The sequence below is a fragment of the Stutzerimonas kunmingensis genome, from assembly GCF_900114065.1.
Classification (GTDB): Bacteria; Pseudomonadota; Gammaproteobacteria; order Pseudomonadales; family Pseudomonadaceae; genus Stutzerimonas; species Stutzerimonas kunmingensis.
Genome location: NZ_FORS01000004.1, coordinates 279,294 through 464,652 on the forward strand (window position 1 = coordinate 279,294; position 185,359 = coordinate 464,652).

The window sequence follows — 185,359 nt, forward strand, 5'->3', positions numbered from 1 at the left end:
CTGCATCGCGGCTTGCTGGACAAATCCACCTACCAGCTGGCGCTGCAGCAGGAAGTCGCGGCCGGCAAGCAGAGCATGAGCTATCAGGTGGTCGATGGCGACGAGATCGAAACCTACGATTTCCGCGTACTAGGCGAAGACAAGGTCAGCACCAAAGCCGGCCAGGTCGATGCCATCAAGGTCGAGCGCGTGCGCGACCCAACGCAGAGCAAGCGTGAAACCATCCTCTGGTTCGCCAAAGACTGGGACTACCTGCTGGTCCGCCTGCATCAGGTCGAGACGGACGGCAAGGAATACCAGATCATGCTCGAAGAAGGCCGTGTCGGCGGCAAGACCGTCAAAGGCAACTGAGTCATCGCGGCGGGCCTTCGCGACCGCCGCCTCCCACCTGCTTCGAGTTTTACGATGACCTCTTCACGCCCCCTGCTGATTGCACTGCTCCTGTCCCTGGCCGGTTGCCAGTCATTCTTCGCCGAGCGCCCTCCGGCCAAGGCAGCAACCGAACGCCTGCAAGGTGAAGTTCGACAAGTCGACGGCCAGCTTCAGTTGCAGAGCTGCCAGGGGCAACGGACGTTGAAACTGCTGAGCCAGGACACCGGGTTGCAGGACGACGCGCAGGTGCTGCGAGTCGATGATCAGGATGCACTGTTCGCCGACCTGCGCGGCACCCTCAGTCAGGCCGAACCGGACGGTACTGGCCAACTCGCGTTGACCCGCATCTATCGCCTGCAGCGCGAAGGCCACGGCTGTGACGAGGAGAACTTCAAGCAGCTGATCCTGCGCGCCAGCGGTCATGAACCAGGCTGGATGCTGACCGTGACCACCCGCGGCATGCTACTCGTTCGGCCGGGGCAATCACCGATCGCCCTGCCTTATCTGGAAGAGCAGCTTCCCGGTGGCCAGCTCAGTTTCACCAGCGAGGCCAACCAGCAGCGCCTTGACCTGTGGGTTGCACCGCAGCGCTGTGTCGACAGTGCCAGCGGCACGGTCAGCCACCTCAGTGCGGAGCTCCGTCTGGACGGCCAGACATTGCGCGGTTGCGCCTACTACGGTGGCGCACGCGACGACTGATCTCACGAATGCGGGGCGTTCGCCGCGCTCATCCTGAAAGAACTGCATCCATGAACAACGCCCTGAATCTGCTGCACCCATACCCCTTCGAGAAGCTGCGTGGCCTGCTCGCTGGCGCACAGCCGCCTGCCGACAAGCGTGCCATAGCGCTGTCGATTGGCGAGCCGAAGCATCGCTCGCCGGACTTCGTTGCCCAGGCACTGGCGGACAACCTTGATCAGCTGGCGGTCTATCCGACCACGCTCGGCATCCCGGCGCTGCGCGAAGCCATCGCGCGCTGGTGCGAGCGGCGCTTCGGCCTCGCCGCAGATGCACTGGACCCGGCGCAGCACGTGTTGCCGGTCAACGGTACGCGCGAGGCACTGTTCGCCTTCACCCAGGCCGTGGTGGATCGCTCAGCGGACGGTCTGGTGGTCAGCCCGAATCCGTTCTATCAGATCTACGAAGGCGCAGCCCTGCTCGCCGGCGCCACGCCTCATTACCTGCCTTGCCTCGAGCAGAACGGCTTCAACCCGGACTTCGATGCCGTGCCGGCGGATGTCTGGCAGCGCTGCCAGATTCTCTTCCTTTGTTCACCGGGCAACCCGACCGGTGCGCTGGTGCCGCTGGAGACGCTGAAAAAGCTGATCGCGCTGGCCGACCAGTACGACTTCGTCATTGCCGCCGACGAGTGCTACAGCGAGCTGTACTTCGACGAGGCTAATCCACCTGCAGGGCTGCTTACCGCCTGTGCAGCACTGGGCCGCACCGATTTCAAGCGCTGCGTGGTGTTCCATAGCCTGTCGAAGCGCTCGAACCTGCCGGGGCTGCGTTCGGGCTTCGTCGCCGGTGATGCCGAGATCCTCAAGTCCTTCCTGCTCTACCGCACCTATCATGGCTGCGCCATGCCCGTGCAGACCCAGCTGGCGAGCATCGCGGCCTGGAACGATGAGATTCACGTGCGCGCCAACCGCGAGCTGTATCGGGCGAAGTTCGATGCCGTGCTGGAAATACTCGCGCCGGTCATGGACGTGCAACGCCCCGATGGTGGCTTTTATCTGTGGCCGAAAACGCCGATGGACGATCAACAGTTCACCCGCGAGCTGTTCGCCCGCGAGCATGTCACCGTGGTGCCGGGTTCCTACCTGTCGCGCGAAGTGGACGGCATGTCACCCGGCGTCGGCCGCGTGCGTATGGCACTGGTTGCGCCGCTGGCCGAATGCATCGAGGCGGCGCAACGCATTCGCCACTTCATCGAAACGCTCTGATTGCGCGCCGGGCGGTTTGGCCGCCCGGCCTGACGAGGTTCAGGCAACGCCCGGCGGGATCGCATCCTTGCCATAGTCGCGCAGTTTTTCCAGATTCTCCGGCTTCATGTGCTCGGGTATGTCTGCGCCCTGATGCTCGTCGCGGGATGTGGGATTGGCCTTATCAAGCGCCTCCTCGGTACGCTCGTCGTGATCGCTCATATGCTGCGTCCTGTTCAGATGGCGTGTTCTTCCCAGATCAGCTCGCCTTCGTCGCTGACCTCTATAACTTTAGTCAAAGCTGCCTCGGCAATCGCGTCGGCTTCGGAGGCCAGGTCGTAGCGACGGCCATCTGCGATCTTGAATACGTGTACATGCTCGTCGCTGTCGCGCCGTTTGATGGCGATAACCGCTTCGAACGCATCCTCGGCAGGCACCGCCGAAGAAATCGCTTCGAAATTCTCGAAATGCTTGCGTGCCATTACTCGTCACCTCACCGTTGCGATTGTCATCAATGGACAACACCATCGGTGTAAAAGGTCGAGAGCCCTCGCCGAACGACGGCCCGGCGGCAAGTTCGAACGTTGGAAGGCACACGGAGAACCTGCCATGAACATGACTGAACACTACGTACAAAACGAGCCCAGCCGTACAGAGGTCGACGCCATGCAGGGGGCGCTGCTGCTGGAGTTCGGCACTGCCTGGTGCGGCCACTGCCGAGCAGCTCAGCCACTACTGGCAAAGGCCCTGGCTGAGCGCAGCGGCATTTGTCATCTGAAGATCGAGGACGGCCCGGGCCGCCCGCTGGGACGCTCGTTTCGGGTCAAGCTCTGGCCGACCCTGATCCTGCTGAAGAATGGCCAGGAGCTCGCGCGCGTCGTGCGCCCGCTGAACGAGCAGGCGATCGAGCAGGCGCTAGGCGAGACGGGAAAGGGATGAGAGAGACAGTTCGCGAGCCACCTGCCGCGCAGCGCTCTTCGAGGCGAGAAGGCATGCTCGCCTCCATAGCCCGGCGAGGCGTGGCATAATTCGCCGTCCAGTTTTGCAGGAGCCTTGGAGAGTCGTTTATGTCCGAATCAGATCAGCGGTTGTGCCTATACGGAATCAAAGCCTGCGACACGATGAAAAAGGCCCGTACCTGGCTCGACGAACACGGACTGGACTACGACTTCCACGACTACAAGAGCGTCGGCATAGACCGCACCCACCTGGAAGCCTGGTGCAATGAACACGGCTGGCAGACCGTTCTCAACCGTGCAGGCACCACCTTCCGCAAGCTGGACGACGCTGCAAAGGCCGATCTTGACCAGGCCCGGGCCATCGAGCTGATGTTGGCCCAACCGTCGATGATCAAACGCCCTGTACTCGACTTGGGCGGTAAGACCCTGATTGGCTTCAAGCCCGATCTTTACGCTGCCGAAGTGGCAGCGCCGAACTGATAGCCGCCCAACAGACGGCGCGGCCGACAAAAAGGAAATTCTATGTCCGCAACCCTATTCAGCCTCGCCTTTGGCGTTGGCACCCAGAACCGTCAAGGCGACTGGCTGGAAGTCTTCTACGCACAGCCGCTGCTGCAACCTGCCGGCGAGCTGGTAGCTGCCGTCGCCCCGCTGCTCGGCTATGCCGGCGGCAATCAGGCAATCAGCATCACCACTACCCAGGCTGCACAGCTGGCCGATGCCCTGAAGCCGCTCGACGCTACCCAGTACGCGCTGCTGACCCGCCTGGCCGAAAGCCAGCGCCCGCTGGTCGCCACTCTGCTCGCCGAAGACGCGCCGCTTACCTCGACCCCCGAGGCCTACCTCAAGCTGCACCTGCTTTCACACCGGCTGGCCAAGCCGCATGGTCTGAACCTGACCGGCATCTTCCCGCTGCTGCCCAACGTCGCCTGGACCAACCAGGGCGCGGTGGACCTGAGCGAACTGGCCGAGCGCCAGCTGGAAGCACGCCTGAAGGGCGATCTGCTGGAAGTCTTCTCGGTGGACAAGTTCCCGAAGATGACCGATTACGTGGTCCCTGCCGGCGTGCGTATCGCCGACAGCGCGCGCATTCGCCTCGGTGCCTATGTGGGTGAAGGCACAACCGTGATGCACGAGGGCTTCATCAACTTCAACGCCGGTACCGCCGGCCCGGGCATGATCGAAGGCCGCGTCTCCGCTGGCGTGTTCGTCGGCAAGGGTTCGGACCTCGGCGGCGGCTGCTCGACCATGGGCACCCTGTCCGGTGGCGGCAACATCGTCATCTCCGTCGGCGAAGGCTGCCTGATCGGCGCGAATGCCGGCATCGGCATCCCGCTGGGCGACCGCAACACCGTGGAGTCGGGCCTGTACATCACGGCTGGTACCAAGGTCAGCCTGCTCGACGACGGCGATCAACTGGTCAAAGTGGTCAAGGCGCGCGAGCTGGCCGGCCAGAGCGACCTGCTGTTCCGTCGCAACTCGCAGACCGGAGCGGTCGAGTGCAAGACCCACAAGTCGGCCATCGAGCTGAACGAGGCGCTGCACGCGCATAACTGAGCAGGAGCAGCGGCAAGCTGCGAGCCATGAGCGCCTGCCTTGCCGCATCCCCTGCAGCTGGAGGTTTGCCGCTTATGGCCCTGTTTTCTCCCTGGCGCGCCGACTTCCCTGCTCTGGCGATACTCGAAGCGCAAGGCCAGACCTATCTCGACAGCGCCGCCACGGCACAGAAGCCGCAGACGCTGATCGATGCTCTCAGCGGCTACTACACCTGCGGCGCCGCCAATGTGCACCGCGCCCAGCACCAGCCCGCCGAACGCGCGACTCGCGCTTACGAAGACTCTCGCATCAAGGTGGCGAGATGGCTGAACGCCGCTTCGCCCACTGAAATCGTCTTCACCCGCGGCGCGACGGAAGCGCTGAATCTGCTCGCCTACGGACTGGAACATCTGATCGGAGCCGGTGACGAGATCGTCATCAGCGCCCTCGAACATCACGCCAACCTGCTGCCCTGGCAACAGCTGGCCAAACGGCGCAACGCCAGACTGCAGGTGCTACCGATCGATACCGCCGGGCGCATCGACCTGGCCGCAGCTGCCGCGCTGGTCGGGCCGCGTACCCGACTGCTGGCGGTGAGTCAGCTGTCCAACGTGCTGGGCGGCTGGCAACCGCTGGACGACCTGCTGCACCTGGCCAAGACCCAAGGTGCGCTGACCATCGTCGACGGCGCGCAGGGCGTAGTGCACGGCCGTCACGACATGACCACGCTGGGTTGCGATTTCTACGTGCTCTCCAGCCATAAGCTCTACGGGCCGGATGGCGTCGGCGTACTGTACGGCCGCGGCGAATCGCTGCTGGAGCTGCGCCACTGGCAGTTCGGCGGCGAGATGGTGCGCATCGCCGATTATCAACACGCCGAGTTCCATGCCGCGCCCCTGGGCTTCGAGGCCGGCACGCCGCCGATCTCCGGCGTCATCGGTCTCGGCGCCACGCTGGACTATCTGGCTGGACTCGACGTTGCGGCGGTCGAGCGTCACGAGCGGGCATTGCACGACCAGCTGCTCGCCGGGCTTGCCGCACGCAACGGCGTTCGCCTGCTCGGCTCGCCGCAGGTTGCGCTGGCCAGCTTCGTTGTCGAAGGCGTGCATCATTCCGACCTGGGGCATCTGCTCACCGAACAGGGCATCGCGGTGCGCAGCGGCAATCACTGCGCCATGCCGCTGATGAAACACCTTGGTCTGGATGGCGCGACACGCATCTCGCTCGGGCTGTACAACGACAGTGCCGACCTCGAGCGCTTCTTTAGCGCCCTCGATCAGGCCCTGGAGTTACTGCGATGAGCGACTTGCCGCAAGCCGCTGGCGAAGCGCTGGAGGCATTCAGCCAGGCGCCCGGCTGGGAGCAGCGCGCACGTTTGCTGATGCAGTGGGGTGAGCGGCTGGCACCGTTGGATGAAGATGAACGCAGCGAAACGAATCAGGTATCGGGCTGCGAAAGCCGCGTGTGGCTGGTCGGCGAACGACAGGACGGCTGCTGGCATTTTCGCGCCGCCAGTGATGCCCGGCTCATCCGCGGCCTGTTGGCGGTACTGCTGGCAAGAGTCAACGGCCTGGAAGCTGCCGATCTGGCCGAAGTGGACATGGCCGACTGGTTCGCCCGTCTTGGCCTTTCGCGGCAATTGTCGCCTTCGCGCAGCAATGGCATGAATGCCGTGCTGCAGCGAATGTGTGAGCTGACCGGCTGAGCCGGCCAGGGCGAATCAGCGCTTGCGCAGGATCACGCTGCCGATCGAGTAGCCCGCACCGAACGAGCTGAGCACACCGAGGCTGCCGCTGGGCAGGTCGTCCTGGTGCTTGTGGAAGGCGATCACCGAGCCGGCCGAACTGGTATTGGCGTAGGTATCGAGGATCACCGGCGCCTCTTCCTCGGTGGCGTCGCGGCCCAGCAGGCGGCGCACGATCAGGTGGTTCATGTTCAGGTTGGCCTGGTGCAGCCAGAAACGCTTCACCGATTCCACAGCGATGTCGTTCTCCGCCAGGTGCTCACCGATCAGCTCCGCCACCATCGGACAGACTTCCTTGAACACCTTGCGACCTTCCTGGATGAACAGCTTGTCCGGATCGTTCATGTGCTCTTCGGCAGCACGGTTGAGAAAACCGAAGTTGTTGCGGATGTTGTTGGAAAACTCGGTCACCAGCTTGGTGCTGATGACGTCCCACTGCTGCGCCGAGGTCGCCAGATCTTCGCGCTCGATGATTACCGCGGTGCAGGCGTCGCCGAAGATGAAATGGCTGTCGCGGTCGCGGAAGTTCATATGCCCGGTACAGATCTCGGGGTTGACCATCAGGATCGCGCGCGCCTGGCCCAACTTGATACTGTTGACCGCGTTCTGGATGCCGAACGTGGCCGACGAGCACGCCACGTTCATGTCGAAGCCGAAACCCTTGATCCCCAGTGCCGCCTGCACTTCGATGGCGACTGCCGGATAGGCGCGCTGCAGGTTGGAGCAGGCGACGATCACGCCGTCGATGTCCGCAGCGGTCTTGCCGGCGCGGGCCAGCGCTTCTTCGGCTGCCTTGACCGACATCTCGCAGAGAATCGACCACTCGTCATTGCTGCGCTCGGGAATGCGCGGAACCATGCGCTCGGGATCGAGGATGCCGGCCTTGTCGGTAACGTAGCGGCTCTTGATGCCGGAAGCCTTTTCGATGAAGGCGGAGCTGGACTCGGGCAGCGGCTGGATCTCGCCGGCCTCGATGGCAGCGGCATTCTCGCTGTTGAAGCGATGAACGTAGGTGTTGAAGGACTCCACTAGTTCATCGTTGGAAATGCTGTTGGCAGGGGTATAAAGGCCGGTACCGCTGATGACGACGTTATACACGGTCGTTCCTCTCGAATGGCTTGATCGTTTCTGACGTTGGGACGGCAGCAACAGGACTCGGCCAGTCACGATCATTCCAGCGCCTCTTATGGCGGCTATTGTGCATGAAAATCTGAAAGAATCCGTAACATTGCGCTTATAACGGACAGGTAATTAAGCCTTTTGGCACATCTGAATGTGACCGCTCAGTCCGAAAATGAAGAGAGCGCCGAATGGCGCCCTCTTCTGTCCGCAATGATGTACTTAAGTCTCTATTTGATGCCCTGTCCAAGTACGACGCCATCCACCTCCTGTCCATAGAGATTCACTCCGTCGTTGGCGTGGTAGCGAAGCCGCGTCTTTTCTACCGAGCCTTCGACCAGACGCGGGTCCTGCGGCCGCTCATGGCTGTTCATGTATGCGGCCACGTGCCAGGCGTCCTCGTCGCTGAGCGAACCACCCTTGCCCAGCGGCATGCTCTCCTTGATGAAGGCCGCGGCGGTGTTGATCCGGTGCATGCCTGCACCCCAGTTGAACGAGTCCTTGCCCCATAACGGTGGGAACACATACGCGCCACCCGCCTGCTGGCCCTGGCCGTTGTCGCCGTGACAGACCGCGCACTGCTCGGCATAGATCTGCTTGCCCTTGGCGATATCGAAACCACCTTTGGGCTGTGGGACTTCGGGATAGGCCCGCCCCGGCAGCTCCTGGCCTGTCGGAGCACCAGTGGAAAGCCAGTAGGAATAGGCCGTCAACGCATTGATCACATGGCTATCAGCTGCAGGCGGCTTGCCGTTCATGCTGAACTGGAAGCAGCCCTGTACGCGCTCGGCGTAGCTGTTGACCTTGTTGTTCTTCTTCCGGTAAGCCGGATACATCGGATACGCACCCCACAGCGGCGCGGAGTTGGCCTTGCGCCCCTGATCGATGTGGCAGTTGGTGCAGTTCATGCCGTTGCCGACATACTCGGCGGCGTACTTCTGCGTGTCGACGAAGATCGCCCGGCCCTGCTGCACCAGTTCGCCATAGGCGTTGGCCGGCAGGTCCTTTTCCTGCGGTGGCTGGAAGAAGTTCTCACCTGCGCCCTTGGCGGCTTTCTGTGTCAGCTGGGACTGATCGTCCATCTTGATCTCGGCCGCCAGCGGCGCACCGCTGACCGCCATGGCCAGCAGCGTCAACCAGTAGGTTCTCATTGGCTGACCTCCTTCTGCTCAAGCTTGGCGAAGTACTCGGCGACGGCCTGCACTTCGTCGTCGGTCATCGCGCGGGCGATATGACCCATCAGATCGTTCGGATCGTTCTTGCGCGTACCCTGACGCCAGGCATTGAGCTGCGCGCTGAGGTATTGCGTCGACTGCCCAGCCAGCGGCGGGAAGCTCTCACCGACCCCAATGCCAGCGGGACCATGGCAGGCTACGCACTCGGGAATGTTGCGTTCCCAGGCACCACGAAGGGCAAGGCGCGGCCCCACACCTTCCGCCTTTTCCGCCCGACCGATGCTGGCGAAAACCGGCGCAGGCCTGGCTTCGAGCATGGCCGCCACGGCATCCATCTCTTCGTCGCTCAAGGCCGCAGCAATCGGCTGCATGACCGGATTGCTTCTGGCACCGGAGCGGAAGTCCTCGAGCTGCTTGCGCGTATATCCGGCGGATATCCCGGCGAGGCGTGGAAAGCCGGCCGCCGCCATCCCCATCGCATCGGCACCGTGGCACGTGCCACACGCCATCGCCGCAGGGTTGGCGCCGCCCTGCGCGTAGATCTTTTGCCCATCGGCAGCCTGTGCCTGCATCGTCAGTAACAACGCAGCCACACCGGCCAGGGGCCAGTGAGTGAGTTTCATGAAAGGGCCTCATCAGCGGTTGTAGTTATGCTTGCCGCCACCGGCGTGGTCTTCGCCGACGCTCGGGTCTATCGATGGTGTGCGGCAGCTTGTCGCAGAAGCGACGCTACCACATCGCCACGGCGGCCCTCCAGAAACAGAATAAGCTTAGAACTGCTTTGCATATACCAGACACAGAGGCCCGCTGCGCAACCAGCGGTGCACACGAGACAACGACCTTGGTTATCCTTGCGTGCTCACTCGCGCAGGAACACCCATGAAAGACCAACTTGCCGCACTGATCAGCCTTATCAGCTCCGGCTGCATGACCGACGACGAAATTGGCCGCGTCGCGGCAGAAGCCGCGGAGGCGTACGCCGATCCGCAGGCATTTCTACAGGCCAACCCGGACATCAATTACGACGACAGCTTTCCCATTCCTCTCGGCGAATGGGTGGTGGTCGGCAGCCTGCCGGAGACGGTCTTGTTTCAGGCGGACGACTATCAGGAGCTGTTTACGCAGATTGTCGCGTCCTTCGGCGACAGCGTGACCTTCGTCCTCAAGCCCAAGCAGCTCGCCAAGACCGAGCCGCTGACAGCGCTGAACCGCATTCAGGTGCAGCTGAGCAGCCTGTATCCGGAGAAAGGTGGCTACGTGCTGGTGGACTTCAGCGAGCCGCTGGACGATGAGCTGCAGGCGGTGCTGGTCTACACCTGCGATGTGCCACGACTGATGGAGCTGGCGGTGGAAGTAGGCATCTATGCCGCGCCGGCCCTGGAGGTGTTGCGCGAGCAAACCGAGCAACCGTGACGGTAGGCACTTCGCCGGCGATCAGCCGCGCGAGGCGTTGCGGCGGCGCAAGGGTTCCAACAGGGCTGAAAGCCCGTTGTGGTCGATCTCGTGCATCAGCTCCAGCAGCTGGCCGAGGCTGCCAGGCGGGAAGCCGACGCGGGCGAACCAGTTGAGGTAATTACCCGGCAGGTCGGCTATCAACCGGCCCTTGTACTTACCGTAGGGCATCGTCTGGGTCACCAGGCGTTCGAGATCTTCAGGCTTCATCGCTTCGGGCATCGGAGTGTCGGGCCGTCGAATACTGCCACAATCGCACCCGCTTCTGGCACGCGAGCCTGATTCGATGGCCGATATTCCTTCGGGCTGGGCATCGCTTGGGACTGGGCGCACATACAGAGCGCCTATCCGCAGGATAGAAAGCCTTGGTTGGCGCATCGCCAGCCCGATCACGACAATGGCTTTCGACACGGCAGGCGAACTGCTGACAGCCATGGAGAACCGCGATGCAAACGCCCAGACAACTGCCAGAACTGGATGACGCCACCCTCGCCTTCGCCGAGCAGGTGTTCGACAGCGCTCGCAACGGCGACAGCTCGCGCCTTGGTGAACTGCTCAGGCAGGGTATGCCAGCCGATCTTCGCAATCACGCCGGTGACAGCCTACTGATGCTCGCCAGCTACCACGGCCACCTCGAAGCCAGTCGTGTGCTGCTCGAGCATGGCGCCGATCCGCAGCTGCGCAATATTCGCGGTCATACGCCGCTGGCGGGCGCAGCCTTCAAGGGCGACCTGAACATGATCGAGTTGCTGCTGGCGCACGGCGCCGATGTCGAGAGCCCCTGCGAGGACGGCAAAACCGCTCTTATGATGGCAGCCATGTTCAACCGTACCGAAATCATCGAACACCTGATCGCCCGGGGCGCCAACCCGCAAGCCGTCGACGCCAATGGCGCCACAGCACTGGTCGCCGCAGCCATGATGGGTGCTCAGGACGCCCAGGCGTTGTTGCAACGCCTGCTCTCCGGCTGACGCACCGATGTTTCGGCGCAGCGCAAATTTTAACCTCGCTTGACCGGACCCTCGCAGCTATCAGCTATCAGCTATCAGCCGCGCCCGATCGACGCAAAAACAGCCTTACTGTGCTCAGCCAGCACGGCGGGGGCCAGCTCGACTTCCAGCCCGCGACGACCAGCGCTCACGTAGATGCTCGCCTGCGCCTGCGCAGAACTGTCGATAAAGGTACGCAGACGCTTCTTCTGCCCCAGCGGACTGATACCACCGACCAGATAACCGGTGGCACGTTGGGCTGCCATCGGATCGGCCATCTCCACCTTCTTCACGCCGGCCGCCTGGGCCAGCGCCTTGAGATCGAGGGTGCCGGCGACGGGCACCACGGCGACCAGTAGCTCGCTCTTCTCGCTACAGGCGAGCAGCGTCTTGAATACCCGCGCCGGATCAAGCCCGAGCTTTTCCGCCGCCTCCAGTCCATAGGACGCAGACTTGGGATCGTGTTCGTAACTGTGTACGGCGTGCTCGGCTCGGGCTTTTTTCAACAGGTCGATGGCAGGTGTCATGGCTTTGTAGTGCTAATGATTGATGAATGGCGGTAACGTAAAGCGACAAAGAATCGGTAGTTATAAGCGCCCATGAATCATCCTCTTCTTGCACCGCTCGCGGAAGTCTACGACCTAGCCGTGGTTGGCGGCGGCATCAATGGCGCAGGTATCGCCGCCGATGCCGTCGGGCGCGGCCTGTCGGTGTTTCTCTGCGAGCAGGGCGACCTGGGCGAACACACCTCCTCCGCCAGCAGCAAGCTGGTGCACGGCGGGCTGCGCTATCTCGAACACTACGAGCTGCGCCTGGTTCGCGAAGCGCTGGCCGAGCGCGAAGTGCTGCTGGCCAAGGCGCCGCACATCATCACCCCGCTACGCTTCGTGCTGCCCTACCGTCCGCATCTGCGCCCGTCGTGGATGATCCGCACCGGCCTGTTTCTCTACGATCACCTCGGCAAGCGCGAAAAGCTCGGTGGTTCGCGCAGCCTGCGTTTCGGTGCCGACAGCCCGCTCAAGGAGGAAATCACCCACGGCTTCGAATATTCCGATTGCTGGGTCGACGATGCGCGGCTGGTGGTACTCAACGCCATGGCGGCACGCGAGCTGGGCGCGCATATTCACACCCGCACTCGCTGCGTCAGCGCGCGCAGCAGCAAGGGGCTCTGGCATCTGCATCTGGAGCGTCAGGACGGCAGCCGGTTTTCGATCCGCGCCCGCGCGCTGGTCAACGCCACCGGACCGTGGGTAGCCTCGTTCATCCAGGAGCAGCTACGGCAGACTTCGCCTCACGGCATGCGCCTGATCCAGGGCAGCCACATCGTCGTGCCGAAACTCTATGAGGGCGATCACGCCTACATCCTGCAGAACGAGGATCGGCGCATCGTGTTCATCACGCCGTATCTCGGCCAGTTCAGCCTGATCGGCACCACCGATCACGAGTACCACGGCGACCCGGCGCAGGTGCGGATCACCGATAAGGAGATCGACTACCTGCTGGCCATCGTCAACGCGCACTTCAAGCATCAGCTGCACCGCGCCGACATCCGACACAGCTATGCAGGGGTCAGGTCGCTTTGCGATGACGAGTCCGACCAGCCCTCGGCGATCACCCGCGATTACACGCTCACACTCAGCGATAGCGCCGTTGAGGGACCGTTGCTCTCGGTGTTCGGCGGCAAGCTGACCACCTATCGCAAGCTCGCCGAAGCAGCACTGGCGCAGCTGGCACCGCTGTTTCCCGAAATGAAACAGCCCTGGACGCACGACGCGGCGCTACCTGGCGGTGAGCACCTAGAGGAACCATCAGCACTGGCCCATGCGCTCTGCGCCAGCTACCCGTGGTTACCAGGGCCGATTGCGCGGCGCTGGGCGCGCACCTACGGCAGCCGCAGCTGGCTGCTGCTCAAGGGTACCGATGCGCTGCAGGACCTTGGCGAATGCTTCGGCGCCGGCCTGCATGCGCGCGAGGTGGACTACCTGATGGTCGAGGAATGGGCGCAGACGACAGAAGACATCCTCTGGCGCCGCACCAAGCTCGGCCTGTTCATGCAGCCCGCGGAGGTGGCGCTGCTACAGCGCTATCTGGACAGCCGAACAGCCGAGCGCCTGACCCACTTCGACCACGTCGCCCAAGGCTGACGCCCCGGTGCAGCGCCCGCATGGAGCGCTGCACCGGCGTCGGCCTCAGGCCACCTTGGCGTTGCGCGAGGCACGCAGCTGACGGGCCGCAGCCACCATGTTCACCAGCGCTGCCTCGGTCTCCGGCCAGGCGCGGGTCTTCAGCCCGCAATCCGGATTGACCCAGAGCCGCTCGGCCGGGATGCGCTCGGCGGCCTTCTCCAGCAGCTGCACCATTTCGGCAGTATCCGGAACGCGTGGCGAGTGGATGTCGTAGACCCCCGGGCCGATGTCATTGGGATAGTCGAAGGCGCGGAAGGCTTCGAGCAGCTCCATCTGCGAGCGCGAGGTCTCGATGGTGATGACATCGGCATCCATCGCCGCGATGGACTCGATGACGTCGTTGAACTCGCTGTAGCACATGTGCGTGTGGATCTGCGTCTCGTCGCGCACGCCGCTGGCACACAGACGGAACGCCTCGACCGCCCAGTCCAGATAGTGCTGCCACTGCGCGCGACGCAACGGCAACCCCTCGCGGAACGCCGCCTCATCGATCTGGATGATGCGGATGCCGGTGGCTTCCAGATCGCAGACCTCGTCACGGATCGCCAGCGCCAGCTGCCGTGCCTGCACCTCACGCGATACATCCTCACGAGCGAACGACCACATCAGCATGGTCACCGGGCCGGTGAGCATGCCCTTCATCACCCGGTCGGTCTGCTGCTGGGCGTAGCGAATCCAGTCGACGGTCATCGGCTGCGGGCGGCTGAGGTCGCCGTAGATCACCGCCGGTTTCACGCAACGCGAGCCGTAACTCTGTACCCAGCCGAACCGGGTAAAGGCATAGCCATCGAGCTGCTCGGCGAAATACTCGACCATGTCGTTGCGCTCCGCTTCGCCATGCACCAGCACGTCCAGGCCGATCTGCTCCTGCACCGCCACCGCATGGCGGATCTCGGCCTGCATCGCCTCGGTGTAATCACCGAGCGGCAACCGGCCCTGCTTGTAGGCTTGCCGCGCCAGACGGATAGCCGGCGTCTGCGGGAACGAGCCGATGGTCGTGGTCGGGAACGCCGGCAGGTCGAGCCGCGCGCGCTGGTGTTCGATGCGCGCAGCGAACACCGAGGTACGCTGGCTGTCTTGTGGCTGGATGGCATTCAGGCGTGCCTGGACCTGCGGCTTGTGGATGCGTGGCGAGTGCTGACGTGCCGCCTGCACCGCACGGCTGCGCGCCAGCTCGACCGCGACATCCTCATTCGTCGGCTCGTTGATGGCTCGGGCCAGGGTCGCCACTTCGGCGCATTTCTGTACGGCAAAGGCCAACCAGCCTTTCAGTTCATGATCGAGCCGGTCCTCGCGCTCAAGGTCCACCGGGCTGTGCAGCAGCGAGCAGGACGGCGCCAGCCAGAGGCGGTCACCCAGCCGCTCGGCGGCATGCCGCGCCACCTCTAGGGCCTTCTCCAGGTCGCAGCGCCAGACGTTGCGCCCATTGACCAACCCCAGTGACAGCACCTTGTAGGTCGGCAACCAGTCGAGAATCAGCGGGTATTGCTCCGGCGCACGCACCAGATCGATATGCAGACCGTTCACCGGCAGCGCGGCGGCCAGGCTGAGGTTGTCCTCCAACCCGCCAAAGTAGGTGGCGACCAGCTTCTTCAGCGGGGCGCGCTGCAGCAGGTTGTAGGCGCGCTCGAAGGCGTTCTTCCAGTCCTGCGGCAGGTCGAGGGCGAGGATCGGCTCGTCGATCTGCACCCACTCGACGCCCTGCGCCGCCAGACGGTCGAGCACCTCGCGGTAGACCGGCAGGAGGCGTTCGAGCAGCTCAAGCTTGTCGAAGCCCTCGGCATCTTCACCCTTGAGCTTGCCCAACCAGAGATAGGTTAGCGGGCCGACCAGCACCGGCTTGATCGTGTGACCCCGCGCTTGCGCCTCCTCGACCTCTTCGAACAGTTGCGACCAGGACAGCTGGAACTCCTGATCGGCGCTGAACTCCGGCACCAGATAGTGATAGTTGGTATCGAACCACTTGGTCATCTCCTGAGCCTGGCCGCCACCGCAGCAGCTGTTGGTCACGCCACGGGCCATGGCGAACAGCGTGTCCAGCGTCGGTTGGCCATCGGCCGGGCCGAAGCGCTGCGGCACCACGCCGAACATCAGCGAGTGCGTAAGAACCTGGTCGTACCAGGCGAAGTCGCCCACCGGCAGCAACTGGATACCGGCATCGGCCTGGGCTTGCCAGTGTTGTGCACGCAGCTGGCGACCAACCTGGCGCAGCCCCTGCTCGTCCAGCTCGCCCTTCCAATATGCCTCCAGGGCTTTCTTCAGCTCGCGGTCCGCACCGATGCGTGGAAATCCGAGGTTGTGCGCTACAGCCATTTCTCACTCCAAATGTCGTTCTGCATGAATGCGCTGATTGTCCGCGCCACGACTGCGTGAAACAAACTCACGTAATTACATTTGAAATATAGAAATATTCATGCAGGAGCATTTCGGGGCCTCGGGCCTCTAAAAGAAGACCTTCCCTACCAGGCGCATTCATGAATCCGGATCAGCCACCGCAGAATCTCGAAAGTTTGCTGCAGCGTCTCGAACAGGCCGGCGAAGCCGACCAGCCGGTGACCATCGAGTGCATGCTGCAAGCCACCGATGAGCGCAGCTTCGGTGCCCTGCTGCTGGTGCCTGGGCTGCTGGTGTTCTCGCCGCTGTCCGGAATACCTGGCCTGCCCAGCGTGTTCGCGGTGATGGTTTCGCTGATCGCGATTCAGCTACTGATCGGCAGGAAGCATTTCTGGCTGCCCAAGTGGTTGCTGCGGCGTAGCGCTTCGCGCAGCAAGTACAACAAAGCCATCGCCTTCCTGCATCGCATTGCCGGCTTCGTCGACCGGCTGCTCAAGCGCCGCCTGACCTTCCTTACCAATGGCCTGGCCAACCGCCTGAATGCCGTGCTGTGCCTGGCCATCGCGGCCACCATGCCGCCGCTGGAACTGATCCCGTTCGGCAATTCCACCGCCGGCGCCGCATTGAGCGTGCTGGGGCTGGGCATGATGGCCCGCGACGGCGCGATGATCGTTGCCGCGCTGCTGTTCTTCTTTGGTCTGGCCTACATGGTTTCGCGGCTCTGGTTCTGAATGGCCAGGCCGATTGCGTAGCGGCGACTCGACAGCATCCAGATGCTGGGACACACTTGCGACGGATGAGCGTTGCTCATCTTCTTACTCATTCAGGGAACATCAGGCATGCTGCTCAAGGCCTTGCTGATCCCGCTTCGCAAGGTAGTTCGGCATGCTGGAAATTCGTCACCTGAAGACGCTTCATGCACTTCGGGAAACCGACAGTCTCGTCGAAGCCGCCGAGCGCCTGCACCTGACGCAGTCGGCGCTTTCCCATCAGTTCAAGGAACTGGAAGAACGCCTCGGCCTGCAGCTGTTCGTGCGCAAGACCCGCCCGGTGCGCTTTACCAGCGCCGGCCTGCGTCTGCTGCAATTGGCGGATCTGATGCTGCCGCAACTGCGCAGTGCCGAACGTGACCTCGCCCGTCTGGCCGGCGGAACCGCCGGGCGGCTGCACATGGCCATCGAATGCCACAGCTGCTTTCAGTGGCTGATGCCGACCATCGACCAGTTCCGCGATGCCTGGCCCGAGGTCGAGCTGGATCTGGCCTCGGGCTTCTCCTTCGCCCCGCTACCGGCCTTGGCGCGTGGTGATCTCGATCTGGTGGTCACCTCCGATCCGCTGGAGCTGCCCGGCATCACCTACGTGCCGCTGTTCACCTACGAGGCCCTGCTGGCGGTGGCGAACCAGCATGCACTGGCCGCGCGGCCGTACATCCGCGCGGAAGACCTGGCCAGCGAGACGCTGATTACCTACCCCATCGAACGCGACCGCCTGGATATCTTCACCCGCTTCCTCGAACCGGCCGACATCGAACCGGCGCAGGTACGCACCTCGGAACTCACTGTGATGATGATGCAGCTGGTGGCGTCGGGGCGCGGTGTCTGCTCGCTGCCGAACTGGGCGCTGCACGAGTACAGCTCGCGCGGCTACGTCACCGCCAAACGGCTGGGCGACAAAGGTCTGTTCGCCACGCTTTATGCGGGCATCCGCGCCGACATGCTCGACTCACCCTTCATGCGCGACTTCCTGCTGACCGCCAAGGACACCTCCTTCGCCACGCTCGAAGGCGTCAGTGCCGCGCCGAAGGTGCGCTGACAGCGGGTCAGCGCCGCCGCGCCAGGCATACGCCAAGGCCGATCAACCCGGCTGCGACACCGCCGATCAGCAGCCAGCGCTTGTCATCATCCGGCGACGAGCGCCAGCCGCCATCGATGCGCCGCTGGCCCAGCGGCGGATGAAAGAGATTGCCTGACGAGGGCGCCACTCGCTGCGCGCGGCCAAGCGCGAAGCCGGTCAGCAGCCCATTGAGTCGATCGAAGCCCGGGGTGAGGAAATGCGCCAGGCGCAGCAATGTGGCGGTCGCGCCGACCGACGTGGTGTGGCGCGGATGCAGGGCCAGACTGACCATGGCATTGGCCACCTGACGCGGATCGAGCAGCGGTGGCGGCGGCTGCAACGAGCGCCCGGCGTAGTTGCCGCCGTCGCGAAAGCCGGGGGTATCGACGATGCCGGGATACACATCGCAGATGTGAATCCCCGGCCAGGCTCCTAGTTCGCCGCGCAGCGCCTGGGACAGGCCGCGCAGGCCGAACTTGCTGGCCGAATAGGCCGCCGCGAACGGTTGCGCTACCCAGCTGCCGACCGACAGCGTATTGATCAGCACACCGCTCTTTTGCTGCTTGAAGTACGGCAGCACCACATGGGCGCCACGCAGATAGCCGAGCAGATCGGTCTGCACCACCTGTTCATGGGCATCCAGTGGCGTCTCGTCGAACGCGCCGACCGCGCCGATGCCGGCATTGTTGATCCACACATCGATGCGCCCCTGGCCAAACTCCGCCGCAGCGCTGGCCAGTGCTTCGACCTCGTCGCTGTGGGTGACGTCAGTGGGCACCACCAGGACTTCGCCACCGAGCGCGCGGCATTCATCGGCGGTTTCCGTCAGCGCTTCGACGTCGCGCGCGGCAAGCACCAGCCGCGCGCCCTGGCGGGCGAAAGCCTGGGCAGCGGCGCGACCGATGCCGCTGGACGCACCGGTCAGCACCACCAGGGCGCCGTAGAGTTTTCCGTAGGCCATCGTCGTTCCTCCGCAGTCTGCTGTCGTAGTTAAGCTGACAGCGACGTCGCGCCGAACATTCCCCCCGATGGTCGGCGCGATGCCCCGCGCGCAGGAACGTACTCAAGCCTGGGCGACGCTTCCCGCCGCTTCGTCCGCCCAGGGGTCGTAGGTGCCGAAGCTCCACAGATGCCCTTCGATATCGCGGCAGGTGAAGCCGCGACCGCCGTAATCCTCGTCCTTGAGCTCGACGACGATCTGCGCCCCGACCGCCTTGGCCTGAGCGTAGAGCGCATCGGCGCTGTTGACGATCACGTAGATGCCCTGGGTGGATGCGCCGCCAATCTCATCGGGCTGGCGCAGCTGCTGGCCATACTCGGAATCGACTACCGGTCCGACCATCAGCATGCCGTTGCCGAAAGCCAGTTGTGCATGAGTGATGCCGACCTGTTCGTCGCGGTACTGGCGTTGGCATTCGAAGCCGAAAGCACGACAAAGCCAGTCGATGGCGCTGGCCAGGTCGCGATAGCGCAGGCAGGGGATCAGGCTGGCCGAGGTGTTCTTGCTCTGCTGAGACATACACAGCTCCCATCATGGGCTGCCGAAGGGCTGCCCTTCTTTCATGAGAGCCACACCGTGGCGATCAATTCCCTTTCAGAGGCGTTCGCTCAAGCCCAGGCGAATACCCAGGGCGATGAGCATCGAGCCCAGCGCCCGGTCCAGCCACTGGCTTATGGCCGGATTGTCGCGCAACGCCTGGGTGGCGCGGGCCGCCAGCAGCACCACAGCGCACTCGATGATGATCGCCACCACAACCACCAGCACGCCGAGAACCAGCAGCTGCAGCGGTACGGAGCCATGCTCGGGGCGGACGAACTGAGGCAGGAAAGCCATGAAGAAAATCGCCGCCTTGGGGTTCAGCAGATCGACCAGCACGCCCTGGCGATAGGCTTTCCAGGCGGACGCTTGCGGTGCTGCCTTGAGGGCCAGCACGGTTCCGCCGCCGGCCGAGCGCAGAGCCTGATAGCCGAGATACAGCAGATAGACGGCACCGACGTACTTGACCACCGTAAACGCCAGCGCCGAAGTGGCGAGGATCGCCGAGATGCCCAGCGCGGCGAACGCCACATGCACCAGCGCACCGCTGCATACGCCACAGGCGGAAATCATACCGATACGGCGGCCGCCACTCAGGGTGCGTGAAATCACGTAGAGCAGATCCGGCCCGGGCGACAGGTTCAGCGCCAGCGCGGCCGAGAAGAACACCAGCCAAAACACGGGATCAATCATCGCTCCATCTCCATCTACACACGCCCGAACCAAAGCCGTCACTCAACAGATCGGACTCTAGGAGAGAAGCCCTCCCCGGAGCCAGAAGATTCTCTTCAATCGCCTTTTCGTCGAGATGCTGACACTAATTTTAATTTTTGACTTTTTTTTGTCGCAAAGCTGAACTACTTTCTATTGCCAGACGGGACCGCTCTCTGCGCGTCACGCAATCAAGGACTGCCCATCAACATTCAGCAAAGGACATGCGAATGAAAGACGATGTCGCGCCGGCTTTCCAGCCCGCCCAATTCCGCATAACACTTCTCTCCGCCAGCAAGCTGCTCGATAGCACGCTGCGCCAGCACCTGTACGACTGCCCCAGCTGCACACTGGTCCACATGGTCACGCCGCGGCCGGAGCATGTGGACTCCGCACTGGTGTTGCTGGATGTCGCCAGCTACGACCGCAACGATTGTGTGCACCTGCTCCGCCAGTTCGGCGACACGCCGGTCGCGCTGATCAACGCCCAGCCCGATCAGGCACGCAGACTGGTCGAAACGCATCCATGGATTCGCGGGGTCATCTACCGCGCAACGCCGCGCGCCATGTTCGTCCGGGGTATCCAGACCATGCTCGCCGGGGGCGACTGGCTACCTAGGGAGCTGATGGAAACGCTGCTCTGTCGCTACCGGCAGCTCAGCAACGCACATCAGGTCATCGACGAGCTGACCCTGCGCGAAAAGCAGATCCTCGCGCTCGCCGGCCAGGGCCTGTCCAACGCGGCCATCGGTGAAAGGCTGCACCTGAGCATCCACACCATCAAGAGCCATGTGCACAACGCCCTGCGCAAGCTCGGCGCCAGCAATCGCGCCCAGGGTGCCTCACTGGTGCTGGCGCACGTTGGTGAGGCGGTGTCGTGAAACGCACCGCCGCGTTGCTTCTGCTGCTGTTGAGCCTGACCGCTCAGGCCGACGAAGCCGAGCTGCAAGGATTCATCACCAACAACACGGTTTCCCGCTCCGGTCACGAGTTCTACCTGCGCTTCTGCGAACGCCTGAACGACATCAGCGCCCTGGACTTCAACCTTGCCATCAAGGAAAGGCCCTCGGCGCGCTGGGGCGTTCTGGTCTGGGTGGAGCACGAGAACCAGACCCTGTATCGCCGCTTCCTGCAGCCCAACGTGGCGGACATGAAGGAACCGGCCTACGAGGCCGCCGATTACGTGGTGCAGGAAATCAACCGGCGCAAGATCGAAGCGTTGTTCGAAGACAACATTGACATGGCCAAGGACGAACTATGAAACAGCACATTCACAAGGCGCTCGGCACGCTGCTCGCCAGCCTGCTGCTTAGCACTGGCGCCAGCGCCACCGAGCTGGTGTACACCCCCGTCAACCCATCCTTCGGCGGTAGCCCGCTCAACGGTGCCTGGCTGCTCGGCAACGCGCAGGCGCAGAACAGCAAGAAGGACCCGGATGCCATCGATCGCTCCTCGCTGCTGGAAAACCAGTCCGCCCTGGACCGTTTCACCAGCCAGCTGGAGTCGCGCCTGCTGGGCGATCTGCTCAGCGGCGTGACCGATGGCAAGACCGGCACCGTGACCACCGACGATTTCATCGTGCGCGTCTACAACGGCGACGCCGGCATGCTGATCGTGGAAATCACCGACCGACTCACCGGCGAAATGTCCGAAATCATAGTCGGTCAGAACTGACCCCCAAGGAGAAACAAAGGCCATGAGAAGCCTATTCGTAGCCATAGGGATGATGGCTGTACTGCAGGGTTGCGCCGTTCGCGAGCCCATGTCTGCCGACCAGCATCCGCCAACCCTGACCCCACGCACCTCGACCTACCAGGATCTGCTGGCGCTACCGCGCCCGAAAGGCCCGCTGGTGGCTGCGGTGTACGGCTTTCGCGACCAGACCGGCCAGTACAAGCCCACTCCGGCCAGTTCCTTCTCCACCGCGGTGACCCAGGGCGCGGCCAGCATGCTGGTCGATGCCATGCAGGCCAGTGGCTGGTTCGTGGTGCTCGAGCGTGAAGGCCTGCAGAACGTGCTGACCGAGCGCAAGATCATCCGCGCCTCGCAAGCCAAGCCGGATGTCGCACCCAATATCCAGTCCGAGCTGCCGTCGCTGCTGGCGGCCAACATCATCATGGAAGGTGCCATCGTCGCCTACGAAACCAACGTGCGCAGTGGCGGCCAGGGTGCGCGCTATCTGGGCATCGGACTGTCGCAGGAATACCGCGTCGATCAGGTCACGGTGAATCTGCGGGCCATCGACGTGCGCAGCGGCAGGGTGCTGTCGAACGTGATGACCACCAAGACGATCTTCTCCGTCGGCCGTAGCGCCAACGTCTACAAGTTCATCGAGTTCAAGGAACTGCTCGAAGCGGAGGCGGGTTACACCACCAACGAGCCGGCGCAGCTCTGCGTACTCTCGGCGATCGAGGCTGCCGTGGCGCACCTGATTGCCCAGGGCGTCGACCGGCGCCTCTGGCAGACCGCCGAAGGCAGCGGTGGCGAGCATCCGGCGCTGAGCAAGTACCTGAGCAAGCTGGACTGAGATCCAAGTCGTCGGCGCAACGCCGACGACGTTTCAGCTTTCCTAGCAATCCCCTTCCCGGCTGACGGCACGCTCAATAGCGATGCCGTCTGCACAGCCGTGCGCCATCGGCTATCGGCAAGTGCCCCCGAACGCAGCAGCCCGTATCGCCAATCGCCACCCGTTACGCACCGGATCGCAACATTTTCAATCATTGGATGGATGTTCGCCGCCCCCATTAAGGGCAAGTATGTCGACATCAGAGCCCATCAGGACAGGACGCCATGACTCGCTCGCAACGGATTGCGCATGACCTGCTGCTACCCGCAGTTCTGCTACTGGCTACCGCCAGCCACGCCGACATTCCCGCCTCGCTCGATCTCGCCCCCAACGAATTGGCCTTTGTCTCGGCCGATCCGGCCGCTCACGCCGCCGCGGGCGGCCAGCGCTCCACCGCGCTGATCCAGCAAAAAGGCGACAGCATGACCGGCCGCATCGCCCAGGCGGGCTCAGAACTGGAGGCCTACATCATCCAGAACGGCTACGCCAACAGCGCCAGCATCGAGCAGATCGGCCAAGGCAACGCAGCGCTGATCAGCCAGAACGGCTTCGACAATGACGCCCACATCGAACAGACCGGCTCGGACAACCGCGCCGCCATCGCACAACAGGGCTCGAGCAATCGCGCTCTCATCGAACAGACCGGCAGCGGGCATAGCAGCAATGTCAGCCAGAGCGGCCGAGGTCTGACGGTAGTGGTTCGCCAGTACCGCTAATCCCAAGGAAATACCGCTGTACTTAAAACATCCATGGAGTGACAAAAATGTTTAAGTTCAAACCTCTTGTAGCAGCCATTCTGACCGTCGCCACTGCCCAGGCTTTTGCCGCCGAGAACACCTCCGAGCAGAACCAGCACGGCATCAACAACAACGCAGAAGTGCTGCAAAGCGGCGGTTCGGGCAACTTCGCCACACAAAACCAGAGCGGCTTCAGCAACGACGCAAATGTCGAGCAGATCAGCTCGGAAGCCACTACCGCCACCCAGACCCAGACCGGCAACTTCAACAATGCCGAATCCCGCCAGAGCGGCACGTTGATGACCGGCTCGACCCAGACCCAGAACGGCTGGGGCAACGATGCACTGGTAGAGCAGACCGGCACCTACAAGACTGGCGCCACGCAGAACCAGAAAGGCGTCAACAACGTTGCAGAGACGTTCCAGTCCGGCGCGACCATGACCAACGCCACCACCAACCAGGACGGCAAGGACAACTACGGCCTGATCTCCCAGACCGCCACCTATGGCAGCCAGGCAGTGGTCAACCAGAACGGCGACCTGAACAGCGCCAGCATCACTCAGTTCCTCAGCAACCACGACCGCGCAACCGTCACCCAGCAGGGCATCGACAACGATGCGCAAGTGGTGCAGGTCGCCAGCAGCGGCTCCATCGCCGAAGTCGAGCAGAGCGGCTGGCGCAACGACGCGATGGTTTCGCAAACCGGCCTGCAGCACGAGGCGTATGTCGATTCCGTCGGCAGCCACAACATTGTCAATGTGGACCAGAGCGGTAATGCGCAGAACGCTTTCGTCGTGCAGTACGGCGAACGTAATGACTCGAGCATCACGCAAACCAACGGCTGGTTCGGCGGTAACAACACCGCTACAACTGACCAAGCTGGTACAGATAACCGAGCTGACGTATACCAGGACGGACGCAATCAGACTGCCAAGACCATCCAGGAAGGCGCTTTCAACGTCGCCTCCGTGGAGCAGGAGGGCCGAGGCAATGATCTGCACTTCCACCAGGACGGTGTCGCTAATGAGCTCAACGCCGTACAACACGGCGTCGACAACGAGATCGTCGGCGTCAGCTACGGTGCGAACAACACAGCCGATATCGAACAGGACGGCCGCGACAACCTGGCCACCGTTCGCCAGGAAGGCTACTTCAACGACGTGATGCTGAGCCAGAGCGGCGCCGATCACCTGATCAAGGTGACTCAGAACGGCTTCGGCAACGACGCCGTCGCCAGCCAGGCCGGCTACGGCAATGCGGCCTACATCAACCAGAGCGGCTGGAACAACACCGCCCTGGTCACCCAGCAGTAAGTTCGTTCGCTACACCCGACTGCCGGCGCCTTGCCGGCAGTTGCGTTTCATCCCTCCGCGATTCCCACCTCACTTCGCCTTGACCAGTCGACGCACCGTTTCGGTGGCGAGCCTGGCGAACGGCCATCGCAGCGCCCCAAACTGAAGCAAGCTGACGCATCGGTCAGGTCACGCCAACGCGCCCACCTCCCATCCGGCAGCCCTGCCATCAGTCAAAACGTTTCGCCTGCGAAAAATAAATCTTTTCCTATCAATGATTTATAAAGAAACTCAATGGGATCTTCGGTATTGGCGCGACGCTTGCTTTGTGACCAAAGCCTGACCGCTTGGACAACTTACAAGCTCATTCAAATGCCAATACGGAGACACACTCAATGAAGCGCAGCCTGACCACCGCAGCCCTCGCGGCCGGGTTCATCCTCAGCAGCCAAGCCATGGCCAGCCCAATGCTCTGGCAGAACAACAGCCTGACCTACCTGTACGGCAAGGATTACAAGGTGGATGCCGGCGACATCCAGCAGACCATCACCTTCGAACACGCCAGCGGCTGGACGTGGGGCGACGTGTTCCTGTTCGTCGACAACAAGTGGTACAACGGCATCTCCGGCAGCGACGGTCACACCTACTACGGTGAGTTCAGCCCGCGCCTTTCGCTGGGCAAGATCACGGGTACCGACCTGTCCTTCGGTCCGATCAAGGACGTGCTCATCTCGGCAACCTACGAGCGCGGAGAAAGCCAGGACGACGGTACGCCCAACCAGAACTACCTGCTCGGCCCGGCAGTCGATCTCGCCATTCCCGGTTTCGACCGCTTCTCGCTGAACACTTACTACCGTAAGCCAGACGGCACCACCGGCAAGCCGGGCGGTCAGTGGCAGATTACTCCGACCTGGGCCATGACCTTCCCGGTGGGCAAATCGGACATTCTCTTCGACGGCTATATCGACTGGGTCGTCAACGACAAGAAGAACAGCAACACCGAGCTGAAGAAGAACTTCCACTTCAACCCGCAGATCAAGTACGACCTCGGCAAGGCGCTGGACTACACGCCCGGCAAGCTCTATGTCGGTATCGAATACGACTACTGGTCGAACAAGTACGGCATCGAAGACGGTGGCTTCGTCAGCGAGAACTTCGTTGGCCCGACCGACCAGAACACCTTCAGCGCCATCGTCAAAGCGCATTTCTGACGCGCTCGCCGCCCGAATGCCCGGGCGGCGCTTGCCTGCAAGGGCGACTGTTGATCCTGACAAGCGCAACGGCTGCTCATGCAACAAAACTCGTGCAGAATCCGCCTGACTCGGTTCACCGCCTCTTACTCTGGGGTTCGTGGCCTGAACCGTAGGGTGGGCTTCAGCCCACCGAAACCGATGACGGCCTCCAATGCTGGGCTAACGCTCATAACTGAAGGCCGGCCGCCAGCGCGCTCACGGACAGGGACCATGGACAAGAACTACGCACCGCAGCCGCTCTACACCGCCCACGGCAAACCCGCAGGTCGTATTCGCCAGAAGAACGAGGAGTCGATTCTCGCAGCCGCCGCCGAAGAGTTCGCCCGCTATGGCTTCAAGGGCACCAGCATGAACGCCATCGCCACCCGTGCCGGGTTGCCCAAGGCGAACGTGCACTACTACTTCAACAGCAAGCTGGGGCTGTACGTCGAAGTCATGCGGCATATTCTCGAGCTCTGGGACACTGCCTTCGACGACCTCACCGTTGACGACGACCCCGCCACCGCCCTGGCCGAGTACATCCGCATCAAAATGGAATTCTCGCGCCGCCATCCGCAGGCCTCGAAGATCTTCGCCATGGAAGTCATCAGCGGCTGCGAGTGCCTCTCCGAGCACTTCAACCAGGACTATCGCAACTGGTTCCGTGGCCGCGCCGCGGTGTTCGACGCCTGGATCGCCGCCGGCAAGATGGCCCCGGTCGACCCAATGCACCTGATCTTCATGATCTGGAGCAGCACCCAACACTATGCCGACTTCTCCGACCAGATCCGCCGCATCAACGGCAAGCGCATGACCCGCGCCGATTTCGCGCACGCCAGCGACAACCTGATCGCCATCATCCTCAAGGGCTGCGGACTGACGCCACCTCCGCCCGCGGATCGCTGACCGACCGTGGCCCGCAAACTGCGCATCCATTCCCCGGCCATCCATTACTTCGACATGGTGCGGCGCTGCCAGTCGATTCGCGAGGCGTCGCGCCGGCTCAACGTCGCCTCGTCGGCGGTAAACCGGCAGATTCTCAAGCTCGAAGACGAGATCGGCGCGCCCCTTTTCGAACGCCTGCCCGGCGGACTGCGGCTGACCGCCGCCGGCGAGATCTTCGCCCGCCATGTCATCGTCGTGCTGCAGGACGCCGAGCGTGTGCGCTCCGAACTGGACGCACTGCAGGGCCTGCGCACCGGCCATGTGGAAATCGCCACGGTATCCGGGGTCACCACCGATCTTCTACCTGGCGTGCTGGAGCAGCTGCGCGAACGCTATCCGCGGGTTACCGTGGGCGTCACCAGCCTTGGCTCGCAGGCGATTCCCGAGGCTGTCATCAGCGGCCAGGCGGACATCGGCCTGGCCTTTGCCCTGCCGCGTACCGCTGACTTGCAGCAGCTGGGCGTCGGCCACTTCCGTCTCGGCGCAATCGTTCCCCCCTCGCATCCGCTGGCCGAACGCGCCGAGGTGAGCTTCGCCACCTGCGCCGAATACCCGCTGATCCTGGCCAAGAGCGATCTGTCCATCCATCACCTGCTGGCGCCGCTGCTGGCGCGCACTCGCCCGCGGCACAAGGCGCCGCTGGAAACCAGCTCCGTGGAATTGGCCTTGCAGATGGCCAAGCGCGGTGCCGGGGTCGCTTTCCAGACGCGCATCGGCATCGAAGCCGAGCTGGCCGGCGGCACGCTCGTGCATGTACCGCTGAACGACGGCGGCGCGGTGTTCAGCGACCTCGGCGTGTACGTGCGCAGCTCGCGTTACCTGCCCGTCGCGGTGGACGCATTCGTTCGTGCACTGAGCGAACAGATCGGCGAACGCGAAGCGGCTCAAGGTAGTCGATCGCCAACCGGTCGCAGCGGCGAAACCACGGTGCGCTGAACGTCCGCGGCAGATTTCGCTCTATTGAGCGAAGCCACTACCCCCGGAGTTGCCATTGAAATCGTCACGACTGCTGGCTCTACCCGCCGCGTTGCTGCTGTCATTGCATACCCTCCCTTCCCTCGCCGCCGACGGCACACCGCTCGGCTGGGTCGAGCGTGGCAGGGTGCTTCCCGAGGAAGTCACGGTGAAGTTCAAGCTCGACACTGGCGCGCTAACTTCGTCGATGCATGCCGAAGACATCGAGTATTTCGAGCGGGACGGTGACGAGTGGGTCCGCTTCGATCTGGACCTTGAGGACATCGAACGGGGCAAGCTGGTCAAATCGCGCATCGAGCGCAAACTGCATCGAGAACTGACGGTCCGGGGCGCCGGCGGCAAGGAAGATCGTCCGGTCGTGCTGATGAAAGTGTGCATCGGCGAACGCCTCCTCGAGGAGCAGTTCTCGCTCAGGGATCGCGATGAAATGCACTACCCCGTACTGCTCGGCCGCCGCACCCTGGAGAAGCTCGGCCCGGTCGACTCGGCGCGCACGTTCACCATCGAGCCCAGCTGCGAAGAGCTGGCCACTCGCTGAGCCGCGGCGCCTCGAAGGTCGCCACGGCGATTAGGGCCGGCTGCACATTGCGCTGCGGTCAGCCCTGCGAGGCCATCGCAGTCGGCCAGAGCGTGCCGCTGGCGTGGCCGAGAAACGTGAACGGCACCGACCGAGGGCTGTCGAGATGACCGAATGGGCTGGCGATTTGCCGCCCCACCAGTCATAGCGAGAGGAGAGCACGCCTATGCAGCCCTACGTCAAATTCGGCGCAATGATTGCCACCTCGACGCTGGTCATGTTCGGCCTGATGTACCTGAACGTGTTCCAGACCGACCACATCCTGTTCAGCGAAACCCGCGCCTACATGGCGCTGATCATGGGCGCGGCCATGGCGATCGTCATGCTGGCATTCATGCTGAAGATGTATCCGCGGCGTGGGGTGAACATCGCCATTTTCGCCGGCAGCGCGCTGGTGTTCGTAGTGTCCTTGTGGCTGGTGCGCAGCCAGGCGACGGTGGACCAGGTGTCGTGGATGAAGGCGATGATTCCGCACCACTCCATCGCCATCCTCACCAGCGAGCGGGCGGATATCCAAGACCCGAGGGTGCGCGAGCTGGCGGACAGCATCATCGAGGCGCAACGCCGTGAGATCGACGAGATGAAGGCGCTGATCAAGGACCTCGAGGCACGCGACTGACCCAGGGCAGGTCGTACAGCACGGATCGCTGGCGCCGCCTGCTCAGGCGGCGCAGCCGACCTCCGATATAGGTTCATCTCGAGAGTTTTCGCGCGAGTTACGGTATCGAATGCCATGCGCCATCCCCGCTATTCCGCCCACAGGCCGCCTCCATCCGGCTCATCCTCCACAAATCACAACCAAACAATAACGATTTGCATTTGAATTCGCGTTTATAGCTGCATAAGATGCACCGCCTCACCCAGCGGCGTTATGTACATGGATGCAGATCGACAAACGAAAACGGCTGTTCAGCTGGCCACACTGATTAGCATGCTATCGATCGGCAGCCTGATGATGATCATGCCGCTCGGCCCGGATTTCGTTCGCGAACTGGACATGCCCGCCGACCGCATTGGGTATCTGGCTGGCGCCGCGACCTTGGCAGCGGCCCTCGGCTCGGCGCTCAGTGCTGCCTGGCTGGACCGCTTCGAGCGCAAGCCGGTGCTGCTCGCCCTGCTCGTCCTGCGCTTCGCCCTGCTCGGCGCCTGCGCAGGTGCCTCCGATGCGCACCAGTTGACCTGGCTCTTCGTGCTCAGCGCATTCGTCGCCGGCCCCCTGGGCGCGGTGCTGATGGCAAGCCTGCTCGATCTGATCCCGCCAGCCGAACGGGGCCGGCAGCTCGCCCGCCTAGCGATGGGTTTCTCCCTCGCCGCCATCGTCGTCACGCCTCTGGCGCTGGAGCTGGCGCGCTGGCTGGGCTGGCGCGCGCCGATGCTGGGCATTGCCGCGGTTGGCCTGGCGCTCGCGTTTGGCTGCCACATCCTCTTCCCCAGTCCGCAACCACACCCACGCCCGCCAGGAGCGCTGCGCCCGCTGTTGCGCTCACCGCTGTGCCTGGGGGCACTGGCGCTTGTCGCATTGCAGATGTTCAGCCACTTCCTGCTGGTGCCGCACTTTTCCGCATTCTTCCAGTTCAATCTCGGCTTCGCCCGCGAACACATCGGCGTGCTCTACCTGTGCGGTGGGCTGGCCAGCCTGGCCGCCGTGCGTCTGGGCGGCAGCTGGATCGATCGCGGCCACGCCCGCCGGCTGGTCCTGAGCAGCAGCGGTCTGCTGGCACTGATCACGCTGCTCGGCTTCGCCCTGCTGGTTCCACTGCCGCTGTTGCTGGTGTTCAGCCTGTTCATGGCACTCAGCACATTGCGCACCAGCAGCACCACGACGGTCGCCGCGAGCATTCCGGCGCCCCATCAACGCGCCGCGTTCATGGCGCTGCACGGGTCCGTCAGCAGCGTTGCCGCCGGCCTCGGCAGCCTGGCCTCCGCCGCCTACCTGGGTACGACTGCCGATGGCGCGCTGACGGGTTTCGAACACCTCGCAGGGCTCCACGTGGTCATCGCGCTGACCGCAGGTGCAGCGCTGCTGTTACTGCTCGCTGCCCTGCGACGCCATGGACAACTGCCAACACCCACAACCACAAGCAGGGCCTGAACCTGCAGCCGCGCGCCTGATGAGACTTACATCCCGCATCGATCAAATCGCAATGGAGCCTGCAATGCCTTCTGTAAGAACCATCAGTCGTCCCCGTCACCTGCCGCTCACGCTGCTCGGCGCACTCGTTCCGATGCTCGCCATCGCCAGCGAGCCGGTCACGCTGCAGAACGAAGTCATCACCGCCACCCAGACCGCCCACAGCGAACTCAGCGCGCCGGCGAGCGTGTCGGTGGTCACCCGCGACGACCTCGACAAGCTGCCGGTGTACAACCTCGCCGATGCGGTGAAATACCTGCCGGGGGTGTACATCAGCCCGTCTTCGACCTACGGCCGCAAGGAAATCAGACTGCGCGGGATGGATTCGGACTACACCCTGCTGTTGGTCAACGGCCGCCGCATCAACTCGCGTGAAGCCCTGGTCTCCAACTACGCCAACGACTTCGATCTGTCCTCGATCCCGATCGCCGCCATCGAGCGCATTGAGGTGATCCGCGGGCCGATGTCCTCGCTCTACGGCGCCGATGCCATTGGTGGCGTGGTCAACGTGATCCTGCGTAAACCGACCGCCGACACCAGGGCCGGCATCGCCTACGGCTACGAGCACCCGACCGAGGGTGATTCCGGTGACAGCCACAAGACCAGCGGCTACATCAGCGGTGCGCTGATCGAGGACAAGCTGCTCGGCAACCTGATCGTCGAGGGCACCGACCAGGCTGCCTGGGGTTCGGACCAGACTACGTCGCCCCTGATTGATGCCGCCGAAAAACGCCAGAACGCCAGCGCCTACGGCAGCCTGAGCTGGCTGCTAGACGAGCGCCAGAGCATCGACCTCGACCTGAGCTATCGTGAGGACGACCGCAAGGGCACCTGGAGCAACTCGGGCTTCGCCTTTCCGACCAACGTTCAGGAGATGGAACGCAGCGCCTTCGGCCTGACCCACAACGGCAGCTGGGACGGCTTCAACTCGCGGGTCCGCTACTACTACGAAGACGTCGACCTGATGGACGACTCCGAGGTCATGACCGACCTGCGCGGCGGCCGCTTCAGCAACGTCAACCAGACCAACCATACGGTCGACGGCCAGGTGACCGCGTTCCTCGGCAACCACCTGCTGACCCTGGGCAGCGAACTGCGCCGCACCGAACTCAGCCACAGCAACAACCTGGGTTCGGAGATCGAGGTCGATCAGCAGGCGCTCTACCTGCAGGACGAGTTCTCCCTGGGACAGCTGGATATCACCCTCGGCACCCGCTGGGATGATCACGAAAGCTACGGCAGCGAATTCAGCCCGCGCGCCTACGGCGTGTACAACATGAGCGACAGCTGGGTGATCAAGGGCGGCGTGGGCAAGTCGTTCAAGGCGCCGAGCATTGCCCAATCCGATCCCACCTACGTGGAAATCGCCTGCCGTGGCTACTGCGTGACGGTCGGCAACGAGGATCTCAAGCCGGAAACCGCCACCAGTTACGAGCTCGGCACCTTCTACCAGAACGACCGCCTGCAGGCCGGCATCATGTTCTTCCAGACCGACATCGAAGACATGATCAGCACCGAAACGACGCGGCTGATTCGGGTGAACGGCCAGATCGTCGCCGCCGACCCGGTGCTGACCACCTACAACCAGCCCCATGTGCGGATCAAGGGTTACGAGTTGCAGGGCAACTACCTGCTGAGCGACCGCATCGGCCTGCGCGCGAACTACACCTACTCCGACGCCAAGGATCGCGACACCGACGAGCCGATCCGCAACTCGCCGCAGCATATCGCCAACCTGGGTGCCGACTGGCAGGCGCTGCCAAAGCTCGGTCTGAACCTCGATTACCAGTACACCGGCAGCCAGTACCTGTACGACGTGGCGCGTTCCGGGGCGTTCGAGACAGGTGCCTTCCACACCCTGAGCCTCGGTGCCCGCTACCAGGCCACCAAGCAGCTGACACTCAACGGCGGGCTCAACAACCTGACCAACGAGAAGCGCGACGAGGTGGCTCAGGCCGTCGACAACATCCTCATGGGTCGCACGCTTTTCGTCGGTTTCGCCTACGACATCTGACGCCCCGCCCGGCGGCGCGAGCCGCCGGGTTCACCTGGAGACGCGAAGTGAACCATGCCGACTGATCAGAGGATGCCCAGGTCGCAGAAGACCACGCTGATTGCCGGCGGCGGGCTTCTACTCGTGCTGCTGACGCTGTCCCTGGCCACCGGTGCCGGCGTGTATGGTGCCGACTCCGTGTTCGGCTATCTGCTCGGCCAGCCCGACTACCTGGCCGACGACAAGCTGGCTATGGTCGTCGATACCCTGCGGCTGCCGCGCACCCTCGCCGCGCTGGTAGTGGGCGCCAGCCTCGCAATCGCCGCCTCGCTGCTGCAGAGCGCGACACGCAATCCGCTGGCCGAACCCGGCCTGCTCGGTGTCAATGCCGGCGCGGTGCTCGGGCTGGTGATCGGCCTGATCTATTTCGGCGTCGAGTCGACCCGGGGCTACCTGCTCTGGTCCGGCGCCGGCGCCCTGCTGGGCAACCTGCTGGTGCTGGGCGTCGGCCTGATGCTGGGTCAGGCCAGCCCGCTGAAGCTGATTCTTGCCGGGGTGGCGCTTGGCGCGATCTTCGGCGGTCTGGCGAATTTCCTGCTGCTCTCCACGCGGGTGGCGCTGGAGCAGTTCCGCTTTTGGAACCTTGGCTCGCTGTCGGCCTCCAGCCTCGATGCGGTCGAGACGGTCAGCCCGCTGGCCGTGCTCGGACTGGTGCTGGCGACGCTGCTCTGCCGTCAGCTGACCCTGATGCAGATGGGCGATAGCCAGGCCCGCGCGCTGGGCATCCATACCGGTTGGGTGCGCCTCGGCGTGCTGGCGGCATCCACCCTGCTCACCGCCTGCGCCATCTCGCTGGCCGGGCCGATCGGCTTTCTCGGTTTTCTCGCCGCCTATTGCGCGCGCCGCATCGAGCCGGTGGCACTGCTGCGGCAACTGCTGTTTTCCACGCTGTTCGGCATGCTCTTCCTGCTCGCCGCCGACGTGCTCTCGCGCTGGCTGCTACAGCCGTACGAACTGCCCGTCGGCACCCTGCTGGCCGCGCTCGGCGCGCCGGCGCTGATCGCCATCGTGCTGCGCGGCGGCTTTCGTTCCCTGTTGACGGTGAGGTAGCCATGACCTCCATCCCCACACCTTCCGGCGTCTGGACGCTGCGCCTCGGTGGCATCAGCCTGCTGCTGCATCGGCGCAGTTGGTTGATGTTCACCCTGCTCGTGCTGGTACTGCTGGGCTTGACCGTACTGGCGACCAGCCTCGGCAGCGGCCATCTCGGCGTGCCCGACGTCATCGCCACCCTCACCGGAAACGGCAGCAGGCTGCAGGAAATCATGCTCTTCAAGATTCGCCTGCCGCGGGTCGCCGCCGCGATCATCGCCGGGCTGGCCATGGGCATGGCCGGCTGCCTGATCCAGACCCTGGTACGCAACCGCCTGGCGACACCGGACATGATCGGTGTGAACGAGGGCGCCTCGCTGGCTGTGGTCGTCTTCGCCCTCTACCTGACCCTCGGCAACTGGCCATGGTGGGCGTCGCCACTCGGAGCCGCGCTGGCGGCCGCCGCATTGTTCGCCCTGTGCCGACGCCCCGGCGAGCAGGGCTACCTGTTCATCGTCATCGGCATTGCGCTGTCGGAACTGCTCGGCGCCCTCGGCGACTTCGCCATGTCGACGCAACCCCTCGCTCACTTGGGCAGCATCTACCTGTGGACCATGGGCCACTTCGCCGGTGTCAGCTATCAGACGGTCAAGCCCGTCGCAATGCTGCTGTTGCTGCTCTGCCCGCTGATGGCGCTGGTCAATCGGCCGCGTGGAACAGCTGGTGCAGTACGGCCGCCATCCGCATCAGGGCTGGTTCAACCAGTGGAGCGCGGAAGACGCCCGCCAGGTCGCACGCGCCCGCGAGGTGATGCAGCTCGACGCGATCTGGCAACGCAGCGCCGCCTCGCTCTCGGGTGGCCAGGCGCAACGGGCCTGGCTCGGCATGATCCTGGCGCAGAACACCGACCTGATCCTGCTCGACGAACCCACGAGCGCGCTGGACATCGGCCACCAGGCCGAGGTGATGGAAGCCGTGCACCAGATCGCCGCGGCCGGGCGCACGGTGCTGATCGTGATCCATGACCTCGGCGTGGCCGCCCGTTACTGCGATGAGCTGATCGCCCTGGCCGACGGCCGGGTGCAGGCCATCGGCCCGGCGCGGCAGGTGATGACCAAGGCCCTGGTCGACCGCCTTTACGACACCGACGTCGACATCCTTCCGGCCCCCGGCGACGGCGCGCCGGTGATCGTGCCGCGCCGCCGTACCCGTGCCCTCCAGCAACCCACTCTCCGAGAACACCCCGAAACGGAAGGTATGCAATGACCCTCAAGACCCCACGTCACCTGGCCGCCGCCCTGCTGGCCAGCCTGCTCGCCCTGCCCGCACTGGCCGATACGCGCCAGGTGAGCGATGCCATGGGCAACACCGTCACCGTGCCGGAAACGCCGAAGCGGGTGATCACCCTCAGCGAAATCGATCTGGATACCGCGCTCGCCCTTGGCGTCACCCCGGTGGGCACCATCAACGGCCGCGGCCAGGCCGTACCGCCGCGCTACCTCGAGGGCAAGCTGCCGGCGGACGTCCCGGTGGTCGGTGATCTGGACAATCCGAATCTGGAAACCCTGCTCGAACTGGAGCCCGATCTGATCCTCACCGGCCCGGTAAAGCCGGAGCAGCTGGCGATCCTCAACGAGATCGCGCCGACCGTGATCACCTACAGTTGGGGTCGCCCCTGGCAGGAAACCATGCAGCGCACCGCACAGATCCTGAACAAGAACGCCGAAGCCAACGCCGTGCTGGACCGCTACCGCGCCCGGGTCGAGCAGGCGCGCGAGCGGCTGAGCACGCATCAGGCCGAAACCCTCAGCATCGTGCGCTGGAATCCCAAGGGCCCCTCGTACATGTTCAAGGACGCCTTCGCCAGCACGGTCATCGAAGACCTCGGCCTCACCCGCCCCGCCCATCAGCAGGACCCCGGCCACACCCACTCGATGGCACTGAGCCTGGAGTCCTTGGAACTGCTGGATGCCGACTGGCTGGTGATCGGCACCCTGGCTACCAGCGGCGAGGCGGTCGAGGCCATGCGTCAGGCCGAACAGACCCCGGCGTTCGGCCAGCTCTCGGCGCTGCAGAGCAAACGCTTCGGCGCTGTCGACGGCTCGCTGTGGACGTCCGTCGGCGGTCCGCTGGCGGCACTGCAGGTGATCGAGGACGTCGAGAACTTGCTCGGCAAGGCCGATGCAGAGCCGGTCACAAGGGACTGACTCGATCCAGCGTCAGGCCGAAAACAGCAGTGCCTTGAGCCCGCTCTCGGGGCTGATGTCAGGAAACTCCGGCGGGTTCTCCAGGCGCTGCTCGAAGCGCAGCTGCGGCGCCTCGGCAGCCATGCCCTGGATCAGGAAGTCCGCGCCGATATCCGGGTCATTCACGCAGGCCAGCACCTGGCCGCCGCCGTCCAGCAACTCCGGCAGCTTGCGCAGGATCTTCTGGTAATCGCGGGTCAGGGCGAAGCTGCCCTTCTGGAAGGAAGGCGGGTCGATGATGATCAGGTCATAAGGCCCGAGCTTGCGCACCTTGCCCCACGACTTGAACAGTTCGTGGCCGAGAAAGCTGACCCTGCTGAGATCGTGACCATTGAGGCGATGGTTCTCCCGCCCACGGGTCAGCGCGGCACTGGCCATGTCCAAATTGACCACGTGTTCGGCGCCACCGGCGATCGCCGCGACGGAAAAGCCGCAGGTGTAGGCGAACAGGTTGAGCACCCGTTTGCCCTGCGCGTGTTCCTGCACCCAATGGCGGCCGTAGCGCATATCGAGGAACAGGCCGTTGTTCTGCTTGCGCCCGAGATCAAGCTTGTAGCGCAGACCGTTCTCGCTGATCAGCCACTCGGCGGGCACATCGCCCAGCAACGCTTCGGTCGGCGCGTCCAGCAGATAGCGATGCTGCAGCAGCAAGCGCTGTGCCTGGCTCTGCTTCCAGGCCGGGGATTCGGTCAGCGCCATGAGCATCTGCTCTAGCGCCGCCCGTTCCGCCTCGCCCGGATCACGGAACAGCGCCACCAGCACCAAGCCCTGCAGCCAGTCGACTGTCAGCTGTTCGAGCCCCGGATAGCAGCGGCCGCGACCATGGAACAGTCGTCGCGTCTCGCTGGGCACATTGGCCAACGCGTCGAGCAGGTGATTTTGCAGGGTGGTGAGGTGTTCGGGTGTCATGGGCGGGCATCGTCGGCAGCGTGGCCGCGCATTCTAAACGCAGCCGCCGCCGATGCCAGGCTCAGATATCCAGGCAGATCTTGCCGAAGTGCTGGTTGGTTTCCTGGTAGCGGAACGCCTCGACGATATCGTCCACGGCGAAGTGCTTGTCGATGACCGGACGGATGCCGTTGGCATCGATGGCGCGGATCATCTCTTGCTGCTGCGCGCGGCTGCCCACCAGCACACCCTGCAGACGCAGCTGGCGCACCAGGGCCGGTACCAGCGGCAGCTCGCCGGCAACGCCGGTGAGGATGCCGATCACCGAGATATGCCCGCCAATGCGCGCCGCCACCATTGACTGCTCCAGCGTCGCCGGCCCACCGACTTCGATCACGTGGTCGACGCCGCGGCCGTCGGTCATCTTGCGCACCGTCTCGCCCCAGGCCGGCGTGCTGCGGTAGTTGATCAGGTGATCGGCGCCCATCTCGCGCAGGCGCTCCAGCTTGGCATCGCTGGACGAGGTGGCGATGACCGTGGCGCCGGCCATCTTGGCGAACTGCAGGGCAAAGATGGAAACGCCGCCGGTGCCCTGGATCAGCACGCTGTCGCCGGGTTTCAGCTTGCCGTCGGCCATCAGCGCACGCCAGGCAGTGAGGCCGGCGGTGGTCAGCGTAGACGCCTCGGCATGACTGTAGCCCTTGGGCGCATGGGTGAACGAGGTGGCGCGGGCGGTGACCATTTCCCGTGCATAACCATCGACGCCATCGCCCGGCACCGTGGCGAAACCCTCGATCAGCGGCTCACCGGCCAGCCAGTCGGGGAAGAAGGTGCTGACCACCGCATCGCCAACGGCGAATTCAGTCACGCCCGAACCCACCGCCACCACTTCACCGGCACCATCGGCCATGGGAATGCGTGGCTCGCTGGGGCCCCACATGCCGCTGACCACCGCGAAATCGTGGTAGTTGAGCGAGTTGGCGCGCAGGCGCACGGTGATCTCGCCGGCCTCCGGCCTGGGGGCCTCGCTGGTGCCGACGATGACCCGGTCATAACCGCCGCCGGGCTGTACGAATATGGCTTTGTGGCTCATTGGAATTCTCCTCTGGTAATGGGATGACGTGCATGGGAACGGCCGACAGCGGCATCGTTCGACCTGCCGAAGCCTGCTGCGCATCGCTGCTCGAATGCGCGACAGCATAGCCAATCCGCCATCGACATGGCGGCCGCGAACTTACCTCCTTCGCCATCGTCGAAAGCGCGTTCGCCAATTGTCCACGGCTCGCCCGCAGGCAGCCGCACGAAACTGCCCAGCGCATCCGGAACAACTTCATGCCCCATCGCCCTGATCAACCGACGATCCTGCACAGCACCCTCGCCGCCGCACTCCTGCTCGCCCTGGCCACGCCCAGCCTGGCGGCCGAAACAGAGGGGCAGCTGGCCGCCCGCGACGCCGAGAACAAGCGCCTGACCGCCGAGCTCCTGGCCAAGCCGAACGAGCTGACCCAGCCGCTGGAAAGCAAGTACAACCACATCATCACCTACGGCCAGTCGCTCGCCTCCGCCGCCGAGGGCTGGCCGGCGCTGTCCGTCGCGCCACGCTACGACAACCTGATGCTCGGCCAGTCACCACGCTCGGCAGCCTTCAGCGGCGCGTCGTTCAAGCCAGTGGGCGAAGCAGCCTTCACCCCGCTGCGTGCCGTGGTGCAGCAGAAGAGCAACGCGGCCGTGGTGCTCGATGCAGAGAAGGTCGGCAAGCTCGCGCCGCAGGCGCAGGAGGAAGGCGAATCGGTGGAAGTCGGCGCGCTGAATATGGCACGTCGGCTCTATCTGCATCACCTCGGCCGCGACACCGATCCGGAACACCTGTTCGTCGCCAGCAACGCCTCGACCTCGGGTCGCTCCATCGCCCAGCTCTCGAAAACCGGCGGCACCAACGAATACCTGCGCGTGACCCAGGCCGTCGATCAGGCCAAGGCGCTGGCCGACGCGCAACAGGCCAGTTACAGCATCAGCGCATTCTTCTGGCTGCAGGGCGAGTACGACTATTCCCATACCAATGGCGGCAAGAACGATCAGGCGTACTACAAGGCCAAGCTGCGCCAGCTGCGCGACGACCTCTATGCCGACACCGCCAAGGCCATCGCCGGGCAGGAAAAGATGCCGGCCTTCTTCAGCTACCAGACCGACGCCAAATCCTCGGTCAAGGACGGTTCGCTCGCGGTCGGCATGGCGCAGTGGGAACTGGCCCAGGAAGAACCCGGCTGGTACCTGGTCGGCCCGGTCTACCCCTACACCGACAAGGGCGTGCACCTATCGGCGAACGGCTATCGCTGGTTCGGCCAGATGCTCGGCAAGGTCTACCACCACGTCGTCGTCGAGCGTAAAGGCTGGACCCCACTCGCACCGCGCCAGGCCACGGCGAACGGCCGCGACGTGTTGATCGACTACCATGTGCCGCACCCGCCATTGGCGTTCGACCAGCCGTACCTCGGCCACCAGGCCCGCGACGTGAATAACAAGGGTTTCGTGCTGCGTGACGACAACGGCGAAGTGCCCATCGAAGCCGTCGACATTGTCGCCGACACCGTCGTGCGGCTGCGCGCCGGTCGCGATCTCAGCGGTCAGCCACGCATCAGCTACGCCAGCCACCAGGTCGGCGGCGCCGGCCAGCTACGCGACAGCGACCCGATGCGCGCCGACGCTACCTACGAATACCTGCCCGACCTCATGCCTGCCGAAGCCAACATCAAGGCACTGGTGCACCAGCCCTACCCGCTGCACAACTGGAGCATCGCCTTCGATATCGCCGCGCAGGGTGGTGAACGCTGAGTCGAAGCAAGGTGGAATTCATCGGCAAGCGACCTCTGCCATCGCCGGTACTTCCACTCGCCTGTCCGCCTGCTTGCCGAGCTGCCAGCCGAGGTAGCCCCAGAGCAGCGCGCAGAGTGCGCCGGCCACGGCTACCAGGCCGGCGCCCTGACCGAACATGTCCAGTGCCGTCTTCCCCCAGCCGCTGACGGCATCGCCGGCGCGGTAGACAACCGTGTCGATGACGCTCTTCGCCTTGTACTTGCTCTCCGCATCCAGCGGCGCGAAGAGCATTTCCCGTCCGGGCCGGACGAACGCGTACTCGCCGATGCGGCGCACGATCATCAGCGCGGCGAGCACGGCGAAACTGGGCATCAGCGCCAGGCCAATAAAGCCGACGCAGACCAGCAGCGGCACGATGGCCAGCAGCACGCGCACGCCAAGCTTCTGCGCCAGGCGCCCGGTGATGAACAGTTGCGACAGCAGCGCGCCCGCCTGGACGACCACGTCGATGGTGCCGAACACGCGAACCTGGGCGGCCCGGTCAGGGAACAGCTCGGCCACCAGGCGCGCCTGCTCGAAATAGAGGAAAGTGGTCACGGTGGCCAGCAGCACCACGAAGCCGGCGATGCCGAGCAGATAAGGCGACTGCAGCACCCGCGTCATCCCGCTGAACGGGTTGCCTGGCACCGGCTTGCGCGTGCTTTCCGCCGGGGCCGCGCCGTGGCGCCCTGCTCCACCGATCTCGCGCCAGCGCATCAGTGAGAACTTCAGCGCCAGCGCCGCGCCCAGCAACAAGGCGGCGAGCAGCATCAACCCCGACTCGCCCAGGCTGCCGATCAGCAACGCACTGAGCGCCGGCCCGACCAGCCCGCCGACGCTCGCGCCGGCGGCGATAAAGGCGAACAGCCGCTTGGCCTGGGCGCTATCGAACACATCCGCCATCAGGCTCCAGGCCACGGACATGACGAACAGGTTGTAGACCGATATCCACACGTAAAACACCCGCGCCAGCCAGGGGTTTTCGCCCTGCAGTAGAAACAGCGCGGAGAACAGCAGCAGGTTCAGGCAAAAGAAGCCGTACACCCAATCGACGAAATGCAGCCGCGGTACGCGGGAGCTGAGCCAGGCGAACAACGGAACGGCAGCCAGCATGACAAAGAAGGTCGCGGTGAACAGCCATTGCAGGTTTTCCACCCCCGCCGCGATGCCCATCGACTCGCGGATCGGGCGCAGCATGAAGTAGCCGGCGAAGAGACAGAAAAACAGCAGGAAGCCACTCAGCGCCGGACGCAGCTCATGCGCTTCGGCATTGATCGTGGCACTCAGGCGATGCACAACGGATGGCGTGCTCATGGGCGCGCTCCTGACAAAGGAAGAGAGGTAACCGGGCGCGGGCGCAAGGCGGCCCGCGCCCGAGGGTTCAGGGGTAGCCCACGCCGGTCAGGCGTTCCGACAGCTGCCACAACTCGGCGGCATCCGCCTGGTTCGCGGCGGCCTCGGGAACCCTGGCAAAGCCCAGCGGCCCACGTTTCTCCTCCTCGCCGGTCGGCCCGTAATAGGCGCCGCCGACCGCTTCCGGCGCGGTCGCGGCATACAGGGTCGGCAGTGCGCCTTGGGCGGCGGAGTGGTACTTGTCGCGATCCTTGGCCCAGTTGGCAGCGAACTCGCTATCCAGCCCCGGCCCGCGCTTGACCAGTTCGGTCACCGCGACGCCCGGGTGCGCGGCGATGCTGCGAATGCCCCAGCCGGCGGAATCGCTGTGGCGCTGCAACTCCATTGCCCAGGTCAGCACCGCCAGCTTGGATTGCGCGTAGGTGGCGTAGGGGTTGTAGTCCTGCTCGGCCTGCAGGTCCGCGAAGTTCAGGCGACCTCGACCCGCCGCAATGCTGGACAGGCTGACCACCCGGGCATCGTCGCTTTCCAGCAGCAGCGGCATCAGCAACGCGGTCAGAGCGAACGGCCCGAGGTAGTTGGTCGCCAGCTGCAGCTCATGGCCGTCAGCGGAAGTGCCCCGCTCAGGAGGCGCCATGATTGCCGCGTTGTTGATCAGCACGTCCAGGCGCGGCAAGCGTTCCTGAAGGCGCTCAGCGAGGCCGCGCACCGAGGCCAGGTTGGCCAGATCGACGGCCTCGAACTGCACGCGGGCATCCGGCACCTGCTCACCTATCCGCTCGATCGTCTCCTGCCCGCGCTCGGCGTTGCGCGCGGCGATGATCACCTCGGCGCCGGCGCGTGACAGCGCCAGCGCATCTTCGTAGCCCATACCGCTGGTGCCGCCGGTGACCAGCACGATGCGGCCGGTCTGGGCCGGCATGTCGGCCAGGCTCCAGTCCGGTGTCGGCGCCGGTCGGTTGGCGGCTTCGACGGTCAGCGTTCCAGCCAGCGCCACCCCGGCGATCAGCGCTCTGGCCAGCTTCATAAGAGGCCAAGCATTACTGCCCGGCCCGGTTGCGTTTCTCTGCGCCATGATCGTTTCCTCGTCGTCGTGAATGGCCTGCCTCAGGCAGAGGCGGCCGACGGAGGAAGTATCAGCGTACGATCACAGGCTGATAATCCAGGCAAACATGGACGGGCTGTTCGACCATTCGTACAGTTCGATCATTCAAGGAGGTCCCATGCGTCAACCCAACCTGAGTGATGTAGCCCTGTTCGCCGCTGTGGTCGAAGCCGGAGGGTTTCGCGCCGCGGCGCAGAAACGCGGCATGTCGGCGTCCTCGCTGAGCGATTGCATGCGCCGCCTGGAAAGCGATCTGGGCTTGCGCCTGCTCAACCGCACCACCCGTAGCGTCACCCCGACCAGCGCCGGCGAACGCCTGCTGGAACGCCTGCGCCCGGCGCTGGACGAGATCAGCGCCGCATTCAACGACCTGGACGATGACGCCCAACGGCCGGTCGGCACCGTCAAGCTGAACGTGCCGGTGCCGGTGGCGCGCTTCCTGTTGCCGGACCTGCTGAGCCGCTTCCTCAAGCTCTACCCGGCGGTGAACGTCGAAGTGGTGATGGAGAACACCTTTATCGACGTCATCGCGGCGGGCTACGACGCCGGGGTGCGCTACGAGGAAAGCCTCGCCAAGGACATGATCGCCATCCCCATCGGCCCGCGCCGGCAACGCTTCGTCGCCGCCGCCGCGCCCAGCTACCTCGCCGCCCATGGCACACCGCGGCACCCGTCCGAGCTGACCGAGCACCAGCTGCTCGGCCATCGTTTCGAGAGCGGCAAGGTGGGTGTTTTCGAGTTCGAGAAGGACGGCCGAACCCTGCGCATACCGCCACAAGGCCAGCTCGTCACCTCCTCCCACGACCTGAAGACCAGCGCGGCGATCAACGGCCTGGGCATCATCTACACCTTCGAGGACTTCATCCGCGAGCCGCTCGCCGACGGCCGCCTGACGCCCATCCTCGAAGACTGGTGGCAGTCATTCGACGGCCCCTATCTCTACTACCACGGCCGCCGCCACATGCCCTCGCCGCTCAGGGCTTTCGTCGATTTCCTCAAGGCCGAGGGGCAAGAGCGGGCCTGACTCAGCGCAGGTCAGGGCTTGGGCAGATAGCCCGGAAGCGCCTCCAGCCGCTTCATTCCAGCGCAGCTCTTTCATGAACGTGCAAAGGAATAATCTCATCGACACTTGCCACAGTTTTAATATCTGGAGCAGCTGCGCGCGTCGCTGCAGACGGGCTGACTAAATAACTTTTATTCGCCATTCGCAACATCGCGAGATCATTGAAGGCATCACCTACTGCCAACACATAACGCCCTTCAGAAAGCGCCTGGGCCACATGGTCTTCCTTACCGGCGCGCTTATAAAAACTGCAATCCGTCACAAAGCCAAAACGATCCACATTCAGGCGATGACACATAGCTGTCGGCCCGCCTAACAAGTCGAAGAGCGGATTTGCCAACTCGAGAAAGCAGTCAGAAATAATGTTTATCTCGTACTCATTAAAAGAAAGCTCATCAAGAAACTGTCTGGCGCCGGGAACAGGCTCAACATGGGATAGTATTCGGCTGACACAGCTGAGTCTTAAGCCGTTGTCACGCAGAAGCGCAATGCGATTTCGCATCAACAAATCGTAATCTGGCACCTCGCGCGTGGTCAGTGCCAGGGAATCGATGCCTGTACGCTCGGCAATGATTGGCCAAAGCTCCGGGACCAAAACACCCTCTAGATCTATGCAGGCCAGTTTCATAAGCCTCTCCTGAATCATCGCCCAACGCCAGGCAATACTAAGCTCGCGCCAAGACCAATCAGCGCGGTACCAATAACCCGGTCAACAATGTGCTGCTTTCTCAGTATGCGTCTACGCAGAGCCTCAGCGGAAAAGAATACCGCCACTAAGCTAAACCAAACCAAGTGAGACAACGACATAAATATACCGTAAGCAAAATTAACGTATAGAGAGCTATCGGCGCGCACTACCTGACTATAAGTTGCAACCACAAACAACATTGTTTTTGGATTGAGCGCATTAGTAAAAAAACCAGTCCGAAATGCTTTCCAAGCTGTAGACTCACGTCCGTCAGCCTCCCCTATCGTCAGGGCTCCAGCATTCATCAACGATTTAATTCCCAAGTAAATGAGATAGCCAGCGCCGAGCATCTTCATACTTATGAACAGTATGGGTGAGTGGGTAATTATTACAGCGATTCCGAAAACCGTGTAAAAAACATGGACCTGCACGCCACAAGCAATACCTAGCGCAGCCGTCAAACCATTCTTCCGCCCGAACGAGTAACTATTGCGGGTCACCATGGCAAAGTCGGGACCTGGACTGACAACAGCTAAGACAGTAATGGCGGCCACTGCAAACAATTCGTTCATTTACATTCTCCGAGGCGGTAAGACTAGCCTACCGCCAGGATCTATTAATCAGCGCTTACTGAAGGTGATAACCAATACATCTCGATAAGCGGGCAACTCTGGATCTATCTGAATGACCGGTGTTACACCATGCAGCACACGCTCGTCATTCACGATGGCGGCCTCCAACTCATGTGCAAGTGTAAGACTACTCAACGGTCGTCTATCACGGTCATAGATAGACGTTTCTCCATTAACGATGTTGACGCGATTAACCAGCATCATGAAAACGAAGTTTACCCCATCACGATGAATGCCTTCAGGAGTTGGTGAGGCTGGAAGCTGTGAAGCATTTATTCTGAACTGGTGAACCTCGATGTGCCAAGAATAATACTGAGCTAGGCTACTAAAACTGGCACAACATAGCTTCAATGCAGAGCGCAACACTTTCCCTTCGCTTATTTCGCCCTCTATCGGAGCAAAGTATCGTGGAATACCGCCGTTGAGGCTGTTGTAGTCAGTGCTCTGAAAGTGCGGTTGGTGCGGTTCCATAACGGGGCACTGTATGCCAGGACCAGCACTGTATGTCCCATGTCGGCGGAAACGGTACGTGCCGCCATCGCGCATATACGCGTCCTGCTCAAGGCGATTCCAGCTCTCCTGAAAAGCATGCCAATCATCCATGACGTCTGGGTCCATTGCAGTCAGCAGCTTGGTAGTCTTTCGGCCAGCAAGGAAAATGAAATCTTTTTGTGCTACTTTTTCGCACAGATTTCTGACTTCAGGCGACGGGTTGGTGAGCTGAGGGTGAAACATGACGGCATTTTGTATATCGCTTCGCATGTTATTCATAGGTCCTCCTGATGGGCAATACCACCGCTTTGACTCAAGTGGCAGCAGAAATCTTGCGGACCTACAAGCAATTAGAAAAACGATTTATCGTTTCCGATATCTGTGAGAAAACGTCGTCTATATGAATTTACCTCCGCTAGCTTCGTTTCGGTTTTTCACTGTTGCAGCCAAAACTCAGAGCTTCGTCAAAGCAGCTGAGCAACTGCACGTAACTCACGGCGCCGTTAGTCGTCAGGTGCGGCTGCTGGAGGAAGCTATCGGGGTCGAGTTATTTGATCGGCGCAACAGGGCAATATTTCTCAACCAGGCAGGCCACCTCCTTCTTAACGTGACAGCGCCCCTGTTCGATCAGTTGGAAGATGCCGTTTATCGCTTACAGCGAGAGGGTCGAGAAGACGTCCTTGTGCTCTCCTGTGAGCCCACCATCGCCATGAAGTGGCTGATCCCTCGACTTCCTGCTTTTCATGAAGCGCATCCGAACTTGCAGATCCAATTATTGGCCGCCGGCGGGCCGATTGATTTCGCCCGCTCAGGGGCTGATCTCGCAATCCGCCGCGATGACTTTCATTGGGGCAGCTCTGTACACAGCGTGAAAATCTGCGAAGAGTGGATCGGGCCGGTTTGTACGCCGCCAAATACTCCCGACAAGAAACGGCTGGACAAATTAAGCCTGTTACACAGCAAGACTCGCCCGATGGCATGGGATAATTGGCTACGCCTTACGGGAGTGGATCTCTCTGGTTCTATAAAGGTCGACTATGAGCATTTCTACCTGTCCATTCAGGCGGCGACGTCAGGATTAGGAGTAGGAATGGCGTCCCTATTTATGGTTCAAGCCGAACTGGAGTCCGGCCAGCTAGTTGCGCCGTATGGCTTTATCCGAGACGGTTCAACATATTGCCTTTTATCACCCAAAGCTTTGGATGAAAGTTCCAAGTGCAATATATTCAAGAGCTGGATAACGGAACAACTTGATCACTACATTGAGCTTATGGGTGGTGAGCTGCCGCCAACAGCTAACTCGACGAGCAGCCCACATCCCGCGGTATCTTCTTAGCAGGTAGGCCGTAACTCGGAATGCTGGCCGACAGCGGTTTTGTCAGTAAACCTGCCTACCTGATCGACACTCAGGGCTTGGGCAGATAGCCCGGCAACGCTTCCAGCCGCTCCATCCAGCGGACGACGTGGCTGTACGGCGTGAGATCCACATCCCCTTCCGGCGCTAGCACCACGTAGGGGTAGACCGCGCAATCGGCGATGGTCGGCCGGTCGATCGCCAGCCAATCGTGGCGCTGCAGATGGTCGTCCAGCAGCTTGAGCACCGCCGGCGCCTTGGCCAGCGCCGCGGCCTTGTCCAGCGGATAGCCGAACTTCTGAACCAGCCGCGCCGCATTCAGGCTCTGCTGGATCTCGTTCGCGGTGAAGGACAGCCACTGCACGATCTCCGCCTGCCCGCGCGGGTTGTCCGGCCACCACGCCAGGCCGCCGTATGCGCCGGCGAGGTAAACCAGAATGGCCTGCGAGTCGCGGACGATATGGTCGCCATCATCCAGAATCGGCAGCTGCCCCAGCGGGTTCAGCTCGGACAGCGGCGGCTTCTTGTGCGCACCATTGGCGAAATCTACGGCCACCAGTTCAAGGTCGATATTTGCCAGCGCAGCGAACAGCCGCACCTTGTAGCAGTTGCCGGATGGACCCAGGTCGTACAGTTTCATTGCGCACCTTCTCTGATGAGCTGATTGAATTCGAGAACGTTGCCGTCCGGGTCGCGGATGAACAGCGCGATCCGCCGCGGGCCGATGGGATGCGGCCCCTCGGTGATGACGATGTTCTGCGCCTCGAGCCAATGCTGGAGCGCCGCGAGGTCATCGACGATAAAGGCCGGATGGGTCATGCCGGGCCGCTTGACCGGCGCATCCAGCAGCACGTTGTGCGCATCAGCGGCACGCGCACCGTTGAAGATCAGATTGATGCGCACGCCATCCGGGCTGAGCATTTCGTTAGCCTCGAACAGCGGGAAGCTGGCGCTCTCGACGAAGCCCAGCGCCTGGTAGAAGGCCATCGCCCGCGGCCGGTCGCTGACACGAATGCCGATGTGGTCGTAGGCGACAATGCGAGCGGGACTGGCTGACTGATTCATGTGCGAAACTCCAGGAAATCTCAGTCCCTGCAGTGTCAGCCACCGCGCCGGTTTCACCTATGCCGCGGGCCTGACAACATCTATGCAGTGATCGCACAAATCCCGGGGTGGCAATGGACAAGCTCAAGGCAATGGCCAACTTCGTTCGCATCGTCGACAACGGCAGCCTGAGCTCGGCCGCCGATGCCACCGGGCAATCCGTGGCATCGGTGGTGCGCTCGCTGGCCGCGCTGGAACGCCACCTCGGCGTGCGCCTGCTGAACCGCAGCACTCGGCGCATGGCCCTCACCGACGAGGGCGCGGAGTACCTGGCCTGGAGCCGGCGCATGCTGGCGGACTTCGCCGACATGGAGCAGCGCCTGGAGGCCAGCGACGGCGCCGTCCGCGGCCTACTGCGCATCACCGCACCAGTGGAGTTCGGCCAGCGTTACGTCGCGCCGCTGGTGAATGAATTTCTCAAGGAACATGCCGAGATCCGGGTCGAGCTGAACCTGAGCGACCAGATCGTCCCGCTGCTCGACGAACGCCTCGACCTCGCCCTGCGCATCGGCCACCTCCCCGACTCGGCAATGGTCGCCCGACAGATCGGCAGCACCCGGCTGGTCACCTGCGCCAGCCCCGACTACCTGAGCACCGCCCCCGCCATCGACACCCCCGCAGCACTGGAAGACCACGCCTGCATCCTCTTCGCCGCCCAGGGCCGCCATTGGTACTACCGCCACGGCGAAAAGGAACAGGCTGAAGAAATTATCCCACGCCTGACCTGCAACCAGATCCGCGCCGCCAGCCTGGCCTGCGTGCAAGGCCTCGGCATCACGCGGCTGATGCACTATCAGGTGGCAGAAGAACTGGCTGATGGCCGTCTGGTAAGGGTGCTCAGGGATTACGAACCGAAGGACCTGCCGATCCAACTGGTCTACCCACACGCCTTGAAGCTATCGCCAAGGGTGCGGGCGTTTGTGGAGTGGGTTTGTCCGAGGTTGGAGCAGGGTTTGCCGGGGTTGGATTAGAAATAGAGGCTGGCTGCTTTCAGCCAAGAGCGTACAGTGATTCTGATCGCCCCCCCGCTGGGGCTGCATTGGGCGACCTTTATTGATCACTGACGACTCGAATTGGCCAGGAGCATTCGCTCTGCGTCTACAAAACCAAGGGCGATTCACACAGCTACCCACAAAGCTAACCTCTTGGTTTGTTAGTGCGAGACTTTCTAATAACTGGAAACAAAAAGTCAGTCAGCTCATTCATCCATAGTGGAATATTAGACACATCCGCAATCTCAGTATATTTGAGCGCAAACTTAACTTTAAATCCAGGCAGGTTGAATAGTTCTTCCATGCTGCGTTGCTCAGTTGTCCGCAAATCGAACGCCAACGCCGCAGGCCAGTCTTCATGGTCATGATTTATCGCGTCCAAGAGAGGCCCCACGTAGTCCCCAAAGTCGGGATCACTTTCGAAGCTTCTAAGTGTAGTCGTAAAATCATTGGGAATTAGTGTATCCTCCATAACCGTTGGAGGATGATATTCAGTATTGCTTGTTGATTTCAGAATTGTTTTACTTTCATCAATGTCATTGTGAATGCGCTTTATTTGAATTTGTTTTATCGAGTCGTTTGCATCATATTTTTCAAATGCTTTATCAGTATCTAGTAGTAAAAAAACCTTACCCTTAATGTCGTCTCGATGGTCATCAAGAGCCATCTCCAAGTATCTGAATATTTTCTTAACGTGCTTAGAACCACCAACTGGCAGAATGAACAGTTTTTTTCTCGACAAATAAAAGTCGAGATAAATTTTGTCTGCCGAGCCTTCACAAACTATCCACCTATAGTCGCTGCCTGTTATAGAAGCTATCATTGACTGAACGAGATCGTTTAATCCCTTAAGCTCTATGTCCGAAGGTAGCTTTCCTTGCGTCGTTTTTCTAAGCTTTGCAATGTCTTCCCTGAAACATCGCAAATCAATCATTATTAGTTCGGTCTCAAGCTTAGGACAGTAAATAGCGACACCGTCAGACACAATCGGCATGAAGCCATACCAATGAGTAGTGACAATTGTCTGGACACTTGCTTGAGAGATGTCTTTCAATTTTTCGAATTGTTCAAAACACGAAGAAACGTGCAGAGAAAGTTCGGGCTCATCTATAGCAAATATAACATGATGCTCTCTGGTTGCTTCAGTCTCCAAAAGAAATGCTCTTGCAATGTCGATCAAAGCCTGTCTTTTTTCTCCAGAACTTAGATTGTTTACCGGAACGCTATCTTTACCTACCTTTTTCGTAAGAATCTTACTATCAAAAAAAGCTTCTATGATTTTTTCTGTTAAGTGTGACTGGTTGAATAGGTTCTGTTTTTTTGCAGGCTTTTTGTATTCGTAATGTTCAAGTGTGTTGGAGATTTCTGCTAGAAACGCATTAAGCTTCTGATTGATATCGGTGACTGTTGATTTTTTTACAATGTTTCTGACTATTTCCTCAATTTTTGTTCCTAGAAGTGCCTGGACTGTTTTGCTTTCTATCTTTGTGTATTCTCTGAAATTGATTTCGGATGGAACGTATATATATTGATATGTTGTTTGCACATAAAAAAATAGCGCATCTACGAACTCTGACCAGCACGGATAATTTTGAAGCGCCCCAAACTCTTCCAGAGACTCAAATATTGAAAAATACGAGCCAGGCGCTGCACCTGCCGCTGTTTTAATCAACCCTAAAGGTAGAAGGTAATGGCTATGAGCGCCATAACCACCACTCAGTAAAACATCTCTATTGGAACAAAATTCGCTGACAGGTTTCGGCGATGAATTAAATTCCTGCGGAGTCGCCGACCATACCATTTCATTTATTTTCTGTAGAAAATCGTCATACTGATCGTACTCGAAGTCAAATGAACTCTTTTCTATAAGAAAGATAGGACAAATGTAAGGCTCCCTCTCGGGATACCCTTTCGCCAAGCTGTGATTCAGATTCCATTCTGTCGAATTAAAGAAGCTATCAAGCGCCTCTAGAACAGAACTCTTGCCTGAGCCGTTTTCGCCGACTATTGCTGAAAACATACTGCCGTTAGAAAGAGGTATGAAATTTATATTTTGGTATGTTTTGTAATTTCTTAATAACAGCCCTACGATCACATGCTTCTCCTTATAAATCCGCCCTGCCCGCATGCTAGCAGATTGCCTCAGCAAGCCTTACTGCCTCCAGAATTCGAAAGTAGCATCGGTGACCTACCCATTGGCCATCACTGTGCCCACCGCCCGCTCCTGGCCGAAAGTGGCCGATGCTCGACCAGTCGAACATCAGGGCCCACCGCCCAACCCACCGCTTGCCCCCCCCTCTTCATCCCGATGCTAGAGTGCGCGCTCCATAGCCGCACAACTCCAAACCAAATAGCGAGGCCCCCATGCTCAACCATGTAATGGTCGGTTCGAATGATATTGAACGGTCGAAGCGCTTCTACGATGCCGTGCTCGGCGTACTCGACGCTGGCGAGCCGCTGCGCAACGTGGCGCCGTCCGGGCATACGCGCCTGTTCTACCGTCACGACGGCAGCCTGTTCGGTGTAACCGAGCCGATCAACGGTGAGGAAGCGACTGTCGGCAACGGCGGCACCATTGGCTTCAAGTGCAGCTCGGCCGAGCAGGTCAAGGCGTTTCACGATATCGGCGTCGCCCATGGCGGCACGACTTGCGAGGACCCGCCGGGCCTGCGCGAAACCAACCTCGGCGCGTTGCACCTCAGCTACGTCCGCGACCCTGACGGCAACAAGCTGTGCGCCATCTACCGCCCGCAGTAACCCTCCTGTTTCAACGCCGCACTGTGCGGCGTTGATACTCGCGCCAGCATCGGCACACCTCCAGCGACACGTTCACTGGCTTTACAGCGCCTCGCGCTGCTTGCGCACCTCATCGGCGCTGACTGCCGGGGCCGCATTGCCCCAGCTGTTGCGCACATAAGTGAGCACGTCGGCGATGTTCTCATCCGAGAGATTCCAGGCGAACGACGGCATGGCCGGGCCGGTAGGTGCCGCGTCCGTACTGCCGGCGCGATTGCCGGCAAGTACCACGCGAATCATTGATACCGCGTCGCGCGCATTGACCAGCGGCGCATTGGCCAGCTTGGGAAATAACGTCGGAATGCCTTCGCCGTCGGGGGTATGGCAGGCCGAGCAGCGGTCTTCATAGAGCCCGCGGCCAGCTGTCATGATCGGGTCGTTGGGGTCCAGCGGTTCGGGCTTTTCGTGCTCGTGGTCGAGGTCCTTGAGATAGACCGCCACAGCCCTCAGGTCCTCGTCACGCCAGTACTGTGTGGAATTCTCCACCGCCTCGGCCATTGGCCCGGACGCGATGTCGTAGCGGTTGGCACCGGTCTTGAGGTACTGCACGATGTCGTCCTCGGTCCATTCACCCAGGCCAACATGCGCCGTGTTGGAGATATTCGGCGCCATCCAGCCCTGCAACTCCCCGCCTTTAAGCGAGCCATCACTCTTGTCGCCGCCGATGAGGTTTTTCGGCGTGTGGCAACTGCCGCAATGCCCAAGCCCCTGCACCAGGTAGGCGCCGCGGTTCCATTGTTCGCTTTTGTCCGCGTCGGGTTCGAATTCGCCCTCGGTGAAGTTGAGCCAGTTCCACGCCTTCATGCTCAGGCGCACGTTGAAAGGAAACGGCAGCTGGTTCGTTTCCACCTCGTTCTGCGCCGGCTGCACGGTGCGCAGGTAGGCCCAGAGCGCCAGGTTGTCCTCGCGCGTGACCTTCGTATACGCGGCATAGGGCATGGCCGGATAGAGCTGCTTGCCGTTGCGCCCGTGGCCGCGGGCCATGGTGTTCTGGAAGTCTTCGAAGGTCCAGCGGCCGATACCGGTTGCCGGATCAGGGGTTATGTTGGCGCCCAGCAGTTCGCCGAACGGCGTTTCGATCGCCACGCCACCGGAGAAAAGCGGCTTGCCGGGCAATGTGTGGCAGGCCGTGCAATCACCGAGCGTGGCGATGTAGCGACCTTTTTCCACGAGTTCGTAGGCGTCCGGAGCGGTGACGGCGTAGGCGCTGACGCTCGTCGCGACGAGCAACGCGAGGCTGGTGTTCAGGAGAGGCTTCATACGCTGATCATCTCCCCGGGACGTTTGAGGTAGTAGGTGCGGATCGCATGCGCTGCCTTGAATGCCAGTGCGCCGACGGTGCCCGTTGGGTTGTAGCCGGGGTTCTGCGGAAAGGCCGATGCGCCGACCACGAACAGGTTCGGCACATCCCAGACCTGCAGGTGCTTGTTTACCGAACTGGTAGAAGGATCAGCCCCCATGACGAAACCACCGACCACGTGGGAGGACTGATAGGACGTGTTGGACCACGGCCCTTTGCGCGGGCTGGCGACTATCATTTTCGGATTCAGCGCCCTGGCGATCTCAGCCGTTTTGTCGGTGACGTACTGCGCCATGCGCAGGTCGTTGTCGGTGAAGTCGAAGGTAATCCGTAGCAGTGGTCGGCCGTGCGGATCGGTGTAGTTCGGGTCCAGCGACAGGTAGTTGTTGCGGGTGCTGTAGTTGCTCGCTTCGCAACCGATGGACATGCTGTTGGCGTAGTACTGCACCGTCGTCTTCTTCCACTCCGAGCCCCACTTGGGCGTGCCAGGCGGTACCGGACGGGAGTTGATGGGCGCTGCGCCAATGGGCGTCACCCGCGTGCTGCCGCCGCCGACAAAGCCCAGCCCGGAATGGTCAAAATTGTCGTTGTTGAAGTCATCGATGCCCATGCCGATGGCGCCGCCACCGATGAAGGGGTTGAAGTTCTTGTCGTCGAAGAACAGCTGCACGCTGTTGGCCGTCTGGTAGGCGTAGTTGCGCCCGGTGGTACCGGTGTTGCTTAGCGGGTCGTAGGGCTGGCCGATGCCGGAGAGCAGCATCAGGCGTACGTTTTCGAAGGTGAACGCGGCGACCACGACGATATCCGCCGGCTGTTCCCATCGGTCGCCGTTGGAATCCACATAGACGATGCCAGTGGCGCGCTTGCCGGTGCTGTCCTTCGTTACCTCCAGCACTTCGCAATGGGTCTTGGCGGTGAAATTGGGCAGGCGTGCCAGCGATGGCAGCACGTTGACGATGGCGCTTGCCTTGGAATAGTTGGCGCAGCCGTAGTTGGTGCAGAACCCGCAGAAGGTGCACGGCCCCATCGTTACGCCGTACTGGTTGGTATAGGCCTGCGAAGCCAACGCCGATGGCACCGGGAACGGCGTGTAGCCCATGTCACGTGCGGCATCGGCGAACAGCACGGGCGCGAAGGTCTGCTTGGTCGGCGGGTTGGGGTACTCCCTGGACCGTGCGCCCTCGAACGGATTGCCACCGTCGACGACGTTGCCTCCTATGTTGCCGGCCTTGCCGGACACGCCGGCCACACGCTCGAAGGCATCGTAGTGCGGCTCCATTTCTTCCCAGGTGGTGCCCCAGTCCTGCAGGGCCAGCCCTTCGATGGACGCTTCGCCGTAACGCTCGACCAGATGGCTCCGGAGGCGAAACTCTTCCGGCTGAAAGCGAAAGGTGATGCCGGCCCAGTGGTTACCCGCCCCACCGGTGCCGTTGCCAGGGTGAAAGGAGCCCCAGGTACGCATCGGCAGTGCGGTTTCGCTTGGCTTGTTGCGCATCGTGCAGGTGTTCTGGCGGGTGCGCAGCATGAGCTCCTGGCGAATCACGTAGCGCAGCTCGTCGGTCACCGAGGCGATATTGAAGTCGCTGGCGGTATCACGCCAGGCACCCCGCTCGAACCCCATGACCGTCAGGCCCTCATCGGCGAGTTCCTTGGCGATGATCGACCCGGCCCAGCCGAGCCCTACCACCACGACGTCGGTTGAAGGCAGCTTTTTGGTCATATCCTTCATCCCTTGCGACTCCATGAGGAGCTGCCGATGATCGACAGCGGTACCAGATCCAGCTTCTCGTTGTGCCGGTCGATGTAGGGGCGATAGTCGTAACGGGCACCGGGGAAGCCGAGCATCTTCCAGCTGACCATGTCGCGATTGCCGCCGTAGATCGGGTCTGCGAAGAATCCCTCCATGGCGTTTTGCAGAATCTGTTCGAAGAACACCTCTGACTCGATGCCTTCAAAGGCGATATCGCCAGTCTCCATTTTCCTGAGCACCTCATCGCGCTGGTCGCCTTCCAGCTCGCTAAAACGCTTGCCGAATGTCGCCTGGCAATGCCTGCCCAACTGCTCGATACCGACCCGGTAGCGCTCGGCAGGCACCAGCTCCGAGGGCGGTTCGACCCCAGGTACAAACGGACCATGCTGATAGAGCCGCTCATAGCGGCCATAGTGGCCGGCCAGCTGGCGGTCGATGAACACTGCGCAACCCGCCTCCTTGCCGCTGACTGAAAGATCGTCGGCGGGGATCAGGCGCTCTACGATCGCCTCCACCTCCCTGGCCTCCTCGAGGGTAAAGAACTGCCAGCCCTTGGCCTCGTAATGCAGCGGGCCGTTATGGTCGAAGGGCAGCCACTGCGGTACGCCGTTGACGGTAACGGCCTTCGCGGTCGCGGCGACTCCGGCCGCCACGGTAGCGGCCGATGCAGTGAGCAGCTTGCGTCGGGTCAATCCGTTGGGGGGATTTGTAGGCATCTCGACTCCTTATGAACCAATGGATCGGGGTCGCGCGGTTTGGGAAGTTCCACTCGGAAAACGGCCCGGCGGAGCACGCTGACCGCCATGCCGAACTGTCTCGGAATGCGCGCCTAGCTGCACAAACTTCGCAACAAAATAAAGCGCCAGAGCCACGGAACCCTTGTCCAGAAGTCGGACAGCCAGACGGCGAATGACGTTCAAACCAAATAGCTAGAGCGGTTGTAGGCACTGACTGAGGGATAGGAGCAGCAGACTCGACATAGGCCTTTGGAATTTCCGACGGGTGAGCCGGACAAGCGATATGCCCGTTTGCCCTCTGAGGGCACGCTTGACGCTGCATGACCCGATGGATAGGCGCATCGAAAAAGGCTGAACATCGATGCGCCGCGGTCCTGCGGCGCATGACGTGTCAAAACGCCGCTGCGCTCTCCTACCCGCGGCTTTCCTCGCCCATCAGGGTTTAACGACCATTCCCACGCCACGCCCACGCGGGTCTGACCCGGTCTGCAAGCGGGTGCCGTCGACGCGTATCGCCTGGATATCACCCATCAGCCAGCCCTGATCCTCGAGCGTGTAACCCATGGCTTTCAGCTCGTCGGCGACCGTGCCGGTGAGGGGGGCGTGGGCGTCGTAGTAGATGGTGTCCTTCGGCAGGAGCTGATGGTGCACGCGTTGCGCGGCCACGGCTTTTTCCAGCGGCATGTTGAAGTCGTAGACGTTGTTCAGCACCTGAAAGATCGAAGTGAAGATGCGCGAGCCGCCCGGCGTGCCGAGCACCAGGCTGACCTTGCCGTCGCGCGTGACAATGCTCGGGCTCATGGAGGACAGCATGCGTTTGCCCGGCTCGATGGCGTTGGCGTCGCTGCCGACCACGCCGAAAGCATTGGCCACGCCCGGCTTGGCGCTGAAGTCGTCCATCTCGTCGTTGAGCAGGAAGCCGGCGCCCTTGACCACCACACCGCTGCCGTAGTCCAGATTGAGGGTGTAGGTGTTGCTGACTGCATTACCGTCGGCATCGACGATGGAGAAGTGGGTCGTCTGCCGCGGTTCGAGGCCCGGGCGCACCTTCTCGGTCTCGGAGATGGCCGTTGGATTGATCTCGGACGCGCGCTGCTTCAGGTATTCAGCCGATGTCAGCTTCGTGACCGGTACGTCGGAATAGTCCGGGTCGCCGAGGTAGTCGGCACGGTCGGCAAAGACGCGCTTCTCGATCTCCGCCAGCAGGTGGATGTAGCGTGCCGAGTTCAGCTCGACGCCCTTGAAGTCGGCGGCGCGCTGCTGCTTCATGCCGATCAGCTGCGCCAGGGCGATGCCACCGGAGCTGGGCAGTGGCGCGGTGTAGAGGCTGTTGCCCTGCCAGTCGACACGCATCGGTTCGCGCCATTTGACGCGGTAGTCGGCCAGGTCCGCCTTGGTGATCAGCCCGTCATCACGCTGCATCTGCGCAACCAGCAAGTCGGCGGTCTTGCCTTTGTAGAAGTCATCGGGCCCCTTGTCGGCGATGCGCTCCAGGGTCTCGGCCAGCTCCGGCTGGCGGAACGTGGAACCGGGCCGCATGCTGCCGAAGTAATCCTCGAAGTTGGTCGTACCGTTGAACAGCCCGATGGCGTCCTCGCGGTACTGGAACTGCTGGTCGGCAACGGTGAAGCCTTCGCGGGCATAGCCGACCGCCGGGGTGATGAGTTCGCTCCAGGGCAACTTGCCGAAGCGCTGGTGTGCCTCCCACATGCCCATCACGGTGCCGGGCACGCCGGACGCCTTGGCGCCAACCAGGCTCAGGTTCTCGATCACCTCGCCCTTGTCGTCGAGGTACATGGTCTTGCTGGAGGCCTTGGGCGCGACTTCCCGATAGTCCAGAAAGTACGGCTTGCCCTCAATGTACAGCGTCATGAAGCCACCGCCGCCGATATTGCCCGCCTCGGGGTAGGTAACGGCCAGGGTGAAGGCGGTCGCCACCGCGGCATCCACCACATTGCCGCCGGCCTTGAGCACCTGGGCGGCCACCTTGGCGCTGTACTCATCGGGGGCTGCGACCGCCCCGCCTTCCAGAAGCGCGCCGTGGGCGATGTGGCCGGTGGCGACGATCGCCACGCCAAGGGTCAACCTGCTGATCTGAAGCAAACGCATCGTGCTCATCCTTATTCTTGTGGTCACCGCCGCCCCGCGGTGGCTGGGCGGTTATCACCAACATAGACAATGGGGGCGAGACGTAGGTGCGCAGCGGGCTTGAGGAGAATGCCGCGCCGGCCGAGAGAGAACGCGTGCTTCCGAAATGTGCCTATGAATATGCAGGCGAAGCCTGACTGGAAAAGCCAGACCTCAATATCGGCGAGGCATGCAGACTGGATATTTGTGAAAAAAATTTGCAGCGATGAGAGCGCGCCTGCTTGGCCCGCAATCGCATCTCAGGCCTTTGTTACGCGGTTTCGTCCGCCGGCACGAGGACGCCTATCGAGCCTGGCTGTCCGTCAGCGTCCGCTCCGCGGCTGCTTACCACGGCAACCCCTCCCCGCTATACGCATAGAACCCACCACTGGCGTCCGGCCCCAGCCCATCGATTACCCGCAACAGATCCCGCGCGGCATCGCTCGCAGGCCTGCCGATTTCGGCGCCGCGGAATGGTTGTGACAGCCGTGAGTTCACCGTGCCCGGATGCAGCGCCAGCAGCACCGCATTCGGTTGGCTACGGCGCACCTCGATGGAAGCAGTCTTGATCAGCATGTTCAGCGCGGCCTTGGAGGCGCGGTAGCTGTACCAGCCGCCGAGGCGGTTGTCGCCGATGCTGCCGACCTTGGCCGAGAGCATGGCGAGCACGCCGCGCTGGCGGTCGAGCAGCCCGCTGAAGTGGCGCAGCAGCATGGCCGGGCCGAGGGTGTTGATCTGGAAGGTGGCGAGCAGCTGCGCCTGGTTGAGATCGGCCAGGCGCTTCTCCGGCATGAAGTCGGCACCGTGCAGCACGCCGGCGGCGTTGATGATCAGGTGAAACGGCCCCTGCCCGGCCACGCTGGCCGCGGCCTGTTCGATGCTGGCGGGATCGGTCAGGTCGAGCGCCGGCTCGGACGAGCGACTCAGCGCAATGACCGACGCGCAGCGCGGATCGCTGCGCAAGGCATCGACCAATGCGGCGCCGATGCCACCGGATGCGCCAATGACCAGCGCACGAAACCCTTCGGGGAATGATTCCAACGGCATGACGATCTCCAGATTTACGGTCGACGGGCGTCGGCTTCGTTGCGCCAGCGTTCGATATGTTCGGCGAGCAGGTCGGCGATGGGCAGGCAAGCGCCGAGCCGGTAGAGGTTCCAGTAATGGCCTTCTAGGGTGCGGTTGATCAGCAAGGTGCCGGAAGCCGGTTGCAGGCTGCCGAGTGCGGACATCATCAGGGGGAACAGCTCGGACAGCCGTTGATGCAGCGCCGCCTCGCGGAAGTCCCACTGCGCGCCGGGTTGCAGCAGCGGGTGCAGCATCAGGTGAATGCTTCGGTACAGCCCGTGCGGCGGCGTGCTTCCCGGCTGGCGCCCGCCCAGGGCCTGAAAGCCAGGTTCCAGCGCTTCGCTGGAGATGCCACGCAGTGCTTCGAATATCTGCACGTAGCCGGCCAGCAAGCGCGGTTCCAGGCGCAGCACACTGCCGAAATCGTAGACCACCAGCTCGCCCTGCTCGGTCCAGGCCAGATTGCCCGGATGCGGATCGGTGTGCAGCCGCTGCAAGCCGAACGCCTGCTCGGCGAGCCACTGGCAAAGGTTTTCGGCCAGGCGCTGGCGGATCTCGACCGGTGCGTGCTCGACCTCGGCCATGGAACGGGCCGGACGATCTTCCAACACCAGCACGCCGGGGCGGCAGAGCTCGCTGGCGGCAAAGGGAATGCCGAGGCCGGGCCAGTCGCCGAAGTGCGCGCGGAAGGCTTCGAGGTGGTCGCGTTCGGCGGCGTAGTCCAGCTCTTCATCGATTGCCCGCCGCAGCTCGGTGTAGACCGCCTCCAGCCGCGCCGCTGGCGTGCCGAACAACCGCCCGAGCGGCATCAGCCGACGCAGTTGGCGCAGGTCCGCTTCGCAGATCGCGTGGATACCGGGGTACTGGATCTTCATGATCAGCGCCCTGCCCTGCAGATCCCGAGCGCGATGGACCTGGCCCAGCGAGGCCGCCGCCGCGGGCTCCGGCTCGATGGACTCGAACAGTTCGTACAGCTTGCCGTCGTAGACGCGCTGCAGATTGGCTTGCAGCGCATCGAATGGCAGCGAGGGCACCTGGTTCTGCAAGCGCGCCAGCGCCGCGCTGATCGGTTCGGGCAGCAGGTCCTGCCATTGCGAAGCCTGCTGACCGAGCTTCAGCACTGGGCCCTTCATCTGCCCAAGCGCATCACCGAGCAGTTCACCGACCGGCACCCAGTCGATACGCGCCTTGCCCGGCGTGATGCGTTGCACCAGCAGGTTGCCAGCGATGCGCGCGCCGGTGCCGCCCAGTTGCAGAAACCGGCCCAGCGCCGAAGCCGACGGACGAGAGAATCGAGACATGCGGGCGACCCGCGAAGGCAAAGGCTGATCATGGGGCAGCCCGGCCCATGATCCAAGGTTCAATGGTTGCAGTCTGTTGCGCAGCGGAGGGGTTCGAAGTAGCTCAAGAGCAACGAGCGAAGCGCCCGGGGGGACCGCGCAGCAGATGGTCGCGCCGCCTGGAGAGCGCGCTGCAGCGGAGGTGCCGAGCACACTCATGCGGAACGGGCAGGCGGCTGGCGAGTCGGATTAAATGACTGCGCCCCTCGAACGTCGACCGCCAAACGCGCAATTTTCGGCACATCAGAAGCGCATCAGGCGACGATTCGAGCGGCATTCAGCCCGACCTGCCCACCAGGCGAGAAACGGGCCTGTTCCCCTCCGCCTCCGTCCTGATATGGACATGCAGGAGTGGGAACGAAGCACGCAGCGGCGCCTGCGTTAAGGAGAACGGAATGACCGATCCCACTGAGATTGCTGTCGGTATCAACCATGACGACCAACGCGTTTCCACAGGCAGTGAAGGGCTCGACAACATCCTTGGCGGTGGCCTGGACCCGAACCGCATGTACCTTTATGAAGGCAGCCCCGGCTCCGGCAAGACCACCATTGCGATGCAGTTTCTGTTGGAGGGCGTGCGTCAGGGAGAACGCGTCCTCTATGTCACCCTTTCCGAAACCCGCGCAGAGCTTGAGCTAGTCGCCAAACGGCACGGCTGGAACCTCGACGGAGTCGACATCTTCGAGCTGGTCACGCCTGAAGCCACGCTTGACCCGGAACTGGAACTCACGGTGCTGCACCCTGTGGAGATGGAGCTGAGTGAAACCACGCAGCAGGTGTTCGATCGGGTCACCGAAACCAATCCGAGTCGCGTGATCTTCGACAGCCTCTCGGAAATGCGCCTGCTGGCGCAAAGCCCTCTGCGCTACCGCCGGCAGGTGTTGGCGCTCAAGCATTTCTTCACCACCCGCAACTGCACGGTGATCCTGCTCGACGACCAGACTTCGGAAGTGGGCGACCTGCAACTGCATTCCATCTCCCACGGCGTGGTCATGTTGGAGCAGGTGGCAATCGACTACGGTGCCGAGCGCAGGCGTCTGCGGGTGATCAAGATGCGTGGCATCCAGTTTCGCGGCGGTTACCACGACTTCGCCATCCGCAAGGGCGGCCTGCGCATCTATCCCCGGCTCATCGCCGCCGAGCACCACTCGTCCTTCTCCGGTGAGCTGGCCTCGTCCGGTAATCCGGCACTGGACAAGATGCTGGGTGGCGGCCTGGAACGCGGCACCAACGCGCTGCTGGTCGGCGCTGCCGGCGTGGGCAAATCCTCGCTGGCCTTGAGCTATGCGGTCGCGGCGTGCAAACGCGGCGAGCAGGTCGCCTTCTTCGTCTTTGACGAAAACATCGCCACGCTGCTGGCGCGCGGGCGGGCGCTGGGGCTGCCCATGGAACCGTGGATCGAACAGGGGCTGCTGCATCTGCAGCAGGTCGACCCGGCCGAGCTGTCGCCCGGCGAGTTCACCGCCGCGGTCCGCCAGAGCGTAGAGGTGCGGGGGGCCGGCCTGGTGATTCTGGACAGCCTCAACGGCTATCTGCACGCGATGCCTGATGGCCGATTCCTGATTCTGCAGATGCACGAGCTGTTGAGTTATCTAGGCCAGAAAGGCGTGATCAGCATCATGGTACTGGCCCAGCATGGTCTGGTCGGGCCGATGGATACGCCAGTGGATATCAGCTATCTAAGCGATGCGGTTATCATGCAGCGCTACTTCGAGCATGCCGGCGTCGTTCGCCGGGCCTTGTCAGTGGTGAAAAAGCGCAGCGGACGGCATGAAAACACCGTTCGGGAGTATCGCCTCAGCAGCGCTGGCCTAGAGGTCGGGCCACCGCTGAGCCACTTCAGCGGCATCCTATCGGGCACACCGGAATACACCGGTGATGCGACTCAGCTACTGACAGACGAGCATGACGACGCCCACTAAACGAGAAGGCCCCATCGTAGTCGTCTATGCCCCCATCGGCCGGGACGGTCCCGCCTCGGCCGAACTGCTCAGCCGCAGCGGCATGGACGCCGTTGTCTGCCACAGTGTCGATGAGGTGCTACGTCGCGCCGAAACCGATGCCGACGCCGTTTTCATCGCCGAAGAAGGCCTCTTCGGTCAGGACCTCCAAGCACTGGCCACCTGGGTCGATCAGCAACCGGCGTGGTCCGACTTTCCATTCGTGGTCCTCACCAGCAAGCATCAACAGCCGGCAGTCGCCGCATGGCGTCAGCGCATGGTGGCGGCGCTGCGCAACGTTTCCCTGCTGGAACGCCCGGTACAAAGCATCACCCTGACCAGCGCGGTGAAAGCCGCCCTGCGCGGGCGGCATCGCCAGTACGAAGTCAGGGCATTGCTCGACGCCCGTGAGCGCGCCTCGAATCAACTCGAAGCGCTGGTCGTCGAGCGCACCAGCGAACTGGAAAAGGCCAACCAGGAATTGCGCACACAGATGGCCGAGCGCGCGCAGATCGAAGAAACCCTGCGCCAGGCGCAGAAGATCGAAGCCATCGGCCAGCTCACCGGCGGCATCGCCCACGACTTCAACAACCTGCTGATGGTGATCTCCGGCGGCCTCGACATGCTCGACCGCCGCGCCGACCCTGCACGCCGCGAGCGGTTGATGGACGGCATGCGCCAGGCCGCGCAACGCGGAAGCGCCCTCACCCGGCAACTGCTCGCCTTCTCCCGCCGCCAGTCACTGGAACCCGAGTCGGTCGACCTGGTGCTGCGCATCGGCCGCATGCGCGAGCTGCTCGACCGCAGCCTGAGCGGCGACGTGCACGTGGAAGTGCAGTTCGAGCCGGATCTCTGGCCGGTCGAAGTGGACCCTGGCGAGCTCGAACTGGTCGTCCTCAACCTGGCCGTGAATGCCCGCGACGCCATGCCCGACGGCGGCTCGATCCTGATCGAAGCCAGCAATGCACCTGGCGAAGCGGTGCTGGGCATCACCGGCGATTTTGTCCGTCTCACGGTGACCGACTCGGGCACCGGCATTCCCGAGGAGGTTCGCACCCGCGTATTCGACCCCTTCTTCACCACCAAGGAAATCGGCAAGGGCTCGGGCCTCGGACTGGCCCAGGTATACGGCTTCGCCCGGCAGTCCGGCGGCACGGTGTGGATCGAAAGCGAATGCGATCGTGGCACCAGCGTGATCATGCTACTGCCGCGCTCGGCACGTGTGCCCGATCAACCCGACGGCGAACGGCCTGCCGAAGACGACAGCTCCGACGCCTCGGCCGGTACCGTACTGCTAGTGGACGATGATGAAGAAGTCGCGGCCCTGGTCGGCGAGATGCTCGAACATCTCGGCTATCGCGTCACCCATGCCGCGAGTGCCACAGACGCGCTGGGCGCGCTGCAGGACGGCTGTCAGGTGGATATCGTGTTCTCCGACGTCATGATGCCGGGCGGCATGAATGGTGTGGAGCTGGCCCGCGAAATCCGCACCCGCGACCTCGGCGTCCCCGTGCTGCTTACCAGCGGCTACGCCGAAGCCGCACAGCAATCTGCCGCCGCAGAAGGCGTGCACGTTTTGGCCAAGCCCTACCGGCTGGAAGAACTGGCAATCTCGTTGCGCACCGCTATCGATGGTGTGGAAGTTCACTGATCCACCCCTTCCTTACGGGGCGTTCCAGGCGGGTCGGCCAATCCGTCAGCCCACCTTCAGCCGAGGCGACGCGTAGGTGTTCCCGCTGAAGTTCGGTTGGTTCGATGCCGTCATTGGTCTGTAACGTCGTAACAAGCCGGCGCGCCTGCGGTCTTCTGACTAGGCCCGACGAAAGCAACGGGCCATACATGATGCCGAACCCGCATTGACTCTTGCTCCGATCAGGAACTTGCTTCGTGTCGATACGCGCCCGTCTCATCTGGCTGGTCATCGCCGTCATCGCACCGGCGCTGGCCTTCGCGCTGTTTGCAACCTATTCGGTTTACCGAGCGCAGTCACAGCAGATCGACCAAAGTATGTACGAGACCACTCGCGGCGTAAGTCTTGCCGTTGAGCGCGAACTTGATCGCTTCGGCGCAGTGGTCACGACGCTGGCCGCCTCGCCAACACTGGTGAGCGGCGATCTGCGCGCGTTTCATGAACGTCTACAGCAGACCGTTCAACCGATAGCCACCGGCGTTACCATATTCGACCCGAACGGCGTGCCCCTGGCTGATACGGACTACCCTTTTGGCGCGCCGTTGCCGATGCCACCGAGCCTGCCAGGCTTCGAGAACACCCCGCTGCTAGACGTCAGTCCGATGTTTCGCGACCCGTTGACGCGCGTGCACAGCGTCGCCATTCACCGCCCGGTGATGCGTGACGGCCGAGTCGTCTACTACCTGACCATGAAGTTTCCGGTCAGCCGCATCGAGGCCCTGCTGCAAGCGCAGGAGCTTCCCGCGCGCTGGCTTGGTGCGGTGCTGGACCAGACACACACCATCGTTGCGCGCACCCGTGACCCCAGCAAACATGTTGGTGAGGTTGCGAGCGCCAACTTCGTCACCGACTTGCGCGAGGCTGTCGCTCGTGAAGGCAAGCTGAGCTCTGTCACCCGAGACAATCAACATGTGGTTTCTTTTTTCAGCCGTGGCGAAAGTTCAGGCTGGACGGTACTGATCGGTATCCCCCGTGAGGATCTGCTCGCCAGCGTATTGAAGCCCATCGGAACCGCGGCCATCGGCATCCTGCTGGTGCTCGCGCTGGCGATTGGACTGGCCATTGCGCTCGGCCGCACCATCACCCGCCCCTTGACTCAACTGGACCAGGCAGCCGGTGCCTTGGCCCAAGGGGAAGTCTTCGAGGCACCTCGGACCGGCATGGACGAGACCGACCGGACCGCGCAGGTACTTGCCCAGGCCAGCAAGACCATTCACCGCTCGAGCCAGGAAATGGCAGAGCGGGTCGAGGAAGCCGTCGCCCAGGCCGAACGCTCGCATCGGGCGCTGCTACAGGGCCAGAAACTTGAAGCGCTGGGCAACCTCACCGCGGGTATATCGCACGAGTTCAATAACCTTCTGCAAAGCATGACCGTCGGCTTGCAGCTGGCCGACATGCTGAGCCCGAACCCCCGAGCCAAGCGCGCCATCGAGGCATGCCAGCGTTCGGCTCAACGGGCTACCCGCCTTACGCGGCACCTGATGACCTTCAGTCGAAACCGCACCGGAGATGTCGAGCAGGTCGACTTGCGCGCATTGATTCTCGGCATGCACGAACTGCTGACCGGCGCGTTGCCCAATAACGTCGTTCTACAGCTCGACTTGCCGGACCGCCCCTGGCCGGCGGCGCTGGACCCGGTGCAATGCGAGCTGGCCATCCTCAACCTGGCGATCAATGCACGGGACGCCATGCCAGACGGCGGTCCGTTGAGCATCAGCCTGCACGACGTGGCGCATGGAGACATCGCCCTGCCAAGCCTGGGGACAAGGACCTATCTCGCCGTCGACGTCCTCGACACAGGTTGTGGAATGAGCAAGGAGGTCCAGGCGCGGGCATTCGAGCCTTTCTTCACAACCAAGGCCATCGGCGAGGGAACGGGCCTCGGTCTGGCGCAGGTCTATGGCTTCGCGCACCAATCAGGCGGCGCGGTAGCGATCGACAGCGAAGTCGGCAAGGGCACCCGCGTCCGCCTCCTGCTGCCACGCGTCGAACACCGCAGCGAACCGGCTGGCCCGGTAGAGAAGACACCGGAACGTGCCAACCGAACCACACGGGTACTCCTGGTCGACGACGACGCCGAGGTGCGCGAGGTGGTGATGTCTATGCTTGAGGAACTGGGCTATTTGGTCGACGAGGCGCAGGACGCGGATTCAGCCCTGGCCAGGCTCGCCGATGACACGCGCCCGCCTATCGATGTGCTTCTTTCGGATATCGTCATGCCCGGACGGCTGGACGGGGTTGGTCTTGCGGCGGAAGCTCAAGACCTATATCCCGAACTGCCCATCATCCTCGCAACTGGCTACACCGAGCGTCTCGCCGCCGAGCACGGACTGCGTGTTCTAGCCAAACCCTTCACCAGCCAGACCCTGGCCGAGGCCCTTCTCGACGCGGTCAATACACCCTAGAGCGAGGCGGAAGGCGCTCATGACTGACGCCTTCCTGTTTGCCCGAAAAAATAATTGCCTTTTCTGCGGCGGGATAACCGCACCTATATGGTGCGCGAACGCCGCATAATTTCTGCGTCAGATTTGAAAACTACACAACGCCGGCCGCTCGCAGTGCACCTTTCAGAAACACCTTCCGCCTCTTTTTGAAGCACCGGAAGGTGATGCCGAAACGGCATCGGCTTGCTCGATAATCTCTGCTTTTGCGCACGGCCGGCTCGGTTCGATACTGCGCTCGCCGACCGCCATTCCGCGTCGGCAGAGCAGGATCGAGCCATGAATGAATCCCTTTGTGCCCGCCATCTCGAAGCCGCCGCGCTGCCGCTGATCGATATCGCCGGGCTGTTTTCTCCCGACCTTGCCGAGCGCACTGCCGTGGCCGAACGCATCGGCGCGGCCTGTCGCGAGGTCGGCTTCTTCTGCGTCGCCAACCACGGCGTCGACCCGGCGCTACAACAGGCGGTGTTCGAGCAGGCGCGGGCCTTCTTTTCCCAGCCGGAAGCAGGCAAGCGTGCGCTGGACAAGGTGTTCTCGAACGCCAATCGCGGCTATGAGCCGTTGCGCGGTCAGGTGCTGGAAGCCGGTGCGCCGGCCGATCTCAAGGAAGGCTTCTATATCGGCGAGGAGTTGGCCGAGGACGACCCGCGGGTACTGGCCGGTCGCTTCAACCACGGTGCCAACCAGTGGCCAACCGAGCTTGCGGACTTTCGCCCGACCATGGAGCGCTATCGCGATGCGATGAACGCCCTCGCGGCACGGCTGATGGGCGCCATCGCGCTCTCGCTGCAACTGCCGGAGGAACATTTCGCCGGCTTCTGCCGCGACTCCATGAGCACCCTGCGCCTGCTGCATTACCCGCCGCAGCCGACCAACGCCGCGCCCGGCGAGAAGGGCTGTGGCGCGCATACCGATTTCGGCGGGCTGACGCTGCTTCTGCAGGACGAGAACCCCGGCCTGCAGGTCTGGGATCGCCACAGCATGAGCTGGATTCACGCAGCGCCCGTGCCGGGCACCTATGTGGTCAACCTTGGCAACATGATCGCCCGCTGGACCAACGACCAGTACCGCTCGACGCTTCACCGGGTGGTCAACATTTCCGGACGGGAGCGCTATAGCGTGCCGTTCTTCTTCAGCGGCAACCCGGACCATCTGGTCGAGTGCCTGCCGACCTGCCTCGCGGCGGGTGAAGCCCCTCGCTATCCCGCCGTGACGGTGGAAGAACACCACCGCGAAATGTACCGGAGGACCTATGGCTGACATCGTCCTCATCCACGGGGCCTGGGCCGGTAGCTGGGTCTGGGATTCGCTGCAGGATGGCCTGCGCGATGCCGGACACAGACCCCACGCGATTGATCTGCCGGGCAACGGCCATGACGCCACGACACTCGCCGAAGTCTCGCTGCAGCGCTATGTCGAACACGTCGGCGCATTGATCGAGACGCTGCCTGGTCCGATTCAGCTGGTGGCGCATTCCGGCGGCGGCGTCACTGCCACTGCCGTGGCCGAGGCTTATGCCGAGCGCATCGCCGGGGTCGCCTATGTCGCCGGCATGATGCTGCCCAGCGGCATGGGCTTCGGCGAACTCTGCGCCGAACTCGCCCGCGACTTCCCCGAGGTCAGCGGCATCGGCCCTTATCTCGAAGCCGCGCCCGGCGGCAGCCGCGTACCGGCCGATGCCGCCTGCGCCGTGTTCTTTCACGATGCACCGGCACAGGCCGCCATCGCTGCCGCACGCCGCCTGACGGTGCAGCCCGATGGTGGCCGCGATATCGCCGCGCATTGGACCACCGCGCGTTTCGGTCGTCTGCCGCGCTTGTACATCGAAGCCGCGCAGGACCGCTCCGTGCTGCCACGGGTGCAACAGCGCATGCAGCAGCTGGTGCCTGGCGCCGAGCGGGTGGTGCTCGATTGCGGCCATGCGCCGCAATTGGCCATGCCCGGCGCGCTGCTCGCTGCCCTGCTGGATTTCTTCGCTCGCCATCCTCATCCCGGGCACTGACCCGTTTATTGCATCGCGCTTATCACGCCGAACCTTCAAGGAGCTTCACCATGTTCAAGAAAACCCTGCTCGCCAGTGCCCTGCTCGCGCTGTTCAGCCAATCCGCCCTAGCCGCCGACAAGGTGCGCTGGCTCAACGACTGGTTGCCAGCCGGCGACAAGGCCGCGATCTACCTAGGTGTCGAGCAGGGCCTGTTCGCCGCCGAAGGCATCGACGTGGAAATCGCCAGTGCCCGTGGCGGTAGCGACGTGGTGACCAAGCTGGCCACCAACAGCGCGGACTTCGGCTCGGCCGGCCTGGCCTCGCTGCTGCAGGCCAAGGCCCAGGGCGAGGTGCCGGTGGTCGCCGTCGCCCCGATCTACAACAAGCAGCCGGACGCCTTCTTCACCACCGAGGGCTCGGGCATCAACAGCTTCAACGACATCGTCGGCAAGACGGTGGCCACGCCGACCTTCTCTGCCTCCAACGTGGTCTGGCCACTGCTGCTGGAGCGCAACGGCATCGACCCGGCCAGCGTCAAGCTGCTCAAGCTCGACCCCGGCGCGCTGGCACCGATGCTCGCCACCGGCAAGGTGGACGCCACCATCAACTGGCTGACCGTCGCGCCCGGCTTCGTCCGTGCCCTCGGCGAGGCGGACAAGACGCTGAAGACCATTCCCTGGTCGGAATACGGCTTCGAGGGCTACGGCCTGTCGCTGGTGGCTTCGCAACGCTTCGTACAGCGCAATCCCGAGGTCGCGAAGAAGTTCGTCAAGGCCTACCAGCAGGCGCAGAAGAACGCCATCGCCGACCCGGCTGCAGCGGCCGCCGCGCTGAAGAAAATGGTCGCCGAGGTCGACGAGCAGCAGGCCGAGGAGCAGTTCGCCGCCTCGGTACCGCTGATGCAGAACGAGATCAGCGCCGCCGAGGGCACCGGTTTCGACGCCAAGCGCCTGGCCACCACCTGGGAGTGGGTTGCCAAGGCGCAGGGCATGCAGATCGATGCCCTCGACCCGGCCAGCGCCATCGACACCAGCCTGAGCGAGTGAAGCCATGAATGCCGCCGTCCTGCCCGCCACGCCGCGCCCCAACATCAGCTTCGACCGGGTCAGCCAGGTCTTCACCTCCTCCGATGGCAGCGAGGTGGTGGCGCTGGACAACGCCAGTTTCGACATCGGCCGCCACGAGTTCATCGCCGTGCTCGGCCCCTCGGGCTGCGGCAAGTCCACGCTGCTGCGCATCCTCGCCGGGCTGGTACGTCCGACCCACGGCCAGGTCAGCATCTACGGCAGCCCGGTGGATGGCCCGCGCGACGAGATCGGCATCGTATTTCAGCGACCGACCCTGCTGCCGTGGCTGAACATCCGCGACAACCTGACCTTTCCCATGCGCCACAAATACGGCCGCGTCACCGCCCAGGAGATCACCCGCGGCGAGGAGCTGCTGGAGCTGGTGGGGCTGAAGGACTTCGGCAACAAGCGCCCGGACGAACTCTCCGGCGGTATGCAGCAGCGCGCGGCGATTGCCCGGGCGTTGCTGCACGACCCGGAAATCCTGCTGATGGACGAGCCCTTCTCGGCCCTCGACGCCCTGACCCGCGACGAGCTGAGCCTGGAGCTGCTGAACATCTGGACCCAACGCCCGAAGACGGTGCTGTTCATCACCCACTCGATTCCCGAAGCGCTGCTGCTGGCCGACCGCATCCTGGTGATGTCGGCGCGCCCCGGCCGTGTGCAGGAAATCATCGACGTCGACCTGCCGCGCCCGCGGTCCATGGAAACCCTCACGGAGCCGCATTTCAATGAGCTCGCCAACCATATCCGCCGCAAGGTCTTCTCGCGCCATGCCGCCCATTAAGCCCAGGGCGCTGCGCCTGAAGGCCCAGGCCGACCGTTTCGCGCCCTGGCTAGCCCTGCTCGTTCTGCTGCTGATCTGGGAAGCGGCCTGCCGCCTGCTCAAGCTGCCGAGCTTCGTGCTGCCCTCGCCCAGCGCCATCTTCGCGGCGACGCAGAAGGTCGGCCTCGGTGCCTGGGCCGAGCATATCTTCGCCACGCTGCGGGTGACGCTGATGGGCTACGGCCTGTCGATCCTGATCGGCATCCCGCTGGCCATCGCCCTGGCCTCTTCACGGGTGATGTCGCGCACGCTGTATCCGCTGCTGGTGATCGTGCAGTCCACGCCCATCGTCGCGGTGGCGCCGATCATCGTGGTGGTGATGGGCGCCGGCGACCTGCCGCGGGTATTCATCACCTTCCTGATCGCCTTCTTCCCCATCGTGGTGTCCTGCGTCACCGGCCTCCTGGCGACGCCGGAGGAGCTGGTGGAACTGTCGCGCTCGCTGGGCGCATCGAAGGCCCGCGAGTACCGCAACATCCGCCTGCCCTATGCGATTCCACACCTGTTCTCGGCGCTGCGCATCTCCATCACCCTGGCGGTGATCGGCGCGGTGGTCGCCGAGTTCGTCGCGGCGGAAAAAGGCCTGGGCTACTTCATCAACTTCTCCACCTCGATGTTCCAGGTGCCGCAAGCCTTCGCCGCGTTGATGATGCTGGTGGTGATCAGCCTGCTGCTGTTCCACCTGATCGGATTGCTGCAGAAGGTCTGCTTTCCCTGGAGTCTGCCCAAGGCTGGGCATTGAAACCCACCACATCATCATCTCAGTCTGGATAACGCCATGCCTCTCGACGATCTCGCGCTGCTGCGCAAAAGCTTCGACGTCGCCCGCCGCGCGCTGGAAAACGGCACCCACCCGTTCGGCGCCATCCTGGTCGGGCCGGACGGTGAAGTGCTGCTGGAACAGGGCAACGCCTATATGCCCGACCACGACATGACCGGCCACGCCGAGCGTGTACTGATGACCCGCGCCTCGACCCGCTACACACCGGAATTCCTCTCGCGCTGCACCATGTACACCTCCGCCGAACCCTGCGCCATGTGCGCCGGGGCCGCTTACTGGGTCGGGCTGGGTCGCGTGGTCTATGGGCTTTCCGAGCACAGCCTGAAGGACATCACCGGCAACCATCCGGAGAACCCGACGCTGGACCTGCCCTGCCGCATCGTCTTCGAAGCCGGCCAGCGCAAGGTCGAAGTCGTCGGGCCGCTGCTGGAAGACGAGGCTGCTGCCCTGCACGAAGGCATCTGGTAGGGGGCGCCAGAATCAGGCAAGCGCCCGGCAGGATCGCCATAACGCCGCCACCGCCCTCCGTCGCAACATTCGAACCACGGCGTCACCGACGTCGCCCGAATCAACCTGCGGACGACAAACCCATGTCGAACATCACCGGCAAAATCGTACTCATCACCGGCGCCAGCAGCGGCATCGGCGAAGCCACGGCGCGCCTGCTGGCGGCCCAGGGCGCAACTGTCGTGCTGGGCGCGCGACGCCTGGATCGGCTGGAAAAGCTTGTCGCCGAGATCGACGAAAGCGGTGGTATCGCCGCCTGCCGCGCGCTGGACGTGACCAGTCGCGAGAGCACCCAGGCCTTCGTCGACTTCGCCGAACAGCGCTTCGGCCGCGTCGATGTAATCGTCAACAACGCCGGGGTAATGCCGCTTTCACCGCTGGACGCACTGAAGGTGGACGAGTGGGACCGGATGATCGACGTGAACATCCGCGGCGTGCTGCACGGAATCGCCGCCGGCCTGCCGCTGATGCAGCGCCAGCGCGCCGGCCAGTTCGTCAACATCGCCTCCATCGGCGCCTACGCGGTGAGCCCGACCGCAGCGGTGTACTGCGCCACCAAGTACGCGGTGCGGGCCATCTCCGAAGGCCTGCGCCAGGAGGTCGGCGGCGATATTCGCGTGACCCTGGTTTCCCCCGGCGTCACCGAATCGGAACTGGCCGAGAGCATTTCCGATGACAGCGCCCGCTCGGCCATGGACGACTTCCGCCGCATCGCCATTCCGGCCGAAGCCATCGCCCGCGCCATCGCCTATGCCATCGACCAGCCGGCCGATGTCGACGTCAGTGAACTGGTGGTTCGCCCCACCGCCAGCCCCTACTGAGGGCGCCGCCGTGACCCTTCGTACAGGCAACACCCTGGCCGCGGCCTGCCTGGCCGTGTTCGGCTCGCTGACCTTCGCCTCGCTGGAAGCCGCCGGCAACGAGCGGCACGAACGTGGCGTCGAGGTGATGGATCACTTGTCCGGCGGTGCCGGGCAACCGGTACTCGAAGCGCTTCGCGAGGACTATCCCTTTCTCGCCGAGGGCATCACCCAGTACGCATTGGGCGATGTCTGGGGACGCAACGAGCTGGATGATCGCACCCGCCAACTGGCAGTGATCGCCGCCTTCGCCGCTCAGGGCAATCTGCAGTACATGAAGGTGCACGCCGGCTACGCGTTGCGCCTGGGCGTCACCCGTGAGGAGCTCAAGGAGGTGGTCTACCTGACCACCGTGACCGCCGGCTTTCCCCGCGCCATCGATGCCGCTCAGGCATTGCGCGAGGTGCCGGACCCGGCGCCGCGCTGAATTACGCGGTGCTGCGCAGCCGGGCCAGATCCTTCACCGGCGAGGCGCCGAACAGCCGGCTGTACTCGCGGCTGAACTGCGAGGGGCTTTCGTAGCCGACCCGGTAGCCGGCGCTGGACACATCGAGTCCCTCGGCGATCAGCAGCCGCCGCGCCTCCTGCAGGCGCAGCTGTTTTTGGTACTGCAGCGGGCTCATGGCCGTCAGCGCCTTGAAGCGGTGATGCAGCGTAGAGCTGCTGAGGTTGACCCGTTGCGCGAGTTCGTCGATGCGCAGCGGTTCGACATAGTTGCGGTTCAGCCATTCGATGGCGCGGGTGACACGATGGCCCTGGCTGTCGCGCACTGCGATCTCATGCAGGTGGCGCCCCTGCCGGCCGCAGAGCAGCCGGTAAAAGATCTCGCGCATGGCCAGCGGCGCCAGCACCGGGATGTCCTGCGGACTGGCGAGCAGTCGCACCAGGCGCAGCGTGGCATCCAGCAACGGCGCATCGATGCGGTCCAGATAGACACCGCGCGCCGGCCCTTCCACGGGCTGGCTCAACGGCGAGCTTTCGGCCACCAGGGTGGCGACCATTGCCGGGTCGATATCCAGGCGGATGCACAGGTACGGCTCGCCGGACGAAGCCTCCAACACGCGACCGGCCACCGGCACGGTGACCGAGACCACCAGGTAGTGCAGCGCATCGTAGGTGTACAGCTCGTCGCCCAGGCGCACCTCCTTGCTGCCCTGCACGATGATGCATAGCGCCGGCTTGTGCAGCCCGTGCACCAGTTCGCTCGGCGCGCTGCAGCGGATCAGGTAGAGGTCGTCAATCGCGGTGGGATGCATGCCGTCGTCGCGCAAGAGGCCATCGATCAGCCGCGCCAAGGCGGCACGCTGGGCAATCGTTTCCTCGGCGGAATGAAGGTCCATCTGGTTCATGCAGGCAACCGGTGGAAGCGGAAAGGACGGTTAGCTTAGCAGCCCATCCGGCCCGCGGTCGTCCCGCCCCATGGCAGTGCATCGACACGACGGTGTCACCGAGTGAAGCACCAAAGCGATGCACCGGCTAACATCGTCGCATGGCTAACCGGTGGCGCAGCTGCCGTGGCCACGTCGCACCTCAATTCCTGACTGCCTGGCCAGCTTTTTGCTACACCCTGGTCATGAAAAACCCAGCGGACGCCTCCATGCCCGATTCCCAGACCGCGCGCCTCCAGCTCTGCGGCATAACCAAACAGTACCCAGGCTGCCTGGCCAACGACCGTATCGACCTGTCGATCCAGCCGGGCGAGATCCACGCCCTGCTCGGCGAGAACGGCGCCGGCAAGAGCACCCTGATGAAGATCATCTACGGCGTGACCCAGCCGGACGCCGGCGAAATCCACTGGCAAGGCGAACGGGTGACCATGCGCGACCCGGCGCAGGCCCGCGAGCGCGGCATCGGCATGGTGTTCCAGCACTTCTCGCTGTTCGAGACGCTCTCGGTAGCGGAGAACATCGCCCTGGCGCTGGGCGCCAAGGCCGGTACGCCGAAACAGTTGGAGCCGAAGATCCGCGAGGTCTCGCAGCGCTACGGCATGCCGCTGGAGCCGCAACGGCTGGTGCACAGCCTGTCCATCGGCGAGCGCCAGCGGGTGGAGATCATCCGTTGCCTGATGCAGGACATCCGCCTGCTGATTCTCGACGAACCGACCTCGGTGCTCACCCCGCAGGAGGCCGACGAGCTGTTCGTGACCCTGCGCCGGCTGGCGGCCGAGGGCTGCAGCATCCTGTTCATCAGCCACAAGCTCAATGAAGTGCGCGCGCTGTGCCAGAGCGCCACGGTGCTGCGCGCCGGTCGCGTGTCCGGTGAATGCATCCCCGCCGAATGCTCGGACCTGGAACTGGCGCGGCTGATGGTCGGCGATGCCGAGGGGCTGGAAGCCGAATACCCGAAGAGCGAGGGCCGCGCGCCGTTCCTGCGCGTGGAGCGGCTGTCCTGGCACAACGCCGATCCGTTCGGCGTGTCCCTCGAAGAGGTGGACCTGGAGGTACGCACCGGCGAGATCGTCGGCATCGCCGGGGTCGCCGGCAACGGCCAGGACGAGCTGCTCGCCCTGCTCAGTGGCGAACAGCGCCTGCCGGCCGCACAGGCCATGCGCATTCGTTTTCTCGGTGACGATGTCGCCCACCTGCGCCCCGACGCCCGCCGTCGCCATGGTATGGCCTTCGTGCCGGCCGAACGCCTCGGTCACGGCGCGGTGCCGAGCATGAGCCTGGCCGACAACGGCCTGCTCACCGCCTATCAGCAGACCGGCATGGTCGAGCAGGGCATGATCCGCCGCGGCAAGGTGCGCGCCTTCGCCGAACAGGTCATCCAGCGCTTCGCCGTGAAGACGCCGGACGCACAGACCCCGGCGGCAAGTCTGTCCGGCGGCAACCTGCAGAAATTCATCCTTGGTCGCGAAATCCTGCAGCAGCCGAAGCTGCTGATCGCCGCGCACCCGACCTGGGGCGTGGACGTCGGCGCGGCAGCAGCGATCCACCGCGCGCTGATCGAACTGCGCGATGCCGGCGCGGCGATCCTGGTGATCTCCGAAGACCTCGAGGAGCTGTTCCAGATCAGCGACCGCATCGCCGCCCTGAGCGACGGCAGGCTGTCGCCACAGCGCGCTACTGCCAGCACCTGCCCGGTCGAAGTCGGCCGCTGGATGGCCGGCCAGTTCGATACCAGCGACACCCCTGTTTCCACCTCTGCCGCCTGACGAGAATCCATCATGCTGTTATCCCTGCAACCCCGCGGCGAGGCCTCACGGGCCATGCTCTGGTTCTCGCCATTGCTGGCGGCACTGCTGACGCTGCTGAGCGGCGCGCTGCTGTTCGCCCTGCTCGGCCATCCGCCGCTGGAAACCCTCAAGGTGCTGCTGATCGACCCGCTCGGCGATCTCTACGGCGTCTCCGAACTGCTGGTCAAGGCGCTGCCGATCCTGCTTTGTGCGCTGGGCCTGGCGGTGGTCTACAACGCACGCATCTGGAACATCGGCGCCGAAGGCCAGCTGCTCATCGGCGCACTGGCCGGCAGCGCGCTGGCAGTCAACATCATCGACTGGGACTCGCGCTGGGCACTGGTGCTGACACTGCTGCTCGGCACGCTCGGCGGCGCCGCCTGGGCCGGGCTCTGCGCCTGGCTGAAGACGGCGTTCAACGCCAACGAAATCCTCACCAGCATCATGCTCAACTACATTGCGCTGAACCTGCTGCTGTTCGCCGTGCACGGCCCGCTGAAGGACCCGGAAGGCTTCAACTTCCCCGAGTCGGCGATGTTCGGCGACGCCACCCGGCTGCCCGAGCTGATCGAAGGGCTGCGCGTGCATGGCGGTTTCTACTTCGCCCTGCTGGCACTGGTGGTGGTCTGGGTGCTGCTGCAGAAGAGCTTTCTCGGCTTCCAGATCAAGGTGCTCGGCCTGGACAAGCGCGCCGCCGGCTTCGTCGGTTTCCGCGACAAGAAGCTGGTGTGGATCGCCCTGCTGATCAGCGGCGGCCTGGCCGGGCTGGCCGGCGTCGCCGAAGTCACCGGGCCAATCGGCCAGCTGGTGCCGCAGGTGTCGCCGGGCTATGGCTACGCGGCGATCACCGTGGCCTTCCTCGGCCGCCTCAACCCCATCGGCATCGTCTTCGCCAGCCTGCTGATGGCGCTGCTTTACCTCGGCGGCGAGAACGCACAGATGGCGGCCAACCTGCCGCAGTCCATCACCCAGCTGTTCCAGGGCATGGTGCTGTTCTTCCTGCTCGCCTGCGACGTGCTGATCCTCTACCGCCCGCGCCTGAAACTGTGGGCACGCAAGCCCCAGCTCGTCAGCGCCAAAGAGGAGCCGGCCACATGATCGTCCGCGCTGTGCTACTTCCCTTTTCACCCGCTGCCTGCCGCTTGAAGTTCGAGGCCTGACCGATGGACATGGATCTGCTGACCAATATCTTCTACGCCATGATCCGCACCGGCACGCCGCTGCTGCTGGTCGCCCTCGGCGAGCTGGTGTGCGAGAAAACCGGCGTACTCAACCTCGGCCAGGAAGGCATGATGCTGTTCGGCGCGGTGATCGGCTTTATCGTCGCCTTCGCCAGCGGCAACCTCTGGCTCGGCGTGCTGTTCGCCTGCCTGGCCGGTGTGCTGCTGTCGCTGCTGTTTGCCATGGTGGCGCTGGGCTTCAACGCCAACCAGGTCGCCACGGGTCTGGCGCTGACCATCTTCGGCGTCGGCCTGTCATCGTTCGTCGGTGCCAGCTGGGTCGGCAAGCCGCTGGCCGGCTTCGAGCCGATCGCCATTCCGCTGCTCAGCGAGATCCCCGTGATCGGCCGCATGCTGTTCGCCCAGGATCTGCTGGTCTACCTGTCCTTCGCCCTGTTTGCGCTGGTGGCCTGGGTACTGCTGAAAAGCCGTATCGGGCTGATCATCCAGGCCGTCGGCGAAAACCCCAACGCCGCCAGCGCCATGGGCCTGCCGGTGCTGCGCGTGCGCACCCTGGCGGTGATGTTCGGCGGCGCCATGGCCGGGCTTGCCGGCGGCTACATGTCGCTGGCGTACACGCCGATGTGGGCGGAAAACATGACCGCTGGCCGCGGCTGGATCGCACTGGCCCTGGTGGTGTTCGCCAGCTGGCGGGTGAGCCGCGTGCTACTCGGCGCCTACCTGTTCGGCCTGGCCAGCATCCTCCACCTGGTGGCGCAGGGTTTGGGCTTGGCGATCCCCGGCAACCTGCTGGCGATGCTGCCGTATGTGGCGACCATTCTGGTGCTGGTGCTGCTGTCGAGGGATGCGATCCGTACACGGCTGTACGCGCCAGTGTCGCTGGGGCAGCCTTGGCAGCCGGGGCATTGATTTGTCGGGCCGGTTGACTACGCGGAACCAGGCCGGTTGGCGGGTTGCTTGAGAGCTTGGTTTCGCCCTGCTGGGCGAGTTCCTTTTGGCAGTCGCCCCAAAAGGAACCAAAAAGTCTTGCCCCAGCCATCCGGGTCTCGCTACGCGAGACTTCCCTCATGCCATCACTGCTCCGAGGGTCGCCGCGCAAGGGGCTTTTGGTATCGCCTGATGGTTTGTGCAAAAAAATAAAACCAAAACAAACCGCGAGATCTTCCAGGCAACTCGGTCTACGTTCCCGTCAGGAGGCCGAGTGGAGGCGTTGCGCAGGGAGACGCGAGGCAGGACGCCGAGCGAGGAACGAAGGGGCAGGGACGCCCCTTCGTGACGGCCCCCGGAGCAACGCCGGAAGGAGGGAACCCCGGCGCAGCCGGGGCCGGATGTCGGGCGCGCTTTCTCTTTGGTTACTTTCTCTTTCGCGCGAGCAAAGAGAAAGTGACTCGGCCGAGGGGCCGAAACCAAAAGTGTCAGCACACTCGGTAATTGTCCTGAATCGAACCGTCAAAGCGCCCGTATCCGCTGTGAACCACTGGCAGCCACGCTCGACATGCCAGCAACGACACCCAGCGCTCAGCCGCTTCTCAATCCAAGGTGTACTCAAACGTACTCACCACCCGCAGCCGTTTCCCCACGGTCCGCCCGCTGTCCATATCGCTGCCATCGTCATCGATCACCCGAATCACCCCCTGGTTGGCGTTCTTCAACCGCCCCAGCGTGGCGCCAGCATCATCGGCAAAACGAGTCGCCTGCTCACGGGCATTGCTGGTGGCCGCTTCCAACAGTTGAGGCTTCAGTTCGTTGAAGCCACGCAGCTGGTAGCGCGGCCCGGCGAAGCCGTTCACCTCGGTATCCAGCTGAACACCGGCCAAGATCAGCGGATCGATGGCATTGGCCGCCTTGCCCACCGCATCGACGCGCTCGGACTTGACCAGCACCTGACCCTGGCCATTGAAGCGCAGCGCCACATCACGCGAGGCCCATTCACGCGCCAACAGATCCTGGACCTGCAAGGGCCGCACCTCGAGCTCCTCGTCGGTGAAGCCCTGCTCGCGTAGGAAATCCAGCACCAGCTGGCGATCCTCGCTCAGCCCCTTCTGCACCTCGGCGAACTGATCGCCACCACGACGAAAGCCCAGCGTCCACACCGCGAAGTCGCTCTTCACGTCCATCTCCGCCAGGCCCTTGACCGTCACCGTGCGGTCAGCCATGCGAAAACGCTCCACACCCTGCCCCACCGACCAACCGGCGAAAGCCACCGCCGCGGCGATCAACGCCGCCGGCAGAAATCCGATTCGTGCTGTAGCCACGTGCTTCTCCCCTTAGGAATTGACCGAATGCGCATGCTACTCCAGCGCCGGGCGAACACCAGTCACCAGCGCTCAACCGCGACCCAGGCGCTGCAACGCATCCAGCCGGAAGGCGATGTGCTGCTCCAGCTCACTCAGCTCGCGCTCCAGCCGCGCGCGCTGCTGCGTATCGGCACAGGCCTCCAGCCGTTCGCGCAACGCGGCACGCTGCGCCAGCAGATCCACTTCCCGTGGCGGCACCCCGGCGCTCTTCAGCACCGAGAACGGCAAGCGCAGGCCCGGCGGCGTCTGCAGCCAGCCTTCGTCCACCACCAGCGGTTCGCCTTTTCCCTGCACACCGCGTTGCCAGCTGGCGATATCGCGGGCGATGCGTTGTTCGATGTCCTGATCGCTCATGACTCGCGCCCTCCTCTACCTGCCCGGTCATGAAAACCCAGCTGCGAGGCTTTGTCAGCGGCCAGCCGACGCCAGGTCATTGGCACGTCGGTTGCGTTGCGTCTGTATGATTGCGCCCCGCGCGATGCGAACTTTTGCCGCAGCGTTCATTCTTTTGCTTAGCGCCACCGCTACCGATCCGAGGAGCCACCCCTTTGCCCAGTCTCAACCTGCAGATTCTTGTCGCGGCCTGCCTGGGTGTCGCCATCGGCTGGCTGACCGGCACACTGCCGACCGACGCGCCCGTACGCGAGGGCGTGCTCTATGCCAGCACCCTGGCCGGGAGCATCTTTATCGGCCTGCTGAAGATGGTGCTGATCCCGCTGATCTTCACCTCCATCGTGGTCGGCGTGGCCAACCTGCAGGCGCACCATCAGGTGCATCGGGTGTGGGGCGGCGCACTGGTCTACTTCACCCTCACCACCAGTGCGGCGATGCTGGTGGCGCTGGTCGCGGCGAACATCTTCAAGCCGGGCGCGGGGCTGTCGCTGGATCTGTTCGCCGAGGCGATGAACGACTTCGAGGCGCGTCAGCTGACGTTGCCGGAGTTCTTCCTGCACTTCTTCGCCAACCTGTTCCAGAACCCCATCGCCGCGCTGGCCAACGGCAGCATCCTAGCCGTCGTGGTGTTCGCCATGTTCATCGGCATCGCCCTGGTGGCCGGCGGCGACCGCTACCGCAATATCCTCGTGGTGCTGCAGGAATTCCTCGAGCTGATGATGCGCATCATCAGCTGGATCATGCGCCTGGCGCCGCTGGGCATCCTCGCGCTACTGATCAAGCTGGTGGCCGAGCAGGATGTGGCGCTGCTCAGCGCCGTCGGCGGCTTTATCGTGCTGGTGTTCGCCACCACGCTGTTTCACGGCATAGTGGTGTTGCCGGGCATTCTCTTTCTCACAACCGGCAAATCGCCGCTGTGGTTTTTCCGCGGCACCCGCGAAGCGCTGATCACCGCGTTCGCCACCAGCTCCAGCGCGGCGACATTGCCGATATCCCTACGTTGCGCCGAGGACAACCTCAAGGTGCGCCCGGGCATCGCCGGCTTCGTGCTGCCGCTGGGCGCAACGATGAACATGGACGGCACCGCACTCTACGAAGCGGCAGCAGCGCTGTTCGTCGCCAACCTGATGGGTATCGAGCTGAGCCTGGCGCAGCAGGCCGTGGTGTTCTTCACGGCGATGATCGCGTCCACCGGCGCGCCGGGGATTCCCAGCGCCGGCATGGTGACCATGGTGATGGTGTTGCAGGCGGTCGGCCTGCCGGCCGAGGCGGTGGCGATCCTGCTGCCGATCGACCGCTTGCTGGACACGGTGCGCACGGCGGTCAACGTCGAGGGCGACATCATCGGCAGTGTGGTGGTGCAGCGTTTCGCCGATCGCGCCTAGCGCAGCATCAGGTCGACGACTCCTTGCGGGTCTTGGCGATCAGCTCCGGGTCGATACCCCAGCATTCGTCCAGATACCAGTCCTCACCGAACATTTCCGCCGGATGCTGGGTGCGGCCCGCGCCGTTGCCACAGGCCATCGAAGTGGCCGGGCAATAGCGGTCGCAGCCCCAGCACACACGTTCGGGGTGGGAAGGTTCGAGGGGAAATTTCTTGGCCATTGCGGGTGCCTTTTCTGGCGTTGTTGCAGTGACCACAGGCTAAGCCTCCTCGCCGTCGCCAGACTTGATCATGCTCAAGAACGACCGGTATCGGCGCACAACAACTGTATGCACATACAGATAAAGATTGCCTGAAGCGCCGTTTGTACCCATGCTTCGCGCCATCGACCCCTGCCGTCACAGCCTCCATGCAACTCTATCTCTGCGAAAAACCTTCCCAGGCCCGGGACATTGCCAAGGTGCTCGGCGCCAACCGGCGTGGCGACGGTTGCCTGCAGGGCGCCGGGGTGACGGTGACCTGGTGCATCGGCCATCTGCTGGAAACCGCCCCGCCGGACGCCTACGACCCGCGCTACAAGCGCTGGGTGCTGGCCGACCTGCCGATCGTGCCGGAGCGCTGGAAGATGCTGGTCAAGCCGAAGACCGCCAGCCAGTTCAAGGCGGTCAAGCGCCTGCTCGGCGAATGCAGCGAACTGGTGATCGCCACCGACGCCGACCGCGAAGGCGAGATGATCGCCCGCGAGCTGGTCGAGCACTGCCGCTACCGCGGGCCGATCCGCCGGCTGTGGCTATCGGCGCTGGACGATGCCTCCATCCGCAAGGCGCTGGCCGCACTCAAGCCCGGCGCCGAGACTTTCAACCTCTACCATGCCGCCCTCGGCCGCTCGCGCGCCGACTGGCTGATCGGCATGAACATGAGCCGGCTGTTCACCCTGCTCGGCCGCCAGTCCGGCTACCAGGGCGTGCTGCCGGTCGGCCGCGTGCAGACGCCGACGCTGCGCCTGGTGGTGGACCGCGACCGCAGCATCGCCGACTTCATCCCAGTGCCGTTCTGGGCCATCGACGTGCAGCTGCTCGCCGATGGCACTGCGTTCACCGCGCAGTGGCAGGCGCCGGACGACCATTGCGATGACCAGGGCCGCTGCCTCGATCAGGCTCGTGCGCAGCAGGCTGCGTACGCCATGCGCAACGCCGCCAGCGCCCGTCTGCTGAAGCTCAAGACCGAGCGTCAGCGCGAGGCCGCGCCCTTGCCGTTCGATCTCGGCACGTTGCAGGAAGTCTGCTCGAAGAAGCTCGGCCTCGGTGCCCAGGAAACCCTCGACATCGCCCAGGCGCTGTACGAAACCCACAAGCTGATCACCTACCCACGCAGCGATTGCGGCTACCTGCCGCTGAGCCAGCACGGCGAGGCGCGGGCCATCGTCGCGGCGCTGACTCAGGCCGACCCGACGCTCGCCGCGCTGCAGCCGCATCTGGACCTGTCGCGCCGCTCACGGGCCTGGAACGATGCCAAGGTCAGCGCCCACCACGGCATCATCCCCACCGCAGCAGCGCGGGGTCTGGAACGTCTGTCCGGGCGACCGCGTGCGGTGTACGAGTTGATCCGTGCGCGCTATCTGGCGCAGTTCCTGCCCAACCACGAATACGACCGTACCCAGGCCGATTTCGACTGCGCCGGCCAGGCGCTGCGCGCGGTGGGCAAGCGCATCGTCGAGCCGGGCTGGAAACGCGCCATGCCCGAAGCGCTGGCACCGACACGCGGGAGTCGCGAAGCGCCAGCACCGCAAAGCCTGCCGGCATTGCAGCAGGACCAGGATTACGCGGTGGGCGAGGTCAATCTCAAGGACCAGCAGACCCAGCCGCCGAAGCCCTTTACCGAAGGCGACCTGATCAAGGCGATGAAGAACGTCGCCAAGCTGGTGGATGACCCGCGGTTGAAACAGAAACTCAAGGACACCACCGGCATCGGCACCGAGGCGACCCGCGCCGGCATCATCCAGGGGCTGCTCGACCGCGGTTATCTGGTTCGCCAGGGCAAGGCGCTGGCGGCGACACCAGCGGCGTTCAGCCTGATCGACGCCGTGCCACGGCCGATCGCCGACCCCGGCACTACGGCGATCTGGGAGCAAGCGCTGGACATGGTGCAGAGCGGCGAGATGCCGCTGGAGGAATTCGTCGCCAAACAGTCGGCGTGGATGAGCAAGCTGGTCGAACGCTGCGCCGGACTGCGCATGACCATCAGCGGCCCGCCAGTTGCCGCTGGCCGCGGGGGAAAACCGTGGAAGAAGAAACGCAGCGGCGCGCCACGCAAACCGGCTCGCCGACGCAAGCCGGCAACCGCAGACTGAGCCACAGCTCGGGGGTGGTTACGTTTCCAGACTCGGTAGGCGCAGCGCGGGAGCGTTCTTGACCGCGAATCGCGCCTATCCCAGACCAGTCCGAAACAAGCAGCTGCCCTAGTGAATCTCCAGCAGCTCATAGGCCTGTCGTTGGCCATTGACCCGCAGTACCACCTCATCGTCCACCTGACGCCCCAGCAGCCCGTGCCCCAACGGCGAACGCGGCGAGATCACCAGAATCTCCCGGCCTTCATGCTGCAATTTCAGCCCCGCGGCATCCGGGCCGAGGAAGAACCAGCGTTCGACGCCATCGTGCTCCAGGCAAAGCAGCGCTCCGACCCGCACGTACTCGTGCGAGCCGATGGTCGGCTGCAGGTTGCGGTAGGCGGCCAGTGCTGTCTCGATCTCGTGCAGACGCCGTCTTTGCCCGTCAGCGAGGTAGGCCGCTTCCAGGCCACGGGTGTCGTACTTGTTCTCGGCCTTGCTCTCGGTATGGGTGGCGGCCTCGTGGGTCGCGGCCAGCACGGTCCTGGCGACCTCGCGATCGGCTTCGAGGGTGGCGATGATCTTCTGCTGAAGGGAGGTCTTGTTCATGGGCCAGGCTTATAGCCCGGCGGCGCGCCGAAGGGAATGGCTGCGTCGCTGTTCGGCGCTGCACCCGCCTCCATGACCGCATCGGCCAGCCAGGGATTGCGGCCCTCTGCGATCCACTCCAGAGTCTCGTGCCAGAAACCGTTGCGATGCCGATCATGGAACAGACCGAAATGGCCGATGCGCTCGAAGCCCATCGCGCGGGGATTGAGCTGTACCAGCTGGCGCGGACTGTTGCGAAAGTAGCCTAGGCCCCGACGCATCGCAGCCGGCGTGGCGAACTCGTCGTCACTGGTACTGACCGCGAGGATCGGCGCACGAATCGCGGCGAAGCGGCTAAACAGCAGTTCGTGTTCGTCAGGCGGGTAGCTGTCTTCCAGGCGCGCGCCGCGCCGGGACCATTCCAGCGCGACGCCCGCCGGCAGATCTTCCAGCCAGCCGAAGCGCCGGCCGGGAAAATAGCCAGCCAGCCGGGTAACCGCGGGCATGAACAGGTGCCATTTGGCGTACATGCCCAAGCGCCGCTCGGCGGCGTAATCACGCCAATAGGCAAACTGCCCCGCTACGTTCAGGTATCGATCCACCTCGCTGGCAGCTTCGGCAAAGCCCGGCATAAAGCCACCGGCGCTATGCCCCACTGCAACCAGCAACCCGTGCGGATCACGCTCACGCATATAGCGCACCGCGGCATCGAAGTCGTATTCACCCCAGTCGCGCCAACGCATCCGCATGTCGCGCAGGCGCTGCGGCCGCGAGCCGCCGATGCCGCGAAAGTCGTAGGTCAGTGCAGTGAAACCGTGCTCAGTGAGAAAGCTCGCGTAGCGTGCGTAATAGCGCGACAGCACCCCGGTGGCACAGCTGATGATCACCGCGCCGCGCTCGGCGCCTGCCGGCCGCCACAGCTGCGCGGCGAGGGTGAAACCATCGATGCAGTGCAGGGCAACGGACTCGGGCATGGCAAGGACCTTTCGAATTGTTGTGCCGCCACCTTGCCCCGCAGCGCACATTTTTGCCATAACCTGCCGGCACCTTTGCGCAGCGACCGCAGTCTGTTTATGACAGCCGCATTACCCCTGCAGCCAGGTGGCCTGCAGCGCAATACCTCATCCTGGTTTCCACTGGCATTACCGCCCCGAACCAAGGCGCCGACGCGCTGCGGGTTCCTGGCGGCTTGGAGAAAAGTACATGACCGGCGAACAGCTGATCGTCTTTGGCGTACTGGCGGCAACGCTGGTGCTGTTCGTCTGGAATCGCTGGCGCTACGACCTGGTCGCCCTCGGCGCGCTGCTCGCCTGCGCACTGACCGGCGTCGTGTCGGCGGACGAGGTGTTCTCCGGCATCGGCCATCCCGCCGTGATCTCGGTGGCCGCGGTGCTGGTCCTCAGCCGCGGCCTGCTCAACGCCGGCGTGGTGGATTCCGTAGCACGGCGGCTGATGCAGGTCGGCGAACGCCCATGGGCGCAGGTCGCCGCACTGACCGGAATCGTCGCGCTCAGCTCGGGCTTCATGAACAACGTCGGCGCGCTGGCGCTGTTCATGCCGGTGGCGATCTGGATGTCGCGCCAGAGCGGCCGCTCGCCGTCCTACCTGCTGATGCCACTGGCGTTCGGCTCGCTGCTCGGCGGCACCCTGACGCTGATCGGCACCCCGCCCAACCTGATCATCGCTGGCTATCGCGCCGAGGCTGGCGAGGCACCGTTCGGCATGTTCGCCTTTCTCCCGGTGGGCGCTGCGGTGACCGTCGCCGGCGTGCTGTTCATAGCGCTGCTTGGCTGGCGGCTGGTGCCGCGGCGGCAGGAGCAGGAAGGCAACGGCGATCTGTTCGAGATCAGCGCCTACCTCACCGAAGTGCGAGTGCCGGAAAGCTGCAAGTACGCCGGGCGCACCCTGCACGCGCTGATCAATGCAGTGAAGGACGAAGCCGATGTGCAGGTGATCGCCCTGGTGCGCGGCGACGAGCGCCAGCGCATGCCGTCCACCTACGAGGTGCTGCGCGAGGGCGACATCCTGCTGGTGGAAGCGGATTCGGACAGTCTCAAGGCGCTGCTCGACGTCACCGGCGTCGAGCTGGCGGCCAATGTTGACGAGCAGGAGGACAAGGCACAGAACGAGCAGAAGGCCGCCGAACAGGCGCTCGAAGACGAAAGGACCGAAAAGAATCACAAGAGCCGGCACGGCGAGCTGACCCTGGCCGAAGCCATCATCTCCCCCGGCTCGATACTGGTGGGCACGACCGCCAGCGGCCTCGACCTGCGCGAACGTCACGGCGTCAACGTGCTGGCCGTCGCCCGCCAGGGGCAGCGGCTGCGCCAACGGCTCGGCAAGATCCGCTTCGCCACGGGCGACATCCTGCTGCTGCAGGCCCGCGAGGATGCCCTGCAGTCGAGCCTGAACAGCTTGGGCTGCCTTCCGCTGGCGTCCCGCGGGCTGAGCATCACCACTCCGCGCAACGTGCTGCTGGCCAGCGCCATCTTCGCCATCACCCTGGCAATAATCGCCTTCGGCCTGGTGCCGGCGGCCACTGCGCTGGTCACCGGCGCGCTGGTGATGATCCTGGTCGGGTTGATTCCCATGGGCCGCATCTACGACAGCATCGATATGTCGGTCATCGTGCTGGTCGCGGCCATGCTGCCGGTCGGCCAGGCGCTGGAAACCAGCGGGGGCTCGCAGCTGATCGCCGACGCCCTGCTGTCGGTTGGCCATTCACTGCCACCTGCAGCGACGCTGGCGCTGCTGATGGTGGCAGTGATGCTGATCTCCAACGTGGTCAACAATGCGGCCGCCGCGGTCCTCGCCGCCCCGGTGGCGATCAGCCTGGCACGCGGCATGGATGCGTCAGTCGATCCGTTCCTGATGGCGGTCGCGATCGGTGCGTCCTGTGCTTTCCTCACGCCCATCGGGCATCAGTCCAACACGCTGGTGATGGCGCCGGGTGGCTACCGCTTCGGTGACTACTGGCGGCTGGGCCTGCCGCTGTCGATTCTGGTGGTGCTCTGCGCCGTGCCGGCGATCCTCTGGATCTGGCCGCTATGAGCAGCCAGTGGCACCGGTGCCCAGCGTCCGCGGGCGCTCAGACTACTACCAAGGCGGAAGGGAAATTAGCCCATTGAGCAATGGCAGTACACGCAGACAGATCCGACGATGGCTGCCAGAATCGCGTCGACCTGACGATGCGCAGCGCGCGGTGTCAGGCGAAACGGCATACCCTGCTTTGCGTGCGACGCCTGCAACACGAGATCGCTGATGATCCGCCAACGCCTCAAGACCCCGCTGGTATCCGCACTGCTCATCGCCATGCTGATGGGCTGGGGCGGCCATGCGCTGTCGTGGCTGAACGGCGCGGCTCAGCACGGTGCTGACGCCCACTGGCACGACGATCACCATCATCACGCTCCCAGCCATGAATGGCAGCCCGGCAACTGCACGCTGTGCCAGCTGCAACACGTGCACGCGCTTGGCGATCACATCCACGAAACACCCCATCCCATGCTTCAGCTCAGCCTGTCTGCGCAGCCCGAGCGCGCCGACCTGCCAGCCTGGCCACGGCGCGCGCTGCCCGAAGGACCGGTGTCACGCATCGAGCGTCCACCTCGCGCCTGATCCTGCTGCGACCGCGGTCGCCTCAGGCGACCTCTTTTCACCAGCTCAGGACCATTCCATGCATTCGCAATCCCTGCGCGGGCTCGCTGCGTTTTACGCACGCCTGCGCCACTCGCTGCTGCCGGTTTTCGGCATGCTGCTGTTCTTCCTCGTGCCCGACGCACTCGCCCATGGCGTGGCCGAAGGCGACAAGGGCTTCATCCAGGAAAGCTCCGGCGTGATGCTGCTGCCGTTCATTTACATGGGCGCCAAGCACATGATCACCGGCTACGACCACCTGCTGTTCCTCTTCGGGGTGATCTTCTTCCTCTACCGACTCAAGGACGTCGGGCTCTACGTCACCCTGTTCGCAGTGGGCCACTCGGTCACCCTGCTGCTCGGCGTGCTGATGGAGATCAGCATCAGCGCCTATCTGATCGACGCCATCATCGGTTTCTCGGTCGTCTACAAGGCACTGGACAACCTCGGCGCCTTTCAACGCTGGTTCGGCTATCAGCCCGATACCCGCGCCGCGACGCTGGTGTTCGGCCTGATCCATGGCTTCGGCCTGGCGACCAAGATTCTCGAATACGAGATTGCCGCCGATGGCCTGATCGCCAACCTGATCGCCTTCAACGTCGGCGTCGAGATCGGCCAGCTGCTGGCGCTGAGCGCCATCCTCATTGCCATGGGCTACTGGCGGCGCACCGCCGGCTTCTGGCGCCACGCCTACACCGCCAACGTCGCCATGATGAGCGCCGGTTTCCTGCTGATGGGCTACCAGCTCACCGGCCTGGCCCTGTCTTCGTAAGGAATTTGCCCCATGTACAACAACCAACGTCCCGACCTGAGCGAGCTGCCCAGCAGCGGCCAGCTGCTGCGCTCCACCCTCATCGCCCTGATCGCCGCCGGCGTGCTGCTGGTAACCGTGGTGATGCCCGCCGAGTACGCCATCGACCCGACCGGTGCCGGCCGACTGCTGGGCCTGACCCAGATGGGCGAACTGAAGCAGACCCTGGCCGAGGAAGCCGCGACCGAAGCGCAGCCACCGGCCGAAGCCGCTCCAGCCGAACCTGGCGCAACAACGCCGGACAAGGAGGAACCGGTGGCGGCACAGGCCGAGCCAGCCCCGGCGGCGGCGCCAACGCCTGCGCAACCGGCGCCACCAAAAGTCGCCACCCAGCAGCACGAGGTGAACCTGACACTCAAGCCCAACCAGGCCACCGAGATCAAGCTGGAAATGAAGGAAGGCGCCAAGGCGAACTTCCACTGGACGGCCAATGGCGGGCGCCTCAACTACGACACCCACGGCGATCCCTACAAGGCACCGAAGGGCTTCTACCATGGCTATGGCAAGGGCAAGAATGCGCCTGAGCTGCAGGGTGAACTGGTCGCCGCGTTCGACGGCAAGCACGGCTGGTTCTGGCGAAACCGCACCAACGAGACGGTGAAACTCACCCTGCGCACCGATGGCGAATACATCACCATCGAACAGGTGTTCTGAGTTTCGTTTTCGGCGTAACCACCGCAGCCCTGGCCAAACTCGGCCAGGGCTGCGGCTCGTACGGGAGAAACCCATGTCCTGGATCATCACCAAATACGCGCTGACCGCTGCCATGGTCGTGCTGGTGTCGGAGGTGGCCAAGCGTAGCGACAAGCTCGGCGGCTTCATTGCCGCGCTGCCGCTCATCACCCTCCTCACGCTGATCTGGCTGTACCTGGAGAAGCAATCGCCGGAGAAGATCGCCAACCACGCCTGGCATACCTTCTGGTATGTCCTGCCGACCCTGCCGATGTTCCTGGCGTTTCCGCTGCTGCTGCCACGGCTGGGGTTCTGGCTGGCACTGCTGGCCAGCGCAGGCATCACGGTCGTCTGTTTCGGGCTGTTAGCGCTGCTCATGCGCCCCTTCGGCATAGAGCTGCTGTGACCGCCTGGCGTTAAGACCGACGGCGCCACCTGGCGCCGTCGCTGCACACGTGCTCAACTCGCCTTGAAGCGGCTGACGTTGTCCAGCAGGGTGCCAGCAAGGTCGCTGAGGCGGCTGGCAGTGTGGTGATTGCTGCCTACCGCCTCACCGTTCTCCTCGGCCATGCGCGCAATGGTGGTCACCTGCTGGGCGATCTCGGCGGACGCCGCGCTCTGCTCGCGCAAGGTATTGGAGATCTCCGCCACGGTGGACAGCACCTGATTGGCCGCCTCGCGAATGCCACCCATGGCCTCGCCGGCCCGCTGCGCGCGTGCGACGCCCTCATTGACTCGCACCACACCCTGCTCCATGCCATGTACCGCGCCCTCTGTGCCTTGCTGGATGGCCGCAACCATCTGCGCGATCTCCTTTGTGGAATTGGCGGTACGCTCGGCCAGCTTGCGCACCTCATCGGCCACCACGGCGAAGCCGCGCCCCTGGTCACCGGCCCGCGCCGCTTCGATCGCCGCATTCAGCGCCAGCAGATTGGTCTGTGCGGCGATGTCGCCGATCACCCCGACGATGGCCGAGATCTGCCCGGAGCGTTCGCCCAGCTCGGCCACAGTACGCGCCGAATCGCCCACCGATACGGCGATCTGGCTGATTTCATCGACCACCGCGGCGACGATCTCGCCGCCCTGACGCGACAGTTCGCCAGAGCGATGCGCCAGTGCATCGGCCTCGCCCGCGTTGCGCGCGATGCTCTCGATGCCGACGGTCATTTCTTCGACCGCCGCCGCCATGCTCGATGCGGCGTCGCTCTGGCACTGCGAGGCGACATGGATCTGCCCCGAGGCGGTAACCAGGCTGCGCGCCGAGTCGGCGACATGGTCGGAGTTGTTCTTGATGCTGCCGATCAGCCCGCGCATGGCGTCGGCCATGTCGTTGAAGCTGCCGGCGACGAAGCGCAGCTCGTCGCGCGCAGCCAGATCGATATGGGTTGTCAGATCGCCAGCGGCGAGCCGCTCGCTGCCGGCGCGCAGGCTGCGGATGCTGGCCATCACCGACAGATAGGCACCCACCGAGAGATAGCCGATCACCGCCAGCACCACCAGCAGCACGGTCAGGTTGCCGAGCAGTACCTGTCGGGCGTCCTCGATACGCTGTTCGAGCAGGCCGTCCAGGCTTGGCAGCAGCACGTCGCGCATCTGCGCATAGCCGATGCTGATCGCCTCGGTGGTGATGTCGAAGAACTGCGCTGACGAGGTGCTGCTGAAGTCAGCACGCACCACCATGTCCTGCACCACCGCATCGATCACCTGGCCACGTTCGCGCATGGTGGCGACGGCGCGGCTCAACGGCGGCTGGAGTTCCGGCCGCTCGGCAACCACCTTGTCGATACTGCGCTCCATGTCCTGGGTCGCCGACTTGATTTGCTCGGTCAGCACAATCAGCGCAGTGCGTTGCGGCTCGCTCATCTCGCCCCTGGCCAGTATCGCCGAAGCACTACCGCGCAGGCGGCCCAGCCGCTCGATCAGAAACGGCATGCGGCTAACCGCGGTGGTCATCAGGTAATAGGTCTGCGGCTCGGGATCGAAGGTCAGCCCGTAGGCGTCCGCCACCTGGGTCTGGAAGTCCAGAAGTTGGGCGATCAGCGCGGTGTGCGCGTCATAGCTTTGCGGCTGGGACCAGCTCTGCACGGCCCGCTTGATGCCATCCCAGTCTCGACCGATCGCCTGCCACTCGCGCGTGCCGCGCCTGTCCTCGGCCAGTGCCTGGCTCATCTCCACCAGGGCGGTATCGACACGGGTTTGCAGGGCGGAGCGCCGATCCGCCATGTCCGTGTTGCCGCCGAGCAGCATGGCGGACACGCCGCGATGCTGCTGGGTCAGCTCAATCAGGCTCGACAAGGGGCGCGCCAGCGCTGTGGCGACCAGCTCGCTCTCCGCTCGCTCGATGGTACGGTTGAGCTGGCCGGCGAGGGTCAGCATCAGGCTGGCGAAGGCAAGGAAGACCAGCAGCCCCAGCACACCGAACTTGATCGGATAGCTGAGCCGGTTCATCAACAGTTCGGCGGGGGAAAACAGCAATTTCATGGGACATGTCCTGACGTGACGTGGCACTGCACGGCGCCGCTCGACGTCGTGGCACTCCGGACGCGGCGCCTGGCTAAAGCCAGACCGAGAGTGGCAACCGAACGCGCGGGAGTTGCCGCGCAAAATACGGAGCCGACCGGGCGGTCACCGTGACCACGATCAAGAACGAGAGCCAGGAAAACGGCGCCAGTCGACCATCCATCCGGATGGGCCTTTTGGCTGCGGCAGGCGCCGTGAATTTCCGTTCGGGACGGGCGAACTCCCGCGGGCTGAAGCACTCCCAAACCCCCAGAGCATTTCCTTCTTTGGCGGTAGGGCTTTACCTGCGCGCACCAGCGTGAATAATGCCGCCCCTTTTCAACGCAACGAGGTAACCATGACGGCGCCAGCCACCGCAGCGACTCAGCCCCTTTCCGCCCGCGCCGTGCTGCTGCTCGAGCTGGCGCTGGCCATGGGTGGCTTCGCCATCGGCACCGGTGAGTTCGCCATCATGGGCCTGATGCCTGACGTGGCCGAAGGGCTGGGCATCAGCGAACCCCAGGTCGGCAACGTGATCAGCACCTACGCCCTGGGCGTGGTGGTGGGCGCTCCGCTGCTGGCGATCCTCGGCTCACGGCTGTTCCGCCGGCACCTGCTGTTGCTGCTGATGGGCTTCTTCGCCCTGGGCAATTTCGCCAGCGCCCTGGCGCCGGATTACTCGACGCTGATGATCTTTCGCTTCGTCACCGGCCTGCCCCACGGTGCCTATTTCGGCGTGGCGATGCTGGTGGCTGCTTCCATGGTGCCGCCGGACAAACGCGCCCAGGCCGTTGCCCGCGTGCTGATGGGGCTGACCGTGGCGATCCTGATCGGCAACCCGCTGGCCACCTGGCTCGGGCAATGGGCGAGCTGGCGCTATGCGTTCGCCCTGGTTGGTGCCATCGCCCTGCTGACGGTGCTGCTGGTGGCGCTGTTCCTGCCGCCGAACCGCAACGAACCGCGCAACAGCCCGCTGCACGAAATCCGCGCGTTCAATCGGCCGCAGGTCTGGCTGGCGCTGGCGATCAGCTCGATCGGCTTCGCCGGCATGTTCTGTGTGTTCAGCTACATGGCGCCGACGTTGCTGAACGTCACCGGCGTTAGCGCCGGCTGGATTCCGTTTGCCCTCGCCGCGTTCGGCCTTGGCGGCATTGTCGGCAATCTGGTCGGCGGCTGGCTGTTCGATCGGCTGCGCTTCAAGGCGGTCGCCTGGCTGCTACTGTGGAGCGCGCTGGTGCTGCTGGTATTCCCGCTGGCAGCGCACTCGGTGTGGACGATCTTTCCGGCGGTATTCGCGGTGGGCACCATGGTGTCGCTGTCGCCAGCGCTGCAGACCCACCTGATGGATGTCGCCGCGGATGCGCAGACCCTCGCCGCGGCGTCCAATCATGCCGCCTTCAACATCGCCAACGCCCTTGGTCCGTGGCTGGGCGGGCTGGCGATCACCGCCGGTTTCGGCTGGACATCCACCGGCTATATCGGCGCGGCTACCGCCGTTGGCGGTCTGCTGGTGTTCGCCTGGGCCTGGAAGATCGAGCGCGCGGTACAGGACGCCGATGCCGGGCAGGCGACCTGCTGCTCCTGAGGCCGAAGCCGGCCGTCCGCTCGTGACGACAATGGCGCGCAACATGCAGTAATCAGTGAAGCGATGGCCCGCCTTGCAGATCATTCGGCAAGCGGGTCCTATCTACGATTCCTGATTTCGAGACCCTGACCTTGCAGCATTTCTTCCTGTTCCGCAGCAAAGCCCGGCGGCTCTGCCTGCTGCTGATTACCCTGTTCGCCGTTGGCCTGCCGGTCGGCTGTTCGGTGCTCGAACAGAAAGAGCGTGAGCTGGTGTTCCGTATCGAACCGGGCACCGCGTCCTGGTTCAGCGGCCTGCCGCGTGGCGTCGAGGAGCTGCAGCTGACCGATTCCGCGTTCGGTGACGAGCAGAACATTCATGCCTGGTGGTGGCCGGCCGCCAACGCCGATGCACCCGCCCTGCTCTACCTGCACGGCGTGCGCTGGAACCTCACCGGCCACCTTTTTCGTCTGGAACAGCTGCGCGCGCTGGGCTTCTCGGTGCTGGCCATCGACTACCGCGGCTTCGGCCAGAGCCTTGGCGATCTGCCGTCGGAACGCAGCGTCTATGCCGACGCGCGCATCGGCTGGGAGCGCCTGAAGACGCTGCAGCCGGACGCCGGCAAGCGCTTCATCTACGGGCATTCCCTCGGCGGCGCGGTGGCTGTCGACCTGGCCGCCGAACTCGGGCAGCAGGCCGAGCGCGACAGCGTACCGGCCGAGGCACGCGCGCTGATCATCGAGTCGACCTTCACCTCGCTGGCCGACGTGGCGACAGCCGTGTCCGACACCTCGCTGCCGGTGCGCTGGCTGCTGTCGCAGAAGTTCGATTCGCTGGAGAAGATCGACCAGATCGGCATGCCACTGCTGGTGGTGCACGGCACCGATGACCGCTATGTGCCGCCGCGCTTCAGCGAGCAGCTGTATCAGGCTGCGCGCCAACCCAAGCAATTGCTGCTGGTCGAGGGCGCCACCCACAACAACAGCCTGCGCGTGGCGCTCGGTGCCTATGGCCGTGCACTGCAGGCGCTGCTGGAATCGGGCGGGCAACGCCTGGGTGCCGCGCAGCCGCCCCTGGTGAAAGCAGCGGAGCGCGGCTGACACGTATTAGCGCTGCGCCTCCAGCCTCTCGAGCAGCGCACGGTGGAATTCTTCTGGTGCCTCGACCTGCGGTGAATGCCCAAGATCAGGGAAGGCCACCAGCGTCGCATCCGGAATCATCGCGGCAGCCTGGCGACCCAGCTCGGGATAGTTGCCCAGGCGCTTGGCGACATACTCCGGCGCACGGTTGGCGCCCGGCGCGGTGCGATCCAGCCCGCCGATCAGCAGCAAGGTCGGCGTCCTGATCCGCGAAAACTCATGGATCACCGGCTGGGTAAAGACCATCTCCGAGGTCTGTGCCTGGTTCCAGGCGACCTGTTCCTTGCCGTCCCCGGCATACATTCCGGCTAGCATGCCGACCCAGCGGTCGTACTCCGGCTTCCAGCTGCCGTTGTAGTAGAACTTCTCCTGGTAGGCCTTGATGCTGTCGAAGCCGGTCTTGAGTTCCGACTGATAGAGCTGATCGATCGAGGCGTACGGCACGCCTTCAGCCTGCCAGTCTTCCAGACCAATGGGGTTGACCAGCACCATCTGCTCGACTCGCTGTGGGTAGTTCAGCGCCAGTCGCGCCGCCAGCATGCCACCCATGGAATGGCCGATCACGGTGACCTGCTCGATGCTTTCCTGCTCCAGCAGCGCCTGGGTGTTGTGCGCCAGCTGGGCGAAGCTGAACTGGTAACCCTCGGGCTTGCTCGAGCTGCAGAAACCGACCTGATCGGGAGCGATCACCCGGTAACCGGCCTGGCTGAGCACCTCGATGGTGCGCTCCCAGGTCGCCCCGCAGAAGTTCTTGCCATGCAGCAACAGCGCCGTGCGACCGTTCGCCTTGCCCTGCGGCTCGACGTCCATGAAGGCCATTTCCAGCGCCTTGCCCTGGGACTCGAAACGGTAGTGCTTGAGCGGGTGCGGATAGCTGAAGCCTTCCAGCTGCGGGCCGTAGGCGGTTCGGCTTTCGGCCAGCAGCGGCAGGCTCAGGGTTAGACCGGCGGCAAGCGCCAGGGCGGACACGGCTGTTTTCACGCGCGACTCCTGTTCGGTACGAATCGGGAAACTCCGTACATAGGAATGCATTCGTGCAGCCGGGTTCGCGGTCGGATTGCGACATCGCATGTCCCGACCGCGTCAGCCCATTTCTCTTCGCTTACAGACGGAAGCGCCCGACCAGCTGGTTGAGCTGCGTCGCCAGGCGCGCCAGCTCGTCGCTGGCCACCGAGGTCTGCTGCGCGCCGGTGGCGCTCTGCTCTGAGATGTCGCGGATGGCCACCAGGTTGCGATCCACCTCCCGCGCGACCTGTGCCTGCTCCTCGGCGGCGCTGGCAATCACCAGGTTCATCTCGTTGATCTGCCCGACACGCTCGGCGATCAGCCCCAGTGCCTGATCCGCTTCGCCGGCCATGGTCTGGCTGCGCGTAGCGAATTCACTGCTCTGCTGCATGTCGCGCACCGATTGCTCGGTAGCGCTCTGGATCGCGCCGATCATGCGTTCAATCTCCTGGGTCGAGCTCTGCGTGCGCTGCGCGAGGTTACGCACCTCGTCGGCGACCACCGCGAATCCACGTCCAGCCTCGCCGGCCCGCGCGGCCTCGATGGCGGCGTTGAGCGCGAGCAGATTGGTCTGGTCGGCGATCGCGCGAATCACATCCACCACCTGCCCGATGCTCGCAGCCTCTTGGGCCAGGTGGGTCACGGTGGCCGCGGTCTGCTGCAGCTTGTCGCTCAACTGGTCGATGGTCTGCCGCGTGGCAGTCACCTGGCGGCGTCCGTCGTCGGCGACCGTCTCGGCATCGCGCGAAGCATCGGAGGTGCGGTTGGCGTTGCCGGCCACTTCGTCCACCGCGGCGGACATCTCGGTGACCGCGGTGGCGGCCATCTGCACTTCCTCGTTCTGCTGATGGATGCCCTGGGCGGTGTGCTGGGTGACCGCGTGCAGTTCCTCGGCAGCCGACGCCAGCTGGGTCGCCGAGCCCTGGATGTCCTGCAGCGTATCGCGCAGGGTGCGCTGCATCTGACGGATCGACTGCTGCACCTCGGTGATTTCGTCCTTGCCGCGACACTCGATGGTGCGACTCAAATCACCCGCCGCCACCGATGCCGCGGCCTGCTTCAACTCCTCCAGCGGCCGGCTGATGCTGCGCAACATCACCGTGGCGAACAAACCGCCGCCAACCAGCAGCGCCAGCAACAGACCGATGTTCAACAGGCGATTACGCTGATAGAGCGCCTGCGCCTGTTCGTACTCGGCCTTGGCCTCGCCCAGTTGCAGCTCGATCAGCTGGGTAAAGCCTTCGGATATGGGATCGATCAGCGGATACAGATCGTTGATGACGAACGCCGCCAGCCGCTTTTCGCTGTGCCGGTCCAGCGTACGCTCGAGCGCATCGAGTGGTTCGTCCGCGGCCTTCATCAGGGTTTCGATGCGCGTCGCGATTAGTCGCTCGGCGTCAACCAGTCGGGTGTTCAGGTACGCACTCCAGAGACGGTTGATCTCGGCGCGGGCGTTGCGCACCTCGTCACGCGCCTGGCCGTAGCTGAGCATGCCGCTGCGAGTCTTGTGGGTGGTATCGACGATCTTCACCGCGTACAGGTCGGCGATCAGCTTGAGGTCACGCAGCGGCACGACGCGGTCCAGGTACACGGTGTTGAGCCCGGCGACGCTGCGCTGCTGGGCATTGAGCCCGGTCAGCCCGATCACCAGGCAGGCCGCAAGCATGGCCCCGACCAGAATCAGCAGGCGGGCACGGATTGTCAGTTGCTGCATCATTCGTTCTTTTCCATATGGCGTGCCGTTCGTGAGGAGCGGCAAATTGGCAAAAGTGAGGCATAACAGTCGAACCGGCGCGTCGGGCGTGGGACGTGCCGAGTGGTCCTGTTGCAGGACGCGAATCGCGGAAGAGGAAGCGGGAGCGTGATCTTGTTGTTGGGTCTACAGACGCCTGCCGAGCACAGGCGGAATGCCAGCACGCGAGATCATATCGGCCAAGCATGGTCGCCCTTTAATGAAAAATCATCGCAAAGTGCGTGCCAGAGCGGTCGGGCAGTTCAACTCAGCAGCGGCTGCGGCCTTGCAGGAGCGACAGTGATGAGGTCTGCACCGCCGATGAATTTCCCGGACCAGCCTTGCCGTGCGACGCGGCATGCGACTAATGGCGCAGCGCAGACTGTGCGCTACTACACAGCGTTAGTACCCGCAGGTGATACCTTCGCGCCCGACCAAATTCAGCAAGGGACCTGTCGTGAAAACGCTTATCCGGACCGCCGCTCTGGCGCTGACCACCATCGTCGCCAACCATACCTTCGCCGAGGCACCGCCACCTAGCAACTTGGCCGAGGCGGTGAAGCAATTCTCCGAATACAACACCCGCCTCGACCAGGCCCTGGCGCAGGAGCAGACACCGGAGAACATGGCGCAGATCCACGAACTGACCTACACGCTGAAAGCGGCGCTGGAGAAAATCGTCGAGGAAATGGACGGGCTGAACGATACCCTGGAGGAAATCCACATCGCCTCGGAAGCCGAGAGCGCCGACGAAGTCAGCAGCTACGGTGCTGACTATCTGAAGACTGCGCGGACGGTGATCAAGTAATTCGCCGCATCAGGGCTCGACCGGCACGATATCGAAGCCGATGCGGTTGTCGCTGATGACGCGATATTCCAGCGTCTGCCCCGCCTGCACCTGCGCCAGTTTCTCGCGGCGCAGGCTGAGCTTGCCACACAGCGTGTCGTCCAGCGGATCGGTGCCGATGCTGACGATCCGCGCACCGGCCGGCACCTGAAAACGCACCACCTCGCCGACGTGGATGCGCGCCGCCAGCTCACGATCGATCATCACGGCGATGTAGCAGCCGCCGCCACGCAAGCCGAAATCCCGCGTCACCACCACCTCACCGGCGTTCTCCAGGGGCTGTTGGTAGGCCAGCACCCGCTCGGCCGGCACCGGTTCGATGTCCTCGGCATCGGGCTGCCAGGATGAACAGCCAGCCAGCGACAGCAGTGCAGTGAAAGCGAGGGTCAGACGCATGGAAACTCCTTGGCCGGGACTGAAATGGCGAACCTGGTCGTCGAGCATGCCAGAGCGCCGAATGATTGCTAGAGTCTGACTACAGTTTCGTATCGATGACGGCAGGCACAACGTGAACGACCCGGACGACAGCCAGCCACGCTTCTGGCGCGACGCCGCCCTGCCCTTCCTCGAGGCGCGGGCGGTCGCCGATGGGCGCAGGGTCTGCTATGCGCCGCACTGTCACGAGACCTTTTCCGTCGGCGCGATCACCGCCGGCGCCAGCACCTACTTCAACGGCACGGCACGCCAGCGGATCGCCCGCGGCGCCGTGGTGATCATCAATCCGCAAATGGTGCATGCCTGCAACCCCATCGACGGCCAACCCTGGTCGTACCTGATGTTCTACGTCGACACGGGCTGGCTGGGCGCGCTGCAGCATGAACTGGGCGTCAGCGCCGACGGCCGCTTCATTCCCTACACGCCGATCCAGAGCCTCGACCCGGCGTTGTTCACCGGGCTGACCAGGCTGTACGCCACCCTGCTCGACCCGCAGGCGGACACGCTGCAGCGGCAGAGCGCGGCGGTCGAGTACTTCACGCTGCTGCAGCAGACCCTTGCCCCGGCAGCCGCCAGCCCGGGCGCAGAGCCCGTCGAACAGCTGCGACGGGCGGCCGACTACATTGCCGAACACTGTACCCAGGCGCTGCGTCTGGAAGACATCTGCCAGGCAGCCGCGCTGTCGCCGTCCTATCTGATCCGCACCTTCAGGCAGCACTACGGCATGACCCCGCATGCCTATCTGCTCAACCGTCGCATTCAGCGCAGCCAGCACTGGCTGCGCCAGGGTCATGACCTCGCCGAGGTGGCGCTGGCCGCCGGTTTTGCGGACCAGGCGCACTTCCAGCGAACCTTCAAACGTCAGCTGGCGGCGACGCCCGGGCAGTACCGGGATCGTATCGCGCCGGGCTCAGCTCGCCACTAGTCAGCTCGCCACTAGATAAAACGCACTGCCTGCCAGCAACAGTGCCATCGCTCGATTGAGCCAGCGCACCCGCCCCGGCGCCTGCAGATAGCGACTGAGAAAGGCGCCAGCTCCGGCCCAGCAGGCAATCGAGCCATAACAGATGACGAAATACAGGCCGGCGAACAGCCAGACCCGCAGCACATCGCCATTCGCCGCGAACAGCCCCATACCCGCCACTGACGCCAGCCAGGCCTTTGGATTGAGCCATTGCATCAGCGCGCCGTCGAGCAGCGACGGGCCATTGCCGGCCGCAGCGGGTTCCAGACGGCCATCATCGACTGCAAGTCTCCAGGCCATGTAGAGCAGGAAGGCGACCCCGCCCCACTGGATGCCACGCATCAAAATCGGCGCCCGCTCGAGCAGCTCGTAAAGCCCGAGGCCGATCAGCAACAGCAACAGGGTGAAACCGACAGTTGCGCCGGTGATGTGCCGAGCACTGGCGCGAAAGCCGAAACGCGCGCCACAGTTGAGCGCGACCAGATTGACCGGGCCAGGAGTGATCGACGAGGCCAGGGCGAACGCGGCCATCGAGAGATAGGGGTCCATGAGTACTCTGCTTACCAGTGGAAGATGGTGGGCAGGCTATGGGTCCGGCAGGGCATGGTATTGAAGGAAATTGCCCTAGTGGCCTGTGTGGTGAGTTGGTTGAGGCAAGTTCGGATGAACAGGGCTCCGAGACAAGGCGCCCCGGCGAGTCATAGCGGGCTACGGCAAGGAGCGGCAACACAGTATCGGGGCCATGGGCGCCGAAATTGCCCGACTGAACTTACCAAACAGGCGGCTATATCTACAGGTGATGGCTCCCCGGATAGGGACGCGCTTCCTCCAGCTCGCCATCGCGGCCGAATACCTCGACCGACGCGGCGCGGCCGTCCATGTAGGCATCCAGCGCGCTGTACATCTCGTCCTTGGTGAGGGTTCGCAGCACGGTTTTCTGGGTTTGCTGGTCTTCCAGCTCCCAGCCCATTTCGGTGGGCCTGACCTGATAAATGTTCATGGTGACTCCTCTGGGCGGCGATTGTCGTGGGCGGATGGGTCAGCTCGGCTCGCCGGAACCGTCTTCTCCCTGGATGTCCGGATCGTCCGGCAGCGTCTCAGGCTCGTCAGGATCGTCCAGCGGCGAAGGCTGGTCGTCGTAGTCCGGGTCTTCGCCGGCGTTCTTTTCGCCTCCATCGGTCATGGTCACATCAGGCTCATCGCCTGCCTGCTGGTCATCTGCCTTCATGGTTGCCTCGGCTGTCGCGGGTGGATGACTGATATCGATTGGAGGCGACAAACCACGCGACGTTCGAACCGCACGGCACCGGCGGTCCGAAGGTTGCCGTGGCGCCGCCGCAGGATTGCCCGGCCGATCCCGTGCCACTATCGGCGGGCGCGACCATGCAACCGATTGCACTGCCCGAGCCGCTCCACCACACTGCCCCCTCACACCCAACCGCAGTCGGAGATTCCATGCAGACACTCACCCCACAATCCCGCGCGGCCATTCTCGAAAACCCGGAAGCCCTGGAATGCACCCTGTACCGCCCCGACGAATATGACGAGGAAGCGGAAGAGCAGGACCTGGGAGACGCGCGCATCATCATCAGCGGCCCCTTCGAGGCGCCCGCCGAATGGGACGCCAAGGACCGTGACGACTACTTCGACGGCACCGCGCCGGAAGCCTTCGTCGTCGCCCGCATCGCCTGCCAGGCAGCACCTGATTCCGGCGTTTACTTCACTGCCGTGCCCGGCGACTACGCCGCCGTCACGGAGAGCCCGGGCCAGGTATCGATGTTCTACGTCTGGGACTGCCTGAACGATGCCGAAGGCCAGTACGTGCTGATCCGCGAGGAAGAGGACGACGAGGTCTGATCCACCTCCGGCGATTACATCCAGCGGGCGTGTTCCGGTGGATGCGCGAAGCGACATCCACCCGGCGATTCAGCAGAGTCCGTCGGGTGGACCTCGGCGCAGCCGTGCCGTCTCAAGCAGCAGCACCGGCCTGGTCCAGGCTGCCGTACGAATCCATCCTAAAGGCAGGTTTCAGCCCAGCTAGCCCAACCGCCTGACGATCCGCATCATCATGCGTTTCATTCAAGCGCCGACCTCATCGCCCTGCTTCGCTGTCTACCCCCTAGAGATTCCATTCGCCCACACGACGAGGACCTGCATGCGTTCCATGATCAGCGCCTGGCAGTCACCGGTTTCGCGCATGAAGCTGGTCGCCGGCCTTCTGTTGCTACTGGCCGCCCTGCTCTACATCGTCGCGACACGCTTCGAAGCCAGCCATCCGGCCTGGGGCTACGTCGCCTCGTTCGCCGAAGCCGCCATGATCGGCGCGATCGCCGACTGGTTCGCCGTCACCGCGCTGTTTCGCCACCCGCTGGGTCTGCCGATCCCGCACACGGCGATCATCCCGCGCAGCAAGGCACGCATCGGTCAGAACCTGTCCAGCTTCATCACCACGCATTTCCTCGCCACGCCGCTGGTGCTGGCCAAGCTGCAGGAACTCGACATCGCCTCGCGCCTGGCCGGCTGGCTACGCCATCCGAGCAATGCCGAGGCGGTCGGCCGCAGGCTCACCGGCGTTGCACATTTCGGCATCGCCGCGCTGCATGACGAACGCGTGCGCGCCTTCGTCGAGGCCAAGGTGACCACGCGACTGCGCAGGTTCGACCTCTCCGCCCCGCTGGCCCAGGCCTTGCGCGTGCTGACCAGCCAGGGCCGGCATCAGGCGATGCTCGACGAGCTGCTGATCCGCCTCGATTCGATCATGCAGGATGAGGAAACCCGCGCGCTGGTCGCCGACGCCATCAGCCGGGAAATCCGCACCCTGCGCTATCTCGGCCTGAGTCGGCCGGTGAGCGGCTGGTCGGCGAACAAGTTCGTCGACGGCCTGTCCGCACTGATCGCCGAGATCGCCGCCGACCCGGAGCACCTGATCCGCCAGCGCTTCGACGAGCACGTCAGTGAATACATCGAGCGTCTGGAGCAGGACCCGCAATACGCCCTGGAGGTCGAGCGCATTCTCGCGCAGCTCTTGGAGCACCCCGCCACCAGCGCCTATTTCGGCAATCTCTGGCAGGAACTCACGGCCTGGCTGGAAAGCGACCTGGCCAGCGACGACTCACGCATCGGCCGACGCATCGTCAGCCTCTGTCGCGGCCTCGGCGACGGCCTCGCCGCCGACAAATCCATGCGCAACTGGATCAACGAGCAACTGCTGGCCGCCGCGCCCGGCCTGCTGGAGCGCTACCGCGGGCAGATCGGCGCCTATATCGCGCAGCGAGTGGAGAACTGGGAAAGCCGTGAGCTGGTCGAGCAGTTGGAGCAGAGCGTCGGCAAGGATCTGCAATACATCCGCATCAACGGCACCCTGGTTGGCGGGCTGGTCGGTCTGGCGCTGCATGCGCTGACGCAGCTGCTGGCCGGCTGAATGCCGCTCAGGCGCGGCGCTGGCGCTCGCTCAGTTCGCTGAGATTGACGGGGCTGCCGGGCGGCTCATCGCAGCGCAATGTCGCCGGGACGCCGCTCAGGTACCACAGGCGATTGGCCAGATCGTCGGCATCGCGCGGATCGTGGGTCACGCAGATCATCGCCATGTCCGGGTGCCGATCCAGCAGGCGGGCGATCAGGCCACGCAGCTCGGCGGCGCGCTCGGCATCCAGCGAGGCAAAGGGTTCGTCGAGCAGCAACAGATCCGGCTTGATCGCCAGACAGCGCGCCAGTGCGGCCCTGCGCGCCATGCCCAGCGAGAGCTGATCCGGCAGGCTATCGGCCGCGCCACGCAGCCCGACCTCGGCCAGCAGCCGCTCGATGTCCGCCGCGCTCGCGCCGACCAGCGCCAGGTTCTGTCGCACCGTGCGCCAGGGCAGCAGGCGATGCTCCTGAAACATGTAGCCGACGCGCAACCCGGCGCGCTGCTCGATCATCGGCCGCAGCTGCGGATCGAGCCCGGCGATGCCGTTGAGCAGCGTCGTCTTGCCGACACCGGATGGCCCGAGCAGACAGATGCGATCGCCTTCGCGCACCTGCGCATCGATCACGCCCAGCACGGGGTGACGGCCATCCAGGCGCAGCTCAAGCATGGCGCACACCCGCTTCGCGCCAGGACGATGCGCGACGCTCCAACGGCTGCAACAGCGCCAGTTCGATCAGCTGGACTACGGCGATGAACGCCAGGCTGTAGGCGAGGATGCTCGCCACGTCGAACACCTGAAAGGCCATATGCAGTTGAAAGCCGATGCCATCCGAGCGCCCGAGCAGCTCGACCACCAGCACGATCTTCCAGATCAGCGCCAGCCCGCCGCGAGTGGCGGCCATCAGGTAGGGAAACAGCTGCGGCAGCCAGACATGCCTGATCCGCTGCCAGCGCGTGAAACGGTAGACCAGGGCCATCTGTTCCAGCTTGGGATCGATACTGCGTGCGCCCTCGCGCACGGTGACGGCCACGTTCGGCACCTTGTTGATCACCACCGCCAGTACCGCCGCGGCTTCGACCAGACCGAACCAGACGTAGAGCAGGATGATGGTGACCAGCGCCGGCAGGTTGAGGAACAGCACCAGCAGCGGATCAAGCACGGCATTGGCCAGCCGCGAGCGGCCCATCCACACGCCGAGCAATGTGCCCAGCACCATCGCCAGCACGAAGGCGAACAGCACACGACGCAGGGTAACCAGCAAATGTTCGGGCAGTTCACCGCTCTGCGTGGCCTGCCAGAAGGTGTCGAGCACGGCGGCCGGACTCGGCAGCAGCGGCGTCTGCACGACCAGCGCAATCAGCGTCCAGAGTGCCACCGCGCATGGCAGGGCGATCCAGCAGGCCCAGCGCGAGCCGTTCATGGCGTGCTCTGGAACGACGCGGTCGGCATCAGTTTCGCCGGATCGGCACCGGTGAGGGTCAGCAGTCGCTGCAGGTCGGCGATACGCCGCTCATCCAGCGGCTGCGGGATGCCGGCGAGGAAACTGTCACGCAGCGCGGCGAACACGCCATCCTCGTCGGCACGCATCAGCGGCCGCAGCGCCTGCCAGTGTGCGGGCTCGCTGGCGAGTTCGTGTTTGGTCTGGCCCAACGCCGTGGCGAAGCGCTGCAGCAGCGCCCCATGCTCGACGGCCCAGGATTCGGGAAACAGATAGCCGAGCACCGGCAGGTGGGGATCAAGCTCCAATGATCGGAGCAGATCATCGAGACTGAACGCCACCTGCACACCACCCTCGCCACGCATGCGCGCGGAGAAATGCCAGAAGGTCAAAAGCGCATCCACCTGACCGCGGCGCAGCGCCTGGCTGAGCAGGGGCGGTGCGGCGTACTGAACAGTCGCCTGTTTGGCCAGATCGATTCCGTCCTGGGCCGCGGCATGCTGCAGCAATTGCCAGCCCAGCCCGTCCGGCCCGCCAGCGACACCGATGCGCTTGCCGCGCAGGTCGGCCAGCGTGCGGATGGCGCTGCCTTCGGGCACCAGCACCTCACCGATCTGGGAGGAGAAAGGTACGTAGCGATAAGCCGTGCCGGCCTGGTAACGCGCCTGCGCCCAGAGCAGATCGCTCACCGCACCGTCGACGCTGCCGCTGGTCAATGCCAGTCGCGAGGCCGGCACATCGGCCACCAGTCGCACCTTCAGCTCGAAACCGTTGGCGCGGTCCAGCCCCTGACGCTTGAGATGCTCAAGCTCCCAGTGCGGCGTGCCGAACTGCAGCACGCTGAGGGTCAGCACCGGCAGCTCCTGCGCCTGCGCCCACAGGGGCAGCAGCACGAGCGCCAGCAGCGCACGGCGAGCGCGCAGAATGAACGGGGTGAGGAAGGGCAATGAAAGCATCATGCCCGCAGGGTACGAAGCCCCCAGGCGGGCACGAATTGTACTTTGGTGCCTGTTGGCTGCTGCGATGGTCGCAGCGGGCTTGACCCCGCCACGACATCGCGGCCTGGCTCAGCCCAGCGTGGCGATGCGCTGCTGCAAGCGCGCCTGGAGCTGTTCCAGATCGGCCGGATCGGCCTTGCCGGCGGCATGAATGCCAAGCCCCTCGCCCGAGTAGCGCGGCACGATATGCACGTGGATGTGGAACACCGTCTGCCCCGCCGGCGCACCATTGAACTGCGCGACCTGCACACCATCCGGCTGCAGCTCGTCGACGATCACGCGGGTGAGCTTCTGCACCACGGCCATGACCTTGGCCAGCGCGTCGGTATCCACATCGAGGATGTTGCAGGCCGCCGAGCGCTTGGGAATCACCAGCGTGTGGCCGAAGGACTGCGGGAATAGGTCGAGGAAGGCCAGCACGTCGTCATCCTCGTAGAGTTTGTAGCAGGGCGCATCGCCGCGAATGATCTGGGCGAAGATGTTCTGCGGATCGTAGGGCGTGGTCAGGGACACCTGGAGTTCTCCGGCAAGTGGAAAAGGCAGACATTAGCATTCTCCGCGCGGCTGCGACCCGTGCAGCGATGCTTCGGAACGTTGCGGGCCTGGCCGCGTTCTCAAGCTCATCCCCCCCGCGATCCGAGGTTATTCCGATGCCCATCCGCGCCGTCGCCCCGATTGCTGCTGCAGTCGCGCTTTGCCTGTCTTCACTGTCTGCCATGGCCGCCGAAATCAAACCTGCCGAGCTGCTCGAACAGGCCAAGGCCGAACAGAGCGCCTATATCGAAACCGTGAAACAGCTGGTGGCGGTGGATACCGGCACCGGCCAGGCCGTGGGCCTGGCCACGGTCAGCCAGATGCTGGTCGAGCGCCTGCAGGCACTGGGTGCCGAGGTCAGCACCAGCCCGGCCGCGCCATCGGCCGGCGGCAACATCGTCGGCACCCTCAAGGGCAGCGGCGGCAAGGACTTCCTGCTGATGGTGCATTACGACACGGTGTTCGCCGAAGGCACCGCCGCGGAGCGCCCGTTCCGCATGGACGACAAGCGCGCCTACGGCCCCGGCGTGGCCGATGCCAAGGGTGGCGTGGCGATGATTCTGCACGCGCTGGAGCTGCTCAAGGCGCAGCAGTTCGACGGCTACGGCACGATCACGGTGCTGTTCAACCCGGATGAGGAAATGGGTTCGGCCGGCTCGAAGAAGATCATCGCCGAGCTGGCCCGCAAGCATGATTACGTCTTCTCCTACGAGCCGCCGGATCGCGATGCGGTGACCACCGCCACCAATGGCATCAATGCGGTGATGCTGGAGGTGAAGGGCAAATCCTCCCACGCCGGTTCCGCACCTGAGGAAGGTCGCAACGCCGTGCTGGAACTGGCGCACCAGCTGGTGCAGCTCAAGGACCTGGGCGACCCGGACAAGGGCACCACGGTCAGCTGGACCATGATCGCCGGCGGTGAGAAGCGCAACATCATCCCGAACAAGGCGACCGCCGAGGCGGACATGCGCTACTCCGATATCAGCGAGACCCAACGCGTGCTCGCCGATGCGCAGAAGATCATCGAGAACAAGCTGATCGACGACACCCGCGTCGAACTGCGCGTCGACAAGGGCCGCCCACCGCTGGCGAAGAATCCGGCATCGGAGCGCCTGGCCGAGACCGCGCAGCGCCTGTATGGCGAGATCGACCAGCGTATCGAGCCGATCGCCATGCGCTTCGGCACGGACGCCGGCTATGCCTACGTGCCGGACAGCGACAAGCCGGCCGTGCTGGAAACCATGGGCGTGGTCGGTGCCGGGCTGCATTCGGAAGATGAGTACATCGAGCTGTCGAGCATCGCGCCGCGGCTGTATCTGACGACGGCGATGATTCGCGCATTGTCCGCCGAAGACGCCGCACGCTGACACGCTATCCAGGCCCGAGCGAGGGGCGAAGGTCGCAGTAGGCGAAAGCCGGCGCTGCGGGTATCTTCGCCACCTCCCATTTCAGGACTGCCCGCTCGATGCTTCGCTTCGTCACCCTCTGCGCACTGGCGCTGTTCGCCTGCACTGCCCACGCCAAGGTCGAGGTGCTGCCGCTGGAACATGAAGATCAGGGCCTGGTGCTGGTCGCGCGCGTTACCGAACAGATTGCGCCGGGTGACTACGAGGCGCTGCTCCAGGGCATCATGGCCCACCCTGGCAAACACGCGCGCAAGCTGCTGATCCTCGACAACATCGGCGGCAGCGCAGCGGAAGCCATGCGCATGGGCTATCTGCTGCGCGAGACGGGCTTCGACGCCCTGGTGCCGGCGACCGCGGTCTGCCAGGGCAGTTGCATCTATCTGCTGGCGGCGGGACGGCAGCGCACCGTGCGCGGCTATGTCGGCCTGCATCGGCCCTACGTCGCCAATGGCGAGTCGGCGCAGTCCATCAGCCAGCGACCACACCGCGCACCACGCATCTACTTGCGGGACATGGGCGTCAATACGCGGCTGGCGGACGACATGCAGCTGATCGAACCGTGGCGCATGCGCGTGCTCACGCCAAAGGAGCTCGCGCGTTATCGGCTGCAATAGTGTGATTCGCAGGCTGCACTACTGCATTCCGGTCGTCGCGCTATCGCTCGGCCTGGCCCTCGGCATGATCGAGCCGGTTGGCGCGCTGGCCGTTCTGCCCCAACCCGCCGTGGCTGCTCGGTACGCTGCTCGGCGCCCTTTTTCTCGCCGCACATCTGCTGCCCGGCTTCAGCGCGCTGCCGCTCGGCCCACCGCAGGATCTGGGCGGTGCCTCGCCCTGGCAATTGCGCATCAGCCCGGACAAGGCGATGGTCGCGGCACTGCTGCTGGCCTGGTGGCTGGGCCAGCCACGTACGGATTGGCGCTCGATCAGACTCACCCTGCTTGCGTCAGGCGCCTGCCTGATTCTCATCCCGCTGCTGGCGCTGGTCTCCGGCGTGCTGGGCTGGCAACCGAAATGGCCGGCGCTGTTCCTGCCCTGGCTGCTGATCAACCTGGGCATCACCTGCCTGGCCGAAGAGCTGATCTTTCGCGGCCTGCTGCAGCGTGAACTGGTCCGCCGCTTCGGTGCGGCCATCGGCATCGGCCTGGCGACCGCCCTGTTCGGCGCCGCGCACCTGCCGGGCGGCTTCGGTTTCGCCGGGCTCGCCACGCTGGCCGGTCTGGGCTACGGCCTGGCCTTCCATTACTCCGGTGGCCGCCTGTGGGTCGCGGTGTTTCTGCACGGTGCGATCAACAGCCTGCACCTGCTGTTGCTGACCTATCCCCTGCGCTAAGCAATATTTTTTCAACGACCTGTCGATTCCTCCGGCGCCCGTTCGACCAATGATCGGAGCCGGCGGAAATTGCCGTATGCCCGTCTAGGCTCTTTCCATTCCACTGAAGGAGTCCACCGATGCGTTTCATGGTGATGATCAAGGCCACCCCACAAACCGAAGCCGGCGAGATGCCCAGCGAGGACGTTCTCACGGCGATGGGCCGCTACAACGAAGACCTGGCCAATGCCGGCGTGCTGCTCGGCGGCGAGGGCCTGCACCCCAGCCACAAGGGCGCGCGCCTCCGTTTCAACGGCGGCCAGTGCAGCGTCACCGACGGCCCGTTCGCCGAAACCCGCGAGCTGATCGCTGGCTACTGGCTGTTCCAGACCGCCTCGTTGCAGGAGGCCGTCGACTGGGTCAAGCGTTGCCCGCAGTCGGCCATCGGCGATTCGGAAATCGAGATTCGCCAGATATTCGAAGCGGAAGACTTCGGCGCCGAGTTCACCCCCGAACTGCGCGAGCAGGAAGACCGCCTGCGCGCGCAACTCAATCAATGACCGCAAGGAGCAAGCAATGAAGATCACCACCTACCTCACCCTCGACGGCACGACCCGCGAGGCGTTCACCTTCTACAAAGACGTGCTGGGCGGCACGCTGGAGATGATGACATTTGCCCAAGCGCCGGATGCCGAGCAGTTTCCCGCCGAGTACCGCGAGCGGATCATGCACGCCTGCCTGAACCTCGGCGATGGTGTGCTGATGGCCTCCGACTCCTTGCCCGACACCTGTGGTGGCGGGCCGTACGAAGGCATCAAGGGTTGCTCGTTTTCCCTGCATCCGACCAGCGTGGACGAAAGCGAAAAGCTGTTCGCCGCACTGGCCGAGGGCGGCACGGTGATCATGCCGCTGGAGAAAACCTTCTGGGCCGAGCGTTTCGGCATGCTCACCGACCGCTTCGGCGTGTCGTGGATGGTTAACTGCGAGCAGGGCTGAAGCATTCAGCCCTTTTACGCCGGGGACTATCGTGGTTGATTCGCATCTGGAGAGGCAGCGACTTTTGTTATAACGTATCGTACCTTTCGGCGGGCGCAGCGAGTCTGCGCCTGCATTGCGATCATCCTGCTGTGAGCCGCTCATGCCCTCCCCCGATTTCACTCCGCCAGCCGCGGCGCGTCTGCAATCCATCGACGCGCTGCGCGGCCTGGTGATCCTGTTCATGCTGCTGGACCATGTCCGCGAAACCTTCCTGCTGCATATGCAGGTGCCCGACCCGATGGACGTGGCGGTCACCGAACCAGCGTTGTTCTTCAGCCGCACCCTGGCGCATCTCTGCGCGCCGGTATTCATCTTCCTGACCGGCCTGTCGGCCTTTCTTTATGGCGAAAAGCACCAGGACCGCCGTGCAGTGTCGAGCTTTCTGCTCAAACGCGGGCTGTTCCTGGTGGCGCTCGAATTCACCCTGGTCAACTTCGCCTGGACGTTCCAGTTCCCGCCGCAGGTGATCTATCTGCAAGTGATCTGGGCGATCGGCCTGAGCATGCTGGCGCTCTCGGCGCTGCTTTGGCTGCCGCGCCCTGCGCTGATCGTGTTGGGTCTGGTGATCATCGGCGGCCACAACCTGCTCGACCCGCTGCAGTTCTCCGCAGACTCAGCGTTGCACGTCCCCTGGGCCATCCTGCACGACCGCGGCTGGATCGAGGTTTCGGAAAACCTGCGGCTGCGCACTTCCTATCCGCTACTGCCGTGGATCGGCGTGATCGCCCTTGGCTACGCTGTCGGGCCCTGGTTCGCCAGGAACGCCGACCCCGAGCGACGCCAGCGCTACCTGGGCGGCTGGGCTCAAGGTGCCCTGCTGACCTTTGTTCTGCTGCGGCTGATCAACAGCTACGGCGAACAGCCCTGGGTCGTCGGCGAGGACGGCCTGCGCACGCTGATGAGCCTGTTCAACGTCACCAAATACCCGCCGTCGCTGCTGTTCCTGTGCCTGACGCTGGGTTGCGGCCTGCTGCTCCTGCGTTACTTCGAACGCAAGCAGGGCCGCGCCTGGCTGCGACCGCTCAGCGTGTTTGGTGCGGCACCGATGTTCTTCTACCTGCTGCACCTGTACGTGCTGAAGTTGCTCTACATCGCCGCCGTGGCGATCTGGGGTCTGAACCGCGGCAATCACTTCGGCTTCGATGCGGTGTGGCCACTGTGGCTGTGCACCCTGGCGCTAGCGGTGCTGCTGTTCCCGGCGGTGCGCTGGTTCGCCGAACTCAAAGCACGGCGCAGGGACATTGCCTGGCTGAAGTACCTCTGAAGCGGCCCTGCGACAGTGCGAGGTCCGCGGCGCTCGGCCAGCCAGCCGGTCAGGGCCGCGGCGTCGCAAAAATGCAATTGCAGCGGCGCCGGCAAAGGCTCAACCTTTCGCGGATCAGTTGAACGGCAGGAAGGAACGGCGGCGTGGATCTGTTATTTCTCGGCACTTCATCCGGCACCCCCACCCGCGCGCGCAATGTCACCGCCCTGGCCTTGCTGGAGGACACCGGCAAGAGCTGGTACCTGATTGACTGCGGCGAAGGCACCCAGCACCGGCTGTTGCGCACGCCGCTGTCGCTACATGACCTGCGCGCCATCTGCATCACCCATGTACATGGCGACCACTGCTACGGCTTGCCCGGTCTGCTCGCCAGCGCCGGGATGATGGGGCGCAAGACCCCACTGACGATCATCGCGCCGCAGGGCATCGAAACCTGGGTGCGCGCCACGCTGGAGATGAGCCAGAGCTGGCTGGGCTACGACCTCGACTTTCACGCGGTCGAATCGCTGGGCGAGTGGCGCAACCTGAACATGCGCATCGAGGCCACCGCCCTGTCCCACCGTGTGCCCTGCTACGGCTACAGCTTCACCGAGGCCCGGCCTGATCCGCGGCTGGACATCGACCGCCTCGAGCGCGACGGCGTGCCCCGCGGCCCGCTCTGGGGCCAGCTGGCACGCGGCTTCGATGTCGAGCACGAAGGCCGGGAACTGCGCAGCGACGACTACCTGAGCTTCAGCCGTGCGCCGCAACGCATCGTCATCGGCGGCGACAATGATCGTCCCGAACTGCTTGCCGACGCCTGCCGCGGCGCCCAGTTGCTGGTGCACGAGGCGACCTACACCGAAGCGGTGGCCAACGACGCGCGCAATGACTTTGGCCACAGCACGGCGGCATCGGTGGCGCGCTTTGCGCAAACGGTCGGCCTGCCGAATCTTGTGCTGACCCACTTCAGCGCGCGCTATCAGAAGAACGCCGGGCGTGGTCACTCGATCGACGACCTGTGCGCCGAAGCCAGCGCCCTTTACGCCGGTAAGCTGCTGCTTGCCGAAGACTTCATGCGCCTGCACCTCGGCAAGGACGGCCAGCTGACGCCCGTCGAGCCACCTCGCCCACGCCCGCCGCGCTGAACCGTAAAGATCGTCTGCAAACGCAGCGCCTGCAGCCCGGCTGACTACACTGGCTGCTGCACCCGCTGTCAGCGCAAACACCCAGCATCGCTTTCGATACTCGACGGAGCCGCCGATGGAACGTCTTACCGCGAAAGACTTCGCCCCCGAACTGCTCGAGCTCTACGACTTCTACGTCCACGGCAAGCTCAGCCGCCGGGAATTCCTCGACCGCGCCGCGGCCTTCACGCTGTGCAGCACGGCCGCCGTGGCGGTGCTCGATGCGCTCACGCCCAACTATGCGTTGGCCCAGCAGGTCGCCTTCACCGATCCGGACATCATCGCCGAATACGTCAGCTACCCATCGCCCAACGGCCACGGTGAGGTGCGCGCCTACCTGGTCCGTCCGGTCAAGGCCGAGGGCAAGGTGCCAGGCATCGTTGTCGTCCACGAGAATCGCGGCCTCAACCCCTATATCGAAGACGTCGCACGGCGCGTGGCCAAGACCGGTTTCGTCGCCCTCGCACCGGACGGGCTGAGTTCGGTCGGCGGCTATCCCGGCAACGACGACAAGGGCCGTGAACTGCAGGCCGCGGTCGACCCGCAGAAACTGATGAACGACTTCTTCGCCGCTATCGAATGGCTGATGGCTCATGAAGCCACAAACGAAAAGGTCGGCATCACCGGCTTCTGCTATGGCGGTGGCGTGGCCAATGCCGCCGCGGTGGCATACCCGGAACTGGCGGCGGCAGTGCCGTTCTATGGCCGTCAGGCCAATCCGGCGGATGTGGAGAAAATTCAAGCACCGTTGCTGTTCCAGTTCGCCGAACACGACGAGCGCGTCAATGAAACCTGGCCCGCCTATGAAGCCGCGCTCAAGGCGGCCGGCAAGCACTACGAGGCCTACATCTACCCGGGCACCCAGCATGGCTTTCACAACGACAGCACCCCGCGCTACGACGAGCAGGCGGCTGAGCTGGCCTGGCAACGCACCATCGCCTGGTTCCAGCGTTATCTGAGCTGATACGCTCCTGCCGTAGCGGGCCATACCGCCAGGCTCCAACCCTGCGCTGACCTGATTTGCCTCCAGAACGCCCGCGCGTTGTCCCGCGCATCAGTGCGGGTTTCGGCTGCATTGCCGGCCCGAAGGCTGCAGCACACTGTCGATACATCCGTCACTGCATGTTGACGTTTACGTAAAAGACCAGTACTGCTATGTGGTCCGCACCGCTCAGGAAAGCCCTCCATGACCACTAGCGCAACGCTCGGCAACGCCCCGGCAGACCTCTGGGTACAGAGCACGCATGGGCAGATGTTCGTCCGCAGCTGGTTCCCCGACACCGGCGCGCTGCGCCCGAACTGCGCACCGATCCTGCTGCTGCACGAGTCGCTCGGCTGCACCGAACAGTGGAAGGATTTCCCCGCCGCGCTCGCCCAGGCTACCGGCCGCACGGTGGTCGCCTATGACCGGCTAGGCTTCGGTCGCTCCGACCGTTTGACCGCTCCGCCTGCGCCGACCTTCGTCGAGGATGAAGCGGCGCATGGCTTCGCCCAAGTGCTGGACCATCTGGGTATCGAGCGTTTTGTGGTGGTCGGTCACAGCGTCGGCGGCAGCATGGCGGTGCATTGCGCCGCGCAATATCCAGCAGCCTGCCAGGCGATGATCACGATGTCGGCGGTCACCTTCGTCGAACCCCGCACGCTGGAAGGCATCCGCCAGGCCAGAAGCTGGTTCGCCGACCCCACACAGCGCGAACGCCTGCGCCGCTACCACGGCGAGCGCAGCGACTGGGTACTCAGCGCGTGGATCGACACCTGGCTCGCGCCCGACTTCGCCTCCTGGACCCTCGCCCACGCCCTGCCTCGAGTCCGCTGCCCGGCACTGGCCATCCATGGCGACAACGACGAATTCGGCTCCGAACGCCACCCGCAACTGATCGCCCGGCACGCCGGCGGCCATGTCGAACAGGCGCTGCTGCCCGACGTCGGCCACGTGCCGCATCGCGAGCAGCCGGACGTAGTGCTGGAGCGGGTTGGACGGTTCTTGCGGGCGATCGGCTAAGGTCTTGCCTGGCGTTTCTCTCGGCGACAGGGCATTCGGAAGGGCGGCGTTGCAGGAGGCGCCATTAACGGCGGATGGTCAGCCCGATTACCCGCGAGACGACCAGGGCGATGTACATCAGCCCTGCAATTTCCTCGAGCATGACCAGCGCCCGCGCCACAGGCCGCAGCGGCAGGATGTCACCGAGGCCAACACCGGAGAGTACGGTGACGCTGAGAAACAGCAGTTCCATCCACGAGCGGGGCTCATCCGGCTGCAGGTTGGCGACGAAACTGCCAGGGGCAACGAGCTGGCAGGCCGCATAGGCGTAGGCGAACGCCCACGCCAGCAGCGTGAAGGTGGCACCGACGGCAAACAGTTCGTCCGTCGTCGTGCGCTGGTCTTCCATCATGTAGCCGATCAGGCCTGCCGCCGCGTAGAAGTAGAACATCGACTCGGTCACGACCAACGCCAGATGCAGGCCGGGCACGGCTGTCAGTTCGACGGCAAGCGTCAGTCCGAGGATCGCAGCGGCCATCAGGAACGCCAGCGAATGCAGAGTCGGGCTCCGGTTGACGATGCGCAACGCCAGGACCAGCACCACAACGCCGAATGCACCAAAGGCCGCGCGGCCGAGCGGGGTGTTTTCCATGAAGGGATACAGCAGGATGCCGAGCAGCTGGACAAACAGCAGCGCTGCCGAGGGATAACGCACGAGGTAGGTCAGCATTGATTGCCTATCGATGTATCAGCCAGCTCGGGTGTAGCGGGAGCGGAACGCGCGGTAGGGCACTGGCGGCAGGGCACTGAAAGTGCCCTTAGCCCTTGAACCCCTTCGCCACCAGATAGACCTCACGCGAACGCGGGCGCGATGCTTCCGGTTTGCGGATCGACACCTTCTCGAACGAGCTGCGTACATCCTTGAGAAAGTCGTCCGAGCCTTCGCCCTGGAAGACCTTGACCACGTAGTTGCCGCCGGGCTTGAGCACCTGGCGAACCATGTCGAGGGTCAGCTCGACCAGGTACATCGAAGCAGCCTGGTCGGCGGCGGCGACGCCACTGATGTTCGGCGCGATGTCGGAGACGATCAGATCGGGCTGCCGGCCGTCGAGCATGTCGAGGATCTGCTGAAAAACAGCGTCTTCGGTGAAGTCGCCCTGCACGAAATCGACGTTGTCCAGCCCGCCCATCGGCAGGATGTCGGTCGCCAGCACCCTGCCCTTCTCACCGACGATGCCGCCGGCCACCTGCGACCAGCCACCGGGAGCGGAGCCGAGATCCATGACCAGCATGCCGGGGCGTATCAACTTGTCCTTCTCGTTCAGCTCGATCAGCTTGTAGCTGGAGCGCGAGCGCAAGCCGTCCTTCTGGGCGCGTTTGACGAAGGGATCGTTGACGTGTTCATCCAGCCAACGACGGCTGCTTTTGGATCGTTTCATGATAGAGCCAACCACGGAGAATCAAGGTAAGACGCGGACCAACGGCGCAGCAAGGCACAACCATTGGACGCAAAGTGGCGGCGATTATAAGCCGATAATGCCGCCTCGCGGGCGCTGGTCGCAGCACACAAGGCGTGGAAGGCCATCAGCGCAGCCTGACAGGCACGAGCGGCGACGGGTACAATCCGCGCCCTACTCCCCGCCCCTTCTTCTTCCTCTGCCGGAGTCACCGGCCAGGATTACCGCCATGATTCGCATCAACGAGCTGTCCCTGCCCCTCGATCATTCCGCCGATGAGCTGCGCCAGGCCATCGTCAAACGCCTGAACATCAACGACGCCGATCTGCTGAATTTCACCGTATTCAAGCGCAGCTACGATGCCCGGAAGAAGAACAGCGTCATTCTGTTCATCTACATCATCGATCTGGAGGCCCGCGACGAGGCGGCCGTCCTGGCGCGTTTTGCCGATGACCACAACGTGCGTCCAGCGCCGGACACCAACTACTACCCTGTAGGCCAGGCGCCAGCCAATCTGAGCGAGCGACCGCTGGTGGTGGGCTTCGGCCCCTGCGGATTGTTCGCCGCGCTGCTGCTCGCACAGATGGGCTTCAAGCCCATCGTGCTGGAGCGCGGCAAGGATGTACGCAGCCGTACCAAGGACACCTGGGCGCTGTGGCGCAAGAAGGTCCTGACGCCGGAATCCAACGTGCAGTTCGGCGAGGGCGGCGCGGGGCTGTTCTCGGACGGCAAGCTCTACAGCCAGATCAAGGACCCCAAGTTCTACGCGCGCAAGGTGGTGCACGAGTTCGTTCGTGCCGGCGCACCGGCCGAGATCATGTATGTGAGCAAGCCGCACATCGGTACCTTCCGCCTTACCGGCGTGGTCTCGACCATGCGCGAGGAGATCATCGCCCTCGGCGGCGAAGTACGCTTCGAGAGCAAAGTGACCGACCTCGTGATCAACGATGGCCAGCTCGAAGGCGTGGTGCTGGCCAGCGGCGAGACGATCAAGAGTCGCCATGTGGTGCTGGCGCTGGGGCACAGCTCCCGCGATACCGTGCGCATGCTGCATCGCCAGGGCGTGTTCATCGAGGCCAAGCCGTTTGCCATCGGTTTCCGCATCGAACACCCGCAGGGCATGATCGACCAGGCCCGGCTGGGCAAGTACGCCGGCCATCCGGAGCTGGGTGCTGCGGACTACAAGCTGGTGTACCACGCCAAGAACGGCCGTGCGGTTTACAGCTTCTGCATGTGCCCGGGCGGCACCGTCGTGGCCGCCACGTCCGAGCCGGGGCGCGTGGTGACCAACGGCATGAGCCAGTATTCGCGCAATGAGCGCAATGCCAATGCCGGCATCGTCGTTGGCATCAACCCTGAGCAGGATTTCCCTGGCGATCCGCTGGCCGGCTTAGCACTGCAGGAGCGTCTGGAGTCGCGCGCTTATGAGCTGGGTGGCAACGATTACTGCGCCCCCGCGCAATTGGTCGGCGACTTCATTCGCGGCGTGCCATCTACCGCGTTCGGCGAGGTCGAGCCCTCCTACAAACCGGGCGTGCGCCTGGGCGATCTGGCGCCGTCGCTGCCCGAGTATGCAATCGAGGCGATCCGCGAAGCGCTGCCGGCGTTCGGCAAGCAGATCCGCGGCTTCGATCGTGCTGATGCGGTGCTTACCGGCATCGAAACCCGCACCTCGTCGCCGGTGCGCATCACCCGTGACAACGAGACGTTGCAAAGCCTCAACCTGCGCGGTCTGTATCCGGCCGGTGAAGGCGCCGGTTACGCCGGCGGCATTCTCTCGGCAGGCGTGGATGGCATCAAGGTTGCCGAGGCGCTGGCCAAGTCGATGCTGGCTGAAGTGGAACACACCGAAGTGCAGAGCAACTGAGCGCCGCCCTGATGAAATTCGACGACATCAAGAAGCTGCACCAGAAAAAGTACCGGACCGAGTTCGGGCATTTTCTGGTGGAGGGCGAGCATCTGGTGCTGGAGCTGCAGAAGGCGGGCTTGCATAACCCGCTGCTGCAACGCAGCGAGCTGTATGTGACCAGCGCCTACGAGCACTGGCAAAGCCCGTTCAAGACCCACCTGATCAGCGATCGCCAGATGGCGCAGATCGCCGATACCAAGACCCCGCAGGGCATCGTTGCGCTGGTGCCGATGCCAGCGACAGGCGCGCCGGTTGCTGCGCCGCTCGCGGGCGAGCGCGCCATCTACCTGCATCAAATCCAGGACCCGGGCAACCTCGGCACCATCCTGCGCACGCTGGCGTGGTTCGGTGGTTTTCGCTGCCTGCTCAGCCCCGGCAGCGTCGACCCGTACAACCCCAAGGTCGTGCGTTCGAGCATGGGCGCTATCTTTCATGCGCCGATGGAGCTGGATGTGGAGCTGGATTCGTTGCACACCCGCTTCCAGCGCATCGCCTGCCTGGATATGAGCGGCGAGCCGGTGCAATCGGCGAGTTTCCGCGCCTTCGATTGCTACCTGTTCGGGAACGAAGCCCGCGGCGTGCCACGCGAACAGCTGGCCTCACTCAAAGCCCAGCCATTCACGATTCCCGGGTGTGGCGCCATCGAATCGCTGAATCTGGCGGCAACAGTCAACATGTGCGCGTACGAATTGAGCAGATAGCCGCTGCTTGAGGTGGGCTGCACTATGCAGCCTGCTCGCCGCCCAGGGGTATGCGCACCGTGAACGTGGTGCCGCTACCGGCCATCGACTCAAACTCGATACTGCCGTGGTGAGCATCGACTATGGCGGATGCGATATACAGTCCAAGGCCGAGCCCCGCGCCCGCACCGTACTCGGCGTTGCCGCTCTGGATGTGACGCACCATCGGATTGAAGAGGCTGCTTTTTGCCGATTCGGCGATGGGCCGGCCGACGTTGTGAACCGTCAGCGCGGCGATCCCCTCATCGCTTTTCAGGCTGACCGTAATCGGTGTCCCCGCCTCGCCATGCTCGACGGCGTTGCCAATCAGGTTGGCAATCACCTGCTCCATTCGCGATTTATCGAACTGCCCAGGAAGGCTCGGCTCCGACTGCAGGACGATCTGTCGGTCGGGGTTGAACGCCCTCGCCTCTTCAACCATGCCTTCACACGCGTGCGCCAGATCTTCGCTGTCCATGCGCACCGGAATGCCTACGCCTGAGTGCGTGCGGGTAAAGTCCAACAGGTCGCCGACGATCTTGATGGAGCGTTTCACGCTCGTATAGATACGCGACACGTTGATGGTCGGCTTTGGAGGCAGATCCCCTGTGCGTAGCAGTACGTCAGCACTCAGCAATATGGCGCCGAGGGGGCTTCGCAGGTCGTGGCCCAATATGCCGAGAAAGACATTTCGCGCGGCATCCACTGCGTCCGCATAGCAGACCACAGACTCGGCGAGGGCCTGATCGATCGCTTCGTTGAAGCGGATGATGTCCGAAATCTCGTGCTCTTTCGACGTTGCATCGGACGACATCCACAGGACCAGCACACTGGTGCGCAATGCCCGGTACTCGGCGATGACCTGCGCGATCGTGAAGCCCGACGAGTAGCGGATGTCAGCGTGGGTTTCCGCGGGAGTGGCATCTCGTGACGGCGACGCCTTCCCATGGGATTTGGCGATCCGCACCTTCACCGATTGGGCCGTGCGCAGATCGGCGGCGATCGCCAGCAACATCTGCTCCGCATGGTCCCGCAACGCCACCGAATCCATGCCGTTGGCGGCGGGTGTCATCGTCTTGGCGAAGTCTTCCCACTGCTGAAGGATGGGTTCGATGTTTTCCAGAATGAAATCGGCCAAGCGCATGGTTTGCTCCTCGTGACTGAAACGGATGGTTGTAGCGACGACAGGTGTGTCAGTGAGGAGCGGAAGCCGAGACTACAGGGAAGCAGCGCCAGCAGTAGTAACTTTTAGCTGGCCGGTTTGCGTGAACGCGCTTGCTCATATCGGGCTACCAGCATTCGCGGATAACAGCCGAAAAATAAAGCTGCCCTTTGCGCGAGTTAACAGTTTTGCGCTTGTCGCGGTGCCGGTCGATGACAGCCCTACGAGCCCCACGCATCATGCTCGCTCGACGTCGTGCCGCAGGCCCTCGCATGCAACCTACCCTTTCTGATTCATTGCTGGACTACGCCGGGCAAAGCTCGCCAGGGCGCAGGCGCAGCCATAATGAAGATGCACTGCTCTGCGCGCCGGAGCTGGGGCTCTGGGCCATCGCCGACGGCATGGGTGGGCATCAATGCGGGGAGGTTGCAAGCAGCCTGGCACTGTCTGCGCTGCAGCAGGCGATCGAGGACGGCGATCCGCTGCAGACAGCGGTTCAGCACGCCAACCAGGCAGTACTTGACGCGGCTGTGGACGACGGCATGGGCACCACGCTGGTCGCAGCACATTTCAAGGGTGCCGACTTCGAACTCACCTGGGTCGGCGACAGCCGCGCCTATCTGGTCACCGCCAACGGTATCGAGCAGCTTACGCGGGACCATAGTTGGGTGCAGATGATGATCGACGCCGGGGAGCTGAAGCCGGCCGAGGCTCAAGGCCACGCCTGGCGCAACATCATCCTGCGCTGTCTGGGACGCGAGGCGCCGCTGGAAGTCGGTGCCCACAGCGGCACCCTCAAGCCCGGCGAGCTGCTGCTGCTATGCAGTGACGGCCTGACCAACGAGCTGACCGACGCGCAGATCCACGCCAGCTGCACCTTTGCCGATACCCTCGAGAACCTGGTGGAACAGCTGATCGACCAGGCCAATGAACACGGCGGCCGCGACAACATCTCCTGCATCGTCATCGGCCGCACCGCCCCCCTCCCGGCGGCCGAGTCCCGCGGGCGGCGCTTCATCAACATGCTGTTAAAACCCCTCAAGTCGTAAGCAAGCGCGAGTTTCTACAATGCATCGGATGCTGGAAATACCGGGCTATCGCCTGCACAAGCGGCTCGGAAAAGGCGGAATGGCCGAGGTCTACCTGGCCACCCAGCTGTCGCTGGATCGCGAGGTGGCCGTCAAGGTGCTGCTGCGCACGGAAGATGCAGCGTTCACCGAGCGCTTCATCCAGGAAGGCCATATCGTCGCCTCGCTACGCCACCCGGCGATCATCACCATCCACGACATCGGCCAGATCGCCGATGGCCGGCACTACCTGGCCATGGAATACCTCGGCGGCGGCGACCTGGCGCAACACCGCGGCATTGTCTTCTCACCATCGCGCGCGCTGGACATCATCCGTCAGCTGGCCGGCGGCCTGGCGGTGGTGCACGACGGCGGGCTAGTCCATAGAGACGTGAAGCCAGCCAATATCCTCTTCCGTGACGACGGCAGCGTGGTGCTCACCGACTTCGGCGTAGCCAAGGCCGTAGAGCTGGATAACGAGCTCACCCACTTCGGCATCGCCGTCGGCAGCCCTGCCTACAGCAGCCCGGAGCAGGCCCAGTGCCAGCCACTCGATGCGCGCAGCGACATCTACAGTCTGGGAGTGATACTCGCCGAGATGCTCACCGGGACCAACCCGTTCCGCGCCAGCAGCTATCCGCAAACCGTGCTCAACCACCTGCAGATGCCCTTGCCGCAACTGCCGCCAGCGCTCGCGCCCTACCAGCCACTGCTCGACCGCATGCTGGCCAAGCAGCCGGATGAGCGCTTCGGCAATTGCCGTGAGCTGCTGGCAGCCATCGACACGCTCACCGAGCCGGACATGGACCAGACCCGCATCGCACCGGCGGCATTCATCGAGGCGCCGACCAGACGCCGCCGTCGCCGTCGTGGCATCGGCCGCTGGGCGGTGATCGGTGCGGCGCTGATCGTGACAGTCGCCGCATTGGCCGCCGGCGGCTACCAGTGGCTGCAATACAGCCGCATCAACGACTACCTGACCCGCGCCGAGGCACGCCTGGATGAGGGGCAACTGACTGCACCGGCGTTCGACAATGCCGACTACTACTACCGCCAGGCCCTGCGCCTGGATTCCGACAATGCCGAGGCCCTCGACGGCATACGCCGCGTGCTCGATGCCCGCATCGCCCAGGCACTGGAACTGGCGGCGCAACGGCTGGCAAATGATCAATTGCTGCAACCCGCCGAAGACAGCGCGGTGCACTACTACCAGCAGGTGCTGGGCTGGTTGCCGGAAAACGAGGTGGCCCGCAACGGGCTGGTGCAGGTCAGCGAGCGTTATGTCGAGCTAGCCGAAGCAGCCTACGGGCGCCGCGAGTTCGCCCTGGCGCTGGAGTACATCCAGCAGGGGCTGGAAGCCACCCCGGACTATGCGCCCCTGCTCGCGCTGCACGACGCGCATGCTCAGCGGGTTGCCAAGGCCCGGGCGCCGCGCCCGGTGAAACGCACAACGGCCAGCACCTCACGCGCCGCGCCGACCAACACGCAGACCTCGCAAGCGCCAGCCAACCCAGTCAAGCGCCTGTGGAACCGGATATTCAACCAATAATTCGCCGAGTGCCGTTCGGCTCAGACCGTCGCCCGCTCCGCTAAAAGGTACCGCGCCATGCTCAGGATCCACTTCGCTGACAATCGCCAGAGTCCGGTCTGGCTTGCCGATGAACGCTTCACCCTCGGTTCGGACCGCAGCAACAAGCTGGTGGCCAACGACGCCGGGGTCGCGCCATTTCACGCCGAACTGCTGCTGGAAAACCGCTTCTATTACCTCACCGACCTCGGCACGCCTGGCGGCACCTACGTCAATGACGAGAAGGTCGGCGAGCGCTACCAGATTCGTTCCGGCGACCGCCTGCGCCTGGGCGCGCTGGAACTGCAGATCGTCGATCCGGCCAAGGCCGGCACCAAGGTGGCGAGCGCCCCGCGCTGGCTGTTGCAGGTGGTCAAGGGCGAGAACCAGGGCCACAAGTACCACATCACTGGCTCGATGACCTTCGGCCGCTCGGTCAAATGCGAGCTCTGCTTCAGCGATGCGGAACTGTCCCGCCGCCACGCCGAGTTCTATCTCAAGGGCGATGTGCTGGAAGTGAAGGACCTGGCCTCAGCGAACGGCCTGCTGGTGAACCGCGAGAAGGTCACGACCGCTGTGCTGCAGCCGGGCGACCAGATCCAGCTGGGCAATACCACACTGCTGGTGATCGGGCCCAAGGTCAGCACCCCGGAAGTCGTCGACGAAGACGCTACCGTATTCGTCTGCGCCACCGACCTGCCCACCACGGTCGCCCCCCAGCCGAAACCTTCCCGCCCCCGCCCTGCCACGCCGAACCCGCTGCACGCGGCGGCACCTGTTGCCGCCGCTCCTGCTCGTGAGCCAGGTAAATCCGCATGGCGCCTTGGCATGCTGCTCGGCGCGCTGGGGCTGGCCATTGTCGCCGGGCTGGTTGCGCAGCAGATGATCTAGCAACTAACAGGCTTGAGCGGCGGCCATGCAGTGCCGCTTTCTGCCCTAGCAGCCGGCGCCTGCCCGATGAAACCTCGGCACCTTCTCAATCTCTACCGAACGCTACCCTCGTCCCCGACGCAGCGCCCGCAATCCTTCGAGGACCAACACCACAATCGCCGCCCAGATCGCCCCGTAGGTCAGCCACTGGTCCGGCGCGATGCTCTCGCCAAGCAGCAGCGCCACGACCACCAACAGTACCGGCTCGACATAGCTGAGCAGGCCGAACAGGGTCAGGCTGAGGTATTTGCTGGCGTTGATCATCAGCCCCAACGCCAGCGCGCTGAGCGCGCCCAGGCCGGCGATCAGCAATGGCAGGCGGGGGTTGCCGGCAAGCAGGTTCAACGTGTCACCGCTGCCTAGGACGAACAGCGCAGCAACCGGCAGGCTGATGACCAGGTCCACCCAGAGCCCGCCAAGACTGGCGGTGCCGAGCTTGCGGCGCAGAACGAAGTAGCACGGGTAACCCAGGGCAACGGCGAGTACCGGCCATGACAGTGACGAAGCCAGTAGCAGCTGATTGCCCACGCCTACAGCCGCCAGCAGACAGGCCAGGCGTTGCAATCGACTGATCGTTTCGCCGAAAACCAGGCGCCCGGTAAGTACCAGTGTCAGCGGCAGCAGAAAGTAGCCGAGCGAAACGTCCAGCCCGTGGCCGTTGATCGGCGCCCACGTGAACAGCCACAGCTGCAAACCGACCAGCGCCGAAGACAGCGGCAGCGCTAGCCACAGTCGCGCCTCGGCCGGTACGCGTACAAGGATCTCGCGGACCTCGCCCCAGCGACCGATGGCGAGCAGTAGCAACGCCAGGCAGGGTGCGGTGAGCAGAATGCGCCAGCCGTAGATCTGCTGGCCGCTCAACGGCTCGAGCAGCGACGTGTAGTAATACAGCGTTGCGAAGAGCGTCGATGCGGCGAGCGAGCCGGCGACGCCCGCCAGCCTGTTGCGAGTTTCCATGGGCTTCCTGCGATTGACGATTCGTGCCAGCCCCGACCTCAGGGCTCGACCTGGCTCCACTGCTTGTTCAGGCGCTTGTCCGAAACCGCCATCCTGGTGCCAAGCTGCTGCGCCCAGAGCGAGACGCGATATTCCTCGAGCATCCAGCGATACAGCGCCAGCTCGGCATCGCGCTTGCCTTCCTGCAAGTGCTTCTTCAGGCGTGTCTGGTACTGCTCCCAGTAGCCGGCCAGCTCGCCGGACCAGACGCGATCACGCTGCAGCTGCGCACCGATCTTCTCGAAGCGTTGCTCGATGGCCTTGAGGTAGCGCGGGTACTCCTTCAGCCACTCGGCAGGCGTTTCGCGAACAAAGCCCGGATAGACAAGGTTGCCCAGCTGCGCCTTGATGTCGTTCAGCGCCACCGCCTGGGCCAGGTCGATCTTGCCCTTGAAGCGCTTCTGCAGGCCGTGCCAGTGCTTGAGGATTTCCAGCGTCAGGCGCGCCAGACGCTCGGCATGCGCCGCCCAGTCGCCGCGCTTGCGCTCGGCCAGTGACGCCAGGGCTGCGCCATCACGCGGCAACTGGGCTTCACCGTCGAGGATGCAGCTGCCCAGGCTCGCCAGGAGGATATCCTCGACCAGCCCGTCGACCTTGCCCATGTCGCGGTAGAGCAGGCCCAGCTCAGTGAGCCCCGGCAGCTTGTTGCGCAGGTATCTGGCCGGCTCCGCCAATTGCTGCAGCAACAAGCGCTGCAACGCGCGACGGTGTTGCCAGTCAGCTTCGGCCTGAGTCGGGAAACGTCCTTCCTTGACCACCCCGCCCTCTTCCACCAGCGCCGGATAGACCGTCATCGACAGCCCGGCCATCTTCGCCTGGGCCTTTTCCGCGATCTGGGCGAAGCCCTTGGCTTCGACCGGCTGCTGTTCGGCTTTCTGCTGCGGCGGCGCCAAGGCGGCCTGGCTGGCCTCGGCGAAGCGTGCAGTCAGCTCGGCCAGGTCACGACCTTCGCCGAGGAACTTACCGCGGGCATCGACCACTTCGATGTTCATCTTCAGATGGTTTTCCAGCCCGGCGGCCGCTTCGGCCCACGCTTCGTCCGATACGCGCGCGCCGGTCATGCGCAGCAGCTCGCGGCCCAGCGCCTCGGGCAACGAGCCTTCACCGAAGCTGATCTTGGCCAGCGCCGCGCCAACGAAATCCGGCACCGGCACGAAGTTCTTGCGCAGTGCCTTGGGCAGGTTGCGCACCAGCGCTACGGCTTTGGTTTGCAGCAGCCCCGGCACCAACCAGTCGAGCCGCTCGCTGCGCAACTGTGGCAGCAACGGCGCCGGTACGCGCAGGGTGACGCCATCGCGCGGGTGGTTGGGCTCGAAATGGTATTCCAGCGGCAACTGCAGCTCGCCGATGCGCAGGTAATCCGGATACTGCGCGGCGGTGACCTCGCTGGCCTCGCGGGCGAGCACGTCTTCCTCGCGCATGATCAGCAGCTGCGAGTCCTTGGCGCTTTCGCGCTTGTACCAGTTCTCGAAGCTGGCGGTCTGGTAAATGTCCGTCGGCAGGCGCGCATCGTAGTAGTCGAACAGCGTTTCCTCGTCGGCGAGGATGTCGCGTCGCCGCGCCTTGGCTTCCAGTTCGTCGAGGCGTTCGAGCAGTTCGCGATTGGCACTGAGGGCGCGCGCACGGCTGTGCATCTCTCCACGCACCAGCCCTTCGCGGATGAACAGCTCGCGGGCCGCCGGCGGATCGATCGGCCCGTAGTGCACTGGCCGGCGGCCAAAGACGATCATTCCGTAGAGCGTCACCTGCTCGTAGGCCACCACCTGCCCGCGCTTCTTCTCCCAGTGCGGCTCGAAGTGGTTCTTCTTGATCAGGTGCCCGGCCAGCGGCTCGATCCAGTCCGGCTCGATCTTGGCAACCATGCGCGCGAACAGCTTGGTGGTCTCCACCAGCTCGGCGGCCATCAGCCAGTTGGGTTTCTTGCGCCCGATCACGCTGGATGGATGCACCCAGAAGCGCCGCTGGCGCGCGCCGAGGAAGTCGCCCTCCTCGGTCTTGTTGCCGATCTGGCTGAGCAGGCCGGCGAGGATGGCCTTGTGCACCGCCGCGTAGCCCTTGGCCTTCTGCGCCGCCTCGCTGGCTTCGGCCTGCTGGCGGAGGATGACGTTGACCTTGGTGTCCTTGGTCGGTACGGGTTGGGCGCTGGCCCCGGCCGGACGCGTGGAAGAGGCTTCGCCGTCTTCCACCCTACGTGCCTTATCGGCACGCGGTGGTTGTCCGGAGCCATCCACCGACCTGCCCGAACCAAGCTTGAGTTCTCGGGCAATCAGAGTCAGCTGGCGATGCGCGTCACGCCACTCGCGCAGACGCAGATAGTTGAGGAAATTCTTCCGGCACCAGCTGCGCAGCGGGTTGGAGCCTAGCTCCTGGCGCTTTTCCTCAAAACCGCGCCAGATATTGATCAGCGCGGCGAAGTCCGAGTCGGGGTCCTTCCACTGCGCATGGGCCTGATCGGCGGCCTGCTGGCGGTCGGCCGGACGTTCGCGCACGTCCTGCACTGAGAGTGCGCTGGCAACGATCAGGACTTCGGCGAGGCTGCCCTGCTGTGCGGCTTCGAGAAGCATGCGACCCAGTCGCGGGTCGATCGGCAGGCGCGCCAGCTGGCGACCCAGCGGGGTCAGCTGATTCTCGCGGTTGACCGCCGAAAGTTCCTGCAAGAGGTTGAAGCCATCACTGATGGCCTTGCCATCCGGCGGCTCGATAAAGGGGAAATCCTGGATGTCGCCCAGGCGCAGATGCAGCATCTGCAGGATCACCGCGGCGAGGTTGGTGCGCAGGATCTCCGGATCGGTGAATTCCGGCCGGCCGAGAAAATCCTCCTCGCTGTAAAGCCGAATGCAGATACCCGGCTCGACCCGCCCGCAGCGCCCCTTGCGTTGGTTGGCGCTGGCCTGGGACACCGCCTCGATCGGCAGCCGCTGAACCTTGGCGCGGTAGCTGTAGCGGCTGATGCGCGCGGTACCGGAATCGATCACGTAGCGGATACCGGGCACGGTCAGCGAAGTCTCGGCGACGTTGGTGGCCAGCACGATCTTGCGCCCCGGTCGCGGCTGGAAAATCTTCTGCTGCTCGGCCGGCGTCAGCCGCGCATACAGCGGCAGCACCTCGGTGAACTTCAGATAGGCCTTGCGCAGCACCTCGGCCGCGTCGCGAATTTCGCGTTCGCCGGGGAGGAACACCAGCACATCGCCGGGGCGCTTGCCGACGCTCTGCTCGTGGGCGGCGATCTCGTCCAGCGCGGCGAGGATGCCCTGGTCGACGGTCAGGTCGTCCTCCACCCGGTTGCCGTCCTCGTCGATCTCGGCCGCCAGTGGCCGATACCAGGTCTCCACCGGGTAGGTACGCCCGGACACCTCGACGATGGGCGCACCGTCGAAATGCTCGCTAAAACGCTGCAGGTCGATGGTCGCCGAGGTGATGATGACCTTCAGATCCGGCCGGCGCGGCAGCAGGGTCTTGAGAAAGCCGAGTAGGAAGTCGATGTTCAGCGAACGCTCGTGGGCCTCGTCGACGATGATGGTGTCGTAACGCTCGAGGAAGCGGTCGTGCTGCGTCTCGGCCAGCAGGATGCCGTCGGTCATCAGCTTGATCAGCGAGCTGTCCTTGCTCTGATCCTCGAAACGCACCTGATAACCCACCAGCTCACCGAGTGGCGTGCCGATTTCCTCTGCCACCCGCGTGGCGACGCTGCGCGCTGCGAGCCGGCGCGGCTGGGTATGGCCGATCAGCCCGTGCACGCCACGGCCGATCTCCAGGCAGATTTTCGGCAGCTGCGTGGTCTTGCCCGAGCCGGTCTCACCGGCGATCACCAGCACCTGGTGCTTTTCCAGCGCGGCCTTGATCTCGTCGCGCTTGGCGGCGATTGGCAGGCTATCGTCGTAGCGAATGCGCGGCACACTCTGCCTGCGCGCCTCAACCTTGGCCACCGAAGCCTGGAAGCGCTCCAGCCACTGGGCCAGTTTGGCCTCGTCCGGCTGCTTTCTCAGCTCGTGCAGCTGCCGGCGCAGGCGGTGGCGATCAGCGAACAGGGCCTGGTCGAGATTCTTTAGCAGGGTATCGATAGCGGGCGTTGCGTCGGTCATGGACAGCCGTGGGGCAATTCGAGAAGGGCGCGATTGTCGCAGATTTGCCCGGCCGGCCGAAGGGAAAGGGTGTGTGCAGGGACCGCGCCGGCATGCCGGCGCGGTGTTCAGCCGATCAACGGATCCAGTGACCCCAGCGCGACTTCTCCTGCACCTGCTGGATGCGCATGCTGCCGATGCTCTGCTCCGCCGCCGCCGCGGCGATCTCGTCATCAATCATCCGGGTCGAAAGCGACAGCCAGCTGGTGGCGAAGGCCAGCGCGTCACCGTGCAACTCCAGCGCCTCGGTGGAGATGTTGCCCAGGTTGTCGCATTCGTTGTGATAGCACGGATCGAACGGCTGGCCGGCTGCGCCGCCGTAACGCTGCGCCTGCTCCTCGGTCTTGATGTCCTCGGCGCCTGTGAACAGTCCGCCGAAGGCGATGCCGTCCTCGAAGAACTGCGCGTAGTCGGAGCGGAAGTCGATCTCGGTGCCTTCAGACGGCGCGTTGCGCAGCTGGAAGTAGGTGCGCAGCAGGCGTTCGATGGCGGCCGAGCCGGGTGGCCCCTGCAGGCCGAAGTCGGAGCCATCGCCGTCATAGATGAAGTTGGCATAGTTCGGCGAACCGATCATGTCGACGTTCAGATAGGCCTTGATGCGCTGTTTCTCCTCGTCCGGTAGCTGCGTGACGTAGTAGGTCGAGCCCACCAGGCCGGATTCCTCCGCACCCCACCAGGCAAAGCGCACCTTGTTTTCGGGCCGCGCCTTGCTCATCAGCAGCGCCATTTCCAGCAGCGCGGCGCTGCCCGAGCCGTTGTCATTGATGCCCGCCCCTTCGAACACCGAGTCCAGGTGCGCGCCGACCATGACCACGTTGCCCGGATCGCCGCGGCGCGTTTCGGCCAGCAGGTTGTAGGTCTCGGTCTGCTCGCGCATCACGTCGACGTTCATGCTCAGTTGCAGCCCCGCGGTCTGCGACCAGGCCACGCCGTTATCGTAGGTCGAGAACATCACCGGGATGCCGCCGCTGTAGTCCTCGCCCAGGGTTGCGACCAGCAGCCCCTTGCGGTCCTCGGTGTCCCCCTGGTTGAAGATGATGGCGCCAGCCGCACCGGCCGACGCGGCATTGCTAGCCTTCTGCCCGAATGGACAGGCGCCGCGCTGCATCAAGGCAATGGCACCGGCCGGGAAGCCGGCGAAGTCCTCGGGCTCACAGCCGCTGGTGGAGGTGTTGCCAGCGCCGAGAGCCAGGTCGACCGGCACCACCGGTGCGGTGACATTGCCCGGATCGGTCTGATCGGCGTAGGTGAAATCCTCCTCCCAGACGTACTGGGCCGGCTGCGGCGCCACGGCGCTCAGCGTGCCGGGGCTGACCGGATAGAACGCAAGGAACGGGAAGGCCTGCACTTCGACGCGATAACCGGCGCGCTGCAGGCGGCTGCGCACGTAGTCGATCGACGCCTGATAACCGGGCTGACCGGACGCACGATTGCCGTCGTTCATCATGGCGATGTCCTGCAACGCCTCCAGGTGCTTCATGACGTTGCTCGCCTGCATGCAGCGCGGCAAACCGACCGGAGTGCCGACCAGCAAGGGCGAACGGCACAACGCCGCGTTGGGCTTGTCCGGCGTCCAGAAGTCGTTGAATTGCAGGGTGTCTACCTGCGGCGCCGCAAACGCGACGCTGCCGGTAAGTAATGCGAGAGAAGCAACTACCCGAACAGCATTGTTTTTTTTGTGCATGGGTAACTCATCCTTGCAACGGATTGATGGGCAGGCCGCCTGTGGCTTGCGCCATCGTCCCCTACTGCTTTCAGCGGACGCGGCCATAGGGAGCTAGACCGAACGGCCGCCGTCTCGGTTCTGAGACAGCCGCCCGCCGGTAGCACCGTTGATCGGGTTGGAGGGAACTTCATCGAGGCGCTTCAGTGGCACCTGGCGGAGCGGCGCTGGAATCAGCGCTGTTCAGCAACGGCGACAGGCGTTGCACCTGCGGCCGGAGAACGTCGAATCAGATTCGGAACTGACCGACCAGCTGCTGCAGCTGCACGGTCAGTCCATTCAGCTCGCGGGAGGTCTGGGCTCCCTGAGCGGCGTCGCTGGCCACACCGTCCACCGCATCGGCAATGTGGTGCACGCTGCGGTTGATCTCTTCCGCGACGGCGGTCTGCTCCTCGGCGGCGGCGGCGATCTGCGCGTTCATCGAGTTGATGGTGCCGATCAGTGCGGAGATGGCATCCAGTGACTCACCGGCCTGGTTGGCCTGGTCACGGGTGCTCTCGCCTTTCTCGCCAGCGCGCAACATGGTGGTGACGGTGTTGGAAGTGGCGCTCTGCAGACGGTCGATCATGCCCTGGATTTCACCGGTGCTCTGCTGGGTACGGCTGGCGAGGGCACGTACTTCGTCGGCGACCACGGCGAAACCGCGACCTGCCTCACCGGCACGGGCTGCCTCGATGGCCGCATTGAGCGCCAGCAGGTTGGTCTGCTCGGCGATGGCGCGGATCACGTCAAGCACACCAACGATGCCTTTCACGTCCTGCTGCAGCCCTTCCAGCGACTCACCGCTACCACGCAGCTCGCCCACCAGTTCGTGAATGTGGCGGATGCTCTGATCGACTACCTGCTTGGCCGCAACGCCCTGCTGATCGGTCTGCTGCGCTGCTTCGGCGGCACGCTGGGCGCTCATCGCGACCTCGTGGGCCGCGGCCGACATCTCGTTGATCGCCGTGGCGACCTGATCGGTCTCGCTGCGCTGGTCGGCCATGGCCTGTTCCGAGCGCTGCGCCTGGCTGGCCACCGCACCGACCAGCCCGCTCAATTGCGTGGTGGTGCCGGCGACCTGCTGTACCAGTGAATGGATCTTCTCGACGAAGCGGTTGAACGACATGGCCAGCTCACCCAGTTCATCCTGGCTGGTGATCGGTAGTCGCTGGGTCAGGTCGCCGTCGCCCTGGGCCATGTCATCCAGATTGCGCTTGATCAGCAGCAGCGGACTGAGCAGGGCATTGCTCATGAAGACGGCTAGCAGCGCCATCAACGCCAGCAGCGCGAACGCCGAAACCAGCATGATGGCTACCAGCCCGTCGATGCGCTCCTGAAACTCTGCCCGCGCGGCCTGCACGTCGCGCTCGACGCCATCCAGGTTCAACGATGTGCCGAAGACCATGTTCCATTTGGGCAGGAATTCGGCATAGCCGACCTTGGGCACCAGCACACTGCTGTCACCCAGCACGAAGCTGTAGTCGACGTAGTGGCTGCCGTCCTGGCCGGCGCGCACCAGCTCGCGAATGGCGTAGACACCGTTCGGGTCACGGTAGTCGTAGAAGCTCTGGCCGATCTTGTCCTTGGTGTTGCCCTGCAGGATGCGCACGGCCTGGGAGTCATAGCCCCAGAAATAGCCGTCCTTGCCATAGGACATCCGCTCGAGAATGGCCACCGCCTGATCGCGCGCCTGCATGTCGCCTTCGGCGGAGCGCTCGTGGATCGGCCCGATGGCATTGCGCGCAAGCTCGACGTAATGCTTGAGCTCGGCACGCCGATCCTGAATGAGGCTCTTGCGGGTGTGCTCTTCCTGCTGTTCGGCCAGTGCGCGCAATTCATAGACGGCGATGCCGCTGAGGAGGATGGAGAGCAGTAGAATCGGGCCCAGCGTGAGCAACAGCAGCTTCATTCGTAAACGAAGATTGGAGAGCATTCTGATCGATTCCTTTAGGTACTTGTAGCAAGAGAAATTGCGACAAAAAACAGGCGCCACTTAAGCACCAATTGCGCAAGTACCTTCGGGTTGTCGACCTGGCGGGAGCTTTCTTTACCCCATGAACGACGAAACCCTGCCTGGCAGGGTTTCGCAATGGCCCGTCCTAGAGCGGCTTATCGATCAGATACGGAACTGTCCCACCAGCCGCTGGAGCTGTTCCGCCAGACCATTGAGTTCACGTGCGGTTTGCGCGCCCTGGGCGGCATCGCTGGCCACACCGTCCACCGCGTCGGCGATATGGTGCACGCTGCGGTTGATCTCCTCGGCCACGGCGGTCTGCTCTTCGGCGGCGGCGGCGATCTGCGCGTTCATCGAATTGATGGTGCCGATCAGTGCGGAGATGGCATCCAGCGACTCCCCGGCCTGATTGGCGTGATCACGGGTACTCTCGCCTTTCTCACCGGCGCGCAGCATGGTGCTGACGGTGTTCGAAGTTGCGTTCTGCAGGCGATCGATCATGCCCTGAATCTCGCCGGTGCTCTGCTGCGTGCGGCTGGCCAGCGCCCTTACCTCGTCAGCCACCACCGCGAAGCCACGCCCCGCCTCGCCGGCACGGGCTGCCTCGATGGCGGCATTGAGCGCCAGCAGGTTGGTCTGCTCGGCAATGGCACGAATCACGTCGAGCACGCCGACGATGCCTTTCACGTCCTGTTGCAGCCCCTCCAGCGACTCGCCGCTGCCGCGCAGCTCGCCCACCAGTTCGTGAATCTGGTGAATGCTCTGGTCTACGACCTGCTTGGCCGCAAGGCCCTCCTGATCGGTTTCGCGTGCGGCCTCGGCGGCACGCTGGGCGCTCATCGCCACTTCGTGGGCAGCGGCCGACATCTCGTTGATTGCCGTGGCCACCTGGTCGGTTTCGCTGCGCTGATCGGCCATGGCGTGCTCCGAACGCTGTGCCTGGCTGGCGACTTCACCCACCAGGCCGGTCAGCTGCGCGGTGGTTCCAGCGACCTGTTGCACCAGCACGTGGATCTTCTCGACGAAGCGGTTGAACGATGCCGACAGCTCACCCAGCTCGTCACGGCTGGTAACCGGCAGGCGATGAGTCAGGTCGCCATCGCCCTCGGCCATGTCGTCGAGGTTCTGCTTGATCTGCAGCAGCGGCCGCAGAATGGCATTGCTCATCAGCACCGCGAGCACGGCAACGAGGATGAGCAGCAGCAGCGCGGATCCAAGCATGATCAGCGTGAGACTGTCGATGCGCGCCTGGAAGGCTGCCCGAGCCTCACCGACATCGCGCTCGACGTCATCCAGGTTCAGCGAAGTGCCGAATACCAGGTTCCATTTCGGCAGGTACTCGGCATAGCCGACCTTGGGCACCAGTGCATTGCTGCCCGGCACGGCGAAACTGTAGTCGACGTAGTGGCTACCGTTCTGACCCGCCTTGACCAGTTCACGAATCGCATACACGCCATTCGGGTCCTTGAAGTCGGCAAAGTTCTCACCGATACGCTCGCGGGTCGCGCCCTGGAACACGCGAACGGACTGCCCGTCGTAACCCCAGAAGTAGCCCTCGCGGCCGTAGGTCAGCCCTTCCAGCAGCGCCACGGCCTGATCGCGGGCCTGCAGGTTGCCTTCGGCGGAGCGCTCATAGATCGGCGCAATCGCATTGCGGGCGAGCTGCACGTAACTTTCGAGTTCGGCGCGTCGGTCGCGGATGAGACCGGCGCGGGTCTGCGTTTCCTGCTGGTCAGCCAGATCCTGCAGCTCGATCACCGCAACGCCGCTGAGCAGGACAGCGAGCAGCAGAATCGGGCCAAGGGCAAGCAAGAGCAGTTTCACTCGCAATCGTAGTGATGACAGCATCTGGAAATCCCCCATGAAAAACGCGGTTAAGTAGTGCCATTGTGCCACCGACTACATCACGAGGAGAACGCTACCAAGCGCTAATTCAAGCTGTGACGGGCGCTGCCGATGCACGCTGTTCGCAAAAACGAAAAAACCCCGCCGAGGCGGGGTTTTTTCGTCAAGGTACGAGTACCTACTTCTTGTGGCCCAGCTTGCGCAACTCTTCATCACGCAACTCACGGCGCAGGATCTTGCCGACGTTGGTGGTCGGCAGACTGTCGCGGAACTCCACTGACTTCGGGCGCTTGTAGCCGGTCAGGTTATCGTGCATGTGCTGCATGACCTGTTCCTTGGTCAGGCTCTCCCCCGGCTTGACCACCACAAACAGCTTGATCGCCTCACCGGACTTCTCGTCCGGCACGCCAATGGCGGCGCACTGCAGCACCCCTGGCAGACCGGCAAGCACGTCTTCCAGCTCGTTGGGATAGACGTTGAAACCGGAGACCAGAATCATGTCCTTCTTGCGGTCGACGATGCGGATGTAACCGTCTTCCTGAACGACACCGATATCGCCCGACTTGAACCAACCTTCGGCGTCGATCACTTCGGCAGTGGCCTCGGGGCGCTGCCAGTAACCCTTCATCACCTGCGGGCCCTTGATGCACAGCTCGCCGATCTCGCCTTGCGCCAGATCCTGGCCATCGTCATTGATGACCTTGAACTGCGTCGAAGGAACCGGAATGCCGATGGTGCCGATCTGGATGTGCTCGATCGGATTGACCGAGGCCACCGGGCTGGTTTCGGTCAGGCCGTAGCCTTCGCAGATGGGGCAACCCGTCACCTGTTTCCAGCGCTCGGCCGTCGCCAGCTGCAGCGCCATGCCGCCCGACAGGGTGACCTTGAGCGCGGAGAAATCCAGCTTGCGGAAGTCTTCGCTGTTGCACAGCGCCACGAACAGCGTGTTGAGGCCGACGAAGCCGCTGAAGCGATACTTCGACAGGTCCTTGATCATCGCCGGCAGGTCGCGCGGATTGGAGATCAGGATGTTGTGGTTGCCGCTGAGCATCATCGCCATGCAGTGAAAGGTGAAGGCGTAGATGTGGTAGAGCGGCAGAGGGGCGATCAGCACCTCGCTGCCGTCATTGAGGTTCGACCCCATCAGCGCCTTGCACTGCAGCATGTTGGCCACAATGTTGCGGTGGGTCAGCATCGCGCCCTTGGCGACGCCCGTGGTACCGCCGGTGTACTGCAGCACGGCGACTTCATCGCTGCTTGGCGATACGTCCCGCACTGCCTTGCCACGGCCCAGGGCCAGCGCGTCGTTGAGCTTGACCGCCTTCGGCAGGCTGTAGGCCGGGACCATCTTCTTCACATGCTTGACCACCGCGTTCACCAGCATGCGCTTGAGCGGCGGCAGCATGTCGGCGACTTCGGTGATGACCACGTGCTTGATGCCGGTCTTGGGCAGCACTTCCTCGGCCAGATGCGCCATGTTGGCGAGGCAGACCAGCGCCTTGGCGCCGGCGTCGTTGAACTGGTGTTCCATTTCCCGCGCGGTATACAGCGGGTTGGTGTTGACCACGATGAGGCCGGCGCGCATGGCCCCGAACACCACGATGGGGTACTGGATCAGGTTGGGCAGCTGCACGGCGATACGGTCGCCGGGCTGAAGATCGGTGTTCTGCTGCAGATAGGCGGCGAAATCGCCGGACAGCTTGTACAGCTCACCATAGGTCAGGGTCTTGCCGAGATTGCTGAAGGCCGGCTTGTCGGCGAAACGCTCGCAAGACTGCTTGAGCACAGCCTGGATGTTCTGATACTCGTCGGGATTGATCTCGCTGGAGACACCAACAGGATACTTATCCTTCCAGAAGTTATCGGTCATGAACCCCACTCCTAAGCAACAGCTTTATTACTGCGCGATGGCAGCTGTTTTGTTGTGATTTGTTAACTTTTGTACCACTAATCGGGCTAAAAGCGTGCCCGAGGTTAGCAGCTTTGCCCAGGAGCGAACAGAGTCCGGAACGCGTTGATTCGACATAAAGTGACCGGAACATATGTCCCGGTCACTCAATTTGAGCCGCCCTCTGCGGGCTGCGCCTGTCGTTATCAGGCGCTTTCACGCAACTCGCGGCGCAGGATCTTGCCCACCGGCGTCATCGGTAATGCATCGCGGAAAACGTAGTGCCGCGGCATCTTGTAGCCGGTGAAATTCTCCCGGCAATAAGCCTGCAGTTCTTGCTGGGTGAGGGTCGGATCGCTGGGCACGACGAACAGCTTGACCGCCTCGCCGGATTTCTCGTCCGCGACACCGATAGCGGCGCAGGCGGCGACCTTCGGGTGGGCCATCACCACGTCCTCGATCTCGTTGGGATAGACGTTGAAACCGGAGACGATGATCAGGTCCTTTTTGCGGTCGACGATGCTGACGAACCCGTCCTCGTCGATCACCGCGACGTCGCCGGTCTTCAGCCAGCCCTCCTCGTCCAGCACCTCGGCCGTAGCTTCGGGACGCTGCCAGTAGCCCTTCATCACTTGCGGCCCCTTGACGCACAGCTCGCCGCGCTCGCCGAGCGGCAAGGCGTTGCCTTCGTCGTCGATGACCTTGACCGTGGTACCGGGCACCGGCAGCCCCACCGTGCCGAGGCGCGAATGTTCGCCATGAGGATTGGCGCAGACGACCGGCGAGGTTTCGGTCAGGCCGTAGCCTTCGACAACGGTGCAGCCGGTCAGGCTCTTCCAGCGTTCGGCGACTGCCGATACCAGGGCTGTACCGCCGGAATTGGTGCCTTTGAGTCGGGAGAAGTCGATCTTCTTGAACTGCGGGTGAGCCATCAGCGCGACGAACAGTGTGTTGAGCCCGAGGAACGCGGAGAACTGCCAGCGCTGCAGTTCCTTGACGAAGCCATTGATGTCCCGCGGGTTGGTGATCAGCACGTTGTGGTTGCCGGTCACCGTCATGCACATGCAGTTAACCGTGAAGGCGTAGATGTGATACAGCGGCAGCGGCGCGATCATCACTTCCTGACCTTCACGGATGACCGGGTGGCCCTGATCGTCCAGCTGCTGCATGTTGGCCCGCACCTGCTGCATGTTCGCCACCAGGTTGCCGTGGGTCAGCATCGCGCCCTTGGCCACACCTGTCGTACCGCCGGTGTACTGCAGCACGGCGACGTGGTCGAGTTCCAGCGGCGCGGGCTTGTGGCTGTGGCGCGCGCCGTCGCGCAGCACATCCTTGAAGGAAACGGCTTGCGGCAGGCTGTAATCCGGCACCATTTTCTTCAGGTGCTTGACCGCCGCGTTGACCAGCGCGCCCTTGAGCGGCGGCAACATGTCGCCGATGCGCACTTCGATCAGGTGCTCGATGGCGGTATCGGGCAGCACCTCCTGCACGTGGTGGCCGAAGGTATTGAGATACACCAGCGCCCGCGCGCCGGAATCCTGGAACTGGTGGCGCATCTCCCGCGCGGTGTACAGCGGGTTGGTATTGACCACGATGAGGCCGGCACGCAGCGCACCGAACACCGCGATGGGATACTGCAGCAGGTTGGGCATCTGAATGGCGATGCGGTCGCCGGGTTGCAGATCGGTGTGGTGCTGCAGCCAGGCGGCGAAAGCGGCGGAGTGGCGCTCCAGATCAGAGTAGCTGAGGGTGACACCCATATTGCTGAATGCGGGGCGGTCCGCGTGGGTCTTGCAGGCTCGCTCGAACACTTCGACGACCGAGCGGTAAGCACCTAGATCGATGTCGTTGGGCACGCCAGCAGGGCGTTTGTCATTCCAGAATTCAGGCTGCATTGTTATTGGCCTCTTTACCTGAGAGTGTCTGGCCCGCGCACAGCGGGCTCTGGCGAACTTATCAGGTCAGCGTCGCGACGCAACAGTCCAAGCCGCACAAATCACTGCCGTGAATCTTTCGTCACGCTGCCGGGACGGCCTGCACTCGGGACAATCGTGCTGCATGCCTCTAGAATGCAGCCCCAGCGCGCAAGTACCGGGCTGTGCCGGTTGCGCGGTACCTGATTCGATCAGGCGCAGCAGTTGACGCGCCGCCCCAGCATCTGAGGACTGTCCATGAGCACCATCAGCAACACGCCCTACGCCGAACTGGAAGTCGGCCAGCAGGCGAGCTTCGAAAAACACGTAGAGGAAAAGGACATCCAGCTGTTCGCGGCCATGTCCGGCGACCGCAACCCGGTCCACTTGGATGCCGAGTTCGCGGCCGGTACGCTGTTCAAGGAACGCATCGCCCATGGCATGTTCAGTGGCGCGCTGATCAGCGCCGCCGTGGCTTGCACCATGCCGGGCCCGGGCACCATCTATCTCGGCCAGACCATGAAATTCACCCGCCCGGTGAAGATCGGTGACACCCTGACCGTGCGCCTGGAAATCCTCGAGAAGCTGCCGAAGAACCGCGTGCGCATCGCCACCCGCGTGTTCAACCAGAACGATGAGCAGGTGGTCGATGGCGAGGCGGAAGTGCTCGCGCCACGCAAGCAGGAGACCGTAGAACTGAAGGAGTTGCCGCCGATCACCATCGGTTGAGCCTTTCCACGTTCAGTGTCCCGTCGCGTGACGGAGGCAAGCTGAGGGCGCCTGATTGGCGCCCTCTTCATTTCCAGCAATCCCTCCGCCTGCCCGGCACGGGCGACAAGCAGAACGCCATTACGGCCTTGGCCTACGCCCCGAGCAGTTCCCCAACGGAGGATGCGTATCGGATACCCCGCGCCGACCATCCAGCGAGCAGTACAAGAAGAACAACAACGGGACCCTCACCCATGCTCACTCGCTCGATCGCTTATCGGCGCCTGGCGGCGCTCGCCCTTGCCGGCTTCTCACTGGCCATGCAATCCGCTTCGGCTACCCCGCTCGACCCTGGCCCCGACGAGGCCCTGCTCTACTATCAGCGCGCCGATGGTGACTACAACGGTTGGGGACCACATCTATGGAATACCCCCGGCTGCAACGGAAGTGCGACTGAAACCAGCTGGGCGCAACCGCTCGCGGCGGTGGATACCGACCCGCGGTACGGCGCCTTGTACCGCATTCCACTGAGCGCCAATGCCAGCTGCCTGAATCTGATCATGCACAAGGGCGACGAAAAGGACCTGGGCGGTGGCGACCTGACCTGGCGCTTCGATGAACTGGGCCGTCGTGTCTTCGCGGTCAGCGGCAACCCACAGCTGTCCAGCACGCCGCTGAGTGGCAGTGCCGTGGCGATCAAGGGCGCGCGGGCGCACTGGCTTGATCCGTTCACGCTCGCACTGGTGGGCGGTGCGCCGGGCGCCAGCCGCTTGGAACTGCGCTATGACCGCGACGCCAGCATCCGCATCGACGGCGAGGCGCGTACCGTCAGCGGCGGGCGGGCCCTGGCGATGCAGCCGTCCAGCCTGCGCAATGGCCTCAGGCGCCAACACCCGCATCTGGTCGATGCCCCCGCTTACCGAATCACGACAGGTGTGAAAGACATTCGCCGCGCCGTGATGAGCCAGCTGGTGGTAATCGCCTACGACGCGGACGACCGGGTCATCGACGCCACCGAAGTGCAGACCGCCGGCATCCTCGACATGCTGTTCGCCTACAACGGCGAGCTGGGCGCGACGCTCAATGCCAGAGGTGTGTCCTTCAAGCTCTGGGCACCGACCGCACAGCGGGTTCGCCTGCACGTCTTCGATGCGTCCAAACGACTGCTACCCGGCTATCCGAAGCCTATGCGGGAACGGCTCGGCGTCTGGAGCCTGGAAGGCCCACACGCACTGGATCGCCAGTACTACCAGTACGAAGTCACCGCCTACCGACCCAGCACCGGCAGGATCGAGACGACGCTCGTCAGCGATCCCTACGCCCTGAGCCTGTCGCGCAACAGCCAGTACGCCCAGGTCGTCGACCTGAACGCCGGCGACCTCAAGCCAGCTGGCTGGGATGCCGTGCGTCCGCCAAACCCGGAGCGCCCCGAAGCGAGCGTGATCTACGAAACCCATCTGCGCGACTTCAGCGCCAGCGACACCAGCCTGCCGGCCGCGCTGCGCGGTACCTACGCAGCGTTTACCCACCAGAACAGCAACGGCATGCGGCACCTGCGCGACCTGCAGAAGGCAGGGCTCACCCACGTGCAGCTGCTGCCGGTGTTCGACATCGCGACCATCGACGAAGACCCCGCTCGGCGGATCAACCTGGACGCCCCCTTCGCCAAGCTCTGCGACCTGTCGGATGCGGCCCGGGAGCGCTGGGCGCAGTACTGTGGCGCAGCGAGCATCCGTCAGGTGCTAGAGGGCTTCGACCCGGCCAGCGGTCAGGCGCAATCGCTGTACAACGACCTGCGCGGCCTGGATGACTTCAACTGGGGCTACGACCCCTTCCACTTCACCGCGCCCGAGGGCAGCTACGCCAGCGATGCCGAAGGCGTGCAGCGCATCATCGAGTTCCGCCAGATGGTGCAGGCCTTGGCCGGCAATGGCCTCGCCACGGTGATGGACGTGGTCTACAACCACACCAACGCTTCCGGCCTGGCCGACAAGTCCGTCCTGGACAAGGTCGTACCCGGTTACTACCACCGCCGCAACCCGACTACCGGTGCGGTGGAAACCTCGACCTGCTGCGAGAACACCGCCAGCGAACATCGCATGATGGCCAAGCTGATGATCGACTCGCTGAAGGTCTGGGCACGCGACTACAAGATCGCCGGCTTTCGCTTCGATCTGATGGGTCACCATATGCGCGAGCAGATCGTCGACGCGTATCGCGCCGTTCGCCGCATCGATCGCGACACCTATTTCTACGGCGAAGGCTGGGAGTTCGGCGAGGTCGCCGGCAATGCACGCGGCATCAATGCCAACCAGCTGAACATGGCCGGTACCGGAGTAGGTACCTTCAACGACCGGCAACGTGATGCAGTCCGTGGCGGCAGCCCCTTCGACGGCGGCGACAGCATTCGCCGCAACCAGGGCTTCGCCAACGGGCTCTATCTGCGACCCAACGAGCTGAGCGGCGCCGGGGCTCAGGAAAAAGCGCAACTGCTGCACGCCACCGATTTGATCCGCGTCGGCATTGCTGGCGGGCTACGCGACTTCCAATTCGTGACCGCCGACGGCAGCACGCGCAAAGGCAGCGAGATCGACTACAACGGCCAGCCCGCCGGCTATACGCTGGACCCGCAGGAAACCGTCAATTACGTCTCCAAGCACGACAACCAAACGCTGTGGGACAACAACCAGTACAAGTTGGCCAGCAGCCTGTCGGTTGCCGACAGGGTGCGCCTGCACATGGTGGCGCTGTCGGTGCCGCTGTTCAGCCAGGGCGTGCCGTTCATCCATCTCGGCTCGGACATCCTGCGATCGAAGTCCATGCAGCGCGACAGCTACGATTCGGGAGACTGGTTCAATGCGGTGGACTTCAGCTATCAGGACAACAACTGGAACAAGGGCCTGCCGCGCGCGGACAAGGACGGCGACAACTGGCCGCTGATTCGCAGGATCATTGTCGACCCGCAGGCCAAACCGGGCACCACCGACATCGTCGCGGCGAAACGACGTTTCCTCGAGCTGCTGAAAATCCGTAGCGACAGCGCACTGTTCCAGCTCGACAGCGCCCGCGAGGTGCAACGGCGCCTACAGTTTCACAACACTGGCCCCGAACAGCAGCCCGGCGTGATCGCCTTCAGCCTGGCCGATGGTCCGCGTGACGGCCGCGATCTGGACCGCCGCTACAGCTCGCTGATGGTGGTGATCAATGCCTCGGACAGGCCGGTTCGCCTGCCGGGCGCGGACGGCTACGAGTTGCACCCGGTGCTGAAGGGTTCGGTCGACCCGATCAGCCGCCAGGCCAAGGTCACCAGTGGGGAGTTCGAGGTACCGGCGTTCACGACGATCGTGTTCGCCCAACCTCAGGCACGTCGGTAAATCGCGCGCAAAAAAAAAGGCGACCATAGGTCGCCTAAATGCCTTGCGTGCTCTTTGAATCTGCCGGGAATCGCTTACTTCTTGTGCGCATCCCGCCAGATGAAATATCCGAAGCCTCCGAGGAAGGCGACCATCAGGCCGACCGTGACCACCCCTGCGAGCACCACATCATCGACAAACATGAGACCTACCTCCGAAACCTGATTCGCTATTCGATGGGTTCAAGTTAAACCCGCTCCCCCCTAAAAAAATTGACCCGGGTCAATGGCCACAAAGCAGCGCGCACAGCCGTGAGCAACGACTGATCCAGGTCAAGAAAACAGGGGTGTTTGAGGCGAAAAACGGCAGGGGCAGCAGCAGAAGTGTGGTGAGAGCCGAGCGGATAATAGCGAATCGATCTGTGCAATGTTGAAGGGGGGCGCGATTAACGCTTCTTCGGAGAGCGTTTGCCCTTCTTCTTCGCCTTGCCCAGCGGCAGGACCTGCTCGAAGGTCTTGCGCATCTCCTCGAGGCGCTTGTCGTTGAGGTCGTGAATGCGCTTTGCGCGCTCTGCACTGAAGTCGATCAACTTCTCGTCGCTGCTCATTTGCTCGGCCTCGTCTCGATCAGGCGGAAGGTCAGGTTGAGGCGCGGCTGCAGCACCTTGCTGGTCCGCGCGATCTGGTGTTGCCAATGATGCTGCGTCATGCCCCTCATGACCAGCAGCGAGCCATGTGCGAGGACGAGCGAGTGTTGAATCCGCCCACTGCCCTTGCGCCGCAGATCGAAGCGCCGCTCAGCGCCCAAGCTCAGCGAAGCGACAGTGGGGCAATCGCCCAGCTCGGGCTCATCGTCACTGTGCCAGCCCATGGCGTCGCGTCCGTCGCGATACAGGTTCAGCAACACACCGTTGAAGCGCTGACCGGTCTCGTGCTGCAGACGCTCACGGATGTCGCGCAACAGCGGTGTCCAGGCCAGCGGATCATGTCGCAGGCCGGAATAGCGATACCTGGCGTCCGCGTCGCCGTACCAGGCGACCATGCGTGGTACTGCAACCTGGCGGCCATAGATTCGGATTTCGGGCTGCGACCAGGGCGTGGCGCTGACGAGCTTCTCCAGCCAGGCATCGGCGGTTTCGCTGTCGACCCACCCCGGGTAGTAGTCCAGTGCGGCGTCCGGCAACTCGATCGATGAAGCGTGGCTCGGGTCGTTCGTGAACACCTCAGACCTCGACGTCAACCCAGAGTCCCTGGCGCGGCAGCTCTTCGAGCTCGGCCTGGTCCTGCTCATCAGTCTCTCCGGTCGCCAGTTCCTCCGGGGTATAACCCCGGCGCTGACGCCGCCGCTGCTCGTCGCGCAGCATCTCGGCGCTCTCCTGCGGATGACGTCGGTCGAGGGTAACCGCACTTTCGTCCGGGCTCGGCTGCACGGGTGCCACCGGTGCGATCTCCGGGCGCGGCTTGACCACGTCCTGCTGGGCGTTGACCGGGAATACGCCTGATGGGATGGGTGGCAGCATGCTCATTACCCCTCTTTACCGATGAATCGGCGCGGCACCGGCCAACTTTAACAGGACCGCTACACTTCATGCGTCACGCAGTCGCCATCGGCCGTCGCTCTGATGGCGACGTTCCGTTACCATAGCCGGCTTTTTCACAGCGGGAGGCAGCATGGCGCAGCAGTATCTACCGGGGCAACGCTGGATCAGCGACAGCGAGGCAGAACTCGGCCTCGGAACCATCCTGACCCAGGATGGACGGATGCTCACCGTGCTCTATCCGGCGACCGGCGAAACGCGCCAGTACGCGACACGCAGCGCCCCACTGACGCGGGTGCGCTTCGTACCCGGTGACGAGATCACCCATTTCGAAGGCTGGAAGATGACCGTGCGCGAGGTCGACGACGTCGACGGCCTGCTGGTCTACCACGGCCTGACCGCACAGAACGAAGCCCGCACCCTGCCGGAAACCCAGCTGTCGAACTTCATCCAGTTCCGCCTGGCCAGCGACCGCCTCTTCGCCGGGCAGATCGACCCGCTCGCCTGGTTCAGCCTGCGCTACCACACCCTGCAGCACCAGAGCGCCCAGCTGCAATCCTCGCTGTGGGGCCTCGGTGGCGTGCGTGCGCAGCCCATCGCGCACCAGCTGCACATCGCCAAGGAAGTCGCTGACCGCATCGCCCCGCGCGTACTGCTGGCCGACGAAGTGGGCCTGGGCAAGACCATCGAAGCCGGCCTGATCATCCATCGCCAACTGCTCTCAGGCCGCGCCAGCCGGGTGCTGATCCTGGTTCCGGAAAACCTCCAGCACCAGTGGCTGGTGGAGATGCGCCGCCGCTTCAACCTGGAAGTCGCACTGTTCGATGCCGAGCGTTTCATCGAGAGCGATGCCAGCAACCCGTTCGAAGACACCCAGCTGGCACTGGTATCGCTGGAATGGCTGAAGGAAGACGAGCGTGCCCAGGATGCTGCCTTCGCCGCAGGCTGGGACGTGCTGGTAGTGGACGAAGCGCACCACCTGGTCTGGCACCCGGAAGGTGCCAGCGCCGAATACAAACTGGTCGAACAGCTGGCCGAAGTGATCCCCGGCGTGCTGCTGCTGACTGCAACTCCGGAACAGCTCGGTCTGGACAGCCACTTCGCCCGTCTGCGGCTGCTCGATCCGAATCGTTTCCATGACCTCGATGCCTTCCGCGCCGAAAGCTCCAGCTATCAGCCGGTGGCCGAAGCCGTGCAGGAGCTGCTCGACGAGGGCCGTCTCTCGCAGCAGGCACACCAGACTATCCACGATTTCCTCGGCGCCGAGGGCGAAGCCCTGCTGGCCGCCGCCACCGATGGCGACATCGAGGCCAGCAGCCGGCTGATCCGCGAGCTGCTCGACCGTCACGGCACCGGCCGTCTGCTGTTCCGCAACACCCGTGCCGCCGTGCAGGGTTTCCCGGAGCGCCAGCTGCATCCCTATCCGCTGCCCTGCCCGGCCGAATACCTCGAACTGCCGCTGGGCGAGCATGCCGAGCTGTATCCGGAGGTCGCCTTCCAGAGCCAGCAGGACGACGGCGAGGCGAGCAACCGCTGGTGGCAGTTCGATCCGCGCGTGGAATGGCTGATCGACACGCTGAAGATGCTGAAGAAGTACAAGGTGCTGGTCATCTGCGCTCATGCCGAGACCGCCCTGGATCTGGAAGACGCGCTGCGCGTGCGCTCCGGCATTCCGGCCACGGTGTTCCACGAGGGTATGAGCATCCTCGAGCGCGACCGCGCCGCGGCCTACTTCGCCGACGAGGCGTTCGGCGCGCAGGTGCTGATCTGCTCGGAAATCGGCAGTGAGGGCCGTAACTTCCAGTTCAGCCACCATCTGGTGCTGTTCGATCTGCCGGCGCATCCGGACCTGCTCGAGCAGCGCATCGGCCGTCTCGACCGCATCGGCCAGCAGCACACCATCCAGCTGCACGTGCCGTATCTGGAAACCAGTCCGCAGGAACGCCTATTCAAGTGGTATCACCAGGCACTGAACGCTTTCCTCAACACCTGCCCGACCGGCAACGCCCTGCAGCACCGCTTCGGTCAGCGCCTGCTGGCGCAGCTGGAAGAAGGTGACGACGACGCCTATCAGCTGCTGATCGACGAGGCCCGCGCCGAGCGCGAGCGTCTGGAAGCCGAACTGCACAGCGGTCGCGACCGTCTGCTGGAACTCAACTCCGGCGGCGGCGAACAAGGCAAGGCGCTGGTCGAAGCCATCGAGGAGCAGGACGACCAGTTCGCCCTGCCGATCTATATGGAGCAGCTGTTCGACGCGTTCGGCATCGACAGCGAAGACCACTCGGAAAACGCCCTGGTACTGCGCCCCAGCGAGAAAATGCTGGATGCCAGCTTCCCGCTGGGCGATGACGAAGCCGTGACCATCACCTACGACCGTGAACAGGCCCTGGCCCGCGAAGACATGCAGTTCCTCACCTGGGAACACCCCATGGTGCAGGGCGGCATGGACCTGGTGCTGTCCGGCTCCATGGGCAACACCGCGGTCGCGCTGATCAAGAACAAGGCGCTCAAGCCGGGCACCGTATTGCTCGAGTTGCTGTTCGTCAGTGAAGTGGTGGCGCCGCGTGCACTGCAGCTGAGTCGCTTCCTGCCGCCGCTGGCGTTGCGCTGCCTGCTCGACGGAAACGGCAACGACCTGGCCTCGAAGGTGGCCTTCGATACGCTCAACGATCAGCTGGAAAGCGTGCCGCGGGCCAGCGCCAACAAGTTCGTTCAGGCCCAGCGCGACGTGCTGGCCACCCAGATCGCCGCCGCCGAAGCCAAGATCGCGCCGCGCCACAGCGAGCGCGTTGCCGAAGCACAACGCAAGCTCAAGGCCGGCCTGGAGGAGGAGCTGGCGCGACTGGTAGCCCTGCAGGCAGTCAACCCGAGCGTGCGCGACAGCGAGATCGAAGCCCTGCGTCAGCAGCGCGAAGACGGCCTGGCAGCACTGGAAAAGGCGGCCTTGCGATTGGAGGCAATACGGGTGCTGGTCGCCGGCTGAGCCGGCAGCGCTTTGCCCGTGTGTCCTGAAGGCGGTGTCCAACCCATCCGTTCAGGTCAACGCGCCAGCGGTTGGACCACCTCGTTCCCGACCTGAACGAGGTGGTCCGCGCTTCCCCGAGAACGGCCTCGTCGAGGCGTGCTCCTATTATTCCGATTCCTTACGCGCGATACGCCAGTACGCCCCGACCCGCTCCGCCAGCGCCTTTGGCGGTTCGGCATACAAGCGGCGGCCCAGGCGCAGCGCGCGCTGTTGCAACTGCGCCCGCCGCTGTTCGATACAGCGCTGCACCGCTTCACGGGTATCCGCTGTACCGAACAGCTCGGGCTCGCCCTGCATCAGCTCAGTCATCACCGCCAGGTCATGGTCGTCGCCCAGCGCGTCGGCGACCTGCTTGAGCTGTTCCGCGCGAGTTTCCAGCGCATCCGGCCAGCACGGAGACAGCAGCTGGCAGTGATACCAGTGGTCCTTCACCCGCTTGCGCCATTCGTGAAGCAACTCATCCGAGTCCGCCTTTTGCGCACGTGCGAGATCCCGCACACCGTCGGCATAGGTTCGCCGAAAGCCCGCGGCGAGCAAGCCGAAGCCTTTGCCCGGCAATTTCCAGTGCTGCACGTCTCGAGTCAGTGCGCGCAGGTCACCCAGCACCTGCGTCACTTCCACGTCGAAGCCGGTATGCACCTCACCATCCGGCGCGGCGCGCTGCTGCAAGCGCAGACGGATCTGGCGGAACGCATCGCTGACGAACAGTGGCTGATCGGTGCGCGCCAGGGCGTCCCAGCTTTCCAGCATGGCGGCGGCATCGCGTGACTCGGCCAGGCGTCGTCCGGCATCGCGCAGCCGACGATTGTCGACGCTGAAACGCGCACCGAGCGGTTCACGCACCAGCCGCAGCAGCGCGCGCAATTCCTTGAAGCGCTTGCGCGCCTGGTGCACGCCCTCGGCCCGCTCGGACGGCTCGACACAGAGCGCCTGGATCGCCTTGTTGATGCGCCCCAGCGCGGCCTTGCGCACCTCTTTGGCAGCATTGCGCGCTGGGCGTATTCGATAGGCCATTTGCGTTATCCCTCAATGACACGCTCCGCTGGAGCATCCGTATTGAGACCCGCACGCCACGCCGGGTGTTATTCCGGCAATGTGAAGATTTGTGTCAGCAACGCCGGGATTCCATTTCAACCGTAGCGCTTGCGCGCCTCGATGGCCAATCCGCTGCCGATGCTGCCGAAGCGATTGCCTTCCACGTGCCGCGCCCGAGGCAGCAGCCCGGCAACGCTGTCGCGCAGTGCAGGAATGGCGCTCGAGCCACCGGTGAAGAACACCGTATCGACCTCATCATGGCGCACGCCGGCATCCGCCAGCAGCTGATTGATGCTGCCACCGATACGGTCAAGCAGTGCGGCGATGGCGCCTTCGAAGCCCTGGCGGGTCAGCTCGACCTGCAGTTGCGGCTCGATACGCTGGAAGTCGATGGCGAACTGCTCCGCCTCGGTCAGCTCGATCTTGCCCTGCTCCACCTGCATCGCCAGCCAGTGTCCGGCGCGCTGCTCGATCAGGCGGAACAGCCGGTCGATACCGGTGGGGTCGACGATGTCGTAGCGCATGCTCTGCAACGCCCGTAGCGAGGCCGGCGCGTATACGGCGTTGATGGTGTGCCAGGTGGCCAGGTTGAGGTGGGTGCTGGTCGGCATCGGTGCGTCGCTCTTCATCCGGCTGCCATAGCCGAACAGCGGCATCACCCCGCTCAGGCTGAGCTGCTTGTCGAAGTCGGTACCGCCGATGTGCACACCGCCGGTGGCGAGAATATCAGCCTGTCGATCATCGACGTCCCGACGCTCGGGCGACAGCCGCACCAGCGAGAAGTCGGAGGTACCACCGCCGATATCGACGATCAGCACGCGCTCTTCGCGTTCGATACGCGACTCGTAATCAAAGGCCGCGGCGATCGGCTCGTACTGGAAGGACACGTCCTTGAAGCCGATCTTGCGGGCGGCAGCGGCCAAGGTGTCCGATGCCTCGCGGTCGGCCTGCGGGTCGTCATCGACGAAAAACACCGGCCGCCCCAGCACGACTTCCTCGAATGGCCGGCCGGCAGCCGTTTCGGCGCGCTGCTTGAGGGTGCCGAGGAACAGGCCGAGGATTTCCTTGAACGGCATGGCGCTGCCGAGCACGGTGGTTTCGCTTTTCAGCAGCTTGGAGCCGAGCAGGCTCTTGAGCGAACGCATCAGGCGGCCTTCATAGCCCTCCAGATATTCGCTCAGCGCCTGCCGACCGTAGACCGGCCGGCGCTCTTCGAGATTGAAGAACACCACCGACGGCAAGGTCGGTTGCTCGCCTTCCAGCGCGATCAGCGGATCGACGCCGGGGCGCCACCAACCAACCGTGGAATTCGAGGTGCCGAAGTCGATGCCGCAGGCGCGGGCGGATGAGGCGTTGAGCATGGCGTGTTCCACGGGTACTGAAAAAACGGCCGCGCAGTGTAAAGGAGGCGGCCCGCCGATGCAGGCCTATCGTCGGTTAGCCCCTCGATGGCTTTCTCCAGACAAAAAAATGCCCGGCCATCGCTGGTCCGGGCACAAACCCCATAACGCAAACGTATCAGGCAGGCACCGCCTCCGCGCCGGGCGCATCGGCCGTCATCCCGGCAGTCATGCGCTTGGCATCGGCGCAGAAGGTCCGCGATGCCTGGAACAGGAACAGCATGGTCAGCAGCAGCGACGCCGGTATCAGATACATCGCCCCGTGCAGACCCTCGGCACGGAAGGCCTCGGCCATCTCGCTGGCGCCCGCTGCCAGCATCGCCCCTTCGGCGAAGTGGTCCGAGAGCAGCCCCACCACTACTGTCCCCATGCCGCCGCCCAGCAGGTACAGGCCAGCGAAGAACAGCGCCATGGCCGTGGCCCGCAGGCGCGGTTCGACCACGTCCTGAATTGCCGTGTAGACGCAGGTATAGAAGTTGTAGGAGAACAGCCAGCCAATGCTGAACACGGCGACGAACATGCCGACCTCGATGCGGCCGGCCAGCAGCGCATAGCCGGTCGCGATGGTCGCGATCAACATGCTCACAGCGGCGAAGATCAGGCGACCACGGGCGTAGCGCTGGTGGATACGGTCAGCGACCCAGCCGCCCAGGGTCAACCCGAACAGGCCGGTCAAGCCGACGATCACGCCGGTGGCGACCGACGCCTGTACCAGCGAGACACCGTGATAACGCATCAGCAACGGCACCATGAAGGCGTTGCAGGCATAGGTGGCGAAGTTGAATGCCAGGCCGGCCAGCACCAGCCACCAGAAGGTGCGAATCGACAGCACCTTGCGGATCGGCTGCTGCACCGGCTCCTGGGAAACCTTGACGGTCTCGGCGGCGCCGCGCTTGGGCTCCTTGATCAGAAAGATGAACAGCGCCAGCACCAGGCCCGGCACCGCGGCGATGAAGAAGGGCGCGCGCCAGCTGCCGAACGCCTCTACCATGGAACCGATGGTGAAGAACGCCAGCAACAGGCCCAACGGCAGGCCGAGCATGAAGATGCCCATGGCCCGGGAGCGCTTGTGCGCCGGAAACAGGTCGCCGATCAGCGAGTTGGCGGCGGGCGCGTAACTGGCCTCGCCGATGCCGATGCCCATGCGCACCAGCAGGAAGCTCCAGAAGTTCCAGGCCAGGCCGTTAATCGCGGTCAGGCCGCTCCACGCGGTGAGCCCCCAGCCCATGATCTTGCGCCGCGAACCGAGGTCCGCCATGCGCCCCAGGGGCAGCCCGGCAATGGCGTAGACGATGGTGAAGGCGGTGCCGATCAGGCCGAGTTGGAAATCGTTGAGGCTCCACTCCAGGCGGATCGGCTCGGCGATGATCGCCGGTATGGTGCGATCGAAGAAGTTGAACAGGTTCGCCAGAAAGAGCAGAAACAGCACGCGCCAGGCGTTGGATGCTTGGGTGGAAGGCTGCATGACGTCGGTCTCGATTGTTCTTATATTCCGGCCGCAGACCAGCCGGGACTCGACCATGACTCTAGAGTCTGTGCCTGATCCTGTCTCCGAACATCACCTTCGCTTATGCCCCGCGATGGCTCAGCGCCCGCGCCACTCGGCCAGCCAGCCCAGGCTGGCTTCGGTGCCCTGCTCCCCCGGTTTGTATTCGGCGCTCAGCCAGCCCTGGTAGCCGCTGGCCTGCAAGGCCTGCAGCGCTGCGCCGAAGTCCAGCTCACCACTACCCGGCGCGCCGCGGCCCGGGCAGTCGGCGAACTGCACATGACCGATGCGCTCGCCCAGCCGGGTAATGCAGCTGGGCAGGTCCAGCTGCTGGCGTGCCATATGGTAGAAATCCAGTTGCGCCAGGCAGTTGGGGTGATCGACGCGCTGCAGCAGAGCCTCCAGATCCGCCGCGCTGTTGATCAGAAAGCCTGGCATGTCGAGCGGGTTGATCGCTTCGCAGAGCACACGGATGCCGAGCATGTCGAAGGCGTCGGCGGTCTTCCACAGGTTGTGCTCGAGCGTCTCCAGCGCCAGCTCGCGGTCGACGCCCTCGGCGAGGCGGCCCGGCAGCACGTTGACACTGGCCGGTCGAACCATCAGCGCATAGGTCAGCGCCTCCTGCAGAGCAGCGTCGAAGGCCTCCTGCCGGTCCGGCACCGCCGCCAGACCTGGTCCGCCCTGCAGCAGATCGCCGGCGGGCAGATTGATCAGCACCAGCGGCATGCCGGCGCGCTCGAGTTGCTCTTTCAGGCGAATGGCCGGCACTTCGTAAGGAAACTGGATCTCCACGCCATCGAAACCGGCGGTGCGGGCGGCGAGGATGCGTTCGGTAAGCGGCAGCTCGGTGAACAGCAGCGATAGATTAGCGGCGATCTTCATTGGTCGCCCTCCCGGTACATCTGCACCAGCGTGGCGGGGTCGCGCTCCAGATTGCCCTGGCTGCCGTGCAGGCGCATCAGCTGCGCGGCCAGGCCGCTCAAGGGCGTCGCCGATCCCTGCTCACGGGACAGTTTGACAGCCGTATCCAGATCTTTGAGCAAGGTCCGTACATGCCACTTCACCGGTTCGAACTCGCTCGCTGCCATCTGCGGGGCGAGGATCTGCAATGGCTTGGAATCGGCGAAGCCGCCGGCCAGCGCCGGTGCCAGCAGGCTGGCGTCGACTCCGGCACGTTCGGCCAAGGCCACGACCTCGGCGATCACCAGCGCATTGCAGGCGACGATCATCTGATTGCAGACCTTCGTCACCTGGCCGGCGCCGACCCCACCCATATGGGTAAGGCGCTGGCCCAGATTCATCAGCACCGGCCGTACCCGCTCGACATCCTCGGCGCGTCCGCCGGCCATGATCACCAGGCTGCCGGCTTCCGCGCCCGGCGTTCCACCGGAGACCGGGGCATCGACCCAGCGCATGCCACTGCGAAATTCCAGCTCGGCGGCCATGTCGCGGGTTGCCGTCGGCTCCAGGCTCGAGTGATCGACCAGCAGCTTGTCGGCCTTGCCACCTTCGGCGATGCCGCCCTTGCCGAAAAGCACCTCGCGCACAGCGGCGGTGTCGGCCAGACACAACAGCACAATGTCGGCCTCGGCACAGAGCTCAGCGGGCGTCGCCACCGCCCTGGCCCCCAGCTCTACCAGCGGCTGGCACTTCTCGGGCGAGCGATTCCACACCGCCAGGCGATACCCCGCCGCCAGCAGACGTCGACACATCGGCAGGCCCATCAGGCCGATACCGGCAAAAGCGAGGGTTGGCAGGTCGGACATGAGGCGGCTCCTAGACGAACGAGGTCGTGATTCTAGCGCCGCACCGCCAGGAACGGCCAAACGATGTACCTCCCTCATCCCTCAACTGCTCAATGCCCCCTCCTGCTGCCACAATGCCACTGTGACCGATCCAGCAAATTGCCCGACCAACTGGAACGATCCGCCGTCGAGCGCCTCTGAAGGAGGCCCCGAGGCATCGCCTCGCGCAGACCCATCCGCTCAACGCACGCCTGCCCTTGGCAACGCGCGTGCATCAGAAGAAATCGCAGGAAACAAGCAATGGATTTAATTCAGATCATCGTCCTGGCCATCGTGCAGGGACTAACCGAGTTCTTGCCGGTATCGAGCTCGGCTCATCTGATCCTCTTCCCGCACCTGGTGGGTTGGGACGACCAGGGACTGGCATTCGACGTGGCGGTGCACCTCGGCACCCTGGCCGCAGTGGTCTGGTACTTCCGCCTGGAAGTCTTCGGCATGACGCGCGACTGGTTCGCATCGCTAGCCCGCCGCGAGCGGGTCGGTGACAGCCGGCTGGCCTGGGCGGTGATCCTTGGAACGATTCCGGTCGGCATCGCCGGGCTGCTGTTCAAGGACTTCATCGAAGTCCAGCTGCGTTCGCCGCTGGTGATCGCCTGGGCGACCATCGGCTTCGGTCTGCTGCTGTGGTGGTCGGACGTGGTCAGCCGGCGAATCCCGCAACCGCGCGACGAGCACAGTCTGAACTGGAAGGACATCCTGCTGATCGGCTGCGCCCAGGCGCTGGCGCTGATTCCCGGCACCTCGCGCTCGGGCGTGACGATGACCGCCGGGCTGTTGCTGGGCCTGTCGCGCTCCGGCGCAGCACGCTTTTCCTTTCTGCTGTCGATCCCGGTGATCGTGCTTGCCAGCGCGCTGAGCACACTCGACCTGGTGGAAGGCGGGGTAGCGGTTGACTGGACGGCGATGGGGCTGGGTGTGGTGCTGTCGGCGATGAGCGCCTACCTGTGCATCCACATCTTCCTGAAGTTGCTGGAGCGCGTCGGCATGCTGCCGTTCGTGATCTACCGCTTGATCCTCGGTGTGGTGCTGCTGGTACTGTTCGCCGGCGCCTGAGCACCCCTGCTGATACGTTGAACACCTTGCCGCGGCGTGCGATTCCTCGCGCTGCCGCGGCGCTGGCCGGAGCGAGGTCGCCCTATCAGCCCTGAGGCAGGTCGATCAGCAGTGGGCCGAGCAGGACAGCTGCGATACGCGCCTCGGTGAACATCTTCTCGGTCAAAGGCGCGCTGCGTACTTCCGCGCTGCCAACAGGTTGCGCCTGAATTCGCGCTACCTCTCTGAATGAGTGACCATCTGCCCAGACCATGGTGGACCGACGCTTCTTATCGCACTTCACATTCGCTTCCTTTGCCTGCGGGGGGTGGCACATTGCACATATTCGGCCACTACAGATCACTTAGGTTTGGGGCCTGAAAAAAGTTCGTCGTGTTACACGATATTTCTGCAATGGAAATGCGCCAGAAGCGCTCCAAACGTCCCTGTTCAGCTTTCCCTTGGCGCCACACGCCTACCACGCTCTATAATCCGCGCGCTTTTTCCGCTATTGAACCGGAGAACCCTCAATGCTGAAGCGCTCCCTGGCAGCCGTCGCCGGCCTTGCCCTGTCCCTGTCTATTGCTACTACCCACGCCGCTGAAACCCTGCGGGTTTCCGCTATCCCCGATGAAGCCCCGACCGAGCTGATTCGCAAGTTCAAGCCGCTGGGGGAATACCTGGAACAGCAGCTGGGCATGCCGGTGAAGTTCACCCCGGTATCGGACTATGCGGCTGTCGTCGAATCCCTGGCCTCCGACCGCCTCGATCTCGCCTGGCTGGGCGGCTTCACCTTTGTCCAGACCCGTCTGAAGACTGGCAATGCGATCCCGCTGGTGCAGCGCGAGCAGGACGAGCAGTTCACTAGCAAGTTCATCACCGCCGATCCCGAGGTGAAGTCACTGGCCGACCTCAAGGGCAAGACCTTCGCCTTCGGCTCCGTGTCGTCGACCTCAGGCAGCCTGATGCCGCGCTACTTCATGCTCAAGGACGGCATCCAGCCGGAGCAGTTCTTCAAGCGCATCGCCTACTCGGGCGCTCACGATGCAACCGCCGCCTGGGTCGAGGCCGGCAAGGCCGACGCCGGCGTGCTCAACGCCTCGGTGTGGGACAAGCTGGTCGCGGCCGGCAAGGTCGACACCGACAAGGTCCGCGTGATCTCCATCACTCCGCCTTATTACGACTACAACTGGACCGTGCGCGGCAACCTCGAGCCGGCGCTGGTCGAGAAGATCAAGGCTGCCTTCCTCGCCCTCGATCCGGCCAACCCTGAGCACAAGGCGATTCTCGATCTGCAGGCCGCCAGTCGCTTTATCGAGACCAAGCCGGAGAACTACGCAGGCATCGAAGAAGCTGCGCGCGCCGCCGGCCTGCTCAAGTGATGCCGCGTAAGCGCCAGCAATGAGCACATTGCAAACACCGCCGGCGCCAGGCCTCGCTGCACAACCGGCGCTGAAGCTGGCCGGCGTGGGCCACACCCACGCCGGCGGCCAGATCGCACTGCGGCGGCTCGACCTGCAGGTCGCGCAGGGTGAACGGGTCGCCATCATTGGCCCGTCCGGGGCCGGCAAGACCACGCTGCTGCGTCTGCTAGCCACGTCGCTCAAGCCAGATCAGGGCGATCTCGAGCTGCTCGGCAAGCGCCCCTGGACGCTCTCGGCCGGCGCTCGCCAACGCCTGCGCAGCCAGATCGGCCTGATCCACCAGGCGCCGCCGCTACCACCGCGACAGCGGGTGGTGACGGCGGTACTGGCGGGGCGTCTCGGCAACTGGTCGCTACCCAAAAGCCTGCTCAGCCTGCTCTATCCCCTGGACCGCCAGGGCGCTGCCGAGGCGCTCGGGCGGCTCGACCTTGCCGACAAGCTGTACATGCGCTGCGATCAGCTATCCGGCGGCCAGCTGCAGCGGGTCGGAATCGCCCGCATGCTTTACCAGGCGCCGGAGCTGATCCTCGCCGACGAACCCGTCTCAGCCATGGACCCGGTGCTCGCCAGTCACACGCTGGGCGTGCTCAACCGCGAGGCGCAACGTCGCAACGCCACGCTGCTGGCCAGCTTGCATGCAGTGGAGCTGGCACTGGAGCACTTTCCGCGAATCGTCGGCGTGCGTGACGGCCGCATCCTGTTCGACAAGCCTGCCAGCGAAATCGGCCCCGACGAGCTGGCGGCGCTGTATGCCAATGAGCAGCTTCAGCATGCCCCGTCGCCACCTGCAGCAGCGACCCCGCCACTGAACATTCCGCGATGCTGAACCCCGCAACTGTCCGACACGATCCTGCCGCCGCGCCACGCCTGATGTTGACCCTGCTGGCCGTGGCGCTGCTGTGGCCAGGGGTAAGGCTGAGCGAGCTGGACCTGGGTGTGCTGTTCGACGGCAGCAATGCCGACACCATGGGCACGTTTCTCTCGGCGTTCTGGCCACCGGAGCACAGTGGCGAATTCCTTGACCTGCTCTGGCAGGCGACACTGGAAACCCTGGCAATCGCCACTGCCGGCATGACCCTGGCCCTGGCTGTCGCCATCCCCTGCGCCCTGCTTGCCACCCGCGCCCTGTCGCTCTCGGCGCTCAGCCGTGGTGGTCGCCCGGCCTGGTGGGCGCAAGCGTTGCGCTGGCCGGTACGCGGCCTGCTGATCGTGCTGCGCAGCATCCCGGAGATCGTCTGGGCGCTGTTGTTCGTCCGCGCCGTAGGCCTGGGGCCGACCGCCGGCGTGCTGGCCATCGCCATCACCTACGCCGGCATGCTCGGCAAGGTCTACGCGGAGATCTTCGAGTCGGTCGACCCGCTACCCGCCCGTGCACTGCTCGGTGCCGGCGCCTCGCGGCTGCAGGCCTTCCTCTACGGCGTGCTGCCGCAGGCCACGGGCGAGATGCTGTCGTACAGCGTCTACCGCTGGGAATGTGCGATCCGCGCCTCGGTGGTGATGGGGTTCGTCGGCGCCGGTGGACTCGGCCAGCAGATGGACCTGTCGATGCGCATGTTCGCCGGCGGTGAGGTCGCCGCCATGTTGCTGACGTTCCTCGCGCTGGTGCTGCTGGCGGACCTGCTCAGCCGTCTGCTGCGCTGGAGATTCGCATGAGTCTGCTGTCGCGCCTGCTGATTCCGGCCGGGCTGGTCGCGGCCGTGGTGGCCGCCTTTGCCTTCCTGCAGCTGGAAAGCGCCGCGCTGCTCAGCCGAGACGGCCTTGCGCAGATGGCCGCCTACGCTTCGGGATTCATGGCGCCGGACCTGTCGCCCGCGCATCTGCAGGCGATCGCTCGCGGCACGCTGGAAACCCTGGCGATGTCGGCCATCGGCACATTGCTCGCAGCCCTGTTCGGCTTGTTGCTGGCACTCCCCGCGGCGGGCCGTTTCGGTCTGCTGGCGCAGGCAGCATCGCGCCTGCTGCTCAATGCGCTACGGGCGATTCCGGAATTGGTTTGGGCCGCGCTGATGGTGCTGGCAGCGGGGCTCGGGCCGAACGCCGGCACCCTGGCGCTGGCGCTGCACACGGCCGGCGTGCTGGGGCGCCTGTTCGCCGAAGCGCTGGAAAATACCCCGCCGCAGCCCGCCGACGCCCTTCGCCTGGCCGGTAGCGGACGCATCGCGGCATTCTGCTACGGCACGCTGCCCTCGCTCTGGCCGCAACTGGTGGCCTACACGTTGTACCGCTGGGAAAACAATATTCGCATGGCCAGCGTGCTCGGCTTCGTTGGCGCCGGCGGCCTGGGCCAGATGCTCTACATGAGCCTCAGCCTCTTCCAGGAAGCCCAAGCCTCGACGGTGATCCTGGCCATGCTGGCGATGGTACTGGCGGTCGACAGCCTGAGTGCCTGGGCCAGGCAGCGCTGGGTGCGAGGCTAATCGCCGCGGCCGACTCCGTTGACTTTTGTGAACTGATTCACCGAACATCCGTGATGTCGTTTTGAGATCATCAAGGATGATGAAGTGCCGGCCCTACCGCGCCAGTTGTCTACGCTACGAACCGTACTGGCATTGCTGGCAATCCTGCTGGATCCCTTCGGCCTGACTACGGCCACCGATGGCGCATCGTCCCGCCTGCTCAATCAGCTGCAAGCCAACGCCTACGGCGATGCCGGCGCCAGACAGCAGATCGCAGTTGTGATCATCGATGACGCTTTTCTGCGCCAGCGCGAAAGCCACTGGCCACTACCCTACAGCGAACAGAGCAAACTGTTCCGCCAGCTACTGGCCTATCGACCAGCCGCGGTCATGGTTGACCTGATGTACAGCTACGACCACTCCCGCGGACGCAACAGCGACAGTAGTCGACTCCTGTCCAACGTGTTCGAACGCTATCGAGCTGCCGGCGTGCCGCTGTATCTCGCCAACTCCGGCAGCACTGAATCCAATGCCTTGCCGATCTTTACCGAAGTTAGCGAGCCGGCACTGGTGAGCTGGAGCGGTTATGAAGATCAGTACCCGCTGGCAGCCGAGACCGCATACGGCTGGATGGACAGCGCAGCCTTCGCCTTATACAGAAGCTACTGCACGCGCCATGCCTGTCAGCCGCTACCAGCATCGGCACAGCTCGCCGGAGAGCAACCGCCGATCGCTCTGCAATGGGGCGGTGACCCGGCGCGTGAGCAGCGTCTGGTCAGCGACGTCAGCCAGTGCGCTTCATCATCTGGACTTTGGAGCCGGATTTTCAGCCAGCTCGCCCAGTCGGTCTTCTGGCGTCTCAGTGCTCCTACCGAAACACGCTGCCCGTTTCACCTGACAATCACCGCGAGTGCCCTGGCTACGACCGTACCGGAGGAGCGCGCCTTGTTACGTGAGCTGCTTGGCGATCGCCTGGTAATGGTCGGCGCCTCCATCAGTTCCGCCGAGGATCTCACCAGCTCGCCGGTTCACGGCAAGTTGCCGGGCGTCTACGCCCACGCCATGGCGCTGGATAACTTGATCGAATATGGCCAGGACTATATCGCCGCACCACCGCAACTGTTCAACACCGAAATCGATGTCCTGGACCTGCTCGAGTTCATCTTCGCTTTGGTCATTCTCTGGTTTCACTCGGCCCGCGCAGGCCTTTTGCCTGGGCATCGCCTGGCGTTCGCGATCGGCGCAACGCTCTGTCTGCTGCTAATCAGCGTGCTGCTTTATCAGTTGCGCGTCACTCCAGTGAACATCCTTGGCTTGTTGCTGCTGATTGGCGTGTTACTGCCAGAAGAACCGGAATCCCCCTCCCTCCCCTCGACCAGCACACGAAAGGAGTCATCATGCGCAAACCCCTCACACTGCTCTGCGCCCTGTTGCTCAGCAGCACCAGCTACGCGGCCGGATTGACCGTAGAGCAATACACCAACGATCCGATCGCCCTGCTTGATGCAGAGGGTCGTTTGCTGAAGAAGATTGCACGCTCCGAGTTACCCGCCACACCGCTGGCCGCACAGCAGTGGAATGACGATCTCGAACTGGTGCAGGTCGAGGTAGCCGGACAGCTGGTCTGGCTGGATGGTGTCGATGTCCGCCTGAGTCAAGGCAAGACCGTTCCCATGCCGTGCGCAGCACTGCCCAAGGCCCGCGCAGATAGCGCGACCAATCTCTCCACCATTGGTTACGGGGCTGGCTGTGCGAAGAACTGACCTACTGCGTAAGCGTGCCGCATTCGCGGCGGCTTTACTGCTGACTTGTCTGGGCGGGTGCAGCACGCTCAAAGGAGCACCTGACGCGCTGATCAATCTTGCAGGACAAAGCACGCAAAGCGGGTTTCAGGGCAAGTACCTGGAGCAGGAGGAGGTTCGCAGTTACTTCCGCCTCGATCCGCAGCACAACCACAACCTGCGGCTGAGCTATGACGGCCGTAGCCTGCCAGCCAATGAAATCCGCCAACAGAACGTGGTGTTGATCCCTGCGCTGCAGAACTATCTGCAAGGCATCGTCGAACGTCTCGCCAAGGGTTGGCCTGGCGAGCAGCCGCAATTGCGGGTAACGGTCACCGACAGTTACTCGTTCGGGCCATCAGCCGACCCGTACGGCATTCTCTACGTGCCGCTCGGCATGCTGGAAAGCGTAGAAAGCGAGGACGAAATCGCGGCGATGCTGGCCCATGAAATGAGCCATGTGCTGCTGCGCCACCATGATCGCCGCCAAGCCTTCAACGAGCAGCGGGAACTGCTGACCAACATTGCCACCACTGCGGTAATCGCGACGATGGTCGCCGACTCTCGCCTGGATCGCGGAGCTTCGAAATGGAAGGTGGTCAGCAAAAATCCGCAAGCCACGCAGAAGGCCGTCGGTGAGACGGTGCTCTACACCTCACTCGCCAACACCTTTTCAGACAACGTATGGAACACCGCCTGGGGTCGTGCTCAGGAAGACCAGGCAGATCTGCTGGGTACCGATCTACTGATCAAAGCGCGTTACGCGCCGCGCGGTGCCAGCCACAGCCTGCAGCGGCTTAGCGATTTCCAGGGAAAGCAGGCCCCCCTCCTGGCCGGTTTTATCCAGGCGCGACGGGGCGCGATGCAGGATTCGCTGCAGCGCCTCGACCTGAACGGCTTTACCCAGGAGATCAACACGTTCGTCAATCAGGGCCTGATGACGACCGTCAGCGCAGTCGGCCAGCACCTCACCCGCTCACACATGTCAGCCCAGCGTCGCGATGACGACCTGCGCCAATATCTGCAGCGCGAGTACGATGCCGAGCGTTATCACCGGGTAAATAAACGGAACTGGCTTACAGTCCGCAACACCCCAAGCGTGAAAGCCTCACTGGACGCGTACAAGAATGCCTACGGAGCCAACGAGGCCCTGGCTCAGAAGAATCTGAAGGATGCCCGAACCTTGGCCGAGCGAGCTCTGAAGTCTCCGGTGGCTAACCAGCCAGGCATTCGTCGTAGCCTCTTCAACGTCCACATGGCAACTGGTGACAAACGTCGTGCACTGGCGCAGCTCAACGCAATCAAGGACTGGTCGCTAGCGGGACCGGAAGTCTACGAACAACTCGTTCACTATCATCTGAACAATGGCGATGCAGTTGCGGCCCTTGCGACCATTGAACGGGCTGAACGCCACCTGGGTTCACAGGAACAGTTCATTGTCGAAAAGATGCTCGCTCATAAGCTCAAGAAAGATGAGAGCGAACTGCGCATGCTCGGCGAAAAATGCAAGCAGATGCCAAATCGAAAGGACGTCTGCAAGAAGATCGGCTGACCTTGAGAGGGCGACGCGGGTTGCGCAGTCGATTACCGGCTGCGCGCCTCGCCCCATTTCAGTGCAATGCAGGTTTGCCGACGCGCTCCTGCACCAGCACCCAGGGTGCGACCACGACGGCCCAGAGGTTGGGGTCACGCTCCAGCCAGTCCTGCGCCTGCTCGGGCTGCATCTTCGACAGCTGTCCGCCGTGGAGCCACGCCGCTACCTTGGTCTGATCGTCCTCGGCGACGGCCAGCGCCACCTCGACCAGATCAGCATCGCCAGCCACCTGCAGCAGCGCTCCGCGAGCGAAGAACGGCTGCAGTTCTTCCCAGGTAATCGCTGCGGTTTCGCCCAACAGCTTGGCATAAAGAGTGCTTGCGTCGTCGGCCATGGGACTCACCAGATACGAAAAGGGCGCAATGATACCCGCGCCCCGATTCCCATCAAACGGTTGAATCTGCCGGCTGTGCAAACGGAGGAGACACTTCTACACTGTGCCGGTACAGTTGCCGGAGCGTTTCGGGATGTTCGCCTCTTAACGGCACTCCGGCCCGCAGGATTCAAACAATAACGATGCAAGTGGAGCACTTATGAAGACCAACCAGCGTCTTTCGAAAATTTTTCTGGCAATGGCACTGACCGGCGCAGCCAGCTACACCCTGGCCGCCGACACGATCCGCATCGGATTGGCAGGACCGGTAACCGGGCCGGTGGCGCAGTACGGGGACATGCAGTTCATCGGGGCCGAAATGGCCATCGAGCAGATCAACAAGGCCGGCGGGGTGAACGGTCAGCAACTGGAAGGCGTGCGCTACGACGACGCCTGCGATCCGAAGCAGGCCGTGGCGGTGGCCAACAAGATCGTCAATGACGAAGTGCAGTTCGTTGTCGGCCACCTCTGCTCCAGCTCCACTCAGCCGGCGTCTGACATCTATGAGGACGAAGGCATCCTGATGATCACCGCGGCTTCCACTAGCCCGGACATCACCTCCCGCGGTTACGAGCTGATCTTCCGCACCATCGGCCTCGACAGCCTGCAGGGCCCGACCGCCGGCAACTTCATTGCCGACCACGTCAAGCCGAAGAACGTCGCCGTCATCCACGACAAGCAGCAGTACGGTGAAGGCATCGCCACTGCCGTCAAGCAGACCCTGGAAAGCAAGAACATCAAGGTTGGCCTGTTCGAAGGCATCAATGCCGGCGACAAGGACTTCTCCTCGCTGATCGCCAAGCTCAAGCGCGAAGGCGTGGATTTCGTCTACTACGGCGGCTACCACCCGGAACTGGGTCTGCTGCTGCGTCAGTCCAAGGAAAAAGGCCTGAACGTACGCTTCATGGGTCCGGAAGGCGTCGGCAACTCGGAAATCTCCGCCATCGCTGGCCCGGCTTCCGAAGGCATGTACGTGACGCTGCCGAAGTCGTTCGATCAGGACCCGCGCAACAAGGAACTGGTAGACGGCTTCAAGGCCAAGAAGCAGGACCCGAGCGGCCCGTTCGTATTCCCCGCCTACGCCGCCGTGCAGGTCATTGCCGAAGGTATCGAGAAAGCCGGCAGCACCGACACCGAGAAGGTAGCCGAGGCGCTGCGCAGCAATACCTTCGACACTCCGACCGGCATGCTCTCCTTCGACGAGAAGGGCGACCTGAAGGACTTCAACTTCGTCGTCTACGAATGGCACCAGAACGGCACCAAGACCGAAGCCAAGTAAATTCCATCAGCCTGACGAAGCCCACACTCGCTTGTGGGCTTTGTTTTAAGCAGGCGGCCCAGCCAAAAGCACCCGGGTCGCCCTGCCGTACCTGTAATTCAACGAGCGGCCTGAACAGCAGGCCCACCTCGAACCGATGCCGTGCGTGATCCGCAGGGCACCGTACCGCAGTGGCGCCGCGCCAGGGTGTGCGGTGCGTTCGACGTGGGCAGCGCAGCAGACCGAAGCGCAATTGCAGGGACTTCGGGAGAGCAGTGATGCCTGAGCTTTACCACTACCTACAACAGCTGATCAACGGGCTCACCGTTGGCAGCACCTATGCGCTGATCGCCATCGGCTACACGATGGTGTACGGCATCATCGGCATGATCAACTTCGCCCACGGCGAGGTGTACATGATCGGCTCGTATGTCGCCTTCATCGCCATTGTTGGCCTGTCCATGATGGGCCTGGATGCGCTGCCTATCTTAATGATGGGTGCGTTCGTCGCCGCCATCATCGTCACCAGCGCCTACGGTTACAGCATCGAACGGGTCGCCTACCGCCCGCTGCGTGGCAGCAATCGCCTGATTCCGCTGATCTCGGCCATCGGCATGTCGATCTTCCTGCAGAACGTCGTGCTGCTGGCTCAGGACTCCAAGGACAAAGCGATTCCCAACCTGATGCCGGGCAATCTGGTGTTCGGTGAAAGCACCATGAACGGCGTGGTGATTTCGTACATGCAGATCCTGATCTTCGTGGTCACCTTCGTTGCCATGTACGGGCTGACGATGTTCATCTCGCGTTCACGTCTGGGGCGTGCCTGCCGCGCCTGCGCAGAAGACCTGAAGATGGCCAACCTGTTGGGCATCAACACCAACGGCATCATCGCCCTGACCTTTGTCATCGGTGCTGCGCTGGCCGCCATCGCAGCTGTGCTGATCAGCATGCAGTACGGCGTGATCAACCCGCACATCGGCTTTCTCGCCGGCATCAAGGCATTCACCGCTGCAGTACTCGGCGGCATTGGCAGCATTCCAGGCGCCATGCTCGGCGGTCTGGTGCTTGGTGTGGCCGAGGCCTTCGGTGCTGACATCTTCGGCGACCAGTACAAGGATGTCGTGGCGTTCAGTCTGCTGGTGCTGGTCCTGCTGTTCCGCCCCACCGGCATCCTCGGCCGCCCGGAGGTGGAAAAGGTATGACCGGCAATCTCCGTACAGCCTTCTTCAGCGCCCTGCTGGTCATCGCCGTTGCGGTGCCGGTATTCGGCCTGAAGCTCACCACCGTCGGCATCCGCGTCGAAGTGCACGGCGCCGAAGCCGGTACGTTCTGGATCATCGCCGCCTGCGCGGTAGCCATGTTCGTCTGGCAACTGTTCCGTACTCACCTGGCCGCCGGCTGGGCCGCCAGCCCAAGCCTGCCGAGCGTACCCGCAGGTGCGGGCAGCTTCCTTACCCTGCCCTCGACCCAACGCTGGATCATCATCGCTCTGATCCTCGTCGCGCTGGCATGGCCGTTCTATGGGTCACGTGGCGCGGTGGACATCGCCACGCTAATCCTGATCTACGTGATGCTCGGCCTCGGCCTGAACATCGTCGTCGGTCTGGCCGGCCTGCTCGACCTGGGTTACGTCGGCTTCTACGCCGTCGGTGCCTACACCTATGCGCTGCTCTCGCACTACTACGGAGTCGGGTTCTGGACTGCACTGCCCATCGCCGGCGCGATGGCGGCGCTGTTCGGCTTCCTGCTGGGCTTCCCCGTGTTACGTCTGCGCGGTGACTATCTGGCCATCGTGACTCTCGGCTTCGGCGAGATCATCCGCATCCTGCTGCGCAACATGACCGACCTAACCGGCGGCCCGAACGGCATCAGCGGCATCGACAAACCGACCCTGTTCGGCCTGTCCTTCGACCGCCGCGCAGCCGAGGGCATGCAGACGTTCCACGAGTATTTCGGCGTGGCCTATAACTCGGTGAACAAGGTGATCTTCCTCTACCTGATCGCCTTGCTGCTGGTGCTGCTGACATTATTCGTGATCAACCGCCTGCTGCGCATGCCGATCGGCCGCGCCTGGGAAGCCTTGCGCGAAGACGAGATCGCCTGCCGTGCGCTGGGCATGAACCCCACCGTGATCAAGCTCTCGGCCTTCACCCTCGGTGCAACCTTTGCCGGTTTCGCCGGCAGTTTCTTCGCCGCACGCCAGGGCCTGGTGTCGCCGGAGTCGTTCACCTTCATCGAGTCGGCGATCATCCTCGCCATCGTCGTGCTGGGCGGTATGGGCTCGCAGCTCGGCGTGATCCTCGCCGCCATCGTGATGATCCTGCTGCCTGAGCTGATGCGCGAATTCAGCGAATACCGCATGTTGATGTTCGGCGCCCTGATGGTGCTGATGATGATCTGGCGTCCGCAAGGCCTGCTGCCGATGCAACGCCCACACCTGGAGCTGAAGCAATGAGCCGCCCGATTCTAGAAGTACGCGGCCTGATGATGCGTTTTGGCGGCCTGCTGGCGGTCAACGAGGTGGGGCTGACGGTACATGACAAGCAAGTGGTTTCGATGATCGGCCCCAACGGCGCCGGCAAGACCACGGTGTTCAACTGCCTGACCGGCTTCTATCAGCCGACCGCGGGGGAAATCCTCCTCGACGGCACGCCGATCCACGGCCTGCCTGGCCACAAGATCGCTCGTCAGGGGGTGGTGCGCACGTTCCAGAACGTCCGCCTGTTCAAGGACATGACGGCGGTGGAAAACCTGCTGGTGGCCCAGCACCGTCACCTGAACACCGGCTTCCTTGCCGGCTTGTTCAAGACGCCGGCGTTCCGCAAGAGCGAGCGCGAGGCGATGGACTTCGCTGCGCACTGGCTGGAACAGGTCAATCTGACCGATGTCGCGAATCGACCGGCGGGCACCCTCGCCTACGGCCAGCAGCGCCGTCTGGAAATCGCCCGCTGCATGATGACGCGCCCGCGCATCCTCATGCTCGACGAACCGGCGGCCGGCCTGAACCCCAGAGAAACCGAGGACCTCAAGGCCCTGATCACCATGCTACGCGACAAACACGGGGTCACCGTGCTGCTGATCGAGCACGACATGAAGCTGGTCATGAGCATTTCCGACCACATCTACGTGATCAATCAGGGCACCCCGCTGGCCAATGGTTCACCCGAGCAAGTCCGTAACAATCCGGACGTGATCAAAGCCTATCTGGGGGAGGCGTAAGCATGCTGACTTTCGAAAACGTCTCGACCTTCTACGGCAAGATCCAGGCCCTGCACGACATCAACGTGCAGGTCGAACAGGGCGAGATCGTCACCCTGATCGGCGCCAACGGTGCCGGCAAGTCGACCCTGCTGATGACCCTGTGCGGCTCGCCGCAGGCAGCCAGTGGCAGCATCCGCTTCCAGGGCGAGGAGCTGGTCGGCCAGCAGACCTGCGACATCATGCGCAAGGCCATCGCCGTGGTGCCCGAAGGCCGGCGGATCTTCGCCCGTCTGACGGTTGAGGAAAACCTCTCCATGGGCGGCTTCTTCACCGGCAAGACGGACTTCCAGGAGCAACTGGACAAGGTGCTCGGCCTGTTCCCGCGGCTCAAGGAGCGCTACCAGCAACGCGGTGGCACCATGTCCGGCGGTGAACAGCAGATGCTCGCCATCGCCCGCGCGCTGATGAGCAAACCCAAGCTGCTGCTACTCGACGAGCCATCGCTGGGCTTGGCGCCGATCATCATCCAGCAGATTTTCGAGATCATCGAACAGCTGCGTGAGGATGGCGTGACGGTGTTTCTGGTCGAGCAGAACGCCAACCAAGCGCTCAAGCTGGCCGACCGCGGTTACGTGCTGGAGAACGGGCATATCGTCATGCAGGGCAGCGGCGAGGACCTGCTGACCGATCCGAAAGTGCGCGACGCCTACCTGGGCGGCTGACATCGCCACCACGCTCAACGAAAAAGCCCTGCCAACCGGCAGGGCTTTTTCGTCTTATACGTATCCATCACGCAGCCGAACCCGGGCGCTGCGCGTGCAGTCGAAGAACCGCTATCCTTCTTCGAACCCTTCGCCAACATAACGATCACCAAGGAGATCCCACGATGCGCCACTGCCTGTTCGGCCTGCTCATGGTTGCCAGCGTCACTGCGAATGCCGAGATTCAGACGCAGGAAATCCCCTACACCGCTGCCGATGGCACCGAGATGATCGGCTACTACGCCTATGACGACGCCATCGAAGGCAAGCGTCCCGGCATCGTCGTGGTACACGAATGGTGGGGGCTGAACGACTACGCCAAGCAGCGCGCTCGCGACCTCGCCGAGCTGGGCTACAGCGCGTTGGCAATCGACATGTACGGCGAAGGCAAGAACACCGATCACCCGAAAGACGCCATGAGCTTCATGCAGGCCGCGCTGAAGGACGCCGATGCTGCCAAGGGCCGCTTCAATGCCGGCCTCGATCTGCTCAAGGAACAGGCCCAGACCGATACCGCCAAACTGGGCGCGGTGGGCTACTGCTTCGGCGGCAAGGTGGTTCTGGACATGGCGCGCCAGGGTGTGCCGCTGGAAGGCGTGGTCAGCTTCCACGGCGCGCTGGCCACCGAAACCCGCGCCGCGCCCGGCAGCGTCAAGGCGCGTGTGCTGGTCGAACATGGCAGCGAGGACAGCATGATCAGCACCGACGACATCGCCGCGCTGAACGTCGAGATGGTCAAGGCCGGTGCCGACTACCAGTTCGTCAGCCTGCCGGGCGCCAAGCATGGCTTCACCAATCCGGGCGCCGACACCCACCAGAAGAACGGCCTCGACGTCGCCTATCAGAAAGCCGCGGACGAACGTTCCTGGCGTGATATGCAGCGCTTCTTCGAAGACACTTTCGGCAAACCTGCAACCGCCCAGGCGCAGTAACCAACCGGCTACTCGTCCGTGATTCGTCCCGGCGGCACGCCTGCCGCCAGGGCGCGTGCTAGCATTGCGCGCACAACTCACCGTCGATCACGAGTCATGGCCGAACACGATTTCCGCTACACCCTGCTCAACCCCGCCCACACCCTCACCGAATGCCGTGCGCTGGCGCCGGGCCGCTATCAGGTAACCGGCAATGGCGGCTCGATTCGTAGCGGCGATGTACTGATCGTCACGCTCAAGGGCAGCCGCGACCTTTCCCAGCGCCTGACAGTGGAGAAGGTCCGCCACCTGATCAACCCACCGGGGCAATGGATGGCCGTGGCCAGCGGACCGGTGTTCCGCGAACTGGAAATCCTCAACTGGCAGGTCGCCTGCGACAGCTGCGGCAAACAGCTGGACTTCGAGTTCGCCGTCGACGCGGCACTCGGTGCAACCGCACAGGCCCCGGCAGCCGAAGCCCGTATCGCCGAACTCGGCTGGGCCAGCCAGGATAGTCAGCATTTCTGCCCCACTTGCAAGGAAGCTCGATGATGCACCGCTACACCTTTCCGTTGCTCGCCATCACGCTGGCCGCCTCCGGCTGCGCCGTGGAACCACTGACACTGCAGAACGATGTCACCTATGTCGCCGAGTGGATCGGTGATGATGCGGTGGTCGGCCGCACGCCGGTTTCGCTGACCCTCTCGGCCGAGCGCGCCTACGGCAATGCCGGCTGCAACCACTGGTTCGCCAGCTATCACCTGGAAGGTCAAACCCTGCGCTTCGAGAACATCGGTAGCACTCGCAAGATGTGCATGCCAGAGCTCATGGAGCAGGAGCAGCGCTTCCTCGATCTGCTCAGCCGAGTCGAGCGCTGGGACGTGTCGAACATCGACCAGTTGCGCCTGTGGCCAGCAGAGGGCGCGCCAATCCGCTTCTGGCCCGACCAGAACTGACGCGCCAAATATGCGCATGCACCAAGGCATGCGCACTGCTTTCATGCAGGGTCGCAGAGAGATCGTGTCCATAGGGACATATGACGCGGGCCAGCCTGTACCCGCCGCTCAACTGATTGCGGCACTCCGCACCTACAAAAACAGCCCAGGCAACCCGCCTACTGACCTTCACGAAACTGGCACACGCAGTGCATAGACTCTAGCGACCAGTTTCGGGGACCTCGGTACAGGCAGGCCGGGAATCCCCTCTTTTATTCGCGAAGCAAAAAGGCCGCTAGGTGAGCGGCCCTTTTGCTTTCTATCGATAGACTTCGCGGCGGAAGATCAGGGGCTTGGGGCCTTGGTAGATGCCGAAGGTGGCGAGACCACGACTCGGCTCCCATCCTTCACCACGCCAGTCGTACCAGAGCCATTTCGGCACTTTTGGAAACCCGACTCGACCGCTACCAGTAACCTCCGGAGCCGCTACAGTCAGCACACCTTGATGACCAGCCTTGATGGTAGAGACTTCTGGAGCGGTTATAGCAGCCAAATCGCCAGTCGGCTCGATCAGATCCGGCTCGGACCAAGCCGATGCGCTACAGATATCCCCCTCCTCCGGAAGGAAAACACCAGGCACCTGCCAGCTCTCGATCACCCATGGCAAGGCTAACGGTAATTGCTCCGAGCCATGGGCATTGGCTATACGCAAACGACCAAGGCGGATTTCACTACCCCCAAAGTCATGAGTGAAATCGCTGCATTCACCAAGCGTTCCTTTCTCGCCTCGATAGCAAACGCCATCGCTATCTTTCAACTGATCCTTATCAATTACCAGCTTGGCAATTGCTTGCATATCTGTGCCAAACGGCAAATCAGCAAGACTAGGGGTAAGCGGCATATGCCAAGTCAAAGTATCAGCTGAACGCGCTTTTGAAGGCTCATCCTCCTCAACAGCAGGCCAATTGTAAGTTCTGCCGCCACCATTATTAGCAGTGTCTTTCACTAGCAATGATTCAACTTCTCCGCCCGACTCCAAGCGCTGATCAATTTCAACCCTCCCGGTAATCGAAAAGTAATCGCTTCGACTTGGCGGATCAAGAAGCCAAAATCCAGAGTGGTCATAATTTTTCACTTCTTCATTTCTTTTACTAAACGCTGTAATTACGATTTCCGGATACCCACCTGAAAACAATGTTTCTTGCCCTTGATATGTGAAACCATTGCAAGCAGGTACCAACCTAGCGTCACTGGAAACAATAAAATATGCCGGTATAAAACGACCGACATAATCAGACACACCTACAACATCAAGACCGCCCTCGATATAATCCTTGGCAATGGCACGAAGTCTAGCTATACCAACCTCATCAACATACGGCGCGCTTTCAAATATATTGACATTTCCATAGCCATGCTTGTACTCATTGGGTAATAATTTCGGTACAACCCCTCCCCTGGGAAAGGGAAGGCAATCATCAGCCATCTCTCCGCAAACGTCGGAGGGCTCGCCAACAACCTCCATCCGTACACGATCGTGCATAAAATTTAGCGTCTCCTTACCCACGCTATTCAGCGCCTTAATTTCTAAAGGCAATTCATCTCCAGCCGCAATAAATTTATCACAGTTTTCCTTAGAGAAGCTTTTCTTCGGATCGCAGACGGGTGCCCCAACAACCTCGATCGAAAATCTGTCGGGGCGGGAAACGAAATCATCACTGCCGATCATCAAGCCACTATCACCCTCATTGCCACTACCGGCGTAGTGGGCATACAGCTGCATCTTCCCAGCTTCACGATAATTCACGTCAATATTGGAAATTCCATCACGATTGAAATACAGCGGCAGCGGCTCAGCTGCAGCAAAGCTCTGTGCCACCTCCGCGCGATTCACCTCAACTTTCTCGGAGCTGACTACCAACTCGCTCCCGGCCGGGCTTATGAACTCGCTCCAGAACTTTATGTAGCGCGGCACATCCTCTTCGGTAAATGCTGGCTCACATCGAGGGCTACCTGGATTGCCTCTGTCGATGACTGCGCTGATAGGAACTTCAACGCTCTGAGAAGCCACCATGTTCGGCACATCGAAAATAAAGCCACTCTGGGAAAAATTCAAAATACATGCGGATGAAAGCGGCGCATCGCCAATCTGGCAGAGTGACTTAGCAGATGAAGGGCTTGAAACCGCGACTCCGAGTGGCATCTGAAGTTGCAACCCTTGCAGTTGAAAAGTGCCGATGCCATTAACCAATGACTTGTTACTGCCGCCAACCCAGCCGTTACCCGTTAATGTTACCGATACGGTACCGGGATAGAGTTGGCATGCAGCCGGAGCGGCATTGGTGCATGCCTTGAGCGTGACCGTATGCGGCCGACAGGTATGCGCGCTACTACTGGTGACGAATTCAAAATGATCGATAGTCGAAGAGCTACCGCACAAATGTCTCGCTTTGGCTTGTCGGCTCAGTTCTGCAACACTCCAGAGCGTTGTGTTGAGACGAACCTCATCCATCGAACCCCGCAGTCCATTGCCGCCAATGCTGATAGGCTCGATATTGGTCGAAGGTCCCCAACCTGCTAGAAGTGTTCGCGACTGATCCTCTTTCAATTCGGCGTTGACATAAAGCTTTGCGGCAACGGTAGGGAAGAGCACTAGAAAAGAAGAACTATAATCAAGAGTGAAAGCGACGTGATTCCAACCCTTGCTGATCGGCGTGGATATCACCAAGTCCTCACTGGAAAAAAAGCGAAGCATTTGAGTCGTCAAAACCAGACGGCCCGAAGCATCAAGTTCAAGACGGTAGTTATGCCCCTTGCCAAGCAGGATGACCGATCCACTTGTTGGAAATTCGGCCACGTTCAGCCAGAAACTTGCGCTGAGTTTGTCATTGAAATTGAGCGCAGTATTGTGAGGCACACTGACCCGACCACTGCCGGAAAACTCCCCGTAACGACAGGTGCCCCAGGTACCGGGTAACGCAGGAATCGCTCCGGCCGTTTCAGCCGCACCACTGGCGACGCCAGTTACATTGAGTGTTCCACTATTTTGCACGGTTGCATTGCGCCAACTCACCTCATCGAAGCGCAGATACAAGGGTAGTGTTTCATTTATATCCGTGGAGTCGCTGCATAAGTCCGTGGGAGATAAGCCACTATAGGCACATTGTCCATATATACGGCTGTAGCCTGTACCCCGAATGGTGACATCACTTCCCCACCCCGTCGCAGCCAGCACATCGCCATATACAATAGAATCGTTCAGATAAATCTGATTCGTATTGCTGACTGTGCCCACCACATCAGAATCATTCAGCTCGATAGGGTTCCCCGGAGCGGATATATTTCCAACTACAGAGGAGGAACTGACGGTTACCTTGCAGCAGCTGCTCGCCACGTTTCCGGTTATTTTCGCATTGGCAATGGAGGCTACATTCGCTGAAGAAATATTTCCTTCCACTGTCGTACCATCAATGAAGACGCCACTCCCACCAGAACTGGTTACATCCCCGTCTACCCGCCCCCGAGTCAGGCGTATTTCCCTGTTTGCGCTTATGACAGAACCATTAGCCGTCGTATCGACAAGAGTTATTTCATTGCTGAACTCGACATTTCCGTCAATCGAGCTACGCACCATCTTTGCGTTACCAGAACCGGAAACGCCCCCCTTCACCGTCGTATCACCGAGGTCTACATTTGCGCCTATAACGGAACCGTAAACGACGCTTCTGGCATTGCTTGACCCCGATATCTCAATTATTCCATAAGAAGCACGCAGTACCATGCCATTCCCTACAGAGCCGATAGTGCTTGCCTGGATCTTGAATCCACCTTCCGCCCAGAGAACAGCTTGTGTGCGGGCAATAACCGTATCGCCCGCCTTCAGCTCGACTATTCCGTAATTACAAGTGTAGGTTGTGCCGCTTACCGTCCAGCTCTTACTCGAACAAGGTGGGTATTGACCATCGCTCAGGTTGTATATTTAAGCTTCAGCCGAAACGCTGAACAACAAGGCAAACGCGGCGAGAGCCAAATAGCGCATGACGGGCATGGTCACGGTCATTCTTCCTCTTCAGGAGCAACGGGGACTATCTCCCCGGGCTTTTCCACCACTGCCGAGAGCTGCCGATATACGTAATCGGGGGTGCCAACAACCGCATACGTCGCCGTGGCGATAATGTTCTGGCTAACCATGCTCTGCGGCTGCTCCTCGTGTAAGTCGGTGTACTCCATACGCTGATCACTAGGGCAATCGACTGTCACTTGGAAGCCATCGAATTCCGGTACTTGAAAGGAAGCAGAATCACAGGAGCCATTGAGAAAATGCCATATTCCCCACTCCAATCCCGTCCTCGCTGCCTGATAGGCGCGAGCCTGTTGCAGGGCCAGGCTGCTGGTAGCGGTTTGAGTAGTGGATATACGCCACATGGCGGCGATGGCGCCGGCGATGATGATGATCAGGAACATTGCGGCGACGAGGCCAAAGCCATGTTGCTTCTGTAGGAGCAGGCCGTGCCCGCGAAGCTTTTGTATCGTCCGGATTCGCGGGCGCGGCCCGCTCCTACGGGGGCGTTGAGAGTTAGGGGGCATTGTCTACGTGGACCTGTTGCAAGAGGGAGATGGTTTCTCCGCCTTTGGTTAGCGATAAACGCAGGGTAACGAGGCCGTTTCGGGTGCTGGTGCCAGGTTGGTAACTGAAGGAGCAGGTGTTTACCGAGTCAACGACAACGGCCTGTATAGGATCTGAACCATCCAGTTTTTGAGATGACTCCCTGAGCAGTTCATCACCTGAGCAACGATAGGTAACGGCTTCATTCGCGAGGTAGAAGCGCTTCTGCGGTGAGGCATATTTAAATTTGAAGTCGGAAAGGCCGGCACTCAGCGTGCTGTCTTTCCAGATAAACGCCTTGGGCGAAATGGCGGAAACATCACCGTCTTGGGCTTCGGCGAGGCCTACAAGCCCTGTGGTGTTGTAAATAATCAGCCAGTGTGGAGTTGTGGCACTCGTTGGCTCTATCGGACTGAGAATATCTATCGAGCACGCACCGGTGGCTTGGATGCACGCAGGTGGATCCTGGCGTGGTCCTGCAGGGTCTGACTGATTGGCGCGGTATCGGCCTGCCGCACTGATGGGCACGAGGCGGACTTCATTGCTGGAGACAACCAGCAAGTTCGGCACCGCCAGCCGTATATCGCGTGCCATTCGGTTCAGTGCCATGGCGGCCAAGTCGGTGAGTTCGGCGCGGCGGCTTTGGTCGGCGAAGCCTTGCAGGGGACGGGACATTACGGTGGAAATCATGACCGCAACGATGCCGGCCAGGGCGATAACCATGATCAGTTCGACCAAGGTGAAGCCGCTGTTGCGGAAGTCGCCGCAGGAGGTCGTTTTCATCAATAGTCGGTCCGGTAGCCTGTCAGGGTCAGGGTTTGCCCTGAAGGGTCTTTGACGGAGACATCAATGCGCGTGGCATCCACCTGGTTTCCTGGCGGACCCAATTCAGCATCGGGTTCGACTACCACCGTCACCCGGTAGCCGGCAAGCTCTGGAATCGGCGAATTATCAATACCAAGGGGCGGAACGTTGACAGCCGGGATCAAGGGAGGGTTATTACCCAGATCAACAACCAGCAACGTCTCCAGATACGCCTCCGCAATATACAAACTCTGCTGCCGCAACATCGGATCGGCGGAGCGGGCGGTAATGCTGGCCATGGCGGAGAAGAGTGCGGCGGCGGCGATGCCGATGATGACGATGGTGATGACCAGCTCGACAAGGGTCATGCCGCGTTGCTTGCAGGGTGTGGCACGTGCCGGGTGGTGGATGGGTGAAGCGTCATCCACCCTACGGGGTTTATGGGTCATGGGCTGACCTCGATAAAGCCGGTGGAGTGGACAGTAAGTTTGAAAATTCCACCTGCAAATTCGACATTATCCGAAGGACTTGCTGCCCCGAGCGAGTCGAAGGTTACGGTCAAATCCTTATTTATACTTACTTGGTGCTTGTTAACACCTTGGTAATTGCTACCCGATGGGTCAGCAACAGGATCGTTGGCTTTTGGGTCTGTCGGCTCAACGCCACAGTCTTTGGCGTAGTTCAATTTATAGCCATCACTATCGACTAAGAACCTTATTGGGCAACCACTCGCCACGGCCAGTTTTTGTGCATAGCGAACAGACGAAAGAACCTCTTCAAAATAAAAGCGTTCATCGAAGTTGCTTTTGCTAAAGAAGCGCGGCCCCACCACGGCGGCGAGGATGCCGATGATGACGATCACCATGATCAACTCGACGATTGTAAAACCGCGTTGTTCAACCATTGGCCTGCCCTTCTTATAGAAGCGGGTTGGTGGCGGGAATCGACCCGCCTCCGGAAATTTGTGGCAACCCGGCCAGAAGCCGGGTTGCGGTGTAGCGTAGGGCGGGTGAAACCCGCTAGCCATAGGCCGCAGCGGCTTTCAGGCAATTGCGGACGGGACGCCCTGCATAGCTACACGGGTGTCACATTAACAGCTCGAATTATCTAGTTTCACTATTGCAGGAGAAGTGCTAGTTGCATCGGTATACGTGATCTGACATGTGGATTTCTTATCTGTAGGTACATTTTTGGCCGTTACAGTTTTAGCAGTAGCATCAAAGTCAAAATCATCATCGCTTAGCTGAGCAGCTATTTGAATACCTGCAAAACTGGGGTAACCATAAATCAATCCAACCGGTACATTTTCAAGATCTACAGAGCCAGTCGCACCTACCGCCGGGGGATTTTCCATCAAAGCAGCAGAATGAGCGATAGCTGATGCAGACTTCATTGCGCCTGCGGCACCTGCAATTGCTGCTGCACGTGCATCTCCTCCAAAATCCGCAAACCTCGGCAACGCAAACGCCGCCAAAATCCCCAATATCACAATAACCATAATCAACTCGATCATGGTGAAGCCGCTCTGTTGCTTTTTCATGGTGTTGCTCCTTTTTGCCTTATTCAAAAGTGACGGCGACTTCGCCGGTGTTGCTGTTGTACTCGATGAAATCGTCGTTTCCATCAAGGGTGTAGCGATAAAGGCAGCGGTGGCCCTGGGCCTCGGCGCGGAAGGTGGGGTTGTCGCCGGTGACGCTGGCCGCCGAGGCTTGCAGCAGGTTGGCCCAGAGGTTCATGCATTCCTGCTGGCTCATGCTGGTGCTGGCGCCGGGGTTGCCGCTGCGTTCGGTGCCAACCGGCCAGCCGGCGGCGTTGACGTCGACCGTGCCGTTGCCGTAACCGGCGACGTCGATCTGGCAGTTGCCGGCCACGCAACTGTTGCTGCCGCCGTTGCGGTTGAGTTCGTACTGGCCGCGCACCAGAGAGACGGCCGACGTGAAGGCGCCGCCGGCGCTGCGTACGGTGGCGCGGTGGGCGTCCTTGGCCGAGTCGATGAAGTGCGGTAGCGCCACCGCGGCGAGGATGCCGAGGATGGCGATGACCACCACCAGCTCAATCATGGTGAAGCCCTGGTTCTTCTGCATTACATGCGCTCGCTGCTGGTTTTCATTCATCTGCTCACCTCTCGTGTCGGCACAGGCGTACCGCCCTGCCCTTCGCGTTTCGTTGTTCGCTGCTTCAGTCATCACCCCCTCCCTTGCGCCGCGCTGCCCAGCTCCCACATGGGCAGGAACACGCCCAGCGCGAGGACCAGCACCATCACACCCATACAGACGATGAGGATCGGCTCGATGGCGTCGGCCAGTTGCTTGAGGTCGTAGTCGACTTCCTGTTCGTAGAAATCGGCGACTTCGATGAACAGGTCATCCAGCGCGCCGGTTTCTTCGCCGACGGCCATCATCTGCAGTACCAATGGGGTGAACAGGCCGGAGTTGTGCGCCGAGCGGGTCAGCGCTTCGCCGCGTTCGACGCTTTCGCGGATGCCGAGAATCGCCTGGCCGATATGCTGGTTGCCGACGCTGGCGCTGTTGATCGAGAGGGTCTGCAGCAGTGGCACGCCGGCGCGGTACATCATCGCGAAGGTGCGGGTGAAGCGCGCCAGGGCGATGCGTTCGAAGATGCCGCCGACGATGGGCAGGCGCAGCTTGATGCGGTCCCAGCGCAGTCTACCGGCGTCGGTTTCGATCCACTTGAAGAAGGCGTAAAGCCCGCCAACGATGCCCAGCAGCAACAGCCACCAATAGTCGCGCATGAAGTTGGAGGTGCCGATCAGCACGCGCGTGGCCCACGGCAGTTGCGCGTGGAACTGGGCGAAGACCTTGGCGAACGCCGGGATCACCAAGAGATTGATGACACCCAGCGCCACTCCCATGGCCACCAGCACGAAGATCGGATAACGCGTGGCCTGCTTGATGCGCTTGCGGGTCTCGCGCTCCAGTTCCAGATAGGCAGACAGCTGCTTGAACGCCTGATCGAGCTGGCCGGTGTTCTCGCCAACACTGACCATGCTGACGAACAGATTGTTGAACACCTTGGGATGCGCGTTCAGCGCCACGGCCATGGACTGGCCGCTTTCGAGGCTGGCGCGCACGTCCTGCAGGATGCTGCGGAAATACAGGTTGCGATTGGATTCGGCCAGCCCGCCGATGGCGCGAATGATCGGCACGCCGGCCTTGTTCAGGCTGTACATCTGGCGGCTGAAGATGATCAGTTCGTCCAGATCGACACGTTTGCGCCGCAGCTTCTCGCGCAGCACGGCAAACACGTCGACGCTATCGGCCTGGGCACGCTCCGCATCGATGGTCAGCGGGGTGATCTGGCGCGACACCAGCTCGCTGGCCACGGCGTCAGCGCTGGCGCCATCGAGTGCGCCGCTGACCCGTGCGCCGCGCATATCGCGGCCGGTATAGCGGAAGCTAGGCATCGGCAGGCTCCCCGCGAAGCGACCGGACGGCGCCCGTGGCGCTGGCGCCTACGGCCGCGATAGGCAGGAGACTAGCGGCGATCACGCGATCACCTCGTCGTCCGCCAGGGTGGCGCAGACCTTCAGCACCTCTTCGATACTGGTGACGCCGGCGATGGCGTAATCCAGCGCGCACGCCGCCAGTGGTCGATAGTGCGCCTGCTGGCGCGCTGCCTCGGCGAAGCCTTGCGGATCACCCCGACGAAGCGCGGCGATCATCGGTTCGTCCAGTTCCAGCAGCTCGTACACACCGACACGGCCGGCATAGCCGCTGTTGTGGCATTGATGGCAACCATTGCCGCGCTTGAAACGGTGGTCGCGCAGCGAGCCGCCGTGCAGCGCTTCCAGCCAGGCCAGTTGCCGAGGATCGGGCTGATCGTCCTCCATGCAGTTCTCGCACACGCGGCGTATCAGACGCTGGGCCAGCACCGCATTCAGCGCGGTGGCGACGAGGAAGGGCTCGACGCCCATGTCGATCAGGCGCATGGCCGAGGTCAGGGCATCGTTGGTGTGCAGCGTCGAAAGTACGAGGTGGCCGGTCAGTGCGGCGCGCAGGCCGATTTCGGCGGTTTCCTGATCACGGATCTCACCAACCAGGACGATGTCCGGGTCCTGACGCAAGGCGGCGCGCAGCACGCGGGCGAAGGTCAACTCGATCTTGGCGTTGACCTGCACCTGGTTGACCCGCGGCAGGCGGTACTCCACCGGGTCCTCAACCGTGATGATCTTCTTCTCCGGGCTGTTCAGCTCGGAAAGCCCGGCGTAGAGCGTGGTGGTCTTGCCCGAGCCGGTCGGGCCGGTGACCAGCACCATGCCGTGCGGACGCTGCAGCAGGCGCCGGAAGCGCTCGAGCATCGCCGGCGGCATGCCGGTGCCTTCGAGCTTGAACATGGCGCCGCTCTGGTCGAGCAGACGCATGACCACCGACTCGCCGAACTGCACCGGCATGGTGGAGACCCGCACATCGAGGTTGCGGTTCTTCACGCGGATGTTGAAACGGCCGTCCTGCGGCAGGCGCTTTTCCGAGATATCCAGGCCGGACATGATCTTCAGGCGCATGACCAGCGCCGAAGCCACACGGTGCTCCTTCATTACCTGTTCGTTGAGCACGCCGTCGATACGCTGGCGAATCCGCACCACGCCTTCGTCCGGTTCGATGTGAATGTCCGAGGCCTTCATCTGCACGGCGTCCTCGAACAGCGTCTGCAGCAGGCGCACCACCGGCGCATCGCTGTTGCTTTCGCCGAGGCGCGAGAGGTCGAAGTCGCTTTCCTGCAGCTCACCTTCCAGCTCGCCGGCCAGCGAGGCGATCTCACTGGTACGGCGGTAAAGCTGGTCCAGCGCGCCGAGCAGCTCGCTTTCACGCACCACCGCCGGGTGGACGCGCTTGCCCAGCAGGCGCTCGATCTCGTCCTGGGCGAAGATGTCCAGCGGGTCGGTCATGCCCACCAGCAAACCATCGCCCTGGCGGGACAGCACGATGACCCGGAAGCGCCGGGCGACCGCCTCGGGCAGGCTCTGGGTCAGCTGGTTGTCGAACTTGTAGTGCTTGAGTTCGACGAAGGGAATCTGCAGCTGCTCGGACAGCGCACGCAGCAGGCGGCCTTCGTCGATGAAGCCGAGGTCGAGTACCGTGCGCCCGAGCTTGGAGCCGGTGCGCTTCTGGTCCTGCAGCGCCTGCTGCAGCTGCGCCTCGCTGATCAGGCCGGCCTGGACCAGCAGATCGCCGAGACGAATCTTGCGCTGGCGCATGTCTTGCGCGGTCATCGGGCACCTCCGAGTACGCCGGCACGTTCGGCGGCGAAGCGCCGCGAGTTGTCATCGAGCCCCTGCCCTTGCGCGGCCAGACGGTAGTGGCGCGCCGCCCGGGCGGGTTGATCGATCTGTTCCAGCGCGATGGCCAAGCCCAGCTGCCAGGCCGCCTGCTGCGGCTGAAGAGCCACCAGCTGGCGATAAACCGCAGCGCTGCCCGCCCAGTCGCCTACCTGCTGCTGCAGAGCTGCCAGCAACGCGTGATAGCCGGGATCGCTGGCCAGCGACGGCGCGTTCTGCACCAGGGTGGCGAGCGCCGTCTGTTTGTCGCCGCTCTGCAGCTGGCCACGGGCGAGCAGCATACGCAGCTCGGCATCGAACGGCCGGCTCTGCAGCCGGGCCGGCAGCCACTCGAGCAATGGCTCGATCTGTCCAGCCGCCAGGTAAGCACGAGCCAACCAGCGGGCCGCCTCGGCGTTGTCCGGCTGTGCGGCATGGAACGCCTGCAGCAGCTCGATGGCACGGGGGAAGTTCTGCTGTTGCAGGGCATCGCGCGCCTGGGCCAGCGGGTCCGGTCGATGACTGCCGATCTGCACGGTGGGCGTGGTGGCAACCTGGGGTCTGGCAACCGGGGCCGGGGCTGGCTCGGCGACCGGTTGCACATCCGGCGCGATAACCGGCGCGGTCTGCGCGTCAGGCGCCGTGCGGGTGACCCACTCCGGCAGGCTCGCTTCGTCCAATGCCGGCTCGGCAAAAGGCAGGTCCAGGTCCTCAGGAACGGCCACTGGTGCGCCATCCATGTGGACTTCCAGCCAGAGCTGCACATGGCCAGCGGCCGGCTCAAGCCGATCACGCACGTCGAGGCGATCGGTCATGCCGAGCAGCAGCACCTGCACCTGGTCACCCTGCTGTTCCACTCGCCAGGACAGGCTTAGGCCATTGCTCTCCACGCGGCCGTTTCGCGGGCCATCGACGAGCGTCACATCCGGCAGACGCAGACTGATCGCGCCGCCTTCGTCGGTGCGCTGATAGCTGATCGAGCGATCCAGCAGCAACTGCAGCACGAAACGGCCACCGTCTTGCTGCGGCAAGACGTCGAGGAGCTGAGTTGCAGGCACCGCAGCGACCACCGGAGCAGCGGCAGGTGACTCCTGCACAGCCGGGGCTTGCGCGAAACGTTGGAACAGCACCACCGATGCCGCGGCGACCAACGCCCCGATAGCCAGCGGCAACAACCAGCGGCGCAGCCGTGCCGATCGCTGACGCCGCGTTGCAGCTGTTTCATCGACAGCCTGCATGTCGAGGAACGGGCTCTGCCCGCCGGATGCCGCGCCGCGCGCTTCGAGATCGCGCAGCATGTCGTTGACCAGGCTCATGGCCGCACCTCGGCCAGCTGCGATAACCATGGCAATGCACTCAGCAGCAGGCTCAGGGTTGCCGCACCCGCCAGCAGTGCCCAACGCAACGGAAGGGCTGCACGCAGGTACGGTCGCGCACCCTCGGTATCGGCCAGGGCACGGCGTACGTGGCGGCTGCCGACCCGTCGCTGGCCTTCGCCAAACGCCGCCATCAGGCACTTGTTGGCCAGGATGTTGAGCAACCGCGGGATGCCACCGCTGCCCTTGACCAGCAGGCGAATCGCGGCCGGCTTGAACAGCGGTTCGCCTTGATAGCCGGCGACCGCCAGACGTTCATGCAGGTAACGCCTGGCATCGCTGACATCCAGCGGGCGCAGGCGATAGGAGAATGTGATGCGCTGGCGCAACTGCCGGAAATTCTCGCTGGCCAGCGTAGCGTCCAGTTCAGGCTGGCCGAACAGCACCACCTGCAGCAGTTTGCGCTGCTCGGTTTCCAGATTGGTCAGCAGTCGCAAGGCCTCCAGCGTGGCCGGTGGCAGCGCCTGCGCCTCATCGATCAACAGCACGGTGCTCTTGCCCTGGCCGGCCAGCTCGATCAGCCGGCGATGCAGTGCCGTCAGCAACCCGTGATTGTCCAGTTGCTCGACCCGCGGCACATGCAGCTCATGGGCCAGCGCCTGGCGCAGCGCCATGGGTCCGAGCGCTGGGTTCGGCAACCAGGCGAGCTGGTAGTGTTCGGCATCCAGTTGCTTGAGCAGCGCGCGGCAGAGCAGGGTCTTGCCGGTGCCCACTTCGCCGGTCACCTTGATGAAGCCCTCGCCTTCGGCCAGAGCCACGCGCAGCAGGTTCAGGCACGCCTGGTAAGGCGGCAGGCGAACCATGAAGCCGGTATTCGGCGTCAATGCGAATGGCTTTTCCTGCAGCCCGAAGAATGCTTCGTACATACCGGCGCCTACCTGACCTGCCGGAACGAATCGGCGCTGCGGCGCAGCTCGTCGAGCCAGACCTGATCGTCGATCACCTGCGGGCGCACCAGGATGACCAGCTCGGTCTGCTCGAGCGATTTGCGTTGCTGCTGGAACAGGCTGCCGACGATGGGCAGCTTGGAGGCCCAGGGAATGTTGGCGTCGTTGTTGCTGTTGCGGTTTTCCAGCAGGCCACCGATGACCACGACCTGGCCGCTGCGCGCGCGCACGATGGAATCCGACTGGCGCGTGGTGGACAGCGCCAGTGGCAGGTTGAAGACGTTGTCGGAACCGCCCAGCTGGATACTCTTGTTCTGATCCTGAACGCGGCTGACGGTCGGACGCACGTGCAGCGTGACCTGGTCGTTCTCGTCGATCTGCGGAGTGACGTCCAGCGAGATACCGGAGAAGAACGGAGTCAGTGTGATGTCCAGATCGGGCGCGGTAGTGCCGCCCGCCAGCGAGGTGGTGGTGGTCGAAACGTCGGTGACGAAGAACTCGTCGGTGCCGACCTTGATCACGGCCTTCTGGTTGTTGAGGGTGGAAATCCGCGGGCTGGAAAGCACCCGCACATCGCCTTGGGTTTCCAGTAGCTGCAGCACGCCGCTGAAGTCGCCGACGCTGACCGCAGCGCTGAACACGCCACCGACATTGTTGACGCCGTCCAGCGTATCGCCCTGTACACCCAGCGCGAAGTCGGCGTTGCCCATGGAGCCCAGCTGCGCCCAGTTGATCCCGGACTGGAAGCCATCGGACAGGCTCACCTCGAGAATCTTGGTTTCCAGAATCACCTGACGCTGCAGGTTGCGCTGCGCCTGCTGCAGGAAGCGCTCGACGTTCTGCTGGTCGGCACTGGATGCTCGAACCACCAGCAGTCCGGCCTGAGGGTTGACCACCACGCTGTTGTCCGCCTCGCTGCCGATCATCATCGCCACGACCTCGCGCACTTCACTCCAGAAGTCGACGCTGCTGCTGGTCAGCAGCTGACTGGCGTTGACGGTGCTGGAGGTCGAGTTGGTCGTGGTTCCGCCTGCGCCGGTGTCGGTGTTGTCGCTGGTGGTGACCTGACCGGAGCTGACCCGAGTATCGGTCATGCCCTGTCGCTGCAGGTTGAGGTAGTTCAGGTCATAGGTGCGGGTGACTGCGGTATTGGCCTGGATCTGGTAGCCATAGCTGGTGCGGCGATAGTCGTAGCCGTAGCTGTCGCGCACCGCCGCGAGGACTTCTTCCAGCGTCACGTTGCGCAGGCTGAAGGTGATGTTGCCGGTCACCGCCGGGTGCACCAGCAGGTTCTGTCCGGCGTTGTCCATCAGGCTGAGGAAGAATTCGCGGGCCGGCATGTCGTTGGCGACCACATCGAAGCGCGGGCCACTGACAGCCGAACTGCCGTCGACGCTCAGCGGCGGAATCAGCGCAGCCTGCACCGACGGCGGCGGCAGCGCCTTGGCCTGGGTCTGCTGCAGGCTTTCCTCGAACAGACGGTTGCTCTGCTCGTAGAGGCGCTTGTCGCCGTCCTCGAATGTCTGGCAGGCGGCCAGCAGGCAGAACAGGCTCAGCAAGCCGAGACGTGGAAAAAGGGTCGGCATCATGGTCGGACTTGGCTCGGAGTAATGATCGGGGCAACCAGACGCAGCGTCTGCTGCTGGCCGTCGCGCTCGATCAGGACGGAATTCGTGTTGATGGCCAGGACTCGGGCATCGGCCAGGGTGTCGCCGACTCTCAGCGATTGGCCGTTGAGCACCGCCCGGGCGCTCTGCGCACCGCGGAAAATGGCCTGCAGGTGCAGCGTCGCCGGTGCCTGACGTTCCACTGCAGCAGTCACGAACGCCGCGGGCGGACGGGTAGGATCGAGCGCGTGGGCCGAAGCGGGCAGCAAAAGGAGCAAGCAGAACGCACGAGAAAAATCAGACACCAACCCACCCCGCTTCGCGACTCAAGGTATGCAGCTCCAGCGTGATCCGCGCCTTGTCCGGCCCGGCCTCATCGATGTGATAGTCCAGGCTGTCCCAATGCAGACGCCAGCCACTGTTCTGCACCGCCTGCAGGTAATCGAGCAGGTCGAAGTAGCCGCCTTGCAGGGTCAGACGCAGGCCGTGCCGGTAGAAGCCGACCGCCGCTGGCGGCGCATCCTTCGCCGCATCCGTCGCGCCGGCCGGCAACTCCAGCGGCGCGCTGAAGCTCTGCAGCGCGACCATCTGCAGTTGAGGCTGACGGCGCAGCAGGTCCTGCAGCAGCGCTTTCATGCGTGCAGGTGAAACCAGTGAGCGGGTTTCCTCGTCGATGCTGCGCAGAATCTGTTCGCGGCTGGTGCGTGCAATATCGAGTGCGTCGCGATAAGGACGATTGGGGTCGGCCGCGAGCTTGGCCTGAAGTTCGAGCAACGCATTGTTCGCCTCAAGCTGACGGGCTTCGGCGAGACGCAGCTGGCTGTCCTGCTGGGCGATGCGCTCGGCGAGCGGCTCAGCCACCAGCAGTAGATAAAGCATGCCCAGCAGGGAAGCGCCGACCAGCACGCTCAGCCACTGCTCGCGCGGCGCCAGCGCCTGCCAGCGCTGCCGCAGGCTTTGCATGGCGTTATTCATCGTCGCCCTCCTCCGCCGCACGGGATGCCAGGCGGAACGCCAGCAGGCCACTGTCGTCGCGCTGCAGATCAAAGCTGCCGAACTCGCGACCCTGCAACGTCTTGCTGCGCCCGAGGCTTTCCAGATAAAGCGGAAGCAGTTCCTGATCCTGGCTCAAGCCGCGCAACAGCATGTCGCTGCCGCCAGCCTGCAGACGGATGCGAGTCAGCCAGAGCCCGCGCGGCGGGTGCCGATCGGCCAGGGCCGTCAGCACTGGCGCGAAGCCGCTACGCAGCTGGCCATCGAGCGCGCGCAGATGCGTTGCGAGGCGTTGCAGCTGACGGTTCTCCGCTTCCCGCTCTGCCAGTTGCGCAGGCAGCCGGGTATCCAGCGTAGGTTCCCGATAGTTGGCCTTGAATGCAGCCAGCTGCGCCTCTGCAGAGACCGCCTGCGCCTCGGCCAACTGACGGTCCGAGGCGCGCTGCTTGAGGTTCCAGCCCTGCCAGGCAGCATGCGAAGCCAGCGCAAGTGCCAGTACACATGCGCCAAGAAGCAGTTGCCGCGGACGCGGGCCACCCTGCTGACGACGTTCGCGCTGATAGAGATTGACGTTCTGCATCAGACGGCGTCCTGACGCAGGGCGGCGCCGACGGCGCCAATGCAGAACGCCTGCTGCGCTTCGGACAGCTCGGCACCCGGCTGGCCGGGAAAGAGCTCGCGCAGGTCGAGGCGTTGCAGGTTCACCGCCAGGCCACTGGCCAGCCCCTGATAGGCGCGTTCGCCATCTTGCTTCATGGGCAGCAACATCAAGCGATTGATATAGCCCTTGCCGAGCTGGCTCTCGAAGTAGTCAAGCGAGCGCTGGATCTCCAGTGTCGTACTGCTCAAATCCTGGGCGGCGCGGGCCAGCCCCTGCTCGATGCGCCGTGCCATGTAAAGGTCGGCGCCGTTCTGGATACAGATCAGGCCTTCGCTGGTGCGCAGGCGCAGCAGTGCGAGATTCATGCCTTCGGCGCCGGCGAGCGAGCCTAGATTGCGAAACGCCATCTCGGTGATGTCGATGCTCGCCATGTGCAGACCGGCCTGACGCACGAGCTGGGCGTAGTGCTGCATCCGGGTTTTCTCGAGAACGGCGCAATAGACCATACGCGTGCGTCCGCGATAAGCGTCCTCGGGCAGCGCGAAGCAGTCGATCACCACATCGTCCAGCGGCTGGCTGATCATGTCCTTGATGCGCCAGCGCATGGCGTCACGCAATTCCTGCGGAGGCACTTCAGGCGCTTCGAGAAGGAACATCTGGTATTCGGAAGGATGCAGCAGCACGTTCGTCGGCAAGCCCTGCAAGGCACGTTCGCTCACGGCCTTCTCCAGCAGAGCGGCCTGCGCGTCGACGCTGCCTTCCAGGTGTTCGCAGTACGGCAGCAGCGGCCGCGCACCGGACACCCGAACGACGTGCGCCAACGCGATGCCTTGCGGACCAGCCTCAATGCCGAGCATGCCGGCTGCTTTTGATTTCTTGGTTTTGGAAAACAGACCCACCAATGGCTCCCTCGCCAAGACGTCGGTGCTCAACTGCCAAAAAGCAGAGAATCGATACTGAGGGCGTCAATAGATAGCATATTGCCATCTTGCGTGACTCTAACAATATCCGATGGGTGCGTCCAAATATTGTCGTGAATCAATCGCGCAACAGAAAACCGTCAATCCAAGGACGTCAAAGATCGCGCGCATTCTGGGTTAATTAATTAGCTCGCGCTATATCGGCTTAAGCCCTTTCGTCGCACGAGGGCATTACAAACTACGCACCTGACGAACGGTAGTTCGCGGAATAAGCTCGCGATGGATGCAGGAAAAGGAAACTGGCGCTTTTAGAACAGAGTGAGCTGCTCGAAACCACTGCGCAGATCGACCAACCGCACGCCGACGCCAATCAACCGAACCGGCCGGGCACCGCGGGAGAAGGCGATGGCGAGCAGATCGGCGTAGTCGTCGATTTCGAGTCCGGCGCCAGTCTGCTCCATTGTGGTCTGGGTGAAGTCATGGAATTTGAGCTTTACGAAGGGTTTGCCGGGTCGATAGCCGTTGTCGAGGCGCGCCATGCGGGTAGCCAACTGCTGCAGCAGCTCCGGGAGACGCTGCAGGCATGCCGCCAAGTCCGGCAGATCCTTGTCGTAGGTCTGCTCGACGCTCACCGACTGGCGCCGACTCTCCACCTGCACCGACCGCTCATCGACGCCGCGCGCCAGCCCCCAGAGCCGCTCACCGAACGCGCCGAACTCGCGGACCAGATCCAGTTTGCGCCACTCGCGTAAGTCGCTACAGGTGCGGATGCCGAGCCGGCCGAGCTTCTCAGCGGTGACGCGACCAACACCATGCAGCCGCTTGACCTCCAGCGCCTGTACGAAATCGTCGACCTGTGCCGGGGTAATGACGAACAGGCCGTCGGGCTTATTCCATTCGCTGGCAATCTTGGCGAGAAACTTGTTCGGAGCAACACCCGCCGACACCGTGATGCGCAGCTGCTGCCAGACCCGACGCCGGATGTCCTCGGCAATACGCGTGGCGCTACCGGAAAAATGCTCGCAGGCAGTGACGTCCAGATAAGCCTCGTCCAGCGACAGCGGCTCGATCTGCTCGGTGTAGGTGCGAAAGATGTTATGGATCTCACGCGAAGCCTCCCGGTAGGCATCCATGCGGGGCCGCAGGATCAGCAGATCAGGACACAACTTCAATGCGTGCCCGGACGCCATGGCCGAGCGAACACCATATGCACGCGCCTCGTAGTTGCACGTAGCAATGACCCCGCGCCGATCCGCAGCGCCACCAACTGCGATCGGCCGCCGAGCCAGACTGGGGTCGTCGCGCATCTCGATCGCGGCGTAAAAGCAGTCGCAATCAATATGGATGATCTTGCGAAGGGTGGACTGACTCACGGAAAACAGGGCACCGGACAGGAGTGAACGAATCTTCAGCGCAGCAGGTCGGTTATTGAGATGGTAAGTCCTTTATCACCCGATAGCCGGAGGTTCAGATGAAAATCTTGTACGCAGGCATCATCGCACTGGGCAGCTTGTTTTCCGCGGTTGCGCTGGCCGACCAGGACATGATGAACACTCAGCCGCAAGGCACCAACATCCAGCAGGAAAAGAAAGGCGAGGGAATGGTTCGCGAGAACGAAGATGGCGGCGCCGACCCGAAAATGAAAGAGGAAATCCAGGAAGATTGGCGCGAGGATGCCGAGAAGCGCCGCGAGAGCGACGTCATGAAGCCCGAGCAGCGCGGCTGAGCAACCAGCTTCGTCAAAGCTCCAGCGGGTACGGCTGAACCAGGGCTTTACCGTAGCCGTCGATGAACTCCGGCGGCATGCGCTTGGGTTTCCCGCTGGAGAGCTCGATGCAAACGAAAGTCGTCTGCGCGCGCAGCAGCGTAGCGCCGTCGGCCGGTCGGATCAGCTGGAAATTGCGTTTCATCTTCAAACGCTGATCGGATTCGGAAATCCAGGTTCCCAACTGCAGCAGATCGCCTTCGTAGGCCGCGGCCAGATAGTCGATCTCATGCCGCAGCACTGCCATCGCCCGATCGAGACGGCGGTAGTCGTCGATGCCCAATCCCAGACTCTGCGAATGCTGCCAGGCACACCGCTCCAGCCAGGTTACATAGACCGCATTGTTGGCATGGCCCAGCTCGTCGATATGCTCGGACTGCACCTGCAGGTCGATGGTAAACGCGTCCGCCTGATCCCAGCTCATTCGTTGCAAGCCTCGTTGGCCGTTTGCGATGACCTATGAAACCGCAGCCGCCGCGACGAGTCACGCCTGTTGCTGCGAGCAATGACAAGACATTCAGCGCAGTGCGACTCAACCGACTTTTCGACCACGCAAAACAAAAAGGGCCATCTCATAAAAGATGACCCCTTGAAGCCCAAAACGGGCAATAAAAATGGCGTCCCCTAGGGGACTCGAACCCCTGTTACCGCCGTGAAAGGGCGGTGTCCTAGGCCACTAGACGAAGGGGACG

Annotated in this window: 177 protein-coding genes, 1 tRNA gene and 3 pseudogenes (1 of these 181 running past the window's edge); 97 read left to right on the forward strand and 84 right to left on the reverse strand. The window is 63.4% G+C overall.

Annotated features, from left to right (window positions below):
- The 3 genes in view from BM275_RS12400 to dapC are tightly spaced (at most 54 nt apart) and all read left to right on the forward strand, a layout consistent with a single transcriptional unit that may run on beyond the window.
- A protein-coding gene (locus tag BM275_RS12400; RefSeq protein ID WP_090521387.1) for a DUF3108 domain-containing protein crosses the window boundary here: on the forward strand, positions 1–351 show its 3' portion. 360 nt of this gene lie to the left of the window's left edge; only the last 351 of its 711 coding nucleotides appear in the window; the start codon falls outside the window, past its left edge; the stop codon is at positions 349–351.
- Positions 352–405: 54 nt separating this feature from the next.
- The gene (locus tag BM275_RS12405) at positions 406–1,071 is read left to right on the forward strand and encodes a COG3650 family protein (protein ID WP_090521390.1); all 666 of its coding nucleotides are present in this window, start codon (positions 406–408) and stop codon (positions 1,069–1,071) included.
- Between the two features lie 50 nt (positions 1,072–1,121).
- On the forward strand, positions 1,122–2,318 hold the full coding sequence (gene dapC / locus BM275_RS12410) for a succinyldiaminopimelate transaminase (protein ID WP_090521392.1): 1,197 nt from the start codon (positions 1,122–1,124) through the stop codon (positions 2,316–2,318).
- Between the two features lie 39 nt (positions 2,319–2,357).
- Here dapC and BM275_RS22265 read toward each other — a convergent pair whose 3' ends face one another.
- Both BM275_RS22265 and BM275_RS12415 read right to left on the reverse strand, forming a co-directional pair.
- Positions 2,358–2,519 carry a hypothetical protein gene (locus tag BM275_RS22265; protein ID WP_023446281.1) on the reverse strand — a complete coding sequence of 54 codons (162 nt, stop codon included), beginning with the start codon at positions 2,517–2,519 and terminating at the stop codon, positions 2,358–2,360.
- Between the two features lie 14 nt (positions 2,520–2,533).
- Complete coding sequence (locus BM275_RS12415; RefSeq protein WP_014821066.1) at positions 2,534–2,779, reverse strand: hypothetical protein; 246 nt, start codon at positions 2,777–2,779, stop codon at positions 2,534–2,536.
- Between the two features lie 127 nt (positions 2,780–2,906).
- On the opposite strand from BM275_RS12415, the gene BM275_RS12420 reads away from it, so the two are divergent.
- The 5 genes from BM275_RS12420 to BM275_RS12440 all read left to right on the forward strand — a co-directional run bounded on the left by BM275_RS12420 (position 2,907) and on the right by BM275_RS12440 (position 6,497).
- On the forward strand, positions 2,907–3,236 hold the full coding sequence (locus tag BM275_RS12420) for a thioredoxin family protein (RefSeq protein ID WP_014821067.1): 330 nt from the start codon (positions 2,907–2,909) through the stop codon (positions 3,234–3,236).
- 128 nt (positions 3,237–3,364) lie between these two features.
- Positions 3,365–3,736, forward strand: coding sequence for an ArsC family reductase (locus tag BM275_RS12425; protein WP_042926457.1), 372 nt, complete (start codon positions 3,365–3,367; stop codon positions 3,734–3,736).
- 42 nt (positions 3,737–3,778) lie between these two features.
- On the forward strand, positions 3,779–4,813 hold the full coding sequence (dapD, locus tag BM275_RS12430) for a 2,3,4,5-tetrahydropyridine-2,6-dicarboxylate N-succinyltransferase (protein WP_014821069.1): 1,035 nt from the start codon (positions 3,779–3,781) through the stop codon (positions 4,811–4,813).
- A 74-nt stretch (positions 4,814–4,887) separates the two neighbouring features.
- Positions 4,888–6,093, forward strand: coding sequence for an aminotransferase class V-fold PLP-dependent enzyme (locus BM275_RS12435; RefSeq protein ID WP_090521394.1), 1,206 nt, complete (start codon positions 4,888–4,890; stop codon positions 6,091–6,093).
- The gene (locus BM275_RS12440) at positions 6,090–6,497 is read left to right on the forward strand and encodes a SufE family protein (protein ID WP_041014636.1); all 408 of its coding nucleotides are present in this window, start codon (positions 6,090–6,092) and stop codon (positions 6,495–6,497) included. Before BM275_RS12435 ends, BM275_RS12440 begins: the two co-directional genes overlap by 4 nt.
- A gap of 15 nt (positions 6,498–6,512) precedes the next feature.
- On the opposite strand, the gene BM275_RS12445 is transcribed toward BM275_RS12440, so the two are convergent.
- From BM275_RS12445 to BM275_RS12455, 3 genes are all read right to left on the reverse strand, one after another.
- Positions 6,513–7,634, reverse strand: a complete 1,122-nt coding sequence (locus tag BM275_RS12445) for a beta-ketoacyl-ACP synthase III (RefSeq protein WP_014821072.1) — start codon at positions 7,632–7,634, stop codon at positions 6,513–6,515.
- 251 nt (positions 7,635–7,885) lie between these two features.
- Positions 7,886–8,806: a c-type cytochrome gene (locus BM275_RS12450; protein WP_090521396.1), complete on the reverse strand. Its 921-nt coding sequence runs from the start codon at positions 8,804–8,806 to the stop codon at positions 7,886–7,888.
- The gene (locus BM275_RS12455; protein ID WP_090521398.1) at positions 8,803–9,453 is read right to left on the reverse strand and encodes a c-type cytochrome; all 651 of its coding nucleotides are present in this window, start codon (positions 9,451–9,453) and stop codon (positions 8,803–8,805) included. Before BM275_RS12455 ends, BM275_RS12450 begins: the two co-directional genes overlap by 4 nt.
- 256 nt (positions 9,454–9,709) lie before the next feature.
- Here BM275_RS12455 and BM275_RS12460 point away from each other — a divergent pair, with 256 nt between their 5' ends.
- Positions 9,710–10,243, forward strand: a complete 534-nt coding sequence (locus BM275_RS12460) for a hypothetical protein (protein WP_014821075.1) — start codon at positions 9,710–9,712, stop codon at positions 10,241–10,243.
- Between the two features lie 21 nt (positions 10,244–10,264).
- Here the strand turns inward: BM275_RS12460 and BM275_RS12465 are convergent, their stop codons facing one another.
- Positions 10,265–10,492, reverse strand: a complete 228-nt coding sequence (locus tag BM275_RS12465) for a DUF3820 family protein (protein ID WP_003280237.1) — start codon at positions 10,490–10,492, stop codon at positions 10,265–10,267.
- Between the two features lie 236 nt (positions 10,493–10,728).
- Between BM275_RS12465 and BM275_RS12470 the strand changes: the two genes are divergently transcribed.
- Positions 10,729–11,253, forward strand: a complete 525-nt coding sequence (locus tag BM275_RS12470) for an ankyrin repeat domain-containing protein (RefSeq protein WP_014821077.1) — start codon at positions 10,729–10,731, stop codon at positions 11,251–11,253.
- 74 nt (positions 11,254–11,327) lie between these two features.
- Here the strand turns inward: BM275_RS12470 and ybaK are convergent, their stop codons facing one another.
- Positions 11,328–11,798 carry a Cys-tRNA(Pro) deacylase gene (gene ybaK, locus BM275_RS12475; protein WP_090521402.1) on the reverse strand — a complete coding sequence of 157 codons (471 nt, stop codon included), beginning with the start codon at positions 11,796–11,798 and terminating at the stop codon, positions 11,328–11,330.
- A gap of 72 nt (positions 11,799–11,870) precedes the next feature.
- Here ybaK and glpD point away from each other — a divergent pair, with 72 nt between their 5' ends.
- Positions 11,871–13,415 carry a glycerol-3-phosphate dehydrogenase gene (gene glpD, locus BM275_RS12480; protein ID WP_090521405.1) on the forward strand — a complete coding sequence of 515 codons (1,545 nt, stop codon included), beginning with the start codon at positions 11,871–11,873 and terminating at the stop codon, positions 13,413–13,415.
- Positions 13,416–13,460: 45 nt separating this feature from the next.
- On the opposite strand, the gene metE is transcribed toward glpD, so the two are convergent.
- On the reverse strand, positions 13,461–15,770 hold the full coding sequence (metE, locus tag BM275_RS12485) for a 5-methyltetrahydropteroyltriglutamate--homocysteine S-methyltransferase (protein WP_090521407.1): 2,310 nt from the start codon (positions 15,768–15,770) through the stop codon (positions 13,461–13,463).
- 161 nt (positions 15,771–15,931) lie between these two features.
- On the opposite strand from metE, the gene BM275_RS12490 reads away from it, so the two are divergent.
- Both BM275_RS12490 and metR read left to right on the forward strand, forming a co-directional pair.
- Positions 15,932–16,522 carry an exopolysaccharide biosynthesis protein gene (locus tag BM275_RS12490; RefSeq protein ID WP_090521409.1) on the forward strand — a complete coding sequence of 197 codons (591 nt, stop codon included), beginning with the start codon at positions 15,932–15,934 and terminating at the stop codon, positions 16,520–16,522.
- A 154-nt stretch (positions 16,523–16,676) separates the two neighbouring features.
- Positions 16,677–17,603 (forward strand): transcriptional regulator MetR, encoded by a 927-nt coding sequence (gene metR, locus BM275_RS12495; RefSeq protein WP_090521411.1) that lies wholly within the window; start codon positions 16,677–16,679, stop codon positions 17,601–17,603.
- 7 nt (positions 17,604–17,610) lie between these two features.
- Here the strand turns inward: metR and BM275_RS12500 are convergent, their stop codons facing one another.
- The 3 genes from BM275_RS12500 to BM275_RS12510 form a co-directional block, all read right to left on the reverse strand.
- A complete protein-coding gene (locus BM275_RS12500; RefSeq protein WP_090521414.1) occupies positions 17,611–18,585 on the reverse strand; it encodes an SDR family oxidoreductase in 975 nt (324 codons plus the stop codon).
- A gap of 102 nt (positions 18,586–18,687) precedes the next feature.
- Positions 18,688–19,143: a VOC family protein gene (locus BM275_RS12505; protein WP_044315394.1), complete on the reverse strand. Its 456-nt coding sequence runs from the start codon at positions 19,141–19,143 to the stop codon at positions 18,688–18,690.
- A 75-nt stretch (positions 19,144–19,218) separates the two neighbouring features.
- Positions 19,219–19,854, reverse strand: a complete 636-nt coding sequence (locus BM275_RS12510; RefSeq protein ID WP_090521416.1) for a LysE family translocator — start codon at positions 19,852–19,854, stop codon at positions 19,219–19,221.
- A 248-nt stretch (positions 19,855–20,102) separates the two neighbouring features.
- Here BM275_RS12510 and BM275_RS12515 point away from each other — a divergent pair, with 248 nt between their 5' ends.
- The 18 genes and pseudogenes from BM275_RS12515 (at position 20,103) to BM275_RS12595 (ending at position 35,619) form a co-directional block, all read left to right on the forward strand.
- The gene (locus BM275_RS12515) at positions 20,103–20,753 is read left to right on the forward strand and encodes a helix-turn-helix transcriptional regulator (protein WP_090521418.1); all 651 of its coding nucleotides are present in this window, start codon (positions 20,103–20,105) and stop codon (positions 20,751–20,753) included.
- Positions 20,750–21,133 carry a curli production assembly/transport protein CsgE gene (csgE, locus tag BM275_RS12520; RefSeq protein WP_041014648.1) on the forward strand — a complete coding sequence of 128 codons (384 nt, stop codon included), beginning with the start codon at positions 20,750–20,752 and terminating at the stop codon, positions 21,131–21,133. Before BM275_RS12515 ends, csgE begins: the two co-directional genes overlap by 4 nt.
- Positions 21,130–21,546: a curli assembly protein CsgF gene (locus tag BM275_RS12525; protein WP_090521420.1), complete on the forward strand. Its 417-nt coding sequence runs from the start codon at positions 21,130–21,132 to the stop codon at positions 21,544–21,546. The genes csgE and BM275_RS12525 overlap by 4 nt, the downstream gene beginning before the upstream one ends.
- A 22-nt stretch (positions 21,547–21,568) precedes the next feature.
- Positions 21,569–22,399, forward strand: a complete 831-nt coding sequence (locus BM275_RS12530) for a CsgG/HfaB family protein (protein WP_036998768.1) — start codon at positions 21,569–21,571, stop codon at positions 22,397–22,399.
- Positions 22,400–22,662: 263 nt separating this feature from the next.
- Positions 22,663–23,154: a curli production assembly protein CsgB gene (locus tag BM275_RS12535; protein ID WP_090521422.1), complete on the forward strand. Its 492-nt coding sequence runs from the start codon at positions 22,663–22,665 to the stop codon at positions 23,152–23,154.
- Between the two features lie 47 nt (positions 23,155–23,201).
- Entirely contained in the window at positions 23,202–24,488 is a 1,287-nt protein-coding gene (locus BM275_RS12540) for a hypothetical protein (RefSeq protein WP_090521424.1), read from the forward strand.
- A gap of 374 nt (positions 24,489–24,862) precedes the next feature.
- A complete protein-coding gene (locus BM275_RS12545) occupies positions 24,863–25,678 on the forward strand; it encodes an outer membrane protein OmpK (protein ID WP_003280206.1) in 816 nt (271 codons plus the stop codon).
- Between the two features lie 252 nt (positions 25,679–25,930).
- Entirely contained in the window at positions 25,931–26,605 is a 675-nt protein-coding gene (locus BM275_RS12550; protein WP_090521426.1) for a TetR/AcrR family transcriptional regulator, read from the forward strand.
- A gap of 6 nt (positions 26,606–26,611) precedes the next feature.
- Entirely contained in the window at positions 26,612–27,580 is a 969-nt protein-coding gene (locus BM275_RS12555) for a LysR family transcriptional regulator (RefSeq protein WP_090521428.1), read from the forward strand.
- 55 nt (positions 27,581–27,635) lie between these two features.
- Positions 27,636–28,157, forward strand: coding sequence for a retropepsin-like aspartic peptidase RloA3 (gene rloA3, locus BM275_RS12560; protein ID WP_090521431.1), 522 nt, complete (start codon positions 27,636–27,638; stop codon positions 28,155–28,157).
- 205 nt (positions 28,158–28,362) lie between these two features.
- Positions 28,363–28,815: a DUF305 domain-containing protein gene (locus tag BM275_RS12565; RefSeq protein WP_014821095.1), complete on the forward strand. Its 453-nt coding sequence runs from the start codon at positions 28,363–28,365 to the stop codon at positions 28,813–28,815.
- 312 nt (positions 28,816–29,127) lie between these two features.
- The gene (locus tag BM275_RS12570) at positions 29,128–30,288 is read left to right on the forward strand and encodes an MFS transporter (protein WP_312725179.1); all 1,161 of its coding nucleotides are present in this window, start codon (positions 29,128–29,130) and stop codon (positions 30,286–30,288) included.
- A 64-nt stretch (positions 30,289–30,352) separates the two neighbouring features.
- Positions 30,353–32,341, forward strand: a complete 1,989-nt coding sequence (locus tag BM275_RS12575) for a TonB-dependent receptor domain-containing protein (protein WP_090521432.1) — start codon at positions 30,353–30,355, stop codon at positions 32,339–32,341.
- Positions 32,342–32,413: 72 nt separating this feature from the next.
- Positions 32,414–33,430, forward strand: coding sequence for a FecCD family ABC transporter permease (locus BM275_RS12580; RefSeq protein WP_167362163.1), 1,017 nt, complete (start codon positions 32,414–32,416; stop codon positions 33,428–33,430).
- 86 nt (positions 33,431–33,516) lie between these two features.
- Positions 33,517–34,104 (forward strand): annotated as a pseudogene (locus tag BM275_RS12585) (iron chelate uptake ABC transporter family permease subunit); the annotation flags it as partial.
- A gap of 118 nt (positions 34,105–34,222) precedes the next feature.
- Positions 34,223–34,288: pseudogene (locus BM275_RS22540) on the forward strand (hypothetical protein); the annotation flags it as partial.
- Positions 34,289–34,387: 99 nt separating this feature from the next.
- Positions 34,388–34,678 (forward strand): ATP-binding cassette domain-containing protein, encoded by a 291-nt coding sequence (locus tag BM275_RS22545; RefSeq protein WP_279626147.1) that lies wholly within the window; start codon positions 34,388–34,390, stop codon positions 34,676–34,678.
- Entirely contained in the window at positions 34,675–35,619 is a 945-nt protein-coding gene (locus BM275_RS12595; RefSeq protein ID WP_090521436.1) for an ABC transporter substrate-binding protein, read from the forward strand. The genes BM275_RS22545 and BM275_RS12595 overlap by 4 nt, the downstream gene beginning before the upstream one ends.
- A 12-nt stretch (positions 35,620–35,631) precedes the next feature.
- Here BM275_RS12595 and BM275_RS12600 read toward each other — a convergent pair whose 3' ends face one another.
- Both BM275_RS12600 and BM275_RS12605 read right to left on the reverse strand, forming a co-directional pair.
- A complete protein-coding gene (locus tag BM275_RS12600) occupies positions 35,632–36,567 on the reverse strand; it encodes a class I SAM-dependent methyltransferase (protein ID WP_090521438.1) in 936 nt (311 codons plus the stop codon).
- Between the two features lie 61 nt (positions 36,568–36,628).
- Positions 36,629–37,639, reverse strand: coding sequence for a zinc-dependent alcohol dehydrogenase family protein (locus BM275_RS12605; RefSeq protein WP_046618861.1), 1,011 nt, complete (start codon positions 37,637–37,639; stop codon positions 36,629–36,631).
- 239 nt (positions 37,640–37,878) lie between these two features.
- On the opposite strand from BM275_RS12605, the gene BM275_RS12610 reads away from it, so the two are divergent.
- Entirely contained in the window at positions 37,879–39,378 is a 1,500-nt protein-coding gene (locus BM275_RS12610; protein WP_090521439.1) for a phosphate ABC transporter substrate-binding protein, read from the forward strand.
- Positions 39,379–39,396: 18 nt separating this feature from the next.
- Here BM275_RS12610 and BM275_RS12615 read toward each other — a convergent pair whose 3' ends face one another.
- Both BM275_RS12615 and BM275_RS12620 read right to left on the reverse strand, forming a co-directional pair.
- Complete coding sequence (locus BM275_RS12615; RefSeq protein WP_090521441.1) at positions 39,397–40,713, reverse strand: NTP/NDP exchange transporter; 1,317 nt, start codon at positions 40,711–40,713, stop codon at positions 39,397–39,399.
- A gap of 67 nt (positions 40,714–40,780) precedes the next feature.
- A complete protein-coding gene (locus BM275_RS12620; RefSeq protein ID WP_090521443.1) occupies positions 40,781–41,827 on the reverse strand; it encodes an SDR family oxidoreductase in 1,047 nt (348 codons plus the stop codon).
- A 148-nt stretch (positions 41,828–41,975) separates the two neighbouring features.
- Between BM275_RS12620 and BM275_RS12625 the strand changes: the two genes are divergently transcribed.
- The gene (locus BM275_RS12625) at positions 41,976–42,881 is read left to right on the forward strand and encodes a LysR family transcriptional regulator (protein ID WP_014821107.1); all 906 of its coding nucleotides are present in this window, start codon (positions 41,976–41,978) and stop codon (positions 42,879–42,881) included.
- A 52-nt stretch (positions 42,882–42,933) separates the two neighbouring features.
- On the opposite strand, the gene thrH is transcribed toward BM275_RS12625, so the two are convergent.
- From thrH to BM275_RS12640, 3 genes are read right to left on the reverse strand one after another with little or no spacing between them, the layout of a single operon-like run.
- Positions 42,934–43,548: a bifunctional phosphoserine phosphatase/homoserine phosphotransferase ThrH gene (thrH, locus tag BM275_RS12630; protein ID WP_003300807.1), complete on the reverse strand. Its 615-nt coding sequence runs from the start codon at positions 43,546–43,548 to the stop codon at positions 42,934–42,936.
- A gap of 14 nt (positions 43,549–43,562) precedes the next feature.
- The gene (locus BM275_RS12635; protein WP_003300809.1) at positions 43,563–44,180 is read right to left on the reverse strand and encodes a LysE family translocator; all 618 of its coding nucleotides are present in this window, start codon (positions 44,178–44,180) and stop codon (positions 43,563–43,565) included.
- A gap of 48 nt (positions 44,181–44,228) precedes the next feature.
- The gene (locus tag BM275_RS12640) at positions 44,229–45,011 is read right to left on the reverse strand and encodes a 2OG-Fe dioxygenase family protein (RefSeq protein WP_272891024.1); all 783 of its coding nucleotides are present in this window, start codon (positions 45,009–45,011) and stop codon (positions 44,229–44,231) included.
- A gap of 121 nt (positions 45,012–45,132) precedes the next feature.
- Between BM275_RS12640 and BM275_RS12645 the strand changes: the two genes are divergently transcribed.
- Positions 45,133–46,068, forward strand: coding sequence for a LysR substrate-binding domain-containing protein (locus BM275_RS12645; RefSeq protein ID WP_037000029.1), 936 nt, complete (start codon positions 45,133–45,135; stop codon positions 46,066–46,068).
- A gap of 70 nt (positions 46,069–46,138) precedes the next feature.
- Here BM275_RS12645 and BM275_RS12650 read toward each other — a convergent pair whose 3' ends face one another.
- Positions 46,139–46,726, reverse strand: a complete 588-nt coding sequence (locus BM275_RS12650; RefSeq protein WP_090521445.1) for a glutathione S-transferase family protein — start codon at positions 46,724–46,726, stop codon at positions 46,139–46,141.
- Positions 46,723–47,151, reverse strand: a complete 429-nt coding sequence (locus tag BM275_RS12655) for a VOC family protein (RefSeq protein ID WP_090521447.1) — start codon at positions 47,149–47,151, stop codon at positions 46,723–46,725. Before BM275_RS12655 ends, BM275_RS12650 begins: the two co-directional genes overlap by 4 nt.
- 113 nt (positions 47,152–47,264) lie before the next feature.
- On the opposite strand from BM275_RS12655, the gene BM275_RS12660 reads away from it, so the two are divergent.
- The gene (locus BM275_RS12660; protein WP_090521449.1) at positions 47,265–48,161 is read left to right on the forward strand and encodes a LysR family transcriptional regulator; all 897 of its coding nucleotides are present in this window, start codon (positions 47,265–47,267) and stop codon (positions 48,159–48,161) included.
- 166 nt (positions 48,162–48,327) lie between these two features.
- Here the strand turns inward: BM275_RS12660 and BM275_RS12665 are convergent, their stop codons facing one another.
- A complete protein-coding gene (locus tag BM275_RS12665) occupies positions 48,328–50,277 on the reverse strand; it encodes an AAA family ATPase (protein WP_167362164.1) in 1,950 nt (649 codons plus the stop codon).
- Positions 50,278–50,546: 269 nt separating this feature from the next.
- Between BM275_RS12665 and BM275_RS12670 the strand changes: the two genes are divergently transcribed.
- Positions 50,547–50,939 (forward strand): VOC family protein, encoded by a 393-nt coding sequence (locus BM275_RS12670; protein ID WP_090521453.1) that lies wholly within the window; start codon positions 50,547–50,549, stop codon positions 50,937–50,939.
- An 81-nt stretch (positions 50,940–51,020) separates the two neighbouring features.
- On the opposite strand, the gene BM275_RS12675 is transcribed toward BM275_RS12670, so the two are convergent.
- The 6 genes from BM275_RS12675 to BM275_RS12700 form a co-directional block, all read right to left on the reverse strand.
- Positions 51,021–52,238 carry a cytochrome c gene (locus tag BM275_RS12675; RefSeq protein ID WP_090521456.1) on the reverse strand — a complete coding sequence of 406 codons (1,218 nt, stop codon included), beginning with the start codon at positions 52,236–52,238 and terminating at the stop codon, positions 51,021–51,023.
- The gene (locus BM275_RS12680) at positions 52,235–53,998 is read right to left on the reverse strand and encodes a GMC family oxidoreductase (RefSeq protein ID WP_090521690.1); all 1,764 of its coding nucleotides are present in this window, start codon (positions 53,996–53,998) and stop codon (positions 52,235–52,237) included. Before BM275_RS12680 ends, BM275_RS12675 begins: the two co-directional genes overlap by 4 nt.
- 5 nt (positions 53,999–54,003) lie before the next feature.
- Positions 54,004–54,744 (reverse strand): gluconate 2-dehydrogenase subunit 3 family protein, encoded by a 741-nt coding sequence (locus BM275_RS12685; RefSeq protein WP_090521459.1) that lies wholly within the window; start codon positions 54,742–54,744, stop codon positions 54,004–54,006.
- A gap of 456 nt (positions 54,745–55,200) precedes the next feature.
- The gene (ggt, locus tag BM275_RS12690; protein WP_090521461.1) at positions 55,201–56,874 is read right to left on the reverse strand and encodes a gamma-glutamyltransferase; all 1,674 of its coding nucleotides are present in this window, start codon (positions 56,872–56,874) and stop codon (positions 55,201–55,203) included.
- Between the two features lie 363 nt (positions 56,875–57,237).
- Positions 57,238–57,939: an SDR family NAD(P)-dependent oxidoreductase gene (locus BM275_RS12695; protein WP_090521464.1), complete on the reverse strand. Its 702-nt coding sequence runs from the start codon at positions 57,937–57,939 to the stop codon at positions 57,238–57,240.
- A 14-nt stretch (positions 57,940–57,953) separates the two neighbouring features.
- Complete coding sequence (locus BM275_RS12700) at positions 57,954–59,261, reverse strand: ABC1 kinase family protein (RefSeq protein WP_090521466.1); 1,308 nt, start codon at positions 59,259–59,261, stop codon at positions 57,954–57,956.
- Positions 59,262–59,695: 434 nt separating this feature from the next.
- On the opposite strand from BM275_RS12700, the gene BM275_RS12705 reads away from it, so the two are divergent.
- From BM275_RS12705 to BM275_RS12755, 11 genes are all read left to right on the forward strand, one after another.
- Positions 59,696–61,222, forward strand: a complete 1,527-nt coding sequence (locus BM275_RS12705; protein ID WP_090521469.1) for an ATPase domain-containing protein — start codon at positions 59,696–59,698, stop codon at positions 61,220–61,222.
- Entirely contained in the window at positions 61,206–62,891 is a 1,686-nt protein-coding gene (locus tag BM275_RS12710; protein ID WP_185749550.1) for an ATP-binding protein, read from the forward strand. The genes BM275_RS12705 and BM275_RS12710 overlap by 17 nt, the downstream gene beginning before the upstream one ends.
- A 236-nt stretch (positions 62,892–63,127) precedes the next feature.
- On the forward strand, positions 63,128–65,335 hold the full coding sequence (locus tag BM275_RS12715) for a hybrid sensor histidine kinase/response regulator (RefSeq protein ID WP_090521470.1): 2,208 nt from the start codon (positions 63,128–63,130) through the stop codon (positions 65,333–65,335).
- Positions 65,336–65,650: 315 nt separating this feature from the next.
- Positions 65,651–66,631 carry an isopenicillin N synthase family dioxygenase gene (locus tag BM275_RS12720; protein WP_090521472.1) on the forward strand — a complete coding sequence of 327 codons (981 nt, stop codon included), beginning with the start codon at positions 65,651–65,653 and terminating at the stop codon, positions 66,629–66,631.
- Positions 66,624–67,373, forward strand: a complete 750-nt coding sequence (locus BM275_RS12725) for an alpha/beta fold hydrolase (protein WP_090521474.1) — start codon at positions 66,624–66,626, stop codon at positions 67,371–67,373. The genes BM275_RS12720 and BM275_RS12725 overlap by 8 nt, the downstream gene beginning before the upstream one ends.
- Before the next feature lie 50 nt (positions 67,374–67,423).
- A complete protein-coding gene (locus BM275_RS12730; RefSeq protein WP_090521476.1) occupies positions 67,424–68,401 on the forward strand; it encodes an ABC transporter substrate-binding protein in 978 nt (325 codons plus the stop codon).
- A 4-nt stretch (positions 68,402–68,405) separates the two neighbouring features.
- Complete coding sequence (locus BM275_RS12735) at positions 68,406–69,209, forward strand: ABC transporter ATP-binding protein (protein ID WP_090521478.1); 804 nt, start codon at positions 68,406–68,408, stop codon at positions 69,207–69,209.
- Entirely contained in the window at positions 69,196–69,990 is a 795-nt protein-coding gene (locus tag BM275_RS12740) for an ABC transporter permease (protein ID WP_090521480.1), read from the forward strand. Before BM275_RS12735 ends, BM275_RS12740 begins: the two co-directional genes overlap by 14 nt.
- 36 nt (positions 69,991–70,026) lie before the next feature.
- Positions 70,027–70,497 carry a nucleoside deaminase gene (locus BM275_RS12745; protein ID WP_090521483.1) on the forward strand — a complete coding sequence of 157 codons (471 nt, stop codon included), beginning with the start codon at positions 70,027–70,029 and terminating at the stop codon, positions 70,495–70,497.
- 122 nt (positions 70,498–70,619) lie between these two features.
- A complete protein-coding gene (locus tag BM275_RS12750; RefSeq protein ID WP_090521488.1) occupies positions 70,620–71,357 on the forward strand; it encodes an SDR family oxidoreductase in 738 nt (245 codons plus the stop codon).
- Between the two features lie 10 nt (positions 71,358–71,367).
- Positions 71,368–71,823 (forward strand): carboxymuconolactone decarboxylase family protein, encoded by a 456-nt coding sequence (locus tag BM275_RS12755; RefSeq protein ID WP_090521491.1) that lies wholly within the window; start codon positions 71,368–71,370, stop codon positions 71,821–71,823.
- Between the two features lies 1 nt (position 71,824).
- Here the strand turns inward: BM275_RS12755 and BM275_RS12760 are convergent, their stop codons facing one another.
- The gene (locus BM275_RS12760) at positions 71,825–72,745 is read right to left on the reverse strand and encodes an AraC family transcriptional regulator (RefSeq protein ID WP_090521494.1); all 921 of its coding nucleotides are present in this window, start codon (positions 72,743–72,745) and stop codon (positions 71,825–71,827) included.
- 248 nt (positions 72,746–72,993) lie between these two features.
- Between BM275_RS12760 and BM275_RS12765 the strand changes: the two genes are divergently transcribed.
- The 3 genes from BM275_RS12765 to BM275_RS12775 all read left to right on the forward strand — a co-directional run bounded on the left by BM275_RS12765 (position 72,994) and on the right by BM275_RS12775 (position 76,661).
- Positions 72,994–74,550 carry an ABC transporter ATP-binding protein gene (locus BM275_RS12765; protein WP_090521497.1) on the forward strand — a complete coding sequence of 519 codons (1,557 nt, stop codon included), beginning with the start codon at positions 72,994–72,996 and terminating at the stop codon, positions 74,548–74,550.
- Between the two features lie 12 nt (positions 74,551–74,562).
- Positions 74,563–75,669 carry an ABC transporter permease gene (locus BM275_RS12770; RefSeq protein ID WP_015276257.1) on the forward strand — a complete coding sequence of 369 codons (1,107 nt, stop codon included), beginning with the start codon at positions 74,563–74,565 and terminating at the stop codon, positions 75,667–75,669.
- A 65-nt stretch (positions 75,670–75,734) separates the two neighbouring features.
- Entirely contained in the window at positions 75,735–76,661 is a 927-nt protein-coding gene (locus tag BM275_RS12775) for an ABC transporter permease (RefSeq protein ID WP_011914010.1), read from the forward strand.
- 620 nt (positions 76,662–77,281) lie between these two features.
- On the opposite strand, the gene BM275_RS12785 is transcribed toward BM275_RS12775, so the two are convergent.
- Entirely contained in the window at positions 77,282–78,007 is a 726-nt protein-coding gene (locus BM275_RS12785) for an SIMPL domain-containing protein (protein ID WP_090521500.1), read from the reverse strand.
- 72 nt (positions 78,008–78,079) lie between these two features.
- A complete protein-coding gene (locus tag BM275_RS12790) occupies positions 78,080–78,403 on the reverse strand; it encodes a hypothetical protein (RefSeq protein WP_090521501.1) in 324 nt (107 codons plus the stop codon).
- 194 nt (positions 78,404–78,597) lie between these two features.
- Between BM275_RS12790 and BM275_RS12795 the strand changes: the two genes are divergently transcribed.
- Entirely contained in the window at positions 78,598–79,827 is a 1,230-nt protein-coding gene (locus BM275_RS12795; protein ID WP_090521503.1) for a dicarboxylate/amino acid:cation symporter, read from the forward strand.
- 7 nt (positions 79,828–79,834) lie between these two features.
- Here the strand turns inward: BM275_RS12795 and BM275_RS12800 are convergent, their stop codons facing one another.
- The gene (locus tag BM275_RS12800) at positions 79,835–80,047 is read right to left on the reverse strand and encodes a DUF3079 domain-containing protein (protein WP_003283903.1); all 213 of its coding nucleotides are present in this window, start codon (positions 80,045–80,047) and stop codon (positions 79,835–79,837) included.
- A 188-nt stretch (positions 80,048–80,235) separates the two neighbouring features.
- Between BM275_RS12800 and BM275_RS12805 the strand changes: the two genes are divergently transcribed.
- Positions 80,236–82,176 (forward strand): DNA topoisomerase III, encoded by a 1,941-nt coding sequence (locus BM275_RS12805; RefSeq protein WP_090521505.1) that lies wholly within the window; start codon positions 80,236–80,238, stop codon positions 82,174–82,176.
- Positions 82,177–82,284: 108 nt separating this feature from the next.
- Here the strand turns inward: BM275_RS12805 and BM275_RS12810 are convergent, their stop codons facing one another.
- Positions 82,285–82,761 carry a GreA/GreB family elongation factor gene (locus BM275_RS12810; protein ID WP_014821143.1) on the reverse strand — a complete coding sequence of 159 codons (477 nt, stop codon included), beginning with the start codon at positions 82,759–82,761 and terminating at the stop codon, positions 82,285–82,287.
- Positions 82,758–83,714 carry an alpha/beta hydrolase family protein gene (locus BM275_RS12815; protein WP_090521507.1) on the reverse strand — a complete coding sequence of 319 codons (957 nt, stop codon included), beginning with the start codon at positions 83,712–83,714 and terminating at the stop codon, positions 82,758–82,760. Before BM275_RS12815 ends, BM275_RS12810 begins: the two co-directional genes overlap by 4 nt.
- A gap of 229 nt (positions 83,715–83,943) precedes the next feature.
- Here BM275_RS12815 and BM275_RS12820 point away from each other — a divergent pair, with 229 nt between their 5' ends.
- The 5 genes from BM275_RS12820 (at position 83,944) to BM275_RS12840 (ending at position 88,265) form a co-directional block, all read left to right on the forward strand.
- Complete coding sequence (locus tag BM275_RS12820; RefSeq protein ID WP_090521510.1) at positions 83,944–85,791, forward strand: SLC13 family permease; 1,848 nt, start codon at positions 83,944–83,946, stop codon at positions 85,789–85,791.
- Between the two features lie 210 nt (positions 85,792–86,001).
- A complete protein-coding gene (locus BM275_RS12825; RefSeq protein WP_023444434.1) occupies positions 86,002–86,358 on the forward strand; it encodes a hypothetical protein in 357 nt (118 codons plus the stop codon).
- 58 nt (positions 86,359–86,416) lie between these two features.
- Complete coding sequence (locus tag BM275_RS12830; protein WP_090521513.1) at positions 86,417–87,148, forward strand: HupE/UreJ family protein; 732 nt, start codon at positions 86,417–86,419, stop codon at positions 87,146–87,148.
- A 12-nt stretch (positions 87,149–87,160) separates the two neighbouring features.
- Complete coding sequence (locus BM275_RS12835; protein WP_090521515.1) at positions 87,161–87,841, forward strand: transmembrane anchor protein; 681 nt, start codon at positions 87,161–87,163, stop codon at positions 87,839–87,841.
- Between the two features lie 73 nt (positions 87,842–87,914).
- The gene (locus BM275_RS12840) at positions 87,915–88,265 is read left to right on the forward strand and encodes a DUF3147 family protein (protein WP_042924706.1); all 351 of its coding nucleotides are present in this window, start codon (positions 87,915–87,917) and stop codon (positions 88,263–88,265) included.
- Between the two features lie 53 nt (positions 88,266–88,318).
- Here BM275_RS12840 and BM275_RS12845 read toward each other — a convergent pair whose 3' ends face one another.
- Positions 88,319–90,340, reverse strand: coding sequence for a methyl-accepting chemotaxis protein (locus BM275_RS12845; RefSeq protein WP_090521517.1), 2,022 nt, complete (start codon positions 90,338–90,340; stop codon positions 88,319–88,321).
- 376 nt (positions 90,341–90,716) lie between these two features.
- Between BM275_RS12845 and BM275_RS12850 the strand changes: the two genes are divergently transcribed.
- Together BM275_RS12850 and BM275_RS12855 are read left to right on the forward strand one after the other, a co-directional pair.
- Complete coding sequence (locus BM275_RS12850; RefSeq protein ID WP_044313773.1) at positions 90,717–91,943, forward strand: MFS transporter; 1,227 nt, start codon at positions 90,717–90,719, stop codon at positions 91,941–91,943.
- A gap of 131 nt (positions 91,944–92,074) precedes the next feature.
- Positions 92,075–93,022: an alpha/beta hydrolase gene (locus BM275_RS12855; RefSeq protein ID WP_090521519.1), complete on the forward strand. Its 948-nt coding sequence runs from the start codon at positions 92,075–92,077 to the stop codon at positions 93,020–93,022.
- Positions 93,023–93,028: 6 nt separating this feature from the next.
- Here the strand turns inward: BM275_RS12855 and BM275_RS12860 are convergent, their stop codons facing one another.
- On the reverse strand, positions 93,029–94,042 hold the full coding sequence (locus tag BM275_RS12860) for an alpha/beta fold hydrolase (protein WP_090521522.1): 1,014 nt from the start codon (positions 94,040–94,042) through the stop codon (positions 93,029–93,031).
- Positions 94,043–94,163: 121 nt separating this feature from the next.
- A complete protein-coding gene (locus BM275_RS12865; protein ID WP_023444441.1) occupies positions 94,164–95,783 on the reverse strand; it encodes a methyl-accepting chemotaxis protein in 1,620 nt (539 codons plus the stop codon).
- 472 nt (positions 95,784–96,255) lie between these two features.
- Here BM275_RS12865 and BM275_RS12870 point away from each other — a divergent pair, with 472 nt between their 5' ends.
- Positions 96,256–96,606: a DUF6746 family protein gene (locus BM275_RS12870; protein ID WP_090521524.1), complete on the forward strand. Its 351-nt coding sequence runs from the start codon at positions 96,256–96,258 to the stop codon at positions 96,604–96,606.
- A gap of 9 nt (positions 96,607–96,615) precedes the next feature.
- Here BM275_RS12870 and BM275_RS12875 read toward each other — a convergent pair whose 3' ends face one another.
- A complete protein-coding gene (locus BM275_RS12875; protein WP_023444443.1) occupies positions 96,616–97,041 on the reverse strand; it encodes a hypothetical protein in 426 nt (141 codons plus the stop codon).
- 112 nt (positions 97,042–97,153) lie between these two features.
- Here BM275_RS12875 and BM275_RS12880 point away from each other — a divergent pair, with 112 nt between their 5' ends.
- Positions 97,154–98,005, forward strand: coding sequence for an AraC family transcriptional regulator (locus tag BM275_RS12880; protein ID WP_090521527.1), 852 nt, complete (start codon positions 97,154–97,156; stop codon positions 98,003–98,005).
- On the opposite strand, the gene BM275_RS12885 is transcribed toward BM275_RS12880, so the two are convergent.
- The 3 genes from BM275_RS12885 to BM275_RS12895 form a co-directional block, all read right to left on the reverse strand.
- The gene (locus BM275_RS12885; RefSeq protein ID WP_090521530.1) at positions 98,006–98,593 is read right to left on the reverse strand and encodes a LysE family translocator; all 588 of its coding nucleotides are present in this window, start codon (positions 98,591–98,593) and stop codon (positions 98,006–98,008) included.
- A 241-nt stretch (positions 98,594–98,834) separates the two neighbouring features.
- The gene (locus tag BM275_RS12890; protein WP_014821157.1) at positions 98,835–99,044 is read right to left on the reverse strand and encodes a hypothetical protein; all 210 of its coding nucleotides are present in this window, start codon (positions 99,042–99,044) and stop codon (positions 98,835–98,837) included.
- A 39-nt stretch (positions 99,045–99,083) separates the two neighbouring features.
- On the reverse strand, positions 99,084–99,272 hold the full coding sequence (locus tag BM275_RS12895; protein WP_014821158.1) for a hypothetical protein: 189 nt from the start codon (positions 99,270–99,272) through the stop codon (positions 99,084–99,086).
- Positions 99,273–99,499: 227 nt separating this feature from the next.
- On the opposite strand from BM275_RS12895, the gene BM275_RS12900 reads away from it, so the two are divergent.
- Complete coding sequence (locus tag BM275_RS12900; RefSeq protein ID WP_015276232.1) at positions 99,500–99,901, forward strand: hypothetical protein; 402 nt, start codon at positions 99,500–99,502, stop codon at positions 99,899–99,901.
- A 298-nt stretch (positions 99,902–100,199) separates the two neighbouring features.
- A complete protein-coding gene (locus BM275_RS12905; RefSeq protein ID WP_090521534.1) occupies positions 100,200–101,465 on the forward strand; it encodes a DUF445 domain-containing protein in 1,266 nt (421 codons plus the stop codon).
- 7 nt (positions 101,466–101,472) lie between these two features.
- Here the strand turns inward: BM275_RS12905 and BM275_RS12910 are convergent, their stop codons facing one another.
- The 4 genes from BM275_RS12910 to BM275_RS12925 form a co-directional block, all read right to left on the reverse strand.
- Positions 101,473–102,117, reverse strand: coding sequence for an ABC transporter ATP-binding protein (locus BM275_RS12910; RefSeq protein ID WP_090521694.1), 645 nt, complete (start codon positions 102,115–102,117; stop codon positions 101,473–101,475).
- A complete protein-coding gene (locus BM275_RS12915; RefSeq protein WP_090521536.1) occupies positions 102,110–102,871 on the reverse strand; it encodes an ABC transporter permease in 762 nt (253 codons plus the stop codon). Before BM275_RS12915 ends, BM275_RS12910 begins: the two co-directional genes overlap by 8 nt.
- Positions 102,868–103,848, reverse strand: a complete 981-nt coding sequence (locus tag BM275_RS12920; protein WP_185749551.1) for an ABC transporter substrate-binding protein — start codon at positions 103,846–103,848, stop codon at positions 102,868–102,870. The genes BM275_RS12915 and BM275_RS12920 overlap by 4 nt, the downstream gene beginning before the upstream one ends.
- Before the next feature lie 108 nt (positions 103,849–103,956).
- Positions 103,957–104,400 carry an HIT family protein gene (locus BM275_RS12925; protein ID WP_090521541.1) on the reverse strand — a complete coding sequence of 148 codons (444 nt, stop codon included), beginning with the start codon at positions 104,398–104,400 and terminating at the stop codon, positions 103,957–103,959.
- A 137-nt stretch (positions 104,401–104,537) separates the two neighbouring features.
- Between BM275_RS12925 and BM275_RS12930 the strand changes: the two genes are divergently transcribed.
- From BM275_RS12930 to BM275_RS12970, 9 genes and pseudogenes are all read left to right on the forward strand, one after another.
- Positions 104,538–105,788 carry a M20/M25/M40 family metallo-hydrolase gene (locus BM275_RS12930; RefSeq protein ID WP_090521543.1) on the forward strand — a complete coding sequence of 417 codons (1,251 nt, stop codon included), beginning with the start codon at positions 104,538–104,540 and terminating at the stop codon, positions 105,786–105,788.
- Between the two features lie 98 nt (positions 105,789–105,886).
- The gene (locus BM275_RS12935; protein ID WP_090521546.1) at positions 105,887–106,441 is read left to right on the forward strand and encodes a COG3904 family protein; all 555 of its coding nucleotides are present in this window, start codon (positions 105,887–105,889) and stop codon (positions 106,439–106,441) included.
- 1 nt (position 106,442) lies between these two features.
- Positions 106,443–107,157, forward strand: a pseudogene (locus BM275_RS12940) (lysostaphin resistance A-like protein).
- Between the two features lie 119 nt (positions 107,158–107,276).
- Positions 107,277–107,696, forward strand: coding sequence for a YciI family protein (locus BM275_RS12945; RefSeq protein WP_044313759.1), 420 nt, complete (start codon positions 107,277–107,279; stop codon positions 107,694–107,696).
- Between the two features lie 16 nt (positions 107,697–107,712).
- A complete protein-coding gene (locus BM275_RS12950; RefSeq protein ID WP_090521548.1) occupies positions 107,713–108,132 on the forward strand; it encodes a VOC family protein in 420 nt (139 codons plus the stop codon).
- 142 nt (positions 108,133–108,274) lie between these two features.
- A complete protein-coding gene (locus tag BM275_RS12955; protein ID WP_090521551.1) occupies positions 108,275–109,438 on the forward strand; it encodes an acetyltransferase domain-containing protein in 1,164 nt (387 codons plus the stop codon).
- A gap of 143 nt (positions 109,439–109,581) precedes the next feature.
- Positions 109,582–110,565, forward strand: a complete 984-nt coding sequence (locus tag BM275_RS12960) for a ribonuclease Z (protein WP_090521553.1) — start codon at positions 109,582–109,584, stop codon at positions 110,563–110,565.
- 115 nt (positions 110,566–110,680) lie between these two features.
- Entirely contained in the window at positions 110,681–111,568 is an 888-nt protein-coding gene (yghX, locus tag BM275_RS12965) for a YghX family hydrolase (RefSeq protein ID WP_090521555.1), read from the forward strand.
- A 222-nt stretch (positions 111,569–111,790) separates the two neighbouring features.
- Complete coding sequence (locus BM275_RS12970; RefSeq protein ID WP_090521559.1) at positions 111,791–112,606, forward strand: alpha/beta fold hydrolase; 816 nt, start codon at positions 111,791–111,793, stop codon at positions 112,604–112,606.
- A 64-nt stretch (positions 112,607–112,670) separates the two neighbouring features.
- Here the strand turns inward: BM275_RS12970 and BM275_RS12975 are convergent, their stop codons facing one another.
- Together BM275_RS12975 and rlmE are read right to left on the reverse strand one after the other, a co-directional pair.
- Positions 112,671–113,315, reverse strand: coding sequence for an ion channel (locus BM275_RS12975; protein WP_090521562.1), 645 nt, complete (start codon positions 113,313–113,315; stop codon positions 112,671–112,673).
- Between the two features lie 88 nt (positions 113,316–113,403).
- Entirely contained in the window at positions 113,404–114,024 is a 621-nt protein-coding gene (gene rlmE / locus BM275_RS12980; RefSeq protein WP_003300908.1) for a 23S rRNA (uridine(2552)-2'-O)-methyltransferase RlmE, read from the reverse strand.
- A gap of 247 nt (positions 114,025–114,271) precedes the next feature.
- Here rlmE and BM275_RS12985 point away from each other — a divergent pair, with 247 nt between their 5' ends.
- Both BM275_RS12985 and BM275_RS12990 read left to right on the forward strand, forming a co-directional pair.
- Positions 114,272–115,909 (forward strand): NAD(P)/FAD-dependent oxidoreductase, encoded by a 1,638-nt coding sequence (locus BM275_RS12985; protein ID WP_090521565.1) that lies wholly within the window; start codon positions 114,272–114,274, stop codon positions 115,907–115,909.
- 11 nt (positions 115,910–115,920) lie between these two features.
- Entirely contained in the window at positions 115,921–116,652 is a 732-nt protein-coding gene (locus tag BM275_RS12990) for a TrmH family RNA methyltransferase (protein ID WP_090521568.1), read from the forward strand.
- Positions 116,653–116,674: 22 nt separating this feature from the next.
- Here the strand turns inward: BM275_RS12990 and BM275_RS12995 are convergent, their stop codons facing one another.
- Positions 116,675–117,814 (reverse strand): sensor histidine kinase, encoded by a 1,140-nt coding sequence (locus tag BM275_RS12995; RefSeq protein WP_045666616.1) that lies wholly within the window; start codon positions 117,812–117,814, stop codon positions 116,675–116,677.
- Between the two features lie 290 nt (positions 117,815–118,104).
- Between BM275_RS12995 and BM275_RS13000 the strand changes: the two genes are divergently transcribed.
- The 3 genes from BM275_RS13000 to BM275_RS13010 are packed head-to-tail and all read left to right on the forward strand — an operon-like array spanning position 118,105 to position 121,357.
- The gene (locus BM275_RS13000) at positions 118,105–118,881 is read left to right on the forward strand and encodes a PP2C family protein-serine/threonine phosphatase (protein ID WP_090521572.1); all 777 of its coding nucleotides are present in this window, start codon (positions 118,105–118,107) and stop codon (positions 118,879–118,881) included.
- 19 nt (positions 118,882–118,900) lie between these two features.
- Positions 118,901–120,448, forward strand: a complete 1,548-nt coding sequence (locus BM275_RS13005) for a serine/threonine-protein kinase (protein ID WP_090521577.1) — start codon at positions 118,901–118,903, stop codon at positions 120,446–120,448.
- Between the two features lie 57 nt (positions 120,449–120,505).
- Positions 120,506–121,357, forward strand: a complete 852-nt coding sequence (locus BM275_RS13010) for an FHA domain-containing protein (RefSeq protein ID WP_090521580.1) — start codon at positions 120,506–120,508, stop codon at positions 121,355–121,357.
- Positions 121,358–121,459: 102 nt separating this feature from the next.
- On the opposite strand, the gene rarD is transcribed toward BM275_RS13010, so the two are convergent.
- From rarD to fadD2, 7 genes are all read right to left on the reverse strand, one after another.
- A complete protein-coding gene (gene rarD / locus BM275_RS13015) occupies positions 121,460–122,353 on the reverse strand; it encodes an EamA family transporter RarD (RefSeq protein ID WP_090521583.1) in 894 nt (297 codons plus the stop codon).
- A gap of 38 nt (positions 122,354–122,391) precedes the next feature.
- Positions 122,392–126,474 (reverse strand): ATP-dependent RNA helicase HrpA, encoded by a 4,083-nt coding sequence (gene hrpA, locus BM275_RS13020; protein WP_090521586.1) that lies wholly within the window; start codon positions 126,472–126,474, stop codon positions 122,392–122,394.
- A 115-nt stretch (positions 126,475–126,589) separates the two neighbouring features.
- Entirely contained in the window at positions 126,590–128,197 is a 1,608-nt protein-coding gene (locus BM275_RS13025) for a M28 family metallopeptidase (protein WP_090521588.1), read from the reverse strand.
- A 268-nt stretch (positions 128,198–128,465) separates the two neighbouring features.
- The gene (locus BM275_RS13030) at positions 128,466–130,151 is read right to left on the reverse strand and encodes a methyl-accepting chemotaxis protein (RefSeq protein ID WP_090521592.1); all 1,686 of its coding nucleotides are present in this window, start codon (positions 130,149–130,151) and stop codon (positions 128,466–128,468) included.
- 183 nt (positions 130,152–130,334) lie between these two features.
- Entirely contained in the window at positions 130,335–132,020 is a 1,686-nt protein-coding gene (locus tag BM275_RS13035; RefSeq protein ID WP_090521696.1) for a methyl-accepting chemotaxis protein, read from the reverse strand.
- A gap of 175 nt (positions 132,021–132,195) precedes the next feature.
- Positions 132,196–133,887 (reverse strand): long-chain-fatty-acid--CoA ligase FadD1, encoded by a 1,692-nt coding sequence (fadD1, locus tag BM275_RS13040; RefSeq protein ID WP_023444470.1) that lies wholly within the window; start codon positions 133,885–133,887, stop codon positions 132,196–132,198.
- Between the two features lie 224 nt (positions 133,888–134,111).
- Positions 134,112–135,800 (reverse strand): long-chain-fatty-acid--CoA ligase FadD2, encoded by a 1,689-nt coding sequence (gene fadD2 / locus BM275_RS13045; protein ID WP_023444471.1) that lies wholly within the window; start codon positions 135,798–135,800, stop codon positions 134,112–134,114.
- Positions 135,801–136,076: 276 nt separating this feature from the next.
- On the opposite strand from fadD2, the gene BM275_RS13050 reads away from it, so the two are divergent.
- Together BM275_RS13050 and pulA are read left to right on the forward strand one after the other, a co-directional pair.
- Complete coding sequence (locus tag BM275_RS13050; RefSeq protein WP_014821189.1) at positions 136,077–136,547, forward strand: MaoC family dehydratase; 471 nt, start codon at positions 136,077–136,079, stop codon at positions 136,545–136,547.
- Between the two features lie 233 nt (positions 136,548–136,780).
- Positions 136,781–139,900, forward strand: a complete 3,120-nt coding sequence (gene pulA, locus BM275_RS13055) for a pullulanase-type alpha-1,6-glucosidase (protein ID WP_090521594.1) — start codon at positions 136,781–136,783, stop codon at positions 139,898–139,900.
- 74 nt (positions 139,901–139,974) lie between these two features.
- Here pulA and ccoM read toward each other — a convergent pair whose 3' ends face one another.
- From ccoM to BM275_RS13070, 4 genes are all read right to left on the reverse strand, one after another.
- A complete protein-coding gene (ccoM, locus tag BM275_RS22550; protein ID WP_023444473.1) occupies positions 139,975–140,082 on the reverse strand; it encodes a cytochrome c oxidase subunit CcoM in 108 nt (35 codons plus the stop codon).
- A gap of 242 nt (positions 140,083–140,324) precedes the next feature.
- Positions 140,325–140,486 carry a hypothetical protein gene (locus BM275_RS22270; protein ID WP_014821192.1) on the reverse strand — a complete coding sequence of 54 codons (162 nt, stop codon included), beginning with the start codon at positions 140,484–140,486 and terminating at the stop codon, positions 140,325–140,327.
- Positions 140,483–141,100: an alpha-ketoglutarate-dependent dioxygenase AlkB family protein gene (locus BM275_RS13065; protein ID WP_090521596.1), complete on the reverse strand. Its 618-nt coding sequence runs from the start codon at positions 141,098–141,100 to the stop codon at positions 140,483–140,485. Before BM275_RS13065 ends, BM275_RS22270 begins: the two co-directional genes overlap by 4 nt.
- Position 141,101: 1 nt before the next feature.
- On the reverse strand, positions 141,102–141,398 hold the full coding sequence (locus BM275_RS13070; RefSeq protein ID WP_090521698.1) for an aspartate-semialdehyde dehydrogenase: 297 nt from the start codon (positions 141,396–141,398) through the stop codon (positions 141,102–141,104).
- 151 nt (positions 141,399–141,549) lie between these two features.
- Between BM275_RS13070 and rapA the strand changes: the two genes are divergently transcribed.
- A complete protein-coding gene (gene rapA / locus BM275_RS13075) occupies positions 141,550–144,399 on the forward strand; it encodes an RNA polymerase-associated protein RapA (RefSeq protein ID WP_090521599.1) in 2,850 nt (949 codons plus the stop codon).
- A 147-nt stretch (positions 144,400–144,546) separates the two neighbouring features.
- Here the strand turns inward: rapA and BM275_RS13080 are convergent, their stop codons facing one another.
- The 5 genes from BM275_RS13080 to BM275_RS13100 form a co-directional block, all read right to left on the reverse strand.
- Positions 144,547–145,455, reverse strand: coding sequence for a CHAD domain-containing protein (locus BM275_RS13080; protein WP_090521602.1), 909 nt, complete (start codon positions 145,453–145,455; stop codon positions 144,547–144,549).
- Between the two features lie 116 nt (positions 145,456–145,571).
- Positions 145,572–146,837 carry an Hsp70 family protein gene (locus BM275_RS13085; protein ID WP_023444477.1) on the reverse strand — a complete coding sequence of 422 codons (1,266 nt, stop codon included), beginning with the start codon at positions 146,835–146,837 and terminating at the stop codon, positions 145,572–145,574.
- A gap of 157 nt (positions 146,838–146,994) precedes the next feature.
- Positions 146,995–148,341 carry a spinster family MFS transporter gene (locus BM275_RS13090; RefSeq protein WP_023444478.1) on the reverse strand — a complete coding sequence of 449 codons (1,347 nt, stop codon included), beginning with the start codon at positions 148,339–148,341 and terminating at the stop codon, positions 146,995–146,997.
- 120 nt (positions 148,342–148,461) lie between these two features.
- The gene (locus BM275_RS13095; RefSeq protein ID WP_090521605.1) at positions 148,462–149,244 is read right to left on the reverse strand and encodes a hydroxypyruvate isomerase family protein; all 783 of its coding nucleotides are present in this window, start codon (positions 149,242–149,244) and stop codon (positions 148,462–148,464) included.
- Positions 149,241–150,128, reverse strand: coding sequence for an NAD(P)-dependent oxidoreductase (locus BM275_RS13100; protein ID WP_090521607.1), 888 nt, complete (start codon positions 150,126–150,128; stop codon positions 149,241–149,243). Before BM275_RS13100 ends, BM275_RS13095 begins: the two co-directional genes overlap by 4 nt.
- 279 nt (positions 150,129–150,407) lie before the next feature.
- Here BM275_RS13100 and BM275_RS13105 point away from each other — a divergent pair, with 279 nt between their 5' ends.
- Positions 150,408–151,220: an undecaprenyl-diphosphate phosphatase gene (locus BM275_RS13105; RefSeq protein WP_090521609.1), complete on the forward strand. Its 813-nt coding sequence runs from the start codon at positions 150,408–150,410 to the stop codon at positions 151,218–151,220.
- An 85-nt stretch (positions 151,221–151,305) separates the two neighbouring features.
- Here BM275_RS13105 and BM275_RS13110 read toward each other — a convergent pair whose 3' ends face one another.
- Positions 151,306–151,503: a hypothetical protein gene (locus tag BM275_RS13110; protein WP_230697608.1), complete on the reverse strand. Its 198-nt coding sequence runs from the start codon at positions 151,501–151,503 to the stop codon at positions 151,306–151,308.
- A gap of 226 nt (positions 151,504–151,729) precedes the next feature.
- Between BM275_RS13110 and BM275_RS13115 the strand changes: the two genes are divergently transcribed.
- From BM275_RS13115 to BM275_RS13145, 7 genes are all read left to right on the forward strand, one after another.
- Positions 151,730–152,581 (forward strand): putative selenate ABC transporter substrate-binding protein, encoded by an 852-nt coding sequence (locus tag BM275_RS13115; RefSeq protein ID WP_090521613.1) that lies wholly within the window; start codon positions 151,730–151,732, stop codon positions 152,579–152,581.
- 19 nt (positions 152,582–152,600) lie between these two features.
- Complete coding sequence (locus tag BM275_RS13120; protein WP_090521615.1) at positions 152,601–153,449, forward strand: phosphonate ABC transporter ATP-binding protein; 849 nt, start codon at positions 152,601–152,603, stop codon at positions 153,447–153,449.
- Positions 153,443–154,276 (forward strand): phosphonate ABC transporter, permease protein PhnE, encoded by an 834-nt coding sequence (gene phnE / locus BM275_RS13125; RefSeq protein ID WP_090521617.1) that lies wholly within the window; start codon positions 153,443–153,445, stop codon positions 154,274–154,276. Before BM275_RS13120 ends, phnE (BM275_RS13125) begins: the two co-directional genes overlap by 7 nt.
- Positions 154,273–155,040: a phosphonate ABC transporter, permease protein PhnE gene (gene phnE, locus BM275_RS13130; protein ID WP_046622008.1), complete on the forward strand. Its 768-nt coding sequence runs from the start codon at positions 154,273–154,275 to the stop codon at positions 155,038–155,040. Before phnE (BM275_RS13125) ends, phnE (BM275_RS13130) begins: the two co-directional genes overlap by 4 nt.
- An 84-nt stretch (positions 155,041–155,124) precedes the next feature.
- Positions 155,125–156,483 carry a CHASE2 domain-containing protein gene (locus BM275_RS13135; protein ID WP_090521618.1) on the forward strand — a complete coding sequence of 453 codons (1,359 nt, stop codon included), beginning with the start codon at positions 155,125–155,127 and terminating at the stop codon, positions 156,481–156,483.
- Positions 156,417–156,782 (forward strand): hypothetical protein, encoded by a 366-nt coding sequence (locus BM275_RS13140; protein ID WP_041756511.1) that lies wholly within the window; start codon positions 156,417–156,419, stop codon positions 156,780–156,782. Before BM275_RS13135 ends, BM275_RS13140 begins: the two co-directional genes overlap by 67 nt.
- Complete coding sequence (locus BM275_RS13145; protein WP_090521620.1) at positions 156,769–158,352, forward strand: M48 family metallopeptidase; 1,584 nt, start codon at positions 156,769–156,771, stop codon at positions 158,350–158,352. The genes BM275_RS13140 and BM275_RS13145 overlap by 14 nt, the downstream gene beginning before the upstream one ends.
- 58 nt (positions 158,353–158,410) lie before the next feature.
- On the opposite strand, the gene BM275_RS13150 is transcribed toward BM275_RS13145, so the two are convergent.
- Positions 158,411–158,728 carry a DUF2288 domain-containing protein gene (locus BM275_RS13150; RefSeq protein ID WP_042924823.1) on the reverse strand — a complete coding sequence of 106 codons (318 nt, stop codon included), beginning with the start codon at positions 158,726–158,728 and terminating at the stop codon, positions 158,411–158,413.
- A 199-nt stretch (positions 158,729–158,927) separates the two neighbouring features.
- On the opposite strand from BM275_RS13150, the gene BM275_RS13155 reads away from it, so the two are divergent.
- The 8 genes from BM275_RS13155 (at position 158,928) to BM275_RS13190 (ending at position 165,854) form a co-directional block, all read left to right on the forward strand.
- Positions 158,928–160,046 (forward strand): branched-chain amino acid ABC transporter substrate-binding protein, encoded by a 1,119-nt coding sequence (locus BM275_RS13155; RefSeq protein ID WP_090521623.1) that lies wholly within the window; start codon positions 158,928–158,930, stop codon positions 160,044–160,046.
- Positions 160,047–160,303: 257 nt separating this feature from the next.
- On the forward strand, positions 160,304–161,227 hold the full coding sequence (gene livH, locus BM275_RS13160) for a high-affinity branched-chain amino acid ABC transporter permease LivH (RefSeq protein WP_003299167.1): 924 nt from the start codon (positions 160,304–160,306) through the stop codon (positions 161,225–161,227).
- The gene (locus tag BM275_RS13165) at positions 161,224–162,480 is read left to right on the forward strand and encodes a high-affinity branched-chain amino acid ABC transporter permease LivM (RefSeq protein WP_023444301.1); all 1,257 of its coding nucleotides are present in this window, start codon (positions 161,224–161,226) and stop codon (positions 162,478–162,480) included. The genes livH and BM275_RS13165 overlap by 4 nt, the downstream gene beginning before the upstream one ends.
- Complete coding sequence (gene livG / locus BM275_RS13170; RefSeq protein ID WP_090521625.1) at positions 162,477–163,244, forward strand: high-affinity branched-chain amino acid ABC transporter ATP-binding protein LivG; 768 nt, start codon at positions 162,477–162,479, stop codon at positions 163,242–163,244. The genes BM275_RS13165 and livG overlap by 4 nt, the downstream gene beginning before the upstream one ends.
- A gap of 2 nt (positions 163,245–163,246) precedes the next feature.
- Positions 163,247–163,948 carry an ABC transporter ATP-binding protein gene (locus BM275_RS13175; RefSeq protein ID WP_023444303.1) on the forward strand — a complete coding sequence of 234 codons (702 nt, stop codon included), beginning with the start codon at positions 163,247–163,249 and terminating at the stop codon, positions 163,946–163,948.
- 164 nt (positions 163,949–164,112) lie between these two features.
- Positions 164,113–164,919, forward strand: a complete 807-nt coding sequence (locus tag BM275_RS13180; protein WP_090521628.1) for a dienelactone hydrolase family protein — start codon at positions 164,113–164,115, stop codon at positions 164,917–164,919.
- Between the two features lie 96 nt (positions 164,920–165,015).
- Positions 165,016–165,450, forward strand: a complete 435-nt coding sequence (locus BM275_RS13185; protein ID WP_090521630.1) for a hypothetical protein — start codon at positions 165,016–165,018, stop codon at positions 165,448–165,450.
- Positions 165,450–165,854: an META domain-containing protein gene (locus BM275_RS13190; RefSeq protein ID WP_090521700.1), complete on the forward strand. Its 405-nt coding sequence runs from the start codon at positions 165,450–165,452 to the stop codon at positions 165,852–165,854. Before BM275_RS13185 ends, BM275_RS13190 begins: the two co-directional genes overlap by 1 nt.
- Positions 165,855–166,152: 298 nt before the next feature.
- On the opposite strand, the gene BM275_RS13195 is transcribed toward BM275_RS13190, so the two are convergent.
- The 17 genes from BM275_RS13195 to dinB form a co-directional block, all read right to left on the reverse strand.
- Entirely contained in the window at positions 166,153–169,614 is a 3,462-nt protein-coding gene (locus BM275_RS13195) for a DUF6701 domain-containing protein (protein ID WP_090521633.1), read from the reverse strand.
- A 275-nt stretch (positions 169,615–169,889) separates the two neighbouring features.
- Entirely contained in the window at positions 169,890–170,297 is a 408-nt protein-coding gene (locus tag BM275_RS13200) for a pilus assembly protein MshP (RefSeq protein WP_244153876.1), read from the reverse strand.
- A gap of 112 nt (positions 170,298–170,409) precedes the next feature.
- Positions 170,410–171,222: a PulJ/GspJ family protein gene (locus BM275_RS13205; RefSeq protein ID WP_090521635.1), complete on the reverse strand. Its 813-nt coding sequence runs from the start codon at positions 171,220–171,222 to the stop codon at positions 170,410–170,412.
- Entirely contained in the window at positions 171,222–171,692 is a 471-nt protein-coding gene (locus BM275_RS13210) for a prepilin-type N-terminal cleavage/methylation domain-containing protein (protein WP_374418135.1), read from the reverse strand. The genes BM275_RS13205 and BM275_RS13210 overlap by 1 nt, the downstream gene beginning before the upstream one ends.
- Positions 171,689–172,147: a prepilin-type N-terminal cleavage/methylation domain-containing protein gene (locus tag BM275_RS13215; RefSeq protein WP_090521640.1), complete on the reverse strand. Its 459-nt coding sequence runs from the start codon at positions 172,145–172,147 to the stop codon at positions 171,689–171,691. Before BM275_RS13215 ends, BM275_RS13210 begins: the two co-directional genes overlap by 4 nt.
- 186 nt (positions 172,148–172,333) lie before the next feature.
- Positions 172,334–172,783, reverse strand: a complete 450-nt coding sequence (locus tag BM275_RS13220) for a pilin (RefSeq protein WP_090521641.1) — start codon at positions 172,781–172,783, stop codon at positions 172,334–172,336.
- 19 nt (positions 172,784–172,802) lie between these two features.
- Positions 172,803–173,357 carry a type II secretion system protein gene (locus tag BM275_RS13225; RefSeq protein WP_090521643.1) on the reverse strand — a complete coding sequence of 185 codons (555 nt, stop codon included), beginning with the start codon at positions 173,355–173,357 and terminating at the stop codon, positions 172,803–172,805.
- A 71-nt stretch (positions 173,358–173,428) separates the two neighbouring features.
- Positions 173,429–174,667: a type II secretion system F family protein gene (locus BM275_RS13230; protein WP_090521645.1), complete on the reverse strand. Its 1,239-nt coding sequence runs from the start codon at positions 174,665–174,667 to the stop codon at positions 173,429–173,431.
- Positions 174,668–174,748: 81 nt separating this feature from the next.
- Positions 174,749–176,473 carry a GspE/PulE family protein gene (locus BM275_RS13235; protein ID WP_042924473.1) on the reverse strand — a complete coding sequence of 575 codons (1,725 nt, stop codon included), beginning with the start codon at positions 176,471–176,473 and terminating at the stop codon, positions 174,749–174,751.
- The gene (locus BM275_RS13240; protein ID WP_090521647.1) at positions 176,470–177,834 is read right to left on the reverse strand and encodes a tetratricopeptide repeat protein; all 1,365 of its coding nucleotides are present in this window, start codon (positions 177,832–177,834) and stop codon (positions 176,470–176,472) included. The genes BM275_RS13235 and BM275_RS13240 overlap by 4 nt, the downstream gene beginning before the upstream one ends.
- On the reverse strand, positions 177,831–178,760 hold the full coding sequence (locus BM275_RS13245; protein WP_090521649.1) for an ExeA family protein: 930 nt from the start codon (positions 178,758–178,760) through the stop codon (positions 177,831–177,833). Before BM275_RS13245 ends, BM275_RS13240 begins: the two co-directional genes overlap by 4 nt.
- An 8-nt stretch (positions 178,761–178,768) precedes the next feature.
- Positions 178,769–180,370 carry a pilus (MSHA type) biogenesis protein MshL gene (mshL, locus tag BM275_RS13250; RefSeq protein ID WP_090521652.1) on the reverse strand — a complete coding sequence of 534 codons (1,602 nt, stop codon included), beginning with the start codon at positions 180,368–180,370 and terminating at the stop codon, positions 178,769–178,771.
- The gene (locus tag BM275_RS13255; protein ID WP_244153877.1) at positions 180,367–180,603 is read right to left on the reverse strand and encodes a Type II secretory pathway component; all 237 of its coding nucleotides are present in this window, start codon (positions 180,601–180,603) and stop codon (positions 180,367–180,369) included. Before BM275_RS13255 ends, mshL begins: the two co-directional genes overlap by 4 nt.
- Before the next feature lie 82 nt (positions 180,604–180,685).
- Positions 180,686–181,363, reverse strand: coding sequence for a type II secretion system protein GspM (gspM, locus tag BM275_RS13260; protein ID WP_090521654.1), 678 nt, complete (start codon positions 181,361–181,363; stop codon positions 180,686–180,688).
- Positions 181,356–181,961, reverse strand: a complete 606-nt coding sequence (locus BM275_RS13265; protein WP_046622032.1) for a PilN domain-containing protein — start codon at positions 181,959–181,961, stop codon at positions 181,356–181,358. The genes gspM and BM275_RS13265 overlap by 8 nt, the downstream gene beginning before the upstream one ends.
- Positions 181,961–182,839 (reverse strand): MSHA biogenesis protein MshI, encoded by an 879-nt coding sequence (locus BM275_RS13270; protein ID WP_244153878.1) that lies wholly within the window; start codon positions 182,837–182,839, stop codon positions 181,961–181,963. Before BM275_RS13270 ends, BM275_RS13265 begins: the two co-directional genes overlap by 1 nt.
- Before the next feature lie 371 nt (positions 182,840–183,210).
- Entirely contained in the window at positions 183,211–184,275 is a 1,065-nt protein-coding gene (gene dinB, locus BM275_RS13275) for a DNA polymerase IV (RefSeq protein ID WP_090521659.1), read from the reverse strand.
- Between the two features lie 98 nt (positions 184,276–184,373).
- Between dinB and BM275_RS13280 the strand changes: the two genes are divergently transcribed.
- Positions 184,374–184,628 carry a hypothetical protein gene (locus BM275_RS13280; RefSeq protein WP_042924450.1) on the forward strand — a complete coding sequence of 85 codons (255 nt, stop codon included), beginning with the start codon at positions 184,374–184,376 and terminating at the stop codon, positions 184,626–184,628.
- 13 nt (positions 184,629–184,641) lie between these two features.
- Here the strand turns inward: BM275_RS13280 and BM275_RS13285 are convergent, their stop codons facing one another.
- Both BM275_RS13285 and BM275_RS13290 read right to left on the reverse strand, forming a co-directional pair.
- The gene (locus BM275_RS13285) at positions 184,642–185,091 is read right to left on the reverse strand and encodes an acyl-CoA thioesterase (protein WP_046622039.1); all 450 of its coding nucleotides are present in this window, start codon (positions 185,089–185,091) and stop codon (positions 184,642–184,644) included.
- A gap of 191 nt (positions 185,092–185,282) precedes the next feature.
- Positions 185,283–185,358 (reverse strand) — tRNA-Glu (locus BM275_RS13290).
- Between the last annotated feature and the right edge of the window lies 1 nt (position 185,359).

Excerpts from the sequence above, each read along its gene's own strand:
- BM275_RS12405 (WP_090521390.1), top strand. The coding sequence starts at position 406 with ATGACCTCTTCACGCCCCCTGCTGATTGCACTGCTCCTGTCCCTGGCC.
- dapC (WP_090521392.1), top strand. The coding sequence starts at position 1,122 with ATGAACAACGCCCTGAATCTGCTGCACCCATACCCCTTCGAGAAGCTG.
- BM275_RS22265 (WP_023446281.1), bottom strand. The coding sequence starts at position 2,519 with ATGAGCGATCACGACGAGCGTACCGAGGAGGCGCTTGATAAGGCCAAT.
- BM275_RS12415 (WP_014821066.1), bottom strand. The coding sequence starts at position 2,779 with ATGGCACGCAAGCATTTCGAGAATTTCGAAGCGATTTCTTCGGCGGTG.
- BM275_RS12420 (WP_014821067.1), top strand. The coding sequence starts at position 2,907 with ATGAACATGACTGAACACTACGTACAAAACGAGCCCAGCCGTACAGAG.
- BM275_RS12425 (WP_042926457.1), top strand. The coding sequence starts at position 3,365 with ATGTCCGAATCAGATCAGCGGTTGTGCCTATACGGAATCAAAGCCTGC.
- dapD (WP_014821069.1), top strand. The coding sequence starts at position 3,779 with ATGTCCGCAACCCTATTCAGCCTCGCCTTTGGCGTTGGCACCCAGAAC.
- BM275_RS12435 (WP_090521394.1), top strand. The coding sequence starts at position 4,888 with ATGGCCCTGTTTTCTCCCTGGCGCGCCGACTTCCCTGCTCTGGCGATA.
- BM275_RS12440 (WP_041014636.1), top strand. The coding sequence starts at position 6,090 with ATGAGCGACTTGCCGCAAGCCGCTGGCGAAGCGCTGGAGGCATTCAGC.
- BM275_RS12450 (WP_090521396.1), bottom strand. The coding sequence starts at position 8,806 with ATGAGAACCTACTGGTTGACGCTGCTGGCCATGGCGGTCAGCGGTGCG.
- BM275_RS12455 (WP_090521398.1), bottom strand. The coding sequence starts at position 9,453 with ATGAAACTCACTCACTGGCCCCTGGCCGGTGTGGCTGCGTTGTTACTG.
- BM275_RS12460 (WP_014821075.1), top strand. The coding sequence starts at position 9,710 with ATGAAAGACCAACTTGCCGCACTGATCAGCCTTATCAGCTCCGGCTGC.
- BM275_RS12465 (WP_003280237.1), bottom strand. The coding sequence starts at position 10,492 with ATGAAGCCTGAAGATCTCGAACGCCTGGTGACCCAGACGATGCCCTAC.
- BM275_RS12470 (WP_014821077.1), top strand. The coding sequence starts at position 10,729 with ATGCAAACGCCCAGACAACTGCCAGAACTGGATGACGCCACCCTCGCC.
- ybaK (WP_090521402.1), bottom strand. The coding sequence starts at position 11,798 with ATGACACCTGCCATCGACCTGTTGAAAAAAGCCCGAGCCGAGCACGCC.
- glpD (WP_090521405.1), top strand. The coding sequence starts at position 11,871 with ATGAATCATCCTCTTCTTGCACCGCTCGCGGAAGTCTACGACCTAGCC.
- metE (WP_090521407.1), bottom strand. The coding sequence starts at position 15,770 with ATGGCTGTAGCGCACAACCTCGGATTTCCACGCATCGGTGCGGACCGC.
- BM275_RS12490 (WP_090521409.1), top strand. The coding sequence starts at position 15,932 with ATGAATCCGGATCAGCCACCGCAGAATCTCGAAAGTTTGCTGCAGCGT.
- metR (WP_090521411.1), top strand. The coding sequence starts at position 16,677 with ATGCTGGAAATTCGTCACCTGAAGACGCTTCATGCACTTCGGGAAACC.
- BM275_RS12500 (WP_090521414.1), bottom strand. The coding sequence starts at position 18,585 with ATGGCCTACGGAAAACTCTACGGCGCCCTGGTGGTGCTGACCGGTGCG.
- BM275_RS12505 (WP_044315394.1), bottom strand. The coding sequence starts at position 19,143 with ATGTCTCAGCAGAGCAAGAACACCTCGGCCAGCCTGATCCCCTGCCTG.
- BM275_RS12510 (WP_090521416.1), bottom strand. The coding sequence starts at position 19,854 with ATGATTGATCCCGTGTTTTGGCTGGTGTTCTTCTCGGCCGCGCTGGCG.
- BM275_RS12515 (WP_090521418.1), top strand. The coding sequence starts at position 20,103 with ATGAAAGACGATGTCGCGCCGGCTTTCCAGCCCGCCCAATTCCGCATA.
- BM275_RS12525 (WP_090521420.1), top strand. The coding sequence starts at position 21,130 with ATGAAACAGCACATTCACAAGGCGCTCGGCACGCTGCTCGCCAGCCTG.
- BM275_RS12530 (WP_036998768.1), top strand. The coding sequence starts at position 21,569 with ATGAGAAGCCTATTCGTAGCCATAGGGATGATGGCTGTACTGCAGGGT.
- BM275_RS12535 (WP_090521422.1), top strand. The coding sequence starts at position 22,663 with ATGACTCGCTCGCAACGGATTGCGCATGACCTGCTGCTACCCGCAGTT.
- BM275_RS12540 (WP_090521424.1), top strand. The coding sequence starts at position 23,202 with ATGTTTAAGTTCAAACCTCTTGTAGCAGCCATTCTGACCGTCGCCACT.
- BM275_RS12545 (WP_003280206.1), top strand. The coding sequence starts at position 24,863 with ATGAAGCGCAGCCTGACCACCGCAGCCCTCGCGGCCGGGTTCATCCTC.
- BM275_RS12550 (WP_090521426.1), top strand. The coding sequence starts at position 25,931 with ATGGACAAGAACTACGCACCGCAGCCGCTCTACACCGCCCACGGCAAA.
- BM275_RS12565 (WP_014821095.1), top strand. The coding sequence starts at position 28,363 with ATGCAGCCCTACGTCAAATTCGGCGCAATGATTGCCACCTCGACGCTG.
- BM275_RS12570 (WP_312725179.1), top strand. The coding sequence starts at position 29,128 with ATGCTATCGATCGGCAGCCTGATGATGATCATGCCGCTCGGCCCGGAT.
- BM275_RS12575 (WP_090521432.1), top strand. The coding sequence starts at position 30,353 with ATGCCTTCTGTAAGAACCATCAGTCGTCCCCGTCACCTGCCGCTCACG.
- BM275_RS12580 (WP_167362163.1), top strand. The coding sequence starts at position 32,414 with ATGCCCAGGTCGCAGAAGACCACGCTGATTGCCGGCGGCGGGCTTCTA.
- BM275_RS12595 (WP_090521436.1), top strand. The coding sequence starts at position 34,675 with ATGACCCTCAAGACCCCACGTCACCTGGCCGCCGCCCTGCTGGCCAGC.
- BM275_RS12600 (WP_090521438.1), bottom strand. The coding sequence starts at position 36,567 with ATGACACCCGAACACCTCACCACCCTGCAAAATCACCTGCTCGACGCG.
- BM275_RS12605 (WP_046618861.1), bottom strand. The coding sequence starts at position 37,639 with ATGAGCCACAAAGCCATATTCGTACAGCCCGGCGGCGGTTATGACCGG.
- BM275_RS12610 (WP_090521439.1), top strand. The coding sequence starts at position 37,879 with ATGCCCCATCGCCCTGATCAACCGACGATCCTGCACAGCACCCTCGCC.
- BM275_RS12615 (WP_090521441.1), bottom strand. The coding sequence starts at position 40,713 with ATGAGCACGCCATCCGTTGTGCATCGCCTGAGTGCCACGATCAATGCC.
- BM275_RS12620 (WP_090521443.1), bottom strand. The coding sequence starts at position 41,827 with ATGGCGCAGAGAAACGCAACCGGGCCGGGCAGTAATGCTTGGCCTCTT.
- BM275_RS12625 (WP_014821107.1), top strand. The coding sequence starts at position 41,976 with ATGCGTCAACCCAACCTGAGTGATGTAGCCCTGTTCGCCGCTGTGGTC.
- thrH (WP_003300807.1), bottom strand. The coding sequence starts at position 43,548 with ATGAAACTGGCCTGCATAGATCTAGAGGGTGTTTTGGTCCCGGAGCTT.
- BM275_RS12635 (WP_003300809.1), bottom strand. The coding sequence starts at position 44,180 with ATGAACGAATTGTTTGCAGTGGCCGCCATTACTGTCTTAGCTGTTGTC.
- BM275_RS12640 (WP_272891024.1), bottom strand. The coding sequence starts at position 45,011 with ATGAATAACATGCGAAGCGATATACAAAATGCCGTCATGTTTCACCCT.
- BM275_RS12645 (WP_037000029.1), top strand. The coding sequence starts at position 45,133 with ATGAATTTACCTCCGCTAGCTTCGTTTCGGTTTTTCACTGTTGCAGCC.
- BM275_RS12650 (WP_090521445.1), bottom strand. The coding sequence starts at position 46,726 with ATGAAACTGTACGACCTGGGTCCATCCGGCAACTGCTACAAGGTGCGG.
- BM275_RS12655 (WP_090521447.1), bottom strand. The coding sequence starts at position 47,151 with ATGAATCAGTCAGCCAGTCCCGCTCGCATTGTCGCCTACGACCACATC.
- BM275_RS12660 (WP_090521449.1), top strand. The coding sequence starts at position 47,265 with ATGGACAAGCTCAAGGCAATGGCCAACTTCGTTCGCATCGTCGACAAC.
- BM275_RS12670 (WP_090521453.1), top strand. The coding sequence starts at position 50,547 with ATGCTCAACCATGTAATGGTCGGTTCGAATGATATTGAACGGTCGAAG.
- BM275_RS12675 (WP_090521456.1), bottom strand. The coding sequence starts at position 52,238 with ATGAAGCCTCTCCTGAACACCAGCCTCGCGTTGCTCGTCGCGACGAGC.
- BM275_RS12680 (WP_090521690.1), bottom strand. The coding sequence starts at position 53,998 with ATGACCAAAAAGCTGCCTTCAACCGACGTCGTGGTGGTAGGGCTCGGC.
- BM275_RS12685 (WP_090521459.1), bottom strand. The coding sequence starts at position 54,744 with ATGCCTACAAATCCCCCCAACGGATTGACCCGACGCAAGCTGCTCACT.
- ggt (WP_090521461.1), bottom strand. The coding sequence starts at position 56,874 with ATGCGTTTGCTTCAGATCAGCAGGTTGACCCTTGGCGTGGCGATCGTC.
- BM275_RS12695 (WP_090521464.1), bottom strand. The coding sequence starts at position 57,939 with ATGCCGTTGGAATCATTCCCCGAAGGGTTTCGTGCGCTGGTCATTGGC.
- BM275_RS12700 (WP_090521466.1), bottom strand. The coding sequence starts at position 59,261 with ATGTCTCGATTCTCTCGTCCGTCGGCTTCGGCGCTGGGCCGGTTTCTG.
- BM275_RS12705 (WP_090521469.1), top strand. The coding sequence starts at position 59,696 with ATGACCGATCCCACTGAGATTGCTGTCGGTATCAACCATGACGACCAA.
- BM275_RS12710 (WP_185749550.1), top strand. The coding sequence starts at position 61,206 with ATGACGACGCCCACTAAACGAGAAGGCCCCATCGTAGTCGTCTATGCC.
- BM275_RS12720 (WP_090521472.1), top strand. The coding sequence starts at position 65,651 with ATGAATGAATCCCTTTGTGCCCGCCATCTCGAAGCCGCCGCGCTGCCG.
- BM275_RS12725 (WP_090521474.1), top strand. The coding sequence starts at position 66,624 with ATGGCTGACATCGTCCTCATCCACGGGGCCTGGGCCGGTAGCTGGGTC.
- BM275_RS12730 (WP_090521476.1), top strand. The coding sequence starts at position 67,424 with ATGTTCAAGAAAACCCTGCTCGCCAGTGCCCTGCTCGCGCTGTTCAGC.
- BM275_RS12735 (WP_090521478.1), top strand. The coding sequence starts at position 68,406 with ATGAATGCCGCCGTCCTGCCCGCCACGCCGCGCCCCAACATCAGCTTC.
- BM275_RS12740 (WP_090521480.1), top strand. The coding sequence starts at position 69,196 with ATGCCGCCCATTAAGCCCAGGGCGCTGCGCCTGAAGGCCCAGGCCGAC.
- BM275_RS12745 (WP_090521483.1), top strand. The coding sequence starts at position 70,027 with ATGCCTCTCGACGATCTCGCGCTGCTGCGCAAAAGCTTCGACGTCGCC.
- BM275_RS12750 (WP_090521488.1), top strand. The coding sequence starts at position 70,620 with ATGTCGAACATCACCGGCAAAATCGTACTCATCACCGGCGCCAGCAGC.
- BM275_RS12760 (WP_090521494.1), bottom strand. The coding sequence starts at position 72,745 with ATGAACCAGATGGACCTTCATTCCGCCGAGGAAACGATTGCCCAGCGT.
- BM275_RS12765 (WP_090521497.1), top strand. The coding sequence starts at position 72,994 with ATGCCCGATTCCCAGACCGCGCGCCTCCAGCTCTGCGGCATAACCAAA.
- BM275_RS12770 (WP_015276257.1), top strand. The coding sequence starts at position 74,563 with ATGCTGTTATCCCTGCAACCCCGCGGCGAGGCCTCACGGGCCATGCTC.
- BM275_RS12775 (WP_011914010.1), top strand. The coding sequence starts at position 75,735 with ATGGACATGGATCTGCTGACCAATATCTTCTACGCCATGATCCGCACC.
- BM275_RS12790 (WP_090521501.1), bottom strand. The coding sequence starts at position 78,403 with ATGAGCGATCAGGACATCGAACAACGCATCGCCCGCGATATCGCCAGC.
- BM275_RS12800 (WP_003283903.1), bottom strand. The coding sequence starts at position 80,047 with ATGGCCAAGAAATTTCCCCTCGAACCTTCCCACCCCGAACGTGTGTGC.
- BM275_RS12805 (WP_090521505.1), top strand. The coding sequence starts at position 80,236 with ATGCAACTCTATCTCTGCGAAAAACCTTCCCAGGCCCGGGACATTGCC.
- BM275_RS12810 (WP_014821143.1), bottom strand. The coding sequence starts at position 82,761 with ATGAACAAGACCTCCCTTCAGCAGAAGATCATCGCCACCCTCGAAGCC.
- BM275_RS12815 (WP_090521507.1), bottom strand. The coding sequence starts at position 83,714 with ATGCCCGAGTCCGTTGCCCTGCACTGCATCGATGGTTTCACCCTCGCC.
- BM275_RS12820 (WP_090521510.1), top strand. The coding sequence starts at position 83,944 with ATGACCGGCGAACAGCTGATCGTCTTTGGCGTACTGGCGGCAACGCTG.
- BM275_RS12825 (WP_023444434.1), top strand. The coding sequence starts at position 86,002 with ATGATCCGCCAACGCCTCAAGACCCCGCTGGTATCCGCACTGCTCATC.
- BM275_RS12830 (WP_090521513.1), top strand. The coding sequence starts at position 86,417 with ATGCATTCGCAATCCCTGCGCGGGCTCGCTGCGTTTTACGCACGCCTG.
- BM275_RS12835 (WP_090521515.1), top strand. The coding sequence starts at position 87,161 with ATGTACAACAACCAACGTCCCGACCTGAGCGAGCTGCCCAGCAGCGGC.
- BM275_RS12840 (WP_042924706.1), top strand. The coding sequence starts at position 87,915 with ATGTCCTGGATCATCACCAAATACGCGCTGACCGCTGCCATGGTCGTG.
- BM275_RS12845 (WP_090521517.1), bottom strand. The coding sequence starts at position 90,340 with ATGAAATTGCTGTTTTCCCCCGCCGAACTGTTGATGAACCGGCTCAGC.
- BM275_RS12850 (WP_044313773.1), top strand. The coding sequence starts at position 90,717 with ATGACGGCGCCAGCCACCGCAGCGACTCAGCCCCTTTCCGCCCGCGCC.
- BM275_RS12865 (WP_023444441.1), bottom strand. The coding sequence starts at position 95,783 with ATGATGCAGCAACTGACAATCCGTGCCCGCCTGCTGATTCTGGTCGGG.
- BM275_RS12875 (WP_023444443.1), bottom strand. The coding sequence starts at position 97,041 with ATGCGTCTGACCCTCGCTTTCACTGCACTGCTGTCGCTGGCTGGCTGT.
- BM275_RS12885 (WP_090521530.1), bottom strand. The coding sequence starts at position 98,593 with ATGGACCCCTATCTCTCGATGGCCGCGTTCGCCCTGGCCTCGTCGATC.
- BM275_RS12890 (WP_014821157.1), bottom strand. The coding sequence starts at position 99,044 with ATGAACATTTATCAGGTCAGGCCCACCGAAATGGGCTGGGAGCTGGAA.
- BM275_RS12895 (WP_014821158.1), bottom strand. The coding sequence starts at position 99,272 with ATGAAGGCAGATGACCAGCAGGCAGGCGATGAGCCTGATGTGACCATG.
- BM275_RS12900 (WP_015276232.1), top strand. The coding sequence starts at position 99,500 with ATGCAGACACTCACCCCACAATCCCGCGCGGCCATTCTCGAAAACCCG.
- BM275_RS12905 (WP_090521534.1), top strand. The coding sequence starts at position 100,200 with ATGCGTTCCATGATCAGCGCCTGGCAGTCACCGGTTTCGCGCATGAAG.
- BM275_RS12910 (WP_090521694.1), bottom strand. The coding sequence starts at position 102,117 with ATGCTTGAGCTGCGCCTGGATGGCCGTCACCCCGTGCTGGGCGTGATC.
- BM275_RS12915 (WP_090521536.1), bottom strand. The coding sequence starts at position 102,871 with ATGAACGGCTCGCGCTGGGCCTGCTGGATCGCCCTGCCATGCGCGGTG.
- BM275_RS12920 (WP_185749551.1), bottom strand. The coding sequence starts at position 103,848 with ATGATGCTTTCATTGCCCTTCCTCACCCCGTTCATTCTGCGCGCTCGC.
- BM275_RS12930 (WP_090521543.1), top strand. The coding sequence starts at position 104,538 with ATGCCCATCCGCGCCGTCGCCCCGATTGCTGCTGCAGTCGCGCTTTGC.
- BM275_RS12935 (WP_090521546.1), top strand. The coding sequence starts at position 105,887 with ATGCTTCGCTTCGTCACCCTCTGCGCACTGGCGCTGTTCGCCTGCACT.
- BM275_RS12945 (WP_044313759.1), top strand. The coding sequence starts at position 107,277 with ATGCGTTTCATGGTGATGATCAAGGCCACCCCACAAACCGAAGCCGGC.
- BM275_RS12950 (WP_090521548.1), top strand. The coding sequence starts at position 107,713 with ATGAAGATCACCACCTACCTCACCCTCGACGGCACGACCCGCGAGGCG.
- BM275_RS12955 (WP_090521551.1), top strand. The coding sequence starts at position 108,275 with ATGCCCTCCCCCGATTTCACTCCGCCAGCCGCGGCGCGTCTGCAATCC.
- yghX (WP_090521555.1), top strand. The coding sequence starts at position 110,681 with ATGGAACGTCTTACCGCGAAAGACTTCGCCCCCGAACTGCTCGAGCTC.
- BM275_RS12970 (WP_090521559.1), top strand. The coding sequence starts at position 111,791 with ATGACCACTAGCGCAACGCTCGGCAACGCCCCGGCAGACCTCTGGGTA.
- BM275_RS12975 (WP_090521562.1), bottom strand. The coding sequence starts at position 113,315 with ATGCTGACCTACCTCGTGCGTTATCCCTCGGCAGCGCTGCTGTTTGTC.
- rlmE (WP_003300908.1), bottom strand. The coding sequence starts at position 114,024 with ATGAAACGATCCAAAAGCAGCCGTCGTTGGCTGGATGAACACGTCAAC.
- BM275_RS12985 (WP_090521565.1), top strand. The coding sequence starts at position 114,272 with ATGATTCGCATCAACGAGCTGTCCCTGCCCCTCGATCATTCCGCCGAT.
- BM275_RS12990 (WP_090521568.1), top strand. The coding sequence starts at position 115,921 with ATGAAATTCGACGACATCAAGAAGCTGCACCAGAAAAAGTACCGGACC.
- BM275_RS12995 (WP_045666616.1), bottom strand. The coding sequence starts at position 117,814 with ATGCGCTTGGCCGATTTCATTCTGGAAAACATCGAACCCATCCTTCAG.
- BM275_RS13000 (WP_090521572.1), top strand. The coding sequence starts at position 118,105 with ATGCAACCTACCCTTTCTGATTCATTGCTGGACTACGCCGGGCAAAGC.
- BM275_RS13005 (WP_090521577.1), top strand. The coding sequence starts at position 118,901 with ATGCATCGGATGCTGGAAATACCGGGCTATCGCCTGCACAAGCGGCTC.
- BM275_RS13010 (WP_090521580.1), top strand. The coding sequence starts at position 120,506 with ATGCTCAGGATCCACTTCGCTGACAATCGCCAGAGTCCGGTCTGGCTT.
- rarD (WP_090521583.1), bottom strand. The coding sequence starts at position 122,353 with ATGGAAACTCGCAACAGGCTGGCGGGCGTCGCCGGCTCGCTCGCCGCA.
- hrpA (WP_090521586.1), bottom strand. The coding sequence starts at position 126,474 with ATGACCGACGCAACGCCCGCTATCGATACCCTGCTAAAGAATCTCGAC.
- BM275_RS13025 (WP_090521588.1), bottom strand. The coding sequence starts at position 128,197 with ATGCACAAAAAAAACAATGCTGTTCGGGTAGTTGCTTCTCTCGCATTA.
- BM275_RS13030 (WP_090521592.1), bottom strand. The coding sequence starts at position 130,151 with ATGCTCTCCAATCTTCGTTTACGAATGAAGCTGCTGTTGCTCACGCTG.
- BM275_RS13035 (WP_090521696.1), bottom strand. The coding sequence starts at position 132,020 with ATGCTGTCATCACTACGATTGCGAGTGAAACTGCTCTTGCTTGCCCTT.
- fadD1 (WP_023444470.1), bottom strand. The coding sequence starts at position 133,887 with ATGACCGATAACTTCTGGAAGGATAAGTATCCTGTTGGTGTCTCCAGC.
- fadD2 (WP_023444471.1), bottom strand. The coding sequence starts at position 135,800 with ATGCAGCCTGAATTCTGGAATGACAAACGCCCTGCTGGCGTGCCCAAC.
- BM275_RS13050 (WP_014821189.1), top strand. The coding sequence starts at position 136,077 with ATGAGCACCATCAGCAACACGCCCTACGCCGAACTGGAAGTCGGCCAG.
- pulA (WP_090521594.1), top strand. The coding sequence starts at position 136,781 with ATGCTCACTCGCTCGATCGCTTATCGGCGCCTGGCGGCGCTCGCCCTT.
- ccoM (WP_023444473.1), bottom strand. The coding sequence starts at position 140,082 with ATGTTTGTCGATGATGTGGTGCTCGCAGGGGTGGTCACGGTCGGCCTG.
- BM275_RS22270 (WP_014821192.1), bottom strand. The coding sequence starts at position 140,486 with ATGAGCAGCGACGAGAAGTTGATCGACTTCAGTGCAGAGCGCGCAAAG.
- BM275_RS13070 (WP_090521698.1), bottom strand. The coding sequence starts at position 141,398 with ATGCTGCCACCCATCCCATCAGGCGTATTCCCGGTCAACGCCCAGCAG.
- rapA (WP_090521599.1), top strand. The coding sequence starts at position 141,550 with ATGGCGCAGCAGTATCTACCGGGGCAACGCTGGATCAGCGACAGCGAG.
- BM275_RS13080 (WP_090521602.1), bottom strand. The coding sequence starts at position 145,455 with ATGGCCTATCGAATACGCCCAGCGCGCAATGCTGCCAAAGAGGTGCGC.
- BM275_RS13085 (WP_023444477.1), bottom strand. The coding sequence starts at position 146,837 with ATGCTCAACGCCTCATCCGCCCGCGCCTGCGGCATCGACTTCGGCACC.
- BM275_RS13090 (WP_023444478.1), bottom strand. The coding sequence starts at position 148,341 with ATGCAGCCTTCCACCCAAGCATCCAACGCCTGGCGCGTGCTGTTTCTG.
- BM275_RS13095 (WP_090521605.1), bottom strand. The coding sequence starts at position 149,244 with ATGAAGATCGCCGCTAATCTATCGCTGCTGTTCACCGAGCTGCCGCTT.
- BM275_RS13100 (WP_090521607.1), bottom strand. The coding sequence starts at position 150,128 with ATGTCCGACCTGCCAACCCTCGCTTTTGCCGGTATCGGCCTGATGGGC.
- BM275_RS13105 (WP_090521609.1), top strand. The coding sequence starts at position 150,408 with ATGGATTTAATTCAGATCATCGTCCTGGCCATCGTGCAGGGACTAACC.
- BM275_RS13115 (WP_090521613.1), top strand. The coding sequence starts at position 151,730 with ATGCTGAAGCGCTCCCTGGCAGCCGTCGCCGGCCTTGCCCTGTCCCTG.
- BM275_RS13120 (WP_090521615.1), top strand. The coding sequence starts at position 152,601 with ATGAGCACATTGCAAACACCGCCGGCGCCAGGCCTCGCTGCACAACCG.
- phnE (WP_090521617.1), top strand. The coding sequence starts at position 153,443 with ATGCTGAACCCCGCAACTGTCCGACACGATCCTGCCGCCGCGCCACGC.
- phnE (WP_046622008.1), top strand. The coding sequence starts at position 154,273 with ATGAGTCTGCTGTCGCGCCTGCTGATTCCGGCCGGGCTGGTCGCGGCC.
- BM275_RS13140 (WP_041756511.1), top strand. The coding sequence starts at position 156,417 with ATGCGCAAACCCCTCACACTGCTCTGCGCCCTGTTGCTCAGCAGCACC.
- BM275_RS13150 (WP_042924823.1), bottom strand. The coding sequence starts at position 158,728 with ATGGCCGACGACGCAAGCACTCTTTATGCCAAGCTGTTGGGCGAAACC.
- BM275_RS13155 (WP_090521623.1), top strand. The coding sequence starts at position 158,928 with ATGAAGACCAACCAGCGTCTTTCGAAAATTTTTCTGGCAATGGCACTG.
- livH (WP_003299167.1), top strand. The coding sequence starts at position 160,304 with ATGCCTGAGCTTTACCACTACCTACAACAGCTGATCAACGGGCTCACC.
- BM275_RS13165 (WP_023444301.1), top strand. The coding sequence starts at position 161,224 with ATGACCGGCAATCTCCGTACAGCCTTCTTCAGCGCCCTGCTGGTCATC.
- livG (WP_090521625.1), top strand. The coding sequence starts at position 162,477 with ATGAGCCGCCCGATTCTAGAAGTACGCGGCCTGATGATGCGTTTTGGC.
- BM275_RS13175 (WP_023444303.1), top strand. The coding sequence starts at position 163,247 with ATGCTGACTTTCGAAAACGTCTCGACCTTCTACGGCAAGATCCAGGCC.
- BM275_RS13180 (WP_090521628.1), top strand. The coding sequence starts at position 164,113 with ATGCGCCACTGCCTGTTCGGCCTGCTCATGGTTGCCAGCGTCACTGCG.
- BM275_RS13185 (WP_090521630.1), top strand. The coding sequence starts at position 165,016 with ATGGCCGAACACGATTTCCGCTACACCCTGCTCAACCCCGCCCACACC.
- BM275_RS13190 (WP_090521700.1), top strand. The coding sequence starts at position 165,450 with ATGCACCGCTACACCTTTCCGTTGCTCGCCATCACGCTGGCCGCCTCC.
- BM275_RS13195 (WP_090521633.1), bottom strand. The coding sequence starts at position 169,614 with ATGGTACTGCGTGCTTCTTATGGAATAATTGAGATATCGGGGTCAAGC.
- BM275_RS13200 (WP_244153876.1), bottom strand. The coding sequence starts at position 170,297 with ATGTTCCTGATCATCATCATCGCCGGCGCCATCGCCGCCATGTGGCGT.
- BM275_RS13205 (WP_090521635.1), bottom strand. The coding sequence starts at position 171,222 with ATGAAAACGACCTCCTGCGGCGACTTCCGCAACAGCGGCTTCACCTTG.
- BM275_RS13210 (WP_374418135.1), bottom strand. The coding sequence starts at position 171,692 with ATGACCCATAAACCCCGTAGGGTGGATGACGCTTCACCCATCCACCAC.
- BM275_RS13215 (WP_090521640.1), bottom strand. The coding sequence starts at position 172,147 with ATGGTTGAACAACGCGGTTTTACAATCGTCGAGTTGATCATGGTGATC.
- BM275_RS13220 (WP_090521641.1), bottom strand. The coding sequence starts at position 172,783 with ATGAAAAAGCAACAGAGCGGCTTCACCATGATCGAGTTGATTATGGTT.
- BM275_RS13225 (WP_090521643.1), bottom strand. The coding sequence starts at position 173,357 with ATGAATGAAAACCAGCAGCGAGCGCATGTAATGCAGAAGAACCAGGGC.
- BM275_RS13230 (WP_090521645.1), bottom strand. The coding sequence starts at position 174,667 with ATGCCTAGCTTCCGCTATACCGGCCGCGATATGCGCGGCGCACGGGTC.
- BM275_RS13235 (WP_042924473.1), bottom strand. The coding sequence starts at position 176,473 with ATGACCGCGCAAGACATGCGCCAGCGCAAGATTCGTCTCGGCGATCTG.
- BM275_RS13240 (WP_090521647.1), bottom strand. The coding sequence starts at position 177,834 with ATGAGCCTGGTCAACGACATGCTGCGCGATCTCGAAGCGCGCGGCGCG.
- BM275_RS13245 (WP_090521649.1), bottom strand. The coding sequence starts at position 178,760 with ATGTACGAAGCATTCTTCGGGCTGCAGGAAAAGCCATTCGCATTGACG.
- mshL (WP_090521652.1), bottom strand. The coding sequence starts at position 180,370 with ATGATGCCGACCCTTTTTCCACGTCTCGGCTTGCTGAGCCTGTTCTGC.
- gspM (WP_090521654.1), bottom strand. The coding sequence starts at position 181,363 with ATGAATAACGCCATGCAAAGCCTGCGGCAGCGCTGGCAGGCGCTGGCG.
- BM275_RS13265 (WP_046622032.1), bottom strand. The coding sequence starts at position 181,961 with ATGCAGAACGTCAATCTCTATCAGCGCGAACGTCGTCAGCAGGGTGGC.
- BM275_RS13270 (WP_244153878.1), bottom strand. The coding sequence starts at position 182,839 with ATGCTCGGCATTGAGGCTGGTCCGCAAGGCATCGCGTTGGCGCACGTC.
- BM275_RS13280 (WP_042924450.1), top strand. The coding sequence starts at position 184,374 with ATGAAAATCTTGTACGCAGGCATCATCGCACTGGGCAGCTTGTTTTCC.
- BM275_RS13285 (WP_046622039.1), bottom strand. The coding sequence starts at position 185,091 with ATGAGCTGGGATCAGGCGGACGCGTTTACCATCGACCTGCAGGTGCAG.